The following is a 230686-nucleotide window of genomic DNA, read 5'->3' as shown; positions in this document are numbered from 1 at the left end:
AATGCTTCGGGGAAGTAGTGTGGAAAAATGACCCACCGGATCGCCAAGATCAACAACAACAAGTGCACGATCGTGCTGAACAAGAAGCCTACCTGAACCGACTTTTGGACGTATCGCGATGCGATCAGGTGCAGCGTCGCGGAGATCGCAACGGTGATCAGCGGCACCAAAATCAAATACGTCCACGCGTTGTACAGCCAACGCGGATCATCGAACGCGAAGTTCGTCAGCACCATGTACAGCACCAACCCGCCTAGCGCGGTCATGCCCACATCGAGCGGCCACATCCTTTCGGCTTGGTCGATTTCCATTTCTTCGAGCGGCAACAATGGGTTGGCCGAAGGTGGAGGCGGTGGCGGGCTAGACGTTGTCACAAAGAGAGCGATGAGTAACGAGTAAAGCGGTTCGAAGTTCGAGCGAATTGCAGTACGAGCAACGAGGATTCGATTCTGAACAAAAAACGAAGTGCAGACGAACGAATACGAGCTCGAGTCGGGTTGTTGAAAAGGAACAGTGAAAGGCTCCCGCCAGCCGTTTCACTAAAATCGGTCAGCCCGAAGGGCCGTCTTTCGTTGTCACGCTGTAGTCACTGACTCCGGTGCGATTGCAAACGTCCATCACGTTCACAACCGGCTGGAAGCTGGCCGATTGGTCAGCCCGAATCACAACGGTTTGATTGGTCGGATTATTAGCAACCGCCTTCTTGAGCAACTCTTCCAGCTCCTCCATCGGCGTCACCTTGCCACGCATGTAGATCTTGCCAGTTTCATCGATATCGACGACGACCTCGCGTGGTTTGCTGGTCATCGGCACCGCACTGGTTGCTGACGGCAGCACGATATCAAGCCGCCGCTCCTCATCTTCAAACTCGCTGGTCACGAGGAAAAAGATCAGCAGCAAAAACACCACATCAATCAATGGCGTCAAACTCAGCGTGCCGGCGATGTTCGATCGTTTCAGTTCAATAGCCATCAGTTCGAAACCACTGGCGGAGGTGCAGGCGAACCATTGGCGTGTTGCCCATCGATCGGTGGCATCGATCCGACCGGCGGCGGAGCGGCACCGTCGATCGTTCGCAAGTTGCCGTCAATGTCGAGCTTCGATCGCCCAGTGAATCGCACCAAGCCCGGCGCGACGACAAAAGCCAGCTCTTCGATTCGTTGGAACAATTTGGTGATTCGGTTCTCTAGATACTGAGCGAAGATCGCCGCTGGAATGGCGACCACCAAACCTGCCAGCGTCGTTACCAGAGCAGTATAAATCCCTTCGGATAACTGCTCGCTACGGCTTCGGTCCGCTGTCAACGTACTGGACTGATGGAACGCCACAATCATTCCCCAAACGGTGCCTAGCAATCCCATCAACGGGGTCGCGGCGGCGGCCAAGGTCAACCAGCGAACGGGCGCGGCATAGCGATCCGCTTCACGCTGAATCGTTTCAGTAGCCGCACGTTCGATTTCGCCAAGCGGTTGTCCGGTCCGCATCAACATCGATGCAATCACGCGTCCAGCCGGCGAGCGATTCTCCTGACAAACTTCGTATGCGGTCGCTGGCGGGAAGTGGTCCTGATTCGCGACAAGTCCACCCAACTCTTCGACAAGTTCCGGCGGAATAATCTTGCGAGTTCGCAGGGAAAGCGATCGTTCTATCGTCAGCGTCACCACCAGCATGCTCATCAAGCCGATTGGCAACATGAACCAACCGCCTCGTGAAATCAGCGACAACAGATCGATGCCCGAAGGTTGGTCGCTGCCGAGTTGCTGGCCTTCGTCAGGCGCTTCGTTCATCACCGATTCAATATCAGCAGCGTCGACGATCACGTCGTCCGCGGTATCCTGAGCTTCCGCGGTATCCTGGGCCGACAGAGGCGATTGCCATCCCCCCGGCATTCCCATGATCGAAAGCACCAACGCCATCGCAAGGCCTAACGCCCATACGCTCGTGCGGGGACTCAAACGATCCTGGGAAACGGGCCCAGTGATTCGTTTGGTGACGGACGAGAAAAAAGTCATGCGTAAACTTTCGTTTTCAAAATTCGGAGCCGTGTTTCAGCGGACAGTTTATCATCAAGCCTGCAACGAACGAAGTCGTTCACTAGCCTTGGCTGACAGTTCATGGTTGGGGTGTTTGTCGACGACGTATTGGTAGAACTTCACCGCATAGCCGCGTGCCTTGCTTTTGGCGGACTCCGTTTGAGCAGAATCGACCAGCAATTCCGCACAGCGGGCTGCTTCAAAACCGCTCTTGGCCTGCCAATTTTTAATGTCTTCGGGCGCTTTTTCAGCCCCGAAACCAAACATCACGCGTTGGAATTCCGGAATCGCTTTGGAGAATTCCTTTTGGGTAAAATAGATCTCACCCATCATAAATCGAGCCCGTGCAGCTAGCACATTGCGATAGTTGTCCGCCACTTGGCTGTACAACTTCAAAGCTTGCTCTTCATTGCCCGCCTGCTGATAAGCAAAACCGGTTTCGTAGAAAACCTGAGGCAAATAAGTCGTCGCCGGGAAGCGTTCTCGCAGTTCATCGTACCAGCCGATCGCATCGTCCCACTGCTTCATTTGGGCGGCCGCTTGTCCGCCATGCAACAGCGTCAACTCACGCACCTGACGCTCAGCGCCGTCGCGAAGAGTCTTTCCAGTATCGTTATCCGCCTGAATCTTTTCGCGAGCTTTGCCGTACGCTCGCAACGCATCGGAAAACCGATCTTGCTTGAACCTTGATTCGCCCACCATCATCATGGCATCCAAGATCAACTCGCCATCACCGGCCTCGCGAAACTGACGAACAAACACGGCTTCCGCGGCCGGATAATTACCGGCGTTGAAATAAGACCAGCCCAAGCGATAGAGCGACTTTTCGAGCAAGTCTGGCCCCGGAGCTTTTTCAACCGCAACCGAGAACGCGTTGGCTGCCACATCCCACTTTTCATCGCCGTAATACTTCTGGCCAACGAAGTACGCGGCTTCGCCAAGCATCGTGTTGTCGGGATACTGCTGCATCAAGGATTCAAATTGCTTGATCGCCCCAGCCTCATCACCGGATTCACGCAACGACCAACCGAGCTCGTAGAGCACCTTGTCCATGCCGGGATAGTCAGGCACTTCGCTGGACAAACGCGAAAGCATTTCGGCAGCAGCTTTGGAATTGCCGACGTTCTGTTCGACTAGCGATAATTCGTACAAGCCATGACCGAGATGGATCCCATCCGGTTTGGTATCCAAGAACTTTTGCAGGTCTTCTCGTGCGGCATCGTTCTGTTTCAAGTTTCGCTTCGCGATACCACGAGCCAACAAGGCGTCGTCATAGATCGCATGCTGGGGAAATTCTTTGGTGACCGCGTCCAGCGTTTGCACCGCCGGTGCGTAGCGTTCCAGTTGAATCTCAGCCCAACCTTTGCCGTACATTGCAAACGGAACCAACGCCGGATCGCGTCGGTCGGCGAGCACGGGATCGAAACGCTTGATCGCCTCCTCGAAATCACCGGCATCGCTCGCAGCTTGTCCCAACTTGTATCCTGCTTGAGCGGCAATCTTGGACTTTGGCGAACTGCTTACCAGTTCCTTCCAAATCCCTGCAGCCGCTTCTTGGTTTCCTGATGCCGCTTGAGCGTTGCCAGCCAACAAGAAAGCTTCATCGCTGCGAGCCCAACTGGGATCAGCCGTCCGGCTCGCCTTAAACGTCTCGGCCGCTTTCGCCGTGTCACCCGTTTGCAGTTCCGCTTGTCCTTGCAACAACAACGCTTCCGCCTTCAACGCCGGAGTCTTCAGCGAGTCCAGGTTCCGGGTAATTAACGCGATCGCATCGGCGGGCTTTTCAGCAGCCGTCAACGCAGCCGCACCTCTCAAAATCCACATCGGACGTTGTGGATTGGACTGGTATTCCGCCTTTTCAACCAACGCGGTGTATCGAGCGGAAGCTTCGGAAGGATTCCCACCCAGCATACGTGCTTCAGCGCTGATGAACTCAGCGTCGGGGGCGAGCGGATCGCTAGCAAATCGACGCATAAAATCATCGGCAAGCTGTTGTGCCTTTTCATGTTTCGCCAGTGCCAGTGCGGTGAATGCAGCGTTGTAAATCGCTCGCGGAGCAAGCGGCGATGTCGGCGATAGGTTCGCAGCCTTTTCAAAACGCTGCAGTGCTTCTTCAAGTCGTTCGGGAAGAAACGACAACGCCTCCGCCGCGTCGAGTTCGAGGTTCAATTGATACTGTCCCTCCGCACCAATCTTGATCTGGCGTGATGCCACATCGAACGCCGATTGAGCAGCCTCTTTTCGAGCGTCTGATCCTTCCGGCGAGGCCGCTGCGGCCGTGAGGTCGATCCTTGCCAACCAGTGTGCCGCTTCGGTACTGGCCACGGGATCGTCTTCGGTCAACACCCGGCGAAACCCATCGGCCGCTAAGGCAATGTCACCAGCCTGGTAGCGGGTTTGCGCGGCGGCCAACATCGCTGCCGACGTGTACCGAGATTCGGGAAAATCTGCGACCAGATTTTCATATCGCTTTGCGGCCTCATCCGGCTTCTTCAACCGGACTAACGAATAAGCTTGGCGAAAGATCGCATATGCCTGGTCATCATCGGTCGCTAATCCAGACTGGTCGCTAACGACCTTTTCAAACGACTCGACTGCCTCGTCGAACTTCCCGCTGGAAACCTGTAAATCACCAAGTCGCAACAAAACGTCGACGACCAAATCCGTGTCCGCACACGAACTGAGCAACTGCTGGTAAGACTTTGCCGCCGCATCGCCTTGGTTCAATTCTTCCTGAGCCACGCCGCGGGCGTACAACGCGTCGCACCGGAGTGAAGACTCATCCGCGTCACTTAACTGCAATAACTTGCTGTAGTAATCGATCGCTTCTTGAGGCTTCCCTAAAGAATACGAACACTCGCCGCTGTAGAAATACGCTCGATCGCGATATCGCGTCTTTGGGCTTTCTTTCAACAATTGTTTGTAGGCATCCAAGGACTCTTGCAAGAACCCCTTGTCAACTTGTTCCTTCGCCATCGCAACGGCGTAGAAACACCAACCGCGGTTGGACAGGCTTTCCTCCCGCAAATCGTATTCTTTGTTCTGCAGCGCCAAACCAAACGACTTCGCCGCCTCGATCAATTGTGGCGGATCACTCTGCATGTAACACACGCCTAGGTAGTGAGCCGCTTTCGGTGCCAGCTTATGTCGCGGGTGTTTATCTAAAAAATCCTTCCACTGCTCGATCGCCAAATCCACGGCGCCGTTGGTTTGAAAGTTGGCCGCGTCGGCATAGATCGCCATTGCCGCCGGATCGGCCGCCTCTTCCTGAGCAACCGACTCACTCGACATCCCAATGCCAATCAGGCAATGCGAGACGAGAACGATCAACGCCAATCTGGCTTTGCAAAACGGGCGAAAATTCGGCATCGCGTTAGGACTCTGGAGATTCATAAGGGCGAGTGAAATCGGCGTCATTGCAGGTGAGAAGCGTGATGTCCCGGCGTCGCTACCCGCCAACGGCAGGGTCGGATGCCAGGACCAACGCTCGGAAAGTTTTCAAGACCGAAACGGCCTAGCCGCGAACGCCGACGTAAGTCATTCGCAAAGCATGCAAGGCTTCGTTCAGCATTTTGGATTCGTCAGCGGACAAGTTGCCCTTCGTCTTGACCTCGAGCATTTCGAGGGTATCGATGGTGTGTTTGGCCATCGGTTTATCGACCTTGGTTTGACTACCATCGGGACTTGGCATTTGTCCCAACGCCGAGATCGCTTGCGTGAACAACATCGAAATTAGCACTTCGAAACTAGCCGGTGGCAGCTTCGGTCCCGAGCCGGGCTGGTCCTTTGCCGGCGTGGATGCTGACTCGTCAGCGGCCACTTCATCAGCTCGCTGTTCACTAGCGGAAGCCTCGGTGCCAGTCGACTCGGCAACATTGGACTCGGCAACATTGGACTCTTCGGCCTTTGACTCAGCACTGGAATCCGTTCCCACGTCTTCCGCCGTGTCGGCCAGTTGTTCTTTCTCTTTGGCGACCTGCTCTTTCCAATCCGAATCAACAATGATCTTAGGTGCAGGTTCGTTGTCACTAGGTGAGGTCATGGGGATACTTCGCTCCTGAGTGGTGGATGCTCGGAAAGAATCTCGAGCATTTGGTTTGAACTTCCAATCAGATGAAAGCTCTTCAACAGAGAATTAATGTTCGGGGACGACGTTTCTTTCGAGATACGGAAGAGGGCCCTGAAGCCCAGTCGATTAGTTCAAGTTCACTAGGTTCAAATTCACCGCCGCGCTTGCAACCAAGCACGGTACATTCGGGCCGCCAGTGACGTCCGTTGCCAGCAATCTCATTCGGAAACCGATATCGAGCACGCTTTGTTCAACACAAAAGATCCATGGCACCTGACCACGATCGATCATCTGCTTGAAAACTAGGACTTACTGACCACTTCGGCGGCGGGTGCGTCCATTTCATCAGTGACTCGCTTTTGACGTCGTTTGATCGACGCTTCTACAAAGTCACGGAACAACGGGTGCGACGCCAACGGTTTGCTTTTGAATTCAGGGTGGAATTGAGCCGCGACGAACCAAGGGTGCGATTCAATTTCGACAACCTCGACCAGCCCACCATCAGGACTGAGCCCACTGAATGTCATGCCTGCCTTTTCGAACGCCTCTCGGTATTCGTTATTGAATTCGTATCGGTGTCGGTGTCGCTCGGCAACCGCTTCGACTCCATATGCAGCGTGTGCCTTGGTACCCGGCACCAATCGCGATGGCTGGCTACCCAAACGCATGGTGCCGCCCATTTGGGTGACATTTTGTTGTTCGTCCAACAGACAGATCACCGGGTACGGCGTGTCCTTGTCGAACTCCGTCGAATGAGCTCCAGCCATGCCCATCACGTTGCGAGCGTATTCGATGACGGCCGTTTGCATGCCCAGACAGATTCCGAAATACGGGATGCCGCGTTCGCGAGCGAATTGGATCGCTTGCACTTTGCCTTCAACACCGCGTTCGCCGAATCCGCCGGGAACCAAAATGCCGTGATAACCGCTAAGCAACCGCTCGGCACCTTCGCGTTCGATATCACTGCTTTGAATTCGGCCAATGCGAATTTGAGCATCGTGGCTCATGCCGGCGTGGTCAATCGACTCGTAAATCGACTTGTAGGCGTCTTTGTGCTCGGCGTATTTGCCGACCACCGCGATGGAAAGCTCGTGTCGTGGATTGCGAAGCCGATGCAACAGGTCATTCCATGGCGTCATATCGAGGCTGCCCGCCCCAGTTAGCCCGAGCTTTTGGACAACCAGCTCGTCCATTTTGTTGTCGACCAAAGAAATCGGCACTTCGTAGATCGAGAAGTCCTTATCCTTTTCTTCGATGACGGCTTCCGTTTTGACGTTGCAGAACAACGCAATCTTTTCGCGGTCTTCACGGCTGATCGAACGCTCGCAGCGACAAACCAAAATGTCAGGCTGAATCCCGATTTCGCGAAGCTGACCGACCGAGTGCTGGGTCGGCTTGGTTTTCAGCTCGTCGGCGGCCTTCAAGTACGGCACCAAGGTCAGGTGCATGTAAAGGACGTTCTCGCGTCCGACGTCCAGCGAAAATTGCCGAATTGCTTCCAAGAACGGCAGGCTTTCGATATCCCCGACCGTACCACCGATCTCGGTGATCACGACGTCGACGTCGTCGCCGCCCATGCGTTTGATCACACGTTTGATTTCGTTGGTCACGTGCGGGATGACCTGGACCGTTTTGCCCAGGAATTGGCCCTTGCGTTCTTTTTCAATCACCGACAGATAGATCTGGCCGGTCGTGTAATTACAGTCGCGGTCCAGCTTGCCGGACGTGAATCGCTCGTAATGGCCCAAATCCAGGTCGGTTTCGCTGCCGTCGTCCAGGACGTACACCTCGCCGTGCTGATACGGGCTCATCGTGCCCGGATCGACATTGATGTACGGATCCAGCTTTTGCATGCGGACGCTTAATCCACGACGCTCAAGGAGCATGCCGATCGAAGCGCTGGTCAAACCTTTGCCGAGCGAACTAACAACGCCGCCGGTCACAAATATATGCTTAGTCATGCCCGATGATGATACCGCAGTGTGGCGACAGCGAAAGTCTCATTTGCCGCCGTACCACACTCCACGTAGCCATTGGTGGCGTCGTAACCGTTGCAAGAGTTCAGGTGGCAGCCCTGGCAGCGTTGCGGCGGCGGCATTCCGGGCCGCCTGTTCCGGATTTCGCATCCCGACAATGACGGTCGAAACGGCTGAGTGAGACTGGGAAAATTTGATGGCCGCGTCCGCCAGCGTGTAATTGTCCGACAGGCCGAATTCCTTCAAATCCGCGGCAATTTCGTCCACTCGGGCCGCTGTACGAGCCATCCGGTCGCCCGCGAAATAGCTGCTACGGAAGTCATCCGCGGGAAATTCGTGGTCACCCGTGTACTTTCCGGTCAAAGCCCCCTCGTCCAGCGACACTCGCACAATCACCCCGGTACCGGTCTCTTCGGCAACCGGCAAAAGTTGTGCGGCCGGTTCTTGTTCAAACAGGTTAAAAATCACCTGGACGACGTCGACCAGGCCATCTCGCATCAATTGAATGACGCAATTCTGGTCCTGCTCGGGGGTGCAAATCCCAATTTTGCGAATTTTCCCTTCCTCACGAAGCTTTTGCAAAACCAGCAACGGTTGCGGGTCATCGTTCCATGCCCGGGTCCAGGAATGAAGCTGAAGCAGATCCAAACAATCGGTGTTCAGGTTTTTCAATCGCTGCTCGACGTCCGACCGGATATAGGCGGCCGAATATCGATCCTGCCATCGGCAATACGGAGTCGGCGGCCAGGGCCCGGTGGATGGGGGCGTCTTGGTGGCCACGTGAATGGACTCTCGTACATTCGCCGGCAAGCGTGACAAAGTATCGGCAATCACGGTCTCGCTACGACCGTCACCGTATCCCGGTGCCGTGTCGATGAAGTTCACGCCAAGCTCGATCGCTTTTTCCAATGCGGCGGTCGATTGGGAATCCTTTTGCTCGCCCCACTGCCCGCCCAGTGCCCAAGCACCAAAACCGACGGCCGAGACGGGGAAGCCAGCTTGGCCGAGAGGACGCTGCGGAATCAATTCGTTGGGCATATTGGGGTCTTCAATCAATTCACGTTTGTGTAATTCACTTGTATTTTCCGTGGAAAAACGACCAATGCAGTCGGTAAGCACGGACCGACGACGCCCCGGCTCAACCTTGCATGCGCTGTGTTTTCCCGACGTCAATGTTCTACCGACTTGAGAAAGCCATTCATACCGACCCTGACTGAAAAGCGGGGGGCCGGGATGCCAGCCTCGCACCAATGCCTGGCCGTTTTCCAACCGCCCCATTTCAGCAATCTAGGCTGCCCTGAAAAACCGCCTGGCTGGGAACATCGATTGATCGAAGACAACGCTTTTCCCGCCAATAGTCCATTGAACTGAACACCGGGCACTGCCGACGGGAAAAAACCGCCGATGCGAACCGTGCGATCGATGCCGCTTTATTACACAGGTTTAGTAATGCGGTGCAAGCTATCGCGTCCTTCTCCAGCTAGATTGAATGTCCATTCCTAACTTCGCAAAGCCTGCCCCCAAAAAACCTTCCTACCCACCGAAGGCCTGCGAATCCCGCCTGCGTCCCCACTCTCGCTGGCGAACTCATCCCTGCAAATTGCTTTAGCGGATACTGACTTGATGCAACGAAAGATCCATTTCCTGTTGTTTCCATGCAGTGCACTCGTGTGCTTATGCAGCGCGTTAAGCACGTCACCAACGTACGCGGGTGACATTCGCTTCAACGAACAAGTGCGTCCGATCCTGTCGCGACACTGCATCGCTTGCCACGGTCCCGATGAAGAGGACCGACAAGCCGGCTTACGGTTGGACACGTTCGAAGGCGCGACGGAAGACTTCGGCGGCTACGCTGCGGTCATGCCCGGCGATCCAGACGCCAGTGAAATGATTGCCCGAATCGTGACAGACGATGAAGACATGCGCATGCCGCCAGCGGATCATGCCAATCCGCTGCCCCCCGAGGACATCGAAATCTTGCGTCAGTGGATCCAACAAGGCGGCCACTACCAACGCCACTGGTCTTTCAATCCACCTGAGTTGCCCAAGGTCCCGGCCGAAATCCATGACCAAGATTCCAAAGCGGTCGATTACTTCATCGACCAACGCTTGAAGTCGAAAGGTCTAAATCGAAGCGAACCCGGGTCACGTCATGCTCTAGTTCGACGTGTGTCGTTGGACCTGACCGGGTTACCACCGATTGCACATGACGATGCGATTCAAGCAGCCATCGAGCAGTACCTAACGAGCGCGACCGAGAACCAATCAACACAGCAGTCTCAACAACGATTCGCGAGTTTGGTCGACCAGCTTCTGCAAACACCCGCATACGCCGAACACTGGTCGTCGATGTGGCTGGACCTGGCCCGCTACGCCGACACGGTTGGCTACGCTGGCGACGAACAACGCGACATCTGGCCGTGGCGAGATTGGTTGATTGCATCGATGCTTGAAAACAAGTCTTACAAAGACATGTCGACCGAAATGATCGCGGGCGACCTCCTTCCCAATGCGACGGACGACCAACGGCTTGCCACCGCGTTTCACCGCAACACGCTTTCCAACAACGAAGGCGGCACGAACGACGAAGAATTCCGTACGATCGCCATCAAGGACCGCCTAAGCACAACTCTGAACACTTGGATGGGGCTAACTATTCGCTGCGCCGAATGTCACTCGCACAAGTACGATCCGATCAGCCACGTTGAATACTACCAACTGCTGGACTACTTCAACCAAAGCCAAGACGCGGATCGTCGTGACGAAGCTCCCAAAATAGCCGTGCCGCCCCGTCGGGATCGAGAACTGGCAGAAACGCTGGACGAAAAGCTACCCGAACTTCGCAAATCGGTTGCATCCCAACCTGTCATCTGGACGCACCAACGTCCTATCGAGATGAATAGCAAAGAGGGAACAACATTCGAATTGCATGACGACGACAGCGTCTTGGCAACGGGAAAGAACCCGCACCGCGAAACCTACCAAATGACCTTTGAATTGCCTGCCGGCCAAACCGTCAATGCGATTCGCCTGGAAGCCATCCCTCACCTGAAGTACGACGGCAAACTTGGCCGAAGCAACGAAGGCGCGTTCATCTTGTCGCAAATCCGGCTTGTTCGGCATGAAGATGGCGATAGCGATGAATCCACTGACACACGATTGATGTTCAGCGATGCGGACGCCGATTATCACCAACCCAACAATCACCCTCGCACGGCGATTAAAGAGACCGTTGAAAGTGGTGCTCACCAACAAGGATGGTCCGTCCGGCATCCTGTAACCGATTTTTCGGATCACCACGAAGCCATCTTTGAACTTGCCGAACCGTTGGTCGCTCAAACGCCCACTCGCTTCACCGTCTACCTTCGCTTCGATGCACCGTGGGTCAAACTCAACCTGGGCTGTTTTCGGATTTCTACCACCGACACCGACAACGCCGTCGAGCGTTATCGCAACGGCGACCTGGACGCCGACCGAATTGAATTGCGAAAGTGGGAAAAGATTGCTGCCCAGCGGGTCCGAGTTCCCGTGATGGCCGAAAAGCCAAATCAACAACGACGCGAAACCTTTGTCATGCTGGGCGGAAACTACCTTAGCCACGGCGAAAAAGTGTCAGCCAACTTGCCAAAGGCGTTCCTGCCTGAATCCGCAAGCTACGCACGTGATCGGCTTGGTCTGGCAAACTGGATTTTCGATGACGACAATCCGTTGACAGCACGGGTCGCGGTTAACCGGTATTGGGCAAGGCTGATGGGAATCGGTTTGGTCGAAACGGAAGAAGACTTCGGCACTCAGGGGACACCACCAACCCATCCCCAGCTACTGGATTATTTGGCGGTTCGGTTTCGAGATGGTGGCTGGGATCCGCATCAGTTGATCAAGTCGATTGTGACGTCGGCAACCTACCAACAAACTCAAACAGCCAGCCCTCAAGCAATCGAGATCGACCCTCGCAACCGTCTGCTTTCGCGAGGCCCACGAGTTCGCTTGCAGGCCGAAGTCGTCCGCGACCAAGCACTCGCGGTGGCAGGCTTACTGTCCAACAATCTTTACGGCCCACCGGTATACCCACCGAGTCCAGTCAAGCGAGTGGTTAACGCCTTCACTGGCGGCATGACGTGGCAAGAAAGCAAGGGCGACGACCGCTACCGCCGCGCGATCTACACCTTCTTAAAACGCAGCTCACCCCACCCGCTGTTCGAAACCTTCGACATGTCCAGCCGCGATGTTTGTAGCTTGCGACGACTACGGACCAACACGCCATTGCAATCGTTCATGACGCTTAATGACATCACATTCATTGAAGCGGCGAGAGGCTTGGCACAAAGCATGCTGAACCAACAATCTGCTCAAGACTCAACGGCATCCCAGGAGCAAACCGTCGCGACGAACGCAGCGGACGATAACGACGCGAACATCCAAGAGATGATTGGCTACGGCTTGCGTCGTGCGTTATTCGTTGGCGAGGCACCGGATCAGCAAATCCAAGTCCTCGCCGATCTATATCTCGATTGCCGAGAACGTTACGGCGAAAACCTAAGCGACGCAGCCAAGATGGCCGGGCAATCCGTCGACATCGCAAAGATAGACAAAGGTGAACGTGACGAACTTGCACAGCTCGCTGCGTTGACGGTGGTCTCCAACGTGATCATGAATCTCGATGGATTCCTTAACAACTAACCAAAGTTCAGTCTGTTGCCCAATTCCCGCGACCAATTGGCCCGCAGCAACTTCATTTACTGCTAAGCCGATCCCCACCTGTCCCCCAAATCACTTTGCCACTGAGCTCAATATGAATTCCCATCGACTATCTCCGGAAGCGGAACTTCGTTTGGCATCAGCCCGCCTTCAAACGCGTCGCCACTTTCTGGCGAATTGCTCGGTAGGACTAGGTGCGATCGGCGCGGGACTGCTTGATAGTTCGGCCGCAACGGCTTCATCAGACGCAACCAGTCATCTGGGCAAATACGCCAAACCGGCGAAGCACGTTATCTATTTGCACATGGCCGGCTCGCCGCCCCAGCACGAATTGTTCGACTTCAAGCCAGAACTGAAAAAGCATCATCTTGAGCCATGCCCCGACGAACTGCTGGAGGGCAAAGTGTTTGCGTTTATCAAAGGCAAGCCCAAGCTGCTCGGTCCGGTGTATCCGTTTAAGAAGTACGGCGAGTCAGGCATGCTGCTGGGCGAACAGATTCCTCACATTGGCAAACACGCCGACGACTTGTGCTTGATTCGCTCGATGCACACCGACCAATTCAATCACGCTCCGGCGCAGCTACTTCTGCATACGGGTTCGGCTCAATTTGGCGGTTCATCGTTTGGTTCCTGGGCCACCTACGGACTGGGCAGCGAAAGCAGCAACCTGCCCGGTTTCATCGTCATGGTCTCGGGTGGGACGATGCCTTCGGGTGGCAAGAGCTTGTGGGGAAACGGCGTCTTGCCCAGTGTGTTCCAGGGCGTGCAGTGCCGCAGCGAAGGCGACCCAATTTTATACGTCAGTAACCCCGACGGTATGTCTCGAGACATTCGTCGGGCAAGCCTGGACGCATTAAACGAACTGAACCGGCAAGAACACCAAATCTTCCACGATCCGGAAACACTCACGCGTATCCAACAATACGAACTTGCGTTCCGGATGCAAACGGCGGTTCCGGAAGTCATGGACATCAGCCGCGAACCGGCCCACATCTTGGAATCCTACGGTGCCGAACCCGGCAAGGCGTCGCTTGCCAACAACTGCTTACTCGCCCGTCGTCTTGTCGAACAGGGCGTCCGATTTGTGCAACTCTTCGATTGGGGCTGGGATATTCATGGCACGGCCAAATACGACGACATGGAAACACAGTTTCCAATGAAGTGCCGGGAAGCCGACAAGCCGATCGGAGCTCTGCTGACCGACTTAAAACAGCGTGGGTTGCTGGACGATACGCTCGTCATTTTCGGCGGCGAGTTCGGACGCACGCCGATGGTCGAAGCCCGCAACGGCACAATGAAATTTCTTGGCCGTGACCACCACCCGGATTGCTTCAGCGTTTGGGTTGCCGGGGGTGGCTTTCGTCCTGGCTTGGAATACGGCACCACTGACGAACTGGGGTTCAAAGTTGCCGAGAATCCCGTCGACGTGAAGGACTTCCAAGCCACGGTCCTGCATGCGATGGGCCTGGATCCGTACAACTTAAGTTTCTTGAGCCAAGGGTTGAACCAACGTCTGATCGGCCCATCCAACGAGGCCCGCATCGTCCACGAACTTCTGACCTAGCGGCCCAAGCCGGCAAAGCAAGTTCAACGTCACGGATAATCCGCATCCTATCGGTCATGCGGAATTTCCCGGCGTGGCAATCACATCAATGGTCCGACGCGGCCACATTGCACGACCTACTCTTTCGCAGAGTGCCGTTTTCCGTCCCGACGGTACGTGTCTTTCGATGCGAAGCGATAAGTCCGTCCATGCCCACCGATCCCTCCCAATCGTCGTCGCCGGAGCAGACTCGTGGAATCGGCCCAGAGACCGATTCAGAATCGAACAATCCGGACTTAACGTCAGGCTCGCCAAAATCAACTTCGGCCTTTGGCGTACGCTATTCCAAACGGTCCAGGCGCCACCGACAATCCGGCGCAAACAAGACGACATCATCCTCTGTTCCGACAACCGACCACACACCTTCATCACGGTATCAAGATGTGGGTGAACTCGGCCGAGGGGGATGGGGTGTCGTCCAGCATGCGATCGACAAGCACCTCAAGCGTCCCGTTGCCATCAAGCGAATCAACGGAGCGACACGCCCTACCGACGACGTGCACCAACAATTCTTGCACGAAGCGATCGTCACGAGCCAACTGCAACACCCCGGCATCGTGCCCGTTCACGAACTCAGCAGCGACGATGCGGGCGACGCTTACTATGTAATGAAACTGCTCGATGGGCAGCCTTTCCAACAGCTCATTCAAGAAACCCATGCGGCATTGCAACCGCTGTCCGACGAAAATGCCCGAATCAGCAATAATGCCGGAAACAACAATCAAGCCGCTTCAAGCCGGCGGTTGTCCGATGCCGTTCTGCCGCTACTGGAACGCTTCATCGACATTTGCAATGCCGTTGCGTACGCACACGAACAAGGCATCTTGCACCGTGATCTAAAACCAGCGAACGTCATGATCGGCGGCTTCGGCGAAACCATCATTGTGGACTGGGGACTTGCCAAACGCTTCCAACAAACCGCGTCGACACGAAGCGAATCGGATACGGAACACGAGCTAGACGTCGCGGCACAGTGGCTCGCCGATGTCAGTTATGAAAAACAATCTGGTCATACCGCCACCGGCACGATCGTAGGCACGCCAGCCTACATGTCGCCTGAACAAGCGACGGGCGATACTGGTGCACTCACACCCGCATCGGACATCTATTCGCTTGGCGTGATCCTTTACGAGATCCTTGTCGGCCATCATCCGAACCAAGGCCGCAGTCTAGAAACCGTGCTGCAAAACGTCCGCTCGGGAACCTGGATGCCAGCAAAACGAGCCAATCGAGATGTTCCGCGAGCCCTTTCGGCAATCTGCGACCGGGCCATGCATCACGATCCGCGACAGAGATATTCATCAGCAGAAGAGTTAGCTGACGAGGTCCGCCGATACGTTGCCGGGGATGCGGTTCACGCCGACCAGGAAACTTGGATCGACCGAATGAGTCGCTGGTGTCGTCGTCACCGCACCGTCGCAATTTGCGCAGCTGGGACGTCCATGGTCCTCTTGGTTGCCTCGCTGATCTTCAGCTACTTCATACACCAAGCACACCGCCAAGAACGCACCGCAAGACTCGCGGCCGAAACCGCCCACCGAGAAACGCTGCAACTGCTAAGTGAAAGTCGCGTCACTGATGATGCCTGGCTAGTCGATCTAAGCAGTTCGCTGGAATCCTATCCAGGCGCAACGCCGATACGGACACAGCTAATTGAACAAGGCATTGGACATTACGAAGATCTGCTTCAAGCCACTACGATTGTCCCCGTTAGCTGGATGAATCCGAAAGCATCGAGCTTCCAACAATGGCATCAAGGTTTCGAGCGATCATCGTTGCATCTGCGTTTAGCTGACCTGCATCGTTTGAGCCAAAATCACGAAGCGGCTCGGAACCACTATGCTTCCGCAAGTGACGTCCTTGCCAAGATGGAATCGATCAAGAGTCCCGATACTCGATCGGCCGAAGCACTCACGATTCAAAAAGCCGAGGTTTGGATTGGCCAACTCTCTATCGACACTGAACGAACTCGTCCAGACAGAACCCGATCTTTCATCGACCATGAAACCGCAATCGTTTCGCTTCTCGCAAACCATGGCATTACCAATCCTGAAACGACACCAGCACCACCGATTTCGAATCGCATCTATCAGTTGGCGTCTTGTTTAGCCCGGCTCAACCACATCGCCGCTCGAACGGCATCCGATCAACGAGCGCCAGCAACATTGACGCAATATCAACGAGCGACCGCCTGGGCAAACTGGCTCGTTCACACTCGCGGCAATGCATCCGACCACCGACTAGCCGCGACGACAACGACTGACTTGGCAACTGCATTTTCAGATTCAACCCAACACGCCAAAGCGATTGATGTACTAGAACAGTTGATCGCGAGTCTCAAGAAACTCACCGCTGTCTCTCCGCAAAGACTCGACTACCAACAAGCCCTAGCTCGGACCCGACTGCAACTTGCGAAAACGCTGACTATGGTTGGTCAGAACCAGGACGCTCGCTCTGAATACCAACAAGCGATCAACGAACTCAACCATGCATGGTCTCAATCAAACGTCGACGCCTTCTATCAATCCACATTGGCTGAAGCGGAAAACCAACTCAAGAATCTCGCCTCCATAAGAAGTACCGAAAGTTCGCTCCCAAGCATACCGACGGTCAACTAGCCAAGCAAAGTCGATCGCTTAGTCGTGTTTGCATGCGAATCCTTTGTGTCGCCATTCGACCCAACAATCGATACAACCGTTGCGAGCGGTCCGCTATTGCAGTGGAGTCCTGATCAAAAAGGACTTGGCCCAGCACGCTCGTCCGCGACGCCGCCAATGTCCTAGTTTTGAACGGAAGCACTGACCACTCCGCCTTCGACTTGCTCACCAATCTTCTGGTATCGTTCCCATGACCGATCTTCTCAATCCAACGGCTTCACCGATGACTTCACCGGCGGCACAGGTTCTTTCGGATTCAGCGGCGGAAATAACGATGCCCCGCCAAGCCTCACAAACTCCAGCAGATGCGATCGGCAAGGAATCCTGCCTCGTCCAGATCTATCCGGCTGATGTCATTGATGGAATGCTTTTACTGGAAAACGAATGCCTGACGATCGGACGTGAAGACGAATGCGATTTGGTCCTCAACGACACCAGCGTCTCCCGTCGACATGCGGAACTAGTCCAATCGACCGACGGCTATTCGCTACGCGATTTAGGAAGCACTAACGGCACGTTGGTAAATGGCAACCCGATCGAAGGATCGCATCACCTGCAAACCAACGACATCGTTTCGATTGGCAGTTTCCTTTTCAAGTATCTTTCCGCCGGCAGTGTGGAATCGCAGTATCACGAAACCGTCTACCAATCGTTGACCCGCGACGCTCTCACCGGCGCGATGAACAAGCGGTACTTGCTCGAATCGATGCAGCGTGAACTTGCCCGATCGTTTCGGCGTTCAGAATCGTTGGCAGTGGTGATGATGGACATCGATCACTTCAAGAGCGTGAACGACACCCATGGGCATTTGGTTGGTGATGAAGTCCTTCGCGAATTTGGAAGCCGATTGTTGGCAACCTGCCGCGAAGACGACTTACTCGCTCGATACGGCGGCGAAGAGTTCTCGCTATTGATGGCTGGCACGGACCGCGATGAAGCCATCGAATTCGCCCAACGATGCCGCTTGGCAATTTGCAGCGAACCGTTCAACACTGCAGTCGGCCCGCTTACTATCTCGGCAAGCTTCGGAGTTGCGATTTGTCACGGGGACCAAATCCTCACTCCGTCTGAAGTACTTAAGATTGCCGACGATCGCCTCTACGCTGCCAAAGAAGGCGGGCGAAACCGCGTCGTTTGCTAGCCTTTGACGGCCTCTGCCCTGTCAAACGACACAAAAGACCGCCGCGCTGATCTCCTTTATCTTTGATTTAGACGCGATTGCATCGCTGCATCGTGATGTGTTATCAACGATTCATCGTGATCACAAACACTGCCACATCTTCTGGCTCTCGACTTGGCATTTCCGCCGTTGCTCCACGCTGCGCAGTCGCCATTTGTTCTGCACTTGGTTCTGTATTCGGCATGCTGCCGTTTTCATCCTTGGCAGTTTCACGCGTCAGCGCCCAACCGCCGGTAATCGCCAACCCTGACGACGGATTTCACTTTCATAGCCCCGGCGAAATGATTGTGGCGGATGAATTCACACCGATCCTGACGCCACATGCGATGGAGGTTCCGGTAGAACGATTTCGCCGAAGCTTCTATCAAGGAAGTGAAGTATCCGCGGGACACGTGCAGGGCCTTGGCGACCAAGCCGGCGGTTTGAATCAAACGTACTTTGAAGCACGAGTCGCCGTCGGCATCCCACTGGGTAGCCTGCAAAACATCCTCGCGGTCAGCCCATTTTTTCGAACCGATTTGCTAGACGGCCCGACTGCGATCGACGTGCCCGAAACGCTTTACAGCACGGGCGTGACGCTACTGCAACGCAAGGAATGGACCGAGCGTCTTTCCACCACCGTCCTGCTGACGCCATCGGTTCGAAGTGATTTCACGACCAGCGAAAATGCATTCCGGCTTTTCGGACTCGGAATGATCAACTGGCAAGTGTCCACCGACTGGAACGTCGCTTTGGGCGCCGTCTATTTCGATCGGTCGGACTTGAGCGTGCTACCGGTCATAGGTGCGACATGGACGCCACGGCCTTGGTGCAAGCTGGACCTGACCATGCCGCGACCAAGACTGGCCTACCGGACATGGAAACAAGGCGCCGTCGCCGAGGCATGGGCGTATGTTGGCGGACAGCTCGGTGGCAACACGTGGGCGGTCTCTCGGGACGATGGTTCTCATGACGAGCTAACCATCGGCGAACTGAGGCTTCTGTTCGGTTACGAAGTGATTCGCCAAGGCAACCGCGGGCTGCAAATCGAAGGCGGCTACGCTTTCAATCGCAGCGTCGAATATGAACGCGAAGACGTCGAAGTGGACCTCGACGACGCTCTGTTCCTGCAAGCGGGCTGGAAGTTTTAACCGCAACCGAACGCCGGAGTTGAAGCAAACGAAACAGACAGCGTCAGATCGCCGCTGCATCATCGAGGACCTCGCCGCTCGACCCGCGAACACCTCGGCAGCCGCAAACTTGACGAAGGTAGCATTCTCAATGCAAGTCGCTCTCGAAACGTGAATCAGTTGGCCTGTTTAAGTTCGAGGACCATTCACTTGCCGCTTTGCAGGTGTTGCTCAATTTTTTCGAGCATCGCCGCCCTATCGATTGGCTTGCTCAAATAGTCGTTGCACCCAGCCTGGATACACCGGTTCATATCACCTTGCATGGCATCCGCAGTCAACGCGATGACCGGGCCATGGTAACCGAGTTGACGCAGCCTCTGGGCAGTTTGGTAACCATCCAACCGCGGCATCTGCATGTCTAACAAGATCAGATGATAGCTCCGGCCCTCGTCGATCGAACGCTTGACCATATCAATCGCCATCTGGCCGTCTTCGGCTTCGCTAACACTCGCGCCCACTTGGGTTAAAAATGTCTTGCTCAGAAAACGGATATCGCGGCGGTCATCCACAATCAAAATTTCCGCATCAACGGTCACCGAATTTTGTGTGGTTTGCAAAGCTTGGTCGTTTGTGTCGGGCAAGGCAACACCAGCCACAGCAACTTCCGCGACCGCGATCGTGACCGTAAATTTGCTGCCACGCCCCAGCGAACTTTCGACGGTGATCTTGCCGCCCAGCATTTGTGCTAAGCGTTGACTGATCGCGAGTCCTAACCCAGTCCCGCCAAACTCACGATTGACGTTCCCGTCTCCTTGTGAAAACGGCTGAAAGAGGTTGGCGAGCTGCTTTTCACTCATACCGACCCCTGTATCAATAATCTCGATGCGCAGCTGGCCGGATGCAAACGACACCAACAACGTGACCTGCCCTTCCGGGGTGAACTTGATCGCGTTGCCGACTAGGTTGATCAAGATTTGCTTTAAACGCTTCCCATCGGATAGAACCCAATCCGGCAGTGGTGTCTGGTACTCGACGAACAGTTGGATATTTCGCTCGTTCGCACGGACATCCATGATGACGCGAACGTCTTCGATTAGCCGGGCGAGCGAAAACGTCTCTTGAGCGATGTCTAACTTCCCCGCTTCGATTTTGGACAAATCCAAGATGTCGTTGATGATGTCTAACAAGAAATCTCCGTTGCGACGAATCGTGCGCACCCACATCAACGCCTCATCATCATGCACCTTTTCCGCGATCAGGTCCGTGTACCCCAAGATGGCTGTCATAGGGGTGCGGATCTCGTGACTCATATTGGCCAAGAAAGCACTCTTGGATTCGTTTGCCGCTTCGGCTTGCTCCCGAGCCTCACGCAGCGAAGCTTCGAATTCACGCTGCTGCGTAATATCAACTAATGTGCCGATCAACTGTGTCGCTCGCACATTATCCCCTTCGCCCGGATAGATAGGCCGCGCATGGATTCGCACCCAGCGAACTTGACCATCACTTCGTAGCACACGAATCTCGACTGTGTCGCTGACTCCCTCTGGCAGAGTAAGCAGACGTTTGAAAAAGCGGAAACAAATTTCGCGGTCATCGACATAAACCCATTCGGGAATTTTGTGATCCAAAGCGTATTGGCCCGCGTCCTCAGGCAGACCGATCAAGCGTTTGAACTCATCGGAATAACTAACCGTCCCAGCTATCAAATCAGCGTGCAACATTCCGAAGCCAGCCGCCTCAGCCGCGTTTCGCAATCGCTCCTCGCTGATCGAGATCTTCCTTACTGCCTCGTGACGATCATGCGTGTCGATCACGCTACCAACATACCCAGCGAAATTCCCATCCTTGTCAAAGCGTGGTTTCCCAGCATCAATGACCCAGCGATACGAACCATCTTTTTGCCGTAGCCGAAAATCGATCTCGTAATGAATATGCTGGTCCGCAGCGGCTAAGAAATGCTTCTTAGCCGCCTCTTGATCATCGGGATGAACAGCAGTTGTCCACCCTAATCCATGACCATCTTCCTCCGATTGGCCGGTAAAGTCATACCAACTCTGCGATAGAAACGTGCAGTAATGATTCTCGTCGGTAACCCAGATCATCGCAGGCGCCGCGTTGGTCATCTCTCGGAATCGCACCTCGCTTTCGCGTAGTTCCGCTTCAACCAGCTTTTGATTGCTGATGTCACGGACCTCGATTACCGTCGATACCGGGACACCGTGGCGGAAAATCGGGCTGGCTGCACACATGACGGGAAACGACGTGCCGTCTTTACGGAAGAACAAATCTTCGTGTGCCCGCACACTGAAATCCTCCGGCAACGCTCGATCGATCGGGCATTCCGCCATGGGATATGCGCGGCCGTCGGGATAATGGTGGTGAATTAGATCATGAAGTGGCTTCGACCGAATCTCCTCTCCATCAAAGCCAGTCATCTCCAGGCATGCTTGGTTGCAATAAGTCAGGTAGCCCTTTTCATCCATCATGATCAATGCATTGGTCGAGTTTTCAGCGATGGTGCGGACCAGTTCTTCGCTACGACGCAGATTAGTTTCCGCCATGATCCGATCATGGATATCGATGTTCATCCCGACCCAACGACGGATCGATCCATCGCGATTGCGAAGCGGGGCCGCTCGCACTTGAGTCCAGCGGTAGTCGCCGCCGTGATGTTGCAAGCGAAACTCGTGGTCAAGCGTTTCACCGCTGGAAACACAAGCACTCCACGCTTCCTTGATACCATCGCGATCATCCGGATGGACAACCTGGACCCAGCCCATTCCAACCCACTGCTCGTAAGCTTGACCGGTAAAGGCACGCCAGCTCGGTGAATCTTCGACAACTCGTCCATCCGCATCCGTTGTCCAAACAATCTGTGCGGCGACATCGACTAGCGTCTTGAATAACTCTTGGCTATCACTCAATTCGGTTACGTCACTAAAGGTAACGACGATACCATCGTGTTCTCCATCGGTAGCGCGGTAGGGGGTTACTCTTCGAATGTAACTGCGACCGGCAATCTGTCCGATCATTTCTTCAAGCTCATCGTCATCCGAAAGTGTTCGCGGATCAGGTAGCGGCGGCATCCCGTCCACCTCCGACGCAAATTTCGTTAGTTTGCGACCGACGTCACTATCGCGTAGGTCGTAGATCTTCTTCACCGCAGGGGTGAAACTACGAATGCACAACTCGTTATCTAAAAAGATCGTTGCGATCCGAGTGCTCCGCAGCAAATTCTGAATATCGGTGTTACTACGAACAAGATTTTCGTTGCTGGTTTGCAACTCCTCTTTCGATACCTCGAGCTCCTCATTGGCCGATTGCATCTCTTCGTTCATCGAGAGCAATTCTTCGTTAGATGACTTCAACTCTTCGTTTGAGGCTTCGAGTTCTTGCACTGTGCGTTCAAGCGCATCACGAGTTCGCAACAGTTCCAATTCCAACTGCTCGATGACTTGCCCGGCTGTCGAATCAACGAGCCCTCCTCCGCCACCTGCTTCGATCGAATCGTTACTGATACTAGCCCGCAACGGAGAGCCGATGCGATGAAAAACGACGAGGTGCAGATTCTGATCCGATCCCATTTCTGGAATCGGCTGAACCGTAATGTGAACCCGTTGGATGCCACCTTCGACGGGAATTGACATCCCCTCGGATAAGGACCGACGTCGATGCTCCTTCGACTCGCTGAACGCAGCCCGAAGCCCAGTTCGCAAGTTTTCATGGGCCATCGTGATAATGTTATTTTTAAAATTGCCGCCTGTTATCTTTAAAAAGGGAGCCGGATCTGATGACAGTGAATGGATCTGACCTTCGTCGTCACAAACGATCCATTGCGGAGCAAACTCGCTCAGGATGATCTGCTGTGAATACCTGAACAGATCAAGTTCGCTGTTGCCTACATCCGAGTGAGTGCCAAAACGATTCAGGTTCATCACGAGTGGCTCAAGGGTTTGAGGGCGATCGAGGGCGGTGACACGTCGCTGATAAAGTCGATGCTTCGTATGTAATGCTCGAAACAGCTCGCGGTTCGCGGACAGGGTTTCGGCAGGGCCCAAGAAAAGGTAACCGCCCGGTTGCAGTGAATAGTAAAAGAGCGGGATCAGCTTCTTTTGCAGTTGGGCGTTCAGATAGATCAGCAGATTTCGACACGAGATCAGATCGACTTTCGTAAACGGCGGATCACTGATCAGGTTATGCGAAGAAAACAAGATCATGTCGCGAATCTTCTTGCTCACAAAATAGCGTTTTCCACGTTTGGTGAAGAACTTTTGCAGCCGTTCTTTCGTGACTTCATCTTGAATCGAAATCGGATAGCCACCCGACCTAGCAACCGACAACGCATTTTCATCAAGGTCGGTAGCAAATATCTGCACTCCGATATCCTTGTCGCATTGCTCCAGGATCTCGGCTAGCAGTATCGCAACCGAATAGGCTTCCTGGCCCGTTGCACAACCGGGGATCCAGATCCGTATCGGGCGATCACCCTGGGGCCGATGGACCAATGGTTTCAAAACATCGCGGCTCAAAGACTCGAATGCATTGGGGTCTCGAAAGAACGCCGTGACGCTGATCAGCAAGTCTCGGAACAACCGCAAAACTTCGTCGCGTGATGACTCCAATAGTTCGAGATAGTCATCAACCGAGGACAACTTCAAAACCAGGATTCGCCGGCGGATTCGACGCGTCAGCGTGGTTGTTTTGTAATGCCTAAAGTCATTTTGGGTGTGCTTCTCTATGACATCAGCAACCTTGGGGATGGCGATCATGATCTTACGGTTCAAATCGCTCATCTCGTTCGTATCGCCAGCATCATTGGGGGTGCGGATAGAAAGCCCTCTGTACCAACGAAGTCCGGACCAACGAAGTCCGGACACCGAACATCGGAGTAAATGGTCGCTCGCGTATGGCTTGTCAAAAACAGGCAACAGAACGTTCTGTTGCGGACTTGGTTCAATGAGCAATCGTCATGCCACAAGGAAGCGATGCGACGCCATCCACGCCTTACCGCGTGAACCTGCTTGCTAACATTCAACGTATTTTTAACGCCTACCCGCGTTACCCACTGAAAATTCCGGTGAAAGCAGACTGACTTGCGGACACTGTTGAATGCGTAAAAAAAACGATAATTTCAAGCCAAACGCTACGCCCGATCCGCTTTTCGTCGCAATCGATGCTCATAGGCAATCCAGCCCCCGGACTAACCCATGATCAGTCCACAGCCAGCCGATTTGACGCAAATCGATCACACTGATCGGCGAGAGGCCAACCGCTTTGATGCTCGGTGACGATCGTGCTAATAAAACGCTATCGCTTCAGAGCGGCTTGACGTCCAATTTGCCAGACTACTTCCGATCGGAGCGGGCTACGCCCCAGGGTTACAATCCTAGACTCGACGCTCAAAGGGCGAGTTCTCTAGTGAGAACTGATGGCGCGTTGTTTAGCACGCTCAGCGATAATACTGTCGAAAACTTGTCGTAGCACCACGACGCTTGCGGGTTTAACCAGATGCTGATCGAAGCCGGCCTCACGAGCTTGCTGGATATCTTCAGGCTGCCCGTTGCCAGTCATCGCGATCATTTTCAGGTCACCTAGCTCAGGAAGCGACCGCAGCGTCTGTGCAACCTCGTAGCCCGATTTATCAGGCATACAGATATCGGAGAAAACAATATCCGGCTTCTGCTGGCGAACCAGTTCGATTCCGTCGTTTGCACTGTACGCAACATGCGCGGTATGTCCCAATGCCTCGATCAGCTTGACCAACAAGATTGCAACCGCAGGAAGGTCATCGATCACGACAACCCTTAAGGCCTCCTGTGAAGACGATGGTTCCTCGACGCCCGATTTCGGCTCATCGACCTCGACCAGGGGTAGCCGCACCACGAATCGACTGCCGGGTTCCTGTCGCGTTTGATCCAACTCGACGGTGCCCTGATGCATTTCAACTAATTGCTTGACAAGTGTCAGACCTATCCCGAGACCTCCCTGACTGCGAGTCACCGAGCTCTCAACCTGCGTAAACATTTCAAAAATGCCAGCGGCATCTTCTGATGAAATGCCGATTCCATTGTCTTGGATCGAAATTTCCACCGCATCATTGATGGCATCACAGGACAACTCAATCGTGCCGCCGGTCGGCGTGTACTTGCATGCGTTGTTCAGAATATTGGTAAAAACTTGGGCTAGTCGAACCCGATCGCCTACCACGGTCAACGAATGGGCCGTATCAATGCTGGACTTCAAAGTATGTTGCTGGTTCGTGCATGACGGGCGAACCGAAGTCAGCGCGGTATCGAGAACATCGCCAAGGGAAACCGGTTCGCGTTGCAACTTGATCTTCCCCCGGGTGATCCGAGAGATATCCATTAGATCGTCGATCAGCCGGATGAGTTGAGAAACCTGACCCTGAAGAATCTCGCTGATTTCCAGAATCTGCTTGGGATCATCGCTGCAGAATTTCAGCAACTCGGCGGCGTTTCCGATAGGGGCCAGCGGGTTTCTTAACTCGTGTGCTAGGACTGCAAGGAACTCATTTTTGCGAGCATCCATTTCGCTCAATTGGTCGGCTCGTTCTCGCAACTCCCGCTCGAGTTCTTTCTTGGCCGTGATGTCCACCATGATTCCGCGAAGATGGTTGGGTCTACCTGCTTCGTCTGAAACTACATACACGATGTCTCGCAGCCAAACCGAACGACCATCCCGTGTCACAGCACGGTATTCGAAATCGTGATCACGGCATTCCCTACACGCGCTGCGACACAGCGAGACGGAGGATTCGCGGTCATCGGGGTGGATGATGCTTGGCCAAAACGAACTGTCCGAAAGCCATTGATCGATGGGGTAACCAAGAATTTCTTGGGCACGTTCGCTGACGAATGTGAACTCCCAGGTGTTTGCGTCGGCTTCCCAGACAATCGCGTCTAACCCATCGACCAAGTTCCGGTACTTCTCCTTAGCAACTTCAGCATCCTTGCGAGCTTGAACCTCGCGTTTGATGAGGGCTTCGCGTTCCTCTTCGGCAAGCACCGATTCGGTAACGTCGCGAGAAATCGACAGCAACTGTTCTGGGCTTCCGTCTTCACCCGCGATTGGCGTGACGATGACATCCCACCACTTTCGAAGCTTCGATTGATAAGTCGAACAGACACCCCGAAACCGTCCCGCCCGACCAGCCCGTGCAGCAGCTACCGCGTCGGCGGCAGATTGCCGGTCGGCGCCCTGCCAAAAATCAATCCATTGTTTCCCAAGCACCATTTCGATGTCATCGATCTCTAACAATTTCCTTCCGCCAACGTTCATCGAAAGGAGATGCCCATCCAAGTCGAGAATCTTGATGCAGTCTTGGCTGCTGGCAAGGATCTGCTTTGCTTGTTCCTCACTTCGATATCGAGCGGCTTCAAGCTCTTTCAGCTCGGTCACATCGGTGAATGTGGTGATAGCCCTGGCCTGATTCCCGTCGCCCAAGTCAACGCGTTTGGAACTCACCAGCAATCTACGGATCGTGCCTTGTTCGGTTTCGAAAAGGATATCTTCGTTTGAGGTGGCTTCACCATGGAGGATGGTGCGTGCGAGCGGCCATTCATCGGACTCGTATTGTCGACCGTCTGAATGATATCCAATGAAGCTTGTCAGCACGTTGGGATCGATACTATCCGGAAGTTTCTTACCGACAATTTCAAGGGCACGCTCGTTGACGGACAACACTCGCCCGCTGGGCACTTCCGTGACAATGACGCCCGCTGGTAATTGATCAAGCAACGCTCTCGTCAACGAACTTTCTTCTCGCAACTGCTGAACGAGTTTTTCCCGCTGATGATCCGCTTGAACTTGCTCACTAATATCGTCAAAGATCAGAAGACTACGCCCCGTTTCGCCACCGTATTCCTGAAGCGGTGCGGCAGCAATTTTCACCGGCACATGCGATTGGTCGCGGTGCCGACGATAGGTGGAGATGCCCTGAAACGTCTTACCTTCAGCTAATTGTTCTTGCACCGAACGACATTCTTCTTCCATGTCTGGCGGAACGATTGGTAACGGTTTGCCGATCACTTCAGACGCTTCGTAGCCAAACATTTTTTCGGCTGCGTTGTTCCACAGATAGACCTGTGCTTGCTCGTCAATGACACTGATCGCCAGCGGTGATTGCTCGATGATCACCTTCAACATGTGGTGCTGTTCTCGCTCACGATTGGCAAGCGTCACCAACTCGATCTCGGATTCGACGGATGCAGCCAAATCATGCAGTATCTGAAGCTCCGTTTCAGTCCAGTCACGCGGTACACCGTCAAAAACGCAAAACGAACCGAGCACCGCTCCGGAGCGTGTACGTATCGGTATCCCCGCGTAAGCGCGGACCCCAAGTTCCTTCACCGCCGGATTGTCGCTGACACGATCGTCGGTGTGCGAGTCACTAACGATCAACGGAGCATCACACAGGACGGCCTGCCGGCAAAAGGAATAGCTAAGAGGCGATTCTCGCCGCGTTGCCCACGGTTCGGGCAGCCCTACACAGCTCTTGAAGAATTGGCGATGCTCATCAACCAGCGTCACTACCGACGCTGGGCATTTTAGCAGGGTGGTCGCAAGTCCGGTGAGTCGATCAAACGAGATGTCTGGTGCACTGTCAAGCAGCTTCGTGGCACGCAAGCTAGCCAGTCGCTGCGGATCGGTTATCGGATCGGAATGAATCTGTCGTGGTTGGTCCATAGCCCCGAATTCTATCCAAATGAGTGCACTTGAGGATCGGTTACGGTATCAACGAAACTGGATCCAGAGAAGCACTTAACAGACGGAAACCTTCGCCTGAAAAAACGCACTGCTCAAAAACCGAAGTCAATCACTACGTAATCCGAAGCGGAGCAAAGGGCATAGCGACACGGCCACGCAGCCAGTCTCAGAAATCGCACATCCGCTCTTGCCAAACCGGTCAAACATTGCCGACCGACCACTACTGAGTGACCACATTCTAGCTGACCGCGACCTCCGATCGCACATAATGTGCATCGGATATGCATCTGAAAACGATTGAGTGCTGGCAAGAAAACCTGCCTCGGATGTCGGAAACCGAGTTCTGACACTGTCGTCTATTGCCTAAACTGATGCCGACCGTGGTGATTACTTGAAACGGCAAGGCATCGACACTGGAAATCGAGCCGGCAAATGCCCCCGGATAAACCCGCACGCAATGCCCACAACAGGGCCACTGAATGAACCTACCGACAGCCAAGCTCCAATGAAAACGATGACGCCGAACTCAACTCAATTGTTGCGTGGAATCGTTCCACCGTTAATTACACCACTGGCTGATCGCGATGAACTGGACCGCGAAGGATTGCCCCGCCTGATCAATCATGTCTTGGACGGTGGCGTCTCAGGACTTTTCATTTTGGGAACGACCGGCGAAGCACCGAGCCTTAGCTATCGCCTGCGTCGCGAGATGATCCAGGAATCGATCGGAATTGTTAACGGACGCGTCCCCGTACTGGTCGGAATCACCGACACCGCGTTCACAGAGTCAGTCAAACTCGCTCAACACGCAGCGGATTGTGGTGCAGATACTCTGGTGCTTACCACGCCGTACTATTTTCCTGCCGGACAAACTGAACTGATTTCGTACGTGCGGAATTTGGTGGCTGAAGTTACGCTGCCAGTGATGCTGTACAACATGCCGCAACTGACAAAGGTCTGGTACGAGATTTCGTCGCTGCGAAAACTATCTGATATCGAAGGGATCGCCGGAGTCAAAGACAGCAGCGGCGACATGGAATATTTTTCTCAGCTCTGCAGCCTCAAGTCGGATCGCCCCGACTGGTCAATCCTAGTGGGCCCGGAAGCGAAACTTGCCGAAGCACATCACCTTGGTGGCGACGGCGGCGTTAATGGTGGTGCCAACATCGCACCGCAACTTTTTGTCGAATGCCACCGAGCACTTTGCGAGGACGATGAAGTCCGAGTGAATGCAGCACAATCAAAGATCTTGAAGTTTCAAGAGATCTACGAGATTGGCAAGTATGCATCGCGACATATCAAGGCAACCAAATCAGCCGCGTCGCTATTGGGGATCTGCAACGACCTTCCTGCCTATCCATTCAACCCCTTCTTGGCACCCGAGCGTGAGCGTGTAGCACAGGTCTTACGCGACATTGGCCTGCTAGGTTGAACCCGTCCCCTGAAGATTCCCTCTACCCGTAGCAACCTCGTCTAGCAGGCGTTGTCAGGGTATTGAAACTGCGGACTGAGGGCCTCAGTCCGCTACAAGATCGGTATGGTTCGCTCGGAAAACCCTCTGCCCTTTCCCCATCTGGGTGAACCCTCGTCTTCGCCGGAAAAGTAGAGCCTGGGGGCGCAAGACGGCCACGCAACTACACCTTATTCTCAATACCCCACCTATCGGGGAAACGAATTTGGTCCTTTGGTGTACTTTTGCCCCCCAAAGAGGTTGAACCCGAGTCACACACTACCCATAATTGCACTCACGATGCCTCAAACATCAGATTACGGGAACACCCACATCCACTAAGGCATTGAGAACAACGACCGCGCGACTTCGCATAGGAACTCCAAGATATGGCTCGGGTATCCTCTTTCCTTCTTTTCGCGACTGCCGCCGTCGCTTCGTTCGCTGCGTTGATCCAGCCTGCAATGGCGGACTACACTCTGTACAAACTGCCAGGAACCGAGCTTCAACTGCTGTTGGAAGGCTCCCTGACTCACCATGCAGGGGGCACCGCCACGCATCGCCATCCGCGTGGATCACTGCACTTCAATTCTCGTGACATTAAAGTCATTGAGAGCCCATCGGCGAAAACGATTTACTCGCGCCGGCTTCGCGACGTCCGAATCTCGAAAGATGTCGATGAAGTTCTCGAGTTGTCGCAGTGGTGTCTTAAGAACGGGATGCTCGAGGAATGCAAGTCGTTGCTTAGCACAGCATGGAAGATCGATTCATCGCATAAGCACCTTCGTAAATTGGCCGGATTGATGCGCTACATCAATTCGTCCGTTCCGACTGATTCTCAGGTCGAAGCACACGCTCGCGAATTCGTCGGCGGTCGAAGCATGGAGGTAACACGGTCGAAGCACTTCCTGTTACTGCACGATAAAGAGCAGGAAAAGGATACGGTGACTCGGAAAACGCGAGCCGAGATGCGACTCGATTTGTTAGAGACGGTTTATGAGTCCTACTTCCTTACCTTCGCGTTCCGGGGCGTTTTCTTGCGACCGCCCCAAAAGAGACTGGAAGTGGTTCTCTTCAGCAATCACGGCGACTTCCTGCAAATGGAGCGTCGGCTCGGTAACAGCCTGAAGCAAACCGCTGGCTTCTATCTCCCCAAAGAGAACATTTCGATGTTCTATGACTCGGGGACCTCTGAGCATTTCAAGACACTGATGGAACTCGACCGACAACTTGTGCAGGCCCGCGAGACAGCCAAACGAACTCGGATGGCGGGAGCCGGTGACTTGATCCGGTTTGCCAAAACCATCGAAATGCTTATCGACATCACCCGCGAAAGCGAAGACGTGTCAACGGTATCACACGAGGCCATTCATCACCTGACCGCCAACACAGGCGTCTTCCCACGCGACGGTGCTTTCGTACGCTGGGTTCACGAAGGCATGGCGTCGTATTTTGAATCAGCGAAGCTTGCCAAATGGAGCGGAGTGGGTGCGGTCGACCAAAGTCGCATCGACTATTACCGAGTCTTGGAGGGCGATCCGGTTCGGGGCAGCCTGGAGTTTATCGTTTCGGATTTTGGGTTCGTGTTGGAAGCGGCGTTGGGCGACCAACAACCGGCGTATGGCCAAGCATGGGCGTTAACACACTTCCTATTCGACCAGCGATTTGATTCGTTGATGCTGTTCTACAAAAAGCTCGGAAAGCTTGAAAAACAGGAAGGCGATTTGACTGTGGAAGCCTGGAAAGCTCGCGGTGACGAATTGATTGAACTGTTTGACGAATGTTTCGGCGACCGAACGACACTCGAACTCGAATGGCGACGTTACATGCGTGGATTGAGAACCGACGTCGAGCGTCTTGCGATCGAACTGCGATAACCGCAGCCAACGTGCTGACGTCAACTCGCTAGAATGGGGATTGCACACCGCGATGCGTGAACAACGCTTGGCTCGCCGCTGATCCAACGGCGAGTGCGATGCGGGGCCAGATTGAATCCAAACGCAATAAAGCCTATCCGCAATGCCCACTCCCGCCGCGGCATCCACAATCGCGAGTGACACAATCACCAGTGATGCAATCGCCGGTGACGCAATTGACGATCGCAAAAGTCGCCGACGTGATGGGATGTACCGCTTGCTGTTTTGGGCGATCGTGATTGTGTTCGCGAAAGTATTTCTTTCGATCCTTTGGGAATACCGACGGTACTTTCCGGCTGACTTTGAATCCAATTTCCTTAGCGGCCGCAGGCATTCTTTTTCAGGCAGCTACCGCCAAGCGTTTTACGTTCACATTCTGTCGAGTCCGGTCGCCTTAATCCTGGCAACGTTTCTGATCGCTAGCGGACCTCGTGCAAAGCTTCGCAAGCTTCATCGCTGGACGGGTCGACTGCAATTCTTCTTGATCTTGTTGGTCGTATTTCCTAGCGGGATGGTGATGGCGAAAGACGCGTACGGGGGCCCCATTTCAGGATCAGGATTTGCGTTGCTGAACATTGCCACGGTCGTGTGTCTGGGCATGGCCGTTTGGCGAGCAAGAACGGGAAACCTGATTGCCCATCGCCGCTGGGCAATACGATGCTTTGTGCTGCTCGCTTCACCGCTGCTACTGCGTCTACTCGCCGGTGCGGCCATTGTGACCGAACTGGAATCGGAGCTTTCCTATCGATTGAATTCCTGGGTTAGCTGGTTAATCCCACTATTGATCTACGAAACTTGCTTCGCGCAACCCGAACGGCGACAATCATAAATGGAAACGACGCGGTCCGTTCCTGCACACATAGGTAGCTTCGATGAAACGATTACGAATCTTATGGAGCGGAGCAGCGTTTTGTTTGGCTGTTGTTTTTGCAGGCTGCAACGGTGAGCCTCTGTTAAGGGTACCGGGATCAGATGCAGAATTCTCGACGCCAGCCGACTATGAAAATTACGACCAAGAGATGCGTGAGTTATCCGCCGGCCAACCGGAATGAGCGTCCGTTTGAATCGTCAGCGAGCCAGCTTAAATGATTCGTTTTTGTTAAATGAGATTTGACGATCATCTTTTCGATTCAACCGAGAAATACGATGAGCAACAAGACATCGCGGGTCGCATTCACGCTACTCGAGCTACTCATTGTGATCGCCATCATCGGAGTCTTAGTCGGCTTGCTATTGCCGGCGACTCGGGGAGCCAAGGAGGCGGCACGTCGCATGAGTTGTTCGAACAACTTCAAACAGATCGGACTGGGACTGCACAATTACCATTCCGCATACAAGCAGTTGCCGATGCAGATGGGCGGCACCCACGATCCGAACTCGGATTGGGGTGGGACGTCGGTACCGGGTAACAACCGGTTTCGCTTGAGCTTCCTGGTCGGCGTGATGCCGTTTGTGGAACAACAGGCGATCTGGGAACATATTTCCACAGGACAGGCCAACTCTAAAGATCCAATGCCATTCGCACCGATGGGGCCGGCACCATGGACACGGCAGTTCGATCCTTGGCAAACCGAATTGCCGGTCTTTCGCTGTCCATCCGATCCCGGCATTGGTTTGCCTGCCCATGGACGGACGAACTATGTCGCGTGCTTGGGCGATGCAACCCACTGGCTGAACACCGGGGCAACTCGGTGGGACGATGAATCTTCAGCTTGGTTAGACGATCGGTCGGCGCAGGTGAAAGCTTCTGGGCGTGGAATCTTTGTGCCTCGATCGGTGATGCATTTCCGGGACGTACTCGACGGGCTGTCCAATACGATTATGGCTGGTGAAATTTGCACAGACTTAGGCGACCGCGATAAACGCACCAGTGCTTCACTGCTAAACGCGTGGTCAACAATCCACGAGCAGCCTAAGCTTTGTCGAGATCAAATATCGACCGAGCGTCCGATGTTTTGGATCCCGGCGAAGCAGGTAGGTGCCCCATCGGGGATTGGTAGCAGCAATCAACGTCGCGGTTTCCGGTGGGCAGACGGAGCGGCGTTGTACACAGGGATGAATACGATCTTGCCGCCCAACGCAGAAGCCTGTCTTGCCGGCGGCGATTCTGGGACCGGGTATCTGCCGCCTTCCAGTCGCCATCAAGGAGGCGTGCACGTCTTAATGGGCGACGGTGCCGTGAAGTTTATTACGGAATCAATCGATACGGGCAACCTCAATTCCGGTACCGTGCTCGCCACAGGAACAGGACCTCGTGCACCTCAATCGTCCAGCCCTTATGGCTTATGGGGAGCCTTCGGAACTCGCGCGAACGACGAAACGATTGACGAAGAACTCTGACGCATAACACCAAGATCCATCTTCTCAATGAGCCGCTGCTCTGAGCCAACCGAAGCACGCGAATCGCTACGCCGTTTGAGTGATCTGGCGTCAAACAAGTTGAAAGACGCGGTGTTTACCCTATCCCTGGACCTCGGTAGGATGCCTTCACGCAGCCCAGGACTTCGATTGCGTGCTCGACTCGGATGTTCACGTGCTCCTGACGGCCTACCTATGGCAACGTACCTGCTTGATTTCGACGGCGTCTTCTTCCGCTATGGAACGATGGAACCAATCGAAGGTGCGATCGATTACGTCAACGGGCTGAAGTCACAGGGGCATAACGTCATCTTCCTGACGGCCCGCCGGCGTTCGCAAAACGAACCGGCAAATCTGACCGTTGAAAAGACGGAACAAGCACTGGCCAGTCTGGGTGTTTCTTTCGACGCCATTTTGGACGGAGTCTCAAGCCCTCGCGTGCTAGTTAACGACGAAGGCGCCTTTGCGATCAACCATCCCCTGAACAGCCCACTCCATCAAATCATGCATGACTCGACGCGACAGCCCAAGCGTTCCGACTTGGTCGAGAGAGTTTACCGCGGGTTAGCCGCTGTATCGTGGGTGGCTTGGAAATATGCGGATAGCAATGATGCGGATGACTATGTTCAAACGCTTTTGATTGCCAAGTCGCTTACAACGTGCGGCGGGTTTGACCATGCTGATCTTGTTGCCCGATATCGCACGCGACCGGGTTATCACTTCCACGGCGAAGAACTGCCTGCCGGCGGCAATCACCCCGCTTACCAAGGTCAGGTATCCAAGTTAATCAAAAGCAACGACCCTCTGTACGAGGCGACTGACGGTGTTGCGGACGGCGCGGCGATGAAGGTAACGGCTGCTGCCGCGTATTACCTGAATGATTTTCAAGGACTCGTCGAAAACGTTGATCGCGTTGCCCGGGTCACTCACGCAAGTATCGAGGCGAGATTATCCGCCGTGTTGGTCGCACTGCGTTTGCGTCAGGTTTTTCTATCCGCTGACCCTGACAACATGAATCGTCTGGTCGAGGAATTAGGCGTCGCGACGAAACTATTGCGGTTTGGCGACCGCGCCGATTTCTTCCTTAAACGAGTCGCACAAGCTCGAGATATCGCCACCCAACACGCTGAGCCCGTCAACTTGCTTTACCAGCTTTGCCGCGACATCGGCATGGATCACTTGGCGTGGAGCACTCCGATCGCCGCGTGCTTCTGGAGCTACCACAGCGATACAGATTTCGCCAAATGGTTCTCGCATCAGCACGAAAAGAAGATGTATCTGCCACGTCGCTATGGAATTTTCCGTCGCGTTGTGCACGGTCGCACGCTCACGAGAAGCGTCCATCAGGAAGATGTGCGGCACCTTCGCGCGATCGGGCAATACGACGACTTTGTGAAAACCCATGGCTATCATTGGCAAAAGTCAGTCGACATCGATACGTTTCTTTCGATCGCGATCAGCATCATTGCCGTCCGTCACGGGCTGGATTCGGTGGAAACCGAAGTGGCGCAGGCGATCGAAATGTTCGGCGATGACCTCGCCACGCTCGCTGGCGAATTGGTGCAATTGCCTGAGCAACTAGCTTCATGCTCGAAGAGACAAGTCGCTAGCGTCTGCTAATTCCCAAGTCCCCGTCGGGAATACTGAATAGGTTTGTTGCATTGAAGTCGCACCACTGTGCGCTCCGTCCTGTAAGCATCCACTGCCAATCACCTCCCTGGATTCTTTTGCAGGCAGAATGCTCGACAGCTCATTGAACGGCTCCTTCGCCCGGAATTTTTCGCAAGCACGCTTCCTAGTCCTGCAAAACTGCGTAGACCTCCTAAACCAGCTATCGATTTTTGAGTGAATTTTTGCTCACTAGGCGAGTTTCACGATTTCGGTCTTTCGACAAAATTGGCATTTCGATTAAAGTCCGACTTCCCGGACCGCGGTGAAGGGTCCCGCTTTGGACAGGATCGTCCAATTCCTTCGCTAGATATCGGTCGACCCACGTTCGTTTTGGCTTCCCCGCCATAGCGAACGAAACCTCCGGTCAATGAACCATTGGCCACGAAAGAGCACAAGGAAGGAGCCTTCGATGTTGTTAGATCGTATCGAAATCGATAATCACGGACCGCTCAGTCGGGTCGAAATCGGCCCGCTTTCACATCATCTGAATGTGGTATTGGGCCCCGCCGGCTCAGGAAAAACGGCGATCTGCCGATTCATTCGCGATTCCTTGATCGACCGCGAATACCCCCGCGGCATGCTCAGTAGCTCATCCGGACGAATTGTCTGGGTCAATTCCAATGGCTGGATCCACTGCCGCCGCGAACAAGATGGTTCGCCCGGTGGACGCCGCACCGTCGAGTTCGAAGCTCGCAGCGAAACGGCCGGTCTTTGGGACGGCTATGCCGACGGTTGGTTTGATCCTGCTGAAACGGCCGCCAATACCGCCGCCAGCGTTCGTTCATCGCTAGCATCCCGCACACTTCAAGGTGTTCGTATCCCCGAATCGATCGTCGATGGCGTGATGATCGACACCACCGCCAGCAGCGTATCTCGCGTGGTCGCTTCATGCGTCTCCGCCGGACTGGACCGCGAAGATCTGGCCCGTCTGCCTTTCGAAAATGAAACCGCCGGTTTCTCGCTCGACGAATCCCTACCCTCGGACCGCGAAGACAACCGTCGCCGTCGCGACTGGCGTGGCGAACTGGCGGATGTCGAAGCCGAACTTGCCAAGTTAGAAAACCTTCCGCCTGTCCCACCGGCAGTCGACACTCGCAGCCTGGAACACGAACGCGCCGCGTTGATCAGCAATCGCGGATCACTTCTCGCCCGCCGCGAAGAACTACGCCGCGTTTCGGCAGCAACCTATCGCACCGACTTGTACCGTACTGAACAGCCGGCCGTTAGCCGCTATGCATACGACGCCGCTTACCATGGCGTCGACGATGCACGACTTCGCCAACTGCACGACCGTGCCGATTCGCTTCGTACCCGTGCCGCATCGCTGCAGCGTTGGATTGCCGAGCTGGATGCTCAATCCACTCGCCAAGACGCTCGCCGCTACGAAACCGCATTGCCATACTCAGCCGGTGCCACACCGTATCACCTGCCACCAGCTTGGCAGACCGCATCGGTCGATTCGCTTAATGGACAAATTGCTCGGGCTGACCGCGAGATCGTTTCCTTACGACGCGTCTTGGCTGACGTGCGTAGCATCCGCGAACTACTGACTTCGTCGCATCGCTACAACGCGGCATCGCCTTACGCTAATTTTCGTGACGATCAATGGCTCGATAGCGACTGGATGCAAGGCCGTCGCTACGATCACTTCGTTCGCGCCATGGACCACTATCGCAGTGATCGCCCCTGGGCCGACTTCTACACCAACGCATACCAACCACTGCACCCGGTAGATGACTTGGCCGTGCGAATCGATGCCACGCAGCGTCATCTGGATTGGTTGCTATCACGTTTCGATGTATCGGGGACCGTCACCGGCGAATGGCCAACGGACACCTGGATCGCTCGCGACGAACGTGTTTCAGTGATGCACGAATCGCTTCGCCGTGTACGCGATCAAATTCGTCATCGCGATTATTTGACGACCACGCATATGGATCGCATTTCGCAAGAGCTGACCGCGACGTTGGACCAGCTTCTCGCTTCGCGAACCCGTATCGTTGAAACATTGGCGCACACCCACGCCGACTGGGGCCGTCGCGTGGCACCCACCACCGGATACCATCCGGATTGGTTGGCTGAACGCCGGGCCGCTTCGGAAGAACTCGCCGGGATCGAAAACGAACTTCGTCGCGTACTGGACGAATCCGCTCACCTGCGTCGCAGCTATCGCTCGCTACCCATTGTCGACCCGATCTACTCCGTTGGCCTGGATCGCTACGAAACCGATTCCAACATCGCCAGCTCGCTGTTGGCAATCGATCGTGAACTTGCCGCATGCGATGCTCGGATCCGTGCACTCGACGCTGAAATCGCAGCGTGCCGCTCGACTCGATCGGCAACGTCCCACGAATACACCTCGCTTCACCACAGCCACACTGCTCGTTTGCGTCAACGTCGCGACGAACTGATCGCTCGCCTGGAACGAGATCGCCCCGTCGCTCGCCGCGAATCCTCATTGTCGGAACTGGCTAGCCGGTGGATGGTTCGTTTGTCAGGCGGACGCCATCGGGTGATTCGCTGGACGACCACCCCCGTCGTTACGGACGCCTACACACATCTCGCAACCAGCCCCAACGCGGCCGACTACGCTGGCATCCACGAAAAAGGACGCCACGCGGTCGATCGCCGCATCCATGTCACGATCGACGAAGTTGACGAACAAACCATCCCCGCGACCACGCGAGCGTTGGCTTGCTTGGCCGTTCGCATGGCCGCCGGTGAATTACTGGGCCGGATGGGCCGCGCCATTCCGTTGGTGATGGAAACTCATCGTGAAATGTTCGCTGCTTATCAAACCAGCACTGATCACAATCAATACACTAGCGTCGACTCGTATCGGCACTGGACCCGTGAGGGAGTCACCAGTGACGCGATCGCGTCGGCGCTTTCGGACTACGCGGCCGCCGGTCGCCAACTGTTGGTGATGACCGATCATTCGCCGTTGGCACACGGGTTGAAGCGATCCGGTGCCCGTTCGTTCGAACTGCACACCAGCCGCATCGTGCACCCCAGCCGTCCGCTATGGCGAGGTGGCCGTCGTCACGACCGCTATGTCGGTCCACATGGAATCAACGCCGATGGTCTGCCCATCGCGGATTCAATCGACCCGATCAATCATGAGTTTGATAGTCGCGTGAACCGTGCCTTCGACCACGCTTGGATCGAAACGGCTGGACTGCGGGAAGACCACGCTCCCCATCGCTATCCAGCTCACGCAAGCTTCGGCGATCATCCAACTCACTCGAACGAGCGACACTACGCGGCGGATACTCATCCGGCCGTCGCGACCGATCATCCGGCAGCCGGCGCGACGTACCGCGACGGATACTACTACGCCAGCCAGAGCTCGACACAGCCATTCGACACCCAACCACGCGACCTCACCGATCGTGACCGTTTAAGTCGTGATGTCGTCGTTGATCAGCGTGACGGGTCGCAACACGGCATGGTATCCGACAGCTTGATCGCACGACATTCCAACTCGGCCGCCACCGACTTGGCTGATGTGCCGTTCTTCCTGACGGTGGATAGCCCCATCGACACAGCACCGTCGATCGACGCCGTCGCTGCTCAACGTTTGCGACGAATTGGCATTTCGCACATCACGCACTTGATGAACCAAGACAGCAACCGCCTGGCCGACACACTCGGACTGGCGGGCGTCGATGCCAAAACAGTTCGTCGCTGGCAAGCTGAATGCCGGCTGATGTGCCGCGTGCCTCAACTGCGTGGCTTCGATGCTCGCGTTTTGGTCGGATGTGGCATCAATGACCCTGCACAACTGGCTGGCATCCATCCAACCGACTTGCTCGAAAGAGTCAAAACGTTCCTTGCGACCGAACGCGGACAGCGAATTCTGTTGTCCGGTACCAGCTACGAGCTGTCACGAATCACGAGCTGGATTGCCTCGGCAAACCACAGCGTCCACACCGTCAAGCGAACGCGAACCGTCGACGGACGCCCCGTTGCGACTCGCGTATTTCGAGAAGATCGCGACCGAGATGAAGTCTATCTGACTGATGACGATTTCGATCAAGAACGTTATGAAGTCGAAGTCGAACGACGTGCTGACCGAATCGTTGACGAATTGGATGAACTGACTCGCGATTACGACAGCAGCCAACGCACCGCTCGGGGCGACAGCCGAATCAACGGCCGGGCCAGCCACGACGAAGGCAAGGCTCGTCGCAGCGATTCAACTCGCCGCAGTGTGTCTGGGTTAAGATCCTCGCTGTCATCGGATTCACGAACCCGCCGCTCGAACCGATCAAGCGATTCAGATCGCTCTAACGACTCGAGCCGACGCAGCTCGTCGAGCCGCTCCAACGGCACGAGCCGCGCCAACACCAATGGCAGCTCAAATCGTTCCGGCGAATCAACACGATCCGCTCGCAGCGAACGATCATCCGGAAACCGTAGCTCATCACGCAGCAACCGTTCGGCCGATTACGACCGCCAATCACGTCGCAGCGATTCGGATCGCGATACCATTCGCTACGAAAGCTCACGCGAAGGTTCATCCAACGGCCATGCAAATGGCAACGGATATGGAACCGGCCAACGCAGCGAACGCGACTATGATCGCGATCGATCGAACCGGGAACACGAGCGATCGTCCCGTTCGTCGGATTCTCATTCAGCAACTCAGTCGTCCTCGCGGAGTGCTGCATCAACAAGTGAAACCGAATTGCGTTTCTATCTGGAACGCTCCAGCGATGTTGTTGACGCACCATCGATCGGACCTCGCATGGCCGAGCGATTGAACAAGATTGGGATCTACACAGTCGACGATCTTTTGCAAACCGATGCCGAAACCATCGCTGAACAATTGAACCATCGCCGCATCGATGCCGAGATCATTTTGCAATGGCAACAACAAGCCACCTTGGTTTGCCGAGTACCGATGATTCGCGGCCATGACGCTCAATTCATGGTTGCCGTTGAAGTGACGACTCCCGAGGAATTGGCAGTGTCTGACCCCGTCAGTTTGTTCGCCAAGGTTGATGAAGTCGCCAATTCGGCCGAAGGCAAGCGAATCACTCGGGGCGGAAAATTGCCCGATTTGGAAGAAGTCACCGAATGGATCGGCTACGCCGGCCAACATCGACCTCTGAAAGCCGCGTAACAAAACGCTTCAAGTACAACTCACAGGCACGCTCCTTTGTGCCGTCCGCCAGCCGTTTTCTGTCACCGACGGAACCGGCAACAAGCGGACGGCACGACGGAGTGTGCCTGTCGCGTTATCCACGTCTGGTTTTGCGAAGCGTGGTGAGATTTTCGAATGCCGGCTGTGGTCGATCGAGGCGACGAAGGACCTCCGTGGTGAAACGCCCCCAGCAGCTTAACCCGCCAACCCGCTTGCCCCGGCATTTCGTATCGGGGGGCGTCGATGGCATCGCGTCGATCCGGTATCTTTGGGGATTGACCCGATTACCTTCCCGCTTCGAGATTGTTGATGGCAATTATTCGCACCTTCCAGAACTCGGACCTGCCGGGCGTATTCGAAGTGTGGATGCGACACTGGCAAGCCGCCAAACAAACGCCGCCTGTCAGCGTTTCGATACTGGAACGAGCGATCATGTCGCGGCAATTTTTTGACCCGCAATCTCTGATGGTGGGCTTAGCCGACGACCAAGTCATCGCCTGGGGCCAATGGTTCATCGACACTGAAATCATCGATGATGAAGAGGTCCGCGTCGCCACCATCGCTGGACTTTGCTTTGCGGATGATCCGGGGTTAGCGATTTGTGACCAATTGCTGCAGGCGATTGAGGAAAAATTGCGAGCCGACGGCGTCCAACTTATTCGCGTGGGCTCGGTTCGCGATGACAAAAATGGCTACGCCGGATTAGCTCCGATTGGCTATGGAATCGGTGTGCCCGTTGCCGACGCGCGGACGGGTTCCCTGTTGTCGCGAAACGGCTATCACGTGGATCGCAGTATCGAGCGTTTGGTGGCACACACATCGACTTATCGTCCACCGGTGAATCGAGCATTCCTGCAATTCCGCCGATCTACTCGTTTGGACCACTTGCCGGTTCTTCCGCAAAAGACGCGAACGATCGCGGCCATGAGTCACTTCGACATCGAAAGACATATCCTGACCGATCACCGCCAGCAAGAACCGCTGGCCGTTTGCGGCTTGTGGATGGGCGACCCCGAAGTGCAAGTCATGGAAAGCTCGCGAGCCATATTGGCCCTGCGGCTCATTCCTGTGAACGACTTCTACGGAGAACCCATACGCAGCGATGCAGCGACCGAAGATGCTTCCGAATTGTCCGACGAAAAGCAGTACCTGATCGCATCGCTAATCCAGTCGCTTTCCAATCGACAAATCCTGACGGTTGAAACTGCGGTCGATCAAAGCGAAAGCAAACTGATCGAGCAACTCAAGCAACTTAAGTTCGAGTGTGTCGAGCATGGACGCCAATGGGTCAAAGACTGCGGATAAGAAGCCCGCGACCCTGGAAACGAAAACGTTCTGTTTCGCGTTTGGATTCGTTGGCCGGCACAGATCCATCGCAACGACGGCTTGTTCGCCATAGTCCACCTATTCCGCAAATCTTTCGCGATTCATGCGATCGCACCTTCCTGATTAGCCGATTACCGGGATAACGCATCCTTGTATCGGTAAGTCATCTCGATGAGCACCCGCTCGCACCCATCATCTGTTTGCCATTTTGCAATCGTCGCTTTGGTCGTCATGTCGGCGGGAAACACCACTAAAGTAGATGCGGACGAGCGCAACCTGCCGATTGAACCGGCCCCAACCTTCTCGCTGGCATCCACTCTTCCGACGACATCGTCCGATGAAGAACTCGATCTTGGTCTCGACGACGCCGTCGCTCGGATCAACGAACTGGAAGCGATCGTGGCCAGCATGCAGTCGCAACCCGCATGGTTGCCGACACAAACATCGCCACCACAAGTGGAACCGCCGTGTCAGTTGGTGCCTCAACTGGAAGCTCCTTCGCACTACGGCATCTACGATTCTGGTTGGACTTGGCGACCGCATGACAAAGAAGAGACGCCGTTCGAATTGACGATTGGGCTGCACAACCAATTTCGCTACACAGGTTTCAGCCGCGATGAAGCCACCTCGATTGATGCCGCCGGGAACGTGCGTGAGATCAACAATCGGAACGACTTCAACATCAATCGCGGACGCCTGGTGTTTTCAGGATATGCCTTCGACGAAGACCTGCGTTTCTATTCAAACATCGACTACAGCACGGTCACATCAAACCCCATCCAACTGTTGTTGGGATGGATTTCATTTCGGGTGTCGGACCACCTTTCGATCTATATGGGGCTGGGCAAGTTGCCTGGCACCTGGGAGTGGACCGAAACGTCTCGCTACACACTCGGCGCCGATCGAACCATGGCGACGACCTACTTTCGCCCGTCGATTACCGCCGGCATGTGGGCAACCGGCCAATTGACCGACGACATCTATTATCACGCGTTAGTAGGCAACGGTTACAACACACTGTCGCTACAGGCTTCGGAACTCGACACGCAGTTGGCCTATTCCGCCCTTTCTTGGTGGGAGCCTTTGGAAGATTTTGGACGTGGCTTTTCGGACATTGAAGACCATCCATCACTCGCCTTGCGATTCGGTCACGGGTTGACCCAAACCAGAAACGAGAGCAGCAGCAATGCTGAATCTGGTGCGGAGCAAACGGTCATCCGTCTAAGCGATGGCACACGTTTAGTTGAACCCGATGCACTTTCACCGGGAGTCACTGTTAATGCTTTCGACATCTGGTTGTACTCTGCTCACCTGGGAATTAAACGCCGCGGGCTCAGCTTCAGCAGTGAAGTGTTCTTACGGTGGCTTCGAAATATCGAAGGAAACACTGGTACCGATTTGCCCTCGCAATTCGACCATGGCTTCTTCGTCCAAGGTGGAATGTTTGTCATTCCACAAAAGTTGGAAGTCTTTGCAAGAGGTTCTCAGGTCGTGGGCGACTTTGGTACCGGCGATGAAGTGTCCGCTGGATTCAATTGGCACCTATTCAACAAACGATCCGCAAGATTTACCTTCGACGTCACCTCGATTGATGATTCACCAGCACAGCAATCAAGAACCGGCTATGTCGCTGGCGAAAGCGGCACACTGTTCCGTTCCCAATTGTGGACGTTCTTCTAAACGACGCATACGAGCAAGCGGGAACAGAGACATCACTCGGGTTCGCCTTAAGTACTCGTGACTTCCTCAGCGAGACGTCGGATTTCGGCCGCGACGGCCTCATCAAACTGATCCAGGTTTTGATCGAGGTAGTCGATAAGCCCAGCACCCGTATCGGTCCTACGCCGGGTCAACTCTCGCAGATCGGCAACGAAGCCCGACTCGAATTCTTCTTGCTCTTCATTTTCACCATGAATTTCATCGTGGAACACGTCATCAAACGGCTCATGGGGAACTCGCACCCAGCAAACCTTCCAACCGTTTCCTCCTTGAGACACCACCTCGATAGACTCAATCGATTCGTCAGCGACGACCTCATCGGCAACCGCAACGGAACGTTTCGAAGGAATCACGCAAACGACCGCCGGCACGTGCGAACGTGACGCATCGCTTCTTGCCCGACGCGTGATATTCCCTGCTGTGACCCAGACGGTGGACTTGCCAGCATCCGTTTTGACAACGTGATCCAGACGGCGGTGTATATGACCGTTGACGATAAGATCAACACCAGAGATCACCGTCGGCTTAATCCGCCCAGACTCTTCGTAGCCCGGTATCAAAATGTCGTGATGAGTGATCCAGGCCACCAAATCCGATGACGCTGAATCGTCGTCATTCGGCGAATAGGACTTCGGCAGTCGATCTCCCCAAACCGTTCCTCCAACGGTTACGCGTCGACCATCCACCGTTCCTAGCCAAGGATGCTCTTGAGTGATCAGTCGCAAGTGTCCCGCAGCAAACAAAATGCTGATCGAATCATTCGGCTTACGTGTGTTCTCGCGAACATCGTGATTGCCATAGATCGCCGGCAACGCTTTTCCGTAGCAGCGTGAAATGGTTTCGATGATCTCCGCGATCATCCAGTTCGGGTTGTCTTGCGGCAAATGAAACAAGTCGCCCAGAAGGATTGGCTGCAATCGCTTTTGACGAGCATATTCTAAGCACCAAGCGAACTTTCGCAGTGCCACCTGAGGATAGTCATCGCAACGAAACCCCGGCACGCGTGCCTCCAGGTGTGGGTCGCCGATGAACATCAACCCATCGCAATCCACTCGTTCGTGTTCCAACGACGCGGTCAACTTGGCGGTCTCCTGGTCGAGCGAACTGGCGACTTCTTCGTTTAGTTCCGTTTTGTCAAAAAGAATGTCGCTGACTTTAGGAATGTGGGGACTGGCATTTTTGTTTGATGAACAGCCTTTCATGACTGGGCTCCCGTTCCAATTTCGCCATGCGAATGGTCGTGCATATCCGGGAGCGTCGACATTAAGGTTTCGGCGTTGATGTTGCCGCCGCAAGCTCGGCACTTCGGGTTCTGTTCGACGAACCCTCTAATTTCCTGCTCCAGTTTTAGCACGCTTTCTCGAGACTGCGCCGCAATCTCCCGAGCCTGATCAACGGCCTTCAACATCGGCTGAAGCCGAGTGATCGCCTTTTGAATCGGCGACTTATCACCCGTATCACCAATAGGCCGCATGGCACTGAAGACCCGATAAAGGTTCCGCAAGCGTTGGGTCTGGCCCTGCTTGGCCCGCAATAAGTTGACGGTCTGCTGCAAGCGTTCGGTGGATGTTTGACTAGGTGGGCGTGTCAAATTTCGCAATTGCCCCACGACCTGATGAACGCTCTGCCGAATCAGCGTCTGCTTACTCAAGCGATCAACCGCTTGCTGACATGCCTGCGTTGGCAACATCACGGGTGGTGCCAACAGCGAACTGCACGCCGACTGTATAAGTCGTGACAAACGCTGCCGCTCTCGAGTTTGTCGAAGTCGCTCGATCGAGACTTTCAGCTCCGTTGTCGGCTTTGGCTCCAAAGGTGCTTGCAGACTTGCCAAGACGCGACAAACCGCCTGGCTAAAGTCTCGTGTCGTGCGAGCGGTGGTCGTCGACTTCAACAGGCTGCCCAAACGCTCCGCTTTGGTAGAAGCAGATTGCAGAGTTCCAGGGGTCACCGAACTCGCTTCAAGCCGTCCCAGAATTTGAATGTGTCGACGAAGGGTTGCTGTTCGATCGTGGTTGACCCGAAGTTGTTTCTGCAATTCACGCGAGCGAGCGATCCGCTTCTCGTTTTCCGAAATCAGCTTCTGCAGCTTACCCGCTTCCTCGATCTGCAGGGCAAGCTGGTCCACGGTCTGATAGTTAAGTAACCGCTCGGTGGTCTTTTCTAGCTCGCCGTTCAACCGTTTTGCTTCCGATTTGGATTCTCGGACTCGCGTTCGGTGGTTCCCTTGCATTTCGATTAACCGAGATGCATCGGACGACGACGCAAAGAATGCTGCGGCGCGGCTACCAGTTTCGTCCAACAAGAAGACCGGCGTCTTCTGTTGGCCAAAATGGATGTCGTACTCATTCTTGCTTGCACCGACTTCTGCACTGACTCGGTCTAACTTCAAGACGTTATGCAATCCCGGCGGTACCTTTTGGCCAATGCGATGGATGTCCTCTCCATCGATGTTGTACTTCACCGTTGATTTCTTACGTTCCCAAATGACGGTGTGGTCGTCATCGGTTTCAACGGTAATCCGGCACATTTTTGAACCATGCCGCATCACATGCGTGGTGTTTCCGTTGGTCGCAATCGTCTGCAGTGCTGCCACCAACGCGGATTTGCCACAATTGTTAGGCCCCGTCAAAACAGTCAAACCATCAGCCAACTCGATTTCCGTTTTGGCATGAGACATGAAGTTTTCGAGCGTGATTTTTCGAATCATCGGTGGGCTCTTGGGGGGCGAAGCTTCAAAACGACAATATGACACCTCGTCGGCGTGGGGCAAACCACGGCAAGTCTTATCAACAACCCATCTTGGGAATGTCAGCGGTCCCCAATCAGCTGATTACGAGGGTTTCCCTAGCGGAAATCAGGTTCATTTCGCCATTTGATCAAACGGGACGTGTTAGACTGACCGGTCTTATCGCGAACTGCTGATACCTTCACGCTCGAGTTTGCTCTTCTCTTTTCGAGGCTGACGATGAAACGGCACGGACTCTTTCGCATGCGAACAAACGTGAGCCTCGTAATCGCGGGCCATCTATTGGTAGGCCTTTTGATTGCGTTGACGATCCCATCGATCGCATTCGCCCAGACCCCCGAGTCCGCTCCTTTCAGTGTCCAGGGCGAAGGAAGCAGCGCCGGCAATGCGGGTGCTGGCGGAGGATCGATGGCAGATTTCGATTCGTTGATGACTCTCATTCAGCAAACCGTCGAGCCGGACACCTGGGAAGCACTCGGCGGTGTCGGCACGATGGCCCCATATCCTCAAGGCGTGCTGGTCGACGCAAACGGATTACTGCGCGAGATGAACTCCGGAGATCAGACGATTAGCGATGATGATCATGCTGGCGCGATCGCGAAAATGCTTTCTTCGGAAGCCAACATCGCTGTCCCCGATCTGAACACCCCAGCCGATCTGGATTGGCGATCCCCGGCTCCAATCCGCTGCGTTTCGATTCGGCGGATGATGCAAGCCTATGCTGCCGTGACCTTAGCGGGCCAACCGCTAAACCAGGACGAAGCATTGATGGCGATGGCTGGACTTTCCAAAGTTGCGGTGGTCGTTGTCACGCCAGATGATTTGATCTTGGCCGGTTCGGTGGGCGGCTTCGAAGATGTAGACGGTTGGTTGGTGGATGCCAACAATGGCTTACCAACGATGCGACTATCGGGACTGGCGATTGGTTTAACCGCGGCGCGATCCAACACAGCGTACGGTTGCACCATCGACCCGACCACGGAAGGCTTGCAAGCCGCTGCCGCACTGGGACAACGAATCGTTTCGGGCGAGGTCGCGATGGTGACCGCTGCCGACGAGTTGGCAGCAGCACTCGGCCGACAAGACATTCGTGTGTTTGGAACTTCCGCCGAACACGAAGTCGCTTACCTGATGGTGGAAGCGGATCGGCATATGAAGCGACTCGCTTTGGGTGACGAACCGATGCCTACCGGTGTTCGCAACTACCTTCAATCAATCGCCGCAACCGGTGATGGGACGCCACCGACTGACCTGTTGCTGCGATTGTGGTTTACCTCTCACGCATTGCACATGCGATCGGCGGAAGCGGAAAGCAGCCAAGTCATTCAGCTAGCGGGAACACCGTTGCAACTAAGCGGACAAAATGAACTTGCGTTAAAAAGTGGCGAGCGAGGGAATGTTGTGATCGATCCCGCAACATTGGCTTTCGTTGAACATTTCAACCAGAACTGGGAGGGCATTCGTCGTGCCTACCCGATTTACGGAGCGTTGGAATCGCTTTATACGTCCACCGCACTCGCTGAACTATGGACGCGTCGATCGCCTAGCAACGACCATGCATTGCTACAGCGAGCGGTCATGTACTTCGCGGCTGAACAGGCGAATCAATTGATCGCTCCAAAGCAAGTCGATTCGATTGCGGTGTTTCATCGCTACAAGCGAGGCCGTAAGCGGCATCAAGTTTTGCTCGCTAGCGGTGGAGTTAAGATCGAACCGGCAAAGATGATTCCCCGGTCAAGCCCCAATTATCCTGGGCTGAAATCGTTAGCGGAGGTTGCGCAACAACGCCCGGACGATCGATGGTGGTGGAACGCTCGAGGGGTTGGAATTGAGTAGCATTGGTTTTGGCCAGCCATTCCGATTCACTTACGACCCACGATGACGCTAACCGATTGACCGCAACTGCCGGCACGCGCCGTTCATCTTGAGCAATCAGCCTTTATCGGATTCTTGGTATCATGCGGTAACGGTTGCTCCATTGTTCGCGCAACTGAATCATTTCGGTACCCGAACAGGAAGGTTTGACGATGGACGCAGCACGTGTACTTGGGGCATTGCTTGGTAATCGAGCGGGCCGCACGCCTCGCAATGGCCAGATTCTCAACGAGGTTTTAAACGGAGTCGCCTCCGTGACACGTGCGGCGAATGATCGCCACCGCACAGACCATCACCGACCAGAGCGTTTCCCGCCATCCCATCACGCTCCTTTCGAACATATGGTCCGTGACAGTGTGGCGCGGCGTCACCGCCAAGGCGGACATTTTCCCAATTCAATGGAACCTTGGCTCAACGGAGGCGGTAGATCCATCCCGGCACCGCCCCCCAACCACGACCATCATCATCACAATCACCACGCTGGGATTTCCTACAACCAACGGGCGGAAATTTTGGTCACCGCGATGATCATGGCTGCCCAAGCCGATGGCAGAATCGACCAACGTGAGCAGGATGCTGTCATCGAGAAACTACATCCACTCGATCCGGCTGAAGTCGCATTCCTACGTCGTGAATTCCAACGGCCGCACGATGTACATGTCTTTGCACGTCAAATACCGCGTGGAATGGAGTACGAAGTTTACAGCATCTCCTTGATGGCCATTGATGTGGACACCCGTGCCGAGGTGGCCTACTTGCGTCAACTCGCCGAGTGCCTTGAAATCAGCGGCCCGGACTGCGACGACATCCACCATCGCTACGGACATCGCGATCGATTCTAAAAGTTCGTTCGCCAAAGCCGGGGTTAGCGATTCACAATTTGAAGTTGATGCATGATGCAAAAGAATGATCCACCCGCCGCAATCGTTTGCGGCGGCTCCTCTGGACTGGGAAGTGCAATCGTTGAGCGGCTCATTAGCCTCGGCTATGGAGTCACCGTTCTAGGGCGAGATGTCAACCGACTGAATTCGCTACAAGAGTCGCTCATAGCCCGAGGCGTGGATAGCAAGCGGATCCATGTTTTCGCCGCCGACGCGATCGCGAAATCAGATTTACAAGCCGCGGTTGCTTCACATCTGCAGTTTCATCATCGACTGGACGTATTGGTCAACGTAGTAGGCCGAAGCGACCGTGGCACAATCGAGTCACTCGAAGCAGCAACCATTCATGACCTAATCGACGCGAACGTGATCTCCACGCTAAATTGCAGTCAAGCTTGCTTGCCTGCCCTCAGGGAAAGCCGAGGCGTGATCGTCAACATCGGCACTCTGGCAGCCCATGTTTGCCCACGTTATCTAGGCGGCTATTCGATTGCCAAACACGCTCTGCGAGCTCTGACTCGTCAGATGCGATTGGAATGCAAAGCCGATGGTGTCCATGTTGGGCTCGTAAGCCCTGGGCCAATCTGCAGTGATAGCCGCCCCTCAGGAAACCGTTACGACGTCACTGATCGATCCGGCGTCCCCGATGCTGCGGCGGGCCCCGGCGGCGGCGCGAAGGTCAAACTGCTCAAAGCAGATGACGTTGCTGAAGCTGTCATTCGATGCATCAGGCATCGCCAAATCGAAATCATCATGCCAGGCAAAACACGTCTTCTTATGGCGATCGATGCCGTCTCGCCCAAACTGGCCGATTGGATCCTCAGCCGAAAGACGGCGAAGTAGTTCGAAAGAACGATCATCGAATGAGCGCATATAAAAACAGCCGACACTCGTTAGAGCACCGGCTGTTTTCGTTTGTTGACTAGAACGGTCTTGCTAGTTGTTATTTTGCAACAACTGCTGGATTCCGTAGGTGAAGAAGGTACCGAGCCCAAAGTTCAGCAATTCTTCCTCACACTTGTATTGCAGGATCAAGATGTCGCCTGGCTGTACAAGCGGTCGGCTTCGCGGATCGTTGGTCGCTTTAGCCAAGTCCACTTCGATTGCGATTTGACCGTTGCAAGGCGTTTTCCGCAGGATATATAACATCCCTGGTGGCACACCGCCGACAGAGGATGCACTTAGGCCGCCACCGGAGCCGCCTGCAGAGGCACCGAGCCCTTGCCCGGCGAGTGCCATAGCTCCAATCACGTCCAAGTCGTAGTCACGAGGAAGCTGGTATTCGCCGCCAGGCAACAACCCACCTGTGTAGAAGACTTCAGTATCGCGGTTTTCGATGTAGACGATGTCGCCGTCTTGAAGAGTGATATCAGCTTCCGCAATGTTCGGGATCACACCTGGACGTACTCGGAGCGGGATTCGCAGAACCGAAGGGTCTTCCGGAAGTTCCGGACCGCAGTAGCATGGATCCGCCATCGCAGCCCGTTGACTCGCCCAATAATTCCGCAAGAAGTCCGCACGTTTCCGTTTGTCCGCTTCGCTTGCACGAAGCACCCTTACTTCATTCTTAGCGTTCAAACCAGGAAGCCCGCCTGTCTCAACCAACGCATGTAGTACATCGTTTTTGTAAGCAGGAAGCTTTACCAACCCACCGCTGGCCGATTGGTCGCTACCACGAAGTGTGCCTCCACTGGCACTCCCGCCTACGCCACCGGCATCTTCACGAACAACGATGACATCATAGGTACGCTCTTTGATAATCGTTACGATTGGCCGAGCTTTTTCCGCACGAAGAATCTCACTATCGATATACGCGTTTCGAATTTTATCGCGAACTTGCTCGAGAGTGAGGCCCTGCACCTTTAATGGTTCGATCAGCGGCAATGCCAGCGTTCCGTCATCCTGCACTGCGATCGGGTAACCGATTGAAGGTGGCAGGGTGCTGTTTTCTTGTGGAAAGTTAACTGGTGGTGGCTGCGGAGGCTCGTTTGGCGGATTGAATGGCAGAACGCCCTCAATGTAGACCCCCAAAATATCATCCGGACCGAGCTGATAGTCACGCGGTGGCTCAAGAGAGAGCAACGCAATGTCTACGGGCACCAGATCGTTCTTAGGCTCCGGAAAAAAATCAGGCGAAATCCGATTCGCTGGAATCCCGTTGATCGGCTGAGTCAAGCTCGAACAACCAGTCAAAGACACGCTTGCAGCAAGACATAAGCCGCTACCAGCCACTCCACGAACTATGCGTGCGAAGGTTAGCTGTTTTCCCCGATCACGGCGAAATGCCCGACCAATCCGGGAAGCCCAAGCAACGGGTGATAAGTTGGTGTTCATCCTTGAACTCTCCAGAAAAACAAACGGGTGACGATTCGCCCGGGTGAATGGATTGGTGCGTGGTTGTATGAAAACAAAAGTCGACTGGGCATTCGCACTCGACTCACTAACGATTTAGATTGGCGAGGTACCCAAGTGAACGCTCGCCTCTGCAAACTGCTCTATCGCGAAGAGTCGCCTGGACGACCAAAAATCTCGTCGATGACTGAATCGATCTCGTCCTGAGTAGGCTCAACGGAATCGCTCAAAACCTTCGTGGATTGCATCGATCTTGGTGCCTCATCTTCCGAACTGTCTGAAAGAGAAGCCTCAACGGCTTCGGTACGAGAAACCAGCTCTTTAAACTGGTCCGCTTCAGACTGTTTACGACTTAGGTCATCACTAAACGGATCAGCGATCTTTTTCAGCGGAGCAGTCTTTTCCGGAACTGGCTTCGGAACCACTGATTCCTTTGTGCGGTAGGATGGATCCGGAGAATGCGATTCAGCATCCTCAATAATTACTTTACCGGGTACGAGGGTTTCCCCCTCACCCAAAACAATACCGGCAGGCAACATCGGCGTTGGTTGCGGAACGAACGTCGCCGGGGTAGGTACAGCAGTCCCAGTCATGCTCGGCATCGCTGGCTGTGACATGTTCAAACGAATCTGGTTGTAGTGACCAATGCCGTCTTGCTCAGCCGCTTTCACACCCAGTGGAAAGCCTTCGAACCAAGCGTTGATCGCAGCTTGTCCATTGCCGCTTTGATGACGCCAGCCCCAATACTGCGGCGAAACAACGGTGGGCGTGCAACCAGAACCGCCGGTTGCGACTTCGAGGTAACCGGCGATGAAACCCGCACGAAGATCTTTTAAGTAACGATGCCCGCGGAAGCAGTGCCTTTCTCTCAGCCATGCACGAGATGCCATCACCTTGTTTCGATGACTTACCATGAAGTCATCCAAGCAATCCGTATTGGAGATCTTCTGTTGAAGCCCCCCCAACATCGTGCAACCGGTCAAACCGGCGGTGGTCAAACCGAGCGTCAAACCAACCAGTAAACGACGTAGCCGATTTCGACGTTGTCGCCGCTCGCAAGTGACTTGATTCGTATTGCTGGACGGACGGCGCTTGTTGCAAGGCCCGTAAATTGTGTTGTTCAAGACGGTCATTCTGGCCGACTCCCCGTGCGGCGGATCTAATGTTCTCACGTGGAATTCACGCGATACAGTTCCTGCCACCATCTCGCCCCCCATAGGCTGCAACGGCGCATCAGAAGTTCGGGTTGTGACTTTTGGAACGGTAATTCCGCTTCAGACCACTTCCCAGAACTACTTATCGCCTGTTCAAGGCGGGCGGTTTAGCCAAATGTTCCTGAAATGCAAATCGTACTTAGTATGCTGGTTCTGACGACGGATCCGTTAGTACCAACTGTAGTGACAATGGAGACTCACACCCGTATGGGCACATCCAGCCGGTGAGAAACGCTAAACCCGAACATTCCGTCAGTGTGGCCATCCGATTTATGATAATGCCAATTTTCACAGTAGTCTGCGCAATCCTGCCAGCTAACTTTGCTTCGTACGGATATGCTCGCAATCTTTGACTGAGAAGTAGGTCGCCTCGACAGCCCATTCTGTTACCTTTATTTCTCGACGACTAGATACGCCCCTTTTCGCATCGTTTTCATGACATCAGCCTCTCTATTCCCGCTATTTGCAGCACTAGTTGCCGCGATGTTGATGGTGCCCATCGTTCGCCTAATCGCGATTCGCGTGAATTTGGTGGATCAGCCGGACGCAGAACGCAAGCTGCATTCTCGCCCGATCGCACTAGCTGGTGGAATTGCCGTCTTCTTTAGCACCTTGATCGCCATCGGTGCGTGGATCGGATACCAAACAGGGTGGACGTTTACAGCAAGCCCGGGGCTTCTTACCACACGCTGGATTGTTTTGCTGGGCTCTGCGATTGCTATCCTGGCCGTGGGCTTACTAGACGACGCTTTTGCGTTGCGAGGGCGACAAAAATTGCTTGCTCAGTGTGTGATTGCGATGGTCATCGTAGGCAGTGGCACGGTTCTCGATCGAATTGGATTGTTTGGCTATGACATCCCCTTAGGCATTTTCGCAATCCCGGTCAGTGTCCTGTGGTTGTTGATCGCGATCAACGCGTTGAACCTGCTTGACGGTGCCGACGGAATGGCAACCACGGTAGGCATCTTCGTCTCCGGCAGCCTTGCTGTCCTAAGCTTGATGAACCTTGGGGTAACTCTAGATGCCGTAACGGCCTTTGCACTCTGCGGAGCTTTGTGCGGCTTTCTGGTATACAACCGGCCACCAGCATCCATCTTTCTAGGTGATGCAGGAAGTATGATGATCGGGTTAGTCATCGGCGTGCTGTCGATGTGGTGCTCGCTCAAAGAAAGTACCCTGATCGCGGCGGCTCCTGTTGCCATTTTGATCCTGCCACTATTCGATTCAACCGCAGCGATCACCCGGCGCTGGCTGACCGGACGCAGCCTTTACACAACCGATCGAGGACACCTGCACCACGTACTGAACGAAAAATTCGGTCGAGCAGGAATGCTATGGGTGGTTGCTGCCGCCTGTGCAATTAGCTCTTCCGTTGCCATCGCGTCGATGTACTGGAACCAACAATGGCTCGCCCCAGTAGGCGCACTCGTTGTCATGCTGTGGTTAGTCGGAACGCGAACATTTGGACACTCCGAGCTACGACTGCTTAGTGGCAAAACGCGTCACTTGGTCAAATCGTTTCTAGTTCGTCCTGCTGTTTGTGATGACGAGAAGCACGAGCGTTCACTGAAGATGCAAGGCGATGGCCCATGGCACGAAGTGTGGGAACCGTTGATTGATTTTGCTCAGCAGCACGATCTTGTAAGCGTCAAGATCGATATCAACATGCCTTGGCTTCATCAGAGCTATCACGCAGCGTGGCGAAGCGTTCGCTTGCCGGAAAAAGCCTTTCAAAACGTGGTGCGTATCCCCTTGTTTGCCTGGCGTGGAAAAGCGGACTCACGCGAACATGCCCCCATCGGACGCCTCGAAGTCATCGCTGGTTCCACCGCTGGATCTCTTGAACAGTTGGGGGAATTCCTTGAGCACGCTGCAGAACTGCAAATTCAGGTTGAGTCAGTGGTCGAGCGTTTAGAAAATGGCGAGTGCGTGTCGAAGATCGACCAGCCAGCAACTTTCCTGCCGACTCTTTCGCCCATTGCCGAAGAAGCGGGATCCGCCGAATACGAAGTGACCTCGCGGCGATGATGACATCTGCAATCGGTTCGCTGATCGCAGTCGCGATTGCGATCATTGCAACGATTAGCTCCATCGCCAAGTGGCGGAATTGGCCTAGCATCCAAGCTAAGTGGGAACCCGAACTCGGCATGCCGGACCAATTTCGCATTTGGGCGGGAGTGGTCGAGTTCATCTCCGGTTTAGCATTGCTATTTCATTCGACGATGTACCTTGGAGCCATCGGTCTGACGGTATACCTCGGTGGCGCCATAGCCCTGCATGCCCGTATCAAATCGCTGTCGGTTTGCGTCTATGCCATACTGATGATCGTATTGATTTGGTTCAGCGTGCATTGCCGCATCGCCTAAGTGGGCTCCCACCAGATGCCCCCCTTCCATCGCTTCGCCAGAAAGCAACAACACCTTCGCGGCTAGTCATCCCACGCCGGTGAAAGCAAAATTAGCGAGGTATCGCAGAGATACCGGATGTGACAAAATAGCCCCCCCTCAGCAACAATTGTCTGTCCACCTTTATTGCCCATGACCATGCATCCTTGGATCGCCGACCGCACCGCTTCGTTTGACAGTAGCGGGATCCGTCGAGTTTTTGATCTCGCCACTAAGCTGAAAGATCCAATCAATCTTTCGATCGGACAGCCCGACTTTGACGTTCCCGATGAAATCAAAGAGGCAACGATCGAAGCTATTCGTTCAGGCAAGAACGCATATTCGCCAACCCAAGGGATCGCTCCGCTACGAGAAGCTATTCTAGCGGACGTCCAAAAGCAGTATCCAGGGCAAGACCGAGACGTCTTCATCAGCAGCGGAACCAGCGGCGGTTTAGTGCTCTCGATGCTCTCGATGGTGAACCCGGGCGACGAAGTCATCTTCCTTGACCCCTATTTCGTCATGTACCCCGCCTTAGTTCGCTTGTGCGGTGGGGTTCCGGTAATGGTCGATTCCTATCCAGACTTTCGGCTCGACCCCGACAAGATCGCTGCAGCGATCACCAGCAAGACGAAGATGATCGTCATTAATAGCCCAGGCAATCCGACAGGCGTTGTCGCCAGCGCAGCCGATCAAAAAGCGGTTGCGGAGACCGCAGCCGAACACAACATCGCTCTGATCTCGGACGAAATCTACAGTCGCTTCTTCTATGACGGCCAGTACTATTCGCCCGCTACCGACAACGCAGACACCATCGTGATTGACGGTTTCAGCAAGTCACACGCGATGACTGGCTGGCGAGTAGGCTACGTCCACGGGCCACCGGAGGTCATTGCGACCATGCTAAAAATACAGCAATACTCGTTTGTCTGCTCGCCCCAACCGGCTCAGTGGGGAGCACTGCGAGCGATGGAGGTTTCGCTGCAGGCCAACGTCGATGACTATCGGCGCAAGCGAGACTTTTTGGTGCAAGAACTTTCGCCGCACTACGAACTGACTTCGCCAGGCGGTGCCTTCTATCTGTTCCCTAAAGCTCCCGGCGAAAAGGGCGGAGAAGCGTTTGTCGAACGAGCGATCGAGCATGGCTTGTTGATCATCCCAGGAAAGATCTTCAGCAAACGAGACACTCATTTCCGAATCAGCTTCGCGGCCAGTGACGAAACGCTTCAACGAGGAACCGAGATGCTGATCAAGTTGGCCAAATCCACTTGATTTCGAGCGGAACGTTTTGGTGCTGCTTAGCGGCAGCAATCATTTACACGATCGGGGTATTGTTTCTAAAACGCTCCACGATGTGGAACCCTGGCCCGTGGCGGATGACGCTGCTGACGAATTGGATCACGGCAGTGGTGTTCGTTCCCATGCTCTACTGGGGCACCCCGATCACCGATTTTACGCTGCTTTGGCAACCTCTATTGGTGGCCACGTGCTTCGTTCTGGGGCAGATATTTGTAGTCTTGGCAGTCACGCAGGGTGACGTATCGATCGCGACCCCGGTACTTGGGCTCAAGATACTATTCGTAGCTAGCCAGCTTTTAATCTTTGCAGGCCAAGTGCCCTCGGTTTGGATCTGGCCCGCAGGAGTGCTGTCGGTTATCGCAGTTGCTTGTCTGAGCTACCAGGGCGGAAATCGCTTCACGCCAGCGACGCAGATCAAGAAAAGCTTCTGGGGCGGTCGTACTGGATTAACAACCGCGTATGCCTTGATTGCCGCATTCGCCTATGCCGCCCTCGATTCGATGGTGCAACTTTGGGCACCTGCGTTCTCCGTGCAGACCCTCATGCCGATCGCGATGATTTTCGCCGCCTTCATTTCACTCTTGATGATCCCGGTGCTGGAGGGACGGTACAGGGACATCCCCCGTCCAGCATGGCCTTGGCTACTTGGCGGCGGCTTTCTAACCGGACTCCAATCCATTTTTCTAACCTACGCCATTGGAACCTGGGGACAGGCTGCGGGTGCCAACGTCGTTTACAGCTCACGTGGGCTGTGGAGCGTTGTCGCGGTGATTACGGTTGGCAGCTACTTCTCGAAAACTGAATTTGCTGTACCCCGGTCGGTGAAGATCATGCGAATGATGGGTGCTGGCTTGATCACTCTGGCAATCACGATGCTACTATAAGAAATTCCGGGAATTCGACCACCTGCTCGATATTCTGAGCTAGCGTTGATCATGGCTGGCACAATCTTCCCAAACGCCCCGCGTTCTCGACATCCGCATTTCGCATCAAGCAAATCGGCACGTCCAGGTTTTTCGTTTGTCGAACTATCGGTCGTGCTTGTTGTCGTCGCTATTGGAGTCACGCTGGCGCTGCCTCGCGTCGCCGAATCCAAGGCGCGACTCCAAGTCGAAGCGGTCGCACAGACAATCCAATCCGACATCGAGCTAGCCAGACGAACAGCAATGAATCGTGGCCGTAAGGTCACCATTCAGTTCGACTGGACAACCGCAAGCTATCGCAGCGACGACCTCGTCGCGGACGGAATGGGTGACCAACCGCTGAACCTCAATCTCAATGAAGCCTTTGGTCATACCGTCAATCTATCCGCCAACTTCCAAGATCAAACCGGTATCGTCTTCAACTGCGATGGAACAGCCACGATGACTCGCGATCATGGACAAACCAGCCGCAACGGCGATGTAAAGATTTCCATCGACGGCACCCATGTCTACCTGCAACTTCGCCCTGGAGTGAGCCTGGTCACGACACGTGGGCGGAACGAATAGGCTACCGCAAAGTCAGCCAGGCGTCGAAATGAGGCATCACAGGTGTCGACAAAACTTCGCCGGGCTCTAGCACACCACACCGGGCCCGCTGCAATGCCGCGGGCAAATCAGACTTCAGCACCGCGATCTCCGCCGAACAAGTATCGACACAACGGGCAGCGTGCCACTGAATCGATACCGGCGAAGCACCATCGATGCTAGTCGACTGCTCTCCACCGCTTGCTAGCTGAAAATCGATTGTTGTCAGGTAGTCTCCGTCACAATCCAAACGCAACAAAATGTCTCGGTGAGCCCCTGCGTTAGCGACAGGCAGCTTGATTCCGAAGTAAAAGAAATCAGCATCGGCAGTCACTCGCATCAGCAAGTTCTTTCGCTCCATCGCTCTTGAATTTTGCCAACACGGTTCTGTTAGCTTCCCGTCAAGAAGCGGACGATCTCGATGGCCGAGCACCGGAAGTGCAATCGCTTGCGATCCAGAAGATGACTGATCCATATTTATGCGGCGACCAGCCATAATGACCGGGTGATAATCCCAATTCATTCGCTGATGACTTTCAATTTCGGATGCCGAAGCACCCCCATCAGACGCCGGCGATGAGCCAGCGGCACGAACGTCAGGTTGCCCGACAATGGCCTGAGCATTCCACCGCGGCGTAGTCTGCCAGACTGTTGCTTTCGCCTGCGGCACTAAGATCTTTGTTGTTGCGACTGAAGAGGGATAAGACGACTCGAACGACGCCGGAGCAACCTGAAAAGGAGAAACTGCCCTACCGCTGCTATGGGACACCCCCATCACTTCCGGTGCACTACCTGGAACACTCGCACGATCCGCGTCGGTGATCGGCGATAGATCATTCTCCGTCGCCGAACGATTCGCGACTTGAACGCCAGACCATTTCGAAATCGCCAACCTAGGCTGATCGACAAGGCGATGCTCGATGCTGGCACCTCGCGTTTGCAACGCCCAAGTTGCCCAGCGGCGAATCGACGTAGGACTCGCGTGCTTTGCAAGCTGCCCTAGCAATGCATCCTGCATCGATGTCGAACGGTCAGGTGATTGTGTCGATTGAACGTACACATCCCACAAAAGTCGTGTCCGATCTTCCGCGGCTGTAACCGCAAGCACACCGCCAATGGCTTGTTCGATTTCCTTTTGCCCTAACTCCGCAAACCCACTGCGAGATTTCAGCGATGTTGCAATCCTTGACAATTGGCCGCGTAGCCGTGTGGACTGGGTAGCACGAGCAGTGGCGATTTGTAGACGCCGGTGGGCAGCATGATAGATTTCAGTTTCGCTGTGCCGTTGCCCTGTCGTAAGCCGCACACCCGCCGCCAGAGAAATGTCGCGGCGAATTGCTCCGGATTGGTCGTCCAGCGTGGTAATTTCCATTGCATCCGCAATGCTTGTCCCGGGTCCACACATCATCAACGCGTCTAAAGCAAAATCGCCCGCCAAACACGCAGGATCTGTCATCAGAGCGTCGCGGCGCAGGATGGAAGACCGCCGCCAGATTGCAGCATCGGCAGTCAGCCCCAATCCCGACATCGAATCTGTACTTATTGAACCCGTATCCACGCTAGCCGCCCGCCGCGTAATGACCACCCTTTGCGGGAACGACGAAGTCGTGCCAGACGCCTCTCGCACCTTCGCGATCGCCGACAACCATGCATCGTAAGAAGCCGCAGGCAAGGACGAGTCCAACGCAACCACCGTGGGCCGATGCTGGTTTAGCCAGGCGATGCGAGAGGCGACATCCTTTAGTAGTCCGGACTGCGAATTGACCTGCAACGTTTCGCAGCACGCAACGCCGAGCCCCTTGGCCGCATCGGCGATCCGGTCCACACCAGTGGGCTCGGACATCGATTCCGTGGCGGGATCAATCGCCAGCGCAACACGAAGATGCTCCTGTAGCGATTCGCGTCCGATCACGGTCCAAGGCGCGGTCGTGGACGTCCCAACTACAAATGCGACGGCTGCATGACGATCGCCGCCACGGACCGCACGCCAATCAGCTCCACCGTGCTCATCTACATTACGAACCCAGATCGAACCATAGCGACCGACTACCAGACCGTCTCGTTGTTGCTGGGCCGCTTTCGCCTGTTCAGAACCCTGCCGCGAGTTTCCAGATAGATGGGTCGGCTGGCCTCCCGGCCGAGCGACCGTGTCTTCCACCCAAGTGCGACCGCCATCGTGAGTGAAGAAATGATTTACCCCGCTTGCTTCAGCAGCATCACCAACGGCCTGAACCACCGGCGAGAAGGTCTGTTCGGCGTCTGTGTTGGATACCAATCGAAGCAATCGCGGCATTTCAGTCGCATCGCCTAGCGACCAAGTCGCACCCGCATCGTCGCTTACTAGGCAAACCCCACGACTGATTCCGGTCACCGGCTCAAAAGAGCCACCGATGACAACGACGTCGACGGGCGAAAGCCACTTGAGATCATAGAGGTGCCAAAACGGAATTGGCCAACTCCGACGGGATTTCCGTTTCGCACCGAAAGCTGCCGGTTGGGCCGACGCATCATCGTCCATCCTGTACATCTGATCGACCAACGCCCAGGTTTGGCCACCATCGACAGTCCTTAGAATCGTGCCGCCATCCCCGACCGCGATTGCGACTCGCGAATCTTGGTCTGTCTCGATAGCCGAATCCGTAGATCGCATACCGGGCACGGAATGTTCAGAACGGGTCCTGTTTGGAGGCCCCGGCGCGAATTTGGCCGCATGCAGGGTCGCACTTTCGCGAAATGCGGATACGGACAAATAGGCCGGCGTCAGTCCGATGCTGGTCAAATCCATCCGATCACCAGCGGGCACGGTCCGCCCCGACATCACAAACATCAGAATCGCATGCAGGCAACACAACCAGCAAAGTTTCCTGAGAGTTTTCAAATTCGCGACAGTAGATCGATCCAAAATATTCCGCCTAAACCAGTCAATCATGAGAAGATTCCGCGGACAGTGGCTGCGGCGGCCAAAAACAGCAGCCACCCTCCGATAATGTTTACGCTCATCAGGGCTAAGCTAACGCCAGGACGACCACTTCCCCCCAACACGGCGGCGTCGCCGATCAGCGTACTGAAGGTCGTCAAACTACCAAGGAATCCGACTCGAATTGCTAGCATCATCCGTGGATCGAGCGGCGTTTGTGCCGTGGCAGCCATGTTTTCGGTCCACTGATACAAGGCACCCAGCAGCAAACAACCAATCAAGTTTGCTAGCGTGGTCGCGAAACTGGCACCGCCACCGACAAAGTGAGCGGCCCAGTGGATGGGCTTGGCGAAAGTAGGCTGGGTCATTGCGGCGGCGATGCCGTATCTTCCCAAAGCGCCCAAACCACCGCCAATTGCCACCGCGAGGACGTTCGAAGCAGTAGCGATCATGGACACTTCCTCTTTTTCACCATTGTCAGTTCGCTCCTGGGAATTTACTTTGAGGGGTTCAGAATCGTAAGTTTTCGCGTCCTGTGACAAGGTCCATTTCCGCAACGGTGTGGATTGGCCTGTATGTCCGCCGTGACCCACACCAAAAACACTTAGAAAGATACCGCTGATGAGTACCGCTTCGAGCACGTCCCCAGCTGCCGAGCCGCACGTGATGAACGGAGCCGATGTCCTGGTCAAAACCCTGGTCGACCATGGTGTCGAGGTGCTTTTCGCATATCCAGGCGGTTGCAGCATGCCCATGCACCAGGCGTTGACGCGATACGGAGACTCGATTCGTACGATTTTGCCACGGCACGAACAAGGCGGTGCCTTCGCAGCCCAGGGTTATACCCGCAGCAGCGGCAAAATCGGCGTTGTGATGGCCACCAGCGGTCCTGGAGCCACCAACTTGGTTACGGCGATCGCCGATGCCAAGCTCGACAGCATCCCGATGATCTGCATTACGGGACAAGTTCCGACCAAATCGATCGGCAGCGACGCGTTCCAAGAAACACCCATGGTCGAAATTTGCCGCGGGATCACAAAGCACCATTATTTGGTGACCGATATCGCGGATTTGCCTCGAATCATCAAGGAAGCCTTCCACATCGCCATGAGCGGTCGCCCTGGGCCCGTCCTAATCGACATGCCTAAGGACGTTCAACTGGGTGAAATGCCCGTGGATATGGATCCACCGATGGATCTGCCGGGTTACGACGCAAGTCAGCCGGTTGTGCCACCAGAAACCATTCGTCAAATCGCCGCAGCGATCAAAATGGGCCGTCGCCCTGTGATCTACGCCGGTGGTGGGATCATTCTTGGCGACGCCAGCGAAGAGCTTCGCACGTTCATTTCCAAGACCGGAATCCCAACCGTCACGACGATCATGGGTATCGGTGCGGTTGAACCCGAAGACCCGCACTCCCTGGATTGGTTGGGAATGCACGGTGCGGCGTACGCTAACTATGCCGTTCGCGATTGTGACCTGTTGATTGCACTGGGCGTGCGATTCGATGACCGCGTGACTGGAAAAGTCGAAGCATTCGCCAAGGATGCCAAGATCATTCACGTCGACATCGATGCATCGGAACTGAACAAGAACAAAGCGGCCCACATCCCAGTGCGTGGCGACGTCAAGCAAGTGTTGACGGAACTGAACCGAATCGTTCAGAAGCCAGATATCGACGAGTGGCGAAACCGATGTGCGGAACTGAAAGCGAAGTTCCCGCTGAAGTACGACACCGAATTCGACGGAATCCTGCAACAGCACGCGATCCAAACGCTTAGCAAGATGACCGCCGATCGCGAGACTTACGTTTCGGTGGGTGTGGGTCAGCACCAAATGTGGGCGGCTCAGTTCTACAAGTTCCGTAAACCCCGTACGTTCATGTCCAGCAGTGGATTGGGAACGATGGGTTTCGGTCTGCCCGCCGCGATGGGAGCCCAAGCGGCACACCCAGGTGCACTTGTGATCGACATTGATGGAGACGGCAGTTTCCAGATGAACATCCAAGAGCTAGCGACGTGCTTCTGCGAAGAATTGCCCGTCAAAGTGCTGCTATTGAACAACCAGCACCTAGGCATGGTGGTCCAGTGGGAAGATCGTTTCATGGAACGCAACCGAGCCCACACCTACCTGGGCCCGATCAGCCACGATGAAGCAAAGGGCAAGAGCAACGCGGATCGCTATCAATACGCGACCGACCGCTACCCGAACTTTGTGCAAATTGCCAAGGGCTACGGTTGTGGAGCCGCTACGGTGAAGCGAAAGGCTGATCTGGAAGGTGCGTTGCAGGAAATGATCGACTATAAAGGTCCTTACCTCCTGGACGTAGAAGTGCCCTACCAAGAGCACGTTCTGCCAATGATTCCAGGCGGATTGACCGTTGACGACATGATTCTCGCTTAAGCTATTGCCTGCTGTGGATACCAGTATTTCCTCTCAGACGCATTCTCCTCGAAACACCTCTCAAACGAACGGGCAATCCATGTCGGATACTCCTACGGCAGCTAAACCGGCCGCGCAGTCGGCTGCGTTGCCCGAGGACGCCAAATTGTCCGCACGTAAACGGGGTGTCCCTGAGGGTTTGTGGCTTAAGTGTGATGGCTGTGGAGCCTCGCTCTACCGCAAGGAAGTCCAGCAACAGCTCAACGTGTGCCCCAAGTGCAATCACCATTTCTATGTGAGTGCTTGGGAACGCGTCGCGCAGGTACTCGACGAAGGCACGTTCGAACCAATGAACGAACACCTTCGTCCCACCGACCCGCTCGAGTTCAAAGATCGCCGGCCCTATGCCGAGCGATTGGTCGGCGAACAAAAGCGAACCGGTTTGAGCGATGCGGTTCTGACCGGAACCGGGATGATCCGTGCTCGGCGAGTGGCATTCGCTGTCACCGACAGTGCGTTCATCATGGGAAGCATGGGAAGTGTCGTTGGCGAACGGTTGACCCGCTTGATCGAACGAGCCACTGAGCAAAACCTGGCACTGATCATCATCAGTGCCTCCGGTGGTGGAGCTCGAATGCACGAGGGAATCCTGTCATTGATGCAAATGGCGAAGGTTTCGGCCGCGCTGGCGCGATATCACGAAGCTGGTGGACTTTTCATTAGCGTTTTAACCAATCCGACCATGGGCGGCGTCGCAGCCAGCTTCGCATCGCTCGGCGACTTGGTGTTTGCGGAACCGAAAGCTTTGATCGGCTTTGCTGGACCGCGTACCATTAAAGCCACCATCGGGATTGAGCTTCCCGAAGGCTTCCAAACCAGCGAATTCCTGCTGGAACACGGATACATCGATCGCATCGTTCCGCGTCGATCACTCAAAACTGAAATCGCAAGTGTCATCGACTACTGCGGAAAGTAACCAACCGTGAGCTTGTTTGACTCCCTTCGCGGTTTGCTATCTAAAAGCGGCAAGGGCCCGGCTAAGAAAAAGCCAAAAAGGGCCTCCAACGCGAAGATCGATGTCGACACGCGTTTTGCCCGATCGCGGACTGCCGCGACCGGCACGATGAGCAATTTCTTCGTCGCCTACGACATTGAACGTAAGGAAGACGTGGGGGTCAAAATCCTCGACCCCGAAAAATACGAACTGTTCGAAGCTCGCTTCAAGGGGCTTAAAAAGCCGTCCGAAGGCGAGATCGCGATGCAAATGACGCATCCGCACGTCGTGACCACCTATGAACATGGCGTCACGTCCAAGGGCGAGCGGATTATCGTGATGAAGTACATCCGCGGCCCCAGCTTGCAGGACATCATTGTTCGCAAACGAGCTGGGTTGCTTGAGGGTATGCACCTAAAGCTGATGCGTGAGATGGCCGAGGCCCTTACTTACGTGCACGAACAGAAATTCATCCACCGTGATGTCTGCCCACGGAATTTCATCTGCGAACTTCCCGCCGACGGCCACCAGGTTGTTACCTGTGCCAAGCTGATCGATTTCGGCCTCACCGTCCCAGCGACACCGCCGTTCATGCAGCCAGGCAACCGCACCGGTACACCGCTGTACATGTCGCCGGAAATTGTTCGACGCCGGCGAACGGACCAAAGGGTCGACGTTTTTTCGCTCGGCGTAACGTTTTACTGCATGCTGACGTTTTCACACCCCTGGCAGGGTGAAATCGTGACCGGCCGAGCTGCGCTGCAGCACGACACTCAAACCCCCACGGATCTGCTCGAACGACGCAAGGACGTGGATCCCAAATTGGCCAGGGTGATCATGAAGATGATCGAGCCCGATGCGGACAATCGCCTGCCGTCGATGCAGGAATTCTTGGACCAGACCCGAAACGTGAAATCGGCTTTCGTCCAGTCTTGAGCTGCCAACGGTGACTTTGTGTTGGTCAACGGCATCGCGTTGAGACCGTGCGGGGCGTCCTTATCCTTTGCCCCCGGCACGCGGCCCCAAAACCTTTAGCTTTTTGGGAACTTCGAGACGGAATAATCCGTCTAACCGCCATCGCTGGATTCTTTCTAGTCCGCGCCCGCACGGAATCGTTGATAAAGCGGGACGCCTAGGTAAGATAGCGTTGCTATTCAGTTTTTCGCGTCATCGTAAGGATTTCGGATTAGGCTATTCCCACCGCCCATAGAGACGGTGACAAAGCGAGATTTCCCCACGTTGTCCGAGCAATCGCTCGCGAAGCCTCACCGGCCGCTCCGGTGACCGCATCGCCTTTATCGACCAAGCCCATCACACCGTATTTTGCCGAGAAAACAGATGAAAAATCTGCGTCGCCTCCTTCGCAGCGTGAGCCCCACACCATCACGCCAAGACTCTGAATTAGGTCAGGGAAGCGAAGATCGGTCACGTGGTTCCCGCAAGCCGAAAAGCCGGAACCAACGCTCCAGCAAACGACGTTTACTGAGCGAGTCGCTAGAAAGTCGACAGATGCTTGCCGGCGATGTCGGTGAATCGACTGAAGACGTCGACCACTATTCCCAGGCCCACAATTACTGGAATGCCTACGACGTCGACAACAGTGGTGCGGTCACGCCAATTGATGCACTGAAGGTGATCAACTACCTAAACTCAGTGACGTCCGAAGGCGAGATGCCAGCGAATAACGTCGAGCTAACTGGATTTGTTGACGTTAACCGCGACCACAACGTGACTGCGATTGATGCGTTGATGGTCATCAATGAACTTAACTCCGAAGGCGAAGCAGTTCCCGAAAACTACACGATCGGGTACGAAATCACCCCTCGAAACTTCGATGATTCTCTACTGACGGACGTTGGCGACTACAACAGTGTCTTTGGTCGACAATCAGACATCTATGAGGTTCAAGAAGGCGTTCCCTTCAAGATTGAAATCGCCACACAGGACAATCGTGGCCTTGACGATGCCACCGGTGTATTCCAAGCAGTTATTGATGTACTCGTCGATCAAACTGGAGTCTTAGTTCCAGCCGTTGGCGAGATCCAGGGAGCCACCATTCCTGGCCTCCGCGACGCTGCCGCGATTGCTAACGGAAACCTAGAGTTCTTCTATGACGATGGATCAGCGAATCCACTAACCCACGAAGTTTCCGTTCAGGAATTCTTGCAGGGATCCGGTACGACAACCAGCTTCGCTCGGATCCGTGAAGGACTCGAAAACGCGATTATTGCGTTGAACTCAAACATCAATAGCGTTGCCGACCTATCAGCTCCGGCGACGAAGGTCACAATCAGCTCGGCAACATCCGCCAACAACGGCCTCACGTTTTCGATTAGCTACGAAGGTAGCGATTTCATTAACGTCCCAATCCAAACGCTACGAACTAGATTCACCATCAGCGATGTTGAGCAGTCCGTCTCAATCATCGAAGAAAACCTCTACAACACCGACGGCTCTTTTAATTCAGACGTGCTCACGAGCCGTTTCGAATTATTCATGCGAAACCATCCGGATGCGTCGTCATCAAATGGTGGACTGGGTCCCGAAATCTATGGTCAAGTGACTGATGGAAGCTTCGACATCAATGTCAATGGTATCGACATCTTCGATGAGCTACGTGTACTGGGTCCCAATCAGTTCCTAGGCGGCAGCAACGATCCTGCCATCGAGGGTTTCGATACGGGGACCTACTACGACACATTCAGCATCCCAGTTGTTGCAGTGAAGGCGGCCACGGATGTTACCGTCCGAGCACAATTGCTTCCTGAACGGACCGGCGCTGCCTCGGGTACTGACGTCGAGCCCGTGTTGATCTACGGTGCCAGCCCTGAAATTGGCGATGCCGTCCCTGGCGACCAAATCCTGTTCGACGCCGGCGCGCAATTTAAGCTAAACGTGATTGGTGTTCAGTCAGGCATCACCGCTGCCGACAGCACCGACACCATCCTCGAAGATGCCAGCGAAACACAAATCGCCGACTTGTCCGACGACGGTTTGATTACGGTCATCAGCGGCGGCTCAACGATCACGCTTGATTCAGCAGTCGCCCCGAACGGACGCGGCACAACACGTATTGTTGATGACCAGATTTTCTACACTCCCGCTGCAGACGACAACGGGGATGTGCAAATCGTCTACACGGCTAGCAACGACACCGGCAGTGACACCGGCACTATCACGGTCACCATCACACCACAAAACGATGCCCCTACGATCCCATTAACCTTATCGGCTTCTACCGACGAGAACACCGCTGTCAGCATTGATGTTGCTGGTGCCGCAAGCGACATCGACGGCGACACACTGACCGCTTCAATCACCAACTCCTCACCATCGAACGGTTCCGTCGCGATCGTATCGGGCGAAGTTCTTTACACCCCCAACACGGGTTTCAACGGCTCTGATTCCTTCACCGTTGACGTCACCGACGGCGCGGAAACAGTTACCACAACTGTCAACGTTACCGTTGTCAATGTAGTTTCAGCTCCTATCGCGGGCGACAAGACAGAGCCCGCAGTCGACGAGGCAGCTCAAACGATTACCGTAAACTTGTTGGACCTTCTAACCAAGGACCCAGACGACACCGTTACCTTCAGCATTGTTTCTCAAGCAACTGACCTCGGTGTTGCCTCGATCAGTGGCTCTAACCTGATTCTAACTTTGGGTGAAGACGACGAAGGCACCGGCCAAGTGGTCTACCGCGCGTCCGGTTCGGTTAGCGGTCAGTCCGACACCGGAACGATTTCCTTCACCGTCAACAACGTGAACGATGCTCCTGTATTGAGTCCCGTCGCGGATCAAACGGTTGAAGAGAATTCGTCTGTCGACATCGATCTCTCCGCATTCGCAACTGATGTTGATGACGGCGACACACTGACGGCTGTTGTAGTAACCCAAGGCAGCTTGGGAGTCGCAAGTGTGAATGGAACGGTTGTCACCTATACTCCCAATCAAGATGCACTCGGTGACGATACGATCGTTGTTCGAGTCGAAGATGGAAGCGGTGGTCAGTCCGTAACTCAAACAATCGACATCACCATCACCGATGTTGTGCTGGCTCCGGTTGCAAATGATGGAGATCTGGACGCCGAGGAAGACGGCCCCAATGTCACATTGAACCTGCGTCCGCTTGTCAACGCACAAGCTGGTACTGTGACCTTCACGATCACTCAGCCTGACAAGGGTTCGGCAACGGTCACTTCGGCCGGAATGCTGACTTACAATCCTGACGCCGATTCCAATGGTCAAACCACGTTGACCTACACGGCAACCAACGGGATTGGTAGCGATACCGGTACGATCACGATCGACATCACCGCGACCCCTGACGCTCCGGTCCTAGGAACGATTCCCGACCAAACCGTCAATGAAAATTCCTCGATCGATATCGACTTGGCCGATTTCGGAGCAGATGCTGATGGGGACGCACTCATCGCTGTAGTTGTCACCGATGGTGCCAAGGGAACCGCGACCGTCAGCGGCAGCGTAGTGACCTACACTCCAGGCACCGACGAACTCGGTGACGATTCTATTGAAGTGATGGTGAACGATGGCAACGGAGGTGAATCGGTCACTCAAACGATCGACATATTCATCACCGATGTTGTTCTTGCTCCTGTCGCAAGTGATAGCTCACTCAACGCCGACGAAGATGGCGTCAATGTAGACCTGGAATTGGGAGATCTCGTCAACGCTCAAGCTGGCGTCGTGACCTTCACAATAACCCAGCCCGACAAGGGCTCCGCTACGGTCAGTGCAACGGGAACCCTGACCTACAATCCTGATGCAGACTCCAACGGTCAAACCACCCTGACCTATACCGCAACTAACGCGATCGGTAGCGATACTGGCACGATCACGATCAACATCACGGCAACCAACGACGCTCCGATCGCTGTTGACGACACCGCCGATGTTATCAAGAACAGTTCGGTCCAAATCTCGGTGCTCAATAACGACACCCCGAACCCAGGTGGTGAAACCGACACGATTACCGTTACCGTCGAATCGGGTGATGAACCCGCCAATGGTTCCGTGAGCGTTTCGGGCAACGTCGTCACCTACACCCCCGACACGGACTTCATCGGCACAGACTCCTTTACCTACACGGTCGACGATGGCAACGGCGGAACCGCCACGGCTACTGTCACCGTTACGGTGTTGGACTTCGAAACATCGACCGTTAGCGGCCAGTTGTTCAAGGACTCCAACGGCAACGGCAGCTTGGACCCAACCGAGATTGCTTTGGGTGGCGTACGCGTTCGCCTTGTTTCTCAAAGCTTGAACGCAGCCGGTGAAATGGTTGACTTGTCCGTCTTCACGGACATCGACGGAAACTACGAATTCACCGACGTGCCACCAGGCGATTACGAGATCCAGTACGAACTTCCCGAAGGCATGATCATTTCGGGTAACGGTGCATCGGGTGTCATTCCAATCACCGTCATCGGTGGAGCGGAAGGCTCGGCTAACGCAGTCGTGAGCGAGAACTTCGAAATCGAAAACGTGGGCACGTTCCGTGCTTCATCTCGAAGCAACGCGTCAACCAACCCTGCGACCGAGAACCTTCCTGAGGGAGTTACGGCAGACGAGCTTTCGTTCTTCGTCTTCGCTTACAACGAAGATACTGGCGAATTCACTCAGTCTGGCTACAACGTTGGTGCTGACTTCGACGGAGTTCAATTCATCGAATTGGCATTCAACAGTGCCCGGGACGAAGCGTTGCTGACCGTTGTCAATGACGACGGCTCGACTGAAACAGCTCTGGTTAGCGGCAATCAACTTCAAGTCACCAACGGCGGCATCCGTGCTCAGCTCTACGGCGACCTGGAAGACTTCGCTCCGTTCTTCCAGAACCCAACGGACACGAGTGACTTCGCTGCCTACGGAAAAGCTGTCGACGCCTACTTCGATGCAAACTCGAACAGTTCGAGCACTTAGTACGCGGATTAGGAACGCAAGGCATTGCTTTGCGAGCGACTGGAATCCTCGCTGCGGCACCCGCCGCAGCGTCGGACTTTTTGTTAACCGCTCTAATCACGCTGCGATGATTCCGCAGGACGAACCTCGTTTGTCCTGATTTCTAAGTCCTACTCTCAGGGCGGGAACGCGTCGCAGGAAGCCGCGTCGGACGAAGCGTTAACGCTTCTCGTCGCTACCCGGTACGATCGCGATCCTTGACCGCTCGATCATCTCGTCGGTCAACGTCATCGTGATCGCCCCATTCTCAAGCCCATTGGCCTCGAACCCATTGCCCTCGAGTCCACCGGGCACATCAGAACCGATCCCCGATCGAACCCATCCTGATGCCGCTACCGCCTCGGGGTCGATCTGCATCGCTTGAGCCAACCAAGCTTGAGCCGACGAGGCCTGGCCGCTGGAAATTGCGGATGCAGCCAATTGCAATCGAGCGGTCACATCGGCCGGATTCTTTTCCGCTGCGGCAATCAAGTATTTAGTGGCCTCTTCGTGCCGACCAAGGTCCCGCATCGCGAGTCCCCGTAGCAAGTCAGCACGCCCGATCGCCAATCTCCCGTCCATTTGGCTGGTCGAGGCAGCTTGGCCAGGATGATAGCGGTCTAGCGTTGCTAGCAAACGGTCTTGTCTTCCTTGCTGGTGATAGATCTCAGCGGCCTGTAGCTGGACATAGGGGTAATCTGGCTGCAGCGACAAAGCTCGATGATAGGCGGCCAATGCGGAATCGGGTCGATTTTGTGCAGCTTCCAGGTCGCCCCACAACGCCCAAGCGGCGGCGTACTCGCGATCGGACTGCAGAGCGATTTCGACCTGCCGCGACGCCTCTTCGATCTTCCCCATTTCCAAATACATTCGTCCCAAACGCTGCAAGTGCTTGGGGTCGCCGGCACTCAATTGCACCGCTTGGCGAAGATGTTTCACGGCGTCTTCAGTTTGACCACGCTGCCACAGCGTTTCGGCCAACCCTCGATGGGCGGCGTCATTGTTGCCGGACACATCCAGAGCTTCACTGAAGAGCGTTTCGGCTACCTTCCAATCGCCTTGTCGGGCTGCCTTCAGCCCCTGACGCGACAAACGGCGAGCGGCGACGGATTGACGGCTTTCACCGAATTTCACAATCGCACGACAGCCTATTTGGGGCGCAAGAACCACGCCCGCAACGAGGGCGATCAGGCACCCTCGGCGGCAATGGGTCTCGATTCGGCTGTAGAAGAGGTTCACGCGGGCCCGGTATCCGGCAGATTTCGCGACGATTGACGGTCATTGATATCAAAATCGTCAGAACCGGTGCCAGCCAAACAATCCGCAAATCTTGCCTTTTCCGAACCACTGTCACGACCCCACCACCGCCGCGATTGCCGCCAAAAAACAACCGATCGTCAAAACCAGAAGCGAAACGACACGACGTCTTTCGCTCAAAAAACCCCGATCGCGAGCCGTACATGTTCCCTTCGTCCTTGGCCGAAACCGAAGCCGACGCTCCTGGCCAATTGCTAGCTGACTTGGAACGTCGACAAGACGAAGTCCTGGCCCAACTCGACGACCTCGAAGCCAAGCTTGCCGAAGTCCTGAAGGGACTCAACGTCGAAACCGAAGAAGTGGAACTGGAATAGCCTTCGCAAACCGGAGCGGGCTCAACCGACTCCCTACCAACGCTCCGGCCACTTCAGCTGAACAAAAACTGCTCGCTAGCGGCTTTCCGGACGCGAAGTTTCGCTCCGCTGGAACGCCCCATTCCAGCGTTTGCATCTGGCCGGCGAATCAACATGGGCTCCGTCGTGTCGTATCGATCGGCACAATGGATTTCGACATGCGTAGGCAGTTGGCTGCGGCAAGTATCGATAGCTAACTCTGGGGTGTTGTTTTCGTCCGAAAGGTGAGCCAAACACACCCATTGCAGCCGCTTTCCCGAGTGGTCTCGAACCAGCTTGGTAGCGTCGTCGTTAGATAGGTGGCCGCCCTTACCGTGGATGCGTTCCTTCAGATGGCGGGGATAGAAGCCGTCACGGAGCATGGGCAAGTCGTAATTGCTTTCAATCATGATCGCGTCCAGATCACCGATCCAGTCGCTTAGCCCATCGAAGCAGTGACCAAGATCCATCATCAACCCAAATCGGGTTCCCTGTTCGAGGTCTTCAATGACAAAACAGACGCCGTCCACCGCGTCGTGGGCTGTGCGAATCGTGTGCACCACCACACCAGGAAACTCCAGCACCCGCCCGGCTTCGAAGAATCGCACATCGGACAATTCGCCGGTGCGGGACTTTTTCGTGACGACTCGGTGAGTAGGCCGCGTCAGGTAAATCGGCAAACCAAATCGGCGGTGGAGGGGGCCGAGTGCGGCAATGTGATCGCTGTGATCGTGCGAGATCACCAACGCGTCAACGTCATGCACATCGTGACCATGCAGAGCCAAACGGGTTTGTGTCTTTCGCCCGCTGATGCCTGCATCAAAAAGCAATCGAGTTTGTCCAGCACGAACAAACACGCAATTGCCGCTGCTTCCAGATTGCAGAGAGATAACTTCCATGGACGAAGTCTATCGAAACACAACCATCTTCGCGAGCGGAACTATTCTTTTCAGACAGAAAACCTGTCGCCGCGAAACGGCCGATGGACGACCGCCAACCCACAACGAAGCGAGCCGCCCGGAAATGGAAATCCCGGACGGCTCATGTCGTTTTGGTAAAAGCTAGCTCGCTATCTTGCCGCAGCGATCAGATCTGTTCTTCGTCGTCAGTAGTTTCATCGCTTGGCTCTTCATCGCCAGTCTCTTCATCAGCGGTCACGTCAGCCTTTTCGTCACCTTCGCTGGCGTGGTCCGTATCAGCATCGCCATGCTTTTCAGCATCACTGTGGCCATGATCGGCATCCCGTCCACCGCGACGGCTTCCTGCATCACGCTTGCGTTTCGATTCATTTGCGTCGTTCTTCGCCGACGATTCCTTTTTCGGCTTCGCAGAGTCCTTTGACTTCATCGCGGAGTCAGCCTTACCGGCCTTCTTTTCTTTGTCAGCCTTTTTTGCTTTATCGGCAGAAGGCTTACCATGAGCACCGTGGTGCTTAGCTTGCTCGCCGTGTGCACCATGCTCATGCGAACCGTGCTCGTGTGCACCGTGCTCATGCGAACCGTGCCCATCCTTACCTTCCGGATGCTGCCCATGCCCTGCTTTACCGTGCTGATTTTTTCCATGCTCTGCGTCAGGCCGTTTGTTGCCGGAGCGTGGTCCTTGTGGAACGCGGCCCATTTGCGGCCGTCCATGCTCAGGACCTCCCTTGCGAAGATCTAAGTCACGACCTGAATCACGATCGCTGCGGGATGGACGTTGCGGTCCACGGCTACCAAATTCACGTGAACGGTTTCCAGAATCACGTCCGCGACCTTCAGCCCCATGGGCACGTCGGATTGCTTCCGGTCCACGTCCCTTAGCCTGAGGACCGCGTGCCTGAGGACCGCGGCGACCGAACTCTTGACCTCGGCGAGATCGCTCTACACCGTGACGTCCACGATCATGGCCATGGCCACGACCCTGCTTCATGCCGCGACCTTGCTTCGAGTCACGGCCCTGTTTCATGTCACGGCCTTGCTGATGGAAACCGCGACCACGTCCTCGGAAATCTTGACCGTCATGCGATCGACGTCCTTCAGATTGGTATCCACGTGATTGGCGATCGCCACCTCGACGAGCATCTTTTCCACCACCGCGACGATCGCCACCGCGATAATCACCTTTATGTTGGCTACGACTTCGCTGATCTTGCATCATGTGACGTGGACCATGGGGTCCTCGCCCATCCGAAGCTTGTGGACCGCGTCCACGAGGACCTCGATCATCACGCTGGCCAGCTTCATGGTCTCTAGCGACGTCACGTCGTGAATCACTGTCGCCTTCACGCGACTTTGCGTCTCGGTTACCGCCACGTGCAGCGAGCCCTTGCATCGCCGAACGCTGCATTTGAGATCGCATCGAAGAGAAATCAGGTCGAGTTTCGACGCGATCCAGTTGCCCGTCATTGTTCTTGTCTAGCTTGCGCAAAGCGTCTGACGCGTTGTCGATCTCTTCGCTTGAAAGCGTTCCGTTTTGGTCGGCATCCAGTGCGGCTAGAACCGGCAACAACTGCATGATGTTTGCTTTTGCTGCGTTGCTATGCGGTGGTCCAGCAGGACGTCCGGATTTGCCAGGCCCGCCAGGTCCTTTACCCTGCGGAGGTTGAGCATAGGCGGAAGTTGCGACCAAGCCGCTGAGGACAGCGACAGCCAAAAGGCGAGCTGTTTGAGCGTGTAACATGAGATTCCCTGGGGAAGGAGAGGTACGATAGAAATCGTGAGGAGATACAAGAATAAACCTCGGCGAATCGGGAAAGTTTCGGATCGACTTCCAAAACATCGCGTCTTCCTACAAAGACCATTCCTACGGAACAGCCTTATCACCTACGCTCGTGTTGCTGTAAAAACGGGCGGTAGCATTCAAGCAAGCGGGCCTCAATAATGCGTCACAAATAATGCATCACGCTTCGCAACTCATCTCCAATCATCAAGTCGTCACCCCTCGTGCAAACCAAGAACATCGCTCTGCCCGATCCGAACACCACACCGGAAAAGAATCTGTTGGGGCAAGTTCGCGAATGGACAGATCTGTTTCCCTGGCTGCGACTGGTGCGAGTATGCCGCATCGCTGGCGGCCCGATATGGCTCGCACATGTTTTCTTGGTAACTTGCCTTTGGTTAGTTGGCTCGCACTGGATCAGTACCGCCGCGGAGACCGCCACGACTACTGAGCTACCAACGCCAGGTCTTGTCGCATCGCCAACCGGACTTGCTGAATCACCTATCGGACTTGGCAACACTTTCACCAACGATCCATATCCAACCATCGCGATCGCGTTCAAAGCGGTGACCACGTCGCCAAGCGATCCAATCACTCAGCCGATGATTGCGGCAAATTGGTTGCTCATGTTGTGGACGATCGTCATCTGGTTGCCGACGTCGATGGCATTGATTCGCGTCGGAGCATTGCTGACCGCGGGGCGAGACATGCCTTCGTATGCCGGAACACTGCGATTGGTGGCCCGACGAATTTGGCCCGCAATGATTATTGTATTCCTGCCGCTGCTTTGTTCACTGCCGCTGCTGTTGGCGTGTTGGCTGACCAGCTTGGTTGCCGGTTGGATGAGCCCGCTCGGCAGCGAAACCTGGCAACATATCGTTAGCATACTGGCTGCCTGCATCACGATTCCGTGCAGCCTGATCGCTGGCTTGTTGTACATCGCTGGTAAAGTCGCGATCCCGTTTGGCTTGGCCAGCTTGATGACCAACTCGGAAGCGGACCCGATGGATTCACTCAGCCGCGGATACGAGTACACACTGCGACGACTCACGCAACTATTCGCGTATGCGGTTGTCGCGGCGACTCTTGGTGCGATTGTGCTATTGGGCTGGACGCTGCTAGCCGGCGCGGCTGGTCAGATCCTTTACCACTTCGACCCAACCAACGCCGTCGCGATTGGCGCGTTGCCGATCCTGGTCGCATCGATCGCCATCCTGTTAATTTGGTCGCTTGCTGGCGGCGTCTATCTATTGCTTCGCCAATCGGCCAGCGGGCAGGAGCCCGAAGACATCTGGGCTGAACCAGACAACTGGCAAGCCCCCGAGCTTCCCAGCGTGCAACAACCTGGCTAACGCTTCACAGGCCAGCCTTTAACAATCGAGCTCCAACAGTTATGAAACGGGCCCAGGCTCGCTGGCGTGCAATCGCGTTAACCGAGTAGCTGCGACGTTTCGTTTCTTGCCTTGATGGATGCTTCGACTGATGCCTAACTCTTCCCCAGCCAGCTTTGCCACTCGATTGAATCAGGCAATCGCCGACACTGGATCGGTCACTTGCGTCGGCCTGGACCCACGAAAGGCATCACTCCCCGCCCCGCTTCGCGACAACGTCCAAGACGATCGACCTGAAGCCTGGGCAGCGGCCTACACCCAGTTTTGCTGCGAAATCATTGACGTCGTCAAAGGAATCGTTCCTTGCGTGAAGCCACAAGCGGCATTCTTCGAACAACTCGGCCCCGCCGGAATGATCTCACTTGGCGAAGTCATTCGATACGCGTCCGCCGCAGGGTTGGTCGTGATCACCGACGGCAAACGGAACGATATCGGCAGCACCGCGACCGCCTACGCTGACGCCTACCTCGGCAGCCCAGACCACCCCGGCCCTTGGGGCAGCGATTCCCTAACGGTCAGCCCGTACCTGGGCCGCGATAGCATTGAGCCGTTTGTCGAGACTTGCGACGCTCGTGGCGGCGGGATCTTTGTGTTGGTCAAAACCTCCAACCCCGGCGGCGGATTCCTGCAAGACCTGAAGTCGGGCGAACAAACGATCTACCAGACCGTCGCGGGACTTGTAACCGAATTGAACACACCGCGACTGAACGCCGATGGCTACGGCCCGATCGGAGCGGTGGTCGGGGCAACCTATCCGGCCCAGCTTGCCGAACTTCGCCAAGCGATGCCGCACAGCATTCTGCTGGTCCCCGGTTTCGGTGCCCAAGGCGGAGCCGCTGACGACGTGAAGCCTGCTTTGGACCAGCACGGCCGCGGCGCTGTGGTCAACAGCTCGCGAGGCATCATCTTTGCGCATAGCCGTCCCGAGTTCGCTCAAAAATTCGGCGACGCGAAATGGCACGACGCCGTTCGAGCAGCAACCGAAGAAATGAATGATCAGCTCAGAAGCTAGACGGCCAGAGCGAGCCGATCGGGCTCAACGGACCAGGACTAGCTGATCAGGATTAGCTGATTCGAGGCTAACCAATCAGAGCTACCTGATCGGAGCTAGCCGACGATCTACGGCCGCGATCAGGGGCACAAAGGTGCACCGCGCGGCCGAAAACGGGGTACCGAATCGTCGATTCTCGCTTTCTTACGAAGGCTGTTTCGCCGAACTGAAACACCCAGCCCTCGCAATCGCACCTTAAAACGACGTCGATGGCCCACAACCGTGCGACACAATGTCGCGATCACTGTGCTGGCCTTGTTTCGATAGGCTCTTAGCCCTGATAATCCCTGCCCCGTACCAGCGAGAGAGATGTCATTTCGAGCATAGATGCACGAAGCACCTTATCGAGTTGGACTGCGGGACAGCTTTGCACTCTTTTTCTTTTCTCGCCGGCAAGCTGGCGTGTTACGTTGGTTCCACAACGGGTCTGCGGTAGCATTCCCAGCCGTGGTTCGGATTTACCGACGAGTTACTTAGGTCGATCATGACGCGATTCTTGTTTCCCCGCTGGATCAATCCATTCCTAGTTGTTGTCGGCTTAGCGGCCGTTGGCGGAGGCGTGTACGCTGCTGCGATGGGCGGTTTGGTAACGGACCCTCAAACGCTTAACGTTGGCTACATGCCGACTCAGCCGGTGCCGTTCAGCCACGCGATTCACGCTGGCCAGCTAAAAATGGATTGCCGGTATTGCCACAACACGGTCTTCGACGCCGCTCACGCTGCGATTCCGCCGACAGCAACCTGCATCAACTGCCACTCACCGGCCGGCGACAACGGCCAAACCGCGTTGGGTGCTGTGCATGTCGACAGCCCGAAACTGAAACCAATTCACGAGAGCTGGGAAACGGGCCGCAGCATGGCATGGAAACGTGTCCACAACCTGCCCGAATTCGTCTACTTCAATCACTCCGCACACGTGAATGCTGGCGTTAGCTGCAAATCCTGCCACGGTCGAATCGACCAAATGGAAGTGGTTTATCAACACGAACAATTGTCGATGGCATGGTGCATCACTTGCCACCGCAACCCCGACCCTCACCTGCGTCCGCAAGAGTTTGTAACCAAGCTCGACTGGGAACCCGGTGACACTTGGGGCGAAGAAGAGATCCAAGCACACAAAGAAGAATTCAACATTAACCCGCAAGTTCACTGTGCGGTTTGTCACCGGTAGGTGAGCGAAAGAGCTGGCGGCGAATCGCTGCTGGCTTTTGTTCGCCTAGTCGGGTTAACCGCTAGGTTGCATGATTTTCGGATGTCTTGGTGACTTCCGCTACCAATTGAAGAGCTCAACGCTAGTCGCTAATCGCTAACAGCTATAATTCATGACCACTTTGAAATCGCACGATTCGAACGAACAGGCCACCACGGCGAACGCTGGCAAACCCGCGTATTGGCGAAGTGTTTCGGAGTTAAATAACAACGAGTCGTTCGTAAACGACTACCTGCATCGCGAATTCCCGGTCGCTGCATCGGAATTCCCCGAAGGCGTTTCGCGTCGTCGCTGGATGCAACTGATGGGTGCCTCGTTGGCAATGGCCGGAGCCGCTGGCTGCCGCTACCCCGAAGAGCTGATCGCGCCTTTCGTGATCCGCCCCGAAGGACGCATCCCCGGCGAATCGTACTTGCGAGCCAGCAACTTCGAAATCGCTGGCGACGTTCATCACCTGTTGGTCAGTTGCGTTGACGGCCGCCCAATCAAGGTTGAACCCAACACCGATCACCCTGCTGGCGGTGTCGCTGGTGTTCACGCCCAAGCCTCGGTCATCGGCCTGTACGATCCCGATCGCGCCCGTGGCGAAATCGGTGTGCCGATTCGTCGCGATGGAAAACGCCGACTTGAGTCGGATTGGGATTCGTTCATCAACTACGGCCAAGCGTTGATGCGGTCGGCCGACAAGGGCGAACGACTGGCGGTCGTGATGCCGCCAACAACTTCGCCAACCACGCTGCGTTTGCTTGCCAAACTACAAAGCAAACATCCCAACGCGACTGTTTGCGTTTACGATTCCATCGACGGTGGAGTCATGGGCGAGGCAACCAAGCAAGTCTTTGGCAAGGCTGCTCGCCAAAGCTTTGACTTCACCGATGCCGAAGTCGTGGTCGCTTTGCAGGCCGACTTTATCGGCAACTCGACCGGCGGTCTGAACAACTCGAAGTCGTTCGCACAAACCCGCGACGCGATGAGCGGCAAGATGAGCCGTCTGTATGTCGCCGAAGGCGGCTACACGACAACCGGCGCTGCCGCAGACGCCCGATTGGCGATTCGCCCCAGCCAAATTCCCGCCGTGCTGGCTGAACTGGGCCGCCGCGTTGAGAAAGCCGCAACCGGCAAACTTGCCGCTAGTAAGCTGAAGATCGAAGACGTTGCCGAATCCGATCAAGCGTACAGCGAAATTTCCGCTGACGAGCGAATGAACCGCTTCCTCGATTCCGCTGCTGCTGACCTTGCCGCTGCCGGTGAAAAGGGAGTCGTGATTGTTGGCGAAGCCATGGGCGCCGACTTGATTGCCGCTGGTATCGACATGAACGCCAAACTCGGATCGCTCGGCAAGATTCAGAAATTCACACCGGCCGCAGACGCCTCGCTGAAGAACACCGTCTCCCTGGGTGAGCTATCCAAGAAGATGCACGGCGGCGAAGTCGACACGCTGCTGATCTTGGATTCGAACGTTGCCTACACTTCGCCTGGCGACATCGATTTCGTTGAATCGTTGACACGTGTCGAGCACACGATTTGCCTGAGCATCTACGACGACGAAACGGCCGAACTTTGCCAGTGGTCACTGCCAATGGCACACCCGCTAGAAAGCTGGGGCGATTGCGTCGGTTCGCAAGGTCACTATGGCGTTTGCCAACCGCAAATCATGCCGCTGCTTGGTGGCAAAACCCCCGCGGAACTTCTCGCCACCATGTTGGGCGAATCCACCACGGACAGCCAAAAACTGGTTCGCCGGACCGCGGATAGCGTTGGTGATTCCGCAATCAGTGACCGCCAGTGGCGGAAGCTGTTGCACGACGGTTTTGCCGAAGACTTGGTCGCCCAAGCCGAAGAACTTTCGCCGCAAAAAGTATCCGTTGAGCTTCCTGAATCGGGTCCCGAAGCGATCGCTGACGTGGAAGCCGCTGAGTTCAAGGACCAATTCGAAGTCATCTTCACGCCTGCTGAAGGACTTTACGATGGCCGCTTCGCCAACATCGGATGGCTGCAAGAACTTCCCCAATCGATCACCAAACTGACCTGGGACAACGCCGCGATCATGAGCCCTAAGTCGGCTCGTGCTATCGGCACTAAACACGGTTTGCAAATCGCCATTCGTCGTGGCGACACCACCTTGGAACTTCCCGTCTTCGAAATTCCTGGCTGTGCAGACGGTGTTGTCACAGTAGCGGTCGGCTACGGACGCAAGCGTGTCGGAATGGTCGGCGGACTGCCTGACGAAGACATCCCGACCGTGGGCGTCGATGTATCGCCTATCCGTACGTCGGACTCGATGCTGCTGGCGCACCCTGTCGAAGCTCGCCCACGATTGACTGAATATCAACTCTGCACCACCCAAGATCACTGGGCGATCGACGAACTCGGTCGCGACGAAGCTGAATTCCGCAGCTTCACACTGGTTCGTGAAGGCACGACCGCGTTGCTCGAAAAGCTTCCCGAGTTCACCGAAGCCAAGGGACCTCACGTTCCTAGCGTGGGCAAAAGCGGGTCGCTTTGGGAAGAGCCGATCAACAAGATCGAAAGCAGCGATCGCCGCGAGGACGACGTTCCGCAGTGGGGCATGTCGATCGACTTGACCAAATGCACAGGGTGCAACGGTTGCGTGGTCGCTTGCCAAGCGGAAAACAACGTCCCGATCGTAGGCAAAGAACAAATCGGCAACAGCCGTGAAATGCACTGGTTGCGGATTGACCGCTACTTCCAAGGCGATGAAGACAACGCCGACATCGTACAAGAGCCCGTTGCCTGCATGCACTGCGAAACCGCTCCGTGCGAACAGGTTTGTCCTGTCGCCGCGACGGTTCACACCAATGAAGGCCTCAACGCGATGGCCTACAACCGATGCATCGGAACTCGGTACTGTGCTAACAACTGCCCCTACAAAGTTCGTCGCTTTAACTACTTCAACTACAACTCCGATGTTGGTGTTGGCTACGGTATCGATGCCTATCCTGGCACAATTGAAAGTGCCAGCCGCAAACTACAAGCATTGGTGCTGAACCCCGAAGTGACCGTCCGCGGTCGTGGGGTCATGGAAAAGTGCACCTACTGTGTGCAGCGGATTGAAAAGGCCAAGATCGAAGCTCGCCAAGATGGTGGCCGTGCGATTCGCGATGGCGATGTTGTCACCGCCTGCCAAGCGGCCTGCCCAAGCGGCGCGATCGAGTTCGGTAACGTTGCCGATCCTGAATCCCGCGTTTCCAAAGCGAAGGCTGACATCCGCAGCTACGGCATGCTGACTCAGTTGAATGTCAAGCCGCGAACGACTTATCTATCGCGGATCCGCAACACACCAGTTGCCTTGATGACACGCCCACAAATTCAAGACCTGCTCACCTTGGAAGCCCCTCACCACGGGCACGGTGAAGGTCACGGGCATGGCGAAGAACATGGCCACGACGATGATCATGGGCATGATGACCACGGCGACCATGACCACGATGCTCCTAAAGCGGATGCCGAGAAACACTCCCGCCGCATCCTGGGCAAGTTCCAGCTTCCAATCGTCTAGCACGAACACGTTTATTTCCCCTCGAGTTTCGGCTCGAAGGTTTTACTGATTTCTGAATCTGATAACTGAAAATTCTCCCACATGTCTCTCGCAGTTCCCAACGGTCTGGATAACTCGGTCGAACGCCCCGGCGAACGAGCGCCGCTCGTCCTGGGTGATACCAATTATCACTCGATCACCGAAGCGGTTTGCAAGATCGCTGAAAATCCGCCGTCCAAGGCGTGGGTCATCGGATTCCTGATTTCAGTTCACCTGGCAACCATGCTGGGCCTGTGCATCGCTTACCTGCTCTACACCGGTGTTGGTGTTTGGGGTAACCGAGCTCCGATCTTTTGGGGTTGGCCGATTGTCAACTTCGTTTTCTGGGTCGGTATCGGTCACGCTGGTACGCTGATTAGCGCGATTCTCTACCTGTTCCGCCAAGAGTGGCGAACCAGTATCAACCGAACGGCTGAGGCGATGACGATTTTCGCTGTGGTCTGTGCGGGTACGTTCCCGGGCATCCACGTCGGTCGAGCTTGGCTCGCTTTCTGGTTGGCTCCATACCCAAGTTTGAACCTTTGGATGTGGCCTCAATTCCGATCACCATTGCTGTGGGACGTTTTCGCGGTTTCCACCTACGCCACCGTGTCGCTGTTGTTTTGGTACATGGGCATGGTGCCTGACTTGGCAACATTCCGTGACCGGTCCAAGCACCCACTTCGCCGCGCCGTTTACGGTGTCTTGGCTCTGGGCTGGAGTGGCTCATCACGCCACTGGATGCGTTACGAAAAAGCTTATGCGTTGCTGGCCGCTTTCGCCGCCCCACTGGTGCTTTCAGTGCACACGATCGTTTCGTTTGACTTTGCCGTTTCGCAGGTCCCAGGTTGGCACACAACCATCTTCCCACCGTACTTCGTGGCCGGGGCGATTTTCTCTGGGTTCGCGATGGTGATCACGCTGATGGTTCCTGCCCGGTCCATCTTCAACATCGAAAAACTGATCACGATCCGGCACCTGGAAAACATGTGCAAGATCATCCTGACGACGGGCCTGATCGTCGGTCTGGCTTACGGAACGGAATTCTTCATCGCTTGGTACGGCCAGGTACAAGAAGAGAAGTTTGCGTTCATCAACCGTGCTTTCGGTCCTTACTGGTGGGCCTACTGGACGATGATCACCTGCAACGTGATCTCACCTAACGTGTTCTGGTTCAAGAAAGCACGGACAACACCATGGATCATGTTCGTGGTTTCGATCTTCGTGAACATCGGAATGTGGTTCGAACGTTTCGTTATTACGATCTCGAGTTTGTCACGCGACTACCTGCCCAGTGCATGGGCTTACTTCCGCCCGACTTGGGTTGACTGGGCAATGTTGATCGGGTCGTTCGGTTTGTTCTTCACGTTGTTCCTTCTGTTCTGCCGCTTGATGCCGATCGTCAACATGGCTGAAACCAAGGCAACGCTGGCGAAGGAACTGCACATGGCGCACGGACATGGAGACAGCCACTAACTGTTGGCCAATAACAGTTAGCTTTTAGTTTGTGGTAATTGAACTTTATTGACAAGAAATCGTCTGATGACAGATAAACCTTCCCCAGCTCCTGAAACCAGCGCCGACGGGCAAACCGTTCATGGTGTTGTGGCCGAATTCACGGACGTTGATTCGCTGCTGGCAGCATGTCGACGCGTTCGCGACGCGGGCTACACCAAGGCGGATGCGTTCACTCCGTTCCCCGTCCACGGGATCGATTCAGCGCTGGGCATCAAGCCAACCGTATTGCCTTGGATCGCACTCGCCGCGGGGCTGACCGGAACTTGTATCGCACTGACGATGCAAATCTGGATGAACGGTATCGACTACCAATACATCATCTCGGGCAAACCGTTCATCTCGCTGCCGGCGTTCATCCCGGTCACGTTTGAGCTGACTATCTTGCTTGCGTCCTTCGGCACGTTCTTTGGAATGTGGGCACTGAACGGGCTGCCCCGATTCAGCAACCCGATGTTCACCAGCCCTCGTTTCGACCGAGTCACCGATGACACGTTCTTCCTGTTCTTGGATGCCAAGGACAGCCGTTTCGATGAAGCGGGTGCGAAGAACTTGCTGGCCGATTTGGGCGGTGCCTTTATCGAGCCGGTTGTCGAAGACGATTCACCGAAGTCTATTCCAAAGGGCTTGCTGATCGCACTGGCGACCGTCATCGCTTTGTCGATGATTCCCGCACTGATCGTAGGACGCATGCGAGTTACCAAGAGCAGCTCGCCTCGCTTCCACATCTTCCCTGACATGGACTTCTCGCCCGCCAAGGACGCTCAGGTCACCACAACCCTGTTCGCCGACGGCCGAGCAAACCGCCCTGATGTTCCTGGCACCGTTGCTCGCGGAGCATTGGATTGGGACTTGGATTTCCATACCGGGATCGACATGGAAAAACTCGCTCGCATCGACGCACCCCGAGCCGAACGCTTGGTCGCGATGATGCAGTCCGATCAGCCAGCCGGCGACGATGAAGTTGCTGAAGCCGATACGGCGGAAGCCAACGAAGAAACTGCCGATACCGAAGAAACTGAATCCAACGAGCCAGCCGAAGAAGCAGAAACACAACCTGACGAACCTGCGGAAGAAATGCAGGCTGAAGAAGCTCCAGCGGAAGAACCTGAAACCGAACAGCCAGCCGCAGAAACACCAGAAACTGACGAAGCGGAAGCTGACAAAACCGAAGAGCCAAAGACACCCGCCGCTGCACCGGAGTCACTCGACGCCGCCGATGGCGAGTCCAGCGAACCTGCTGCTGACAAGACACCTTGGCTCAACGAAAATCCACTGGAGTTGACTTCGGCTGTTTTGGAACGGGGCCAACAACAGTTCGGCATCTATTGCTCGGTATGCCACGGCATGAACGGCACTGGAAACGGATTGGTCAATCGTCGTGCTCAACAGATCTTGGCAACGACCTGGACCCCACCTTCGAACTTGCATGAATCGACGCTTTTCCAAGATGCCTACCCCGATGGGAAGCTATTCAGCACCATCACCAACGGCATTCGCAAGATGCCTGGCTACGCCAGTCAGATCAACGCGAAAGATCGCTGGGCGGTTGTCGCATACGTGCGAGCACTGCAAGCCAGCCGCAACGGTTCGCTGGACGAAGTGCCAGCATCGGAGCGTGAAAAGCTAAAGAAGCAACAAATCGACGTGAAAGCTCAATTGAAGAAGATCGCCGAAGCGGAAGCTGCCAAGGCAGAAAAAGCTTCTTCGTAACGTAGTAACGACATTTAGAATTTCGACATCGAAAAGCCATTCATTCCTTTTCGATTTCAACTATCTCACTTCCCACTGTTCACTTCCTGACATGTCACACCAAGCCGTCCCCCAGAAACCCGCAGATGACCCGGCGTTTGTTCTGCCGTCGCTGCTATCGGGCCTGTCCTATCCGCTGTGCATTGGCGGACTGATTGCGTTGGTTGGCGGTGCGTTCTTGGGAACGACCTCGCTAGGCGGCCGCTTCGGCATGTCGGCGTACTTGACCGCTTACATGTATGCTCTGACGATCGCGCTGGGATCGTTGTTCTTCGTTCTGATTCAGCACCTGTCCCGAGCGGGATGGAGCGTTGTGGTTCGCCGCATCGCTGAACTGATGATGATGATGGTGATCCCGCTGGCAATCCTGTTTTTGCCAATCGGCTACGCCGCTTACTCGGGGTCGCTGTACTCATGGAGCGATCCGGGCTACCAAGCGGAACACGGTGTCCCCGCGACAGTCTGGGCTGAAAAGCTTCGTTGGTTGAACGCGGATTGGTTCGCAATCCGAGCGATCATTTATCTATCGGTATGGTGCCTAACCGCGTGGTGGTACTTCTCCAAGAGTCAGCTTCAGGACCAAACTGGCGAGATCACACTTACCGAACGCATGCAAGCTCGCAGTGGTCCTTGCGTGATCCTGTTCGCTTTTTGCACTTCGTTCGCAGCGTTTGACTGGGTGATGAGCTTGGCTCCGATGTGGTTCTCGACCATGTTTGGCGTCTATATCTTCACCGGTAGCATTCTGACCGCACACTGTGCCATCGCCCTACTGAGTTTCGTGCTGCAGAAACAAGGTGCGATGCGAGACGAAGTCACCATCGAACACTATCACGACCTGGGCAAGCTCATCTTCGGATTCATTTGCTTCTGGGGATACATCTCGTTCAGCCAATACATGCTGATTTGGTACGGCAACATTCCGGAAGAAACTCACTGGTACGCGACCCGCTACCCGGGTTTCTCCGAAGCCTGGGGCCCGATTTCCATCGGCCTGATGGTCCTGCACTGGGGCGTGCCTTTCGCCGGCATCATGAGCCGCCACGTTCGCCGTCGCCCTTGGGCGGTTGCGTTCTGGAGTGCTTACATCTTGGTTCTTCACTTCGTCGATCTTTACTGGGCCATCATGCCTGAAGCTGGCGTGGAAGGTCTCGGTGCGGCCGTTGGCCTCGCCTCCAGCCTACTCTGTGTTGTGGGGATGATCGCTCTCATGCTGGGCCTCGTTTTGATCCTTGCTAGCAACTCCAAGCTGATTCCGGTTCGAGACCCACGGCTCGGCGAATCGCTGGCCTTTGAAAACATCTAGAACCTCATTCACTCACTTATTCAACTCGAAAAACAACGCAAACATGGCTGCCTACGACGACCTCAACGGGACGAAAATCGCGGTAATCAGTGTGATTTCCATCGTGGGAACCGCAGTGACGATCCTGGCCGTTCAGGTTCTGTACTTCGCGATGGCGGGATTGGTCGATTCACGCAAAGTGGAATCATCCACCTACGCTCGGCAAAACCAAATCCTGGCTACCCAGGCGAAAGAGATCTCTTCCTACGGGATTGATAGTGACACGGGCAACGTCACCGTTCCTGTGCAAGAAGTGATGAAGAAGATGGTAGAAGAAGCTTCCCACGACGCTCACAACCACGCCGACGACCAAGCATAACTCCAGTGCCCCAATCCAGTTTCCCTCGCCGCTATTTCGCCACAAGCCAATCCTTAGCATTGCTGGCTGCGTTCGCGCTGGCGGCTAGCTGGGGTTCGCTGGCGACTGCACAGCCCAACACCGGTGCGATGCAGCAGGGTGCGGATGTTCTGCTGAACGACCGTGTGCCTCGACAAGTTCGCGACGTAACGGTTGAGCAAAAACTGGGTGCACAACTCAGCACCGACTTACCGCTGATCAATTCACTGGGCCAAAAGGTCCGACTAGGCGATTACCTCGACGGCACCCGTCCGTTGATTTTAACGCTTAACTACAGCAATTGCCCGATGCTCTGCAACGTGCAGCTAAACCAATTGGCTCAGTCGCTGGAAAAAGGCGAACTGAAGATTGGCGATGACTTCCAATTATTGAGTGTCAGCATCGACCCGACCGAAACCGACCAACGACTGCGAGACACACAAGCGAAGTACCTCGAACAAGTTCCATCGCACCCTAATGCGAAATCGGGATGGTCGTTCACACGTACCAACGCTGAAGTCGTAAAGAAACTCGCCAACGAAGTTGGCTTTTCGTACAAGTACAATCCTACGACAAAAGAGTACGCTCACCCGGCGATGCTGGCGTTTGTCTCGCCTGACGGTGTGATCACCCGCTACTCACTCGGCGTCGCGTTCCCGCCCGATCAAATGAAATTGGCGTTGGTCGAAGCCGGACAAGGAGAGGTCGGCGGAATCGTTGATCAGTTCGTCCTGTGGTGCTACAGCTACGACCCGGCTGAGGGAAGCTACGTCCCACAAGCTTGGAAGATCATGCGTCTGGGCGGGGCGGTCACGATGATCGCGATGTTCTTGGTTCTGCTTCCATATTGGCTGGGCAAAAAAGGGAAAGTCGAATCGGCTTCTCAACACAACGTGAAAGTCGCCGAGACTTCCTGAACGAAACAGCAATCGCGTTCTTGGCGAACGCGACGACAAAACACAAATCATTTTACTTTGACAACCGAATCGGTTGACCGACCATGACCGCGGCCACTGAAAATCTGATGTACGATCTGACTCTCCTTCTACCTGTTGGAATGCCGAACTTGGGAATCCTCGCCGACGTCGAAGACAGCTTCTGGTTCCCGACTCAAGCGTCCTCGTTCGCTTCGGAAGTGGACTGGGTCTACAACATGATCCTGTACGTGTGTTTGATCTTCTTCATTCCCATGATGGCGTTCATGGTTTGGACAGTGTTCAAGTACACCAAGGCAAAGGGCACCAAGGCGGAAAGCCAACTGTCGCACCACACGGCTCTCGAGCTGACTTGGTCCGTCGGCCCATCGATCTTGTTGGTATGGATGTTCGTCCAGGGATCGATTTCCTACTTGGATATGCGAACGCCCCCGGAAGGTGCTTACGACATCGGCGTTCAAGCCTTCAAGTGGGGCTGGACCATGGATTACGGTGCCGGCACGTTCCACCCCGAATTGCACATCGTCAAAGACGAGCCCACGAAACTGTCGATGCGTAGCACCGACGTGATTCACAGCCTTTACGTGCCTGCTTTCCGAGCTAAAAAGGACATCGTCCCGGGCCGCTACAACTACATGTGGTTCCAACCCACCGTAGCTAGCGAAAAGGTCGATCCTGAGGTTTTGGCCAAGGCCACCGAGCAGAACAAGGGCGTGCCGTGGGACTACGACAAGCACCAATTCACCCCCGAAGGTTACCGCTTCTTCGACCTGTATTGTGCTGAATATTGCGGTACAAACCACTCCGAGATGCAAACTGCGGTAGTGGTCCACGAAACCCAGGAAGAACTGGATGCGTGGATCAAAGCGAACAGCACCCGCGGCGAAGTTTCGATGCCAGAATGGGGAGCTTTGCTGTACAATCGACGAGGATGCGCGGGCTGTCACTCCAACGACGGCAGCAAGTTGGTTGGTCCGTCATTCAAAGACCTTTACGGCTCCAAACACGGTTTAGCGTCCGGCGACGAAATTGTCGTAGATGACAATTACATTCGGGAATCAATCATCGCTCCTAAAGCGAAGGTTGTCGCCGGATACCAGCCTGTGATGCCGAGCTACAAGGGTCAACTCAGCGACGACGATATCGCATCGATCATTGAGTACCTGAAAGAACTCAATACCCAGAAGTAACATTACGAACAAATGGAACCCAGCGACCCGCTGAGTTCCCAGCCACCGGAAACCAGGCTGAAGCCACGGTTTCCAAGGCGGTGCGGGCTTCAATGAAGTCACTCACCACCTTAAACACCCCATCGAAGACAGATCGTTTCAATAAGAGGCAATATCATGGCCACGACCAGCGTGCCCTCGACCAGCCGTGATCCCGGCTACCCCACCGATCGCGAAAATTACCTAACCAACTCGTCAGGCATCCTGAGCTGGATGTTCACGCTGGACCACAAACGCATCGGATTGATGTACTTGGTCGGCGTTGTAGGCGCATTCATCGTCGGTGGCCTGTTGGCCCTGGGGATTCGTTTGCACCTGCTGGATCCGGAAGGCTGGATGTTCACCGGTGCGGAAGCAAACAACATCTACAACCAGGTGTTCACGCTGCACGGGGCCATCATGGTGTTCCTGTTCATCATCCCGAGTATCCCGGCGGCCCAAGGAAACTTCCTGGTGCCTGTGATGTTGGGTGCCAAGGACGTGGCATTCCCGCGGCTGAACCTAAGCAGTTTCTATCTGTGGGTGTTCGGGGCGATCTTCTTCGTATCGGCACTGTTCAGCAGCGGCTTGGATACGGGCTGGACGTTCTACACGCCCTATTCAACGACAACGGATACTTCCGTCATCCTGGCGACGCTGGGTGCGTTCATCCTGGGATTCAGTTCGATCTTCACCGGGCTGAACTTCATCGTCACGATCAACACGATGCGTCCACCAGGGATGACCTGGTTCAAGATGCCACTGTTCCTGTGGGCGACCTACGCGACCAGCATCATCCAAGTTTTGGCCACGCCAGTTCTGGGGATCACGCTGTTGCTTCTGATCGCCGAGCGAACAATGCACATCGGGATCTTCGATCCGGAATACAACGGCGACCCGGTCACCTACCAGCACTTCTTCTGGTTCTACAGCCACCCTGCTGTTTACATCATGATTCTGCCAGCGTTCGGTGTGATCAGTGAATTGATCAGTGTCCACAGCCACAAGCACATCTTCGGATATCGCTTCATTGCATATTCGTCGATCGCGATTGCGTTGCTGGGCTTCCTGGTTTGGGGACACCACATGTTCACATCGGGCATGAGCTCGCTGACGACGATCATCTTCAGCGCGTTGACATTTACCGTTTCGGTGCCGTCGGCGATTAAGGTGTTCAACTGGTTGGCGACGATGTACAAGGGCTCGATCAGCCTAACGACGCCGATGTGCTACGCGATCTCGTTCATCTTCCTGTTCACGATCGGTGGTTTGACCGGTTTGTTCCTGGGAACGTTGGCGACTGACCTGCACCTTCACGACACGTACTTCATCGTGGCCCACTTCCACTATGTGATGGTCGGCGGAACTCTGATCGCCTTCCTGGGCGGTGTGTTCCACTGGTGGCCAAAAATGGTCGGCAAACTTTACAACGAAACACACGGCCGGATTGCGTCGTTGCTGGTCTTCCTCGGTTTCAACCTGACCTTCCTGCCACAATTCGTGCTGGGCAGCCGCGGGATGCCTCGCCGATATGCAACCTACGATCCGGAGTTCGCGTTCCTGCACCAGATGAGCACCTATGGAGCTCTGCTGCTGGGAACGGGTCTGCTTTACGCACTGATCACGTTGATGATTTCACTGTTCAAAGGCAAACGTGCCCCAGCCAATCCTTGGGGCGGAGCGACTTTGGAATGGTGCTGCACCAGCCCACCACCGTACTACAACTTCGAACGTCCACCGGTTGTGGGCGATCCGTATGACTTCCACAACATTGAGTGGGACGCGGAAGGTGAACGGTACGTTTCGACCGAACCAGAACGAAAACTGGTTCCCGAAAATCAACCCGAAGAAGTGCCGGCTCACGCTGGCGAACAACACTAGTTTCATTGCCGCAGGGCACTAATCCTGCGGCGAAATGTCTCGCTGATCGTCTCGTGCACGCAACGAACGATCGGCTATAACTTGCGTCGGTTTCAATTTGAGGCCGGCTTCCACTTCAGCTAATCCCAGCAGTCGTCCCGATAATGGCAACCATTGATTCCCTGCCTTCTGAATCTGAAACAAACGATTCGCACGGCCATGACCACGACCACCCGAGTTGGCTTGCGCACCATTTCGAAACCCCCGAACAACAGTTCGACAGCGGCAAGTTGGGGATCTGGTTGTTCTTGGTCACGGAAGTTCTGTTCTTCAGCGGGATGTTCTGTGCCTACGCGATCTTCCGCATGCTTCGTCCCGAAGTTTTTGAAGGTTGCAGCCAGTTCTTGAACACCAAGCTTGGTGCGATCAACACCGGTGTATTGCTTTTTAGTTCGCTGACGATGGCTTGGGCGGTGCGTTGTGCCCAAACCGAGGAACACAAAAAGCTTGCCGCACTGATTGCCACCACACTGTCGTGTGCGATGGTCTTCTTGGGCGTCAAGTCGATTGAATACTCGCACAAGTGGGGCATGGGGCTGCTACCACCAGGAAGCTACTTCTACAACGAAGCGAATCCCCATCCAACGATGGAACAATTGGTGCAGCAGCATGGCTTCACCGAAAGCACAGCCTACTTCCTGCACAACAGCCTCTACTTCTTATGTGCCCCGTTCGCATTGCTGACCATTGGCGTTGCCATCTGGGGCGTGATGGCTTTCGTCCGCGATAAGAAGTTCCAGTTCGAATGTGCGAAGCCACTCTTCGTCGTTTGCCTCAGCTTCTTCTTGGGTGTCGGCCTAGGAATGTTCCTGGAAAGTGGCGACAGTGCAGATCACGGTGCTGGCCATGGCGAGCACGCCGTCGCACAAGTCGATGGTGAGCACACCCACGCGGAAGGTGCCGATCACGATCACGATCACGATCACGATCACGATCATGATCATGCTGACGAGTCGCACGCTGTGGCTGCCGCAACCGATTCGTCGGTCGGTGGCGATGACGCTGCCGTTGAACTGCTTGCGGCTCAAGACATCAATACGGGTGCGAAGGGCTTGTTGAAAGCGAAGCACGCTCAAGCGGAACTCGCCGATGGCCAAATCGTTGCTTCGGACGTTGAAGTGGATATGGGCATCGATAGCACCGAGCAGGACGTGCAAACCAAGCGTCAAGCAGGCGTCTTCTTCGGCATCTATTACTGCATGACCGGCGTCCACGCGATCCACATTTTGGCCGGTATCGGCGTGCTGGTTTGGCTGCTGGTCCGAGCCATTCGCCAAGACTTCAACAAGCATTACTTCGGACCGGTTGATTACGTTGGGCTGTATTGGCACATCGTCGACATGATCTGGATTTACTTGTTCCCACTTCTCTACCTGATTCGGTAGACACATGCTCCGCTCTCGACTGGTCAACCAACCAGTCGACGGCGGCACGACACCGCTTTTATCACTTCTTACACTAACGAACCTCTACGATGTCGGCTCACCCAGAAGACAGTCAAGATTTCGCTCACCCAATGCCATTGTCCGTGCTATTCGGCGTGTTCTTTGCGTTGGTGTTCCTGACCATCCTCACGGTCTATCAAGCTAGCTTTGACTTGGGCAGCATCGATATCGCGGTCGTGATGGGAATCGCTACCGTGAAGGCTGTGTTGGTTGGCTTGTTCTTCATGCACCTGATCGCGGACAAACCGTTCAACATCATCGTGTTCCTGTCGTCATTCGTCTTTGTCGGATTGTTCGTCATCATCACGCTCAGTGATAGCAAGATGACCTCCAATTCGTTCGAGCCGATCCAAGACGAGCCAGTCGCCGAAGCCGGCATGTAGTCGTAACTGGCTTTGGCCTGACACTGACTGGGTCAGCATCCCGAAGCCATTCAGCGCCTAGCTACAATCACCAGCGACTGACCGAAGTCGGTCGCATTTCTACCTCGCTCGGCTCTCTGGCCGGCGAAAATCGGCGCCGAATCCGACGCCTTGGCATCGGGCCTAACAGTCCGCCCAAGTTGGCCCCGATGCGACGTCCACCTTCAGCGGGACGTCCAGCTCCATCACGCCCGACATCGCCGAGACGATCAAGTCAGTCAGCGGCTCGACCTCTTCGGCTGGCGTCTCCAACAGCAGTTCATCGTGGATCTGCAGCAGCAACTTGGCCTGCAGATCGCTCTCTTGCAGGTCTTGGTAAACCTTCAGCATGGCGAGCTTAATCAGGTCCGCGGCGGTACCCTGAATCGGCATATTGATCGCGATTCGCTCCGCTTCGGTCAGACTGCGACGCTTCGACTCGGGCAACTGGGCAAGGTCCCGCACCCCTTGAATCTCGCGTCGACGCCCCAGCATCGTCGAGACGTAGCCTTCGCTGCGACACCGAGCGATTGTGTCGATCATGAATTGTTCGACACCGGCATACCGCTGGAAGTACTGCTCGATGTAATCGCGGGCTTGGTCCTTCGGGATCGCCAGTGTTTTGGCCAAACCGAATGGGCTCTGGCCGTATACGATTCCAAAGTTGATCGTCTTGGCGATCCGTCGTAAATCACTGGTGACATCCGCTTCATCGACTTCAAAGACTTCCGCCGCGACGCGAGTATGGATGTCCGCGTTGTCTCGATAGGCGGCCAATAGCGCTTCGTCGCCACTGTAGTGCGCCAACACACGCAATTCGATTTGCGAATAGTCAGCGCCCAATAACATCCAACCGTCATGCCCCGCCGTGAACGCACCGCGAATCGCTTTGCCTTGTTCGGTTCGGATGGGGATATTTTGCAGGTTCGGCTCGCTGCTGCTAAGCCGTCCTGTTGCGGCCACATCCTGTCGGAACGACGTGTGAACGCGTCCGGTCTTTTCACAAATCAGGTTGGGTAGCGTATCGATGTACGTGTTTTTCAGCTTGGTCGCTTGGCGATACAGCAACAGATGCCGGGCAATTTCGTGATCAACGGATAGCTGTGAAAGCACGTCCGCATCGGTGCTGACCCCGGTCTTGGTTTTCTTGATAACCGGCAGGCCTAATTCTTCGAAAAGAACGACGCCAAGTTGTTTCGGACTGTCCAGATTGAACTCATGCCCCGCGGCGGCGTACACCAACGCCTTTAGATCGGCGATCTCTTTTTCGAACCGTCCACTCATTTCCGCCAATGTACCTGCATCGACGCGAATGCCGTTGCTTTCCATCTCAACCAGCACATCGATCAACGGCATCTCAAGTGTTTCATAAAGCTCGCCCAATTCTTCGTTGGCGAGTTCTTGTCGAAGGGTTTCCGCCAATCGCAGCGGCACGTCGACGTCTTCACACGCGTAGGGTGCGACTTCATCGACGGGAACCTCATCCATGCGGATTTGTTTTTTGCCGGTCCCAATCAGTTCTTTGATCGACGTAGTCGTGTGAGCCAGCCGACGGCGAGACATATCGTCGAGCGTGTGGTTGCGTCCGCCGGGCTGCAACAAGTAATCGGCAACCATCGTGTCGGTTGTAATCCCACGCAGCCGAATTGGCGTTTCGGCTGACTTCAAAACGATCGCGTCAAACTTGATATTGTGCCCGACTTTTTCAATCGCCGACGATTCCAACACCGGTCGCAATGCATTGAGCACCAATGTTTCGTCTAGAACCAGCTCGCCCATCGGCGCCCGAATCGGAATGTAAGCCGCTTCGCCGGGCGCCCAAGCGATCGACATTCCTACCAGGTCGCAACCGACCGCGTGAGTCGATGTGGTCTCGGTATCGACCGCAATACAGGATTGCTCGGCAAGCGTACCAGCAAGCTGGTTGAGTTGTTCTTCGGTGGTGATTGTCTGGTAGTTCGTCGACCATTCCGATTCGACGTTAACAGCTTCGCCATCGCCCAGCAATTCAGCCGCTCGCCCACGCAGGCGACGGAATCCAAACTCTTGGAGCATCGCATCGACGCGAGACAGATCAGCGGCCGACTTCACACTGCGACTCCATGGAATCGGCGATTCCACGTCCTTCTTTAAAGCCACCAACTCACGACTGAGCATCGCCTTGTCGCGGCCTTCCATCAGATTCTGTTTGCGTTTCTTGCCGGATAGTTTTTCCGCATTGTCCAGCACGCCTTCGAGCGTCTCGTATTCTTCCAACAATTGCTGGGCAAGCTTCGGCCCGATCAGCGAGATCCCGGGCACATTGTCGACCGGGTCGCCCACCAACGCTTGATAATCGATCACCTGATCCGGCCGCACGCCCCACAAATCCCACAACTTGGCCGCATCAATCTCTTCGTTCTTACGTATGTTGTAGATTCGGGTCTTTTCGGTAATCAGTTGCCGACAATCCTTGTCGCTGGTGACCACCAAACAACGGCCACCCGCCGCTTCCACTTTGGCCGCCACCGTGGCCAATAAGTCATCCGCCTCGAAGCCGGATTGCTCCATGATGCCGACGCCCATCGCGTCGATGGCGAGTCGAATCAGGGGGATTTGTTGCCGCAGCTCATCGGGCATCGAATCGCGATTGGCTTTGTACTCTTTGAACAACTCGTTACGGAACGTGAACTCGGATTTATCGAACGCTGCGATCAAATAATCCGGTTGCTTGCGATCGATTAGTTCGAGCATGTCGCCGACGAAGCCATAAACAGCCGCAACCGGCAACCCGCCGGTACTGGTCATCGGCGGCAACGCGTGAAAGACCTGATAGATCAACGAGTGAGCGTCAACGACGACAACCAACTGATCGGTTAGGTCAGGCGTATCTTCGTCCGCGGCGGGCTCAATGGTGTGACGCAAGACCAATGGCAACGACTCATCACCAATCGCCACGGCAGCGTGCCGTTGCTTGCGATCATCCGAATCTGGCTTTGCGGGACCTCGACCGGTCGCCGTGTCACGTGCAGCAGTCGGTGCTCGCTCAACAGCCGGATTTTGCGTTGCTCCCTTCGCTAATTCCTCGGTTGGCTTCTCAGTCGGCTTCTTTGCCTTGGACACTGGATCTTTCGACCCTGAATCTTTCGACATTGGGGCTGGCTTGGCCGCATCAGCCGTTTCGGGCGAGTCCTCAAACCCACTGAATAACATTTGGTCGTCGTTGTCAGCGTCAGGGCGACGTTTCGCCATCGTTGGCTCGGGTTCTTACGAGTGAAGCGGGCAGGCAGAATCCCGCCTGTTATACACTCAAGGCAGCGGCAAGATCACCGTCGCGCGGGTCCCTGCACCCGGGTTCGACTCAAAATTCAACCGCCCACCCAACCGAGTGATCACATTGCGAGTCAGGAACAATCCCAGACCGATTCCGCGGCCCGGTTCTTTGGTCGTAAAGAACGGTTCACCGGCCCGATCAAGCACCTCTTCGGACATTCCGTGGCCATGGTCAACCACGTACAGAGCCATCTCGTTGCCGAGTCGCTGGGCCTGCAACGTAACGTTGCCATTGGTAGCCACTTCTTGGGTAGCTGTCGATTGGATTCCCGCCGATCCCGATTCAACACTTTCCGCAGCGTCCGAATCCAGCGGTTCCGGTTGCGACTCGTGAGTTAAAACAGCACGAGGCTCCAGTTCACTGGCGTCCAAAGCGTTATGGATCAAGTTACGAATCGCTTGTGCGACCGCTTCTTGCGGCAACCACATCGGCTGTGATTCCCAAGCGGGCGTGTCGTCACCTTCGTTTACTGTCAACGAATGTTGCGAGACATCAGGAAACCACGGCGTGTCCGGCTCCAAAATTTCCACGCGGTGTGGGTCCCGAATCCCTTCCAGCGTCGTATCGATCAGGTCACCCAACGTGATGCGATTCCATTGATCCGCGACGGCGTCACCCGCCGCCGACCGCATGCGAGACAAAACCTGACGACACATGTGCAACTGACCGTCGATCAACGCAAGGTCATCGTCGACCGAAGACGGTTTTTCGACGCTCTCCAGGTGACGAGAAAGTTCGCGGCACGCGATATCAATCGCCGATAACGGAGTCGCCAATTCATGGGCCGCTCCAGCCGCCAGTGTCGTCAAGCCTTCCAACCGGACCGCATCGGCTTGTTCGGATTGGCTACGACGCAGGTCTTCTTCTCGAGCACGCAAACTGCGGGATGTCCGCGAAACGAAATAGGTCACCACGGTCCCGCAGGCCACAAACGCTAAGAGCGATACCATGTCGCGCATCGACAAGCTACCCATCCGCCACATCAATGGATCGATCGTCTGGACACTCAACCCGCGAACCGGCCACGAATCCAACAACAACGTGATGTAACCGACCATCGCCAATCCGGTCAGCGTCCACGCCGCGCCCCGCTGCATCATCACCCCGCCCACGGCGAGGTTCACGAAATAGAAAAAGCTGAAGGGGTTGTCTGCTCCACCGCTTAGGTGAAGCATCGCCGTCAGGGTCACCAAATCGAGCGACATCAACCCGAAGGCGACTCGCGAAGCGGTGCCGTTACACTCGCTTTCGGATTCCAACCGTGATGGAAAACGATACAGCCACCAACCGTAGATAAAGTTGGTTCCCGCCGTCATGAAGACGAGCATGCACAGCGGCACCACCGGAAGGGAACCTCCGGTGGCAAAGTAAGCCGCCACGATGGTGATCAATTGCCCGATACTGGCAAACGATCGCAGACGCAACAACCAGGTCGACGAGCCTAGCGGCGCGGATGAAATTAACGACATGACGCCTTAGAGATACCGACCAAAATGTTTCCAGTATCCACTGTGATGAGCAATCGCATTGAACGGGTTGGGAAGCTCGCGGCACAAGTCATGATTGGTCAAGCGAGATCCCGATAGCTTCGGACAAGGTGTCGCGACAACGCCGTTACCGACCAAGCGTTCCATGATCGGTGCGATGGACAAGATCGCGTCGCGGCGTGAATACAGATTCACCAATCGGCCGGTGAACCGCTGGCCCACCGATTCCCATCCATCGCGTCCCGCCACACCGCCCATCAACATCACGTTTTCAATTCGGTAGTCCTCAACGAGGCTTTCCAACGCCGAGCGAATCACGACGGTCCCCAACGAATGGCCAATCAAGTGCAGTGGCCGCGTGCGAATCCCAGGAATGGTTTCAAGCATCGTCGCCAAGCGTTTTCCATCCCGACGAGCACACCAATACCGATGCCGAAATTGCCCCGCACCCAATACCAGCATCCCGCCGGCACCACCCGCCAAAGAACCCACGCCGGCTAGCATCCGTCCCGCCTTCAGTGCCGGTACGCCGACTTGAACCGAACGAGCCATCACGCCGACCGAAGCACCCGCCTCGGCCCATTTCCCGGCCGCCCAATGAACCGCATAGGTTGCGCCGGACAGGTTCGCAGCCTGGATCAGACTCGTCGCCGGTTGAGCACGATAGCCAGCGATCACCAAATGAATGGGTCCGCGATCGGTTTCGTTGATACCACGAAGGCGAACGGTCATGCAAAATTCCTATTGTTGGTGAACGACTCCATGATAAGTGCCCGTCGATGACTGCCCAAGTGCAAAAAACGGGCTTAAAAACGCACACAAAGCTTCCACCGCTTCGGACACGACGTTCACAACGACTCAATCAATCAGGCAAATCGTGCCCCCAACGCGCCCCAGCGTTAAGGCGTCACCCGGCTGAAATACCAAACCTGACTCGACCAGTCCGCCGCCGGATAAACTCGCACTTCCGGCCCCGGCACATAGTCGCCATTGGCATTTTGGCCGGCTGCCTCTCGCGTCAAAACTCCATCGCCGGGCGACCAGCCGCTAAGCATCCGGAAGCCACCGTCACCGTTGGGCACAAGCGACCATAACTGACTGGACCAAGACTCATTGAGACTTTGCATTCCCAAAACAAACCCAGGAAGCTGCTGCCCGTTGCCGTCCTCGATCCCTTGACGAGTTAGATAATCGTTTCCGTCGGACCAAGCACTGCGGAACCGATAGACGCCCGTGTCAACCTTTTCGAGCTGCCACTGCAAACTGCTCCAGTCGATCGACGTCTCGTCGAGTTGATCCAAGTAGACATCACCGGCGGGAACGAAATTGCCGTTCTCGTCAGGCGACCCGAATCGGGCCAAGTATGACGTTTCATTGTCCCATCCGCTGCTCAAACGATACAGATCCGGGGCTTTGTCCACCAACGCCGCCTGCATTTCCAAGTAAGCCAGCTTCGGCTCAATCGGATCGTTTAGCCCGCCGCTCATTGGGGTCGCAAACATCGATGTGCCCGGCGGGATCACCGTGTCCTGGAAACCCGGCCGGCGGTCCGCCAGCGTGAGCGTGAAATCGGTGTCCTGCAACCACGACGTTTCGTCGGTGAAGTCCCACATCAAGAACGACTTACAAGCCGGTTGGTCCAATGCGATTTGCAATAGTTCCCGGAACACCTTGGCTTGCTGCTGAAGCTGCGCCGCCGTTGGTGGTTCTTGATCGGGGTTGGACGTAATGGTCGAAGCGATATCGGCTTCGGTGATAAAAACCTGAAAGCCCTCGTCAGCGAATCGCTGGAAGTTGGCTCGGATGCTCGGAAAGTCGGGCTCATACCGCACGTCCAACCAGTGGTTTTGAAAACCCACGCCATCAATCGGCACGCCAGCATCTCGCAATTTGATGCAGTATGCCAACAATCGATCCGACTTATCGTTAATCGTCTCAACGGAGTATTCATTGACAATTAAAATCGCATTCGGATCCGCCGCCTTAGCCCACTGAAATGCCTTGGCGACATACTCAGGTCCCATGGCTGCGTATTCTTTGTAAGGCAAAAAACCATCGCCCGACCCGAGGCCGATACGAAGCCCATCGGCATCCATGGCGTCACCATTGTCACCGATGATTTCATTGACCACGTCCCATACCCAAACGCGGCCTGCCGTGCTGGTCGCCATTGTCGATACATATTGAGCCAGCTTTGCTTCGACCTCTTCGTTCGGCAGATCACGGAACCATGGCAAGCGAACATTTTCCGTCGGATACACCAACACGTGAGCGTGCACACGCATCTGGTTGCTTAACGCCCACGAAACGTTTCGAGTTAATCCGGACGTATCAATCGGTTGGTTCGGATCATCCCACGGACCAAACGGCATGAACGCTTTGGTAGTCACCGCGTTGAATTCGGACTTCGCGAATTCCAATGTTGGCAATTCAAAGCTTGGCGTGTCGTAGCCACCCATCACGCCACCGATCGCAAAGTCCGGTGGTGCCAAATCCTTGAACCGATGCCCCGGAAAAGAATCCTGGCCCGCAAACTGAGCAAAGGCGGCCGGCGTGGACAGCAACAATGCGACGACGAAACCCAGCGTTGCCCCAAACATGGTCGATTTTGATGGACGGAAACGAGATCGAAGGAGCAGATTCATAGGAAAAACTTTGCGAAAAAGGAAATGCACACCGATCCGAATGACACGCTCCCAAACGGGCGTCCCCGGCATATCGGTGCAGCGACGTGATAGCGAGTGTTCACTTTGCCGGCGGCAAGAATGCCAACAATCAAGCGAAGCCGAAACGCGGAAACTGCCCAGCGAGACCCCACCCAATTGAGGACACTCGTCCCGGTTTACCAAACCTGTGCCGCGTCCAAGACAGTCCATTGACCGGTAAATCGAAACTCCGAATCACGCCAACTGACTCCCCCGCCTTGAGCTGTTTTTCAAAAACGGCGAGTACATTCGGCGAAGCCTGGGTGTTCCTTTACCTACGGCGGTGGCTTTTCAATCCGATGCGAGCCCCCCGTCGAGAAGTCTGGCTAGTCAGATCGATGACCCTGCCACCCCCGATTGGCGAGGCGAAGTGGACCGACGCTACTAGATTGTAAACACTCCGCTTTACGGTATCCTCGGATTCGTGCCAGCGTCGAAAAAGACGCCCGCTTCGACGCCGAATGCCGCCTTAATCGCCCACAAAGTTGAATCAGCCACCTATAATGAGGTGCTGTTATTAGAGCGAACCCTGACCTCCTCTAGGATTCTCATGCCGACATCCAGTGACCCTACCTTGTCCAATTTGGATGCCCTATCGAATCAATTGCCGGCGTTCGCAGACGATCTAGACGACGAACCTCAACGTCGAATGGGCTTCCTGCGATCCGCCCCGGCATGGTTGGTCAGCACGCTGCTACATGTCGGCATCATCTTGGCATTAGGACTGGTGACGCTTGCCGATCCAGTCAAGATCGTCAACGTGTTGTCGGCAACCGGATCGGGTGAGGACGGACCTGAAATTGAAGAGTTCACCATCGAGCAAATCGATCCGGGTGAAATGCAAGAGATGGAAGACTTCAGCGAAGAGGTAGAAGTCAGCGAATCGCTCGAGATGGCTGAACCGGTTGCGGTCGACGTGCCCATGGAAATGGCCGCCGTGCCGATGGAGATGTCTGACTTTGCTTCCGAAATGGCACCCGCCGCTGCCAGTCTGCAAACTCTCGCTTCAGCGACGATGTCCGAAATGGACAGCCGATCAAGCCAAATGAAAAAGAAGCTGCTGCGAGAATACGGCGGCAACTCGGCCAGCGAAGCCGCGGTCACCGAAGCGTTAAAGTGGATATCGTTGCACCAGATGCCTAACGGCGGCTGGACGTTTCAACATAACTTGGTTTGCAAGAACGCCTGCGACCACGGCAGCGACGAAAAACGATCGACGGCCTTCAATGCCGCCACGGCGATGGCGTTGTTGCCATTCTTAGGTGCCGGACAAACACATATGTCAGGCGACTTCCAAAAAGCCGTCCGGCGTGGATTGCTGTTCTTGGTGAAGAACGGCAAGCCCGGCAAAGAGATGGGACTTCCGGTTTTGGATTTGACCGAACCCGGTGGCAGCGGCATGTACTCGCACGGACTCGCAACGATCGCGTTGAGCGAAGCGTACGCGATGACCGAAGATCCCGCGTTGGCTGGCCCAACTCAAGCCGCACTTAATTTCATTGTCGCGGCCCAATGCAAAGATGGTGGCTGGCGATACCAACCACGTGAAGCTCGCGGCGGCGACACGTCGGTGGTCGGTTGGCAACTCATGGCGCTCAAGAGCGGCTACATGGGACACCTGATCATCCCACCGCAAACCATCAAAGGCTCAACCCGATACCTCGACAAAGTCCAATCCAAAGGCGGTGCGTGGTACGGCTATGACAAACCCGTCACCAAGCCTCGGTTGACGACGACAGCGGTGGGCTTGCTATGTCGTATGTACACGGGCTGGGACAAGAACAACAAGGCGTTGCAAGAAGGCGTAAAGCTGCTGGTCAAAAGCGGACCTTCCAAGTCCGATATGTACTACAACTATTATGCAGCCCAGGTGCTTCGGCAAAACGGGGGCCCGGAATGGGAGAAGTTCAACCAAGAACTTCGAGACTATCTCGTTTCCAAACAGGCTGAATCGGGCGGAGCGAAGGGAAGCTGGTACATCAAACCATCGCACGGCGATGCTGGCCGACTCTACGTCACTTCGCTGGCCACGATGATCCTGGAAGTCTACTACCGGCACATGCCGCTATACGCTGAACAGGATGAAGAAGACGACTTCCCGCTCTAGAACATTTTGAAATTGGACGTGCCCGATCCCGGTAGCTGGGTTCGCCAGAATTCAGTTTGTGGTTCGTAGGCCGGACCAAGCGCAGCGACGTTCCGGCAATCATGCGTCTGCCGGATGGGCGTCGCAAAGCCTCCATCATCCGGCCTACTTTGGGTCGTTACGTGATTGGTCTTTGTAGCTGGATTCGACAGACTTCAGAGCACCGGAGTCTGGTGATACCGGCTACATCCTTTTCAAAAACGCTCTAGCTTATACGAGCCGGTGACCTACCAGCCTGCTTAGCAGGCTGGCAAGCAAGGAACCGAATCCTCAGCAAGCCGCTGCGTCCAACCTTGCGTTACCTATCATCCAACCTGCGTTACGCAGTTCGGATTCGCAATTGCTTCGCAGCCAAGAACTACTTCGCTGGCAACAACTATTTCACTGCCAAGAACTATTTCACTGGCAGTGTGGGCTGGATGTTATCCAAGTCCGTCCACAGCGTGCCTTCGCCGGCGTAGAACAACTTCAGATCCAGCGTCTCAGGCAACTGCTCGGCGAATTCCCATTTATTGAACGCTCCCGGTGAACCAAACGCCTGCACCGCCAATCGGAACTTGTCAGCCTTGGCCTCTTCTTGAAGCTGCTTCGCACCTGCGGTGGCTCGACCGATCAACACCGATTTCTTAGCGACAAGGTCAGCGGTTTGACGATCAATCGTCGCCACCAACCGTTCCGTTTCGGCACCGATTTCCTTGGCCATTTTCTCACCTTCGGCCATTTTGCCCGCTCGCTTGCGTTCGGTTTCGACGACCACACGTTCGGCTTCTAATTCCACACGCCGCTCGGCTTCTCGCAAGTCCGCTTCGATGCGAGCCGTCTTGGTTTCTTCATCGCGGGTCAATCGCAACTCTTCACTGACATAACCAAGCTGGATCGGCACGCGAACCGCTTGAGGAATGTAGGTGTGCCGCACCAATCCGTAGAGCATCGAGATTCGCTTTTCGCTTAGTTCTTTACGGAACTCATTGCTGACATTGGTTTGGAACTCTTCTCGAGTCTCGCCAACCAGCAATTCGATCGCGCCCATTTTCGAACCGTTGTTGCGGCAGATGCTCTCGCTTTGTGGCTCAATCACTTTTTGTTCGACCGCTTCCAGGTTGCCAAACAACCGGACGATTTCCGCGGCATCTTTAGGCATCAGCCCCCAAATCGCCGTGAAGTCCAACTGGATATCGAAACCGTCATTGCTGGGGAAATTGATCCCCGAACCGGGCACGGCCAGTGGTTCACCTTGGTCATCGTAGAGCGTGTTGCCCGCCTGATCGGTTTGCTTGCGGCTCAAGATGCTGGACTCGGAATATCCCACACCGATGATGTCGATTTCCTGTTCTTTCGGATTGATGGGATACAAACCTGGCTGCAAGACATTCTCTTGGATACCAGCTTTCAGGCCCAAAATTTGGTTGTCCGTTTGCATGGTGACCACACCCACGTAACCCGTCGGGATCTCAACCCAACCACTGGTCTTTTGCTGGTTGCCTACCTGCCGACGTTCCAGACCGACAATCTTGAAGTCGAACTTATAAGGGTTCGCGCGGTAGCGTCCGGGACCAAAGACTTTTCGCAGGATGCCCTTTTGGCTGGCTTGGTTTTCGCCTTCGAGATCCCCGTCGACTAAAAATTCGCCCGACGGCAATTCATCGCCGACTTTACAAGTCACCACACCAATTTGTCCTGGCTTGATGACGGTGTCCGGCACGATCTTTCGTTGCCAGTAGATCGGGTTGTAGAAGTGGCGACCGGGTCCGCGCATCTTGTCGCGAACACCAATTTCATTTTCGTTGGCAAGACGGTTCGGTGGCGATTCCACCCCGCCAAGCAACAACGGACCTTTGTAACGAAGCTGCAAACTGTGTCCTTCATCAACGTACACGCGGCAAAAGAACCACATGAACGCGAAGTACAATCCGAGAAGAATCCACAAACTGCTGAAGGCCAATCCGGCCCACGATTGATATCGGCGAAGGCTCATGATTATTCCTTGTTGTTGGTTTGAGTGGATGGTTTGGCAGCGGCATCTTCGGATGCGTCATCACCGTTGTTGAATTCGTTGAAGATGTCCATCAGCGGACTGTCGGCGGTGTTGACCATCATCTGACGGAAGCTAGGTGCCAGCTTCTTCAGCATCACCCAGCGAGCGTATTGGTCACCGTCGCCGTCATAGGCTTCGACCGCTTTGGCCCAACCCGCCGCATCGGCTTCGTTGCCGAACTTGACGACCTCCGCTTGGGCTTCGCCCATGGCGGTAATCGCACCGGCTTGGTCGATCCCGGCCGCCAATTCAACTTCGGCGACCTTACGCCCCTGTTCCGCTTCGATGACGGCAACTTCTTGTTCGCGTTGAGCTTGGATGGTCAGCTTGACCACTTCCCGCTCGACTTCGACGAGGGCCTCTTTTTGCTTAACCAGTTCCTGCTCGATTCGCAGTTGTTGCTCACTGGCTTGTTGTTCGATTTGCTTGACATACTGCTGGGCCTGTTGAGTCGCAATCTGGCGATCGCGTACCGGCGAAGCAATTTGCTGTGGCGGTAGGATGCGAGTAATCAATGCCTGGATGATTTGGATACCTTGGCTCTTGCAGGTCTCCTCAAGCGTGGTCTGGAAATCCTTTTGAAATTCCAACCGTTTATCACCTAGGATGAAATCTCGGCCCGAGTTGTCACTGCCTCGCAATCGACAAAACGAGCGAGCGTTGGGAAGAATGATCTTGGCAATGATCTCGTCTTCGATGCGTGTCTCGATTCCTTGATCGTTGCTGGAATCGTTGTAGGTCACAAAGACCTCGGCGGCCCGAGCCGGATCGACACGAAATTCGATTCGACCATCCAACCGAACCCAAAAGCCGTCGCGACTGGGGAAGCCCATTTCGCCACCATTGGCCAGATTGAAGCGTTGGCTACGACAGTCAATCAAATTGACACGCTGGACGTAGGGGTTGATGTAGTAGACGCCTGGATTGAGCGTTTCCGCTTGCACGCCCCGTCGGCCTGAATCGACCAACAACAAATTGGGATCTTCCGCCATCGGAGCCGACAGCAACGTGACGACGCCCTTAAAGCCAGCCGGCACGACGACCGGTTCGTGCAACTCGATCAGCTCAGCGTAGTTATCCCGATCGATCCTCGGCTCTTGTTCCGCCTCGTACATGATCGCGTTGATGGGATACCGGCCCGGACGCAGGACTTCCGACGCGATGCCTTTCTTGGAAGGTTGGTCCGCGATCAGATTGCCGTAATCGAGATCGTCGCCGTACAAGCGAATCCGCACACCAAGTCGGTTTTCGGGAATCTCAACCTGCGGGACAATGTCCCATTCCCAATTCCATGGGTTGTAGAAATAGCGGCCTTCGGTGAGCACCTTTTCTTGCAGTCCTTTGTAGTTGCCGAACTCATCGACCGACACGATCTCGGTGGAGTTATCGATTTCGGCACCGGTTTTCTTGATCAGCACCGCGATGTGTCCGCTCGGCACTTCGATGCGACAAAAGATGTAGAACCACATCACCGCGCCCAGTGCCGCAGCGACAAAGACCAGGGCCAGCGTCCCCAGCAATCCACGTTTCAGCATTCGGCGAAGCTGATCGGTGTTGACGGTTCGTTTTGCTTGGATCATGAACAGACTCTTAAAAGTGAGCGGGCAGTATTCTTGTCGCGTAGGTTTCGAACGCGCGGTCGTGGCGATGTCGAGGTCGTGACGATGTGTTGGCCGCAACGATGGCGTGGCCGTGGCAACGCTTTGTTTGTTTGGTGGGCTTGGTCAGCCGGATCCGTTCCGCCGGCGGGGATATCGAGGGTTATCCCCTCTAGGCGACAAAGCCTAGCTCACAGGGCGCGCCGGGCCGGAAATCCCGCTGGACTTAGGTTCGAAACCATGCCTCTGGGTAGGGGATACCGGTTGTCCGGATCTAAAAATGTGTTGTGCCTGCGTGGAAAAGTCGCAGGCATATCAATGACAGTAGCTTCCCGGCTCAAAAAGTCTTACACTTCGGGCCGGAGCCGACACGGTGGTTGATTTTCTCCATGAAGTTTCATTTCTTCTGGTGAATACGCGACCGGTGGGCGGTTCGTCTTGAGTGCCAACTTCCTCCGACCCAACTCACCCGCGTGTCCGAACTCACTCGCTCGCAAGCTACTTTTGTCCGTCACGAATTTGCGATTCGGCGCCTGCACTCGCTCCTGGGCATTGTCCCGTTGGGGCTGTACATGTGCATTCACCTGACAACCAATGCCAGCCTGCTCAATGGAACCGAAACGTTCCAACGGGCGGTGTACTACATCCACTCCTTGGGTGCGGCACTGCCACTGGTTGAATGGGGCGGCATCTTCTTGCCACTGTTGTTCCACGCCATTTTGGGTGTTTGGATCATTCGCACCGGCCGCTCGAATCTTGGCCAGTACCAATTCACCGGTAACAAACGCTACGTTTGGCAACGCTGGACCGGACTGATTGCGTTCGTCTTCCTGATGGTTCACGTGCTGCACTTGCACGGTTGGTTCCACGCGAGTCCTTGGCTAGCGATCGTGAAACCTTTGGGCTTTGCGAACTTCTATCCTTACAACGCAGCCTCTTCGCTTGCGATGTCGATGGACCGTTTCATCTGGGGTTTCTGGCCTGCGTTCTACCTGATTGGTGTTTTGGCCACGGTCTACCACTTGGCCAACGGACTTTGGACCGCTGGGATCACCTGGGGACTTTGGGTAACACCAACCGCACAGGAACGAGCCACAAAAGTCTGCACTGCATTCGGCGTCGTCTTGGCGTTGATCGGTACGGCAGCTTGGTGGGCAGCGGTCAGTCCCGGACCGGAAGAAATTGCACAAGCTCGCGAAACGGAAAACGAAATGTACGAGGCCGCGGTCAAGACGGGCTTGGCTTACGACTTGCCCGAAAAACGCTACGAAGCCGAGCAGCCGCTCGAAACAGAACCGACTGAAACCGAAACGGAATCGATTGAAGTGGAAGCGGTTGAGACGGAGTCCGTTGACGCGGAACCAGTCGAAGCAGACACGGAAGAGTCCGCCACCGAACCCACCGCCAAACCCACGCCCGCCGCAGAGTGATTCCTCGCCGCTAGGTGCATGCGTGGGGTAAACGTCTCACCAGCACCATCGCCTCTACCCAACATTCAAACACGTCGGTCTACCGAAGAGATTTTTGAACATGGCAGCTTCTAACAAACCCGCTCACGTGGTCGTCATCGGTGGCGGTCTGGCCGGATTGGCCTCGACGATGAAACTCGCCGAACTCGGTGCCACCGTTGATCTGATCAGCCTGACCCCGGTCAAACGCTCCCACAGCGTATGTGCACAGGGCGGCATCAACAGCTGCAACGATCAAACCCGCCAACTCGGCGACGCGGAATGGAAGCACCTCGACGACACCGTTTACGGTGGTGACTTCCTGAACCACCAACCGCCCGTTAAAGAAATGGCGTTCTGGGCACCGAAAGTCATCGAACTGATGGACCGCCTCGGTGTGCCGTTCAACCGTACCGGCGAAGGCTTCATTGACCGTCGACGTTTCGGGGGCACACTCTACAAGCGAACCGCATTCGCTGGCGCGACCACCGGCCAACAACTCCTTTACGCCCTTGACGAACAAGTGCGTCGCCGGGAAGTCGAAGGCGTCGTCAACAAGTTCGAATTTTGGGACTTCTTGGGCCCCATCCAAGACGAAACCGGCCGCTGCCGTGGTGCCGTCGCCCAAAACATGACGACGATGGAAATCCGGTCGTTCCCCGCCGACGCGGTCGTGGTCGCAACCGGCGGTTGTGGCCTGATCTACGGGCGCAGCACGATGAGCGTGTTCTGCACCGGAAGTGCGGCCAGCCGTTGCTTCCAAGCGGGTGCGAAATACGGCAACGCTGAATTCATCCAGGTTCACCCGACCGCGATTCCTGGGGCCGATAAGCTTCGATTGATGAGTGAATCGGCTCGTGGCGAAGGCGGACGCGTCTGGGTTCCTCGCACTCCGCAAGACCCACGATCGCCTCGCGAAATCCCCGAAGCGGACCGCTATTACTTCCTAGAAGAACGTTACCCCGAATACGGCAACCTGGTTCCACGTGACATCGCGACCCGCGAGATCTTCGACATTTGTGTCAACGAAGGGCTTAGCGTGGAAGACGACCGAATGTGCGTCTACCTCGACCTGACCCACATTCCACGAGCCGAACTGGATCGTAAGCTTGGCGGCATTCTGGAAATCTACGAAAAGTTCCAGGGCGTCGACCCACGCGACGAACCGATGAAGATTTTCCCCGCGGTTCACTACTCAATGGGCGGTCTCTGGGCCGACTACGTCAAGAGTGCCGATGGTGGACTCGAAGCCGGTGCCCCTCGCAACCACATGACCAACATTGACGGTCTGTACGCGATCGGTGAGTGCGACTACCACTACCACGGTGCCAACCGACTGGGTGCCAACTCGCTGCTTTCGTGCATCTTCACGGGTCTGTTCACTGGCTCGTCGATCATCAATTACGCTGCATCGCAAACATCCGGTGGCGACGACGTGCCAGCATCCGTGCTGGAAAACGCCGTTAAAGTGCAACAAGATCGACACGACAACCTGCTCAAGGGCAACCCCGGCAGCGATGAGAACCCCTACTTGATCCACCAAGAACTGGGCGACTTGATGACGCGTGTTGCCACGGTGGTTCGCAAGAACGAACAACTGACCGAGGCCGTCGCCAAGATTGACGAATTGCACGAACGTGCGATGAAGGTCAGCCTGGCCGACACCGGTGCTTGGACCAACCAAAACGTGATCTTCGCCAAGGCTCTGCAGGACATGTTCCCGCTCGCCAAAGCGTTGTTGAAGGGAGCACTGGCTCGCGACGAGTGCCGCGGTGCCCACTTCAAGCCTGCCTTCGCTAAGCCTTCATTAACGTCCGATGATCCTGTCGAACGCCGCCGACAAGCCGAAGAGTGGTGCGATGCGTTTGAAGAAAACAATCGCCGCTTCCTGAAAAGCTCGATCACGACGTACGACAGCAACACTCGCCAAGTCGAGCTGAACTACGAAGAGGTCGACACCAGCTTGGTACCACCGCGTCCGCGTCTGTACGGTTTGGTGGGTGCGGAAGAAATCGAACAAGTTTGGAACGAACGAGCCGCGATGAAGGCGAACCAGCCCGACCCGTCGCAATTGACCTCGTCGATCTAGACCTTCCCCCATCACGGTTGCGACGGAATCGGTAGACCCGCTACTACGATTCCAGTGTGAACCACCTGACACCTTAGCCAATCCTGTTTTTCACCCTTCACGAGTCTTTCAAACGATGATCGCCCTGGAACCTTCGGCCAAGAACCGTCCCGAGTTCATCAATGTGCGTGTCCGTCGCCAGGACGGCCCAGGGCAAAAGCCGTACTGGGAACTTCACAAGATCAAGTACGAACCGGAAATGAACGTCATCAGCGTTCTGCAACGGATCGCTGCTCAGGCCAAGAACACCGATGGCCGCGCCGTGGCCCCCGTCGCGTGGGATTGCGGTTGCTTGGAAGAGGTTTGTGGCTCGTGCACGATGGTCATCAATGGCCGAGTTCGTCAAAGCTGCAGTGCCTTGGTCGACCGTTTGCTGGCTGACAATGCTGACGAAATCGTTTTGGAACCCATGTCAAAGTTCCCCGTCGTCCGCGACCTGATGGTGGACCGCGAACGCTTGTTCCGCGGTCTCGAACGCGTCAAAGCTTGGGTCCCTGTAGACAGCTACTACAACTTGGGCCCCGGTGAACGGATCCCTCGCGAAGAACAGGAACGCAACTACCCGCTAAGCCAATGCATGAGCTGTGGTTGTTGCGTGGAAGCTTGCCCGCAATACAACAAGATCGAAGACACACAAAAGCCAAATGAGTCCGACGCCGAGTTCGAAGCTCGCAAAGATGCGGACTTCGACGAAGCGTTTGTTGGGCCGCATGCGATCTCTCAAGCGATGCTGTTCAACAACCATCCCACCGGCAAGTCACTCGCGTCGGATCGCCTCGAAGCCTTGGCCGGTCCCGGTGGAATCGCGTCATGCGGTAACGCTCAAAACTGCGTCGCGGTTTGTCCTAAGGAAATTCCACTGACGACTTCGATCGCCCGAGCCGGTCGCGCCACGACGCTGCACGCGATCAAAAAATGGTTCGATAAGTAATGACTGGCTCGCAAGACGAAAGCACAACCGATCTGGGATCACTCGGTTACACCGACCTTGCCAAAATGATCGATCACTCGATCTTGCAGCCCAATTCGTCGGTCACCGATTTTGAATCGGGTATCGACCTAGCTTTGGCCTACGACGTGGCCAGCGTGTGCATCATGCCGCACTATGCGAAACGTTGCAGCGAAAGACTGGCTGGCTCGAACGTAATCTCCTCGACCGTCATCGGCTTCCCTCATGGTGGGCACACAACCGCGATCAAGCGAGCCGAAGCACTGCAAGCGATCGACGATGGATGCCAAGAACTCGACATGGTCTGCAGCATCAGCAACGTGATCAGCGGCAACTGGAACTACGTTCGTGACGACATCGCTGCCGTTATCGAGGTGGCCCATCAAGCGGGCCGCCAAGTGAAGGTGATTTTCGAAAACTGCTATCTCAACGACGACCAAAAAACGCGGCTCTGCGAGATCTGCTCTGAATTGAAGGCCGACTGGGTGAAGACCTCGACCGGTTTCGGCACCAGCGGCGCGACGATGGAAGACTTAAAACTAATGCGCCGCGTCACCGCTCCCGAAGTGCAAGTCAAAGCCGCCGGCGGAGTCCGCAACCTCGACGATCTGATCGCAGTCAAGAAGATCGGCGCCACCCGCTGTGGCTCCAGCCGAACTCGAGGCCTCCTCGATCCCCTTCGCGAACAATTGGGACTGCCTCCCATCGTGGTAGCCACCACCGAAGGCCCCAAGTCGGATTATTGACGCCCCTCCGAGCCAGCCAACAAAGAACCTCGCCCGGTGAAGCGGGTAGAGGTCGAGCAAAGCCGTTCAGGCGATTGCGAGGGAGAGCTCAGCACTGAACTCTCCACAAATACAACTGCAAGCTAGAGACACGCCCTCCCCCTCGCTTCGCTCGACCCCTCCCAGGGGGCGGGGTTCTTCGAGCAACTTATTTCCAACAAAAAACCTCTCCTGGCGAAGCAGGGAGAGGTCGAGCAAAGCCGTTCAGGCGAATGCGAGGGTGAGGGCTCCACACAACTCCGTCACGCAAAGCCTCAACCAACCCACCTAAAACTTATAAAGCAGCAACGCGGAGTAATAAAAATCGTTTGGCTTCGCACCCTGTGGTGTGCTGTCGTAGCGATCCGTTAGCGACAATCGCAGAGACAGATTCTCGCTGCTATCGACCAGCGTTTCCCATGCCACGTCGGTTACCAATCGGTAGTTGCTAAAGTCATCCCACGCTGGGAAGTAATCGATCTTCGCTTTGACCTTTTGGCGAGACGACAACTGGTGGTCCGCTTCAAAGCCGAACACGCCTTCAGGGATCCAGTCATCATCGGGGGATCCAATTTCCTTCGACGCACCAGCACCGAAACGGGTGACGATGTTCGTCTTGTCGTTGCGGACCCAGTAGTAGCCCAAACCACCGTTGAGGTTCAGTCGCAAGTCAAACGCTTTGAACTCATCAAACTCCATCCCAAACTTCCCAAACATGCTCCAAGGGGAGTCTTTCAAGAGCCGGTCGTAATCAAGATTGAAACGGCCGTTGTCCTCCGTCGTCGTGTTGCTCGCGCTCGCTTGGCGGTAATCGAAGTCCAGTGCCAAAGTGTATCGTTTGGTTTTTCGTTTCATCTCCAAACCGGTTTGGATTGCCAGCGTGTCCGCGTTACCGCTGCTTCCGTCCAAACCAAATTCCGCATGGTTTTCCCAGCCCTTGCTGATCCAACGCCACGGCACTTGATACCAGTGCACAGCCTCGTCTTGCAAAGGCGGATGATCAAACGTTTCTCCATCAGCGATCGCCGCTCCCATCGGCAGAGCAACATCGCTTGTGCCCGATCCGATCGCTCCGTCGGTCAGTGGTAACGGAGCACTCGGTGTTTTGGCTGAGGCCGCGTCCAACGCCATCGGCGCCTCCAGCACTGGAAGATCCAATGTCGATTCCGACAATCCAAATTCGGCCGTCCACTCATCCGGCAGCTCGTTCATCGACGGCACCGGATTGGTCAATTGCGTGTTGGCGTTCGCCGAAGCGGGCGTTGCCAATACCGGAGCCGGCGTGGGGGGATACTGATATCCCGATCCGTTCCAGTTCGCCTCGCCCGACTTCCAACTTTGAGCCGACGCTGTCGTGCACAATGCGCCGCCAAATAGACACACAACGATCCCAAACAATGCGTTCAGCGGCATTGACACCACCTGAACCGACTTAGGATGAGTATTCATAATGATTCTCCAACAAACAATTTCATTCAGGCCGCGAATCCAGCCCACGCGATTGCCCTAGCAAACGTTCTCCAGCCGCCGACAAATCGGCCAGCAAAAAACGATAAACCGACAAACCGCCGACTCGCTTGTATCCCAAACCAAGCGTCTCCAGATAGATCGATTTCGTACACTTTTGTCCAGCAAACCAGGGACATGCTATAACGTCAGCCGTCGTCGACTGTTAAAACGCAGTGACCGGCCCAATAGCAAGGAACTCTTTTCACACAGGCGTTTTGGATGCCCCCCTCCGCGACCCCTTCGAACACCACGAAGTCCCATCGCGTTCGGCCGACCACTTCCGATCCGGCATCGCTGCTACCCCGGTTCGGCCTGCAATCGTTCCGGCCCGGCCAGCGAGATGTCGTCGATGCTCTCGCCGACGGCAACGACTGCCTATGCGTGATGCCCACTGGCGGCGGCAAGAGCTTGTGCTACCAACTGCCTGCACTGGCCCGCGAAGGCACCACCATCGTGGTCTCGCCGCTGATCGCGTTGATGAAAGACCAAGTCGACACATTGGTCGGACGTGGCATCCGAGCCAAACTGATCAACAGCTCGCTGTCGCAAGGCCAACAAGAATCGGTCATGGAAGCGATGGTGCGCGGCGAACTGGACATGATCTACGTTGCCCCCGAACGCCTGCGAAACGGACGCTTCCTCGAAGCCGTCGCCAAAGCCGACGTGTCGCTGCTAGCCGTCGACGAAGCCCACTGTGTTAGCGAATGGGGTCACGACTTTCGCCCCGACTACTCGCGGCTGGGCCGGTTCCGCGATCGCTATCTCGATGGCGTGCAAACGATCGCTCTGACCGCCACCGCGACCCCCACCGTTCGCGACGACATTTGCGGTTTACTGAACCTGAAGTCGCCCAAAGTATTTGTCACCGGTTTCGCCCGCACGAATTTGAAGTTCGCGGTGGAGTCGTGCAACAACGACACCGCCAAACAGATCGCACTGCAACAATACCTGAAGTACCGCGACGGCACTGGCATTATCTATGCCGCCACCCGTAAACGCTGCGAAGAGATCGCCCAGTGGTTACCGGAAAAGACCGGCCGGAAAGTCGGTGCCTATCACGCCGGACTGCATCCGGACGATCGTCGGCGTGTTCAGGAATCGTTCATGAAGGGCGAACTGTCCGCGATCGTGGCGACCAACGCCTTTGGTATGGGCATCGACAAATCCGACATTCGGTTCGTCGTCCACTTCAACATTCCAGGATCCCTGGAAGCGTATTACCAAGAGGCTGGCCGCGCCGGGCGTGATGGCGAAATGAGCGACTGTTTGTTGCTATTCGCCTATTTCGATCGGCAGATCCAAGAGTTCTTCATCGAGAACCGGTACCCTTCCGCGGCTACGGTGAAGAAGGTCTACGAATTCTTGCTATCGCGGGAAGAAGACCCGATCGAACTCACCCTGGACCAAGTCAAAGAAGGTATCCAGACACGCGACGGCACCGAAGCGATTAGCACCGCCGAAACCCTGCTCGCGCGAGCCGGTGTTCTCAAACGACTCGACGCCGGCTCCAACCAAGCTGTCATCCGAATCGATTCGGACGCGCCCACCATTCTCGACTTTCTACCTCGCGAAGCCAAAACCAAACGCAAGGTCATGACCGCCGTCGAGAAAGTGATCGGCGACCGCCGTGGCGAAGACGTGTACGTGCGGCCGGACTACCTCGCCAAGCTAGCCGGACTGGATCGAGCCAAGGTCACCGCCCAACTACGCGAACTGACCAAGTTACGTGCGTTCGATTACGTCCCACCGTTCCGCGGCCGAGCCGTCCACATCACGCGTCGCGATCTGAAGTTCAACGACCTTAACATTGACTTCAACGAACTCGCCCTTCGCAAGCAAGCGGAATACGAAAAGCTTGACGCCGTCATCAAGTTTGCTCGTGCCAGTTCATGTCGCCAACGAGTCATCCTGGACTACTTTGGTGACCCCAACGCCGAAGACTGCACCCGATGCGATCGATGCGATCCCGTTGGCGGCAAACTGATCAAGACGTCTGGCACGGTGGTGTCTGGAGACATGGTCTCCGGTTCCAACGTACCGTCTCCCTCGATGTCGATCGCCTATCCCGACATCGATCAACGCAGTCTTCTGACGGCGATTCGCGTCACGCTATCGGGCGTGGTTCGGACCCATGGCCGCCTTGGCAAAAACCTTGTTGCCCAGATGCTGGCCGGTTCCAAAAACAAGAAGGTGACCCAACTTCGACTCGACCGGCTAAGCACCTATGGCATGCTGACCGGCTGCACCCAAACCGAACTCAGTGACGTGCTCGACGGGCTACTGAACGCAGGCCTTGTTGAACAAAAAGAGATCAGCGAACGACGTCCGACGATCCACATCACCGACATTGGTCGGCGTGTGATGAACTGCGCCGAACCGCTTCCCGCGTCCGTGCAAATCAAACACAAGCTTGCCAAAAAGTTAGCAACCGTCGCCGCCGGAATTGAATCCGGTGACGTCGAAAACGACGAAGAACCGGCGCCGGAAAAAGCTTCCGACTCAACACCTGAACCCGACACGCCAAGCAAGGCCAGTGTTAGCGATCCCATCGCCATCGACCCTATTACAAGCCCCCGCGAATCGACAGACTCCGCTTCTGGCCCCGTCACGAGCCTAGTCAACAACCTCACCACAGGAACCGGTGGATCGGTTGCCGACTTGATCGAGGACGACCACGATGCCGGCCTCACCCGAGAGCTGGTGGACCGGATCAAACGATTCCGCCGCAAGCGTTCGGCCGCGCTCGCCGTGTCGCCTCACAAGATCCTCAGCACGTCCACGATTGAGCGGTTAGCCGAAAGTCGTCCCGCTAACGCCACTCAGTTGGAATCCATCTCCGGCGTCAGCAACGAGTTCATGGAAGCCTACGGCAGCGACCTGCTGGACCTGATCACGCAAACCATGTCGGAACACGAAGCGGAACACGGCCCGCCTCCGAAATCCAACAAACCGTCTCCCGCAATGCAACAGCCGCTCGCCAGCAATCCAGAGGCTGTTCGCCAATCGGAACCCGCCGGTCAACCAGAACCTGCACCCGAGCCGGTCAGAAAACAACCAACGCAGTCTATCGAACCGGTTCCACCACCAGTCCCATCGAACACCGGCACCCGCGCAAATCAAACCGGTAGCAGCAACCCCGGCTACTGGACCTGGAAGCTCTGCCGCGACGGATACACCCTGGACCAAATCAGCGAAATCCGCGGAGTCCGGGTGGAAGGACTGCTAGCGCACCTCGTCGCCGCCGCCCGCGCTGGCAACCACGTCAACCCAGCCTGGGGCGGCACCCCCGACCGCGAAAGAATCCTCTCGCAAGCCATCGACCAAATTGAGGGTTAACCCGGCGCGGTACGAAGTCCCGCCGAAAAGACGAATTGACCTGCTTCGCAAATGCCCCGCTTAAATGCATACCTCGGCCCCCTGTTAACCCAACACGCTAAACCTCTCCAGGCGAAGCGGGGAGAGGTCGAGCAGAGCCGTTCAGGCGATTGCGAGGGTGAGGGTTCAGCACGAAATCCACCCCAATACAACAGCAAGCCAGCGATCCGCCCTCCCCCTCGCTTCGCTCGACCCCTCCCAAAGGGAGGGGTTCTTCCAACAATGCATTCTAACAATAACCTCTCCCGGCGCAGCGGGGAGAGGTCGAGCAAAGCCGTTCAGGCGAATGCGAGGGTGAGGGTTCAGCACGGAATCCACACCAATACAACAACAAGCTAGCGATCCGCCCTCCCCCTCGCTTCACTCGCCCCCTCCCAAAGGGAGGGGTTCTTCCAACAATGCATTCCAACAATAACCTCTCCCGGCGAAGCGGGGAGAGGTCGAGCAAAGCCGTTCAGGCGAATGCGAGGGTGAGGGTTCAGCACGGAATCCCCAACAATACAACAGCAAGCTAGCGACGTGCCGTCCCACTCGCTCCTCCCAGTGGGAGCGGCCCTTTGGCAACACACCAAACCCTTCAATCACGAAGACCGCGTTGTTCGCGATCCTTTGCAATCCGCTGACGATCCCGCACACTCGAGCTAGTGGTTTTCCGTTTGGTGAACTCGTACTTCATGCCCATGTGCCGAGCGATGGCGACCGCGACCGCTTCCACGTCTTTCAGCACATCATCGTTAGCGAAACGAATCACCGTCCACCCTCTATCAACCAAGTATCTTTCACGCGATTGATCTCGGTCGTACTGGTAGTCGTGGTAGCCACCGTCAATTTCGACGGCGAAGTGATTCGCGTGGCAAGCGAAGTCCAGCAAGTACGGGGTTCCGGGTGCTGCCGGCGGAACTTCAAATTGCAAACCTGCCTTCCCCGCAGCACGCTCCACAACAACGCCTCCGCCTTCGTTTGTCGATCACGAAGCTCCCGAGCATCAGCGATGGGATCGCGGTTTGGCATCGGAGTACCAAAATGGCTGCACGCAGGATGATCAAGCTTGTTGCTCACCGTCCCTCCTCCATGCGAAGGAGAGACGAAGCGGAGCGTTCAACGCTACAACTAGCCACTCTTGCGAGCTGAGTCGCTGGTTGCGGCAGTTTGTGCTGGAGCATCGCGGAGCAACTTGGTGTATTCGTCCACGCCTTCTTGCTCGTCGGCCAGAATGTCTTCCAGGAAGACAACCAGGGCCCGGTGAGGCTCAGCCAATTCGAGTGCCTTCGTGTACATTTCAACTGCCTTGGCTTCGAATGCCAGGCTGAACTCAAGCACTTCACGCAGATCCTTGCTCTGCTTGATTTCGTTACGAGTCGCGACAGGAACACCACCCAATGCAGCGATTTTGTCACCGATCAGACGAGCGTGACCGAACGATTCCTTTGCATCGCCTTCAAACTTCGGCGCGTACACTTCACGCCAAACACCTTCCAAAATGAATGAAGCTTGCGAGTACTGGGCGACGCCGGTCCATTCGTGCTTGAGGATCTCGTTCAGGCAATCGAGTAATTCTTGACTGGCCATGGGAATCTTTATGGGGCTAGAGAGGGGATAGGTAGGTTCAGCTTGAATTGTAGCGAATGATCAATCTTTCGAAACACACCGTTCCCCGCGATTTCCCCCGACTTCGATTACGTTTAAGCTCGCCTCGGAAATTTAGAAATAGGCCACCTCAAAGGGTTCATAGCTGGTCACGTTCAACGCGGCCTAACCTACATAACCTCTCCCGGCGAAGCAGGGAGAGGTCGAGCAGAGCCGTTCAAGCGAATGCGAGGGTGAGGGCTCGGCACGGAATCCTCACCAATACAACAGCAAGCTAGCGACCCACCCTCCCCCTCGCTTCGCTCGACCCCTCCCAGAGGGAGTGGATCTTCAAGTGGCGTATTCCGAGCCCAAAACCACACCCCAAACCTCCCCCGACGGAGCGGGGAGAGGTCGAGCAAAGCCGTTCAAGCGAATGGGAGGGTGAGGGCCCGGCACGGAATCCACACCAATACAACAGCAAGCTAGCGATCCGCCCTCCCCCTCGCTTCGCTCGACCCCTCCCAAGGGGAGGGGTTCTGCAAGTTGCGGATCCCGACAAAACCCACTCCAAACCTCTCCCGGCGAAGCGGGGAGAGGTCGAGCAGAGCCGTTCAGGCGAATGTGAGGGTGAGGGCCCGGCACGGAATCCTCACCAATACAACAGCAACTAGCTAGCGCCCCGCCCCGCTCGCCCCCAGCGGCGGCCCTCACCCCCAGGCCACCACAACCTTTCCCTAAACTTCGTCAGGGAATGTAGGTCACTTTCCTCTCAGCACTTAACGACGGCGTGGCCTACAGAGCTACCATGAATCGATTCGATCACACATTCGAACAGGGTTTCTTGGTATTTGCGACACCTAATTTCCCGCTGATCTTCGTGCCGCCATGGCGTAATCGTCCTGTGTGGGGCATTCACGGGAGCCTACGAAGGCTCCAGAATTCGTCGACTCAACATAAAAAACGGTCAAACCGGGTTGACGCCGGTTTCTTGGACTTCGTATTGGCAGAGCACTCGGAAGGTTTCCGCGTCGACTCCGTTGGTCAATTTCCAACGACTGGCCTCTCACATCACGAAGGAATCGTGGGAAAGTGGGGTTAGGCCAGGAGTGAACGCGAGAGCTTTCCGATTTATCGTCCAATGTCTCACCGCGAAGAAGGAGTGTCGCGTTGAACCGCTCGTATCACCCGCCCAGGCGGAAGGGTTCGTCACTAGCCGGATCAAACCAGGCGACTGTTAATCGGAGTGCTTCGCAAGAACGCTCGGAACCGGTCGTTCGTCGTACTGGCCTCGGCCGCCTTCGCTCGCGACTTCGAGCCGGCGTTTTGTCGCCCTGGTTGATCGTGCCACTCGGATGCATCGCAACGATGCCGTCCGCTGAAGCACAGTTCAGCTTTCCGACAAGCCAACCGCCTGCCCCAACCAGCCAACCGTCCGCCGCACCCACGACCACGTCACCAGCGGTGATGCCGGTTGATGGATTGTTGCAACAACTCGACTCGGCCATGTCGTCCAACGACTACGCCTTGGCGATCCGGACCTATCGAGCCGCTTCCGGCTTATTGGCTTCCGGGCAACTCAGCGACGCGGCAAACGCCACCGCCGAACTTCGCAAGCGTCGCGACCAAATGGTTGCTCGCGGCGTCGACGCGGAACTACTGCAAGCACCTGCTTCGCAATCGGCACCAAGCAGCCTGGCTCAACGCCAACAAGAAACACGTCGACTGACGGCGATGGGGCGAGCCGCCCTGGACCGTGGCGATGTATCGGGTGCCTATTCTTTGGCGACCCAAGCCCAAGCGATTGGATTGGCTCAAAACGAATTCGCTCCCGGCGATGCTCGCCCCTGGCAATTGTTGCTGGACACTCAAGCCGCAGCCCGCCGTAGCGGAATCGACTTGAGCACCACAGCGGCAACACCGCAAGCAGGCCTGATTGGTCAAGTTGGCGGTACAACGCCGATGGGCCAACCCGGTTACGCTTCGCAAAGTGGTTACCAAGCCGGCTCCACAAGCCCTGGCGGGATTGCTCAAGCCGGTGGTCAACCGAACTACACCAACTCAAGCAGCATCCAACCGGTGCAAGCTCTTGAAGCGGGCGACAGTGCCGGCGAAGAGCTGTTCCAGGAAGGGATGGCCCTGCTATCCAGTGGCAAACAAAGCGAAGCACGTGCGAAGTTTGTTGACGCATGGAAATACGAATCAACGTTGCCCACCGAAACGCGTCGAGCGTTGCAAGACAAGCTAACGCTTTTGCAGCCCACTCGCATGCCAACGGCTGGAACGCCTGACAAGCCACTGACCGCGATCCAGAAAGCCGATATGGCTGCTGCTCAAGCGGTCAAACGGCTCTACCGCGAAATCACAACCGAACTTGCCAAGGCAAACGAAAAGAAAGAATCGGCTCCACTGGATGCTGAAGACGATCTGAAACGTTTGGCTCGCAAGATCGAAGGTGCCAACATTGACGAAGCGTCCAAAGCCTCGCTGTCAGCGATGGTGGGACGTGCCTTGGCTGAGCAAACCGCTTATGTCGAAGCCAACCGTGCCAAGATCCAATTGGACCTAAGCAACGAAGCGGTTCGTTCCGAAATGGAAACCGCCTCGGCTCGCGAGATGCGTGTCGACGAAGAAATTTCTTCCTTGGTAGAAACCTTCAACGACTTGATGGAACAAAACCGTTTCCAAGAAGCGGAAGTGATCGCCAAGCAAGTTCAAGAACTCAAGCCGGACTCGCCTATCGCGACCAGCCTATTCCATTCGTCTCGCACCCAAGTGCGAATCCAAATGGATGAAGAGATTCTGGCACAAAGCGAAGATGGGTTCGCCCGTCACATGCTTGCTGTCGGTGCCGCTGCGATTGCACCGGACCCGGACCGTCCGTTCTCGTTCCAAGATCCTACAAGCTGGGAAGAATTGTCGCGTCGACGCCTCGCGTCGGGCGATTCGAATTCCCGTCTAAGCCCACGTGAACAAGACATTAAACGTAAGCTCAGCAGCGACGTTGAACTGAAGTACCGCAACCGTCCACTCGGTGAAGTCCTCGACGACCTCTCCGCCGTGACCGGTGTCCCGATCGCAATCGACTCGCGAGCCTTGGCCGCGGTTCGAGTCAACCGTGACACGCCTGTTTCAAAGTCCATCAACAACCGCATCTCACTGCAAAGTGCACTGAACCTGTTGCTTGATGACCTGGACCTGACCTTTGTGCTCAAGAACGACGTGTTGAACATCACCAGCCGTGAAGCTCGGCGAACGATGACTGAAACACGAACCTACCGAGTCGCTGACTTGGTAACGCCGATCCCGAACTTTATCTCGGGCTACGAGCATGGTTTGGCCGGTGCGTTGAAATCAGCGTATCAAATGGTAAACCCATCCACCGATATCCAAGTCGTCCCTGTGTCGATGACCGATCTGGGTGGCCGGATGTCCAACAACCAGTCCACTTCGATGGGCAAGAACATGCTCGGCCAGTACAACCCCATGGGCAACGGAGGCGGCTTCTCGGGCGGTCTTGGTTCAGCCGGTGCGTTGTCCGGCGGACGAGGGGGCGGCTCGATGGCCGACTTCGACTCGCTGATGCAGTTGATCCAACAAACCATCGAACCCGATACTTGGGAAGCTCTCGGTGGTGTCGGAACGATGGCTCCTTACCCACAAAACCTGTCGCTCGTCATCAGCACGACCAGTGACGTGCACGACCAAATCGTTGACCTGTTGGAATCCCTGCGACGTTTGCAGAACCTTCAAATCACGATCGAAGTCCGATTCATCACTCTGGCCGACACGTTCTTTGAACAAATCGGTGTCGACTTCGACATCCGGTTCGATGACAACGCCACGTCGATCCCAGCGGACGACTCCGGATCCGCCGTCACGATCGGCCTGGATGCTCAAGGTGTGCCAACGGCTGACCTCGACATTCGTTTTGACCAGAACACCGCCGGGGCAGCACTGCCGCCTTTCGGTGCTCCTGACACCGGTTCGATCTCAACGATCGGGTTTGCGATCTTGAGTGACATCGAAGCGTTCTTCTTCTTGCAAGCCGCTCAAGGTGACACTCGAAGTAACATCATGCAGGCACCCAAGGTGACCTTGTTTGATGGTCAAATCGCTTCGATCCAAGACACGCTGCAACGTCCATTCGTGACCAGTATCGTGCCTGTGGTCGGAGACTTCGCCGTCGCTCAACAACCCGTCATCGTCGTGCTCGACGAAGGCACCCGGTTGAACGTGCAAGGTGTGGTTAGCGATGACAAACGATTCGTCCGACTGACACTAGTCCCAACCTTTAGCCAGATCGGTGAAGTCAACACGTTCACCTACGAAGGCAATCGCACCACTCGCAATTCGAGTAATCGACAAGTCGATACGAACGGCGACGGCGTGATCAACGAGGACGACGAAAGTGAAGAAGAAGAAGTCGTTCAAGGTACCACGGTTCAACAGCCCACCTTCGCATCGACCTCGGTCAGCACGACGGTGAGTGTTCCCGATGGTGGTACGATTCTGTTGGGTGGTATCAAGCGAATGAGCGAAGGACGCAACGAACGAGGCGTCCCGTTCTTAAGCAAGATCCCTTACGTCAGCCGCTTGTTCCGCAACGTGGGTGTCGGTCGAACCTCGACCAGCCTGATGTTGATGGTGACCCCACGGATCATCATCCAGGAAGAAGAGGAAATCGCCCAAACCGGTTTCGATCCGAACCGCTAAGGCAGTCCACCCGATAAGTAGGCTCGGTCGTTCATCGCAACGGCTGAGCCGAAAGCAGCCCAGCAGCCTCGCTGAAAAGCTCGTAATCCTTTGTGCAAAGTCAAATTTGCACAAAGGATTTTTTCGTTGACGTTAGAAGCTAGTGCTTCATCTCCATTTCATTTTGGGGTTGATCGTAGTGGATGAGGCGACGAATCCTATCCACTCACCGACCAGACGGGCTCGTCGCCTCGCCCACTACACCCAACTTGAATCTGGATGAAGCACTAGTGCTTCGGCTACATTTCATTTTGGGGTTGATCGTAGTGGATGAGGCGACGAATCCCATCCACTCACCAACCAGACGGGCTCGTCGCCTCGCCCACTACACCCAACTTGAATCTGGATGAAGCACTAGGTTGCTGAGACGTGAAAAGGACCACAGGCAACAGCACCACAGAGCTCCCGCTGGAGTCCAGGCTTTCGCCTGTTCAGATAAGCAAGAAAATCACCACAGTACTTCCGCTAATGTCCAAGCCTTAACCTGACTCCCAACAGCAACCCTCCGCCCACACACAATCTGAATCCCTACCGATTGCAATACCTCAACCCTAAAACTCCTCTGGTGTGTGACAACGTCGGGCTTCGCTCCACTGACTGCAAATCCCGCCCCCATGGCTGCAAAACAAGGCGGGTTTTGTTAAGGTTCTAGTAGCCTCGGATGCGATGGATTCGCCCGCTTTTTGTTGCCACTGATTGTTTTCTGCCGCTGAGGCAACTCGATTCATGAATCTCACTCCCGAATCAAACGACGACGCCACCACGGATGTCGCACCCGATCCCACCGTCTACACAGCCCAAGCGGTGGGCGCGAGTTCGATCTTGCTGGTCGACGATACAGAGATTTTGCGAGACCGATTGGCAATGGCCATGCGGAGTCGCGGGCTGGAAGCACGCACGGCGTCGAACTACGACGAAGCCGTCAGTGTGTTCCGGCACGCTCCCACTGATTTGGCTGTTTTGGATCTGCGGATGCCAGGTCGCAGTGGTCTGGATTTGCTGCGGAAATTGTTGGAAATCAAACCGGATTGCCGCATCTTGATGCTTTCCGGCTTCGGCAGTATCCCGGCTTCGATCGACGCCGTTCGCGCCGGTGCAGTGAACTTTCTGAGTAAACCCGCTGACGCTGACGACATTCTTTCTGCGTTCCTGCGAGGCGATGAACCCAACGTGCCCGAAGGCGGGTTGGCGTTCCCAGCACCATCGTTGGCACGCAACGAGTGGGAACACATTCACCGGGTTTTGTCCGATTGCGGCGGCAACATTTCTGAAGCCGCTCGCCGGTTGGGCATCCACCGTCGTTCGCTGCAGCGGAAACTTCGTAAGCGAGCCCCCAGCGACCCGAAGCTGCCCGACGCCGAAGAGCTTTACGAAGGTGAAGAGTTGTCCGGCGACGATGCCGCCGCTGACACCCAATAGGCTCCACCGTCAGGCGCCACCGTAATGGATGAGGCAACGAATCCTTGCGAGAGGATCGAGCTGAACGGACTCGCAGCCTCGTCCACGACCTTGGTTTTGTAGGTGGCTGGTTAAGGCAAATCAGCCGGCCAATTGTTTCAGCTTATCCGTTGCCTCGCCCGAATCGATTGCCGCGGCGGCCTGTTCAGCTCCAGATCGCAAGTCGGTCACTTTCTCGACCAACAGCAACGCTGCCGCGCAGCCCGCGATCACCGTGTCACGTTGTGGTCCCACTTTGCCGTTGAAAACGTCCCGGATGATTCGGGCACTGGCCGCTGGGTCGGCCGCCGCCAGGGCATCGCGGTGGGCTGGTAACAGGCCAAAACTCGCCGCCGTCCATTCGTGCGTCGTTTCCTGGGTGTCCCGGACTTCGACGCAGCGGGTGACGCCGTCGAGCGAAACCTCGTCCTGGCCATCTTCGGCGTGCAGCACAAAACTGCGGCGGGTTTCCAATTGAGTCATCGCCGCCGCGATTTTTGCTTGGGTTTGCGGTGACGAGGTGCCCAGCAATTGGTGGGTCGCTCCGGCGGGATTACACAGCGGCCCCAGCAGGTTGAACAGCGTCGGCACGCCCAGGGATCGGCGGATCGCCACCACGTGCCGCATCGCAGGATGAAGCTTGGCCGCGAAACAGAAGCAGATTCCGTGTTCGTTCAGTGAGCGGGCCACTTCGTCGGCATCCGATTCAATCTTCACGCCAAGATGCTCGAGCACGTCGGCGGATCCGGTCAGGCTGGTCGCTTTCCGGTTGCCGTGCTTTGCCACCGCGACGCCGCACGCGGCTGCCAGGATCGCAACAGCGGTTGAAATATTGAACGTCCCCGAACCACTGCCGCCCGTGCCGCAGGTATCGAGCAAGACGTCGTGGTCGTGTTCGATCCGGGTCATGTGCAACCGCATCGCCGAAGCCGCACCCACCAGTTCGCTGACCGCTTCGCCTTTTTCACGTAATGCGAGCAGCAAATCAGCCACCTCGGCGGCCGGGGCATCGCCTCGCAGCATCGTGTCGATCAGTGCGCCGGTTTGTTCGGCCGTCAAATCCGTGCCCGCTCGGGCCAGTCGGGTTGCGTCTTCGAAAGACACATTTTCAAAAGAATGGGGCACTGCGTTCATGGTGTTGGTGAAGGGGCCGTTGTGAATGTCCGCCAGGCCGCCAGCGGCGACTCCGAAAGACCGCAATAGTAGCACTTTCACCGGATCGGCGGAGTTCCTAGACTGGACTCCATGACAAGAAAAATCATCCTGGACTGTGACCCCGGTATTGACGACGCCATCGCCATCACCATGGCGTTGTTTGATCCGAGACTGGAAGTCATGGCAATTACGGCGACCGCGGGAACCGTCGACGCGCAACAAGCCAACACCAACGCGTCGGCGATCATCGCCAAGCTGGATCCGGCTCGCTATCCGCGAATCGGGACCGCCGTCGCCCCTAGCGATGCACCGGTGATGGACGACAGCCACCTCAATGGTCCCGACGGTTTGGCCGGTTGCGAGTTCCCCGAAGCGACCCGTCAAAACGATCACCCCAGTGAAAAGGTGATGGCGGACTTGATCCGACTTCATCCCGACGAAATCACGGTGGTTTGCTTAGGCCCGCTTTCGAACCTCGCTCGGTTGGCTCGTCGCGATCCCGCAGCGATTCCGATGATCGATAAGGTGGTCATCAGTGGCGGCACCGTTTCGCATGCGGGTAATGCGACCGCGGTCGCGGAAATGAATTGCTTCTTCGATCCAGCCAGTGCGAAAGAGATCTTCGCTTCGCCGACGACGAAGAGCCTGATCCCGTTGGATGTCACCGACTCGATCACATTCGGGCTCGACCTGATCGAAAAGCTGCCGTCGGAACATTCCCGAGCCGGTGAGTTACTGCATCGCTTGTTGACGTACAAGTTCCGCGTCGGCCATCAAAAGCTGGGCCGCGAAGTGTTGCCCCTACAGGACGCGGTCACCCTGATCAGTGTGCTGGAGCCGGATTTTTTCCAGTGGGAAGAGATGGCGGGCGACGTCGAAGTTTCCGGTGTGCTGACACGCGGGATGACCGTCTTCGATCGCCGCATGCGGCCGGAATGGCCCGTCAACATGGAAGTCGCTCTTCGTGCCAGCGTGTCCGATGTCCGCGACGCGATCATTCGCAGCATGCGATACGCCGGCCAACAAAGCAGCTAAGCAAACCCCACATTTTGGAAACGAAAGCGTCGAGGCGCAAGCCCCAGTTCGCATACACCGTTCGTTAACCCCAGTTCGCTCCTATGTTCGCTTACAGGGCGCCGGTTCAGTCGAAATGAGTTACGGTTAGCTCGACGGGCCAGCGAAGGGGCGTCCAGTGCAATCCCTTGCTCACGCTTTGGGCTCGTAAATCACCAGCGACTCGCGCCGCTCCACTAGCAACGCCTAGCACACGAACAACCGCACACCTTACTTACCCCAATACTCTCACGCCCGCTCAATTCACATGGCTGAACTGTTTTCGATTTCCGGTTTGTTTACCCTCGGGATGCTAGTCTTGTTGCAAGCCGTGCTGGGTTTCGACAACCTGCTTTACATCTCCATCGAAAGTAAACGGGTGGAGGAAGAGAGTCAGTCAAAGGTTCGCCGGCTCGGTATCGGGATGGCGATCGTTCTTCGTATCGTGTTGCTGTTCGTCGTCGTGAACCTGATCAAAAAGTTGGAGGACCCGTTCTTTCAAATTCACAACGGCTACATCGACATGGCCGTGTCGGGCCATAGCCTGATCGTGTTGTTTGGTGGTGCGTTCATCTTGTGGACCGCGATCAAAGAAATCTACCACTTGTTGGCCGAGCCCGATTTAGAGCATTCCGAAACGAAGGCCACGACCAGCGTTGCCAAGGCAATCACGCTGATCGTGATCATGAACTTGGTCTTCTCTTTTGATTCCATCCTCAGTGCGATGGCGTTAACGGAAAACCTCTACATCATGTCTGTGGCGATCATTATCTCTGGGATCATGATGATGGTTTTAGCTGACTCGGTTTCAGAGTTCCTGAAGAAGAACCGGATGTACGAAGTGCTGGGGTTGTTCATCCTGTTCATCGTCGGCGTGATGCTGGTCAGCGAAGGTGGCCACAAGGCGCACGTGGTCTTGTTTGGCCACGAAGTCCACGCGATGTCCAAGTCGACGTTCTACTTCGTATTGGCGACTCTGATCATCGTAGACCTTGTTCAAAGCCGCTATCAAAAACGATTGCTGGCCCGTCACGACAAGAGCGTCGCTACTGATCATCACCCAGGTTAAACAGATGCCGCAGGGCTTCCAGCAGCCCACGAGAATGACCATCGGCGGCGTCGTCACGCAGCGACGCCATCGGTGGATGCAGCAATTTGTTGGTCAACCGATCGAAAGACTTTTCGATCTCTTTGGTCATCGCTGAATCAGTTGATCCGTTTAGCTTGTCCATCAAGCGTTGCAGTTCGGCTGTTTTCACTTCCTCGGCCCGACGTCGAAGCTGCGCGATGATGGGGCCGGTCGCTCGTTGTTGCAGCGACTGGAAAAAACGATCGGCTTCCTCGTCGAGGATCCGCTTGGCCTTGGGCCATTGTTTTTCACGTTCACGGCGGTTGCGATCGCAAGCCGCCCGCAAGTCATCGATCTGGTACAGATACACACCGGCTTCGTCACCGATCGCCGGATCGAAGTCACGTGGCACGGCCAGGTCCAAGACAAGCAAGACTCGACCACCCCGCTTTGCGTTTAGCTTCGCGAACGAACTCGCGTCGACCAGCGGGTGTTCCGATGACGTGGTCCCGATCAACAAGTCGGCGCCCACGATCGCTTCATCGAGCGACGTCAGGGGTTGGGTTTCGGCGCCGAAGGCTTCACCGAGTGCGGCCGCGCGGTCGTGCCCGCGATTGACGATGCAGATATTATCGCTGCCAGCGGCTTTCAGGTATCGCAGCGTTTCTTCGGCCATCTCGCCGGCACCGCAGCAGACGACCCGTTTGCCCTTCAGTGTCTCGAAGACCTCCGGCACCACTTCGCCGACCGCCACACTCGGCACGCTCAACCGGCGTCGATGGATCGACGTTTCGGTTTGAACTCGTTTGGCCGCCCGGTTGGATGCTTGAAAAGCTGCGTGAGTGATCGGCCCGGTCGCGTCGGCCAAGTTCGACAAGTCATAGGCCTGTTTCACCTGTGACAAAATCTGGGCCTCGCCCACGACCATGCTATCCAGGCTAGCGGCGACCAAGAACAAGTGGTCGATCGCGTCACGGCCCTGACGGACGGTCATGTGTTGGGACACGAAATCAGCTGGTTTGTTCAAGCACTTGGCAACAAACTCATTAAGCGCCTGACCCGCTTGGTCCATCGAAAGCGTCCCCGTCGCGGCCGGAACCGCGCCGATGCCAACGCCGAAGGCGCCGCCGGCGGCATACAGTTCGACTCGGTTACAGGTCGAAAGGACGACCAGCTCGGCGCCTTCGAATCGCTGCCCAAACTGCGCCAACGCCCACTGAGCCTGTTCGGCCGAAAAGGATAACTGTTCGCGTACCTCGACAGCCGTATTGTGGTGGCTGCACCCGATCATCTGGAGAGTCATCGCTCGACTCCCGATTCGGCCGATGCATCCGAAGGCGTGCCGCTCGGCGCGTCCGAAAGCGGTTCGGCCGGAGCCACGATACCAGCAGGGGCACCGTCGTCTACCGGAGCCGCGCTGTCGCTCGCCGGTAGCGTCGAGGTTGAACCATGGGAAGTTGTCAGCACGCCCGACATGGCCAGGACCAAGAACCCGAAGCTCGCCAACGTCAGGTAGGCGACTTTGCGACCACGGCTGGCCGGTGCGTACAGATACTCCACCGCGGTGGCCGCCGCCAACCAAATGAATAGCACGGCTGACAGGACAATGCCGCGGCTGGTCCATGGGATCTCGCCGGATCGATTCAGGTTCATCACCACGCCGGACAGCAATCCCATGCCCACCGCCGCGGTGCTGGCAACGAGGCAGCGACGATTCAGTTTTTGCAGGGTTTCCAGGGTGGGCAGCCGCAGAGCGGATCCGGCTTGTTTGCGCTTCAATCGCCACGACTGGACCATGTACATCGCCCCGGCTAGGAATCCAAACAGCACCGCTGCCGAACCCACCACCATCGAAATCGCGTGTACGTTGCGCCACACCTCCACCGCCTCGCCGCGATCAAACGCGGGCAGGTGGCGGACCGACATCGCCAACGCGATCATCGCCAGGATCGCCGGCAGAAAGAAAAAGCCGATCACGGTATCGGGTCGTCGCAAATACAGCACGAAATAGGCGATCGCCAAACCAAGGGCCACCATCAACGACCAATCCGTCCAAGTCGCCAATCGTCCCAATTCCGCCGCCGCGTTCAAACTGGTGTCATCAGGGCTCGCGCCGGACAACGGAACTGTGACCGTCGCGCGGAGTGCTAAGTAAGTGACGTGCGTGAAGATACCAACCGCCATCATGATCAAACCCGCCAAGCCGCGGCCAGGCAATCGCCCAAGCAGGCGTAAAAGTTCGATCACCAGCACGACAAGGTAGCTAGCCGTGAAGCAGGTCACAGAGATTTGTTGTAGGAACGAGAGCATTCGGTCATCTTACACAACGGAATGTATTTTTCGTACTCGTCCAATGAGACGGTTCTGGAGTGTAGAGGAGGTGGGTGATGGTTTCAGTATCCGCCCTCCCCCTCGCTTCGCTCGCCCCCTCCCAGGGGGCGGGGATCTTCAAGTGGAGTATCCTGGCGGAAAACCTCTCCCGGCGAAGCGGGGAGAGGTCGAGCAAAGCCGTTCAGGCGATTGCGAGGGTGAGGGCCCAGCACTGAACTCCCCACCAATACAACAGCAACCTAGAGACGCGCCCTCCCCCTCGCTTCGCTCGACCCCTCCCAGGGGGAGGGGGTTCTTCAAGTGGCGTATCCCGGCGGAAAACCTCTCCCGGCGAAGCGGGGAGAGGTCGAGCAAAGCCGTTCAGGCGAATGCGAGGGTGAGAGCCCAGCACTGAACTCCCCACCAATACAACAGCAACCTAAAGACGCGACCTCCTCCTCGCTTCGCTCGACCCCTCCCAGGGGGAGGGGTTCTTCACGTGGCGTATCCCAGCGGAAAACCTCTCCCGGCGAAGCGGGGAGAGGTCAAGCAGAGCCGTTCAGGCGAATGCGAGGGTGAGGGCTCGGCACTGATTCCCCTCCCATACAACAGCCAACTAAAGACGCGCCCTCCCCCTCGCTTCGCTCGACCCCTCCCAGGGGGAGTGGTTCTTCAAGTGGCGTATCCCGGCGGAAAACCTCTCCCGGCGAAGCGGGGAGAGGTCGAGCAGAGCCGTTCAGGCGAATGCGAGGGTGAGGGCCCGGAGAAGTGCGGGCGATTAAATACGAGAGTAGGCGAATATTCGAATTCAACCTACTGCTGCCAACTAGCCGCCTTCCATCTCGGCCCCCGGCTTCCATCTCGGCCCCCGGCCTTTCTCACGAAGAGGTCGGGCTTGGGAGCATTGCGGTCCGTAGCAGGCTCGCGACCGCCAAGCACCCCGGGCAAGGCCCGCATGCCTGTCGCCTTTGTTCGCTTTTTCCCGCTGTGTTGGAATCTCCGTATGATAAGGCCGCCATCCCATGATATCCTGGGGGAAATGCGGCCCCGTCAATTCTGCCGCGTGCTTTTCGATTTGGAATAGGATCACCGCCATGAGCCGGACCATGCAAGAATTCACCGACCTACTGCTCCAGCAGGGCGTGATTAGCCTCGATCAGCTCTCCGAAGCCGAGGATGTCGCCAAGACCAGCAAGATGGAAGTCGGCGATGTGCTGGTCAAGCTCGAATACGCCACGCCAGAAGAAGTGGCTCAGGCGTTGGCGAAGTTCCATAAGATCCCCTACGTCGACCTCCGCAGCGTCCGGATTAACGAATCCGTGATCGAGCTCGTGCCTGAATCGGTCGCCCGAGAAAACATGGTGCTGCCGTACAAGGAAGAAGACGGGGCTTTGACAATCTTGATTGCTGACCCCTTTGACCTGGAAACGATCGAAAAGCTGCGGTTCATCCTGAACCGAAAGATCGAGACCGCGTTGGCCCCCAAGGAAGCGATTAACGGAGCGATCAACCAATATTACGGTCAGGTCGAAGGGGAATCCGCTGACTCGATGCTGCAAGAGTTCACCGACACGGCGATCGACTTCACCGAAACCGATGGCGGCACCGACGGGATGGAAGACGGTGACGAGGGCGATGACTCGGCCCCCGTGATCCGGCTGGTCAATCTGATGATCGCCGAAGCAGTTCAGCTTCGGGCCAGCGATATCCACATCGAGCCGTTTGAGCACCGGGTCCGAATCCGTTATCGAATTGATGGCCGTTGCGTTGAGCGGGAAGCGGCCCCCCGGCGGATGCTTTCAGCCATCATCGCCCGGATCAAGATCCTCTCCAAAATCGACATCTCCGAAAAGCGGCGTCCCACCGACGGCCGGATCAAGATCACCGTGGGTGACAAGCAGCTCGATCTGCGGGTCAGCATCATTCCGACCAACCACGGCCAGTCCTGTGTTATGCGGTTGCTGGACAAGGACAACATCAAGGTCGGTACCCGGCAGCTTGGCTTGTCGGAGCGTGACTTCCGAAACTTCAACTCGCTGATCAAGCGGCCCAACGGAATCATCCTGGTCACCGGCCCTACCGGTTCCGGCAAGACGACCACCCTCTATGCGTCCCTGAACGCATTGAACCGGCCGGACCGCAAGATCATCACCGCCGAAGACCCGGTGGAATACTACCTGCCGGGCATCAACCAAGTCGAAGTGAAGCACTCGATTGGACTGGATTTCGGGCGCATCATCCGCGCCATGCTCCGCCAGGCACCGAACATCATTCTGGTCGGTGAAATGCGAGATCACGAGACCGCATCGATGGGAATCCAGGCCTCATTAACTGGACACCTGGTTTTCAGTACGCTACACACGAACGATGCGCCCAGTGCCATCTCACGAATGATAGACATCGGTGTACCATCCTATATGGTGGCAAGTTCCGTGATCGCGGTGCTGGCTCAGCGTCTGGTGCGGACGATTTGCCCCCGCTGCAAGGTGCGGTACCAGCCTTCAGAAGAGGTGATTCGAGAGTCGCTGATTCCGCCAGAGATGGTGGCGCAGGCCGAGTTCAGCAAGGGGCGCGGGTGCACGTATTGCGGTCGGTCCGGCTATCGCGGCCGGATCGGGATCTACGAACTGATGCTGGTGAACAGCAATCTGCGGGAGATGATGTTCAAGGGATCGACCACCAAGCTGATCCGGGAAGAGGCAATCCGCAACGGAATGTCAACGCTTTACGCCGACGGCATGCTCAAAGTGATCCGCGGAACAACCACGTTCGACGAGGTTTACCGCGTCGCGAAGCAAACCGAGCAAGAAGCCTTGGCGCTCGATCACATCGCTAAGTCACTCTCGGCACTGTAAGTCGTTTGGTGGTAGTGGTTTAGTGCTTGAGGCAACGACAGTGGTTTCAGGTTTTGCCAGGTTCGTTCAACACTGAACCCTCCCCCTCGCTTCGCTCGACCCCTCCCAGGGGGAGGAGATTGTAATTTTGTCGTGTTTTGTGGGGTGAATAGCCGCTGGAAAACTTCTCCCGGCGAAGCGGGGAGAGGTCGAGTAGAGCCGTTCAGGCGAATGCGAGGGTGAGGGCCCGGCGCTGAATCCCCCACCAATACAACTGCAAGCTAGAGACCCGCCCTCCCCCTCGCTTCGCTCGACCCCTCCCAGAAGGAGGGGTTTGTTGTTTATGTCGTGTTTTGTGGGGTGAATAGCCGCTGAAAAACCTCTCCCGGCGGAGCGGGGAGAGGTCGAGCAGAGCCGTTCAGGCGAATACGAGGGTGAGGGCCCGGTGCTGAATCCCACCAATGCAACTGCAAGCCAGCGATCCGCCCTCCCCCTCGCTTCGCTCGACCCCTCCCAGGGGGAGGGGCTGCTGTTTCGTTGCGTTTTACGGCGTGAATAGCCGCTGGAAAACCTCTCCCGGCGAAGCGGGGAGAGGTCGAGCAAAGCCGTTCAGGCGAATGCGAGGGTGAGGGCCCGGTACTGAATCCCCACCAATGCAACAGCAAGCCAGCGACGCGCCCTCCCCCTCGCTTCGCTCGAACCCTCCCAGATAGAGGGGTTCTTCAGGTATGCATTTCGACGTGGAACCCCAGTTCCAAACCTCTCCCGGCGAAGCGGGGAGAGGTCGAGTAGAGCCGTTCAGGCGAATACGAGGGTGAGGGCCCGGCATGAACAATCACCGCTCCGCCCCAACCAGCCCGCTCTCCCTTACCGCTGGCTGCGGCACCACTCCCCGCCACGAGCAACAATCCTCCCCTCGCTACTCCCCATCCCCTCAAAACACCCCACCCACATGGTGGAGATTGTTTCACGGGCTACCGGTTACAAGGAGTCCGCCTGTCTCGATCCGGGCGTTCAAAGGGAAAAACGTTGCCTTTTCATAGGTGTTTCACGATAATGCCTTCGCTGGACACAAATCTGGCACACTATTTTATTCCGGCCCGACCGCACCCATTTTCTTATCTCGCGTTCCGCCGACCTGCTCCGTGTACTTTCCATTGTCGCAATCGCACCTTTTTTCGGCGTCAACGCCCTGCGATGGAAACCGCTCGCGAAGCAATCAATTGAAGTTACCTGTTCCAGTTTTGCACCCTGCTTTAACACCCTTGCCCAGATCGTTTGCTGCACCGGCCCGCAGATCAGCCTGTTGATCCGCTCGTCCCAGCAAGTATTGGCTAACCGCTAGAAGGCTCCTCCATGGCTACCGTCCTGATTGACAAATTGCTGCAAGCTGCGGTGAAGCAGGGCGTCAGTGATATTCACATTGTCGTCGGGCAGCCCCCCGTCTTCCGTCTGCACGGCCGGATGCGAAAGCTGGATACGAAGTCGCTCGAAGCGGAAGACGCCGTGGGGCTGATGAAGAGCATCACGCCGGAGCGTTGCCAGCGAGAACTGCAAGAGACCGGCTCGACGGACTACGGGTTCGCGTTCGGCGAACTGGCTCGATTCCGGGTGTCGGTCTTCAAGCAACGTGGCTTCATCTCGATGGTGCTGCGGCAGATCCCCAACGACAAGCTCACGCCCGAGCAGCTCGGTTTGCCGGAATCTGTCGTCAAAATGGTGCACCGGCCGCGAGGTCTGTTCCTGGTCACCGGGCCAACCGGCTCGGGGAAGTCGACGACGCTGGCCAGTTTGATCAACCTGATCAACGAGACCGTCGACCACCACATCATCACGATCGAAGACCCGATCGAGTTCTATCACGATCACAAAGAATCGACGATCAACCAACGCGAAGTCGGGGTCGACGTGCCCAGCTTCTCCGAAGCGATTCGGCGAGCGTTGCGGCAGGACCCAGACGTGATCCTGGTTGGTGAGCTTCGTGACTTGGAAACGATCGAAGCGGCCATTAGTGCGGCGGAAACCGGTCACGTCGTGTTCGGCACCCTGCACACCAACAGTGCCCAGGGCACGGTCAACCGGATCATCGACGCGTTCCCCGGTAACCTGCAGGACCAAATTCGGACGCAGCTCGCCAGTACGCTGATCGGAGTGGTCGCCCAGTCGCTGTTGCCCAAAATTGGCGGCGGCCGTTGTGCGGCTTACGAAGTCCTGGTCGTGACCTCCGGGATCTCGAACCTGATCCGCGAAAACAAAACATTCCGTATCAACTCGTCCATGCAAACCGGTGCCAAGTTCGGCATGCAGTTGATGGACGATGCCCTGTTCCAGCACTGGAAGGCTGGCCGGGTGACGGTCGAAGACGTGCTCGCCAAATCGCACAACCCCGACGACTTGGCTCGCCGAATTGTTCAGGCCCGTAAAGGTATCGAGGAAGATGATTCCGGTGGGGAATAGAAGTGGCAAGGTCCACAGGGCGACCGTGATTCGATTTCACTGACCGTCCTGATGCCTGGTTTCACTTTTGATCTCATCCAATCGCATCCACAGTTAACCTTTTCTCCCTCTCTGCAGTACTACCAATGGCACAGCGTCGCATCGGACAGATCCTCGTCGACCTCGGTTTCCTAACCGATGATCAGCTTGAGATCGTGTTGGAAGAACAGGAACAACAACCCGGTGCACTCTTTGGCCGAGTGGCTGAAGGGATGCAGCTGATCACCGACGAACAGTTGATGCAGGCGCTCGCCGAGCAGATGGGGATGCAAACCGTTTCGCTCGAAGACGTCAAGATTCCTGCCGAAACGTTAGGCATGATCAGTGAAACGATGGCACAGCTCTACCGGTGCGTGCCGGTTCAGTTCGATGAAGCTTCCAACGTTCTGACCATCGCGACCTGCGATCCACAAAACCTGAACATCCAAGACGAGCTGCGAACGTTCCTGGGTTATGAAATCCAGGTCGTCGTAGCGACCGAACGAGACGTCAACACGACGATCACGAAACACTTCGACAGCGAAGCGGAGAGTGTTGAAAAGCTGGTTGCCGAACTGAACGACGACGAAGACCTGAAGGTCGCCGCGGCCAGCGTGCTGGACCAAGAAAAGTTCAACATCACCGACGCGGCCGCATTGGCCGACTCCGCACCGGTTCGCAAGTTGCTGAACATGGTGCTGTTGTTGGCGATTAAGGATCACGCATCGGACATCCACTTCGAACCGTTTGAAGATGAGTTCCGCATCCGGATTAAGTCCGAAGGCGTGCTGTACGAAATGGTCCCACCGCCACGTCACTTGGCCTTCGCGATCACGACGCGGATCAAGGTGATGGCCGACCTCGACATCGCCGAACGCCGGATGCCGCAAGACGGACGGATTGAATTGATGGTCGGGGGTCACCCGGTCGACCTTCGCGTCAGCGTGTTGCCAACGATCTTTGGTGAGTCCACGGTCATGCGGGTGCTCGACCGCTCGGTCGTGAACTTGTCGCTCGATAACGTGGGCATGAACGCGGTCACGATCGACAAGTTCCGCAAAGCGATCGACCGTCCCAACGGCATCGTCCTAGTGACCGGCCCCACCGGCTCGGGCAAAACGACCACGCTGTATTCGTCGCTATCGGAGATGAACGACATCACCGAAAAGCTGATCACGACCGAAGACCCGGTGGAATACGACATCGACGGGATCATTCAAATCCCCATCGATTCGGACGCGGGCGTGACTTTCGCCTCCTGCTTGCGGGCGATTTTGCGGCAGGACCCCGATACGATCCTGGTCGGTGAGATCCGTGACCTGGAAACGGCGGAGATCGCGATTCAGGCCGCACTGACGGGGCACTTGGTGTTCAGCACATTGCACACGAACGATTCGCCCAGCACGGTGACGCGGTTGACCGACATGGGCATCCAACCGTTCATGATCTGTGCGACGGTGGAAGCCATTTTGGCGCAACGTCTGGTGCGCCGGATCTGCACGAATTGCCGCGAAAAGACCCGCGTCAGTTCCGACATTTTGATGGAGTTGGGCTTGAAGCGAGAAGACGTCGACAAGCTCGAGTTCTTCAAAGGCACCGGTTGCGAGAAATGCAACAACACCGGCTACAAGGGCCGGATCGCCTTGTTTGAATTGATGCTGATGAACGACACGATCCGCGAAATGATCATGGCCGGCGACAGTACCGATGATTTGCGAGACAAGGCCCAAGCCGACGGCATGATCACGCTACGAGACTACGGCATGACCGTCGCCCAAGAAGGCATCACAACACTAGACGAAATCGTCCGAGAAACGGTGCATGAATAGGAGAGCAAGTGATGCAGTGGTTCAGGGCCACAGGGCCACAGGAAGACGAGGGCACTGAAGGATGGACGCAGGAATGGATTGTAGAGACGCAGGGATTGTAAAGACGCAGGGAGGATAGGGACACAGAAGCGTTGGTAGAGGATTGACACGATGACACAGACGAAGGCATTGGGATGGGGCAATCATTCGAGGACCTGGAGGTTTGGAAGCGTGGGTGCCGGTTGGCGGTCACGACTTACGAAGCTCTCGCGGAATCCAAGGACTGGAGCCTGCGTGACCAGATGCAACGGGCTGCCGTCAGTGTGCCGTCCAATATCGCCGAAGGATACGAACGAACGCCCAAAGACTTCATCCGTTTTTTAATCATTGCCAAAGGGTCTTGTGCCGAACTGAGGACCCAAACCTACATCGCCGAACGAATCAAAGTACTAACACAAGAACACGCTCGATCACTCATTGATGAGTCCCAACAACTCTCTCGGATGATCCAAGCCTTGATCAATAACCGCAAGCAAAACCTGACGACTTAACCTCTTTCTAAATTCGAAATCTCCTTATCCATTGAAACTGTGGCCCTGACTCCCTGTGGCCCTTTTTACTTGAGCGCAGCGAAATGCCAACCTATACCTTTGAAGCGATGAACGCGACCGGAGAAGAAATCCGGGACGAAATCGAAGCGTCGAACGAGGATGAAGCACAAACCACCATCCGGCAGATGGGTTACTTCGTCACGAAGATCGCGATCAAGAAACAGGCCGCGGGCGATGCCGCTGCCGGTGGCGGTAAGAAACGCCCCTTCGCTTTGGGTGGGGCCAAGACGAAACACATCTGCGCCTTCACTCGCCAACTTTCGATTCTGCAGGACGCGGGTTTGCCGATCTTGCGGTCGCTGCGGATTTTGGAACAGAACCAAAAGCCGGGTAAACTGAAGAACTCCTTGATGGACGTTTGCGAGGAAATCGAAGGGGGTGCGACGCTGTCCGAAGCGATGGCGAAGTGCCCCAAGGTCTTCAACCGCCTGTACGTCAACATGATCAAAGCCGGCGAGGCCGGTGGTGCGTTGGAAACGATTTTGAACCGGCTTGCCGACTTCCTGGAATCGGCCGAATCGCTCAAGCGGAAGGTCAAAGGGGCGTTGATCTATCCGGTCATCGTGGTCTTGGTCGCCGCGTTGATCCTGACGTTCATCATGATCTTCATCGTGCCCACGTTCGAAAAGATGTTCGATGACTTCGGGCTAACCCTGCCCGCGCCGACGCAATTGCTGATCGCGATGAGTAACTACGTTGCGGGTTATTGGTTCCTGCTGATCGCGATCCCGGTTTGCTTCATGATCATGGTGAAGCTGATGAAGAAATTCAAACAGGGCCGGATCGGGTTCGACATGTTCATCATCCGCGTGCCGATTTTTGGCGCGTTGATCGAGAAGAACATTCTCGCCCGGACCACGCGGACGCTCGGCACGCTGATCAGTTCCGGGGTTCCGATTATGGAAGCGTTGAACATCACCCGCGAAACGGCGGGCAACGCGATGTTCGAAAAACTGTATACCAAGGTTGCCGAAGCGATTCGCGAAGGGGAGGTCATGGCGACCCCGCTGCGTGAACACAGTGTGCTGGGCTTCCACCCGATGGCTGCCGTGTTCTGGGCCATGTTCGGATCGTTCCCCGGCATCATGGTCATGAGCGTCGCGCTGACCAGTAAGGGCAGCAAGCTGGACAAGGACGGCATGGTCGAAAACTTGACGTTCATGGCGTTGTACATGATCGGAGCCGGGATGGTGCTTTGCGTGCTGTTCTACCTGACCAAGATTCAAGGCCGCGTCGTCGATGACCTGGTCGTCAACATGGTCGACGTTGGTGAAGAGACCGGCGAGCTCGACACGATGCTTTACAAGGTCGCCGACACGTACGACGAAGAGGTCAGCATCATGACCGACAGTCTGACCGCGTTGATGGAGCCGTTGATGATCGTGTTCCTAGGGGTCGCGGTCGGGTTCATTGTGATCTCGCTGTTCATGCCCCTCGTGCAGCTCATCACCGGATTGACTTAGGCCGCCAGGCGGCGAGCGAGTAGCTGTTAGCGAATAGCGATTAGCCGCTAGCTCAAACCCGATCGGATCGCGGAGCGACCCGAGACAGATCAAGGAAGAAGCAAACACGAATCGAAAAAGCTAGAAGCTAGAAGCTAGAAGCTAATAGCTAATAGCTAAAAAAGAACCCGAGCGGCCTCAGTCGCACCACATCAACCTCCTCAAAGGCTTGTAGCCCATGACCATCTCGTCACTCTCATCGCCCGTCCCGCACCGTTCCTGTGGCCGTGTGTCCCTGTCGCGTTATTCGTCTCAGCGCCAGCGTCCCGGTTTCACCCTGGTCGAGATCATGGTCGTCATCTCCATCATCGGAGTCCTGATGGCGGTCCTCGTGCCTGCGGTCAATGGAGCTATTCGTCGAGCGAGAGTGGCGGCGATTAAGCTAGAGACCAATTCAATCGCCTCGGCAATTGACCAATACAACTTGAAGTACGGTGACTTTCCACCTGACTTCAGCGACAAGGCTGTGATTGATCGTCACTACCAAAAGTTGTTCTCGCGGATGACCACCGACGAATCAGGATTGTTGAATGCGATCGTGGGCACGGGGGCATCGTTTAATCCGACGATCATCGATCGTGCGGAGGCATTGGTTTGGTGCTTGGGTGGTTATAGCGAAGACATCCAACGACCTTTCACCGGCCCCGGCGGTCCATTGCAATGGGTCGGGAGCGGAACCTATGCGGCAGCATCTAGTGCGGACAAGCAAAACCCTGCCAACTATCAAATCAACGTCGATCGCATCAATAAGCTTTTCGATTTCGACTCGGCGCGATTGACGATCAACACCAGTGCGATCAATGAAGCGGCGGCTTTGAGCCCGACCAACCGATACCTTTCGTCAGACGATGGTGATTTGTTTCCCACTTATCAAGCTCGCGATAGCGGGGCCCCTTTCGTTTACTTCGATTCGCGAACTTACGCGATGCAAGACGCGACGCTTGGCATGAACGGTTATGGAGGTGCAGGTTTTGGGTTCATTCGACCATACATCTCTGGGCAGGTTCAGAACATCACAACGACTGCAAACTTCACGTCGATGGCCCAGGCGATTAGTTCTTGGCAATTTATGAACCCCGATACATATCAAGTTATCGCTGCAGGACTCGATGATAATTTCGGTGCTGCCAACGAATTTGATGCTGGAGAAGGTACGAATCGTCCTGCCTACTATCAATATCCCAGCGGGAATCTAATCGCTCCACGTTTGGATGTCGCTACGCCCGGGGCATTGGTTTTTGGCGGAGTTTCTAAGTATCAAGAAGGAAACTTGACGAGCAGCGCGGATCATTTCGCTCCAGACAACATTGCCAACTTCAGCGATGGCGCGATGGTTGATGACGTGCCGTAACGAAGTATTGAGCAACGTTGTTCTGTCACTCAACGCAATGCGTTGTCAGTTTTGATTTAGGTATTTCCATGGTTCCCCAAAAACAATCCGCCACGGGCTTTACGCTCGTCGAACTGCTGGTCGTGATGGTTGTCATTGGCATCATGAGCAGCATGGTCGCTATCGCTGTGCAGGGTGTCACCGCAAGTGCGCGTGCCTCTCGTACACGAACGATCATCGGAATGATCGATAGCGTCATTCAAGAGAAGTACGACTCGTACAAGTACCGTGCACTGCCGGTGGAAATCCCCGCTACTGATTTCGCCGGCAAGCTGACGGGAACCACCCTTTCTTTTGAAGTACTGGGTTCAGAGGCGGCTCGCGTCAGGCTCAACATGATCCGTGACTTGCAACGCATGGAAATGCCGGATCGTTTCGAAGACTTCGATGGCGTACCGTCAATAGTTTGGGGAGCCGCCAATCCGGTGATGCTTGATGCTAGCGACAATATTATTGGAACTCGCAATGCGAAGGCGTCTCGAGTGCCGTTTCAGATGTCATGGCATAAAGCTAACTCTCGTCCCTCTCTGGTCCAGAGCTATCGAACCCGATTGACTTCCACTGCGACGCTTGAATATCAAAGTGCCGAGTGCCTGTATTTAATCTTGGCGTCATCTTACTCCAGTGGGACGCCAGCAATCGATGCGATACCAACAAGCAACATCGGAGACATCGATGGCGACGGGATGTTTGAAATCTGGGATGCATGGGGCCAGCCGATTGGATTCATTCGTTGGCCAATTGGCTATGACGATCCAAATGGTGTCCTTGATGCCAATACTCCGGACGAGTTCGATCTCTTTCGGTCTGACTTCTACTACACCGTTCAAACTCCACCTGCTCCTTCGTCAACGTCGGTGCTTCCGGCAGTTGACGTCAACACTGGAACCCTTCACGCACCATGGGCACTGCGGCCGCTTGTGATTTCGGCGGGTGAAGATGGCGATTTTGGAATCGCCTTTAATCCCATTGATGACGCTGGCACTTCGTTAGCCGCGTTTTCCTACACGTCAGCTTCTTGGGAATGGCCTCGGGATGTCGACAACATGGGTGAGGAATGGCAAGGACGCGGGACGGCAAGCTACCAATGGTGTGACCCGTACCTACGTCGATTTATCCGCGATAACGACGTCGGCGTTTTGGATCGATCGAGTACGACATACGACACCGATACGGAGCGTCGCTTACCCGGTGAGGAACTCACGGGAAGACCCAACCTAGCTCTCGCTGACAACATTACTAACTTCTCCGTGCAGGTGGCCCAATGAGTGCTTTGATGCCATTTTCGCAGCGTTTGAAGGCGAAGAACGAATATGTGATAGCGTGGCGTTGTCATTCACGCGGTTTCACTTTGGTTGAGCTCCTTGTTGTTCTGACGGTTTTCTTGATCGTTACGGCGATCTCGTTGCCCACGTTTCGCTCGTTGATCAATGACCAAAAAGTAAGCCAGTCATCCCGTACGATTGCTGCTTACCTCAGTGAGGCTCGTAGTCGAGCTGTCGCGGAGGGGCGGTATGTGGGTGTTCGCATCGACCGGTTGAGTGACGATGCAACGGTTCCGTTTCGGGCAGCCGCGGGTGTTCGTTTGCGTCAATTGGTTGGTGTACCGCCTTATTCGGGTGAAGCGGCGGATGCAAAAGTGCGGTTTGATTACCCGACTGCGGGTGCAACAACCGCGGATCTTGAGTTCGTTGGTGTTGATAACCAGTTGTTGCGACTGTACACGGATTCGACATCCGCGTTATACGACAGTACGGCCGCTCCGATTAAGGATGGTGACCTCATCGAGTTTCCAGGTGGTCGTTATTTCCGATTGGATCTGACCGGTTATGTAAGTGCGACGGATACTGTGCAGGCACAGATTAGCTTGGATTCGCCGCTGACTGGCTCGAGTACGTTTCCTCTTTTTCATCAGCCTATTGATAACGCTGCGATGTCCTATCGGATTCATCGAGCACCGATCGTTTCGGCAAGTCAAAGCATTGTCTTTCCGAGGGGCATTGTGATTGATACGACCTACTCAGGGATCGGTGTTGATGGCAATCAGTTTGCCGCGTTGCCGCCGACTGCATCCAACCAACCGATTGATATCGTGTTCGGCCCCGACGGTCGGGTGGAGACGGTGTCGACGGATGCCATTGGGAATCGATCGATTCCCACCGGCCTGATCTTTTTGTGTGTAGGGGACAGTGATGGAGTGCAGCCTGGCACTCCGTTTAATGCGAGCCAGCGAACACCGGCAAACTTGATGAATCTCGATTCCGTGTGGATCGTGATCAATCCGGCCACTGGCCGCTCGGTCGTCTCGCCCAATGCGGCGGTAAGCAGTGCCACAATGCCGGCCGCCCTTCGCGAAGCGAGATCGCTGGCGATTCTCTCTGATACTTTGGATTCGAACCCATGATGATTAGCAATTCGCATTATCGACGAACAGCGGTCACTTTGGTTGAGGTCCTTTTCTCAATCGGTGTGATCATGATTGGGCTGCTGGGATTGCTCTCCGTGATGCCGCTCGCTGGACAACGAGCACAAGATTCGGTTTCCTTCAGCGTTGGCGCAGAAATGGCTGATTCCGTCGCTAAGGAAATCCAAATTCGTGGCTGGCTCAATGCCGGTAGCCTAGGCGACATGAACAATGCTCCGAAGTTTTCGATTGCATTTAACGAAGCTACTAACCAGATGTCGGCTGTTCCACTGGACCAGGTTCCCGTGGTCACGATGCCCCCGCAAGACCTCGTTAGTGGGATCTGTATCGATCCTCTGTACTGTTCAAACCAAGGTGGAGCTTACACTTCGTTTGAGAGCTATGACGATCGAGTATTTCCTTATTACGTGGCGAGCCATGACCCACTGCTAGACCCTTCCGACCCTGACTCTGACAATTGGCCGTCAGCAATACCTCGGCTTCGTCGGGTTGGCTTAATCGATCCAAGCACAAATACCACCCCTGCGACAACAATTCCTCTCTTGGTTGGTTTGGAAATCGCTCGGGAGCTGACTCAGAGCGCGAACGATCTTTTGGTTGTTCAATCTAAAACGGATCAGGCGGAGGCACCAACCTTGCCGGGCTTGGGGTCAGGGATCTTAGGCTATGGTCGACGAGTTCCAACCGGCGAATACAGTTGGATCGCGACACTCGTGCCAACGCAAAATAGCCAATATGCAAGTTTGTCGGTGGCGATTTTGCGGAATCGTAACACCAACATCGACTTTCCTTTAACGGCACCAACCCCTCCTGTTACTCCCGACATGAATGGGGTTAGTGAACGGGTCGCCTATGTGTCGTACGCTTCGGGGTTTTCCGGTGGAGCGGGCGGAGTCGTTCATTTGACCGCTTCAGCTACCTCGTCTGACGAGCTTGCTCCAAATGACTGGTTGATGTTGTCAAGGATTTTGCCCAGCGGCACTCAGGTACACCGTTGGTATCGAGTGGTTGCTATCGACGCAGAGCCAGAAGAACTGGTTGCGTTTAGCAATACGGAACTTGACTCAGGAGCGGCGGTGCTCCCCGCTCCCACCTCTGGTGTCGATCGGACGGAACGCCAACTATGGCGACGTCGAATTACGCTCGACGGACCGGATTGGGAATTCGGCTTCACGACCGGACAGGTTGCAGACGGGACCTGGGGTGACAACACGTATGCAACGATTGTTCAAGATGTGGTTTCCGTCACCGAGCGTCTGATTCCTTGGACGGACCTTTGACGCTCCACAAGACTCAACCGCAACTGCTCTTCACTCTTCTCTCAACTATTCTTGAAACGCGCGGACCACTGCTATGAATCGGTCGCCATCCAAAACGAAACGCGGGGTTATCTTGCTGGTCGTGCTCAGCATGCTGACATTCTTCAGCCTGTTGACCGCCGCCTACCTCGTCTTCAGTAATCAATCTCGACAAGCTTCGTTTGCGATCGCTTCTCGGAACATCAAACAGTCTCATCCGACAGCGTTGTTAGACGACGCTTTAATGACGTTGATTCGTGGCACAAGCGATCCTGCATCAGCTTTTTTTGGTGAGGATTTGCTAAGTGACTTCTATGGACGCTCCGATTACTCCCAGCTTGTAGTGGGAACGACAACACCTGCAACGATCCACAATAAATTCGTGATGCAAATCTCGGTAGAAGATGATCCTGCTGCGACCGGTGGCAAGACGCTTTCGACAGAGCTTGTCGACGATCTTTACACCGGACGCGTGATTACGTTCACGACGGGAAATTTAAGCGGTCGCTCTTACCGCGTTTTGCATTCTGTGTCGACGGCAGCTGGCTTTCATGATTTGATGTTTGAAGTGGATGCTGCTTTAGCGACATTCGTTCCTGTCGATGGCGACAAGATCTGGATGAACGGAGTTCCACGTAACGCGGCTGGAATTGGATTCGACGGATCGAACATCAATAACGATGCGTCAACATCCTTTGAATATGCGCCCGCTACTACAGCCAATGTCGGTTTCGATTTGCCGATGGCTTTGCAGCCAAACTTACTTGGCCCGAACCGCGATAAAAGCACGATTATTACGACACCAGGAAGTGATTTTGACGAAAGCTATGATGCCGCGGACTTCAATAATTGGTTCCTGAGTTATCGCGATTCCAATGGCGTGGTGATCCCTTCGTTTCACCGTCCATCGGTTATTAACTACATCCTTAATGAAACTACCGAGTGGGATACACCACCGACGGATGGGTACCAACATGTCGTTGCAAGTCTCGCCCGCGGTACATTTCGCCCGTTTCCGATTGCACAAAACCAACTGCGAACGACAGTAGCGCCAGCGGTTGTTAGTTCGGAAGTCATGCACGGTCGTTTCACTGGAGGAAATCCAAACTATGCATTGCGAGCACCGCTTCCTATGGCTGGCAGTGGGATGCCTGCAACCTACACCGCTGCTCGGGCGCGATTAAATCAACTCGCAAGTGCCTTAATTGAAGGTCCTTGGGACGTTGACAATGATTTCGACGGTATCGCTGACAGTATCTGGGTTGATTTAGGTTTGCCTTTCGTTACCTCACCCGAAGGTAAATTGCTCAAGCCCATGATTGCACCGATGATCCGAGACCTTTCCGGTCGGTTAAACGTCAATGCGCATGGCAATTACGCACTAATCAATCGTGGCGTCGGCATGAATGAAGTCGTCGCCGATTGGGCCGGCAGTGGCGCGTCGCAGTTTGCGTTTCGCGGATTGGGCTACGGTCCTGCAGAAATCAATATCCCCGGTACTGCGCCGTTGCTCTTCAACCTTTTGCGAGGACGCTATCAAGTTGGTTCGACCACAAGCGAACTCGTCCCCGGACGCGCCGGCATCGACGGTTTAGGCGTGTTGACGACCGGTTGGCGTCCAGGAGCCCTGGGTGGAGTGGATCTCTATGCAAACTCCATCGACCCTTACGGTAGAGGCGCCTTTGGGATCTCTGCAAGTGGCGCTATTGTGCCGGCCAACGATGGAGACACGACGGTCCTTTCGCCTGGTGATTTGGGTGAAGCGTTAGGCGATGATCCAGCGACGACAACCGTCACTGAGCCAATTACCAATGAGCTTGCTGATAACCCTTACGAGTCGGATCCTACGGGTCGCCTAAGTGGTGACCGTCGTTATACCGAGAGTGAGCTGGAAGCGATTATTCGTGTCAACGAATTTGACCGCGAGTTGCTGCCAACGCGTCTAACGAATGTGATCCAGCCTTTGGCTGCCACGGAGGCTGGGCTTGTTAATGCAACGACGACTCTAAGCGTGTCTGATGACTCCCCCAATGTTTCGTTTAACTTCGCATCTGCGTATGACGAATTGCGCTCCGCACTGGAGACGCTAGGCGGTTCGACACTGACCAATGCGCAACTAAACGATCTAGTTGCTCCAGAGCTGCGATTGGCTAAACGATTAAACCTAAACAGACGTCTTGGTAACGGCATCGACGACAACTCAAATGGCGTAGTTGATGAACCGCGTGAACTCAACGTGCCGGGTTACGATGATGATGGGAACAACGCCATCGATGACACTAGCGAAAACGTGGGGACTGAATCGGAAGCCTTTGCTTCTTATGAAGCCGATACCATTGATGCCGCGTTCGCTAGCGTAGTACCCGACTACGTTCGGGATGACTCTGATCCCGTTCCACCACGTCAATTGCTCGCAAGGCACTTGTACGTCTTGATGATGATGATCAGTGATGATCTCGACAACAATTTTCCTGGATATGGGGATACGCTTACGACTCCGGTACCTCCATCGAATCGAGAGGCATACCGAGCCCGACGTCTTGCTCAGTGGGCAGTCAACGTTGTTGATTACCGTGATCCTGACGCGATCATGACTCGATTCCCCTACGACCCTAATCCGTTTGATGGGTGGGCAGTCGCTGACGACATTGACGGTGATGGGGTGCTAGGAACAGATGAAATTTTTGGCACCAGTGCGACGCCACCAACGACGTTTAGCCCCGTCGTGTTCGGATGTGAGCAGCCGGAGCTACTGTTCACAGAGTCGTATGCAACACACGACGTCCGAGTGCGAGATACGGATCAGGATTCTAGCAACAAGGATAAAGCTGATACGACAGGCCCGGATGAGGACATGGACCAAGTTCGTATTCCTCAAGGTTCGCTGTTCCTGGAACTGTATTGTCCTCGTCGACGTGTTGCGACGCCAATTGCCGATCCCAACACCGCCGGTGTTCCCCGAGAGCTTTACGATGTTGATACATCTGGAACCAACATGTCGTATTCGCTCGACCTTGAGCGGACAATCACAACGTACTTCGATGGAACAAAATGGGGTGATACAACAACAACCGCTTCGGAAGTGCCGGTTTGGCGTATTGCGATTAGTGAGCCTCACTTCGACACGGGGACCCCAGCTAGAAACCCTGTGGGACAGGGGAACTCGCCAGAAGAGTTGCGTGTTACTCTGCCTGATACGCTTTCATTCCAGCCCGAGCTTGCAACCCCCAATGCGATGGACGAGCTTAACACGACCGCCGGCAACTTGGCGTTGAACCGATTCGTGTTCTTCAATGATTACGCAGCGTCAACGAATGTCGCCGATGCGATCGCACCGATTCCAGATATGACTCAGACTGCAGGAGTCTTTTTCAATTCGTCGGGGACGACAGCTTCATTGCTTCCGGAGCAATATTTGTGTCTCGCGCCGAGAGTGCAAACCAATTTTGGATCGCAGTCCTACACCGCAGCGGCGCCTACTGGGCCTAGTGAGCAAGGCTTTGCCATCGAGGGAGCAGCACCCTATCAGGGACTGATTCAGTACAACTCAGTTGGTGCTCGATTAACGCCTAATACGAATACGAACATTCAGCCGGGCCTTGCTCTGGCAATTTCTGGATTTGCGCCAACTGATTGGACGTCTGCGGGAACGACCGCACCTAATGGAATTGGCTTGAATGTTTCAGAGCCCTTGCCGTTGGCGGGGGCCTACTACGCCGAACCCACGGAACAATACACCACTGCAAACGCGAATTATCCATCAACCGATGCTTATGTTGAGCTGGATGCCACCGGTATCGCGGTCGCGGGATTGCCCCGCGACCAGCCTGAAGACATGCGGCTTAGCGGACCTATTCGTCAATTGACGGAAGCATTCGCTACCGATCCTGCAACTGTTGCCGATCCGATGTTGGGGACTGTTCCGAATTACCGGACTGCGTTCTTGCAACGTCTCGCAGACCCGACGCGAGGGTTTCATCCAACGCTGAATCCATATCGGACTGTTGATCAGGTTGCAGTTGACTTGACTGTGTTTAGTGGCGAAGACACCGCGACGAAAGTGAAAACGGTCGGTGGAGCTGGTTCCGCAACTACGGAAATCCCGTATATGACGGGAAGTCGTCAACGTGACGGAGTTGGTGTCAACGGCGCCGGGAACAATGTCCTCTATTCCTATAACACGACCACACCAGCAACCGTTGGTGCTACCGTGACCACAGGAACAGATTACTTTGATCTTAATACCGATCTCGATACGACGTTCAACTTCTTGAATGCCGGATTTGGAACTCCGTCAACGACTCCTTTCCGAGGTCGTCCGGTTATTCCATTCGCGATCCATCCTTGGCTCAATCGTCCCTATGCCACGCCTCACGAGTTGATGATGGTGCCGGCTTGTTCGGCCGGTCGGCTATTCGAAGAGTTTAGTGTCGTGGATGCGGCTTCCGATCCGACTCCGCCAATCTTCCCGGGGGCAAGCACCAACACGAACGATGTCGCCTACGCCGAAATCTTTCTGTCGCCGTTTCGGCACCTCTTGAATTTCTTCAATAGTGAAAACATTAAAGTCGGTGGGGCTGCCGAAGCAGGTGAGTTCAGCACTTTGTTTGATTACGTCGGTACGCCACCTCGGTTCCGCGGCGAGTCGATGCCGTTTCCTCCGACTGCGATCGCTGGTAGCCCGATGGCTCCGCTCTATTCCGCACCCTTCAATTTCATTGAAGACAATCGCCGGATTGGAAAGGTCAACCTAAATTCAATTGAAGAGTTCACCGTTTGGAAGGGATTGATGCAGGGGCACATGAATGCGGGTGAGTATTCAAGTGCCGCCGGTGTATCCGGCACCCAAGATCAGTTGTCGTACAACAATTTCCTTGAGTCGCGTCGAGGCTATGTTCCGCCCGGAACGAAAACAAATATTCTCGCTTCAGATGCATCAACCCCAGTTAACTACCTGCCTAACCAAGTCGATCCAAGGTATCCGACTCAGTTTGGTGGAGTGTTTAAACGAATGGGATCCGCAGGTCTCGCACCGCAGTTGCGAGACCTTTCGACCACAACAGACAACGAAACGGATCGACTTCGACGTCGCAATGTGAACGCCGGGTTGTTGCGTGGTGAGGGAGCGTTGGACCATCAAGAAGAGGGCGGTTCAGGCACCTCTCCAACTGAAGACGCCTTGTTCGTTCGCGCACCAAGTCAGAGCCCAGTGGTTTCTCATCCACCGACTTTGACCTCAGCCTATCAGGACCGCCATCGAAACGCGTTCTTGAAGTATCAAACGTTGATGCGAATGCCGAACCTGGTTTCGGATAACTCCCAAACATTCTTAGTACGAATGACTTTAGGTTTCTTCGAGGTTGATGCAACCAACACGAACAACTTGGGTGCGGAATACAACGAAGAGAAAGGCGAGAGCCGCCGCTATAACGCGATGTTTATCATCGATCGCTCGGTCCCCGTCGGATTCATCCCCGGGCAAAATGTCAACGCGAGAGACACCGTCGTGTTCGAGCGATACTTCCAATAATGACGCGGTAGCAGCCGTTACTCAGTTCGAGTTTAACCTCATGATTAGTTCAACTACTTATCCAACCACCGAGTCGAATTCTCGGTCGAAGATAGCCGGTCATCCGAAGCGGTCGTGTGTGTCCGTTAAGCGGTCACGCGCAACGGCCCATCGGCATCGTAGCAGTGGATTCACGCTCGTTGAAATGTTGGTCGCGATGGCGGTGACGTTGCTGATGATGGTGGCCGTTGCGAGGGCATTTGCATTCGTAGGGGCCCGGATTCGAGAAAGTCGCGGGAACGTACAGCTTTCCAATGAGTTACGTGATGTTTCGACGCGGCTAAATGATGAGCTAACGCGATGCACGGTTAGAATGACGCCGAATCTCAGTGGGCCGGATCAGGCTGGCTATTTCCTTTATGAAGAAGGGCCGGTTACGGACGCAACCTCCTCGTTATTCAGGAGTGTGCTGAACGCGGATGGAACTGTCGAAGTTCCAGATTCCCGTTACGGAGACTTCGATGACTATCTAGCGTTTACCGCTATTGCACCGGAAGGCAGCTGGTTTTCAGGCAAAGTGCCTCGGTTCATCTTGGATCGCAAATCAGCCGAGCTCACCGGAACGGCGTACAACACAACTAATTACCCCGGGAATCAGTGGGAGCCGGTGGTCATCCGGTCTCGCTATGCCGAAATCGTGTACTTCGCCAGCCCGGAGTATTACAACGTTTTGCCAAGTGCAGCGAACTATCTGAGTTACGTCGATGTCGACGGAAATACGGACCTGGGTAGTGGTTCCGCATCGGAAAATGGTTTACCTGATCGAATGAAAATTCATCGCCGTGTGTTGTTGATTCGGCCAGACTTGAACCTTTCCAACGGACAGTTGCCAATCGAGAACAGAACGGTTGGAAGTACAACGGTTCCGTTCATGCAACCGGATACTTGGCCGACTGCATCCACTGCAACCGTCGTGTCGTCTGCTACCACCGCCGATGCTTGGGCGTATGGAATGGCGGGAGTGCATCAGCAGTGTGACTTGTCACTTCGTCGGGTGTTGAACGCAAGTGGTAACCCTGTCGCTGCTGTTGCCGCCAACTCGCTTGCAGATTTGTCAAAACCTCATAATCGTTTCGCGCACGTTCGCATTCCCAATTCGGTGCTGACAGGATCCGGTGGGGCAGTGCCTAGTTCCATGCCAGTGCTTGCTCTGTCTGGGCCAGCGACGGTTCTGAACATGCAGCATGCAACCGCGGCGACACGAATTGCACCACCCATTGCGACGGCAGCACCAGTTGTGACCCCCAGTGCCTTGTGTGGTTTTTTACGACGAGAGTTTGTGCTTGGTGACGACAATACCCATTTGAGTCCGGGCACGTTTTGGGGGGCTGACCGCCGAGGCGAGGATGCCGTCATTAACAATGCAATGAGCTTTGACTTGAAGATCTACGATCCGAATGTCGCCCACTTTGCGACGACAACCGGATTGGTCGTTAGTCCCAATGACTCGGGATATCGTGAGACAATCATTCAGGCGATTTCGAGCTCAACGCCACCTGCACACTTTGGTGGATTCGTTGATCTTTGCTATCCCGTGCTAGCTGGCGGTTCTCTTCGAGGCTGGCAAGCTCGTCATCTGGACGGAACAAATACCACTACTGGCGCAGCCGTTCCCGGTACGAACTCCTACCTTGCGACCCCATTTTCAGGCGTGGTGTCGTTCGGAAACGCTTCGCAGTCCTACACTAACTCCCTTTATCGATCGGGGCGTTTGGTTACGACAAACGCCAATAACATCGCATTGTTCCAGCCAGCGTTCGATACCTACACATCCTGGTATGAGAAAGACGGTTTTCTTCAGCAACGGGCAAGCAATACAGCGGAAGGAACCTTGTGGACAACCACCACGGGAGCGACCGCTGACCTGGGAGCTGATGGCCTCGATGGCAATGGCATCTACGGCGGTGGAGCTGCTGCCATATCGGGAGAGTTCGGCGCGGATGATGTCGGTGAACGCGAAACGCTCCCGCCTTTCGTAGATACCCCAGAGGCTATCCAGGTTTCTATCCGCATGCAAAACCCAACTACCCGGCAGCTGCGGCAGGCGTCAGTGGTTCATCGGGATTGAGGGTAGAAGCTAGAAGCTGGTTTTTGTGCTTGGCAGGCTGAAGCCTGGACTCCAGCTTGGGTGGAGCGGGCTGAAGTGTGGACGCGAAGTTGCGCGCGGCAGGCTGAAGCCTGGACTCCAACGATTGTCCTGTGGCCCTGTGCTACTGTGCCCCTTTCACCCTCCTACGCATAGAGCTGGTACAGCATCACGTAGACGAGGACTCCGGTGACGGACACGTACATCCAGATCGGGAAGGCGAAACGGACGAGCTTTTTGTGGGCGACGATGCGGCCGTTCTTGGCCAAGTAGATCGCTCGCACGGCCAGAAACGGAACCGTGATCGCCAGGATGATGTGCGGGATCAGGATCGACAGATACGTGTACCGGGCGGAGTCCGAGGCGCCCTCGGGGAATTTCTTGTTCCACTCGCCGGTGGTCTGGTACAGCGATAGCTTGTGCAGCAGGTAGCACAGCAGGAACGCGGCACTGACGAAGAACGCGCGGACCATCAGCACCTTGTGCTTCTTGGCCCGTCCGTTCTTGATGTTCCAAAGGCCCATCGCCAATAGCACAGTAGCAGTGACGTTGAGAGCGGCGTTGAGGTGCGGCAAGTTGCCGGCCAGGAAGTCCCACATGTTGGGTTGGGGGTTGGAGGGGGAAAGGTTGTCAGGGCCACAGGGCCACAGTGAGTCGGGGGTGCAGTGAGTCGGGGGTGCAGTGGGTCGGGGGTGCAGTGGGTCGGGGGTGGATGTTTAGGGCAGCTGTGGGTCAGGAAGATTGGGCTGCAGGTTGGGGGATGATTCGTTGTTGGTGTTTGGTCGCTAGTGGCTTAGAGCTAACAGCTAATAGCTAATAGCTTGTTCGTAAAGACAGGCTGAAGCCTGGACTCCAACTGTGGCCCTGTGGTCCTGCGCCACTTTCTTCCTTCCTCTCCTACAGCGTCGGTAGGGATGCTTTGGGTGGGGCGGCGGCGGCTTGGGCGGCTAGGTTGCGGACCAGGGAGCGGACGACTTTTTCGAACGGGGCTCGGGCGCGGGCGTCTTGGTTGACGACCTCGGCAAGCTTGCCGGCATCACCGGCTTCACGCAACGTGATGTCGATCGGCAGTCCGCCCAAGTACGGCACCTTCAACTCCTCGGCTTTGTCGCGAGCACCGCCGCTGCCGAAGATGTCGTAGGTCTTGCCGCAATCAGGGCACTGGAAGCCGCTCATATTTTCAACCATTCCGGCGATCGGAATGTTGACCTTCTTGAACATGCTGATCGCTTTGATCGCGTCCAACAATGCGACCTCTTGCGGCGTGCACACGACGACCGCGCCGGTGATGGGGACGTTTTGAGAAAGGGTCAGCGCGACGTCGCCGGTGCCCGGCGGCATGTCGATGACCAGGTAATCCAGTTCGCCCCAATCAGTGTCCTTCAGGAATTGGGTGATCGATCCGTGCAGCATCGGTCCTCGCCAGATCACGGCTTGATCCGGTTCGACCAGGAAGCCCATCGACATGACAGGGATCTCGCCGGCCACGCCTTCGCGGGACAACCGAATTGGTTCGATCTTCTTGGCTTCGGAAATGGCAGGACGTCCGGTCAGCCCCAACAAGTGTGGGATACTGGGGCCGTACACGTCCGCGTCCATCAAGCCGACCTTGGCACCGAGGCGGCCGAGTGTCAGTGCGATCGACGCGGCCACGGTGCTCTTGCCGACGCCGCCTTTGCCACTGCCGACCAGGATCACGCTTTTGGCTCGCAGTCCAATTTGGCCCAACCGAGCGGGCGGGCGTTCATGGACGGGTGTTTCGACGTTGACGGTCTTGCCGGTCGCAATCGTCAGGACTTGATCGCGGATCGTGTCGGCGATCTCGTCAGCAATGACCTGGCAGTGCGAGGTGATGCCCACGACCACATCAACTTGGTCGCCGTTGACGGTCACGTCACGGAGTTGGCCGGTCGATCCGATCGGACGACCGGATTCCGGATCCGGGAATTGTGCGAGGCGATCACGGATCGATGCGGACAAAGGATCGGATGCAGACGTTTCGGACTCAGACATCAGTTAGGCAGTTTGGGAGGAGAGTGTTGCAGGGCCACTGTTTGGCAGGGCCGCAGGTTGGTGTTGGTGTCCAGGCTTTAGCCTGTTGGGAGTGGAACGGGCTACAGGTTAGCAGGGCCACAGGACGACAGGACGACAGGGGATATTGTTTGTTCAGGGAACAGGCTGAAGCCTGGATTCCAGCCGATTCCTATGGCCCTGAATCTCTTTGGCCCTTTTCCCTTCCTACTGATTCACCCGTTGCCGGACGACTTCGACGACTTCGTCGATCTTGATCCGTGTTTGTTCGAGCGTGTCTCGGTCGCGGATCGTGACCGTTTTGTCGGTCAGCGTGTCACCGTCGATCGTGATGCAGTACGGCGTGCCGGCTTCGTCTTGACGACGGTAGCGGCGACCGACGGCTCCCTTGGAATCGTAGAAGACGTTGAAGTGCTCTTTCAAGCTGCCATAAACCTCCTGGGCAACTTCGGGCATACCGTCTTTCTTGACCAGTGGAAAGACAGCCGCCTTGATCGGTGCGAGCCGCGGGTGCAGCTTCATCACGGTCCGCGTTTGCATTTTGCCTTTTTCGTCAGGGGCTTCGTCTTCGGTGAACGCTTCGCACAAGAACGCGAGCACGCCTCGGTCGGCGCCGGCGGATGGTTCGATCACGTGCGGCACGAACTTCTCGTTCGTTTCGTCATCGCGGTACGACAAGTCTTTGCCGCTGCCGCGATACTTCGGTTTGCCGTTTTCGTTCAGTTCGACCGTCATGGGGCTGGTCGACGGATCGAGTTTGCCTTCCATGTGCGATCGCAAGTCGAAGTCGCCGCGATGGGCGATGCCTTCGAGTTCGCCGTATTCGCCTTCGGGCAAGAACGGGAACGCGTATTCAATGTCGGCGGTACCGACGCTGTAGTGGGCCAATTCTTCGGTGTGGTGTTCCCGCATGATCAGGGCTTCGTCGGACAGGCCGAGCGATTTGTACCAGGCCAGACGGCGGTCACGCCAATAGCCGTACCAGGCTTGCGATTGATCGGGGTGACAGAAGAATTCAATTTCCATTTGCTCGAATTCACGCGAGCGGAACGTGAAGTTCCGGGGCGTGATCTCGTTGCGGAAGCTCTTACCGACCTGGCCGATACCGAACGGCACTTTGACTCGCGAGGAATCCAGGACGTTCTTGAAGTTAACGAAGATGCCTTGGGCGGTTTCTGGACGCAGGAACGTGGTGTCTTCTTCGCCGCCCAGTGCGCCCAGTGTGGTCTTGAACATCAGGTTGAATTCACGCGGTTCGGTCAGCGTGCCGAGCGACTTGGCGTCGGGACCGAGGACGTCGTCGTGGGAATCGAGTTTGTCCAGCGTGATCGATTCGTCGCCGACGGTCAGTTCGTCGGCGTTCTTGGGGCGAAGTTTGAAGTACTTCATCCCGCGGCGGCGAACCTCATCGGCTTCGTGTTCCGATTCGGCCATCGTGGTGACGAAGATTTTGATGTCTTTGTGTTCGACGAACCGGCCGCGAACCTGGTCGTGCCGGTATCGCTTCTTGGATTCGCGGCAATCGACCATGAAGTCGTGGAACAGGTCGTAGTGACCGCTGTTCTTCCAGACTTGAGGGTGCATCAGGATGGTGCAGTCCAAACCGACCATTTCGAACGGGCTGGGGGCGCCGGCGGGCGAAACGAGTTCGTTGTGGCCGGCGATCATGTCTCGCCACCAGGCATCTTTGACGTTGCGTTTGAGTTCAACGCCGAGGGGACCGTAGTCCCACAATCCTTGGACGCCGCCGTAAATTTCGCTGGATTGAAATAGGAATCCGCGCCGCTTGCACAGCGACACGATGGAGTCCATGGACTTCATAGGATTGGAGATTTGCGTGGGGGACGAAATGGTTTTGCCGCAGCGGCACCCCGCCGAGCGTCGGCGGACGCTTTATTGTCGGCGAAACGAGTTTTCACGCAATGAGAGGGAAGGAGGGGCTCACGGGGTGAGGGGCACAGGAGGTGAGGGCCACAGTTGAGCAGGGCCACAGGGCCACAATGGGGAATTGGGGGGTATGCTACAGGGCCCTCCGGGAGGGGGCGAGCGAAGCGAGGAGGAGGGCGGATCGCTAGCTTGTTGTTGTATTGGTGTGGATTCAGTGCTGAGCCCTCACCCTCGCATTCGCCTGAACGGCTTTGCTCGACCTCTCCCCGCTGCGCCGGGAGAGGTTGGGGGTGGAATTCGTTGCTAGAAGAACCCCTCCCTTTGGGAGGGGTCGAGCGAAGCGAGGGGGAGGGCGCGTCGCTGGCTTGCTGTTGTATTTGGTGGGGATTCAGTGCCAAGCCCTCACCCTCGCAGTCGCCTGGACGGCTTTGCTCGACCTCTCCCCGCTTCGCCGGGAGAGGTTTTTGCTGAGGAACAGGCTAAAGCCTGGACTCCAGCGGGTGGGGAAATGCAGCGGGGCCTGGGGTCCTGTTACCTGTGGCCCTTTCTCCTCGACGGCTGTCGCTCTCGTCGCCTACAGATTGCCGTCTTGCTCGAGTTGTTCTTTGTATTGGTCTCGTTCGCGGCGGGTGGCTTCGAGGTCGAAGATCAGGTACTTCATGTCCAATCGCAATTGCGACAGGGCTTCTTGGACCAGGTTCAGGATGCGACGACGGCGGGTGCTGCACTCGACCACTCGTGCCAACGCAGGTGCAACGGCGTCACGGTAGCGGGGTGGAAGTGCTTCGATGGCGGCAGCCATTTCTTGCAATTCGACTGGGGTTTCGTCGTTGAGCTTTGGTTGGTTGGCGGCGATCTTGGTCATATCAAAGCATCCAATGGAGAGAGGTCGAAGTGTGGGCGGTGGGCCAGTGAGGTCGGGTGATTCGCACTCGCTGGAGCATCGCCGTGTGGTGTAAACCACGGTGACTTGTATGAGAGCCTTCCATTGCATTCAGGATGCCACTTCGGTGTGGCATTGGTTCGGATTGTCGCTAAGTCGTTTCTGGCAAGCGGCTTAGGTGAATCCTGGCGTCGCGTTGCAAATTCGCAACGTGGTGTTCCGGCAACGTCAATTCGACCTGGAAATGGAACCCAAGGTTTGGTATCCCAAGGACTTACGTTCCATTCCGTACGTTTTGACGGCGACGGTGAAAAAAATCAACGACTCGTTGTCGATTCGCCTCAAGTGTTTCCGACGGCAGTGGATTGTTCCGCCGTGAAGGGCGCCGGTCAACGACTTCCAGCCCGTTCAAAGCATTTGGTGGACTTTGCCGACATGGCTGTACCGGGTAGCGAAACTGTGACACGACAAGCGACCAAGGCGAAGCGATCGGCGCGAACTGCGAGGCGGTTATGGACCGGCACAGCATGCTGGTCGTGCAGACCCTTGCCGACGAAGTGCCCGCCCCGCACGATGGGACCGGCGTGGTGGGTGATCGGTCTGTTTTTCGTTTTTGCCCAACCGGCAGCCGGACAGTTAATCGATTCGCTCGATGCGTACCCACCGCGGTGGTCGTTGGACCAGGACGATTGTGACGCTCGGATTACCGAACACGGTCACGCGCCGGATCCAGCGGCAGAAGGCGGCGCCTGTGAAACTTTAACGATGCTGGCATCACACGGGACCAAGGCGGTCCTGATCTACCCGATCGAACCGGTTCGCCCAATCGATGAACTGACCGCGACCGTGCATGTCAAAGGTTTGCATGAAGGCGTGCGGATTGGGTTCCGGGTGCGGTTCCCCTACATCGTCGACCCGCAAACGAAACGGGCCGCGGCGGTCATCGTGTATGGATCGTCGTACAAGCACGTCGGCGAATTTCAAAAGCTGGGTGTCGGCGCGATCATGCGTGACATGAAGCTGAAACAGGTGGCACTGCGAAACGAATATGGCAGCCGAGCGGACGTTTCCTCGCCGTACGTCGATGCGGTGGCAATCAATGCCTACGGCGGTCCTGGCAGCAGTTCGCTGCGGATCGATGAACTGAAAGTCGACGCGATGGTGCCTTTGGCGGGTGACCAAACAGCGGGCGGGTTGCGTGGACGCGATGGAAGCGTGTCGGTATTGAAGGCGGGCGAGTCGATGCCGCCGTCGGACCCGCATAGTTTGAATTCTCAAATCAGCCCAATGACGCCCCAACAGGCCGCGTTGTCGCTTTCCAGCAATCCGGCTTTTCCGTTGGGCAAGGTGACGCGGGTTTTGCAGCACAACGGCGAACCGCTGTCGTGGGTCCGCTCACTGGGCTTTGATGCGGTTTGGCTGGACCATCCGCCTGATGCATCGATCTTGTCTGAAGCGATCGCGGCTCGGATGCAGATATACGCTCCCGCGCCTTCTTCGCCGGATCCGAAGCTGCAGCCTTTGTTGGAACCGATCGCGGGATGGATCGTGGCGACTGATCGCCCGATGGACTCTCGCAACGAACAATTGATCGCGGCCGATATTCAGCGTCTTCGTAAGTTGCCGACTCGTTGGCAACGGCGACTGGTAGGTAGCCCGGTGGAAAAGTTCCGCGAGTATGGTGCGGCGTTGGATGCGGTCGTGTTGGACGCACCGCCGCGAGTTCGAAACCTATCCGATCTCGAAACCAAACAACTGCGGCACCGGCAAAGCGTTCGGTCGGGAGCGTGCCCGTTTGCGGTCGGAATCAGTAGTTCACCGGACCCGGTCGCGATTGAGCAGACCAATGCGATTTCCAGCCGGATTGGAACTCCGGAATGTGAGTCGTTTCAGTGGCATGGGATGTGGCGTCAGGTGGCGGCCGCGATCGCGGACCGTCCGGCGGCGATCGTTTATCGTTCGTCGCAATCGTTGGCATCGGGCACACCGCTGCAGCAAAACCGGGCGATGGCGTTGTCGTACGTGAATCGTTTTGTGGCCGCGATTGAAACCTGGGTCGCTGGCAGCACGCCGGATTTGTCACCGATGATTGTGCGAGACGCGGCGACGTCGCAGCCAATCTATGTGGGGCATCGTTTTCAGAAAGGGCCGACGACAATTATCGTAATGACATCGGCGATGCATCGGGGTGATGCGACGTTGGCGGGCGATGGGAAGTCGTTGTCGATCGGGTTACCACCCGAAGACCAGGGGAAAATGGTGTGGCGGTTGACTCACTTTTCAGCCGAGCGGTTAACCCCAGAAACGTCGACGCGTGGGACGACTTTGGAAATCGTGTCGCCAGACTTTGTCGAGGTGATCGCGATCAGTGGTGAACTGTCCGAGGCTGGGCGGTTGGCGACTTCAACCAAACGTTATGCTCGCCAAGCCGCACTGGATCGGTGGCAATTGGCGGGCGACGCGATCCTGCGCAGTGAACTGAGTTGGCAACAAGCGGTGGCGGGCCGCGTCGTGGGTCGGTCGGCGCCGCTGGATTTATTGCAGGTGGCGAAGTCATCGTTGGCGAATGCCGAAGAATTGGTGCGCGGCGGGCAGGTTGATTCTTCGTTGCGATTGGCGCGGCGGGCGGATGCTTGGATCGCGAAAGCGGACTGGATGCTGCACGATGGTTTGGTCGAGGGCGTGCATCCGGGGGATGCGGTTGCCATCGCAGGTGACGACGAACCGTCACCGTACATGCCGGGCCGATTCATTAGCAGTCCGCCGTTGATGGCGGGGAATTACGAAACACAAATCGCCTGGTCGCCGTTGTTGAAGACGCCGATCAATCCGAACTTGAAGATGTTGCCGTCGGTGACCAACCAAGTGGGCACGCGGTCGCGTTGGGGCACCAACCGGATCGCGGGCGGTGATTTTGAACGCGGGAACATGACCGGCAGTGCAACGAACCGAGCAAAGTTGTCGCCCGACGAGGTGCCGGCGGAGGCGTTTGATGTCTTCGATGGGGCTTCGGTGCTGGAGCGTGAGGGGTGGACGTTGGGAAAACGTCATAGCCAATGGGCGCACAGCGAGGCGACTTGGATCGACCGAGGTGCGTTTTCGGGCAAAGGTGCGTTGCGGGTTCGGGTCACGCCCAACGGCGAGGCGGATTTGCCAGGCGGGTATGAGGGAACGTGTTTGATGGTCCGCAGCCCGCCGGTGCGATTGCCGCCATCGAGTGTAGTGCGAATCGACGCGATGGTGCGCACGCTGGGTTTCAGCGGCCCACATCAAGGGCTGTTGATCTACGACAGCGTGGGCACTCAAGCGATGGGGGTGCTGGTTGGCCAACGGCCTGAGTGGACTCCCGTGACCTTGTTCCGGCAAACGGGTGACGCCACGGATCTATACGTGATGGTGGAAGCCATCGGTGGCGGTGAGGCGATCTTGGACGAGATCCAAGTCCGAACCTGGGAGACGACCGCCAACCCCGCCGACTCCATGCGGCCGATCGATACGGCGATGCTAGGCGAGTAGACGATGCGGTGGGGATTTAGTGCTCGAGTTGGTTGGGATTCCATGCTGCGCCCTCAACAATAACAACGGCTAACTAGAGACCCGCCCTCCCCCTCGCTTCGCTCGCCCCCTCCCAGAGGGAGGGGTTCTTTGGCTGACGTGTTCCGACGGGAAAACCAACCCAAACTTCTCCCGACGAAGTGGGGAGAGGTCGAGCAAAGCCGTTCAGGCGTATGCGAGGGTGAGGGCTCAGCATGGGATCCCGCCGATAACAACAGCTTCCTAGCGACCCGCCCTCCCCCTCGCTTCGCTCGACCCCTCCCAGAGGGAGGGGCTCTTTGGCTGGCGTGTTCCGACAGGAAAACCAACTCCAAACCTCTCCCGACGAAGTGGGGAGAGGTCGAGCAGAGACGTTCAGGCGAATGCGAGGGTGAGGGCTCAGCATGGAATCCTAAACCATAAATCCAGCTAACTAGAGACGCACCCTCCCCCTCGCTTCGCTCGCCCCCTCCCAGAGGGAGGGGTTCTTTGAGTGGCGTGTTCCGACGGGAAAACCAACCCAAACCTCTCCCGGCGAAGCGGGGAGAGGTCGAGCAGAGCCGTTCAGGCGAATGCGAGGGTGAGGGCTCAGCATGGAATCCTAAACCATAAATCCAGCTAACTAGAGACACACCCTCCCCCTCGCTTCGCTCGACCCCTCCCAGGGGGAGGGGTTCTTTGACTGGGCTGTTCCGACGGGAAAACCAACTCCAAACCTCTCCCGACGAAGTGGGGAGAGGTCGAGCAGAGCCGTTCAGGCGAATGCGAGGGTGAGGGCTCAAAGAAGTGCGGAAACGTTCTAAAGCCGCGTATCTCTCCAACTTGAGGGTGCCGGGACGAGGGAGAACCGATCTTTCGACGAAAGTTACATTTTCATTAAAGTCCGGACGCTTTCATTTGTCGGTGTACTCGCGTAGTGGCTTTTTCTTTCGTGCAATCCAATTTCACGCTATTACCGATTCCCAATGGGACGTCGATCCGCGGTGAGGTCGATTCTTGTCGATTGGCGAAGCGAGCTTGCGAAGGATCGGGCTGGCGCACCAACTGGCGATCGCTGATGCGAATCGTCGCTTCCCTATTTTTCATCGCGTTGCTCGGCCACAACCCGGTCAACGGGCAAGACGCCACCAGCATCGATGCGGACAACGGTTCGGTCGAGGTGCTCGGGCGTGAGCCCGAGCAAGTGGGACAGGGGCCGACGCCGGATTCCACCCAAGGCGAATCGAAGTCAACTGAACCGTTGGACTTCTTGGCGGGTGGTCCCGAAAAGTGGACCAGCCCCGAGGGCATGAGCGGCAGCCTGCAGGTCATGTTGCTATTGACGGTGCTTTCGATGGCGCCGGCGATTTTGTTGATGACGACCTGTTATGTTCGCATCATCATCGTGCTGGGACTTTTGCGACAAGCGATCGGTTTGCAATCGTTACCACCCAGTCAAGTGATGACCAGCGTGGCGTTGTTCATGACCTTGTTCGTGATGACTCCGGTGTGGACTCGTGTTTACGAAGACGCGATCGCGCCTTACACCGATCCTGAAATTGAGATGTCGCTTGAAGAGGCATACGAGGCTGGGTCGATTCCGATTCGCGAATTCATGTCGCAGCAAATTGACGTTGCCCGCAACCATGACGACGTGCACTTGTTCTACAGCTACATGGACGCCGACGCGCCGCTACCCAGCACGTTTTCGGAAGTGCCGATGCGAGTGCTGTTGCCCGCGTTCATCCTAAGCGAATTGAAGACCGCCTTCCTGATGGGGTTCCAGATCTATCTACCGTTCTTGATTGTCGACCTGGTCGTCGCCAGTGTCACGATCTCGATGGGGATGCTGATGTTGCCACCTGCGGTGATCTCGCTGCCGTTTAAGTTGTTGTTGTTTGTCTTGGTCGATGGCTGGCGTCTGGTCGTTGAGATGTTGATGAACAGTTTTGGAACGATCTAGCTGGGCTGCAAACTCAGGGGCCTTCTGATTGCTCTTAGCCAATCAATTACGACGAATACGAACTCGCCAGCGACAACTGGCAAACGAAATCCTGTTTCAAGACGACCTTCCAAACGAAATCCCTTGATGTTGTTAGCCCTTCTTGATTCATCCGCCGCCGTCGACTTGGCTCGCGAAACGCTGCTGGTTGCTGTCGTGATGGCCGCACCGATGCTGATTGTCGGGATGGCGGCTGGATTGATCATCGGCCTGATTCAGGCGCTAACGCAAATCCAGGATCAAACGGTATCGTTCGTCCCTAAACTGCTCGCCATGGCGGCGGTGTTGGTGGCGTGCTTGCCTTGGTTGATGACTCGGATGCTGGAATTCACCCGCTCGGTATTTGAAAACGCCGGCGGCTTGTAACGATGGCGGAACCGTTCATCCTGCAAGATTTGGTGGATTGGTGCCTGGCGCACTTGGTGGTTGCCGTCTTGGTTCTGACCCGACTGGGAATGGTGGTCACAGCGATGCCCGCCATCGGTGCGGGAGTCCCCAAGCGTGTCCGCGCTCTGCTAGCGATCACGATGACACTGTTGTTGTTGCCAACGTTGGCCGAACGTCCAGGCATGGATTCGCTACCGGAAATCAGCAATTTGCTGGACCTGGCGTTAGCGATCGCCCGCGAAGGATTGATCGGACTACTGATCGGGGCCACGGTGCAAATCGTGATTACAGGAATTCAACTTGCCGGCGAAGCAATCACCAGCACCGGCGGCATGCAACTGGGCGATTCGATCGACCCCACCACACAAGGTAGTATGCCAGCGATCGCGAAATTGGTCGGTATGTTGGTAACCGCGATCATGTTGCTCAGCGGCGGACACCGGGTGATCTTGAGTTTGTTAGTCCAAAGCTTCGATGCAATGCCGCCCGGACAGGTCGTCTTCCACGATTCCATCATGCAAGCGGTGATCGATTGCATGACCGGAGCCATGGCGTCGGGCGTACGTGTTTCCGCGCCGGTGGTAGCAGCATTGTTGCTAAGTAACTTGGTGACCGGTTTGATCAGCCGCACAATGCCACAAATCAACGTTTTGGCGATCGGCTTGAGCGTGAACTCACTGGCGTTGCTTGTCGTGACTTCGCTGACAATCGGCTCGGTAGCGTGGATCTTCCAAGAGGATCTAGCTGCTAGTGTTGAACGTCTTTCCCTGATTTGGGCACAAGGCGGTTAAGGCATGTCCGATGGAGACAAGAAACATTTCGCGTCAGAACGCAAGCGGCGTCAGGCACGCGAGCAGGGACAGGTTGCTAAAAGCCAAGACCTGACTTCGGCGGCCTTATTGCTAGCGGCATTGTTCGCGATGAAGTCGATCGGTGCGCGGACTTCCGCGATGCTGGCCAGCGGCATCGAAGAGGCGCTTTCAGATTCCCGATTGATCGCCTACACGCCTCAAGAGGCGACCAACGAACTTTTGCGATTGGCAGCCAGACTGGCGATCGCGTCGGCTCCGATCTTGTTGCTGATGTTGTTTGGTGCGGTCGTGATCAACGTGACCCAGGCGGGATTGGTGTTATCGCCCGAGCGGTTGATCCCCAAGCTCAGCAACATCAGCCCGTTGTCTGGAGCGAAAAGGATCTTGTCGATCCAGGGCGTGATGCGTCTGATCTTTGGGATGTTCAAGATCAGTCTGATTGGTGTGGTGGCCTACTTCGCGCTGCGAGCTCACAAAGACTATGTGATGTCGATGGCCGCGATGTCGATTCCACAGATCGCATCAGGGATGTTCCAAACGTTGGTCGGCGTGTGTTTGTGGATCGGTTCAGGCTTATTCATCTTGGCGCTATTGGAATGGGCGTTCCAGAAATGGAAACACGAACAAGACTTGATGATGACCGACCAAGAAGTCCGCGATGAAGCCAAGGATACCGAGGGTGACCCGCAAGTCGCAGCCCGACGTCGTCAGGTTGCTCGCCAAATGGCGATGAATCGCGCCAGCAACGATGTTCCGACCGCGGATGTCGTGGTCAGTAACCCGACGGAACTTGCCGTGGCGATCAAATACGACCCGCATTCGATGCCAGCTCCTATTGTGGTGGCAAAGGGTGCGGGCATGATCGCGCAAAAGATTCGGCGGACGGCGCTCGAAAACGGGATTCCGGTGGTCGAGCGGAAGCCGCTCGCTCAATTGTTGTACAAAACCGTCGAAGTGGGCCAAGAGATTCCGGCTGATCAGTACCAAGCGGTTGCCGAAGTGCTTCGCTATGTCTATCAATTACAGGGCAAAAAGATTCCTCAGGCAGCCTAAAAGTTCTCATGTCCGACCTCGCCGTGACCCACCGATTCGTCATTCCGGAAGCGGCACTGACCTGGTCAGCAACCCGCAGCAGCGGACCGGGCGGCCAAAATGTGAACAAAGTGAATTCCAAAGTCACGCTGCGTTGGAAGCCGGAATCGCAAGAAGGTTTCGATGATGCGTGGCGACGGCGATTCGAACTGCGGTATGCAACGCGGATCACCAAAGAAGGCGAATTGGTGCTGCACAGCGAAAAGACACGCGATCAAATTCGCAATCTCGCCGATGCGAGGTCTCGGCTGGTTTCGATGTTGCTGGAGTGCCGCCTTCCCCCCAAAGCTCGAAGAGCGACCCGGCCCACTTTGGGCAGTAAGAAACGACGAATTGAGGGAAAACGCCGTCAGTCGCAAAAGAAGCGGATGCGAGGCGCACCGGGGCGAGATGATTGAAGGTTCTCATCGAGCGACTCGTTGATATACTGACCATTGGCGGCGAGACTTTGATCGCCGTTTTTTTGTTGACGCACTCCCGTCTTGGATATACATGACACGCCCCCGGCATTTGGACGAACTTCTCAAGAAATGGGCTTTTGATCCGGCAACGCTGAACGTGCGGATGATCAAAGGCAAAGACGATCGTGACGTCCTGCAAATGCGGGTCGACATGGGAATCTTGCAACTCGAAACCACCGGGCGGCCTGACGGCGAACTGATCAGTGGATCGGAAAGCTATCTCGAGCACCTTCAACTTTGTCGGTTGGACAACAGCGAATACGCGCTGACAGAGAAGGACTGCAACGAAATCGATCGCGAGTTCATGCAGTTCTATCACCGGCGAATCTGTTGGTTACGGCTGCAGTTTTATCACCGAGCGGTGACCGATGCGGACCACACCTTGCGATTGATGGACTTGTGCGAAGAACTGTCCGACGATCCAGAGTGGACGTCCACCCACGAACAATATCGTCCGTTTGTGTTGTTTCATCGTACGCAAGCCGAAGCGCTTGGCGAACTGGAAGAAAACACTCCCGAAGAAGCGGTCCAAGCGATCAACCGAGGCTTGGAAGTGCTGCGAGAGTTCTTCGTCAAACACGAAGCTGAAGAACACTTCGATGAAGACGAATTGATTGTGCGATTGATCGACCTGCGAGAATCGCTGCGTAACGAGTATTCCGTCGGGCAAACTCTTCGCGAACGTCTCGATCAAGCCGTCCAGCAAGAACAGTACGAACTGGCGGCACAACTACGCGATGAGTTGACCAAGCGAGAAACGCACTAGCGCTTCATCCATATTCAACTTTGGGGTGTAGTGGGCGAGGCGACGAGCCCGTCCGGTTGGTGAGTGGACGGGATTCGTCGCCTCATCCACTACGATCAACCCCAAAATGAAATGTAGCCAAAGCACTAGTGCTTCATCCAGATTCAAGTTGGGGGTAGTGGGCGATGCGACGAGCCCGTCTGGTCGGTGAGTGGATGGGATTCGTCGCCTCATCCACTACGATCGAAGGTGGCTGAGAGCCGCCTTTGAGCGGGCCACTATTTAGCTGAATGTGATTTCAGCATTTCGACGACGGAGTCGTGACCGTTTTTGGCGGCGAAGTCCATTGCGGTGTCACCATCGACGTCAGCCAACGCGGCATCGGCGTTGCTTTCCAAGAGCTTCTTAACCACGGCGTCTTGTCCTTCCGCGGCCGCAAACATCAGTGCCGTGAAGTGTTCTTCGGCGTCAACAAAATTGACGTCCGCGCCGGCTTTCAAGATTGCGGTGACGGTTTCCAGATTCGGGCCCGTTGACGCATACATCAATGCCGAACGTCCAAACTCATCGCGGTGATTGATTTCAGCTTTGTTAGCGATCAGATAATCGACGGTATCGGTGTGCCCGTCGAACGCGGCAAGCTGCAGAGCGGTACGGCCTTGTTCATCGGCCACATTGACCGACATGCCCGATTCGATTGCCGTGCGAACTTCGGCAAGCTTGCCTTCCATTGCCGCCTCGCGAAACAAGTCTTCGGCCGTCGGTGGAGCCTGAGGCACGCCAGGCCCCTGCGGTGAGCCGGGCCCCTGCGGCGCTCCCGGAACCTGTTGCTGAGGCGGGGCTGTAGGCGGAGCGGAAACGATGATCTCGGATCGGTCACGCCGCTTGAAGTCTTCTGGCTTAAGACGCTCGCTATCGCAGCCAACGGAAACGATCACGGCGACGATGGAAAGCCAACGCCAAGCTTGGAATGCGGCGAGATGATTCATGGGCTTACAGACAGAAAAGGCAGGCTGAGGGAAAGAGCGGCGGAAAAGAAGAGTCGGCTATCAGCCTCAGCCAATGTGGCCGAACGCTCCGCGGTCGGAATTTTAGAGTTGTTCTTCACCGACCGCGGAGCGTTCGGCCACGATTTGTTAAGCCGGTGCTAAGTCAGGCAACCGGGTTGGCCGGCCGGTCTCGTCGATGCAGGCGATCAAGGAATCCGCCTCGACGATCAAGGTGTCACCGCGGTGGATGGAATACCGATGACGCATCCGCACTTTGCGGACCTCGGTTACCTCCGTCGTGACGGTCAAGACGTCGTCGAAGTCAGCGGCAGCGTGATAGCGGACGTTCATTTCGGCCACCACGAGCCGTTTTCCGGAATCTTCGATTGCTTTGTAATCGTGGCCGATGCTGCGTAGCATTTCCACTCGACCACGCTCGAAATAGTTCAGATAATTGGCGTGGTGAACACGTCGCTGGCCGTCGGTTTCTTGGTAAGCGACGCGAATTTCAAGCTGATGGCGGAGCACGAAAAGTCAGGACCTAAAAAATGCCGAGGTGATCGCGAGCGTCATCGGTCATTCGTTCAGGTGTCCAGGCGGGTTCCATCACAACTTTCACGTTGCACGACGCAACTTCGTCAAGCGACTCAGCGGCGGCCTTGGTGCCGGCAACCAATTGCGGTCCAGCGGGGCACATCGGGCTGGTCATGGTCATTTCGACCTGAACCTCATGTTTGCCCTCTTCGTTTTCTTCCCCAACCTCGACGACGTAAACGAGGCCCAAATCGACAATATTGACGTACAATTCGGGGTCAATGACCTCTTTCAAGGCTTCGCGGACTTTGTCTTCGGCTAAGGCCATGGGATCGTTCTCAAGGGAGTGAAAGTTTGAACGGGGTGATCACGCTCCAAATTAGAGCGTGATACTGCAATGGTCAATCATTCCTTTGGGCATTCCTTTGGCCGAACCATTGCAAATCGGAATTTGAAGCCGGGCAGTTTTCGGTGCAGCGGGTTTTCGTGAGATATTAGGCAGGTCACGCACCGTGCGGCTCGAACCATTGTATCCACCCGCCCAGCGATATCGGCTGAATCAGCGAATTCGCCACTGCCGCAAATCCGCCACCTCGGTAACCCTAGGGATTAATCCAGATTCAAGTTGGGGGTAGTGGGCGAGGCGACGAGCCCGTCTGGTCGGTGAAGTGGATAGGATTCGTCGCCTCATCCACTACGATCACCCCCAAAATGATATGTAGATGAAGCACTAAGGATTCCACTCGGTTAGGCCAGCCGGATCGATAGCCTGATGATTGTCTGTCGCTGGCAAGGCCGCCACCACTGGTGAGTCGACCATGGCCGAAACGACCGGCCCCAAAGTCGACCAAGGGCGAATCGCCTGGATCGTGAGCGGCCCCATGCCGTTAACCGCCTCGACATCCGCCCAGCTACCGAAGTCGCCGTGCAGGTCGCGATAGGCAACCAAATCACGCACGAGCTTGTCACCGAGCCCAGGCAAAAGCGTCAATTCCGATTCGCTGGCCGTATTCAAGTTGATGCAAATCGGACTTTGTGCCAGCGATTCAACCGGCGAAAGAGTTGCCGAGCTGGGTGCAGCCGACGTGCCATTCGAGAACAGGCTTAGCCACTGTCCAGCCATCAGAACCGCTAGCAGGACGACGAACACCACTTGAGCTCCGCGCAATTGCAGCGGATGCCCGGCCTGCTCAATCGGCGAATCGGTTTTAGATTGTGGCGTTGGCACGACCTTCTGCTCGACAGCCGCTTCTCGCCTGGCCGCTTCTCGCTCTGCTGTTTCTTGCTCGACAGTTTCTTGCTCCGCTGCCGCATCCAGCTCGCTCGGATTCTCAATCATCGTTGCCCTCCTTAGACCGCCCCAGATCATGCCTGACCGAAGCAATCTGAAACCCTACGGCAAAGCGTGGGCTCGATCGACTGCGGACAGCGATCCCAGTCTAAAGGTTTTATCGCCGACGGACCAAACGAAATCCAGATCGTTCAGCTAACCGAAGCGTGCGGAGCGTCTGGGGTCGACTCAAACGCGACGCCAGCGACTGCCTTGCGTCGCTCTCGATGAGTCGCCAAGCCACCCAACAAGATTGAGCCTCCAACCAGGCAAGCGAACGCGATCAAGGCAAACACACCGACAACGGCCAATCGACGCAAAAGTCGATGATTGTCAATCAACCGACTAAGGATCGCTTGATGGGATTCGTCAAGCTGCAACAGGCACGCACTTTCATAAAGCGTGTCGTCACCCGATTGAACTTCGCCGTCGTAACGACGCACGATCAACTCGTCGCGAATCCAGTCCATCTCAACCGTGATCTGCTTCGAATCAATGTGTTCCCTGTATTTCGCGGCCTGTTGATCGATGTAGTTTTCCACTGCACCGCGAGCCATCACCTCCATCATCTCCGCAGCCGCTTTCGGCGACGCTTGAGGTTGCGAAACAACAGTGATCGAAATCGAATCCGCAGCATCGGCTTTCCCCACTTGGCGACTATCGGGACTAGCCGACTTGCGTCCTGTCGGCGAGTCGATCCAGTGCGGTCGATCGTCGGGATACTCAAAATGGTCTAACGGCGCGACACTCAGGTTGGCCGACCGAACAGCGTCTTTCGCTGCAAGCTCGTTGCTCTTAGATGACTCGCTAGCGGTTTTGGCTGAACTGTCTTTAGCAGCACTTTCGTTGGCTGAACTCTCGCTAGCCAGATTGTCCGCTTCTGGAGTTTCTTGAACCGTCTCAACGACTTGTTTATCGGATTGCGAGTCAGCTTGTTTATCCGCGGCTGACACCGTCATCGCGGTGCCACTTAGCGAACAAGTCATCAGTGTGACAACCAAGAAGATGTGGGATATTTTCATAGCATCAAACCTGCATAGCGCGGAGCGTGGCAACGGAATCAGCCTTCACCCAAGGTGCTGACAATTGAGTCATCACGATGATGCCGCCCACGATCAACATGCCCGTAGGCTGAGGAACGGGGATAATTTGATGGACCACCCATTCGCCAACCACGGCAACGGCAACGGCCCACAAACTCAACCGACGGCGACGCAATGGATCGACGGGTTTCCACATTCGCAACAATCCGAACAACAAGGCAAAGTGCCCCATCATCGCGGCAGCCTTCGGCACTCCGGAAGATTGATAGAACGATACCGGAAGCGCCGTCGCATCGATGTTTCGTTCCAAGCCCATGTCCATTGGCACCATCAACGCTTCGGCGAGCAGGTAAGCGACCACGCCCACACCCGCACCGAGGAACGACGAAATGAGTCGACGAACAAAGCCTTCACCATCGCTCGATTCCCAAGCCTTCCCAAGTCCGAGCAAACCGAATGATCCGATCCACACGACACACGCCATCCACACGTAAGGCGACAACGCCATCGGGCTGATTTCGGTGTTGCGAAGTCCGATCACGGACGTGATCAACAACAACGTTGCGGCCACGACCAACGAGATCATTCCTGATGTGGACCATTCCGCCGCTTGGGTCAAACGCGATCGGGTCGATAACGATTGACGAAGCATTTGCCGGACCTGGGCTTTGGACGGTGGCTTACTGGGAATAGCATTAGGGTGGGGTACCGATGGATTCACCGCCGACGCGAACTGGGCGGCATGTTGACCGCGATAGTGCCCCGCAACCGCAGCACCGTTATGAGCGCTCACGTTGTCGGGTTCGGAGATCTGCAAGACCATGTGCCGGATGATGTAGTACGGCACATAGAAGATTCCGACCAACGAAAGCATCGGCAACAACCAATGCGTGTTGAACAGCAAGATCACCGCCGCCGCGATCACAATGAAAAACTTCGAACCGGGTGAGCGTTCAAGATTCGCCCACCATCGGTTTAAATCTTGAAAGCTATTGCGGACCGCTCTCGCGAGAGGCTCTTCGGGTGAAGGGTTACGCAGCGTAACCGGCGGCATCCCCGGAGCAGGATTTCCAGGACCGGGTTGAGCATTTCCATTCAGGTGTGGCGAACGATCGAATTGGGGCGAAGTGGCAGCTTGTGGCGAAGTGGCAGCTTGTGGCGAAGCGGCAGCTTGAGAAAACGCAGCAGCCCGCTCGGGCGTATCGCCTGGGCGAGCTCCGACCGGCGACACGTTTTCACGCTTTTGCACCGGAGTCTTCGCTGATCCAACGGCGGACGCGTAATAGTAAATGCCTGGGGCGTTTTCCCAAGGCAACATCGCCATCATCGACGCGACATCGGACGGGCGATTGGCCGGATCTTTTTCAAGACACGCCGCGATGCAGTGGCGATAGGGCAACGGCACCGACGACAAGTCCGGTTGGGCCGAAAGGTGTTTGATGATGATCTCTTGAGGGGATTCGCCTTCGAATGGTGTCCGCCCCGTCAGCATCTCATACAACATCACGCCCATCGCATAGATATCGATTTCGCGTCCGTACTGGCCACGCCCAATTTCGGGTGCCATGTAATGGAACGTGCCCACGCTTTCGGTGTGACCGCCACGGTGAGACGTCGAGATGAACTTACTTAAACCATAGTCACCCACTTTGATAACACCGCTGTCATCAAACAGGTTACCGGGCTTTAGGTCACGGTGAACAAGCCCAGCACCATGCAAATGATCGACGCCCGCAGCCATACCTTGAAACCACCGTTTGATTACTTCGATCGGTAGCCCCGTGGGTTCCATCGACGCCGCGTCGTGTTGATTGAACACTTCACGAAGGTTTGGGCCGTCGACATATTCCATCACCACCCAAGTTTGGTCTTCGCGGTCTCGGCAAACGTCATGCACGGACACGAGGTGGTTGTGTTTCAAATTCAAACAATGCGAGACGCCGCGAAGTTCGACGTCCAGGTTCCGCTGAATCCGCTTCAGCGCGACCTCTTTGCCCGCCTGGCTGATTGCGAAGTAAACCTCGCCGAACCCGCCCATCCCAATACCTCGTTGAATCGTGTACCGATCCAAAACGAGTTCATCGGGGGCGTGAGTGAAGTTCATGGCGGAAAAGCTTGGCACAGGGGTATGTGAGAGAGAAGTAACCGTGTCGGCGACAGCAACCATATTATCCTACCATCGATTGGTGGAAGCCTCTTCAATAGAAACGTTCCGCGGAGATCATCTCCGCTCCAGAATTGGTTCCCTAAATACTGTTTGGCGGACCGCCAGTTTCGCGGAAGCCATGACGGCTTCCGCGAACTTACGTGCGTACTTGGGGGCCGCACCCAGACCCTTATCGGGGTCCATTCACTACAGCGAGCTATCGCTGCTCAAGTCGATCGAAACCAACGCTTTGGAATCCTTGCCTGCCAATCCGTCCATGTAGGCGGAGATGTCACTGAGCAGGTTTTCATCCGAAGGTTCATCCAGATCGATTTCGCCGAAGTACTCGACATCGACTGCCATCGTTTCTTCTTCAACATCGATCCGAGTCGCAATCTCGTCAAGCAATTCACGCGATCGAGACAAGGCACTGTCGTCCAAGTTCAACTGGCTGCTGGTTTGAGCCACTCGCAAGGCACCTAAACGAGCTTGCAGGTTTTCAACTTCCACTTCCAATTGACGCTTGGCATCGAGCATGGCTTCCATGCGTTCGCTAGCGGATCGCAACGAAGCTTGGCGAGCGGAAAGCATCTTTTGCAGCTTTTCTGAAGTTTGTTGCCGAGTCTTGAATCGCTTAAAGCGGTTCGACAAATCCGACTTCACTTGCACCGAGGTGTAAGTTTTTCCGCCATAGCTGTAACGATCGTTTTCCGTGCGTAGGTCGTCGCTAAGTCGTTCGATTTCGTCTTGAGCCTTGGCAAGCCGTTGATCGGTATCACCGAGTTGACGTTCCAAACGGACCACTTCGATTTTCTCTTGGGCGATGCGGCGAGCATTGTCATGAATCTCCGGTTTTAAATCGGCGATCATTTGACGAGCCCGTTTCAGTTCCCACTCCAACGGCACAGCGTCGTTGGCGGAATTCGTGAGATAGTCCCATCCACAACGGGCGTAGGACCCGACGGGCGTGGCCAGGGTGATACCTGAAAGCAGGGCGAACGTTGCTCCGGTCATAAATAGTTTGCGTAACATCGCGGGATTTCCTTGTAGGAGGGTGTCTGTGGCCCCAGGGTGTCCATTTCCAATCACGATGCGTGACAGGGAAATCAGGGCTAACAATCAACTCTTCGAACTAGGCGGGAAGTTCTTGGCAAAGCAGGCGCAAAAAAACGAAAGAATGGGTCGAAACGGCAAAATCCCGTTAATCGAGGGCGTCTGGCATTCTGCAGAGGGGTGGAAGTGCGCACTAAAGTGGCAGTGCTGGCCGGAGTTGGCCGCTAACCGACAAATAGAAAATTTGGCAAGAACGAAAAATCCAGAACGTAAACATTGGCGTCAGCAGTCTTTACGAGCCGATTCTATTACAAGACAGTTTTTGGGCATCAGAATTGCCGAACTTTTTTATGCCCTGACCCTTCTAACTAATGTCAGACGCGCATTTTTATGGGAGTTCATCATGTCCACCTCTTACGAATCACAGCCCCACGGCGATAGTGGTGAGGCTACGGTCCGATCGACGACAGCCCCTTTGGATTGGGCTTGGTTGATCGAACGAGTTGAAGAGCGCAACGATCTGGAAATCGATTTTGGTTCTTGGCTGGATGTGGAACTGATGTCGCTGGAATCTTGCCTCAGCGAATTTGCCGTCTCGGATTCCGCCCGCAGCAGCGGTCGGTCTAGCTAGAGACGCTCTATCAAGCAAACGCCACAAGCTATTTCGTGTGGATGGGCTATCGGTTCATCCACACTTGCAAACTTAGCGGACGAGACAGCATGTCCATCCCGTTGCCGGGTATTGGACGAGGCAATGAGTCCTTCAGACACTCTTTTCTTTGGCGGTGACTCAACCGCAACCTTCGACGACGCCATCCGCGGTTACGACCGGCGAACGCTTTCGTATTTCCGGGTGATGATCTCGATGGCTTGATCGATCTCTTGATCGGTGGAAAACCGCGAGACGCTGAACCGAAGCGCCGAATCGATCTCCGCTTTGCTGGCGCCCATCGCCATCAGCACATGGCTCGGCGGACTGCTTCCACTGCTACACGCTGAACCACTGCTGCAGGCCACGCCGGCCATGTCCAAGGCGAGCAACAGGTTTTGGCGGTCGGCACCGACAAACGACACACAAGTGGTCGACGGCAACCGCTTCGCGTTTTGCCCGTGAACGACCACTTCGGGGAAGCGATCTTGGATTGCCTCTTCGAGCCGGTCTCGCAAAGCCGCCATGTGTTTGGATGCGGCCGGGAACTCTTCGATCGCCAAAGCGGTTGCCTCCGCGGCCCCGGCAACCAACCCAACCGGCTCGGTGCCTGGACGGGTCCCCAATTGTTGCTCGCCACCGTACATCGACGCTTGGATCTCAATTCCGCTGCGTAACCACAAGAAACCCACGCCCGTTGGCCCGTGATACTTGTGCGGTGTGATCGTGGCCGCGTCGATGCCCCACTGAATGAAATCAACCGGGACCTTTCCAATCGACTGTGTGACATCGACATGCAGTGACACACCACACCGACGACAAATCCGTGCGATGTCTTCGATGGGCTGAATCACGCCGGTTTCGTTGTTGGCCGACATAACGGAAACAAGCCCGGCCGGGTGGGCGGTCTGCTGATCTTGAGCGATGATTTCTTCGAGCCGGTCGACCCGCACGACTCCGTCCGCATCGACCGGAATCATCCGAATCGGTCGTGCACCGGATTCCACAGCCTGCGCCGCCGCCAGAACGCTGGGATGTTCAATCGAACTGACCAGCAGACTGGTATCGGGCGCGCCTAATCCCGAGATAGCGGAATTGTTCGCCTCCGTTCCGCCGCTGGTCACGATCAACCGATCCGCGCCGACCCGGGTGAGATCACTGCCCAGAACCTTGGCGATACGATCGAGCGATTCTTCCAACCGGAAACGCGCCCGTTGTCCGAACTGGTGTTGGCTGGACGGATTCAGCGGTCCTTGCATCAGCGTTTCGTTTAAAACGCCAGCAACGCGGGGATCCATCGCCGTGGTGGCGTTGTTGTCGAGATAAATCATGTCAGTTCGGGACGATCGCGTCGGCAGCGGCTTCTTCGGTCAGGGCGTCGGCCAGCTCATCTCGCCCGGCGGCTCGCATGTCACGAATCAGACTGGTGTATTCGGTTTCCAAGTACTCGTCGACCATCGAACGCATCGTGACGGGATCGTCCAGTTGCCCGACAATTTCAAAGATTCGGGGCATTAACAGGTATAGCTCTCGCTGGGACAGCTTACCGATCGTAGGCCAGAATTCTTGGGCCATTTTGGGATGCTTGTTGCTCCAGTCTTTCCAAAATGGGACACCGTCGCGGTGCAGACGCAGTTGCTTCATCAACAGGGCGGCGTCATCGTTGACTGCTTCGCTGTTGCCTCGCTGGAGCGAAACGAGATGCCACTGCGATGGTTCCAAAGCAGGCGGCTGGATCCAGTTCTTTTGTGTCAGCGTGAGGGCGGCGATGGGAGTCGTCGTGGTTCGCCGAATGGGCGTGATTTGCAGGTGAATCAGCGGAATTTCATAAAACGTGAACTTCCGCGACCGAAAATGCGTGGGCGAGAACTCTTCGCCTTCGACGTACCCGGTCGTGCGTATGATCGCAAAGAGCACCAACGCCAGCACGCAGCCGGACAGGATGATCACCCACAGCGATGAACGATTGGCGATTGGTTTGGTCTTGCTCATGTCAGCATGGTAGCGGGTCGCGGGCATTCAGCGGAATTCCGCATCTTGGCGGACATCAGGACAAGATCCTAACCGGTCTGGTGACCGAGCGATCACTTGGGCATGATGAGGCGATGCGAAATCACGGTTCCTCCCGGTCTCCCTGGCAAAGAACGACGTCCTGGCAACGGGCCGGGGCATGGCCGCGCACGGAAAAAAGTCGGGCCCCAAATTTACTCAATCTGGTCGGACTCGCCGAGTCGGGCGGTACGGCAGCGGCGGAAGACCTGCTTTCGGACGATCCAGCCGAGGGTTCGGACAGCGACGACGCGGTCAGTTTGGATCCCGCGGTGGCCCGAAGCCGGGTCGAAGCCTTGTTATTGATCGCAAAATCACCACTCAGCTACCGGCGGTTGGCCGCATTGGCTGAATTGGAGGACGCCACCCAGGCTCGGACGCTGGTGGCGGACTTGAACGCGTTGTACGATGCCAACGGTAGAGGAATTCGCATCGAGCAGATTGCCGGTGGCAGCCGAATGATGACCCGAGGTGTGGTCAGTCCATGGCTGCGAAGACTTGGCGTTTTACCTGATGCGATCCGGTTGAGTTGGCCGATGATGGAAACGCTCGCGATCGTGGCTTACCGCCAGGATGTCACGCGAGCGGATGTCGAAGCCGTTCGCGGCGTTGCCTGTGGCGAGATCCTGCGTCAACTAATGTCGCTCGATTTAGTCCGGATTAGTGGACGCAGCGAGGAGCTCGGTCGACCCTACCTTTACGGAACCACCAAACGTTTCTTACAAATTTGTGGATTGGCGTCGATAAACGCATTGCCAGCGATTGACTCACGGGGATTCTGTGAGGATGTTTCTGGTGCCGATGAGGCTACTGCAAACGAAGATCCTGTTGGTGATCCCGCCAACCCATCCCCCACCCCTGAACCGGACACACAAACCGGTTCCCCAGTTTCCAAGGAGTCCGACGTGAGTATCGCAGCGACCGACGCTCTCGCCACCGATTCGGTGTTGTCATCCATCGCCACCGCCTTGACCGGCGAAGGCTTCGCAACCGCTGTGGCCGATCCGGTCACATCCGATGCTGTGAATCCAGCCGCCGTCATCGAAGACGAAGAAGATGACCTCTACGAACGCGGGCTAGATGACGACGACGATGAAGATTTCGTCGACGACGAGGACGACTGGGATGACGACGAGGACGATGACGACGACCTCGATGAGGATGAGGATGATGACGAGGAAGACGAAGACGAAAAAGACGACGTGGACGACGACAGCTGGGAAGAAGTCGACGACGACGAAGCCGATGAAGATTGGGACGACGACGAAGACGAAGATGACTGGGATGAAGACGATGACGACATGGACGACGACGAAGACGATGAGGAAGAAGCGTAAGCACGCAATCTCTCATCCCATTAAGTCATGGATGGGGCTTAGCAGAAGAGACGTCATGGACGAGGCAACGAGTCCATTCACCCACGAACTGGACGAGCATCAAGCTCGTCTCGCAAGGTAGTGGACGAGGCGACGAGTCCGATCAGCTAGGAACGAGACGAGCCGACGAGTCCGTTCTACCTGGCAACCGATGCGGCAACGCATCCTTATGACACGAACTGGACCGGGGACGAGTTTCCTCGTCCACGACGGTCAAAAAAAATCAGGCGAAGCACTCAGCATTCGCCGAGGCCAAGGCGTTTCCAGCTCGCTGTTCTCAGCTTGCAACTTCTAACTTGCAACTTCAGCCTTCCCAAAGCGGCTAGAGCGTTTTAGAGAAGGATGTAGGCGGTGTCGCCAGACTACGGTGCTCTGAATTCTGTCGAATCCAGCTACAAAGACCAATCACGTAACGACCTAAAGTAGGCCGGATGAAGGAGGCTTTGCGACGCACATCCGGCAATCGCGTGAATGCCGGAACGTCGCTGCGCTTGGTCCGGCCTACGAAGTCAGCTTGCTACTTCTAACTTGCAACTTCAGCCTTGCCCAAGTGGCTAGGTCAATCTGCAGACAAACCGCTAAGCCATCCAGTCGGCTTTGTAGGCCAAGCCTAAGTTCAAGATCCGCTGGATCAGAGCTTCATAGCTGATCCCGGCCGCCTCAGCCGACTCGGCAAAGTCTTCACCGTATTCGATGTTCGGGTTCGCGTTTGCTTCGATGACAAAGATCTCGCCGTTGGGCGTTAACCGCAAATCCATGCGGCCGTAGCCCGTCATCTCCAGTGCACGGTAAACTCGCTTGCAAAGCTTGCCGATCTTTTGCTGCATGGCATCGTCGATGCCCTGGGCCGCATGCGTGGTGATGTGGTGCCGTTCTTGGTACTTGCGATCCCATTTCACTCGGCTCGTCGCGATCCTGGCCGCGTCATCGGGCAACGTGCCAAAATCCATTTCCCATGCCGGGAAGGTTAACAAGCGGTCGTTGCCGATCACCCCACAATAGATCTCGCGGCCTTCGATGTATTGCTCAACGATCGCGTCGGCGCTCGTCTTTTCGTGGATGAACTCAACCCGTTCTTTCAACGCCTCGTCCGTATGCACGATCGATGCCTGCGAAATCCCGAACGACGCGTCCTCCATCACCGACTTCACGAACAAGGGGAACGGCAATCGCTTCGGTCGCCGGACCGCTCGCCCACACTTGAAGACAGCGAACCGAGGCGTCGGGATGCGGTGATAGGTCAAAATCTTCTTCGATAACGCCTTGTCCTTGCTCAACAGCAAACCGCGTGGGTTGCATCCACTGTAAGCCTGCTGCATCAATTCCAGATAGCTGATGACCGCAAAGTCGTACGTCACGACCCCATGGAACTCCTCGAGCAACATGTACGTGATATCCGGCTGGAATTCGCCAAGTGCCTTACGAATCGGCCCCAGGTCGTCGTAGATCCCCAGCGGCAACACTTCATGGCCCAGACCACGTAGCGTTTCGCAGATATCAAATTCCGCCTTCCACGGACTCCATTGGTCTTCGGTGTAGCCTTCAAGGGAATCCGGCGGCACATGGCCATCACGAACAAGGACGAGGACGCGCAGCTTAGCCACAATGCACCTCCCGCCGGACGAACATCTCGCCACTCGGGATCATCACGTTGCACAGGAGCATATCGCCACGCGCGATCATCTCGCCGCATGGGTTCCAGACGCTTGAAACGGCCGGTTTGCGATTAGATTGCGGCACGGTGACCTCCTTCGTGCAGGAAGTTGGTGGTCCGCACGGCGACCAGGATCATTGCGTCACGCTTCACCTCTTCGGGAGCACCGCCCAGACGCAGTTTCAGCTCGCGGCATCGCTCGATCATTTCCTGAACCACTTGGTCAATCGTGTAGGCGTATTCGCCAGTCCATTTCGAGACCGTGCGCCGCAGTTCCGTCCGAATGCGGTTCAAGAAAGCGGCAGCGGTGACGTTGCGACGGTGAGCTTCTTCAGACGAAAACAGCATCCGCAGATCGTTGTCGTAAACGCTGGGCAGATCCAATTCGTAGTGCGTGCGTTTGCGTTCGTAATGCGTCCGCAGTGTCTTGCGGATCCGGTGCACGGGATCCACCATGGCTCGCGATTGAACCGGCGGTTTCTTTCCCCGCAGGTTCTGCATCATTTCGTTAACGGTTTCGAGTTTTTCCATAACCGGCCAGTTTCGATACCGGGTTCGCCAACGGAAACCGGGACGAAGCCAAACCGCGAACGTTTCCGCAAAATCCTCTAGCGGATGCGCCTGGGCGTACCACATGCCCAGGTGATGCACATATTCACGACTGGCCGGTTTGAGCTGATAATGCTCAGGATACGGCTCAGACGCCTTGCCAAACACCTTTCGGTAGACCGCCTTGCGCCGTAGCCGGAACGCGGTATCGATCGCATGCCCGGCCTCGTGTCGCAGGATCTGCATGCACCGCTCGTGAGTCCCGCCTTCGACATCCAACAATTGCTTGCGTTCCAAACGCATCAATCGAGGGTGAGCCAGATAGAACGGGATCGCGACACCCGGCACATCGTCCGGCGAAAACCAATCGTCGCTGAGCCAAAAGTGGGGCTGAAATTTCAGGCCTCGATCACCCAGTTCGTTGACCAATTGGTCGATGCGTTTTTCTAAAACCGTGCCTTTGATCGTCAGCTTCAAATCGCACATCCGCATGTTGAGCAACTGCGTATCCGTCATTAAAACGAGCGAGTCGTTTGTAGGCGGGGCGGCGGGTTGCTTCTTGCGTGGGGCCATCGTCCAGGGCAAGCCATCAAGAGTGTGTGCGAGACGGTATCGTACGAGTGCTTGGATCCCCGCCGAGTTCGGCGGCCAGTCAGGTTCCTGATCCGGTCGTCAATGGAACCGTTTCAAGTCGGTCCATCACGAGTGTCCATGGATGAAACCGGAACCTCGTCTACCGAGAATCACTTGCTCGTGCGTGGCAGTCTATTCAACTAAGCGGGTCTTTGCGAACGTCAATCTGACGTCCTATCGATGTTCACGCGATCGAGTTCGGGTTGTGTGGGTCTTCGTCGACCAATCGCACCACCACTCGCGCACCTTGCTTAGCAATCACACGCACCGATTGTCCCGAGTCAACGTAGTCGCCTTCGGTGACAACATCGATCATCAGCTCATCAACCTGGACCCGACCGCCCGGCCGCAGTGGCGAAACAGAAACGCCGGTCTGCCCCACCTGCACACGCTGCCACGCCGGCGTACTATCGGAGATCGCGACGGCACCGGAAGGTTCCACTTCGGCTTGCAACGTCAACCGATTCAAAATCGGGATGCTACCCAGATAGCTGGTCAAGATCGCCGCCACGACCATGAAGCCCACAAAGGCACCGCCGACTAGCAAAATATCGTTGCCCAGTGATGCCCAATCCGCATCGCCCGAAGGCATGGAAAACCGGCGAGATGCCATCACAAGCGATCCCAACGTCAGCGCTAGCCCCGTGATTCCAGCAACGCCAAACCCAGGGATCACGAAGATTTCGGCACCGATGAAGAGGATCCCCATCGCAAAGCAAATCACCTCCAGCCAGCCAGCCGTGCCGCCCAAAAAGCGGCTCCAAAAGAACAGCCCGAAACACAACACCGCTACGATCCCACCGATCCCCAACCCAGGGGCACTCAGCTCGGTTGCCACGCCGATCAACCCGATCAACAGCAGCAAAAACGTGATGAACTTGAAGTTCAAAAACATCACCAGACCATCGACCCAGCTAGCTTCGACGACTTCAATCGGCGTCGCCACGTTCAACACGCGAGCTAGCTCGTCCCGGTCGGCGACCGTTTGATCGGCGATCCCCAACTCAACCGCCCGGCGACCGTTGACGGTAAAGAACATCTCCTTGCCCGCCTCGCGAATCGGCTTGCCGAGTTCCCAATCATCAGCGTCTTCCATCGATGCGTGTTCTTTATCGCTGATGAATCGCTTTTCACCGCTGGTACGGTGAGTCGCGTGATAAACGATCATGTCCTTGTCGGTCATCTTCTCGGCCAAAGCGACCGGGCGCCCGGTCGCCGCCGCCGTGTCACGAACCTTTTGAGCCAGCACGCTGCGGCTCTTGGCCTCGGTGTAGCGGAACGCGCCGTCTTCGCCCATGACGATCTCGCCCGCGTCGCCGATCCGTGCGTCCGCCCTCATCAAGATGGTATCCGTCGACAATGACAGCAACGCCGCACCACTGATCGCGTCCTTTTCGATATACGCGACCGTTTCGACGTTCTTCGCCGCCAAAACCATGTCCATCAGCTCGAACGTGACGTACGTGAATCCACCGGGGGAGTGAATATCCAGAATGATCACGTCGACGGTCCCGGAATCCACGGCTTGTTGAAACCGTCGCTTCAGCAACGCACCACTGATCGGGTTGATGTCCGATTGGAATGGCAAAATGATCGCCGTGCGTTTGCGGCTATTCGTTTCGGCCGGTTCAAGTGGATTCGATTCCACGTCGGTCTCGTCGAGCGATGCGGCCTCAACGCCAGCATCCAGCTCCGCTACCTCGGCTTGGGCTGTGTCCGCTTGCGCGGCGTCTGCTTGGGTCATCCCGGCATACGGCACAGCGAGTGAAACCATGATCAACGCGACCAAGAGCCTCGCTCCCACAGCAGCAAAGTTCTTCGGTTGGATCTTGGTCATCTCACACCCTTCGCCAGAACGACGGTACGAACAATAACAGCACACTAAAAATTTCAACGCGTCCGAGCATCATCAGCCACACGAACAACAACTTAGCACCCTGGCTGAAGCCGGCGTAGTTTCGGGTCGCCCCGACCACCCCCAAACCTGGCCCGATATTGTTGAGCGTCGCCGCAACGGCGCTCGCACTATCAAGCAATTTGTCGTCCAGAGTTCCTTTCAACAATTCACGATGCATCTCTTTATGGGTTTCGGGGTCGTGCTCCTCGCCCATTTCTACCATTTCAGCCGCATGAGCAACCGGGCTTTCCATTACACCCCAAGTCGACGTGGGCTCGAAAGTGACCAACGCCAGCCATGAAACCACAAAGATCGCCAACACCAAACAGAAATACAGCAGGATGTTGTGCGCCAATTGCGGATCATCGACCGGTTGCCCGCTCACCCTCAAAGGCCGGACAACACGGGGTCGGTGGGCGCGCTCCATTTCCAAACGAAGGATTTTATAGAATAAAACGTGCCGAATCACCTTCATCCCGCCGCCAGTGCTGCCCGCACACCCGCCAACAAACATCAACAGCAGCAGAATCCCACGACCGAAATTGTTCCAGGTGTCAAAGTCCGCAGTGCCGTAGCCCGTCGTCGTCAGGACCGACACGACCTGGAAACATCCGTTGCGAAGGGCCGATGGGTACGTATCAAAGCCCTCATCGCCTGCCCGCATTCCAAAGAACACGACGCCCAAAGTCACTACCGCGATGATCCCGCCGTAGGTGCGGAATTCAACATCGCGGACCAGCTTTCGCCACCCACCAATCAGGGTCAGGTACATCAGCGTGAAATTGGTGCCGGCCAATACCATGAACGCGATAGTGGTCGTTTCAATCAGCGGACTGTCAAACCCGCCCAGCGATCGGTTGTACGTACTGAAACCGCCCGTCGCCATCGTCCCAAACGCATGACATAACGCATCGAACGTGCTCATTCCTTCCAGCCAATAAACCAGCGTCAGAACCACGTTCAGCCCCACGTAGATCGCCGCGAACACCAACGCCGTATGCTGCATCCGCGGCATCGAACCATCTTTGGTCGGCCCGGGCATTTCCGCTCGCATCATCGCCTTGCCGGCCGAACCTTGGCCCAGAATCGCGACAAACAAAACCACGATCCCCAGTCCGCCCAGGAAGTGGGTCCACGATCGCCAAAACAGGATGCAGTGCGGGACCAATTCAGGCGTATTCAAATCCGTCAGGATCGTCGCCCCGGTTGTGCTAAACCCGGATTGAGACTCGAACATCGCTTCGATGAACGTGATCGGCATGCCCGCGGCCGTTTGCGTTCCACTGAAGTAATACGGCAACGCGCCCAGCACGGTCGCGCCGACCCAAGACAGGCCCACGATCGCCATGGCTTCCTTGCGAAACAGATTCCCACCAGGCCGGTAAGATCGACCAAGGAAACGAAAGATCAGGCCGACCGTGAAGCACACCATCATGCTGGCCAGCAGCCCGTACATGGCACGTGATTCGACTTCGGCAGCAGGCGGAAGGTGCGTCCGCTCGGCAAACCCTGGAAACGCAAATGGCAAACTGAACGCCATCGATCCGCCGATCAGCAAGCAGATCGTGCCCAGGAATCGGAACAGGAGTGGGTAATTCAAGAGGGACGCCACCCATACGTCTCGGCCAAGCCGCCGCAGACGATGTCGCGCAGGTTCTGCAGCCGGATCGGCTTGCGGAGGATTTTGTAGGCTCGCATCCGAGCGGCCTCGCGTTCGATTTCTTCGTCCATCATCGCACTCATTAAAACGTACGGCATCCTGTGGGCACGCTGCGAAAGCACCTGAATCACTTCCAGGCCAGTCACTTTGGGCATGTGTACGTCGACCAGAACCATGTGAATGGGTTCTCGTTCGATCACACGCAACGCTTCATCGCCATCACCGGCCTGAACCACATGCAGACCACGGCGCGAAAGTGCGTCACAAAGCACTTCGCGAAAGTCGGCGTCGTCGTCGGTAATTAAAACGTTGGGGACCATGCCTACATTATACGCCGGATTTATCGCATCGGGTTCGCAGGTCAAACTTCAGGACAGGATGGCGGCCCAGGGCGATTTCGTCCTGCCAAAATCGGCATGCGGAACTCACGTGCTCGGCCCCCACTGTCCCTTCGTTACTGGGCAAATTTTGGCTTGAACGGTCCAGTAATTCAACCGTCCCCAACGTGATCTCAAGGAAGTCAGCGTGATCCTCCTCATTCCGCGCCGTGGCCAACCATTGGAAGGTTCCTGTGGCGATTCGCTGCACTTCGCCCCGGTCGCCGGACACCAATCCGTCGTAGTCCAAATAGACACCCCGGTGGTCAGGAAGCCGCGTGCCGAAAATCGGAGTCTCAAATCGCTGACCGCCCCCCCCAAAGTGGAGGTCCGTCGCAATTGTCGACAACGCTGAATCAGTCGCCTGCTGGCTTTGGAAGAACCAATCCAGGTGATCGCCGGAGGTCCGACTAAAGGCCGAACCCACTCGGTGCCAGGAGATCGTGAACCGCAGCGGAGCGTCAGAGCTAGAACTTGGCATCGACTTAAAACTGGCATTGTCCCCAACAGCCCGATCATACGCAGCATCACCACAAGGCGATGCATCACTCGAAGCCAGGCAATCTAGTGGCTCAGGACATCGGCGGCAGTTGGTGGCCCATCTTTTCGCGTTTGGTTTCCAAGTACTTCTGGTTGTGCTTGTTGACCGTCGGCACGATCGGCACTTGGTCAACGACTCGCAAGTCAAAGCCACGCAAGTTGAACGCCTTCGTCTTCTTGGGATTGTTCGTTAACAACCGCACCTCAGACAAACCCAGGTCTTTCAGAATCTGAAGTCCAACGCCGTAGTCTCGCATGTCGGACTTGAAGCCCAACGCGTGATTCGCTTCGACGGTATCCATCCCTTCATCTTGCAGCCCGTAAGCTCGAATCTTTTGAGCCAAACCGATGCCGCGGCCTTCTTGCGGCAAGTAAACCAACGCCCCGCGGCCTTCGTCGCTGATCATCTGCATCGCCATGTGGAGCTGATCCCCACAATCGCAACGCAACGAATTGACTAAATCGCCAGTGAAACAACTGCTGTGCATCCGCACCAAGGGAGCTGGCCCCGGTGCGGTCAAGTCGCCTAACACCATCGCGATCGGTTCTTGAGATTCGTAGTCAACCGAATAGACGTGAATTTCAAAGTCGCCGTAATTGGTAGGCAACGTCGACGTCGCTGCCCGCGAAACCAATTTTTCACTGACCCGGCGATGTGCAATCAAGCTTTCGATGCTGACGATTTTCAGATCATGCTTTTTAGCGATCGCGGCCATGTCGGCGCGAGAAGCACGGTCCCCTGACTCGTTAAGGACTTCGCATAACACGCCAACCGGCGCGAGCCCAGCCATCCGCGACAGATCCATTGCCGCTTCGGTGTGTCCGGCTCGACGTAGCACGCCGCCTTCCATCGCCAACAACGGGTAAACGTGCCCAGGCCGAATGAAGTCGTCTAGCTGCATATCGGGATCGGTCAGCTTCCGAATCGTTTCACCTCGTTCGGCCGCCGTGATCCCGGTCTTGGCCGTGGCGATGTCGATCGGTGTCATGAACGCGGTTTGCAAGGGCGCGTTGTTGTGAGCGACGACGGGATTGAGTTCCAGCTTCTTGCAAACTTCCGGAAGCACCGACACGCAAAGCTGGCCGCGTCCGCCCAACATGAAATTGATCGTCTCGGTGGTGGCCTTTTCACCCGCGCAAATGAAGTCACCTTCGTTTTCACGGTCTTCGGCATCGATGACGATCACAACCTCTCCGCGAGCAATCGCGTCAACGGCTTCTGGAATCGTATTCATTTCGATGGAGGCGGTCATGGCAATTCAATCGTGCAAAGAAGTCTATGTGGGACTCCCTATCATGATCCGCAGACAAGCTTTCGAGAAGGCGCCTGCCAGGTAGGCGGAGCCGGGAGCTTGGCAATCGGGTCGCCCTGAGCGACCGAAACCCCGTCTATCGCAGCGGAGCTTGCCACTGGAGGGGGCGGTCCGCGGTCGAAAATGCCGGCTGATTAGCCGCCGGGGCCGAATTGACATACCCGCCGCTGGAAACAACCGGGTTAGGCTGCTGTTGATAAGGGGCGGGTTGCCCGCTGCCAGGCTGAGTGCTGTTGCCTTGAAAGGTGTTCGGCTGGGTGGAGTTTGCCTGGTTGCTGCCTGCCTGCGTGCTGGGAAAAGGCGGCTGCGAATTGGGAATCTGGGGTGGCTGGCTGGCCGGTGGCAACGGCTGATACGACTGGGTTTGCGCCGGCATCATCTGTTGCTGGACGGGAATCACTTGCTGCTGCATCGGCACCATTTGTTGCTGCGGGGCTGGAGCGTATTGCTGCTGGCCGGGTGCGTAGCTGGGGGTGTAACCCGGTGGCGGTGGGGATCCCGTCAAATCAATCACTGGCATCCCACCGGAGCGGACGCTTGATGGAGGCGTGACGTAGTTGCCGGGGCCGTATTCGTTTGCAGACAAACCGGTGGCGGACGTTTCAGTCCAGCTCATCCCAGCTTGAGCGACGCCGCTTCCGGTCGCGTTCCAACCGGCCGACGAATCGTTGGGCGAGGAAACTCCGCCTGCGTTGGCGACCTGGCCAACACCGGAGTCCTGGTAGCTCATCGGCACTAACCCGCTAGGTGAATAATTATTGGGCGCGTAATTGCTCGCCGGATTGTAAGTCGCTCCGTTGGCTGCCGCGGCGCCTTGACCGTACGAACCGGTGGCGGGTGGCGGTACTCGGGTAGATGCACCGAAAGGTCCCAGCGAAGGCATCGCCGGGCCCGTCATCGCGGTTTGGCCAGGCAACTGAGTGATTGGGGACGCACCCGCAAATCCACTCGAACCGTTGGGCTGTCGGCAACCGGTTTGCAAGGTCGCGACAACGACAAACGCTGACAGGATAGCGGGAACAACAACACCGCTTAAAGCGGTTCTGATGCTACGGATCACCCTGTTGTTGAGGGTGGCCGTCGTCATGATTGAGATCGGGTAGGGCAACATTTCGGCAGACTGTAGATCGTTCGACGATTGTGCTCGCGAAGCCGCGAAACAACTTCGCGACCGATCGGTGCTTAGGCTTTAACAAAAACCAATCTTTTTTCGAAAGACTGATATGAGCCCTTTTTGAAAGCAAGCCGAACGAGGCCAATCGTCCTTAATCACAACTCTCTTGAGTCGACGGCATCACCGCCTTAACCAGGTTTCATCGATAGAGACGTGGACGACGTAACGCGTCCGTCCGATGGAAGCTGCGTGAATGGGCTCGTTGCCTCGTCCACGACGATTGCCCACGAGATGAGCGCACCCGAGATGAACGCCCCCGAACTAAACCGGGCGCGAGCGTGCCTAAACCGGGCCTGAGCTTGCGATGCGTCCTAAGCGGTGGCGAACAATCGGCCGCTGGAACGTCCACTAGCGGGACGCGGGATCGCTTCGTCGCTTTGACCGGTGAAACCGCGTGCGGGCTCCAGTTCGATTTCACGAAGCGTCCGCTCAAAAACTTCGCGAGCTTCTGCGGAACAATTCGCGATCAGCTCGCGGACTTCGTCCGGATGCGTGACCTCGGTAATCGGCTGCACACCGGAAGCGGTTTGGCTAAGCACCAAGATCCGTCGTCCACATTTCACCAAAATCAATTTGGTGCGCGGGTCCAACATGATGTGACCCAGCGGATGCAAAGCAGAAGCAGGCAATGGCTTCGAAGCCGCAGCCCCGCCTCCAAACCGACGTCCCACCCACACCAACGCGCTGAACAACGCCAAAACGATTGCCAAGCTGGAACACACTGTTACCAACGGACCGGTCATCTTGGACCGCGAAGGTTCCGGTGTCGGATCCAATAACCGGGTATCAGAGACGTTTTGTTCGCCAAATGCTCCCGTCGCCGTGTCACTCGTGCGCGAGCCGGCAACGCGATAGGTCGATTGATCGTCGAGCGAACTCGATCGGTTGCCGGATAGTCCAAGCCCCTCCGAAACGTTTTCCGCAAAGGTGCTTTCTGAAGAACCGCCGCTTGATTGGCCGCCAAGTTGTCCGATGGGGGTCGATGCACCGCGTGGTTGCAATGCAGGGAACCCGCCACCACGAGCGATGACCTTAGGTGCGTTCGCCGAGGCCGGGTAAGCCGTGTTGTCTTGAGCGTGTAGCGTCAGCATTCCGCCAGACGCCAGGATCCAGCCTGCGAAACAGGCCACAGGAAGCATTCGTGACATCCTAGGCACCCACCAATTCAGTCACGCGAACACAAAAGTTGTCGTTCATGACCAGCACTTCGCCGCGGGCAATCAAACGCCCATTGGCATAGATATCGACAGGATCCCCCGCCAATTTGTCCAATGCGACGACGCTGCCTTTGCGAAGACGCAGGACTTCCTCAAGCCGCATCTGGGTGCGTCCCAGCTCGACTCGCAAATCCATTTCGACTTCGTCGAGCAGTTCGACTTCATGAGTCGCATCGTCACCACGCAGCGGCGATAGATCCCCCAACGCAAAGGGGCGGGCCGTGTCAGCCTGGCTGGCGGCGGTATCGCCGGTCGCCGCGGACAACGACTGCGAGGCTTCGTTAAGCAAAGCCTCGATGTCGTCCGTATTGAGTTTTTCTTGTGATTCGGCTGAGCTGTCCGCGTTACTCATGTGTTCAACGTCCTGTTGAAACGGTGGTGAGGCGGATCGAAACCGCCTACTCTTCGATCAATTGGTAGTCGTTGAAACCGACGCCCAACAACATGTCTTCGTCTAACAAGTGGTTAGATGTCGTCAAAATCCGTCTTTCCAGCAAGCCCAATTGGTTGTCTTGCAGCTCGGAAAGCTCGCTATTACGGATTTTTCGCCGAATTTCGTGGCGTAGGCGACCGTTCTTGGCTTCGAACTCCTCGGTCATCTTCGCCTTATTCTTGGCACGAATCAGTCCATAAAGACGCAGCTCGACCCGAAACGACCGATCCGTGTCGATCGGACTGAAAGTTTCGCCGAACGTACCGAGCTCAAATTCCTCGACACGGTTCTCGTCCGAAGCGACCTTCTCGGCCTCTTCCGCCCCCTCTTGAACCGACTGGATCAACTGTGCTTCGGCCAATGCACTGACCTGCTCGGCGCTGGGCACCAAGAAGAAGAACATCGCCGTTTCGATGACCATGACCAGCCCAATGAATCCAACCACCATCGGCGTGTTGCTACGAGGGCGATTGATCGCTTCTTCGGCGGGTTCTTCGGTCGTGGGTTTGGTTTCGTCAGCCATGATGGAATAAGTGGTTTAACGTTGAGAGTTAGTGACGCCGTTTTCGGAAAATCCGCGTGGGTCCTCAATGGTTTCATCGAGCATAAATACCTCGACACGGGAGTCATTCCCGAATTTACCGCCTTGGTTGGTCCTTGAAATCGGTTCAGTCGCTTCTGCCGAAGAGACTCGGAATCGGTCCGGCGAGAGTCCTTCGACTTCGGTCAGGAAGCGTTTCACCGCCCCTGAACGACGAATCGCCAACAACATTGCTTCGTCGGTGCCGCCGGTTCGGGATGCAAATTCAGCCGAAACGTGCCCGCGAACTTCGATGCGTTGCGGTTTGCCGCGAAGTTGCTTGGCGGTTTCACGCAAAGTGTTTTGTGCATCGGGCGACAATCGATCGCTTCCGACTTCAAAGAACACCACACTGCCAACGGCCGTGATTTGTCCGGGCCGAATGATGCGTACGTGTTGCTCTTCCCCAACGGGTGCTTTTTCTGGAACGCCCCCTTTGGCGGTGTCCTTCTTCTTTGCACGCCCGGTTGTCGACAAGACCGCATACTCCGATTGCCGAGGCTTGGATTTCCCCGGCGTCAAAGCGTCGATCGTCTTTTGATAGCCGAACTGCTGCTGCATGGAATCCACCAGAGCTTGGTACGTTTCTTCTTCCTTGATCTCACTAAGGGAGACCAACATGATGAAGAACGTCAGCAACAAACTCATCATGTCGCCGAACGTCACCACCCATTCCGGGATACCAATTGCTTCTTCTTCTTCCATCTCCATTAAGCTATCTCGCGTTGTTTGGCTGGAAGATAAGTTTGCAGTTTCTGGTCAATTGCTCGCGGGCTTTCACCGGACTGAATCGCCATCACGCCGCGGATTGCGATCTCCATACTGAGCTGTTCGTTACGGCTCATCAGCCCTAGCTTTTCAGCAAACGGACTGAAGAACACGTTGGCCACAATCGCCCCGTAAAGCGTCGTGATCAACGCCACGGCCATCCCGGCACCAATCCCCGACGGGTCGGACATGTCTTGCAACATCATGATCAACCCCATCAGGGTCCCGATCATTCCGTACGCCGGTGCAAAACGACCGAGTTGGTCCATGATGCTTTTGCCTTCCCGGTGACGCATCGCCATCCCGGTCACCTCGGTGCGCAGAACCTCTTCGACAATCTCCGGTGCAGTACCGTCAACGGCCATCTGCAGTCCGGTTTGAACGAGCGGATTTTGAATTTCCGGAATCTTGGTTTCCAACGCCAACAGCCCATCGCGTCGTGCGATCTCGGCAAGTTCAACGATGGACTTAATCAACGCAAGACGATCTTCGCCTTTGTTAAGCAAGACCTTCAGCGCGATCATTGGGCTTTGCAACATGCTTTTCAGCGGGAAGCAAATCATCGCTGCCGCGATCGCACCCCCGACCACAACCAATGCCGATGGAATATCGACGAAGGCGGAAAGTGGAGCGGAACCGAGCAGCATCGACGCAAGAATCAATCCGATTGCGAAGATCAGTCCGACTAGACTGGCAATATCCATGGTGTGCGTTTCCTAACGATGAACCGGTGGCGGTATGAAATGTTTTTGTTGTTGGTAGGCAATCGCCTTGTCGACGACATCGTCGATGGATTCACGAACGACAATGCGTTCGCCGCTGCCGAGCGTGACGAAAGTATCGCCCCGGCGTTCGACATAGCGGATCAGTTCGGCGTTAAGCACGAATGCTTCGCCGTCCAGACGCGTTAGCTTGATCATCGCGAGTGGCCCCCCGGCTACTGAGAATGCGTTTATTGGTCCGCTCAAAGGTAGGACACAAAAACGCGCACGACGGAAATATCTTCGTGATCGACAGCAACCTGACCGAAGGCCCCCTTTGGCTGACCGCAATAGCCCGCTTAACCGGCCTGACCGGTATTCATGTGCCTCTGCATTCCGATCGCCGCACTCTGGATACTGCCAGGCTCCTAGATCACGATCCCACGAAACTATCGCGATTCAGCTCACACTGTCATCAAAATGATTGACAGCCATCGTCCGCCCCGATTAACTGTCATTGGGCAGGTTGCCGGTTGGTTCGATAGCCCCTTAGTTGTTGAGCCTGGCTGACGATCCGCCGCATATCAACCACGAGACCAGCTTGGCGACGAAACTCGTTGCAAAACTCGTTGCCTCAGCCAACGCCAATCCCGTGGATCCAGACGTTATCAAGTCAAGCAACCGATACCGGGAGCGTGGGACGATGCATGCAAATTGTTTCAGAGTGGTTTTCCTGTTCATCGTGGCAACTGGCGGTTGGATCCCACAAACCACGATTCGGATAAACTCCCGCGCGTACGCCCAACAAAACGGGGTGACCGGCGAGGTAGGCAACTCAGCCAAAAAGGATGCCGGCGAGGGATCCGAAGATGATTTCCGCCCCGGCCCGCCTTTAAAACCGTCGCAAGAATTGCCACGCCTGGTGACCAACTTCGACGGGTTCGCCAGTTCCGTGGGCGCCGTCTCACTGCATCCCAACGGCAAACACGTTGCCGCCGCTTCCGGCAATGTCGTCCAGATCTGGGATTACCAAAAGGATGAACTGGTCGCCAAAATCCACGGTGCGATCGATGACTATTCCGGAATCGTCTACGGTCTCGCCTACAGCCCTGGTGGTCGCTGGTTGATGATCGCGGTTCAGACCACGCGAGGAAGCTACTTACGATTTTGTGAAACGACCGACTACCAAACGACCGGTGGCTACTTTGGCAATAACGTCGATTTCACAAGATCGGCGTTCTTCCCCAGCTTTTCGCCCGACGGCAAATACTTCATGGCCACCACGTCGGAGGAGACCTACACCAGCGACGATCCAGACGACATGACGACGGTGGTCAACCTCGGTCATCTGGTAACGGAGTTTCGCGAACATCCGGTCGATGGCGAAGTCGATCCAATTTTGTTCTACGAAGATCGACCAGGATTGCTGCAGATCGGAGGCTCCGGCTTCTTTGGTTCCAACCGATACATCTACGATCCTATGGCGGACGATGTCCTCGATATGGAAACCAAGAAGTGGTCTCCTCATCAAGGCGATGCTGGGACACAGTGGTTGCGCCGAATCCGAAATGTGGCCAGTGAACTGGAACGAAAAAGCAACGGCGAGATCACTCAAGTCGATGCCGACGTGCGGCACCGCATCGCCGTCGTCGGTCAGAGCATCGGGCAAGCCGGACAGGCCCGATACCAAGTCGATGTCTATCGCGGTGATGCCAACAAACCAGCATTCGCCTACAACCGGATTGGTTGGGAAGTCGTTGGTCTGGATCTCTCGTACGACGGAACCCGAATCGCCATCAGCGACGGCCTAGGCGTGTTCCAAATCATCGACGCGGCAACCGGCAAACGCCTCTTCCAAAAGAAAGCCGAACTGCGCCCCCTGTATGCCGCCGCAATCGACATCAACAACGGCTTGCTTGGTCTAGGTCGTAAGCCGAACGCCGGATCAGCATGGCAACAAAATAACTATGGCAAAATCAACGAGTTCTTTGACTTGGTTAAACGCCAATACGTTCAAGCGGACGACGCCAAGTTTCAGGAACCGCTGACTGCGCTTCCCGAACCAGCAAACTTATCAATCAAACAAAAACACACCAAAGAAAACACCTACGTTCTCGATCTTGAAATGCAAGGCAAACGCATCTTGCGCACCTGGGAACAAAACGCCCAGGTTTACGCTTGGCATCTTCACCCCGGCGTTCGCAATGACGTGAACCTGATTTACGGTGGACCAGGATTCCTTTCGGTCGAAACGCTAACGGGAACCCATCCGTCCAACACCAACGAAATCGCCACGTTGTCTGCGGAAGTCGACGCTACCGTGATGGACATCACACCAACAGCCAATCATCAATTCATTGTGACCGGATGGGCTGATGGCATTACCAGGATCTACCGTCGAGCCGATCTCCAACCCATTCCCGGCTATCAGTTCCCCTTCGAATACGATTTTTCTGACGATGGAGAAGAAATTTTCGTCACAAAGATTCTTGATACAAACGCCAGTGCTGGCATCACGAGCGGCGACAAGATCGCGACGATCAACGGCTTCGATGCCCTCGTCTACGACACTCGCAGCCGCAATGAAATTGGATTCGAAAACAACAATCGCATCGGAAGCTCAATCGAAATCGTCTTAAAAGACGGTCGCCGAATAACCGCCAAGCTAATCCCCTATGACGACTTCTTTTCCAACAAGGTCAGTCCGTGGTTGAGCTTCATGTCAGCATCCAAAGACGACTGGATCTTGTTCACGCCCGGCGGCGTCTACGACTCGTCACCCGGGGCCAGTCGTATGATCGGCTGGCAGCGTAACCGAGAGTTTGACCAGACCGCAGAATTCTTTGACGCTCAATTGTTACGCCGTGAACTGCATCGACCGGACATCATCAACCAACGCATCGCAGCGATCCTGGGTCGATCCGTCGACGAACTCGACTCCGCACCAACGGGATCGACTGCAGCTGAATCGGGCCCCGGTGGTTCGAAGTCGGAAGTGATCCCCGAAGGAGTCACCGCCGAGGACCTAACCAACCCACCGCCCGCGGCAACCTCCATTGATCCCACACCGAATCTCCAGACATCCAATCTCGATCCATCTAGCCCCGCTACAACTCTTCCCGCAACATCCAGCCCTGAAACAACTCAATCATCGACTCCTGCGTTGGAACCGGCACCGGACCTGCGACGGGCCGAAGACTTCGAGCGAATCTTGCCTCCCCGCGTAAAAGTCGAGGGACTTCCTGCAAACGGCAAGACGTCCCAAAACATCTTGAATCTCACCATCACAGGAAGCCCGCGTAACCACCTGCCCGTTCGTCAACTGATCGTCATGTGCAACGGCCGCCCCACCGGATCACAAACGCGCGGACAACGCCACGACGATGGAACCATGACCCTCACCACGGCGGTCTCGCTGACTCCAGGCGAAAACGAATTGGCTTTCATCGCGATCAACGATTCGGCATCCAGCCCACCCAAGATGGCAACGGTCGTTTCGACTGCACCCGAGTCCGAACTCACCCAGCCGCGACTCTTGGTCTTATCGGTGGGCGTATCGAAGTATGCCAACGAAGCGTTCGACTTGCAGTACCCTGCCATTGACGCCGAAGCCTTTGCCGAAGCTTGGAAGCCTCAACACAAGCGGTTCTACCGTGAAGTGGAAACCAAAGTTCTGACGGACGAAAACGCCAAAACCGCTGACATTCTCGACGGCATCGATTGGCTGATTCGATCCGTCGGTCAACGCGACCTGGCAATCGTGTTCCTCGCCGGCCACGGCACCTACGACACACGAAGCAACTACTACTATTGCTCCCATGAAGTCGATCCCGATCGATTGCGGTCCACCGCGTTGCCGTACACCGCCATTGAACAAATGCTGGAAGACCTGCAGTGCAAAGTTTTGTTATTCGCCGACACCTGTCACGCCGGTGCCGCCACCGGTGCTCGAAGCAGCGAACGGTTTGCAACCCGAGCCTTTGCGCCGGATCCCTGGAGCGAAATCGCGACCGCCGAAGTGGGCGCAGTTTTATTCGCCAGCAGCACGCCCCGGCAACTCAGCCTGGAGTCGGATCGTTGGGGGCATGGCGCATTCACTCGCGCTATCCTCGATACGATGAACGAATCGGCCAGCGATCACAATGCGGACGGTTTCCTGAGCTTGATTGAAATCGATCAACAAATCAGTGATCGCGTTCGCAAGTTGACTTCCGGTCGACAAACGCCATCTACTGAAAAGCCCAGCACGATTCCCAACTTCCGTCTCGCGATCGCGGGCTCAGAATGAAACCGTCGAATTGATCCGGTCACACCGTTTGACAAACGCGTTGATCACGAGCATCGCAAGCCGCCGGGCACGCGGCTAACACCGTACGCGTCGCCATGCCGCCGTTCTCGGACGCTTTTCAAACTCTTCCGGACCATCGGCATTCCCCATTGCCGTATGATGCACTGCCGCACTATGCCATCGTTTATGATGCAGTGCCGCATAAAGTAAATCGCCGTGCTGTCCTGATAACCGTTGTGACGTCCTGGCCAATCGATAGCCGTTTCATCCTCCGTCTCTTTTGAACTTCAACATGCCCGAACCACAAGTCAAGGTCGCCGAGAAAGTCGACCCTACCAAGCTCACTCAATTTGTCTCGACGATCAAGAACGCCGAGGAACAAGTGGGAGAGCACATCATCCGTGCTCTCGAACATGAAGACACCGTCGCTGTGCTGACGACTGTGGTGATCGACTCCGATGGCGAACAACGGTTGGTCTCTGCGGCGCTGAATCCGCTACGCATGCAACAAGTTCGTGAAATCTTGCAAGCTGCCGAAGCCGAACGTGAACCGGAAGACCCCTGCGTCGGCTTCCACTGCCTAGTGAAAGCAAAGCCAGAAACCACCTGATCAAGTATGACCTCACCGCGTGAAGTGTCGTTCCACTGAATCCCATCTAAGACGGCTGAAGAGATGTATCGACGAACTACCATGTCCATCGCATTCGCGTTGACCATCGTTCATTGCCTCATCCAGCCGGGATCGGCTGTCGCGGATTCGCCCGAGGATCAACCCACGGCCCAAACCAGTGTGACGCAACCTTCTCCGGATGAACTGCCTGAACGCTATCTCATTAAGGTGTCCGAATACCGCCTTCCAGAGGTCGATCCATCTGATCTGTCACTCGACCGTATCACTGCCGCCATCAAAGCGAAGAATGCGCATCCGGTCGAAACGGTGATGTTGTCCGCGATCGCGGGCACCGAATCAATCGTGCAATTTGGCCGATCCGTTGCCGTCGTCAAATCACAAATGACCCGAGGCGATGTCACCACGCGAAATACTCAACGGAGTGAAATTGGCACGATCCTGAGAATAACCGCTTCACCGGAAGAGACCAAAGTCGTGGCAACGCTCTCATATCAGTCATCGCGGCATGTCGGCACAGCGACGGACGATTCACCGCCCGACACCGTTACGACGTCAATCAACATGACACAACTATTCGACCTAGCGAAACCAACATTGATCGGTGCAACCACGTCCGGCGAAACCTCATTCGTCTTCCTAACGATCTTGCCACAGTAATTGCTGAAACTAAGCTCCCAGAGCGTCTGGGAAAGCTAGCGACAGCGTGAGCGAGGAAAGACGATGGGGTGTTTTTACAAATAGAGTCCCGTTCTCCGCCGTCCATTGCCGGTAAATCTTGACTAGCCGCCTTTTGAATAGAAGCACAATGGAACGATCGTCGATGCTCGATCAAGGTTTCGCTCTTATTCACGATGTCGTTCCTTCTGAACAATTGCAATCCATCGCCGAGCGGCTCGACACCATCGACTCCGTTGGTTCCCGTTGTCTTCTGGACCACTCGTGGTGCCAATCCCTGGCACAACAAGTCCGATCTGCCATCAGCCGTTTGATCGACGATTGCCAAGCATTGAAAGTCGTCCAAGCAACTTATTTCAACAAGAACCACAATTCAAATTGGTTCGTTGGATATCATCAAGATCGCAGCATCCCCGTCGCTGACGACACGCCAAGCTCCCATCGCGGCTGGTCACAGAAAGAAGGGATGACGTTCGTCCAAGGGCCCGATGACGTAATGACTCAATTGCTCGCTCTTCGCTTGCACGTGGACGACTCACACAGTGAAAACGGACCACTTCGTGTCATCCCCAATTCGCATCGCCGCGGAACTCTTTCGCAAGCTGAAATCGATGCTCTTCGCGACCGGGAGGCCGAAATCTCGGTCACCGCACAACGAGGCGATGTCATCGCGATGCGTCCGATGCTTCTTCACGCGTCATCCAAATCGCGTTCGAACGAAAGCCGACGCGTTATCCACTTCCTGCTCGGCCCACCTCTCTTACCAAACGGACTCCGATGGAGAATGGGGGTGTAAGAAGCAGGCCTTCCTACCCACCCTCCAAAATTGGCTGAGCAGACGAACGTTGGGTTTGAAAATCTCGTTCCATCAATCGAAAGCGACCGCTAACAATCGGTGGCATTTCTGCATCGCCAAGGTGCCAAGAACTGCACCGGGGTGCACCGGGGTGCACCGACACCCTGTAGTAGCAAAACAGAAACTCGGAGGCCGGAACAAGAAACACCCGATTCGCGGGCCAGCATCCTGCTTCCCGGCACCTCGGATCGTCGCCAGATCAGACTCCTCGAGTCCAACCGGCCGGCCCAATTCGCTGGCTAACCCGGTTGCCAATATGGCGGCAAATTCGGCGACAAATATGGCGACAAATTAATCCGAAGGCGAAAACCGATCGTTTCGGGTGCATCAACGCTCAAAAAACGGCGAACTTTTGCACATTTGCTGACAGGGGGTCTGTACCCTTTTAAGCTCGTGTTTTGCGGTAAAAACGCCTTCGTCGGGTGAATCAGCGACCTCCTTCTACGGTGAAATATTACAGGAATTGAGACCAAAAATCACATTACGGTGCCATAATACCACCAATACAATGACACGAAATGCCCCCTGGAGAACGCCGAGCGGGACTTAACACCCCCTTGCGTGCAGTTTCTCACCAGGAGGCCATCTATTCGTTTTTCTGGAGTGAACGTTATGAGAAAGCAAATTGCCAGAGGCTTCACGCTCGTGGAGCTACTCGTCGTAATCGCCATCATCGGTGTTTTGGTTGGGCTGTTGCTGCCTGCCGTCCAGGCGGCTCGTGAAGCGGCCCGGCGGATGAGTTGCAGCAACAACATCAAGCAGCTCGGTTTAGCAATTCACAATTACCATTCGGCCTACAATCAGCTTCCAACCCAAGGCACGGGAACATGGCAAAACGGGAGTGATGGTGGGTCGGCGCCTTTCCACAATGATTGGCGACTAAGCTTCCTGCCTGGCATCATGCCATTCATGGAACAGCAAGCAATTTGGGAACAGATCAGCAACCCGTTGGGAGTTTACCCTTCGATGGGTCCTGGACCTTGGATTTCAGCCTATGAACCATGGTCGACCCAAATTGTTGCACTGCGTTGCCCCAGTGATCCAGGAACTTCGATTTCAGGTTTGGGTCGAACGAACTATGGCATCAATGCTTGTGGTGATTCTCCCAGCTATTCCGAATGGGGTTACTGGGTGAAGGGATCAACTTGGCACCAAGGCGAAGTCGAGGCGGCACGAGCGGCTTGCCGAGGGATGTTCGTTTTACGTAGGACGGCAAAATTCCGTGACGTGTTGGACGGTTTGAGCAACACCGCAATGGGTGGTGAGTTCGCAACTGACTTAGGCGACCGAAATGTTCGCACGCAATCGAACGTGAATAATGGCTGGGCAGGCACCGGAGTCCGGGGCAGCACAAACGCATGTGATGACGACGTGGATACTGAACGTCCTCAGTTTTGGCGAACGGGTGCCAGTCTCGAAACATCGACGACCCGTCGTCGTGGCGATCGTTGGGCACACTCTTCACCGGTCTTCACGGGCGTTAGCTTCGCAACCGCACCTAACACACCCATTTGTTTAGGCGGTACCTGGGACACCGGAGGGTATCTATCACCCAGCAGCAATCACCAGGGCGGTGCACACGTCTTGATGGGCGATGGTGCTGTTAAGTTTGTGACTGATTCCGTCGACACGGGTAACAGCAATTCACCGGCGGTGGCTCCTTGGGGAGGCGGACTGGCGGCGGGTGTACAGAGTCCTTACGGCGTCTTCGGGGCATTGGGGACCCGTGATTCTCGAGAAACGGTGTCGCTGGAGGATTGAATCTCCGTCGCGTAACCGAACCAACGCTTCGGCCGACGATGTCGATGCCAATCGTTGGAATCATGGGATCTGAACGGATTCAGAGCCCATGCTTTTTCAGACTGGGAATTCCAGTTACAAGTTGCAATTACTATCTAAGTTCAATCGTTTCTCTAGAGGATTCAGTATGAAGTTGTCGTTCTGCCTTTCGGTGCTTTTGGTCGCCGGAGCTATATCCATGACGGGTTGCGGGAAGGAAGCGAACCAAAAGCTAGAACCGGTCCCTATGTCTCCTGAAGAGTTGGCGACGGAATCAACCACCAAAGGCACGGGCGGCGGAGACTACTAAGCTCAACACGATGGACAACAACTGTCGCCGTCGGGATTCGCCTCCCCAACGACTCCCGACGTCGGCAGAGTGTCGAACCTAGCAGGAACGATTTTCAGCTGGCCGCAACATTGTGGTCGATCGATTTCCTGCCGATGCTTTGCGATAGGCCGACGTGGGCCGAATTGTTGCTAGTGCTTCATCCCGATTCAAGTTGAGGGGTAGTGGGCGAGGCGACGAGTCCGTCTGGTTGGTAAGCGGATGGGATTCGTCGCCTCATCCACTACGACCAACCCAAAATGAAAAGTTGCTAAAGCGATAGTAGCAGTGCGATGTTGTTAATTAACACTGCACAACGCTCTCATTCTTCAGCGACTACTTTTGGGTTGGACGTTTCTTCAGTCGGCTAGTTGCGGCTTCGTATTGCTCGATCATTTGCTCGACCGGACACGCTGCGATTGCTTGCCCCACTAACTCGAGCGGCAGGTCATCGAGTTTGCGAAACCGGATGCACGACTTGCCCATATCGAGCTTCTTGCCTGTCTTCGCCCACTCTGTGCGAAACCATGATTCCGTGTCGGAACTGGAATAGAGGCAGAACAAATAGATCGCCATGTAGTTCTTCTGCGATGCCAGATGAGCGAACGGCAGCGGTTGTTTCGGGTCACAGTGATACCCCGGCGGGTAGAGCTTATGCGGCACAAAATAGCCAATCATCCCGTACTGCATGCCTTCCTTATACCCAGGTGGCAAAGATTGGCGGATCGTCTTACGCACCGTCTTGATAACTCGACGACGATCATCGGGTAGCTCACGCAAGTATTGCGCGACGGCGGTAGCGGGACTGTGCATAGATGACTTCCGGCAAAGACAACAAAGACGAAGCCGGTACCGCAGAATGCATACCGGCTTCGCATGAAAGTGTATCGCCAATTCGGTCAGCGTGAAAACAAAGCTGCTCACACGCGCATCAACCTCGGCTCGCATCGGCCGCCGGTGGCGTGACGACGTTGCGTCGGAAGCAACCAATCGGCAGCTTCAGTCAATCGTCAGCTTTGCTGGCGTCCTTGATCACAAACCGGGCCTTCAATCGTGCAACTTCGCTAGCCAACCCGGCCGTTTTCACGCTACGCAGCACTTCTTCAAAATCCTTGTACGCCGCCGGAGCTTCATCCATAGGATATTGCCGGCAATTGCTAAGGATGTCGTGTTGATCCAGTTCCGTATCGATCGTTGCCTGATCCAAAACTCGCTTGGCATTGCGTCGCCCCAAAATCCGGCCCGCGCCATGGTTCACACTGAAACAAGACTTTTCCGCCCCTGGGTCGGCCACCATCACTGCTGAACCATCACGCGGGTTGCCAGGCAACAAGATCGGGTGCCCCGTCTCGGCATACTGCGTCCCCTTTATCTCATGATGGCCAGCGGGAAACGCGCGAGTCGCACCTTTACGGTGAACCCATGCCGGACGGTCGTTCACAATCTCTTTCCGAGCAATGTTGTGGCTAATGAAATACACCAGCGATCCTTGCGTCCCCGGAATGACTTCCTGAAACGCTTCCAGCACCAGTGCATTGATCATCATGTGGTTGACCGTCGCAAAGTTGGCTCCCAACGCCATATCGTCGAGATAATCATTCGCTTCAAGCGTTCCCAAAGGCGCGTACACCAGCTGACGATCCTGCGCTGGCAACGGAATTCCCCACTGCGAGAACTTGTCTTGCAGCGTTTTGAACTGACCCGATGCCAAGTTGTGACCAAACCCACGCGACCCACAGTGCGATAGAAACGCCACGTTTCCATCCTGCAGCCCAAATGTCTTAGCGGCCCGCTGAGCCCGATCGTCCTTAGCCACGTCCACCACTTCACATTCACCGAAGTGGTTGCCGCCACCATAAGACCCCAGTTGGGTCATCTTGTCGGAAAAGTTGCTCATGTGCCGCTGTTTAAGCAAGCGATCCAGACGCATCGCCAACGCATCACGGGTCTCGTCGTGGCCAAGATGGAAGCTGTCTTCACAACACTCCGCCCACTCGCTTGGGATTCCCAGTTGATCGCATACCGCCGCACTGGCTCCCTCGGTCACCAATTGCGTCCCGAGAGTCCGGTTGACCGGGCGTGATTTCGCTGCCGAACGTTGCCCACGCCCCGCACCTGTCGGTGTTCGTTGACAAATTGCCGAAATCAGTGCACGCCGTGTTTTTCGATCTTCGATCGCATCAGCCGGCAAATCGAGTTGCAGCAGGCTCATCGAGCATTTGATGTCCACGCCCACAGGGCCAGGATAAACGTGAGTCGGTGAAACCATTACACAGCCCACCGGCGCACCGTATCCCAAGTGCGCATCCGGGTTAAGGACCACTTCGGTCACGCCGGGGGCGCGTCGCGAATTGATGGCCTGTTGGAGGCATCCTTCATCAAAAGTATCCCGAATCGCCTCCGTCCCAATCACCGTGATCGGGGCCGTGGTATCCGTCGGCAAGATCGCCGTGGCTTCGCCGGTCGATTTCAAGCGGGATCGCAGCGGACGAGATTCAGGGGTGCTGGATTGCATGGAAGGAGTGCTTGTTGGGGTCGTCATCCGAAATGGGCCTGAAGAGAAAGTGGACCACGAAATAGGGGGTCGGTGAATGAGCGACTGCCGGGAAACTCAAAAGGTTCGCGAACGATTCCCAAGCAACCTGCTGGATCCAGGCCTTAGCCGGTTCGGACCACCGCAAACACGCGGGATCAGGCGATGGGGAGCGAGAGCGGAACGATTCGGCTTGAAAGCCGCTATCGAACGGTTACTGGACAACAAGTAGGCCACATGAAAGAGGCTTTGCGAGGCACCTCCGGCAATGACGGGATTGACTTGGTTAGCTTGTGTGCCGGAGCAGCGCCGAAGCGGCTTGATCCGGCCTACTGAATCAGGCAAAAGCTGGACTCCATCGATACAAAATCCTGCAAATCTGGATTAATCAGATTCTTTTGCATTATCGTCAAAGTCTACCTAGGCGATTGCCGATACCTACTTTCGGACAGTGTTCTCTCGCTGCCGGTGGAGCGTTTGGCGAGAGAATGTTGTAGGGGGGCTTTCCAAAAAATGGGCCCGTTCGGGGAATTTACCAGGCCGCTGCGTTGCGGTTCATCGGTGGGTTTCACGACCGGTCGCTGCACTAGGGAAGTCCAGGGCATGAATCGCTCGCTGTTACGCTACACCGCTTATCTACAACTCGCACTTGCGATTTTGTTTGCCTGTGGTTGCGCACCAACACAACCGTTTTTCTTAGGCGAAACGCCTGATCTGGAGTACTACCTCCAATCAGCGACGCAAATTGAATATCCGGATGTGGACGTCGCAAGCCTGCCAGACACAACGCAAACTCTGCGTCCGTTGACGATCGGCAACCACGACTACCAATTCTGGAATCTTCCATTGGAAGAAGCCGTTTCGATTGCCTTGGCTAACGCTAAGTTCTTCGTCACGACCAGCGGAATTGCGGAAGCTCGTCAAAACGTAGCGGACCAATTCATCAGCGGCACCGCCGATCAATTCGGCAGCATCTACGACGTTGCGATTCAGCAATCGACCACCCAGTCAGTACCACTGACCGTCGACAGCAGCGGCAACCGAGTCTTGCCACGAGGCGTGCTGCGAGCCAACCAAGTTGGCGGCGTAGAAGACGCGTTGGCTGAATTCGATGCTCAAGCCAGTGGCTTCATGAGCTACAGCAACACCGATCGCCCCAACAACAGTCCCGTTGCCGCAACGGAAGCGGACGACTTCACCTTGCAACAAGCGATCAGCAAACGTTTGGCAACCGGTGGTGTGGCCACATTGCGCAACCAAATGGTCTACGGCAGCAACAACCTGCGTGAAATCGCACCGAACTTGCGAACCGTCGACAGCGACTACACCGTTTCGATCGAAGCCCAAGTGCAACAGCCTTTGATGCGAAACCGTGGCACCTTGATCAACCGCATCCCTGTTGTTTTGGCTAGCCTGAACGAAGACGTCTCGATCGCTGAATACGAAATCCAACTACGAAACTTGGTCCGCGATGTCGAAGTCGCTTATTGGGACCTGTACGTCGCCTACCGCAACGTTGCCACTTCGATCATCGGTCGTAACAGTGCCATCGCAACGGCACAGTTCGCTCGCTTGGCTTTGGAAAACGGCACGGGCACCCGTCAAGAACTCGCTCAAGCGGTCGAACAATACTACCAATTCCGTGGCTTGCTAGAATCAGCAATCGCCGGATCGAACTTACCCGGTGCCGATCGCCAAGGCGTCTACGGAGCCGAACGCCGGTTGCGTGAACTGCTGGGCATCTCGCCGACCGACGGACGCTTAATTCGTCCGATCGACGAACCCACCATCGCTCGCTTGGAATACGACTGGAACGAATCCGTCGCTCAAGCGTTGTACTTGTCACCGGAACTGCGTCAAACCAAGACACGCATCAAACAACAAGACCTCGAACTGATCTCGGCCAAGAACCAAATTCTACCGGAAGTGAACCTGTCCTTGCTGTACCGCTGGGTCGGCGTGGGCGATCACCTTGGACCTCCTTCGGGAGGCGACGCAGCCCCAGTGCTTCCCGGCAGCAGTGCTTTGGACGCCTTGACCAGTGGCAACTTCCAAGAAGGAGCGATCCGTTTGGAAGTCACTCCCGCTGCCTTCGGTGCCCGACGCGAACTGGCTCGAATCCGTGGTGCCAAACTGCGTCTTGCTCGTGAACGTGCCAACCTACAAGAAAAAGAACGCCTCTTGGTCAGCCGCCTGTCCGACTCGGTCGCCAAGGTCGCTACCCACTATCAACTCGTTCAAACCAACGCTCAACGGTGGCAAGCCGCTGAGCAGGAAGTCGAAGCTCGTTTGGCTGAATTCAAGAACGGTCGTAGCCCGGTTAACGTTGTGCTGCAAAGTCAGCAACGCCGTGCTCAAGCACAGATCGATTACTACCGTGCCTTGGCTGAATACAACAAGTCGCTCAACTACGTCGACTACCTCAAGGGCACCATGCTCGCTAACAACAACATTGTCTTGCGAGAAGGACCATGGAACAAGAAAGCGTACTGGGACGCACTGGAACGTGCTCGTGAACGCAGTGCCGGACACGAACTGCAATACGGTGTCACTCGTCCTGGCGTGGTCCGCACCGGACCTCTCCGCGACGCAGCTTCCGCCGAAGCCATCATCGGCAGCGGAGCGACCACGCACGGTGAAACCTTCGCACCGGACGGAGTCATGTTGAACGATCCCTTGGGTCTACACCTGGATCCGTACCGCAGCCCAGTGGACGTCAACGACCAACCACTGTCGGAAATGGGCGACCGTCCTGCTGACTTGCTCAACCCAATTGACAGCTCGAACATTCAGTCGATGCCAACACCCGCTCCATCGGTTCAGCCGAGTCCAGCGGTCCCAACACCACCAAGCGTGATGCTGAACCAAGCAGCCCAAAACACCCCGGTGAAATGGCAAACCAGCGAAAAGGTCAAATCGGTTAACTACGTGACCGATTCCGAAACGATCGAATACGCACCCCAACCCGTGCGACGCAAGGCGGTCATCCGCTAGACGCCGGTCTAACAACGAACACTTGATTTTCCGTGTAGGGGCGGAGGCTTGAGTGGATGTCGCCGGACCACGCGCTCTGGATCACGACACCACTCCCACGACTAGCTCGATCGGTTCACTTCGGTGAACCCTTCGGGCTTTTCGTCGTTGATAGGGATGTAAGTCGTAAGGGGCACAGGGCAACAGCGACGCAGGGCCAAGTTGGAGTCCAGGCTTTAGCCTGTCTTTTTCAGCCAATCAGCCAATGCTCGTCTTGCAAACGAAGATCTGGTTCGCTTCACCGGTCGCGGATCTTACTCGTCGCAGATAGGCGACCGACTTTCCATCCGGTGAATAGACGCAAGCCAAACTTAAAGGTGGCGAGCTCGAACCGCTATCGGTCGTTAGCTGAATCACCTTGCCAGACTGCACGTCCACCTCGCAAACATGACCACCGATCACGCATGCGATCATCGCTCCGTCACAGCGAAAGTTGAACGCGGAGGCAATCGGCTCGGTACCGCTTGTCAACTGCCGCAGACCGTCCCCCAATGGGGAGACCGACCAAAGCTGCGAAACGCCATGATCATCTCGCATTAAAAACGCAATTGCACTGCCATCTGGACTGCTTCGCGGCCAATGACGCACACCGTGCAGTCCCGGGTACGGGCGACCTGCAGTCCTTGTGATTCGGCGTTGTCGAGTCCCGGCGGGCGGTACCGGCCGCGTCGTCGCGTTACCACACAACGGACCATCACCCTGACTCGTTACAGAATTGGGAATATCCACAACAAACAACTCCGGCACCGTGTGCCTTGATTCGTCAACACAATCGCCGATGAACGCAATCGCTCGTTTCTGCAAACGACCATCTGCCAAACGATAGCCATCCCGTCCCACCCAAGCATCGCTGTACGCACGGCTGATCTCGTCACTGCCTGGTTGTGGCTGATCCCAAGTTCGGGTCACTAGTACGCTGAAATGCGTACCGTCCTGATTCCGCGGATGCGTCTTCGGAACGACCACCGACTGAACCGGCACGCTGACGCCCACATTACGTTGATTCCGTTGCCCGACGCCATCTACGGTTGTCGCCAACACATGATCTTCATAGGTGAAACTCACCCACTGACCGTCGCCGCTGAAGACGTGCACATGACTGCCGCCCCGCAACGCCCCTGGCGTGAACGGCGGAACGACATCTCTCGCATCCAGTGGCTCGGATTGCCAACTCGTGCCAGCACACGAGGCACTTAAAGGAGCAATGACGCATCCACTTCGGTGAAACGCATTGTAACTCCACTCGTCCGTTGGATGCTCCGGTCCATGAATAAACACCAAACGTTCATCCGTCGGACTGGCCGTCACCACCCCCACTTTTGCATCGCATTGGGATCGGTAAAGCGTCTCCACCTTTCCACTCTGAACGTGAACACGCCCGATCCAGTCGCAATCAAAATCCGAGCCATCACGGTCGCTGCGAGTATCGAAAATAATCCACTGACCGTCGTGCGACCATACGGCGGTGTTGGTCAGTAAAACGTTGGGGCCACCATAGGTCAATTGTTTCATCGAAAAACAACCCCACGCTGGAGTCCAGGCTTTAGCCTGCCCGAAGCAACTCCCGCACCGAACGACCCCAGAACATTCGCCTGTAGTGACCTGGCCATAGGGAACAGCCTAAAGGCTGAACACCAGCCTTGTTGGAGTCCAGGCTTTAGCCTGCCCGAAGCAACTCCCGCACCGAACGAACCCAGAACATTCGTCTGCAGTGACTTGGTCGTAGGGAACAGCCTAAAGGCTGGACACCAGCCTTGTTGGAGTACAGGCTTTAGCCGGTTACACGCCAAGGGAGAAAGCACCGCAGGCGAAAACAACACAGTCGTGCCATCTGAATCTAACGCCATATCAACCCCCGTCATCAGACGGGCAACTCGGAATCCGAAACCCACAACCGGCAATTCAGCGGCGGCAGTTCTTTTTGCACCAAAGCCGCTTTGATCGCGTACTTCGTGGCAAAATTGTCATCGTTCTTCACATGCAAAACGGAGTCAGGTTCCAATCCAGCCCAGTTGGGATTGTCTAACATCAAAGCAATCTGCTCTCGCATGTTTTCACTTTCCCCAGCAAAGATACTGATCTCGTTATGGCAAAGAACGAATACACCTGGAATATCAAACTTAGGATCTTGAAAGTCATCCATCGCGACGGGACGGATCTTTTTCTTCGACAAGTTGCTGAACTCTTTGCCCGCTAACTCGCGTGCTGGTTTCGTGCGTTTGCGAATCGACAACGCGGCACGCCGGTACTCAATCGGTGTCACGTCTGGCGGACCGTACAAGGCCGCTAATCGATCAAACTCACTGGCGAACTCGGGCGAACACAAAATGTCATCCAGCGTTTTCTGATAGTCGATCGCCAACAATCGCCACGCCACTTCGCTTGCGTAACCGTATCGATTGATCTGGGCCGAACCGATCCGAGGCGGTTGCTTGGTCGACTTAGGAAGTTTGCTTTGCTTCCTCAGATGAAACAGATAGCGATTCCAGATAAACGCACTTCCGGTCACGCCGCGAGCTCGACATTCGGAAATGAACTCGGCGTTGAGTTCCTTGTCGCACATGATGTACTCAGCCGGGTAACCATCACCGGCCTTTTTGTACGCCGCGATCACGGCTTTCTCGGTATCCTTGCTGAATGGCTTCGGGCGACGCTTTCCTTGATTGGTGCTTGGCGCACTTTGGATTGGATCCTCCGCCCCGTCGATCGGATCGCCGACATTGGTTTTCTTTAATCGCTCATCGATATACGTTGCGTAGTCTTCGGACAGTTCAAACCCCAGCCACTGGCGGCCTAGTTTTTTCGCGACGCACATCGTTGTCCCACTACCGCCAAATGGGTCGAGCACAACATCTTGAGGACGACTCGACGAGCGAATGATCCGGGCGAGCAGTTGCTCCGGCATCTGACAACCGTGGAATCCTTCTCGCTCTTTGAACGTGCCCGCAACGCGTGCGAAGTACCATGTGTCATGGGTAGGGCTGAAGCTTGTCGGAGCATCTTGCGGACGCAGGATCCACGTGTTGTCCGGCAGACGCCCATTGGGATTGGCTCGATTGTCGGCGTAGACCAATTGCCGCGCGGACTTCACCCGAATCTGAGGGTTGGGGCGGTTGAAGGTGAACTTCTTGGCATCTTTGACGAAGTGGAAAATGTGGGTGTGCGAACGGCTGAATCCGTTCACACAATTCACGCCAAAGGTGTAATACCAAATCACCCAACTACGGCACTGGAAGCCAGCCTTCTGGGACTCGATCTTCAATTCCGCTGCGTACTCGTCCCCGATAGCTAGCCAAAACGTACCGTACGGCTTCAGCACTCGGTGGACTCCGTCAATCCACTGACGGCACCATTTCAGGTAATCCTCGGATTGCTGGGTGTCTTCGTAGACATCGTACTCGTAGCCGATGTTGAAGGGCGGATCGGCAAAGACCAGATCGACCGAACCATCCTCGACTTCACCTAAAAGCTTGACGCAGTCGCCCTGGTAAACTCGGTTCTTTGATTTCGCTATCGCCACATTGATTCCTAGAAGACGGCACTCGCAAAAAGTCTAGCAACGCTGCGTGAACGCGACAATCATCGACAAGGTCGCCTCCGCGATAGCCGGGCTGAATCAACGCCCACCTACCAGGCAACCAGCTAGACGTTTTGCTTCTCGCTTTCAGCGATCTTATCACGAAGCTCTTTGCAGCCGTCCGACGGATTGCTGCACATTGAACAACGAGTCGTTCCATCCGCATCCGTTTTTGCGTTCAGTCCGCCACAACTTCCGCTGATCGATTTGCCACCAAACATCACGCCGACCGCCATCGCCAACAGAACGGCACCGAAGCCCGCGGCTGTCAAAATCAGAATCGGCATCATTCGTTCCAGGAACGATCCGTCGCTGGCCGCCGCGCCCGCTTGAGCGAAGACACTCGACGCGTTCATTCGTTCGGCGATCTCAGCCATTGTACCCGTGCCGTCTACCTTAAAAGCAATCATGTCTTCACCGTGGGGGTTGTTGAATCGATGAATCAATAGAGTATCGAGTCCCTGATCTTTGGCCAGTTGCATTCCGGAATCCAGCCCCGCCACATTCAATGCCGTCGCCCAACCATCAGCCATCGCACATGACTCCGCAATCACGGTCACCGATGCCAACGAGTGCTCGATCGGCTTGCCGGTTTTCGGGTTCAAAGTGTGCGAGTAACGCTTGCCATCGACCTCGAAGTAATTGCGGTAGTCACCCGATGTTGCCATCGCGGAGTCCTGCATCGGATGCGCCAATGCCAATTGATTCAAGTTGGCATCCGGCTTTTGAATTCCGACCTTCCAAGACTGGCGTCCCGCCGATGTGAGCTTGTCCCCGGTTACACGAACTTCACCGCCCACTTCGACAAAAACATTGGGCAGCCCGGCCTCATTCAAAAGCTGAACGAGACGATCGACACCATGGCCCTTCGCGATCGCTGAAAGGTCAACACGAAGGTCTGCGATGTCCTTCTTGATCGCCGGCGGATCGAGTCTCGCGTGTAGATACTTCTGGCCGGTCCGTGACTGGATTTCAGCAATTTCATCCTCGCTAGGGATGTCCTGCTTACGCTCACCAGGACCAAAGCTCCAACGATCAACTAATGGCCCGACTGTTACATCGAACAACCCGCCCGACTTCTCGCCAATTTCGAGAGCCAGCATGACCGTTTGGGCGGTGGGTTTACTAACGGGAAACCAATCCGTTGATTGCGAATCATTGAACTGGCTCAGTTCGCTGGATTTCAAATACGTCGACATCTGGTCGTTGACGTTTCGCAACTCGCGATCAATCGCCGCTGCCGTTTGCTCGTACCATTTCTGATTAAGCGATGAGCCGGAACTGGGCGGATCCGAAACCTTGACCATGTAGGTCGTGCCCATCGTGGGGCCGCGGAAGCTAGCCGATTCCGGCGAACCTTCAGCCAATGCAACCGACGCGAAAGCCAACGGCAACAACAAGCTGGTTAGAACAAAAAACGCGACGGGTAAAGTACCACGTCGCGTCATGCGATTTTCAATCCTGTTCATCCGTTGGATCAGCCGCCGAAGTCATCGTAGGCGATATTCTCAGGCTCGACACCCAGGTCATCCAACATGCGGAACACGGCTGCGTTCATCATCGGTGGGCCACAGATGTAGTATTCGATGTCTTCGGGAGCCGGGTGCGACTTCAAGTAGTTATCCAACAACACTTGGTGGATGAATCCAACGTAGCCTTCCCAGTTATCTTCTGGGGCTGGTTCGGACAACGCGATGTTGAACTTGAAGTTCGGGAACTTCTCTTCGATCTCGCGGAAGTGCTCGATGTAGAACAATTCGCGAAGCGATCGACCACCGTACCAATAGCTAACCTTCCGATTGGTTTCTTGCCGTTTGAACAATTCAAAGATGTGACTTCGCAGCGGAGCCATCCCAGCACCACCGCCGATGTAGACCATTTCCGCTTCGCTATCCTTGATGAAGAACTCACCATAAGGACCGCTGATGGTCGCCTTGTCACCTGGCTTTAGTGAGAAGATGTAGCTGCTCATCTTACCCGGCGGTGTTCCCTCGGGAGCACGTGGTGGCGGCGAAGCAACCCGGATGTTGAGCATGATAATGCCCTTTTCACCAGGATAGTTGGCCATCGAGTACGCACGAACGACGGGCTCTTCGACCTTTGAGACATAACGCCAAATGTTGTACTGATCCCAGTCGGGGTGATACTCTTCGGCAATGTCGAAATCTTTGTAAGCAATTTCGTGCGGCGGGCATTCGATTTGAATGTAACCACCGGCTCGGAAGTCGACCTCTTCGCCTTCGGGAAGCTCAAGCACGAACTCCTTGATGAAGGTCGCGACGTTGTCGTTGCTGCGAACGGTGCATTCCCACTTCTTGGTATCGAATGCTTCCGGTGGAACTTCCACCACCATGTCTTGCTTGACCGCAACTTGGCAGCTTAGACGCTCGCCCTCGGCAGCTTCTTTCTTGTTGATGTGACCTTCTTCGGTAGGCAGCAAGTCACCGCCACCCTCTTCGATCTTCACTTTGCACTGGGCACACGTACCACCGCCGCCACAGGCACTGGAAACGAACACACCGGCGTCGGCCAAAGCACCGAGCAACTTGCCACCGGCGGGGACCGAGATCTCTTTTTGGTGGTTGATCATGATCTTGACCGGCCCCGACGCAACAAGTTGCTTTTTGGCAGCCAAAATAATCATCACCAATGCGATCACGACCGTCGTGAACATGACGACACCCAAAGCGACAACAGCGCCAGGAGCGACTTCAGAAAGCAATGCGTACGAGGAAAGCATCTCGAATAAACTCGTGTGAGAGTGGGGTGGTTTCGAATTCACGTCCCGCCACCTGAGCGACGGGAAGTGATGGGTCCCTCGCTGACGCGTCGGGGTGTAATTGTTGGTTAGGTGATCTGAGCTATTGCCTGACGAACAATCGTTAAAAGCTTCTTCTTAAAGTTGAATACCGCTGAATGACATGAATGCCAGCGACATCAATCCAACGGTAATGAACGTGATTCCCAATCCGCGAAGCGGTGGTGGCACGTCACTGTATTTCAGCTTCTCGCGAATTCCGGCCAATGCCATGATCGCGAGCGCCCAACCCACACCACAACCAAAGCCGTAGGTGATGGATTCGGGGAACGTGTAGTTACGATCTTGCATGAACAACGACGCACCCAAAATGGCACAGTTCACAGTGATCAGGGGCAGGAAGATCCCAAGAGCGTTGTAAAGCGATGGGATGAATCGGTCCAAGAACATTTCAAGGATCTGCACCAAAGCCGCGATCACACCGATGTAACTAATGAACCCGAGGAAGGTCAGATCGACCTCGGCAAAGTTAATCGTCGATGTCGAGATCATGCCCTGGGCCCATGTCAGAGCACCCTTCTTGAGCAAGCAACTGTAGATCAACTGGTTAGCCGGAACCGTGATGGTTTCAATCACCACAACCGCGATACCAAGACCAATCGCGGTTTTGACGTTTTGGCTGACCGCCAAAAACGTGCACATACCGAGAAAGAATGCCAGAGCAAGGTTCTCGACGAATACCGCCTTAAAGAAAATGCTCAGGTGAGCTTCAAGAATATCCATTCGATCAGGCCTCTTCGATTTGTTCGGGCTTGTTGAGTCGGATGATCCAGATCATGAATCCGATGATGAAAAACGCACTGGGTGGCAAGAGCATCAACCCGTTGGGGTTGTACCAGCCGCCGTTGCGATTGAGTTCCAAAATGGTGACGCCGAATAACGAACCGTTACCAAATAGCTCGCGAAAGAACGCGACAACCAGCAAGACAAACCCATAGCCAAGACCGTTGCCAATCCCGTCCAGGAAGCTCATGCCAGCGGAGTTCTTCATCGCAAAACCTTCCGCCCGTCCCATCACGATACAGTTCGTGATGATCAGTCCGACGAAGACCGAAAGTTGCTTACTGATGTCAAAGAAATACGCCTTCAGAAATTGGTCGACGACAATCACCAACGATGCGATCACGGTCATCTGAACGATGATCCGGATGCTGCTGGGGATGTACGACCGAATCGCACTAACGGCGAGGTTACTGAATGCGGTCACCGCGATCACCGCCAAAGCCATCACCAAGGATGTTTCCATCTTGGTTGTCACGGCCAGTGCCGAACAAATCCCAAGGATTTGCAATGCGATCGGATTGTTGTTGACCAATGGGTCGACAAGAACGTCGACAGGTTTTTTAGCCATCGTTTATTCTCCCGTCGTGTTGTTTGAGTCGGCTGTACCACCGGACATTTCGTCAGCAAGCTTGCTTAGGAACGGGCCGTAGCCATCGTCCGAAGCCCAGTACTGAACCAGGTTGGTAACACCACGACTGGTGATCGTGGCACCGGAAAGTCCGTCCACGGCGTAGGGGTCTAAATCTGGGGCTGGGCCCTTAGCAACCATTGCCGCCGGCTCGCCTTGTTCGTTGTAAAGCTTCAAACCTTCCCACTGAGATTTCCAGTTGGGATTGTCCACTTCACCACCAAGACCTGGGGTTTCGGCATGTTGATAAAAGGTGATCCCCTGAATCGTCTTCAAGTCACTTTTCAGAGCCAAATAGCCGTAGAGCGTTCCCCACAAACCTTTGCCGAAAATCGGAAGCACGACCTGACGAATTTCGTCTTGGCCCGGACGACGAACGAAGTAGACCTTCATTGTTTTCGGGCGAGCTTCTTCACCCGGATCGATTTCCGGGCCAGTGATCTTGATGCTGGTGTCAGGGTTTTGAGTTGCTTCGACCAAGTCGTATTTTTCAGGATCGACTTCGGTGTTGTATTCGCCGGTTTCGAGGTCAACCATCTTTTCGCTGACCCAACCATAAAGCTCTTCAATGCTTTCAGGCGACAAACCGGAAGCAGGCTTCCCGAATTCATTAATCGGCAAGCCAGCCGCGTCCAGAATGTTTTTCTGTTGGTCGAGACGTTGGTTGTCGGCCTGGATAGGACGCAGTGCCACCGCGGCGGCGCTAACTGCCAGCGAGCACACGATACATAGAACCACCGCGACGACGATGGTTCCCAATACGGAATCTTTAGACGGCATAGCGGGCAACCCTCCGGCGGATGTTGGCTTGGACGACGAAGTAATCAATCAAAGGAGCGAACACGTTGCCGAACAAAATCGCCAACATGATGCCTTCAGGGAACGCTGGGTTAATCACTCGGATCAACACCGTCATGAATCCAATCAGGATGCCGTAGAACCACTTGCCCTTTTCAGTCATCGAAGCACTGACCGGGTCAGTCGCCATGAAGACCAAACCGAAGGCCAAACCGCCAATAACGAGGTGCCAGTAGAACGGGACGGCGAACATCGCATTGGTTTCGCTGCCGATAAAATTCAATACAAGGCTGGTGCCTGCCACGCCGACAATCACAGCCGTCATGATTCGCCAGGAACCAATTCCGGTCGCTACGAGCAACGCCGCACCAACCAAGCAAAGCAATGCACTGGTTTCACCCACACAACCTTGAATCGTACCGATGAATGCACTGGTCCAGGTAATCGCACCTTCAGCACCCCAGGCGTACTGGACGTTGCTCAGCGAGCCGATGGCGTCGCCTTCAGCGTTGGCGAGTTGTCCAAGAGCAGTCGCACCACTGAAACCGTCGACTGCGGTCCAGACCTTGTCGCCACTGATTTGACCGGCGTAAGCAAAGTACAAAAACGCTCGCGAAGTCAGCGCCACGTTCAAGAAGTTACGCCCAGTACCGCCAAACACTTCCTTGGCCACGATCACGCCAAAGGCAATGCCTAAAGCGACCTGCCAAAGTGGAATTGAAGCTGGCAACGTGAGCGGGAACAGCAACCCAGTGACCAAGAAACCTTCGTTGATCTCGTGACCGCGGAGCACGCTGAAAACCATTTCAATATGGCCACCAACGAACATACACACGATGTAAATCGGTATGAAGAAGATCGCCCCATACACAAAATTGTCGACGAAGCTGGCGGGGTTATGCCCCAATCCGATCGCGTTGTGGATGGTGTGGTGCCAATCGAAATCCACGTCCATGCCCGCAGCGGTCATTTCCTGGATTGCATGATTCGCTTGGTAACCGGTGTTCCACATCCCAAACAACGTTACGGGGATCAAAGCCACGACGACCATGATCATCATTCGCTTCAGGTCGATTCCGTCGCGGACGTGAGTGCGTCCGGTAGTGGTTTCGCCCGGCGTGAACAGGAACGTGTCAATTGACTCGTAAACGGGGTAGGCCTTTTCAAGAATTCCCCCCTTCGCAAAGTAAGGGTGAACGCTGTCGAAGGCGTCACGCAGTGGTTTCATAATGGGTTCTCTTGAAAAAGTTACCGCCAAGGTTCCAGTTGAAAGTGGCGGGCCAGTACTGTCGTGTATGAGGGGTGGGGAACGTTGATCAAGTCGGTCTAACAAAATCGCTTGGCGAGCTGGCCACGATCGACTTCAGCTTCGATCAACCTTCGCGTTCGATCGTTGCCAAAGCTTGGCGAATCAGCGAGCCGTATTCGTACTTGCCTGGGCAAACGAATGTGCACAGTGCCAAGTCTTCCTCTTCTAGCTCCAAAACGCCTAGTTGTTGAGCCGAGTCGGTGTCGCGAACGATTAACGATCGCAACAACTGCGTCGCCAACACATCCAGCGGCATCACCTTTTCGTAGGTGCCCATCGGCACCATGGCTCGTTCCGAACCGCCGGTGGATGACGTGAAGGCAAACTTCTGCGATGGGGACATCGCCGAAGCAAAAATGCGGGTAACCGAAAACTTATCGAAGCCAGGCTTTTGCCAGCCCAAGAATTCGCGGTGGTCGCCTTCTTCGATGATCGAAACTTGTTGGTGATACCGACCCAAGTAATTGTGCGGGGCTTTCGCGGTGTGGCCATCAAGCACCGAACCGGAGATCGGACGCAGCTTGACTTCGGTGTCGACTTCGCCTTCGATCAAATCATCGATGCACGCACCCACGCGTGTTTCAACCAAACGTGGCTGATTGACTTTCGGGCCCGCCAGCGAAACGATGCGGCGAACATCCAGTTGACCGGTTTGAAACAGCGATCCGATCGCGATCACATCTTGATAACCGATGTACCAAACCGTTTTGGTCGGGCCGACAGGATCCAAAAAGTGAATATGAGTCCCGGGCAAACCGGCGGGGTGTGGGCCACTGAATTCAGCGACTTCGACGCCTTGCACGTTGCCACCAGGAATCTCCGCTCCGTCGGCCTTGCACAAGTAGGTCGGGCCTTCGGTCAGTTGCGTCAGGGCCTGCAGTCCGAGCACGAACTGGTCTTTTCGTTCGCTCATCACCACGGCGGGATCAGCGGCCAGTGGATTGGTGTCTGTCGCGGTGACGAAGATCGAACTGGGCGACGATCCGATCGCGGGCACCTTCCCGAAAGGACGAGTGCGAAGAGCCGTCCACAAACCGCTTTTGACAAGTTGCTCAGCGACGCCTTCCTTGCCCAGTGCAACGGGGTCTTGGTCGCGAGCGGCATCAAAGGTGATTTGGTCGTCACCGTCCACGTTGATCGTGATCGCTTCGAACTTTCGCTTCGCACCACGGATCACACTGCCGACCGTGCCGCTTGCTGGCGACGTGTACATCACGCCGGGATTCTTCTTGTCTTCGAATAATGGCTGGCCTAGCGAAACACGGTCACCTTCGGCAACCAACATCGTTGGCTTCATGCCAACGTAATCGTCGCCTAGCAACGCCACCGATCGGACGGCTCGCCCAACTTCGATTCGCTGCTCAGGCGCTCCGAGGATAGGCAGGTCCAGGCCCTGCTTGATGACCGTAGTTCCGTGACTTCGTGAGCGGTTTTGAGTAGCGGGCATGAACGCGTGAATCAGCTAAGGAAAGACGACAAGCGAATGAAGGAACCGACAGAACCAGCATGAGAAAGGAAACGAGACTTTGTGAAAAAAGTAACAAAGTCGGTTTCGCAAAAAGCCTGCCCGGGGCAATTCGGCCCAGCGGCAAGCTGTCGCGGTACTATTACATAGGCATCGCTATTTGACAACGGCAGAAACCGCTACCGAACGCGTACGAGTTTGCCCGCCGGGATCTGCAAACGCTTAACCACCGGAGCGATCAGTTTGAGGAATCGTTCAGCGTCGGTTGGATAGCCCGCCGTTGGCACGAATTTTGGGACTGCAGTTTGCCCTCCCTTGGGCTCGGATTGTCCATCTGGCAACGGCGACGAAGCCAGTTGCGATTCGAAGTATTCGTTCAACGAACTCATCGCAACTTCGCGTAAATATTTTGCATGCAATGAACTCAGTGCGACTGGAACGAACCGGTCGCCTTTGACGGTGAAGTGCAATCGAACGTCACGGCCTTGGTACTGGGTTTCGTACACGCTTTGCTGCGCTGATTCCGAAACCACCTGCACGGGTGCCTCACCCAACGTTTGCTGGATCGGTCCGGCGTAGTACCGACGGCCTCCATGTCGGTCGAAAAAGATCTGCACCGATTCCTTGGCTGCTTTTTGAGCATTCTTGCCGTCAGCTTTCTTCAAGCCGCGTGACGCTTCGCCATTGCGAGCTTGGGCACCGTCGAGCGAACGGAGCAGATCCGCCGCCAAGCCGATGCTGGTTTCTCCCAGCAAGTCACTCTTGTTCCCCGACGATTCGCAGAACCGATTGAACGCCTCCGCGTCAACCATCCGAGCCTGCACGTCATGCAGTCGCCATGGGCAGTCGCCCCACTGCTTGATTGCGGCGATGCAATGATCGGCGGGAGTGAACGCGTTGTTCACCGCAGCGGGCAGCCGCTTGGCTTCCAACATCGAAGCAAGCCAATCAACGCTGGCCAAGCGGTCGTGGTCTCGCGGAATTAGCGTCGAAAGTCGTTCGGTCAGCGTGCCTTCGCGTCGGCCACACGCATGATGGGCGACCGAGACAATTCGGTGCAGCGTTGATAGTGAACCGCCATCCTTACCGCTGGATTTACTGCGGAAGATCTGCTTCGAATCGTCAACGCGAATCTGCCCTATTCCCGACGCAGCCGTGCCAACCTTGACCGGCTTGGCGATCGCCGAAAAAGGATCGGGGCCAGTGAACGCGTCAACGGATTGCCGCTCGCTAGGATCGAGCTCCTCGGCGTCCACGCTTCGCCATAGCGACGCCGCTACGACCAGCGGCCCTAGCTTGGGTCCGTAGCCAGCCTCGTCAATCGCGATTAACCACATTTCAAACTCGCCGGGTTACTTAAGCAGCTTCAGGACGGCATCGTGCAACTTCCCGTTCGTCCCAACACCATCGCCGCCGCGAACCGTTGCAGTGCCCTTCCAATCGGTAAACCGCCCGCCGGCCTCCGTCAAAATCGGTACCATCGCCGCCACATCCCAAGCATTGCACTTTGGATCTACCATCACGTCCGCCTTCCCAGTGGCCACCATCAGATAGCCGTAACCGTCACCCCACGTTCGCGCCAAAAAGCATTCCGATTCCAGCCGAAGATACGCTTCGGCATCATTCCGTTCCGCAAACGTCTTCACTTCGCTGGTCACGAACACGGCTTCGGACAATTCACTACGGTCCGAAACGCGAGCCGGCGACCACTGGCTCAATCCATCGGAATAGAAGCAACCTTGGCCCATCGCCGCGACAGCCGCTTGCTTCAACGCAGGAATCAAGATCACGCCGCCCAGTGGTTCGCCGTCCAGTTCCAACGCCAATAGCGTCGAATAAAGTGGCACGCCACAAATGAACGACTTGGTGCCATCGATTGGATCAACCGTCCAGCGGTAGCCACTTGTTCCGGTTTGCTCATCGAATTCTTCGCCCGCGATCGTGTCGCCTGGGAACTGCTCACCCAACAACTTGCGGGTCAACTGCTCCGCTTCACGATCGGCGATTGTGACTGGTGAATCGTCGCCTTTGCGATCAACGACCAGATCATCCGTGCGAAAATGGGTCAGCGTGTGGTTACCCGCGGCGATCGCGACCTCGATCATCGCAACCAGTCGCCCATCGTGCTGGGGCTGCCACTTGTCACAAAGCTGTTGTTTGGAAATCGCGTTCATCGGGCTGAGGCACTCGTCTAAAAAGTCGTGGAGGCAGGAGAGGTCAGTTTGCGTAACCTACCCGAACCCACTTCCGATTTCGTCCCCCCGCCTTTGGAACCAACGCTTCCTACGATTCTTCCCCCTGTCTTTCGTCTGGATTGAACCGAACGTAACGCCCGGCCCCCCTTTCTTGGACCTTTGCGAGTTCTTAACACTGTGCAAGCCAGACAAATGTCCTACAGTCCAGCTAATTCAAACAAACGCACCAACTCCATTTAACTTCGGCCCCAACCGCAGTGGACGAGGTTACGAGTCCTTTCCATTCGGGCTGAACCGTAAGGGACAAGCCCACGAGTCTGTTTGCGTTAGCAAGCCTACGAGACTCGTCGCCTCGCCCACTACCTAAAAATCAATTGCTTCCGAAGCACCAGCCGGATTCGTAATCGAGCGAATTGCCGGTGCCCAACCTCATCACGGTCATGCCAACGGAGCGTCACGAAGACGCTGTCATCGAGAACTGAAACATGAAGAACAAGACTGTCACGATCGTAGGTGCAGGCCCCGGTGGACTCGCGACCGCAATGCAACTCGCCCAGGCGGGCTGCGACGTGACCGTGCTCGAACGACGCGGACAAGTCGGCGGCCGAACATCGGCGATTGAAATCGATGGCTTCCGTTTCGACTCCGGCCCTACTTTCTTTCTGTACCCGCGCGTGCTCAGCGAGATATTCGCGTCAACGGGCCGGGACCTGATGGAAGAGGTCCCGATGGAGCGACTCGACCCGCAATATCGTTTGACCTTCGGTGGAGGCGGGCAACTGGATTGCTCCCCCGACATGGACGAGATGGATCGCCAGGTCGCCCAGTTCGCGCCTGCCGACGTGGGCCAACTTCGCAAATACATGGACGACAATCGCGTCAAGCTGCAGAAGTTCCGACCGATCCTGGAATCCCCTTTCAGCTCGCCACTCGACCTGCTTCGCCGTGCCGTCTTAGGCGCCGCCAGCAAACTGCATCCTTTCCGCAGCCTCGGCCAAGAACTGGAGCGTTATTTCAGCGATCCACGACTGGTGATCGCGTTCGCGTTCCAAGCGAAGTACCTCGGGATGTCGCCATTCAATTGCCCTAGCTTGTTTAGCATCTTGTCATTCCTGGAATACGAGTACGGCGTGTTCCATCCGATTGGTGGCTGTTGCCGAGTCAGCGAACGGATGGCCGAAATCGCCGAAGAGATGGGCGTCAAGATTCGGCTGAACGAACCGGTCGAGTCCATCGAACTGGAAGGCAACCGTCTGACCGCTCTGCGAACGGCTCAAGACCGATATGCTGCAGACGCGTTTGTCATCAACGCGGACTTCGCCGACTGGATGTCCAAGATGGTCCCCGACGATTTGCGGCGTCGATGGACGGACAAGGAACTGGCCAAAAAGAAGTTCTCGTGCAGCACGTTCATGCTATACCTCGGCATTGAAGGACTCTATGAGGACTTGCCTCACCACAGCATTCACATCAGCGAGAACTACGACCAAAACTTGCGTGACATCGAAACCGACCACGTGCTTAGCGAAGACCCGTCGATCTACGTACAGAACGCGGGCGTCACGGACCCCACGCTCGCCCCGCCCGGCTGTTCGACGCTGTACATCCTCGTGCCGGTCACGCACCAACATGAAAACGTCGATTGGTCCGTCGAGGCGGATGCGTTTCGCGAAAAGACACTCGACCAACTTGCGGCGATTGGCCTGGGTGACGTTCGCGAACGCATCAAAGTCGAACACCGGATCACGCCCGATGACTGGCAGAAAGGCTATGCGATTTACAAAGGTGCCACGTTCAACCTCGCCCACAACCTCGGCCAAATGCTGCACCGACGCCCCAACAATCGTTTCGAAGAACTTGATGGGGTCTATCTAGTCGGCGGCGGCACCCATCCTGGAAGCGGCTTGCCAGTGATCTATGAATCCAGCCGAATCAGCTCCCGCTTGTTGCTCGAAGATCTCGATATTTCCACCGACTTCATGAACGTGCCCACGTCCTAACGGTTCCCAGCCGACAACAAACAAGCGACCGAATCAAACGGTGACAACTGAACTGCGTTCCCGAACCGCTTTGGCTGGTTTGGAACACGGGCGTGAAAGCGTGTCTGTTCTGTTTTCGGGGCAACCAACGCGTTTCTGCGATTTCGGCCCTCGGCCCTCGGCCCCACGTCCGCTAGAGCACGTCCGCTAGAGCAAGTGTGCTAGATCGCGTCTACCGCAATCGCAACCGTGCCGTCCTCGACGAAATCGGCCTCGCCACTTAATCTGTCCCGCTGCGTCAGGTCACCGGCTTTCGGTAAAACGCTTCTCAACCGGCGAATTCCGGGACAAGTGCAATCTGACTCAAGCTCAGCGACTCGGCGTCCCGGAACCTCCGCCCCTCGCCGCAACGCTCCCCAACGCCTTCCCTCCCACCTCATTGATCGAGTCCAGTGTCTTGAAAACGCCACCGCATCAGCAACGCAAAGCGGCGATGGCCTTCATCCTTCTGACGCTGTTGATCGACATCCTTGCCATTGGGATCATCATCCCCGTGTTACCGGAACTGGTCAAACAGTTCGCTGGCGGTGACACCGCGATGGCAGGTTGGTATGTCGGCATCATCGGCGCCACCTATTCGATGATGCAATTTTTCTGTGCCCCTGTGCTGGGTGCGTTATCAGACCGATTCGGACGCCGCCCCGTCATCCTGGCTTCGCTATTTGGCCTTGGCGTGGACTTCATCATCACCGGTCTGGCGACGTCGATTGCCTGGTTGTTTGTCGGCCGCTTCATCGCCGGCGTCATGGGTGCCAGCTTCTCGACGGCCAACGCCTACATCGCCGACGTCTCGAACGACGAAAACCGGGCCAGGAATTTTGGCTTGGTCGGCGTCATGTTCGGCCTCGGTTTTATCATCGGGCCAGCGTTGGGTGGCCTACTGGGCGGCTATTCACTGCAATTGCCGTTCTTCGTTGCCGCCGGATTGTCGCTGGTGAATTGGCTGTACGGCTTCTTCATCCTGCCTGAATCGTTGCCGGTGGAACAACGCAGCTCGATTTCATTGTCGGCGATGAACCCATTTGGCACCCTGGCCCGCTTACGAGCCTATCCAATGGTTGCCGGCTTGGCCGTCGCGTTCGTCTTCAGTTCGCTCGCCCAGCGAGGTCTTGAAAACGTCTGGGTGCTCTCGATGGGATTCCGGTTCGGCTGGGACGAAATGACCAACGGACTGACACTCGCTTTAGTTGGCTTGATGGCGATGATCGTGCAAGGCGGCTTGGTTCGCCCCGTCATCCGCCGTTTTGGTGAACGCCAAACCGCAATCATGGCGACCGGCGTCGCTTGCATTGCCTTCATGGCATACGGCCTTGCGACAAAGGGCTGGATGATCCCTTGCATCGTGGTCTTTGGTTCGCTTAGCGGATTGGCTGGCCCCGCGATTCAAAGCCTTGTCAGTGGAACGGTCACCAGCAGCGAGCAGGGCAAAGTCCAAGGCGCGTTGACCTCGTTGTTAAGCCTGACCAACATCATGGCCCCGCTGATTTTCACGGCCGGCTTGTTCAGCTACTTCACTCACGAAGAATCGCCGCTGCGTTACGCGGGTAAACCGTTCGCCGGTGCCCCCTTCGTGTTCGGGTCGTTCCTGCTGGCGATTGCGATGATCGTGCTTTGGCGAGTGCTCAAACGCTTCCCCGCTGAAACGCCGCAAGCCAAACCCGAAATTGAAACAGAACTCCAACCCGCCCCAGCAACTACGTCCAACGGAAAATAAGCAATGCGAGTGCTGGTGACGGGATGCAGCGGTTTCCTAGGAAGTGAAATAGTTCGTCAGTTGATCGACCGGGGCGATGATGTCGTCGGTCTGTCGCGACGCGAAGTCCCGTCGCTGGTTCAAACGGGAATGACCCACCATCGCGGCGACCTCACCGATCAAGCCTACGTCGATCGCGCCGTCGCGGATGTCGACTGCGTAATCCACACCGCCGCCGTCGCAGGCGTCTGGGGCCCTTGGAAACACTTTTTCCAAAACAATGTCATCGCGACTCGAAATGTCATCGCGGCATGCCAAGACTCCGGTGTAACTCGGTGCATTTACACAAGCAGTCCGAGTGTGACCTTCGACGGCGAACACCAATGCGGGATCGATGAATCCGCACCGTATCCCAGTCGCTGGATGTGCCACTACCCGCACACCAAAGCCATCGCCGAACAAGAGGTCATCGCCGCGGACACGCCTGGCGGTTTACGAACACTATCCTTGCGTCCGCATCTGATCTGGGGCAATGGAGACCCGCACCTTTTACCTCGCGTACTTAAGCGAGCCAGATCAGGTCGCTTACGGATCATCGGCGACGGCACCAACTGCATCGACACCGTGCATGTGACCAACGCAGCGGTGGCTCACTTGGCGGCCGCAGATGCCCTCGGCTCCCGTCCCGAAAACTCCGCTGGACGCACCTATTTCATCACTCAAGACGAACCGGTCGATTGCTGGGAGTGGATTTCCAAACTGTGCCAGCGGTTCAACGCTCCACCGCCTAAACGGCGAATTTCCTACTCAGCCGCCTACGCGATCGGCGCAACACTGGAAACCGCTTACCGAATGACTGGCCGCTCCAGCGAGCCACCCATGACTCGATTCGTTGCCGCTCAATTGGCCAAAGATCACTACTTCGACATCACCGCCGCAAAAGAACGCCTTGGTTACCGGCCCGTGGTCTCCATGGCCGAAGGCCTGCAAAGGCTATAACGCTTGATAGATCTGCTGAACCCTAAGACGTGTTGAGATAGCAGACTCTCGTAGCAGGCTCCAGCCTGCCGAAGCGCCCATCCCGATGGACCAGACGGACCAACGGCGTCACTAACCTGCAATAAGACCAGCATCAGTACTCAACAACAGTAGACATGGTGAAGTGGACTGAGCTTCCGGTCGGAATGCGCCACTCAAGAAACCCCGCCCCTTGGAAGCAGCCGAGCGAAGCGAGGAGGAGGGCGAGTCTCTAAGAAGCTGCTGTTATTGGCAGGGATCCCATGCTGAGCCCTCACCCTCACATTCGCCTGAACGGCTCTGCTCGACCTCACCCCGCTTCGCCGGGAGAGGTTTGGACACCACGATATCCCAGCCAAACACGCTTCATGACAAACCCCGCCCCCTGGGAGGGGTCGAGCGAAGCGAGGGGGAGGGCAAGTCTCTAGGAAGCTGTTGTTATTAACGGGGATTCAGTGCTGAGCCCTCACCCTCACATTCGCCTGAACGGCTCTGCTCGATCTCTCCCCGCTTCGCCGGGAGAGGTTTGGACACCACGATATCCCAGCCAAACACGCTTCATGACAAACCCCGCCCCCTGGGAGGGGTCGAGCGAAGCGAGGGGGAGGGCAAGTCTCTAGTTGGCTGTTGTTATTAACGGGGTGAGGTGGCCTGGGTTTTGGGGGCCACGTGAGTCCTTAAACTGAAAGGAACTCAAGGAACCCCACGTACCACGAAAGACCAAGCCTTCAGCCAATCCTGAACGACGTACCTATACAGAAGAATTCAAACGTGATGCAGTTGCCATGCTGCTCGATGGTCACTCAGCGAAACCAAATATCCCTCAACGAACAGTTCCAGCGAATCAAACGCGTGCCGATGCATCAACAACGTGGCGGTAGACTTCCGCCGTTTGCTTGGCCATCGCATGATCGCTGAAGCTTTCAGCGTGTCGACTCGCTGCGGCTTCAGCCATGGTTTCCCAGTCGTAAGCTCCCGTAACGAGCGACTGAATTTGATCGGCAAGTGAGACCGAATCACGAGGTTCCGCAAGCAAGCCTTCGGCCCCATGCGTGATTGCTTCGGGCGTCCCCTCAACTCGGGTCGCGATCACAGGAACGGCGGCTGCCATTGCCTCCAGGACAACCATGGGCAACCCTTCGCCGAACAGGCTCGGCAACACCATCGCGTCCAATCGAGCCAATTCGCTCGGCACGTCATCGGTGAACCCAACCCACTCAATCTGATCACTGATCCCAAGTTCGTGAATTTGCTCTTCGATCTTTTGGCGATACGCTTCAGTTTCAAATGGGCCAATGCATCGCAGCACGACCTTTAGATCACGCTGCCGCAATTCAGAAAGTGCATCCAGGACCACTTCGAGTCCCTTCCGGTTTCGCATTAACGCAATCATCCCAATCGTCCACGGCTCCCCAACAACGGGCCATCGCTCGCGAGCAGGCCGAACCGCGGGCACCCCGTTGTGAACGACAGTGATTTTCTCCGGTGCGAATCCCTGTCGAATCAGGTCTTCCCGAAGGCTATTGGACACGCAAATTAGATGCGAACAATTTGACAGCGACTTGCGTTCGATCCAGGCATTGATGCGATTGCTCAGCATACGTTCGCAATCGCGGGAAGCCGGACTATGAACATGATAGATCCACGGCACACCTGTCTTCCAAGATGCCATCGCCGCCAACATGGCTGTACGAGGCGTGTGTGCGTGCATGATTTCGTAACCACCGTCAGTGACCACATCGGCGAGTCGCTTTACCGCAAACAGATCCGCTCGCCCACGCATTGGCAAGCGTTGGCACTTGCCCCAGAACTCGGTATCCGTGTCGAGAGCGTTGCCAGCCTCCTGCCGATCCGATTTGGCCTGGTCACGCTGCTCCAGCATCTCAGCAAACCGACCTGGCTTCACGCATGCAAAATCGGCGATGACCTGGTTGTTAGGCAGACAACGTCCCAAGTGTGACTGAACCCGTTCTGCGCCCGAGAAATGCTCTCCGTTGACAACATGCAACACCCGCAGAGTCTTCACCGACTCGCCTACCACGTCGTTAACTGAACCGTCAGCGGCGGGCTTGACCAACATTCGCACGGTAGCGGGACAATCGTCGTTGACGGCCACAGGGTTCGCGAACGGATCAGCTTGAGTCGGGATCATGGCAAAGCGGCAGAGCGTTGAAAGTGAGCCACCCGTGCCAAGCACGAGTGTGGAATGATTTCACTTCAAACGTGCGTCACAAACACTCGCCAAGCGGTGTAAAGAAGACCTGCCGGCGTCGGGGCTTTCATGCCAACGCAGCACCCTACCGGTTGCACCGGTTATGCGGCCTAGCTGAATCAAACCAAGCTCCCGCCATTTAGTTGGCGGAAGCCGTTCTTGCTAAGCTAGCTTGTGAATCAAGCCTATTGTTGGTCAAGCTCAACTGGGCGGTTGCCCAACGTGACCCTCAACTCTTGCTCGTCTCCGTCACGCCGAATGACGAGATCCACTACAGCACCGGCATTTGCGTTGCCGACGATTCGCATCAAATGGCCAACATCGGTGACCTCTTCGCCATTCGCACGACGGATAATATCACCGGCTTGAACCCCAGCATCACCCGCCGGGGAATTACTTCGGGCAACCCCCAAAACCAACGCACCTCGCATACGAGTGTTATCACCGATCAGCATTTCATCGGGAACCTCTTCCAGACTGACGCCAAGATAACCACGCTGCACACGGCCGGTTTTCAAGATCCGCTCATAGATTTGCTTGGACAAATTACTCGGGATCGAAAAGCTAACACCCTGGTAAGTATCGCCAACGATCGCAGTATTGATTCCCACCAAGGTGCCCCGCGCATCAACCAATGGGCCGCCACTGTTTCCTGGGTTCACGGCTACATCACTTTGCATGAAATCTTGATAGCGACCACTCGAGCCATTGCGTTCGCCTGCACGCACCATCCGGTGCTTGCCGCTTAGAATTCCAAATGTCACTGTGCGATCCAGCCCAAACGGACTGCCGACCGCCCATACTGGCGACCCAACTCGCAACGCGTCACTGTCACCCCAAGTAATCGGCAACAACTGACTTGCTTCGATCTTCAAGACGGCCAAATCGGTCAGCGGATCGGTGCCAACCACCAAGGCAGGTCGGCGCCGACCGTCCGACAAAGTCACCGAAATCGACTCGCCATCGATGATCACATGACGATTGGTCAGAATGTAACCTTCCTCGCCAACGACCACGCCACTGCCTTGATCGGATAGAGAAAATAGATCGCTGCTGAGCATACGGTGCACTTCCTTTTCTTGCTCCGTCGCTTTTCGCTGCACGTCGATGTGAACCACGCTGGGCCCAACCGCCGAAGTGACCATTTGATAGGCGCGATTGATCGAGTCCAATGACACATTCTTCAAGCCATCCGAACCGGTCTCGTATTCCGCTCGTAACTCACCACGATGCCATGCGTACCGGATCTCTTCGACAATACTAGGAACGCTAAAACGAGCCACTGCCAACATGATCAACATCGATAACAAAAGCGTCAGGCTTTGCAGCAACGGATGTCGACTGCCAGACTCAACCGGTGCGGCACCCACCGGAACCTCGGTCGTGTCCGCCGCGCTCAATTCATCCGCGAGTGAGCTTCCCGCGTTGTCAGCAGCATCTGAATCCGCTGGCATCTCTTCAGCCATTGATTCACTCGCTTTACCGCCGTTAGCAGGGCTGGGCGTGTCGGCTTGCAACTCTTCAAATTCAATATCCGGTGCATTGTCTTGCAACGGCGGTTCCGTCGACGGCGGTTCAGTCGACGGCGAGAACGCGGACAATCGAGGAGGCTGAATTGGCTGCGGCCCGACGGATCGGTCCATTTGCGACGACCGATTGGCTGTCTCTAGGTCGTCGGACGCCATCTGATTTCCGTCTCTCGGAACCGACATCTCATCCGACGGAATCGACATCTCACCTGGCGGCAGCAGGGGCTTTCCCGGCGGAATCGGCACCGAAGTCCGAAATGCTGTCAGTCGCGGTGGAGACTCGTCCCGCATGGGTGCCGTCCTTATTCAAATATTCACATCAGATGATTTCAATTTGATTGTAGCGAGTAATGCCGCACTGGCCATCACTTTTTGTGCAAATAGGCCCCGCTATTACCGCCTCATCGCTGCAACATGGTCGATTTCCACGCAGTTTCCCTGATCCGCACCCATCGCCAGGCCCGCCTTACACAGCCTTTTCACTCGAATTGTTCGTTGGTTTTGGTGTATCGAGGGCCTCCCATTCGCCCAATCGGCCTAATTTGATCCAGATTCAGACCGCCGGCTTCGTCCAAAACTCGGTCGTCGACATAGATCGAAAGGATTTTCCCGACGACCAAATTTGCCCCGCCCGGCCCCACCCCGAGCTGCATCGCGGTCAACAATTCACACTCCATCGACGCAATCACGTCGCGGACGCGAGGCGGTTTGACAAGCTCCGACGGTGTTTTCTGGGTTCCCGTCAGGATGAATTCGTCCTCGTCGGGCGATACATCCGTCGCTGACTGCTTCATCGCCTCGGCGAACGACTCCGTCACGACATTGACCACAAACTCACCGTTGGCTTGAATGTTCGCCAACGTGTCTTTCACGGTACCGTCACCCTTGTTAGCTGGACAAAACATCAACGTTGGCGGGTTAGCACCGACGCCGTTGAAAAAGCTGTACGGTGCGAGGTTGCAAACACCGGCGGCGTTGACCGTCGACACCCAGGCAATCGGACGCGGAGTGATGGTGGCTACCATCGCTTCATAAAACTGACGGACCGATACTTGGTCCGGTTGAATATTCATCAAGCATTCTTCATGGGTGAAAGTCAGTGCGAATCGGGTCGGCCGCGTTCTTTGCTAAGCCGTTCGATACGCCGGCGGTGATGCAGCAACGTTCGTAAAATATCAAATCCCGCCAGCACTAAAATGGTCAGCAGCACCAGCATCGCACTCATCCAGCCCGCGATCCACCAGTCTCGGTTTTCCGGCGTGGCCAACGTCGCGACTAGAATCAGTACACCGCAAAGAAAGAACAAAGCATTAACAGCTCGCCGGGCCCGCCTGCGACGACTGCGGTACAACTGATCAATCGGCTCGTTGAGTTCATCGTCAGGCCATCCCATACGTTCGGATCGAAAAAGCCAAACTGAAAATGCCATCAACGTGATCGACAAAATCAAGCCGCCTGCAAACATCACTGGTTCCTCAATAGCAAAACACTAGTTTCCCGACTGCTCGACCAGCCACTGGTGGACCACCCAAGTTACCGCCGCCAAACTGGCTCCGCTGCAATTCTCAGGAATGTCCTGGGTGGTGTGCCAATACTGAGGTGCACGAAACCCTGGCCGCGGATAATCAAAGTCGATCAAATCCGTCGTCGGAATGCCAGCGATTTGATTCAGTGGCAAATGGTCGTCCCGAATCTCCTGCATCCGAGTACGCGGCACAAACGCTCGCACGCCCAACTTCTTAGCCGTCGCCCAAATCGATCGCGTCACGTCACGTGCGTACCGCAAACTATTGCGTTCATACAACAACTGCAACTCGCGATCACCAACCATGTCCAACAAGATCCCAGCTTGGTATGGAACCGGCGGTGGCGAAAGCCGGTACTGCTGTGCGAAGAACGTTGACCCTAGAAAGAACTCGTCACGGCTTTCGTCGAAGATGAATTCCTCAGCGTCAAACAACACCACGTCCACACCAACGTCATCCGGCAATGCAGAAAACTGATGGCTCATCTCCATCCACGCCGCCACCCCGCTAGCGCCATCGTTCGCTCCTAAGAAAATTCCACGAGGGTCGTTCCGATCACGATCGGGATACGGCCGGGTGTCGTAGTGGGCACACAACAGAAATCGATTCGCTCGGTTCGGAAACCAAGACGCAATCAAGTTCGACATCACGACCGGCTCGCCCGTTTCAGGATGCCGGATCGTTTCGTTCTGCAAACGCACCTCGGCGCCATTCTCTTCAAAGAATACCGACAAGTACTGCTGCTGCTTCACGAACGCCTCGCTGCCGGTGGGCCGAGGACCAAAGTCGCACAACGTCTGCAGATACCCCATCGCACGGTCGGCTGAATAAATTGCTGGAATCGGCCGGACCGTCAACTCCAGTGGGCGATCCAAACCTCGGTTGGTCGACCGATAGAAAGCTACCGCTCCACCAACCACCATGCCGATCACCAACAGCGGCCACCAGCGACGCAGTCCTGACTTCGACCGCGATGATCGCGACTGAACCTTGGACGGATTCGCGGCTGAGTGGTTTTCAGGATCCTTCTGCCGGGGCGGACCGTGCGAACGCCTCACCACGCCAGGTTGCTCCGAAACACTCATTGCACGACTCCATCACCAACAAAACCCGGACAAAACGGGCCGCCAAAAAACCGGCACTCCCACGAACCGAATACCCTAGCGAACCGGCGAGTGTTTCGGTAGAGTTTGCGGTTCGAAAGCGACGAGGTCTCGCACCCCACGGTTTTCGACGGGATGTGGCTCAGCCTGGTTAGAGCGCTGCACTGGGGGTGCAGAGGTCGCAAGTTCGAATCTTGTCATCCCGACTCGCAGAAACACCGCGAATAACGATATTAAACTGCCCTGAGACTGGAGCTCGGAACGGCGTTTTCCTACGAGTGATTTTGGACAGACTGTCCAAAACACTTCGATCGGAGACCCTTTCGATGAAGATTCCGAAGTACTCAAAGCATTCTTCCGGCCAAGCTCGTGTCCGTCTCGGCGGCAACACTTTCTATCTTGGTGCCTACGGCTCCAGGGAATCTAGAGCCGAATACAACCGTCTCGTCGGCGAGTTCATCGCCACCGGTGGCGTCGTCATCTCAGCGGATGCGAGAGGCGACCTCAGGCTCTGCGAGGTGTTCGCGGCCTATCTGGGCTGGGCCAAAAAAAACTACGGTAAGCAGGCGACCGAGTTCACCAAGGCCAAGTTGATCATTAGGAGAGCCAACAGGCGGTACCGAGACACAGAGGCGAGCGACTTCGGCTATCGGCAATTCGAAGCGGTTCGGCAGGCGATGGTCGATGAAGGTCTCACGAGAGGCTACATCAACGAATCCACCGATCGACTGGTGAGGATTTTCAAGTGGGCTGCTTCGCGGGAACTGATCGCCCCGTCAGTTCCGCAAGCTCTCGGGATGATTGAGCGGCTCAAGAAACGCCGGACCACCGCACCGGACAATCCCGGCATCAAACCAGTTGAGCTGGACATTGTGGAGGCGACGTTGCCATTTGTGGGTGACATCGTGGCCGACATGATCCGGTTTCAGTCGGTCGTTGGTTGCCGGCCTGGAGAAGTCTGCAAGATCAAACCCAACATGGTCGACAGAAGCGGTGAGGTCTGGGAGATACATCTGGAGGAGCATAAAACAGAGCACCACGGGAAAACCAGGACTCTCTACGTTGGGCCCAAAGGGCAGGCGATTCTGACGCCTTATCTATTGCGGTCGGCTGATCAGCACTGCTTTCGCCCAGTCGATTCAGAGCGGAAACGCAGGGAAACCGCGACGGAAGCTCGCAAGACGCCATTGAGTTGTGGCAACCGAACCGGGACCAACCGGAAGGCGAGGCCAAAGCGATCACCGAGGGAGTTCTACGACAAGGACAGCTACCGCAAAGCAATCCATGCTGGATGCGACAAGGCGTTTCCGGCACCGGCACCGCTGGGGCGGCAAGAAGGTGAAAGCGATCGTGCACGGTGGAGAAGATTAACCAGCGAGCAATCCGATCAACTCAAGGCTTGGCAGTCTAAACACCGCTGGAATCCAAACCAGTTGCGTCACTCGTTCGGGACCCAGATACGCCGGGCCGAAGGCATTGAAGTGGCAAGCATTCTCCTTGGCCACAGCGATGTTGAAGTGACCAAGGTTTACGCGGAAGCAGATCGTCAGAAAGCCATCGAAGCAGCACGGCGGGTCGGTTGAGATGGAGCCGCAACAGAAACCGCAACCGTGCATTTCATGTGGTGTAAATCGGGCAAGGTTGCATGTGGCGTGGAAGGAATGGCTCTGCCTACGGTGTGCTCTGGTTCGCTTCAACGCGATCTGGACGGCAGCGAAGAAGCCTCAAGAAATCAAGCTAAGTTCAAAACGTCATCAAGCTCGGTGACGTTGGTTGGTGGTCTCTCGGTGTCGTGCTGAACTGGGCGTCCCTACTTCATTCTGGCAGCACGGTGCAGAGGCTTGAAATGACGGTTAGAGGATACGATGACCAATGCTTCGATGTGATTTGTCAGAGTTGCCATGGTTTCTCACGCAATCGCTTAGATGGGACCATGTTCTATGAGCAGTGGCAGCTTCACCTCTGCTATTCGTGCGCGGAGGAACGAACACTTGATTCGTTCCAGGACCGTCTTTCCGGTGATGGGCCCAGATCAGATCCGTGGT

162 protein-coding genes and 1 tRNA gene (2 of these 163 running past the window's edge) are annotated in these 230686 nt (G+C 55.8%); 86 read left to right on the top strand and 77 right to left on the bottom strand.

All coding sequences use genetic code 11. The features are described from left to right. The 7 genes from ACR3ZL_RS07420 to ACR3ZL_RS07390 all read right to left on the bottom strand — a co-directional run. Positions 1–287 carry the start of a hypothetical protein gene (locus tag ACR3ZL_RS07420; RefSeq protein WP_486173573.1) on the bottom strand. Its footprint begins 2398 nt before the window's first position, so only the first 287 of its 2685 coding nucleotides appear in the window; its start codon is at positions 285–287; its stop codon lies beyond the left edge, outside the window. A gap of 262 nt (positions 288–549) precedes the next feature. Continuing rightward, on the bottom strand, positions 550–972 hold the full coding sequence (locus tag ACR3ZL_RS07415) for an ExbD/TolR family protein (protein ID WP_473648517.1): 423 nt from the start codon (positions 970–972) through the stop codon (positions 550–552). Continuing rightward, complete coding sequence (locus tag ACR3ZL_RS07410) at positions 972–1916, bottom strand: MotA/TolQ/ExbB proton channel family protein (protein WP_473653374.1); 945 nt, start codon at positions 1914–1916, stop codon at positions 972–974. The genes ACR3ZL_RS07415 and ACR3ZL_RS07410 overlap by 1 nt, the downstream gene beginning before the upstream one ends. Positions 1917–2066: 150 nt before the next feature. Beyond that, positions 2067–5402 carry a tetratricopeptide repeat protein gene (locus tag ACR3ZL_RS07405; RefSeq protein ID WP_473648518.1) on the bottom strand — a complete coding sequence of 1112 codons (3336 nt, stop codon included), beginning with the start codon at positions 5400–5402 and terminating at the stop codon, positions 2067–2069. A 145-nt stretch (positions 5403–5547) separates the two neighbouring features. Beyond that, a complete protein-coding gene (locus ACR3ZL_RS07400; protein ID WP_473648519.1) occupies positions 5548–6075 on the bottom strand; it encodes a DUF1844 domain-containing protein in 528 nt (175 codons plus the stop codon). 329 nt (positions 6076–6404) lie between these two features. Continuing rightward, positions 6405–8063 carry a CTP synthase gene (pyrG, locus tag ACR3ZL_RS07395; RefSeq protein WP_473648520.1) on the bottom strand — a complete coding sequence of 553 codons (1659 nt, stop codon included), beginning with the start codon at positions 8061–8063 and terminating at the stop codon, positions 6405–6407. Positions 8064–8102: 39 nt separating this feature from the next. Then, positions 8103–9116 (bottom strand): aldo/keto reductase, encoded by a 1014-nt coding sequence (locus ACR3ZL_RS07390; RefSeq protein WP_486173335.1) that lies wholly within the window; start codon positions 9114–9116, stop codon positions 8103–8105. A gap of 585 nt (positions 9117–9701) precedes the next feature. Here ACR3ZL_RS07390 and ACR3ZL_RS07385 point away from each other — a divergent pair. The 5 genes from ACR3ZL_RS07385 to ACR3ZL_RS07365 all read left to right on the top strand — a co-directional run bounded on the left by ACR3ZL_RS07385 (position 9702) and on the right by ACR3ZL_RS07365 (position 19346). Further along, on the top strand, positions 9702–12758 hold the full coding sequence (locus ACR3ZL_RS07385; RefSeq protein ID WP_486173334.1) for a PSD1 and planctomycete cytochrome C domain-containing protein: 3057 nt from the start codon (positions 9702–9704) through the stop codon (positions 12756–12758). 112 nt (positions 12759–12870) lie between these two features. Continuing rightward, positions 12871–14340, top strand: coding sequence for a DUF1501 domain-containing protein (locus tag ACR3ZL_RS07380; protein WP_473648523.1), 1470 nt, complete (start codon positions 12871–12873; stop codon positions 14338–14340). Positions 14341–14528: 188 nt separating this feature from the next. Then, the gene (locus tag ACR3ZL_RS07375) at positions 14529–16997 is read left to right on the top strand and encodes a serine/threonine-protein kinase (RefSeq protein WP_486173333.1); all 2469 of its coding nucleotides are present in this window, start codon (positions 14529–14531) and stop codon (positions 16995–16997) included. A gap of 229 nt (positions 16998–17226) precedes the next feature. Beyond that, positions 17227–18177: a diguanylate cyclase gene (locus ACR3ZL_RS07370; protein WP_473648525.1), complete on the top strand. Its 951-nt coding sequence runs from the start codon at positions 17227–17229 to the stop codon at positions 18175–18177. Positions 18178–18416: 239 nt separating this feature from the next. After that, entirely contained in the window at positions 18417–19346 is a 930-nt protein-coding gene (locus ACR3ZL_RS07365; RefSeq protein ID WP_473648526.1) for a hypothetical protein, read from the top strand. Positions 19347–19531: 185 nt separating this feature from the next. Here the strand turns inward: ACR3ZL_RS07365 and ACR3ZL_RS07360 are convergent, their stop codons facing one another. Beyond that, on the bottom strand, positions 19532–24118 hold the full coding sequence (locus tag ACR3ZL_RS07360; RefSeq protein ID WP_486173332.1) for a PAS domain S-box protein: 4587 nt from the start codon (positions 24116–24118) through the stop codon (positions 19532–19534). A gap of 176 nt (positions 24119–24294) precedes the next feature. Between ACR3ZL_RS07360 and ACR3ZL_RS07355 the strand changes: the two genes are divergently transcribed. Then, positions 24295–24417 carry a hypothetical protein gene (locus tag ACR3ZL_RS07355; RefSeq protein WP_473648528.1) on the top strand — a complete coding sequence of 41 codons (123 nt, stop codon included), beginning with the start codon at positions 24295–24297 and terminating at the stop codon, positions 24415–24417. Between the two features lie 323 nt (positions 24418–24740). Here ACR3ZL_RS07355 and ACR3ZL_RS07350 read toward each other — a convergent pair whose 3' ends face one another. Beyond that, the gene (locus ACR3ZL_RS07350; protein WP_473648529.1) at positions 24741–28031 is read right to left on the bottom strand and encodes a PAS domain S-box protein; all 3291 of its coding nucleotides are present in this window, start codon (positions 28029–28031) and stop codon (positions 24741–24743) included. A 526-nt stretch (positions 28032–28557) separates the two neighbouring features. Between ACR3ZL_RS07350 and ACR3ZL_RS07345 the strand changes: the two genes are divergently transcribed. The 9 genes from ACR3ZL_RS07345 to ACR3ZL_RS07305 all read left to right on the top strand — a co-directional run bounded on the left by ACR3ZL_RS07345 (position 28558) and on the right by ACR3ZL_RS07305 (position 43602). After that, positions 28558–29484, top strand: a complete 927-nt coding sequence (locus ACR3ZL_RS07345; protein ID WP_486173331.1) for a dihydrodipicolinate synthase family protein — start codon at positions 28558–28560, stop codon at positions 29482–29484. A 407-nt stretch (positions 29485–29891) separates the two neighbouring features. Continuing rightward, complete coding sequence (locus ACR3ZL_RS07340; protein WP_473648531.1) at positions 29892–31379, top strand: DUF1570 domain-containing protein; 1488 nt, start codon at positions 29892–29894, stop codon at positions 31377–31379. A 142-nt stretch (positions 31380–31521) separates the two neighbouring features. After that, positions 31522–32247 carry a DUF2306 domain-containing protein gene (locus ACR3ZL_RS07335; RefSeq protein ID WP_473648532.1) on the top strand — a complete coding sequence of 242 codons (726 nt, stop codon included), beginning with the start codon at positions 31522–31524 and terminating at the stop codon, positions 32245–32247. A gap of 43 nt (positions 32248–32290) precedes the next feature. Further along, entirely contained in the window at positions 32291–32470 is a 180-nt protein-coding gene (locus tag ACR3ZL_RS07330; protein ID WP_473648533.1) for a hypothetical protein, read from the top strand. A gap of 94 nt (positions 32471–32564) precedes the next feature. Beyond that, positions 32565–33758, top strand: a complete 1194-nt coding sequence (locus ACR3ZL_RS07325; protein WP_473648534.1) for a DUF1559 family PulG-like putative transporter — start codon at positions 32565–32567, stop codon at positions 33756–33758. A 27-nt stretch (positions 33759–33785) separates the two neighbouring features. Further along, positions 33786–35396, top strand: a complete 1611-nt coding sequence (locus tag ACR3ZL_RS07320; RefSeq protein WP_473648535.1) for an ADP-ribosylglycohydrolase family protein — start codon at positions 33786–33788, stop codon at positions 35394–35396. 460 nt (positions 35397–35856) lie between these two features. After that, a complete protein-coding gene (locus tag ACR3ZL_RS07315) occupies positions 35857–40575 on the top strand; it encodes a DUF4332 domain-containing protein (RefSeq protein WP_473648536.1) in 4719 nt (1572 codons plus the stop codon). A gap of 330 nt (positions 40576–40905) precedes the next feature. After that, positions 40906–41901 (top strand): hypothetical protein, encoded by a 996-nt coding sequence (locus ACR3ZL_RS07310; protein WP_473648537.1) that lies wholly within the window; start codon positions 40906–40908, stop codon positions 41899–41901. Positions 41902–42093: 192 nt separating this feature from the next. Next, positions 42094–43602, top strand: a complete 1509-nt coding sequence (locus ACR3ZL_RS07305) for a porin (RefSeq protein ID WP_473648538.1) — start codon at positions 42094–42096, stop codon at positions 43600–43602. A gap of 47 nt (positions 43603–43649) precedes the next feature. Here ACR3ZL_RS07305 and ACR3ZL_RS07300 read toward each other — a convergent pair whose 3' ends face one another. Both ACR3ZL_RS07300 and ACR3ZL_RS07295 read right to left on the bottom strand, forming a co-directional pair. After that, the gene (locus tag ACR3ZL_RS07300; protein ID WP_473648539.1) at positions 43650–44843 is read right to left on the bottom strand and encodes a metallophosphoesterase; all 1194 of its coding nucleotides are present in this window, start codon (positions 44841–44843) and stop codon (positions 43650–43652) included. After that, positions 44840–46351, bottom strand: a complete 1512-nt coding sequence (locus ACR3ZL_RS07295) for an AAA family ATPase (RefSeq protein WP_473648540.1) — start codon at positions 46349–46351, stop codon at positions 44840–44842. Before ACR3ZL_RS07295 ends, ACR3ZL_RS07300 begins: the two co-directional genes overlap by 4 nt. Before the next feature lie 282 nt (positions 46352–46633). Here ACR3ZL_RS07295 and ACR3ZL_RS07290 point away from each other — a divergent pair, with 282 nt between their 5' ends. From ACR3ZL_RS07290 to ACR3ZL_RS07280, 3 genes are all read left to right on the top strand, one after another. Continuing rightward, positions 46634–48226, top strand: a complete 1593-nt coding sequence (locus ACR3ZL_RS07290; protein ID WP_486173330.1) for a DUF1598 domain-containing protein — start codon at positions 46634–46636, stop codon at positions 48224–48226. 191 nt (positions 48227–48417) lie between these two features. Beyond that, positions 48418–49107 carry a tellurite resistance TerB family protein gene (locus tag ACR3ZL_RS07285; protein WP_473648542.1) on the top strand — a complete coding sequence of 230 codons (690 nt, stop codon included), beginning with the start codon at positions 48418–48420 and terminating at the stop codon, positions 49105–49107. A gap of 51 nt (positions 49108–49158) precedes the next feature. Then, positions 49159–49989 carry an SDR family NAD(P)-dependent oxidoreductase gene (locus ACR3ZL_RS07280; protein WP_473648543.1) on the top strand — a complete coding sequence of 277 codons (831 nt, stop codon included), beginning with the start codon at positions 49159–49161 and terminating at the stop codon, positions 49987–49989. A gap of 93 nt (positions 49990–50082) precedes the next feature. Here the strand turns inward: ACR3ZL_RS07280 and ACR3ZL_RS07275 are convergent, their stop codons facing one another. Then, entirely contained in the window at positions 50083–51480 is a 1398-nt protein-coding gene (locus ACR3ZL_RS07275) for a polysaccharide biosynthesis/export family protein (RefSeq protein WP_486173329.1), read from the bottom strand. Between the two features lie 161 nt (positions 51481–51641). Beyond that, positions 51642–52631: a hypothetical protein gene (locus ACR3ZL_RS07270; protein WP_473648545.1), complete on the bottom strand. Its 990-nt coding sequence runs from the start codon at positions 52629–52631 to the stop codon at positions 51642–51644. 516 nt (positions 52632–53147) lie between these two features. Between ACR3ZL_RS07270 and ACR3ZL_RS07265 the strand changes: the two genes are divergently transcribed. From ACR3ZL_RS07265 to ACR3ZL_RS07245, 5 genes are all read left to right on the top strand, one after another. Beyond that, a complete protein-coding gene (locus ACR3ZL_RS07265) occupies positions 53148–54740 on the top strand; it encodes an MraY family glycosyltransferase (RefSeq protein WP_473648546.1) in 1593 nt (530 codons plus the stop codon). Next, positions 54737–55078, top strand: a complete 342-nt coding sequence (locus tag ACR3ZL_RS07260) for a DoxX family protein (RefSeq protein WP_473648547.1) — start codon at positions 54737–54739, stop codon at positions 55076–55078. Before ACR3ZL_RS07265 ends, ACR3ZL_RS07260 begins: the two co-directional genes overlap by 4 nt. Positions 55079–55255: 177 nt before the next feature. Beyond that, complete coding sequence (locus ACR3ZL_RS07255; RefSeq protein WP_473653375.1) at positions 55256–56368, top strand: pyridoxal phosphate-dependent aminotransferase; 1113 nt, start codon at positions 55256–55258, stop codon at positions 56366–56368. Positions 56369–56448: 80 nt separating this feature from the next. Then, on the top strand, positions 56449–57279 hold the full coding sequence (locus tag ACR3ZL_RS07250; protein WP_473648548.1) for a hypothetical protein: 831 nt from the start codon (positions 56449–56451) through the stop codon (positions 57277–57279). A 51-nt stretch (positions 57280–57330) separates the two neighbouring features. Next, complete coding sequence (locus tag ACR3ZL_RS07245; RefSeq protein ID WP_486173328.1) at positions 57331–57885, top strand: GspH/FimT family pseudopilin; 555 nt, start codon at positions 57331–57333, stop codon at positions 57883–57885. A gap of 1 nt (position 57886) precedes the next feature. Here the strand turns inward: ACR3ZL_RS07245 and ACR3ZL_RS07240 are convergent, their stop codons facing one another. Both ACR3ZL_RS07240 and ACR3ZL_RS07235 read right to left on the bottom strand, forming a co-directional pair. Beyond that, complete coding sequence (locus ACR3ZL_RS07240) at positions 57887–60730, bottom strand: WD40/YVTN/BNR-like repeat-containing protein (protein WP_473648550.1); 2844 nt, start codon at positions 60728–60730, stop codon at positions 57887–57889. 98 nt (positions 60731–60828) lie between these two features. After that, positions 60829–61272, bottom strand: a complete 444-nt coding sequence (locus ACR3ZL_RS07235) for a fluoride efflux transporter FluC (protein ID WP_473648551.1) — start codon at positions 61270–61272, stop codon at positions 60829–60831. Between the two features lie 169 nt (positions 61273–61441). Between ACR3ZL_RS07235 and ilvB the strand changes: the two genes are divergently transcribed. From ilvB to ACR3ZL_RS07220, 3 genes are all read left to right on the top strand, one after another. After that, positions 61442–63223, top strand: a complete 1782-nt coding sequence (ilvB, locus tag ACR3ZL_RS07230; protein WP_473648552.1) for a biosynthetic-type acetolactate synthase large subunit — start codon at positions 61442–61444, stop codon at positions 63221–63223. 79 nt (positions 63224–63302) lie between these two features. Then, positions 63303–64178 carry an acetyl-CoA carboxylase, carboxyltransferase subunit beta gene (gene accD, locus ACR3ZL_RS07225; RefSeq protein WP_486173327.1) on the top strand — a complete coding sequence of 292 codons (876 nt, stop codon included), beginning with the start codon at positions 63303–63305 and terminating at the stop codon, positions 64176–64178. A 6-nt stretch (positions 64179–64184) separates the two neighbouring features. Further along, positions 64185–65132 (top strand): serine/threonine protein kinase, encoded by a 948-nt coding sequence (locus tag ACR3ZL_RS07220; protein WP_473648553.1) that lies wholly within the window; start codon positions 64185–64187, stop codon positions 65130–65132. Positions 65133–65382: 250 nt separating this feature from the next. Here ACR3ZL_RS07220 and ACR3ZL_RS07215 read toward each other — a convergent pair whose 3' ends face one another. Continuing rightward, on the bottom strand, positions 65383–65625 hold the full coding sequence (locus ACR3ZL_RS07215) for a hypothetical protein (RefSeq protein ID WP_473648554.1): 243 nt from the start codon (positions 65623–65625) through the stop codon (positions 65383–65385). An 80-nt stretch (positions 65626–65705) separates the two neighbouring features. Between ACR3ZL_RS07215 and ACR3ZL_RS07210 the strand changes: the two genes are divergently transcribed. Then, on the top strand, positions 65706–70136 hold the full coding sequence (locus ACR3ZL_RS07210; protein ID WP_473648555.1) for an Ig-like domain-containing protein: 4431 nt from the start codon (positions 65706–65708) through the stop codon (positions 70134–70136). Positions 70137–70334: 198 nt separating this feature from the next. Here the strand turns inward: ACR3ZL_RS07210 and ACR3ZL_RS07205 are convergent, their stop codons facing one another. Next, a complete protein-coding gene (locus ACR3ZL_RS07205) occupies positions 70335–71288 on the bottom strand; it encodes a tetratricopeptide repeat protein (protein WP_486173326.1) in 954 nt (317 codons plus the stop codon). A gap of 326 nt (positions 71289–71614) precedes the next feature. Between ACR3ZL_RS07205 and ACR3ZL_RS07200 the strand changes: the two genes are divergently transcribed. Then, positions 71615–71785, top strand: a complete 171-nt coding sequence (locus ACR3ZL_RS07200; RefSeq protein WP_473648557.1) for a hypothetical protein — start codon at positions 71615–71617, stop codon at positions 71783–71785. Positions 71786–71838: 53 nt separating this feature from the next. Here the strand turns inward: ACR3ZL_RS07200 and ACR3ZL_RS07195 are convergent, their stop codons facing one another. Beyond that, positions 71839–72702, bottom strand: a complete 864-nt coding sequence (locus ACR3ZL_RS07195; protein WP_473648558.1) for an MBL fold metallo-hydrolase — start codon at positions 72700–72702, stop codon at positions 71839–71841. A gap of 187 nt (positions 72703–72889) precedes the next feature. Continuing rightward, positions 72890–74461 (bottom strand): hypothetical protein, encoded by a 1572-nt coding sequence (locus ACR3ZL_RS07190; protein WP_473648559.1) that lies wholly within the window; start codon positions 74459–74461, stop codon positions 72890–72892. A 263-nt stretch (positions 74462–74724) separates the two neighbouring features. On the opposite strand from ACR3ZL_RS07190, the gene ACR3ZL_RS07185 reads away from it, so the two are divergent. The 13 genes from ACR3ZL_RS07185 (at position 74725) to ACR3ZL_RS07125 (ending at position 92530) form a co-directional block, all read left to right on the top strand. Continuing rightward, positions 74725–75852, top strand: coding sequence for a hypothetical protein (locus tag ACR3ZL_RS07185; protein ID WP_473648560.1), 1128 nt, complete (start codon positions 74725–74727; stop codon positions 75850–75852). Positions 75853–75982: 130 nt separating this feature from the next. After that, positions 75983–76903: an orotidine-5'-phosphate decarboxylase gene (gene pyrF, locus ACR3ZL_RS07180; RefSeq protein WP_473648561.1), complete on the top strand. Its 921-nt coding sequence runs from the start codon at positions 75983–75985 to the stop codon at positions 76901–76903. 523 nt (positions 76904–77426) lie between these two features. Continuing rightward, complete coding sequence (locus ACR3ZL_RS07175; RefSeq protein ID WP_473648562.1) at positions 77427–78113, top strand: cytochrome c3 family protein; 687 nt, start codon at positions 77427–77429, stop codon at positions 78111–78113. A 151-nt stretch (positions 78114–78264) separates the two neighbouring features. Then, positions 78265–81672, top strand: a complete 3408-nt coding sequence (locus tag ACR3ZL_RS07170; RefSeq protein ID WP_473648563.1) for a TAT-variant-translocated molybdopterin oxidoreductase — start codon at positions 78265–78267, stop codon at positions 81670–81672. Positions 81673–81753: 81 nt separating this feature from the next. Further along, a complete protein-coding gene (nrfD, locus tag ACR3ZL_RS07165) occupies positions 81754–83166 on the top strand; it encodes an NrfD/PsrC family molybdoenzyme membrane anchor subunit (protein WP_473648564.1) in 1413 nt (470 codons plus the stop codon). A 66-nt stretch (positions 83167–83232) separates the two neighbouring features. Then, on the top strand, positions 83233–84918 hold the full coding sequence (locus tag ACR3ZL_RS07160) for a quinol:electron acceptor oxidoreductase subunit ActD (protein ID WP_473648565.1): 1686 nt from the start codon (positions 83233–83235) through the stop codon (positions 84916–84918). 91 nt (positions 84919–85009) lie between these two features. Beyond that, positions 85010–86263 carry a hypothetical protein gene (locus ACR3ZL_RS07155; RefSeq protein WP_473648566.1) on the top strand — a complete coding sequence of 418 codons (1254 nt, stop codon included), beginning with the start codon at positions 85010–85012 and terminating at the stop codon, positions 86261–86263. Between the two features lie 43 nt (positions 86264–86306). Continuing rightward, positions 86307–86621 (top strand): hypothetical protein, encoded by a 315-nt coding sequence (locus tag ACR3ZL_RS07150; RefSeq protein ID WP_473648567.1) that lies wholly within the window; start codon positions 86307–86309, stop codon positions 86619–86621. A gap of 5 nt (positions 86622–86626) precedes the next feature. Further along, positions 86627–87556 (top strand): SCO family protein, encoded by a 930-nt coding sequence (locus ACR3ZL_RS07145; RefSeq protein WP_473648568.1) that lies wholly within the window; start codon positions 86627–86629, stop codon positions 87554–87556. Positions 87557–87639: 83 nt separating this feature from the next. Further along, positions 87640–88764 (top strand): cytochrome c oxidase subunit II, encoded by a 1125-nt coding sequence (locus tag ACR3ZL_RS07140; RefSeq protein ID WP_473648569.1) that lies wholly within the window; start codon positions 87640–87642, stop codon positions 88762–88764. A 156-nt stretch (positions 88765–88920) separates the two neighbouring features. Then, a complete protein-coding gene (locus tag ACR3ZL_RS07135; RefSeq protein ID WP_473648570.1) occupies positions 88921–90663 on the top strand; it encodes a cytochrome c oxidase subunit I in 1743 nt (580 codons plus the stop codon). Positions 90664–90806: 143 nt separating this feature from the next. Then, entirely contained in the window at positions 90807–92087 is a 1281-nt protein-coding gene (locus tag ACR3ZL_RS07130) for a cytochrome c oxidase subunit 3 (protein ID WP_473648571.1), read from the top strand. 89 nt (positions 92088–92176) lie between these two features. After that, entirely contained in the window at positions 92177–92530 is a 354-nt protein-coding gene (locus tag ACR3ZL_RS07125) for a cytochrome C oxidase subunit IV family protein (protein ID WP_473648572.1), read from the top strand. A gap of 162 nt (positions 92531–92692) precedes the next feature. Here ACR3ZL_RS07125 and polA read toward each other — a convergent pair whose 3' ends face one another. From polA to ACR3ZL_RS07105, 4 genes are all read right to left on the bottom strand, one after another. Further along, positions 92693–95779 carry a DNA polymerase I gene (gene polA / locus ACR3ZL_RS07120; protein WP_473648573.1) on the bottom strand — a complete coding sequence of 1029 codons (3087 nt, stop codon included), beginning with the start codon at positions 95777–95779 and terminating at the stop codon, positions 92693–92695. A 57-nt stretch (positions 95780–95836) separates the two neighbouring features. After that, a complete protein-coding gene (locus ACR3ZL_RS07115) occupies positions 95837–97330 on the bottom strand; it encodes a sensor histidine kinase (protein WP_473648574.1) in 1494 nt (497 codons plus the stop codon). 6 nt (positions 97331–97336) lie between these two features. Then, positions 97337–98080 (bottom strand): DUF726 domain-containing protein, encoded by a 744-nt coding sequence (locus tag ACR3ZL_RS07110; RefSeq protein WP_473648575.1) that lies wholly within the window; start codon positions 98078–98080, stop codon positions 97337–97339. A gap of 167 nt (positions 98081–98247) precedes the next feature. Continuing rightward, positions 98248–99993 carry an endo-1,4-beta-xylanase gene (locus ACR3ZL_RS07105; protein ID WP_473648576.1) on the bottom strand — a complete coding sequence of 582 codons (1746 nt, stop codon included), beginning with the start codon at positions 99991–99993 and terminating at the stop codon, positions 98248–98250. 610 nt (positions 99994–100603) lie between these two features. Here ACR3ZL_RS07105 and ACR3ZL_RS07100 point away from each other — a divergent pair. After that, positions 100604–102160 (top strand): prenyltransferase/squalene oxidase repeat-containing protein, encoded by a 1557-nt coding sequence (locus tag ACR3ZL_RS07100; RefSeq protein ID WP_473648577.1) that lies wholly within the window; start codon positions 100604–100606, stop codon positions 102158–102160. Between the two features lie 433 nt (positions 102161–102593). Here the strand turns inward: ACR3ZL_RS07100 and ACR3ZL_RS07095 are convergent, their stop codons facing one another. After that, positions 102594–104174: an SPFH domain-containing protein gene (locus tag ACR3ZL_RS07095; RefSeq protein ID WP_473648578.1), complete on the bottom strand. Its 1581-nt coding sequence runs from the start codon at positions 104172–104174 to the stop codon at positions 102594–102596. Positions 104175–104176: 2 nt separating this feature from the next. Then, positions 104177–105814: an SPFH domain-containing protein gene (locus ACR3ZL_RS07090; protein ID WP_486173325.1), complete on the bottom strand. Its 1638-nt coding sequence runs from the start codon at positions 105812–105814 to the stop codon at positions 104177–104179. A gap of 491 nt (positions 105815–106305) precedes the next feature. On the opposite strand from ACR3ZL_RS07090, the gene ACR3ZL_RS07085 reads away from it, so the two are divergent. The 4 genes from ACR3ZL_RS07085 (at position 106306) to deoC (ending at position 111103) form a co-directional block, all read left to right on the top strand. Continuing rightward, the gene (locus ACR3ZL_RS07085) at positions 106306–107262 is read left to right on the top strand and encodes a succinate dehydrogenase cytochrome b558 subunit (protein WP_473648581.1); all 957 of its coding nucleotides are present in this window, start codon (positions 106306–106308) and stop codon (positions 107260–107262) included. 100 nt (positions 107263–107362) lie between these two features. Beyond that, the gene (sdhA, locus tag ACR3ZL_RS07080; protein ID WP_473648582.1) at positions 107363–109369 is read left to right on the top strand and encodes a succinate dehydrogenase flavoprotein subunit; all 2007 of its coding nucleotides are present in this window, start codon (positions 107363–107365) and stop codon (positions 109367–109369) included. Positions 109370–109484: 115 nt separating this feature from the next. Further along, positions 109485–110339, top strand: a complete 855-nt coding sequence (gene sdhB / locus ACR3ZL_RS07075) for a succinate dehydrogenase iron-sulfur subunit (RefSeq protein ID WP_473648583.1) — start codon at positions 109485–109487, stop codon at positions 110337–110339. Further along, a complete protein-coding gene (deoC, locus tag ACR3ZL_RS07070) occupies positions 110339–111103 on the top strand; it encodes a deoxyribose-phosphate aldolase (RefSeq protein WP_473648584.1) in 765 nt (254 codons plus the stop codon). The genes sdhB and deoC overlap by 1 nt, the downstream gene beginning before the upstream one ends. 306 nt (positions 111104–111409) lie before the next feature. On the opposite strand, the gene ACR3ZL_RS07065 is transcribed toward deoC, so the two are convergent. Continuing rightward, complete coding sequence (locus ACR3ZL_RS07065; RefSeq protein ID WP_473648585.1) at positions 111410–112570, bottom strand: DUF481 domain-containing protein; 1161 nt, start codon at positions 112568–112570, stop codon at positions 111410–111412. A gap of 279 nt (positions 112571–112849) precedes the next feature. On the opposite strand from ACR3ZL_RS07065, the gene ACR3ZL_RS07060 reads away from it, so the two are divergent. Next, a complete protein-coding gene (locus ACR3ZL_RS07060) occupies positions 112850–115966 on the top strand; it encodes a RecQ family ATP-dependent DNA helicase (RefSeq protein WP_486173324.1) in 3117 nt (1038 codons plus the stop codon). Positions 115967–116582: 616 nt separating this feature from the next. Here ACR3ZL_RS07060 and ACR3ZL_RS07055 read toward each other — a convergent pair. From ACR3ZL_RS07055 to ACR3ZL_RS07045, 3 genes are all read right to left on the bottom strand, one after another. Then, on the bottom strand, positions 116583–116834 hold the full coding sequence (locus ACR3ZL_RS07055) for a DUF559 domain-containing protein (RefSeq protein WP_473653376.1): 252 nt from the start codon (positions 116832–116834) through the stop codon (positions 116583–116585). Further along, a complete protein-coding gene (locus ACR3ZL_RS07050; protein WP_473648586.1) occupies positions 116753–117016 on the bottom strand; it encodes a DUF559 domain-containing protein in 264 nt (87 codons plus the stop codon). Before ACR3ZL_RS07050 ends, ACR3ZL_RS07055 begins: the two co-directional genes overlap by 82 nt. Positions 117017–117115: 99 nt before the next feature. Continuing rightward, positions 117116–117574, bottom strand: coding sequence for a ferritin-like domain-containing protein (locus ACR3ZL_RS07045; protein WP_473648587.1), 459 nt, complete (start codon positions 117572–117574; stop codon positions 117116–117118). Between the two features lie 1626 nt (positions 117575–119200). Between ACR3ZL_RS07045 and ACR3ZL_RS07040 the strand changes: the two genes are divergently transcribed. Beyond that, positions 119201–122287, top strand: coding sequence for a type II secretion system protein GspD (locus ACR3ZL_RS07040; RefSeq protein WP_473653377.1), 3087 nt, complete (start codon positions 119201–119203; stop codon positions 122285–122287). A 765-nt stretch (positions 122288–123052) separates the two neighbouring features. Continuing rightward, the gene (locus ACR3ZL_RS07035; protein WP_486173323.1) at positions 123053–123745 is read left to right on the top strand and encodes a response regulator transcription factor; all 693 of its coding nucleotides are present in this window, start codon (positions 123053–123055) and stop codon (positions 123743–123745) included. 120 nt (positions 123746–123865) lie between these two features. Here ACR3ZL_RS07035 and trpD read toward each other — a convergent pair whose 3' ends face one another. Continuing rightward, entirely contained in the window at positions 123866–124897 is a 1032-nt protein-coding gene (gene trpD / locus ACR3ZL_RS07030) for an anthranilate phosphoribosyltransferase (protein ID WP_473653378.1), read from the bottom strand. A gap of 111 nt (positions 124898–125008) precedes the next feature. Here trpD and ACR3ZL_RS07025 point away from each other — a divergent pair, with 111 nt between their 5' ends. Continuing rightward, on the top strand, positions 125009–125953 hold the full coding sequence (locus ACR3ZL_RS07025) for a nucleoside hydrolase (RefSeq protein ID WP_486173322.1): 945 nt from the start codon (positions 125009–125011) through the stop codon (positions 125951–125953). Between the two features lie 286 nt (positions 125954–126239). Continuing rightward, complete coding sequence (locus tag ACR3ZL_RS07020) at positions 126240–127040, top strand: TerC family protein (RefSeq protein WP_473648591.1); 801 nt, start codon at positions 126240–126242, stop codon at positions 127038–127040. Here the strand turns inward: ACR3ZL_RS07020 and hemA are convergent. Together hemA and ACR3ZL_RS07010 are read right to left on the bottom strand one after the other, a co-directional pair. Beyond that, positions 127018–128343 carry a glutamyl-tRNA reductase gene (hemA, locus tag ACR3ZL_RS07015; protein ID WP_486173321.1) on the bottom strand — a complete coding sequence of 442 codons (1326 nt, stop codon included), beginning with the start codon at positions 128341–128343 and terminating at the stop codon, positions 127018–127020. The two genes, ACR3ZL_RS07020 and hemA, sit on opposite strands and share 23 nt — an antisense overlap. After that, a complete protein-coding gene (locus ACR3ZL_RS07010) occupies positions 128340–129350 on the bottom strand; it encodes a cytochrome C assembly protein (protein ID WP_486173320.1) in 1011 nt (336 codons plus the stop codon). The genes hemA and ACR3ZL_RS07010 overlap by 4 nt, the downstream gene beginning before the upstream one ends. Before the next feature lie 1094 nt (positions 129351–130444). Here ACR3ZL_RS07010 and ACR3ZL_RS07005 point away from each other — a divergent pair. The 11 genes from ACR3ZL_RS07005 (at position 130445) to ACR3ZL_RS06955 (ending at position 151330) form a co-directional block, all read left to right on the top strand. Beyond that, on the top strand, positions 130445–132205 hold the full coding sequence (locus ACR3ZL_RS07005) for a GspE/PulE family protein (protein WP_486173319.1): 1761 nt from the start codon (positions 130445–130447) through the stop codon (positions 132203–132205). A 1335-nt stretch (positions 132206–133540) separates the two neighbouring features. Further along, complete coding sequence (locus ACR3ZL_RS07000) at positions 133541–134641, top strand: type IV pilus twitching motility protein PilT (RefSeq protein WP_473648594.1); 1101 nt, start codon at positions 133541–133543, stop codon at positions 134639–134641. Positions 134642–134766: 125 nt separating this feature from the next. Continuing rightward, a complete protein-coding gene (locus ACR3ZL_RS06995; protein WP_473648595.1) occupies positions 134767–136488 on the top strand; it encodes a GspE/PulE family protein in 1722 nt (573 codons plus the stop codon). 173 nt (positions 136489–136661) lie between these two features. Further along, positions 136662–137018, top strand: coding sequence for a four helix bundle protein (locus ACR3ZL_RS06990; protein ID WP_473648596.1), 357 nt, complete (start codon positions 136662–136664; stop codon positions 137016–137018). 83 nt (positions 137019–137101) lie between these two features. After that, positions 137102–138541: a type II secretion system F family protein gene (locus ACR3ZL_RS06985; RefSeq protein ID WP_473648597.1), complete on the top strand. Its 1440-nt coding sequence runs from the start codon at positions 137102–137104 to the stop codon at positions 138539–138541. A gap of 217 nt (positions 138542–138758) precedes the next feature. Further along, positions 138759–139931, top strand: a complete 1173-nt coding sequence (locus ACR3ZL_RS06980) for a type II secretion system protein (RefSeq protein WP_473648598.1) — start codon at positions 138759–138761, stop codon at positions 139929–139931. A 68-nt stretch (positions 139932–139999) separates the two neighbouring features. Next, entirely contained in the window at positions 140000–141238 is a 1239-nt protein-coding gene (locus ACR3ZL_RS06975; protein WP_473648599.1) for a prepilin-type N-terminal cleavage/methylation domain-containing protein, read from the top strand. Next, positions 141235–142374 carry a prepilin-type N-terminal cleavage/methylation domain-containing protein gene (locus ACR3ZL_RS06970; protein WP_473648600.1) on the top strand — a complete coding sequence of 380 codons (1140 nt, stop codon included), beginning with the start codon at positions 141235–141237 and terminating at the stop codon, positions 142372–142374. Before ACR3ZL_RS06975 ends, ACR3ZL_RS06970 begins: the two co-directional genes overlap by 4 nt. Further along, the gene (locus ACR3ZL_RS06965; RefSeq protein ID WP_486173318.1) at positions 142371–143675 is read left to right on the top strand and encodes a type IV pilus modification PilV family protein; all 1305 of its coding nucleotides are present in this window, start codon (positions 142371–142373) and stop codon (positions 143673–143675) included. Before ACR3ZL_RS06970 ends, ACR3ZL_RS06965 begins: the two co-directional genes overlap by 4 nt. Positions 143676–143748: 73 nt before the next feature. Continuing rightward, positions 143749–149223: a hypothetical protein gene (locus ACR3ZL_RS06960; protein WP_473648602.1), complete on the top strand. Its 5475-nt coding sequence runs from the start codon at positions 143749–143751 to the stop codon at positions 149221–149223. A gap of 40 nt (positions 149224–149263) precedes the next feature. Further along, positions 149264–151330, top strand: coding sequence for a PulJ/GspJ family protein (locus ACR3ZL_RS06955; protein ID WP_473648603.1), 2067 nt, complete (start codon positions 149264–149266; stop codon positions 151328–151330). Positions 151331–151494: 164 nt separating this feature from the next. Here the strand turns inward: ACR3ZL_RS06955 and ACR3ZL_RS06950 are convergent, their stop codons facing one another. The 4 genes from ACR3ZL_RS06950 to ACR3ZL_RS06935 all read right to left on the bottom strand — a co-directional run bounded on the left by ACR3ZL_RS06950 (position 151495) and on the right by ACR3ZL_RS06935 (position 156131). Further along, positions 151495–151947: a DUF420 domain-containing protein gene (locus ACR3ZL_RS06950; protein ID WP_473648604.1), complete on the bottom strand. Its 453-nt coding sequence runs from the start codon at positions 151945–151947 to the stop codon at positions 151495–151497. 298 nt (positions 151948–152245) lie between these two features. Beyond that, positions 152246–153361, bottom strand: a complete 1116-nt coding sequence (locus ACR3ZL_RS06945; protein ID WP_473648605.1) for an Mrp/NBP35 family ATP-binding protein — start codon at positions 153359–153361, stop codon at positions 152246–152248. Between the two features lie 225 nt (positions 153362–153586). Next, on the bottom strand, positions 153587–155191 hold the full coding sequence (locus ACR3ZL_RS06940) for a glycine--tRNA ligase (protein ID WP_486173572.1): 1605 nt from the start codon (positions 155189–155191) through the stop codon (positions 153587–153589). A 649-nt stretch (positions 155192–155840) separates the two neighbouring features. After that, entirely contained in the window at positions 155841–156131 is a 291-nt protein-coding gene (locus ACR3ZL_RS06935) for a transcriptional regulator (protein WP_473648606.1), read from the bottom strand. 196 nt (positions 156132–156327) lie between these two features. Here ACR3ZL_RS06935 and ACR3ZL_RS06930 point away from each other — a divergent pair, with 196 nt between their 5' ends. From ACR3ZL_RS06930 to ACR3ZL_RS06895, 8 genes are all read left to right on the top strand, one after another. Continuing rightward, positions 156328–156528 (top strand): hypothetical protein, encoded by a 201-nt coding sequence (locus ACR3ZL_RS06930; protein WP_473648607.1) that lies wholly within the window; start codon positions 156328–156330, stop codon positions 156526–156528. 167 nt (positions 156529–156695) lie between these two features. Next, entirely contained in the window at positions 156696–159665 is a 2970-nt protein-coding gene (locus tag ACR3ZL_RS06925; protein WP_486173317.1) for a hypothetical protein, read from the top strand. A 1075-nt stretch (positions 159666–160740) separates the two neighbouring features. After that, complete coding sequence (gene fliP / locus ACR3ZL_RS06920) at positions 160741–161625, top strand: flagellar type III secretion system pore protein FliP (RefSeq protein WP_473653380.1); 885 nt, start codon at positions 160741–160743, stop codon at positions 161623–161625. A 126-nt stretch (positions 161626–161751) separates the two neighbouring features. Next, on the top strand, positions 161752–162030 hold the full coding sequence (fliQ, locus tag ACR3ZL_RS06915) for a flagellar biosynthesis protein FliQ (protein WP_473648609.1): 279 nt from the start codon (positions 161752–161754) through the stop codon (positions 162028–162030). A gap of 20 nt (positions 162031–162050) precedes the next feature. Next, complete coding sequence (locus ACR3ZL_RS06910) at positions 162051–162842, top strand: flagellar biosynthetic protein FliR (RefSeq protein ID WP_473653381.1); 792 nt, start codon at positions 162051–162053, stop codon at positions 162840–162842. Between the two features lie 3 nt (positions 162843–162845). Further along, positions 162846–163916 (top strand): EscU/YscU/HrcU family type III secretion system export apparatus switch protein, encoded by a 1071-nt coding sequence (locus ACR3ZL_RS06905; protein ID WP_473648610.1) that lies wholly within the window; start codon positions 162846–162848, stop codon positions 163914–163916. An 8-nt stretch (positions 163917–163924) separates the two neighbouring features. Further along, on the top strand, positions 163925–164353 hold the full coding sequence (gene arfB / locus ACR3ZL_RS06900) for an alternative ribosome rescue aminoacyl-tRNA hydrolase ArfB (protein WP_473648611.1): 429 nt from the start codon (positions 163925–163927) through the stop codon (positions 164351–164353). A 94-nt stretch (positions 164354–164447) separates the two neighbouring features. Further along, on the top strand, positions 164448–165182 hold the full coding sequence (locus ACR3ZL_RS06895) for a UvrB/UvrC motif-containing protein (RefSeq protein WP_473648612.1): 735 nt from the start codon (positions 164448–164450) through the stop codon (positions 165180–165182). Positions 165183–165439: 257 nt separating this feature from the next. Here ACR3ZL_RS06895 and ACR3ZL_RS06890 read toward each other — a convergent pair whose 3' ends face one another. The 7 genes from ACR3ZL_RS06890 to ACR3ZL_RS06860 all read right to left on the bottom strand — a co-directional run bounded on the left by ACR3ZL_RS06890 (position 165440) and on the right by ACR3ZL_RS06860 (position 172235). Next, on the bottom strand, positions 165440–166150 hold the full coding sequence (locus ACR3ZL_RS06890) for an ankyrin repeat domain-containing protein (RefSeq protein ID WP_473648613.1): 711 nt from the start codon (positions 166148–166150) through the stop codon (positions 165440–165442). Between the two features lie 147 nt (positions 166151–166297). After that, a complete protein-coding gene (locus ACR3ZL_RS06885) occupies positions 166298–166678 on the bottom strand; it encodes an acyl-CoA thioesterase (RefSeq protein ID WP_473648614.1) in 381 nt (126 codons plus the stop codon). Positions 166679–166691: 13 nt separating this feature from the next. Then, complete coding sequence (locus ACR3ZL_RS06880) at positions 166692–167012, bottom strand: metal-sulfur cluster assembly factor (protein ID WP_473648615.1); 321 nt, start codon at positions 167010–167012, stop codon at positions 166692–166694. A gap of 402 nt (positions 167013–167414) precedes the next feature. Further along, entirely contained in the window at positions 167415–168023 is a 609-nt protein-coding gene (locus ACR3ZL_RS06875) for a ComEA family DNA-binding protein (RefSeq protein WP_473648616.1), read from the bottom strand. 143 nt (positions 168024–168166) lie between these two features. Beyond that, positions 168167–169036 (bottom strand): hypothetical protein, encoded by an 870-nt coding sequence (locus ACR3ZL_RS06870; protein WP_473648617.1) that lies wholly within the window; start codon positions 169034–169036, stop codon positions 168167–168169. 4 nt (positions 169037–169040) lie between these two features. Then, a complete protein-coding gene (locus ACR3ZL_RS06865) occupies positions 169041–171224 on the bottom strand; it encodes a serine/threonine-protein kinase (RefSeq protein WP_486173316.1) in 2184 nt (727 codons plus the stop codon). 186 nt (positions 171225–171410) lie between these two features. Further along, the gene (locus ACR3ZL_RS06860) at positions 171411–172235 is read right to left on the bottom strand and encodes a hypothetical protein (RefSeq protein ID WP_486173315.1); all 825 of its coding nucleotides are present in this window, start codon (positions 172233–172235) and stop codon (positions 171411–171413) included. A 58-nt stretch (positions 172236–172293) separates the two neighbouring features. Here ACR3ZL_RS06860 and ACR3ZL_RS06855 point away from each other — a divergent pair, with 58 nt between their 5' ends. Next, positions 172294–172887, top strand: coding sequence for a hypothetical protein (locus ACR3ZL_RS06855; RefSeq protein WP_486173314.1), 594 nt, complete (start codon positions 172294–172296; stop codon positions 172885–172887). A gap of 191 nt (positions 172888–173078) precedes the next feature. Here the strand turns inward: ACR3ZL_RS06855 and ACR3ZL_RS06850 are convergent, their stop codons facing one another. After that, complete coding sequence (locus ACR3ZL_RS06850; RefSeq protein ID WP_486173313.1) at positions 173079–174236, bottom strand: cysteine desulfurase family protein; 1158 nt, start codon at positions 174234–174236, stop codon at positions 173079–173081. Between the two features lies 1 nt (position 174237). Beyond that, the gene (locus ACR3ZL_RS06845; RefSeq protein WP_486173312.1) at positions 174238–174897 is read right to left on the bottom strand and encodes a hypothetical protein; all 660 of its coding nucleotides are present in this window, start codon (positions 174895–174897) and stop codon (positions 174238–174240) included. Between ACR3ZL_RS06845 and scpB the strand changes: the two genes are divergently transcribed. After that, on the top strand, positions 174864–176291 hold the full coding sequence (scpB, locus tag ACR3ZL_RS06840) for an SMC-Scp complex subunit ScpB (RefSeq protein ID WP_486173311.1): 1428 nt from the start codon (positions 174864–174866) through the stop codon (positions 176289–176291). The two genes, ACR3ZL_RS06845 and scpB, sit on opposite strands and share 34 nt — an antisense overlap. A 617-nt stretch (positions 176292–176908) precedes the next feature. Here scpB and ACR3ZL_RS06835 read toward each other — a convergent pair. The 14 genes from ACR3ZL_RS06835 to ACR3ZL_RS06770 all read right to left on the bottom strand — a co-directional run bounded on the left by ACR3ZL_RS06835 (position 176909) and on the right by ACR3ZL_RS06770 (position 190045). Further along, complete coding sequence (locus ACR3ZL_RS06835; RefSeq protein WP_473648626.1) at positions 176909–177934, bottom strand: D-alanine--D-alanine ligase family protein; 1026 nt, start codon at positions 177932–177934, stop codon at positions 176909–176911. 122 nt (positions 177935–178056) lie between these two features. Continuing rightward, complete coding sequence (locus ACR3ZL_RS06830; RefSeq protein ID WP_473648627.1) at positions 178057–179106, bottom strand: putative zinc-binding metallopeptidase; 1050 nt, start codon at positions 179104–179106, stop codon at positions 178057–178059. A 244-nt stretch (positions 179107–179350) separates the two neighbouring features. After that, complete coding sequence (locus ACR3ZL_RS06825; RefSeq protein ID WP_486173310.1) at positions 179351–181003, bottom strand: NfeD family protein; 1653 nt, start codon at positions 181001–181003, stop codon at positions 179351–179353. 1 nt (position 181004) lies between these two features. Next, positions 181005–182675 (bottom strand): TrkH family potassium uptake protein, encoded by a 1671-nt coding sequence (locus ACR3ZL_RS06820; RefSeq protein ID WP_486173309.1) that lies wholly within the window; start codon positions 182673–182675, stop codon positions 181005–181007. Continuing rightward, positions 182660–183043, bottom strand: coding sequence for a response regulator (locus ACR3ZL_RS06815; RefSeq protein WP_473648631.1), 384 nt, complete (start codon positions 183041–183043; stop codon positions 182660–182662). Before ACR3ZL_RS06815 ends, ACR3ZL_RS06820 begins: the two co-directional genes overlap by 16 nt. 7 nt (positions 183044–183050) lie before the next feature. Continuing rightward, positions 183051–183581: a hypothetical protein gene (locus tag ACR3ZL_RS06810; protein WP_473648632.1), complete on the bottom strand. Its 531-nt coding sequence runs from the start codon at positions 183579–183581 to the stop codon at positions 183051–183053. Between the two features lie 91 nt (positions 183582–183672). After that, entirely contained in the window at positions 183673–184893 is a 1221-nt protein-coding gene (gene ribA, locus ACR3ZL_RS06805; protein WP_473648633.1) for a GTP cyclohydrolase II, read from the bottom strand. Between the two features lie 136 nt (positions 184894–185029). Next, on the bottom strand, positions 185030–186040 hold the full coding sequence (locus tag ACR3ZL_RS06800; protein ID WP_473648634.1) for a hypothetical protein: 1011 nt from the start codon (positions 186038–186040) through the stop codon (positions 185030–185032). Between the two features lie 398 nt (positions 186041–186438). Then, the gene (locus ACR3ZL_RS06795) at positions 186439–187266 is read right to left on the bottom strand and encodes a FliO/MopB family protein (protein ID WP_473648635.1); all 828 of its coding nucleotides are present in this window, start codon (positions 187264–187266) and stop codon (positions 186439–186441) included. 10 nt (positions 187267–187276) lie between these two features. Then, the gene (fliN, locus tag ACR3ZL_RS06790) at positions 187277–187696 is read right to left on the bottom strand and encodes a flagellar motor switch protein FliN (RefSeq protein WP_473648636.1); all 420 of its coding nucleotides are present in this window, start codon (positions 187694–187696) and stop codon (positions 187277–187279) included. A 46-nt stretch (positions 187697–187742) separates the two neighbouring features. Continuing rightward, positions 187743–188300 carry a dihydrolipoamide acetyltransferase gene (locus ACR3ZL_RS06785; protein ID WP_473648637.1) on the bottom strand — a complete coding sequence of 186 codons (558 nt, stop codon included), beginning with the start codon at positions 188298–188300 and terminating at the stop codon, positions 187743–187745. Positions 188301–188315: 15 nt separating this feature from the next. Further along, entirely contained in the window at positions 188316–189068 is a 753-nt protein-coding gene (locus tag ACR3ZL_RS06780) for an OmpA/MotB family protein (protein ID WP_473648638.1), read from the bottom strand. After that, a complete protein-coding gene (locus ACR3ZL_RS06775) occupies positions 189068–189829 on the bottom strand; it encodes a motility protein A (RefSeq protein WP_473648639.1) in 762 nt (253 codons plus the stop codon). Before ACR3ZL_RS06775 ends, ACR3ZL_RS06780 begins: the two co-directional genes overlap by 1 nt. Before the next feature lie 12 nt (positions 189830–189841). Next, positions 189842–190045: a flagellar FlbD family protein gene (locus ACR3ZL_RS06770; protein WP_486173308.1), complete on the bottom strand. Its 204-nt coding sequence runs from the start codon at positions 190043–190045 to the stop codon at positions 189842–189844. Positions 190046–190382: 337 nt separating this feature from the next. Between ACR3ZL_RS06770 and ACR3ZL_RS06765 the strand changes: the two genes are divergently transcribed. The 6 genes from ACR3ZL_RS06765 to ACR3ZL_RS06740 all read left to right on the top strand — a co-directional run bounded on the left by ACR3ZL_RS06765 (position 190383) and on the right by ACR3ZL_RS06740 (position 198365). Beyond that, the gene (locus ACR3ZL_RS06765) at positions 190383–194114 is read left to right on the top strand and encodes a caspase family protein (RefSeq protein ID WP_486173307.1); all 3732 of its coding nucleotides are present in this window, start codon (positions 190383–190385) and stop codon (positions 194112–194114) included. Positions 194115–194406: 292 nt separating this feature from the next. Beyond that, positions 194407–194724, top strand: a complete 318-nt coding sequence (locus tag ACR3ZL_RS06760; protein ID WP_473648643.1) for a hypothetical protein — start codon at positions 194407–194409, stop codon at positions 194722–194724. An 81-nt stretch (positions 194725–194805) separates the two neighbouring features. After that, positions 194806–195402 carry a hypothetical protein gene (locus ACR3ZL_RS06755; protein WP_473648644.1) on the top strand — a complete coding sequence of 199 codons (597 nt, stop codon included), beginning with the start codon at positions 194806–194808 and terminating at the stop codon, positions 195400–195402. Positions 195403–195550: 148 nt separating this feature from the next. Further along, entirely contained in the window at positions 195551–196216 is a 666-nt protein-coding gene (locus ACR3ZL_RS06750; protein ID WP_473648645.1) for a phytanoyl-CoA dioxygenase family protein, read from the top strand. Positions 196217–196888: 672 nt separating this feature from the next. Further along, positions 196889–198037, top strand: coding sequence for a DUF1559 family PulG-like putative transporter (locus tag ACR3ZL_RS06745; protein ID WP_473648646.1), 1149 nt, complete (start codon positions 196889–196891; stop codon positions 198035–198037). A gap of 166 nt (positions 198038–198203) precedes the next feature. Continuing rightward, a complete protein-coding gene (locus ACR3ZL_RS06740; RefSeq protein WP_473648647.1) occupies positions 198204–198365 on the top strand; it encodes a hypothetical protein in 162 nt (53 codons plus the stop codon). A 354-nt stretch (positions 198366–198719) separates the two neighbouring features. Here ACR3ZL_RS06740 and ACR3ZL_RS06735 read toward each other — a convergent pair whose 3' ends face one another. Together ACR3ZL_RS06735 and ACR3ZL_RS06730 are read right to left on the bottom strand one after the other, a co-directional pair. Next, complete coding sequence (locus ACR3ZL_RS06735; protein ID WP_473648648.1) at positions 198720–199196, bottom strand: DUF1801 domain-containing protein; 477 nt, start codon at positions 199194–199196, stop codon at positions 198720–198722. A 190-nt stretch (positions 199197–199386) separates the two neighbouring features. Then, a complete protein-coding gene (locus ACR3ZL_RS06730) occupies positions 199387–200925 on the bottom strand; it encodes an RtcB family protein (protein ID WP_473648649.1) in 1539 nt (512 codons plus the stop codon). Positions 200926–200974: 49 nt separating this feature from the next. On the opposite strand from ACR3ZL_RS06730, the gene ACR3ZL_RS06725 reads away from it, so the two are divergent. Together ACR3ZL_RS06725 and ACR3ZL_RS06720 are read left to right on the top strand one after the other, a co-directional pair. Next, on the top strand, positions 200975–201148 hold the full coding sequence (locus ACR3ZL_RS06725; protein WP_473648650.1) for a hypothetical protein: 174 nt from the start codon (positions 200975–200977) through the stop codon (positions 201146–201148). A gap of 371 nt (positions 201149–201519) precedes the next feature. Then, on the top strand, positions 201520–203910 hold the full coding sequence (locus ACR3ZL_RS06720) for a TolC family protein (RefSeq protein ID WP_473648651.1): 2391 nt from the start codon (positions 201520–201522) through the stop codon (positions 203908–203910). Between the two features lie 237 nt (positions 203911–204147). On the opposite strand, the gene ACR3ZL_RS06715 is transcribed toward ACR3ZL_RS06720, so the two are convergent. The 11 genes from ACR3ZL_RS06715 to hisN all read right to left on the bottom strand — a co-directional run bounded on the left by ACR3ZL_RS06715 (position 204148) and on the right by hisN (position 217501). Then, positions 204148–205461, bottom strand: coding sequence for a DUF3748 domain-containing protein (locus ACR3ZL_RS06715; protein WP_473648652.1), 1314 nt, complete (start codon positions 205459–205461; stop codon positions 204148–204150). A 349-nt stretch (positions 205462–205810) separates the two neighbouring features. Next, positions 205811–207469 carry a DNA-methyltransferase gene (locus ACR3ZL_RS06710; protein ID WP_473648653.1) on the bottom strand — a complete coding sequence of 553 codons (1659 nt, stop codon included), beginning with the start codon at positions 207467–207469 and terminating at the stop codon, positions 205811–205813. Between the two features lie 122 nt (positions 207470–207591). Beyond that, positions 207592–208974 (bottom strand): FAD:protein FMN transferase, encoded by a 1383-nt coding sequence (locus ACR3ZL_RS06705; protein ID WP_473648654.1) that lies wholly within the window; start codon positions 208972–208974, stop codon positions 207592–207594. A 29-nt stretch (positions 208975–209003) separates the two neighbouring features. Beyond that, the gene (gene nqrF, locus ACR3ZL_RS06700) at positions 209004–210266 is read right to left on the bottom strand and encodes an NADH:ubiquinone reductase (Na(+)-transporting) subunit F (RefSeq protein WP_473648655.1); all 1263 of its coding nucleotides are present in this window, start codon (positions 210264–210266) and stop codon (positions 209004–209006) included. 156 nt (positions 210267–210422) lie between these two features. Continuing rightward, on the bottom strand, positions 210423–211061 hold the full coding sequence (gene nqrE, locus ACR3ZL_RS06695; RefSeq protein WP_473653382.1) for an NADH:ubiquinone reductase (Na(+)-transporting) subunit E: 639 nt from the start codon (positions 211059–211061) through the stop codon (positions 210423–210425). 10 nt (positions 211062–211071) lie between these two features. After that, positions 211072–211695 carry an NADH:ubiquinone reductase (Na(+)-transporting) subunit D gene (locus ACR3ZL_RS06690; RefSeq protein WP_473648656.1) on the bottom strand — a complete coding sequence of 208 codons (624 nt, stop codon included), beginning with the start codon at positions 211693–211695 and terminating at the stop codon, positions 211072–211074. Positions 211696–211698: 3 nt separating this feature from the next. Beyond that, positions 211699–212535, bottom strand: a complete 837-nt coding sequence (locus ACR3ZL_RS06685) for a Na(+)-translocating NADH-quinone reductase subunit C (RefSeq protein WP_473648657.1) — start codon at positions 212533–212535, stop codon at positions 211699–211701. Next, entirely contained in the window at positions 212525–213781 is a 1257-nt protein-coding gene (locus ACR3ZL_RS06680; protein WP_473648658.1) for an NADH:ubiquinone reductase (Na(+)-transporting) subunit B, read from the bottom strand. Before ACR3ZL_RS06680 ends, ACR3ZL_RS06685 begins: the two co-directional genes overlap by 11 nt. Before the next feature lie 145 nt (positions 213782–213926). After that, positions 213927–215309 (bottom strand): Na(+)-translocating NADH-quinone reductase subunit A, encoded by a 1383-nt coding sequence (locus tag ACR3ZL_RS06675; protein ID WP_473648659.1) that lies wholly within the window; start codon positions 215307–215309, stop codon positions 213927–213929. Between the two features lie 197 nt (positions 215310–215506). Next, positions 215507–216664, bottom strand: coding sequence for a hypothetical protein (locus tag ACR3ZL_RS06670; protein ID WP_473648660.1), 1158 nt, complete (start codon positions 216662–216664; stop codon positions 215507–215509). Positions 216665–216679: 15 nt separating this feature from the next. Then, positions 216680–217501: a histidinol-phosphatase gene (gene hisN / locus ACR3ZL_RS06665; protein WP_473648661.1), complete on the bottom strand. Its 822-nt coding sequence runs from the start codon at positions 217499–217501 to the stop codon at positions 216680–216682. Between the two features lie 506 nt (positions 217502–218007). Between hisN and ACR3ZL_RS06660 the strand changes: the two genes are divergently transcribed. From ACR3ZL_RS06660 to ACR3ZL_RS06650, 3 genes are all read left to right on the top strand, one after another. Then, on the top strand, positions 218008–219522 hold the full coding sequence (locus tag ACR3ZL_RS06660; protein ID WP_473648662.1) for a phytoene desaturase: 1515 nt from the start codon (positions 218008–218010) through the stop codon (positions 219520–219522). Positions 219523–219958: 436 nt separating this feature from the next. Then, positions 219959–221275, top strand: coding sequence for a TCR/Tet family MFS transporter (locus tag ACR3ZL_RS06655; protein ID WP_486173306.1), 1317 nt, complete (start codon positions 219959–219961; stop codon positions 221273–221275). Between the two features lie 3 nt (positions 221276–221278). Then, positions 221279–222253 carry an NAD-dependent epimerase/dehydratase family protein gene (locus tag ACR3ZL_RS06650; protein WP_473648664.1) on the top strand — a complete coding sequence of 325 codons (975 nt, stop codon included), beginning with the start codon at positions 221279–221281 and terminating at the stop codon, positions 222251–222253. An 862-nt stretch (positions 222254–223115) separates the two neighbouring features. Here ACR3ZL_RS06650 and ACR3ZL_RS06645 read toward each other — a convergent pair. From ACR3ZL_RS06645 to ACR3ZL_RS06625, 5 genes are all read right to left on the bottom strand, one after another. Further along, positions 223116–224423, bottom strand: coding sequence for a glycosyltransferase family 4 protein (locus ACR3ZL_RS06645; RefSeq protein ID WP_473648665.1), 1308 nt, complete (start codon positions 224421–224423; stop codon positions 223116–223118). A 245-nt stretch (positions 224424–224668) separates the two neighbouring features. Beyond that, positions 224669–226303, bottom strand: a complete 1635-nt coding sequence (locus ACR3ZL_RS06640; protein WP_473648666.1) for a S1C family serine protease — start codon at positions 226301–226303, stop codon at positions 224669–224671. Positions 226304–226491: 188 nt separating this feature from the next. Continuing rightward, entirely contained in the window at positions 226492–227085 is a 594-nt protein-coding gene (locus ACR3ZL_RS06635; RefSeq protein ID WP_473648667.1) for a flavin reductase family protein, read from the bottom strand. Between the two features lie 23 nt (positions 227086–227108). Further along, a complete protein-coding gene (locus ACR3ZL_RS06630; protein WP_473648668.1) occupies positions 227109–227477 on the bottom strand; it encodes a hypothetical protein in 369 nt (122 codons plus the stop codon). Positions 227478–227501: 24 nt separating this feature from the next. After that, the gene (locus ACR3ZL_RS06625; protein WP_473648669.1) at positions 227502–228623 is read right to left on the bottom strand and encodes a M28 family peptidase; all 1122 of its coding nucleotides are present in this window, start codon (positions 228621–228623) and stop codon (positions 227502–227504) included. A 149-nt stretch (positions 228624–228772) separates the two neighbouring features. On the opposite strand from ACR3ZL_RS06625, the gene ACR3ZL_RS06620 reads away from it, so the two are divergent. From ACR3ZL_RS06620 to ACR3ZL_RS06610, 3 genes are all read left to right on the top strand, one after another. Beyond that, a tRNA-Pro gene (locus ACR3ZL_RS06620) sits at positions 228773–228847 on the top strand. Positions 228848–228967: 120 nt separating this feature from the next. Continuing rightward, positions 228968–230224: a tyrosine-type recombinase/integrase gene (locus ACR3ZL_RS06615; protein WP_473648671.1), complete on the top strand. Its 1257-nt coding sequence runs from the start codon at positions 228968–228970 to the stop codon at positions 230222–230224. A gap of 263 nt (positions 230225–230487) precedes the next feature. Beyond that, on the top strand, positions 230488–230686 hold the 5' end (the start) of the coding sequence (locus ACR3ZL_RS06610; RefSeq protein ID WP_473648672.1) for a hypothetical protein. Its footprint extends 377 nt past the window's final position; the window shows 199 of its 576 coding nt (coding positions 1–199); its start codon is at positions 230488–230490; its stop codon lies beyond the right edge, outside the window.

Source organism: Rhodopirellula sp. J20-39, assembly GCF_057365095.1.
The sequence above is the reverse complement of the archived record's forward strand: the minus strand, read 5'-3'. Positions and strand labels throughout refer to the sequence as shown.

Coding starts and splice junctions, on each gene's coding strand:
- ACR3ZL_RS07415 (WP_473648517.1), bottom strand. CDS start 972: ATGGCTATTGAACTGAAACGATCGAACATCGCCGGCACGCTGAGTTTG.
- ACR3ZL_RS07410 (WP_473653374.1), bottom strand. CDS start 1,916: ATGGCGTTGGTGCTTTCGATCATGGGAATGCCGGGGGGATGGCAATCG.
- ACR3ZL_RS07405 (WP_473648518.1), bottom strand. CDS start 5,402: ATGCCGAATTTTCGCCCGTTTTGCAAAGCCAGATTGGCGTTGATCGTT.
- ACR3ZL_RS07400 (WP_473648519.1), bottom strand. CDS start 6,075: ATGACCTCACCTAGTGACAACGAACCTGCACCTAAGATCATTGTTGAT.
- pyrG (WP_473648520.1), bottom strand. CDS start 8,063: ATGACTAAGCATATATTTGTGACCGGCGGCGTTGTTAGTTCGCTCGGC.
- ACR3ZL_RS07390 (WP_486173335.1), bottom strand. CDS start 9,116: ATGCCCAACGAATTGATTCCGCAGCGTCCTCTCGGCCAAGCTGGCTTC.
- ACR3ZL_RS07385 (WP_486173334.1), top strand. CDS start 9,702: ATGCAACGAAAGATCCATTTCCTGTTGTTTCCATGCAGTGCACTCGTG.
- ACR3ZL_RS07380 (WP_473648523.1), top strand. CDS start 12,871: ATGAATTCCCATCGACTATCTCCGGAAGCGGAACTTCGTTTGGCATCA.
- ACR3ZL_RS07375 (WP_486173333.1), top strand. CDS start 14,529: ATGCCCACCGATCCCTCCCAATCGTCGTCGCCGGAGCAGACTCGTGGA.
- ACR3ZL_RS07370 (WP_473648525.1), top strand. CDS start 17,227: ATGACCGATCTTCTCAATCCAACGGCTTCACCGATGACTTCACCGGCG.
- ACR3ZL_RS07360 (WP_486173332.1), bottom strand. CDS start 24,118: ATGAGCGATTTGAACCGTAAGATCATGATCGCCATCCCCAAGGTTGCT.
- ACR3ZL_RS07355 (WP_473648528.1), top strand. CDS start 24,295: ATGCCACAAGGAAGCGATGCGACGCCATCCACGCCTTACCGCGTGAAC.
- ACR3ZL_RS07350 (WP_473648529.1), bottom strand. CDS start 28,031: ATGGACCAACCACGACAGATTCATTCCGATCCGATAACCGATCCGCAG.
- ACR3ZL_RS07345 (WP_486173331.1), top strand. CDS start 28,558: ATGAAAACGATGACGCCGAACTCAACTCAATTGTTGCGTGGAATCGTT.
- ACR3ZL_RS07340 (WP_473648531.1), top strand. CDS start 29,892: ATGGCTCGGGTATCCTCTTTCCTTCTTTTCGCGACTGCCGCCGTCGCT.
- ACR3ZL_RS07335 (WP_473648532.1), top strand. CDS start 31,522: ATGCCCACTCCCGCCGCGGCATCCACAATCGCGAGTGACACAATCACC.
- ACR3ZL_RS07330 (WP_473648533.1), top strand. CDS start 32,291: ATGAAACGATTACGAATCTTATGGAGCGGAGCAGCGTTTTGTTTGGCT.
- ACR3ZL_RS07325 (WP_473648534.1), top strand. CDS start 32,565: ATGAGCAACAAGACATCGCGGGTCGCATTCACGCTACTCGAGCTACTC.
- ACR3ZL_RS07320 (WP_473648535.1), top strand. CDS start 33,786: ATGAGCCGCTGCTCTGAGCCAACCGAAGCACGCGAATCGCTACGCCGT.
- ACR3ZL_RS07315 (WP_473648536.1), top strand. CDS start 35,857: ATGTTGTTAGATCGTATCGAAATCGATAATCACGGACCGCTCAGTCGG.
- ACR3ZL_RS07310 (WP_473648537.1), top strand. CDS start 40,906: ATGGCAATTATTCGCACCTTCCAGAACTCGGACCTGCCGGGCGTATTC.
- ACR3ZL_RS07305 (WP_473648538.1), top strand. CDS start 42,094: ATGAGCACCCGCTCGCACCCATCATCTGTTTGCCATTTTGCAATCGTC.
- ACR3ZL_RS07300 (WP_473648539.1), bottom strand. CDS start 44,843: ATGAAAGGCTGTTCATCAAACAAAAATGCCAGTCCCCACATTCCTAAA.
- ACR3ZL_RS07295 (WP_473648540.1), bottom strand. CDS start 46,351: ATGATTCGAAAAATCACGCTCGAAAACTTCATGTCTCATGCCAAAACG.
- ACR3ZL_RS07290 (WP_486173330.1), top strand. CDS start 46,634: ATGCGAACAAACGTGAGCCTCGTAATCGCGGGCCATCTATTGGTAGGC.
- ACR3ZL_RS07285 (WP_473648542.1), top strand. CDS start 48,418: ATGGACGCAGCACGTGTACTTGGGGCATTGCTTGGTAATCGAGCGGGC.
- ACR3ZL_RS07280 (WP_473648543.1), top strand. CDS start 49,159: ATGATGCAAAAGAATGATCCACCCGCCGCAATCGTTTGCGGCGGCTCC.
- ACR3ZL_RS07275 (WP_486173329.1), bottom strand. CDS start 51,480: ATGAACACCAACTTATCACCCGTTGCTTGGGCTTCCCGGATTGGTCGG.
- ACR3ZL_RS07270 (WP_473648545.1), bottom strand. CDS start 52,631: ATGACCGTCTTGAACAACACAATTTACGGGCCTTGCAACAAGCGCCGT.
- ACR3ZL_RS07265 (WP_473648546.1), top strand. CDS start 53,148: ATGACATCAGCCTCTCTATTCCCGCTATTTGCAGCACTAGTTGCCGCG.
- ACR3ZL_RS07260 (WP_473648547.1), top strand. CDS start 54,737: ATGATGACATCTGCAATCGGTTCGCTGATCGCAGTCGCGATTGCGATC.
- ACR3ZL_RS07255 (WP_473653375.1), top strand. CDS start 55,256: ATGCATCCTTGGATCGCCGACCGCACCGCTTCGTTTGACAGTAGCGGG.
- ACR3ZL_RS07250 (WP_473648548.1), top strand. CDS start 56,449: ATGTGGAACCCTGGCCCGTGGCGGATGACGCTGCTGACGAATTGGATC.
- ACR3ZL_RS07245 (WP_486173328.1), top strand. CDS start 57,331: ATGGCTGGCACAATCTTCCCAAACGCCCCGCGTTCTCGACATCCGCAT.
- ACR3ZL_RS07240 (WP_473648550.1), bottom strand. CDS start 60,730: ATGTTTGTGATGTCGGGGCGGACCGTGCCCGCTGGTGATCGGATGGAT.
- ACR3ZL_RS07235 (WP_473648551.1), bottom strand. CDS start 61,272: ATGATCGCTACTGCTTCGAACGTCCTCGCGGTGGCAATTGGCGGTGGT.
- ilvB (WP_473648552.1), top strand. CDS start 61,442: ATGAGTACCGCTTCGAGCACGTCCCCAGCTGCCGAGCCGCACGTGATG.
- accD (WP_486173327.1), top strand. CDS start 63,303: ATGTCGGATACTCCTACGGCAGCTAAACCGGCCGCGCAGTCGGCTGCG.
- ACR3ZL_RS07210 (WP_473648555.1), top strand. CDS start 65,706: ATGCTTGCCGGCGATGTCGGTGAATCGACTGAAGACGTCGACCACTAT.
- ACR3ZL_RS07200 (WP_473648557.1), top strand. CDS start 71,615: ATGTTCCCTTCGTCCTTGGCCGAAACCGAAGCCGACGCTCCTGGCCAA.
- ACR3ZL_RS07195 (WP_473648558.1), bottom strand. CDS start 72,702: ATGGAAGTTATCTCTCTGCAATCTGGAAGCAGCGGCAATTGCGTGTTT.
- ACR3ZL_RS07190 (WP_473648559.1), bottom strand. CDS start 74,461: ATGTTACACGCTCAAACAGCTCGCCTTTTGGCTGTCGCTGTCCTCAGC.
- pyrF (WP_473648561.1), top strand. CDS start 75,983: ATGCCTAACTCTTCCCCAGCCAGCTTTGCCACTCGATTGAATCAGGCA.
- ACR3ZL_RS07175 (WP_473648562.1), top strand. CDS start 77,427: ATGACGCGATTCTTGTTTCCCCGCTGGATCAATCCATTCCTAGTTGTT.
- ACR3ZL_RS07170 (WP_473648563.1), top strand. CDS start 78,265: ATGACCACTTTGAAATCGCACGATTCGAACGAACAGGCCACCACGGCG.
- nrfD (WP_473648564.1), top strand. CDS start 81,754: ATGTCTCTCGCAGTTCCCAACGGTCTGGATAACTCGGTCGAACGCCCC.
- ACR3ZL_RS07160 (WP_473648565.1), top strand. CDS start 83,233: ATGACAGATAAACCTTCCCCAGCTCCTGAAACCAGCGCCGACGGGCAA.
- ACR3ZL_RS07155 (WP_473648566.1), top strand. CDS start 85,010: ATGTCACACCAAGCCGTCCCCCAGAAACCCGCAGATGACCCGGCGTTT.
- ACR3ZL_RS07150 (WP_473648567.1), top strand. CDS start 86,307: ATGGCTGCCTACGACGACCTCAACGGGACGAAAATCGCGGTAATCAGT.
- ACR3ZL_RS07140 (WP_473648569.1), top strand. CDS start 87,640: ATGACCGCGGCCACTGAAAATCTGATGTACGATCTGACTCTCCTTCTA.
- ACR3ZL_RS07135 (WP_473648570.1), top strand. CDS start 88,921: ATGGCCACGACCAGCGTGCCCTCGACCAGCCGTGATCCCGGCTACCCC.
- ACR3ZL_RS07130 (WP_473648571.1), top strand. CDS start 90,807: ATGGCAACCATTGATTCCCTGCCTTCTGAATCTGAAACAAACGATTCG.
- ACR3ZL_RS07125 (WP_473648572.1), top strand. CDS start 92,177: ATGTCGGCTCACCCAGAAGACAGTCAAGATTTCGCTCACCCAATGCCA.
- polA (WP_473648573.1), bottom strand. CDS start 95,779: ATGGCGAAACGTCGCCCTGACGCTGACAACGACGACCAAATGTTATTC.
- ACR3ZL_RS07115 (WP_473648574.1), bottom strand. CDS start 97,330: ATGTCGTTAATTTCATCCGCGCCGCTAGGCTCGTCGACCTGGTTGTTG.
- ACR3ZL_RS07110 (WP_473648575.1), bottom strand. CDS start 98,080: ATGACCGTTCGCCTTCGTGGTATCAACGAAACCGATCGCGGACCCATT.
- ACR3ZL_RS07105 (WP_473648576.1), bottom strand. CDS start 99,993: ATGAATCTGCTCCTTCGATCTCGTTTCCGTCCATCAAAATCGACCATG.
- ACR3ZL_RS07100 (WP_473648577.1), top strand. CDS start 100,604: ATGCCGACATCCAGTGACCCTACCTTGTCCAATTTGGATGCCCTATCG.
- ACR3ZL_RS07095 (WP_473648578.1), bottom strand. CDS start 104,174: ATGAGCCTTCGCCGATATCAATCGTGGGCCGGATTGGCCTTCAGCAGT.
- ACR3ZL_RS07090 (WP_486173325.1), bottom strand. CDS start 105,814: ATGATCCAAGCAAAACGAACCGTCAACACCGATCAGCTTCGCCGAATG.
- sdhA (WP_473648582.1), top strand. CDS start 107,363: ATGGCAGCTTCTAACAAACCCGCTCACGTGGTCGTCATCGGTGGCGGT.
- sdhB (WP_473648583.1), top strand. CDS start 109,485: ATGATCGCCCTGGAACCTTCGGCCAAGAACCGTCCCGAGTTCATCAAT.
- deoC (WP_473648584.1), top strand. CDS start 110,339: ATGACTGGCTCGCAAGACGAAAGCACAACCGATCTGGGATCACTCGGT.
- ACR3ZL_RS07065 (WP_473648585.1), bottom strand. CDS start 112,570: ATGAATACTCATCCTAAGTCGGTTCAGGTGGTGTCAATGCCGCTGAAC.
- ACR3ZL_RS07060 (WP_486173324.1), top strand. CDS start 112,850: ATGCCCCCCTCCGCGACCCCTTCGAACACCACGAAGTCCCATCGCGTT.
- ACR3ZL_RS07050 (WP_473648586.1), bottom strand. CDS start 117,016: ATGCCAAACCGCGATCCCATCGCTGATGCTCGGGAGCTTCGTGATCGA.
- ACR3ZL_RS07045 (WP_473648587.1), bottom strand. CDS start 117,574: ATGGCCAGTCAAGAATTACTCGATTGCCTGAACGAGATCCTCAAGCAC.
- ACR3ZL_RS07040 (WP_473653377.1), top strand. CDS start 119,201: ATGGTTGCTCGCGGCGTCGACGCGGAACTACTGCAAGCACCTGCTTCG.
- ACR3ZL_RS07035 (WP_486173323.1), top strand. CDS start 123,053: ATGAATCTCACTCCCGAATCAAACGACGACGCCACCACGGATGTCGCA.
- trpD (WP_473653378.1), bottom strand. CDS start 124,897: ATGAACGCAGTGCCCCATTCTTTTGAAAATGTGTCTTTCGAAGACGCA.
- ACR3ZL_RS07025 (WP_486173322.1), top strand. CDS start 125,009: ATGACAAGAAAAATCATCCTGGACTGTGACCCCGGTATTGACGACGCC.
- ACR3ZL_RS07020 (WP_473648591.1), top strand. CDS start 126,240: ATGGCTGAACTGTTTTCGATTTCCGGTTTGTTTACCCTCGGGATGCTA.
- hemA (WP_486173321.1), bottom strand. CDS start 128,343: ATGACTCTCCAGATGATCGGGTGCAGCCACCACAATACGGCTGTCGAG.
- ACR3ZL_RS07010 (WP_486173320.1), bottom strand. CDS start 129,350: ATGCTCTCGTTCCTACAACAAATCTCTGTGACCTGCTTCACGGCTAGC.
- ACR3ZL_RS07005 (WP_486173319.1), top strand. CDS start 130,445: ATGAGCCGGACCATGCAAGAATTCACCGACCTACTGCTCCAGCAGGGC.
- ACR3ZL_RS07000 (WP_473648594.1), top strand. CDS start 133,541: ATGGCTACCGTCCTGATTGACAAATTGCTGCAAGCTGCGGTGAAGCAG.
- ACR3ZL_RS06995 (WP_473648595.1), top strand. CDS start 134,767: ATGGCACAGCGTCGCATCGGACAGATCCTCGTCGACCTCGGTTTCCTA.
- ACR3ZL_RS06990 (WP_473648596.1), top strand. CDS start 136,662: ATGGGGCAATCATTCGAGGACCTGGAGGTTTGGAAGCGTGGGTGCCGG.
- ACR3ZL_RS06985 (WP_473648597.1), top strand. CDS start 137,102: ATGCCAACCTATACCTTTGAAGCGATGAACGCGACCGGAGAAGAAATC.
- ACR3ZL_RS06980 (WP_473648598.1), top strand. CDS start 138,759: ATGACCATCTCGTCACTCTCATCGCCCGTCCCGCACCGTTCCTGTGGC.
- ACR3ZL_RS06975 (WP_473648599.1), top strand. CDS start 140,000: ATGGTTCCCCAAAAACAATCCGCCACGGGCTTTACGCTCGTCGAACTG.
- ACR3ZL_RS06970 (WP_473648600.1), top strand. CDS start 141,235: ATGAGTGCTTTGATGCCATTTTCGCAGCGTTTGAAGGCGAAGAACGAA.
- ACR3ZL_RS06965 (WP_486173318.1), top strand. CDS start 142,371: ATGATGATTAGCAATTCGCATTATCGACGAACAGCGGTCACTTTGGTT.
- ACR3ZL_RS06960 (WP_473648602.1), top strand. CDS start 143,749: ATGAATCGGTCGCCATCCAAAACGAAACGCGGGGTTATCTTGCTGGTC.
- ACR3ZL_RS06955 (WP_473648603.1), top strand. CDS start 149,264: ATGATTAGTTCAACTACTTATCCAACCACCGAGTCGAATTCTCGGTCG.
- ACR3ZL_RS06950 (WP_473648604.1), bottom strand. CDS start 151,947: ATGTGGGACTTCCTGGCCGGCAACTTGCCGCACCTCAACGCCGCTCTC.
- ACR3ZL_RS06945 (WP_473648605.1), bottom strand. CDS start 153,361: ATGTCTGAGTCCGAAACGTCTGCATCCGATCCTTTGTCCGCATCGATC.
- ACR3ZL_RS06940 (WP_486173572.1), bottom strand. CDS start 155,191: ATGGACTCCATCGTGTCGCTGTGCAAGCGGCGCGGATTCCTATTTCAA.
- ACR3ZL_RS06935 (WP_473648606.1), bottom strand. CDS start 156,131: ATGACCAAGATCGCCGCCAACCAACCAAAGCTCAACGACGAAACCCCA.
- fliP (WP_473653380.1), top strand. CDS start 160,741: ATGCGAATCGTCGCTTCCCTATTTTTCATCGCGTTGCTCGGCCACAAC.
- fliQ (WP_473648609.1), top strand. CDS start 161,752: ATGTTGTTAGCCCTTCTTGATTCATCCGCCGCCGTCGACTTGGCTCGC.
- ACR3ZL_RS06905 (WP_473648610.1), top strand. CDS start 162,846: ATGTCCGATGGAGACAAGAAACATTTCGCGTCAGAACGCAAGCGGCGT.
- arfB (WP_473648611.1), top strand. CDS start 163,925: ATGTCCGACCTCGCCGTGACCCACCGATTCGTCATTCCGGAAGCGGCA.
- ACR3ZL_RS06895 (WP_473648612.1), top strand. CDS start 164,448: ATGACACGCCCCCGGCATTTGGACGAACTTCTCAAGAAATGGGCTTTT.
- ACR3ZL_RS06890 (WP_473648613.1), bottom strand. CDS start 166,150: ATGAATCATCTCGCCGCATTCCAAGCTTGGCGTTGGCTTTCCATCGTC.
- ACR3ZL_RS06880 (WP_473648615.1), bottom strand. CDS start 167,012: ATGGCCTTAGCCGAAGACAAAGTCCGCGAAGCCTTGAAAGAGGTCATT.
- ACR3ZL_RS06875 (WP_473648616.1), bottom strand. CDS start 168,023: ATGATTGAGAATCCGAGCGAGCTGGATGCGGCAGCGGAGCAAGAAACT.
- ACR3ZL_RS06870 (WP_473648617.1), bottom strand. CDS start 169,036: ATGAAAATATCCCACATCTTCTTGGTTGTCACACTGATGACTTGTTCG.
- ACR3ZL_RS06865 (WP_486173316.1), bottom strand. CDS start 171,224: ATGGTTGCTGTCGCCGACACGGTTACTTCTCTCTCACATACCCCTGTG.
- ACR3ZL_RS06860 (WP_486173315.1), bottom strand. CDS start 172,235: ATGTTACGCAAACTATTTATGACCGGAGCAACGTTCGCCCTGCTTTCA.
- ACR3ZL_RS06855 (WP_486173314.1), top strand. CDS start 172,294: ATGCGTGACAGGGAAATCAGGGCTAACAATCAACTCTTCGAACTAGGC.
- ACR3ZL_RS06850 (WP_486173313.1), bottom strand. CDS start 174,236: ATGATTTATCTCGACAACAACGCCACCACGGCGATGGATCCCCGCGTT.
- scpB (WP_486173311.1), top strand. CDS start 174,864: ATGAACGATTGGCGATTGGTTTGGTCTTGCTCATGTCAGCATGGTAGC.
- ACR3ZL_RS06845 (WP_486173312.1), bottom strand. CDS start 174,897: ATGAGCAAGACCAAACCAATCGCCAATCGTTCATCGCTGTGGGTGATC.
- ACR3ZL_RS06830 (WP_473648627.1), bottom strand. CDS start 179,106: ATGGCCCCACGCAAGAAGCAACCCGCCGCCCCGCCTACAAACGACTCG.
- ACR3ZL_RS06825 (WP_486173310.1), bottom strand. CDS start 181,003: ATGACCAAGATCCAACCGAAGAACTTTGCTGCTGTGGGAGCGAGGCTC.
- ACR3ZL_RS06815 (WP_473648631.1), bottom strand. CDS start 183,043: ATGGTCCCCAACGTTTTAATTACCGACGACGACGCCGACTTTCGCGAA.
- ACR3ZL_RS06810 (WP_473648632.1), bottom strand. CDS start 183,581: ATGCCAAGTTCTAGCTCTGACGCTCCGCTGCGGTTCACGATCTCCTGG.
- ribA (WP_473648633.1), bottom strand. CDS start 184,893: ATGACCGCCTCCATCGAAATGAATACGATTCCAGAAGCCGTTGACGCG.
- ACR3ZL_RS06800 (WP_473648634.1), bottom strand. CDS start 186,040: ATGACGACGGCCACCCTCAACAACAGGGTGATCCGTAGCATCAGAACC.
- ACR3ZL_RS06795 (WP_473648635.1), bottom strand. CDS start 187,266: ATGCTTCCTGTGGCCTGTTTCGCAGGCTGGATCCTGGCGTCTGGCGGA.
- fliN (WP_473648636.1), bottom strand. CDS start 187,696: ATGAGTAACGCGGACAGCTCAGCCGAATCACAAGAAAAACTCAATACG.
- ACR3ZL_RS06785 (WP_473648637.1), bottom strand. CDS start 188,300: ATGGCTGACGAAACCAAACCCACGACCGAAGAACCCGCCGAAGAAGCG.
- ACR3ZL_RS06780 (WP_473648638.1), bottom strand. CDS start 189,068: ATGGAGATGGAAGAAGAAGAAGCAATTGGTATCCCGGAATGGGTGGTG.
- ACR3ZL_RS06775 (WP_473648639.1), bottom strand. CDS start 189,829: ATGGATATTGCCAGTCTAGTCGGACTGATCTTCGCAATCGGATTGATT.
- ACR3ZL_RS06770 (WP_486173308.1), bottom strand. CDS start 190,045: ATGATCAAGCTAACGCGTCTGGACGGCGAAGCATTCGTGCTTAACGCC.
- ACR3ZL_RS06760 (WP_473648643.1), top strand. CDS start 194,407: ATGCCCGAACCACAAGTCAAGGTCGCCGAGAAAGTCGACCCTACCAAG.
- ACR3ZL_RS06755 (WP_473648644.1), top strand. CDS start 194,806: ATGTCCATCGCATTCGCGTTGACCATCGTTCATTGCCTCATCCAGCCG.
- ACR3ZL_RS06750 (WP_473648645.1), top strand. CDS start 195,551: ATGGAACGATCGTCGATGCTCGATCAAGGTTTCGCTCTTATTCACGAT.
- ACR3ZL_RS06745 (WP_473648646.1), top strand. CDS start 196,889: ATGAGAAAGCAAATTGCCAGAGGCTTCACGCTCGTGGAGCTACTCGTC.
- ACR3ZL_RS06740 (WP_473648647.1), top strand. CDS start 198,204: ATGAAGTTGTCGTTCTGCCTTTCGGTGCTTTTGGTCGCCGGAGCTATA.
- ACR3ZL_RS06735 (WP_473648648.1), bottom strand. CDS start 199,196: ATGCACAGTCCCGCTACCGCCGTCGCGCAATACTTGCGTGAGCTACCC.
- ACR3ZL_RS06730 (WP_473648649.1), bottom strand. CDS start 200,925: ATGACGACCCCAACAAGCACTCCTTCCATGCAATCCAGCACCCCTGAA.
- ACR3ZL_RS06725 (WP_473648650.1), top strand. CDS start 200,975: ATGAGCGACTGCCGGGAAACTCAAAAGGTTCGCGAACGATTCCCAAGC.
- ACR3ZL_RS06720 (WP_473648651.1), top strand. CDS start 201,520: ATGAATCGCTCGCTGTTACGCTACACCGCTTATCTACAACTCGCACTT.
- ACR3ZL_RS06715 (WP_473648652.1), bottom strand. CDS start 205,461: ATGAAACAATTGACCTATGGTGGCCCCAACGTTTTACTGACCAACACC.
- ACR3ZL_RS06705 (WP_473648654.1), bottom strand. CDS start 208,974: ATGACGCGACGTGGTACTTTACCCGTCGCGTTTTTTGTTCTAACCAGC.
- nqrF (WP_473648655.1), bottom strand. CDS start 210,266: ATGCTTTCCTCGTACGCATTGCTTTCTGAAGTCGCTCCTGGCGCTGTT.
- ACR3ZL_RS06690 (WP_473648656.1), bottom strand. CDS start 211,695: ATGGCTAAAAAACCTGTCGACGTTCTTGTCGACCCATTGGTCAACAAC.
- ACR3ZL_RS06685 (WP_473648657.1), bottom strand. CDS start 212,535: ATGCCGTCTAAAGATTCCGTATTGGGAACCATCGTCGTCGCGGTGGTT.
- ACR3ZL_RS06680 (WP_473648658.1), bottom strand. CDS start 213,781: ATGAAACCACTGCGTGACGCCTTCGACAGCGTTCACCCTTACTTTGCG.
- ACR3ZL_RS06675 (WP_473648659.1), bottom strand. CDS start 215,309: ATGCCCGCTACTCAAAACCGCTCACGAAGTCACGGAACTACGGTCATC.
- ACR3ZL_RS06670 (WP_473648660.1), bottom strand. CDS start 216,664: ATGTGGTTAATCGCGATTGACGAGGCTGGCTACGGACCCAAGCTAGGG.
- hisN (WP_473648661.1), bottom strand. CDS start 217,501: ATGAACGCGATTTCCAAACAACAGCTTTGTGACAAGTGGCAGCCCCAG.
- ACR3ZL_RS06660 (WP_473648662.1), top strand. CDS start 218,008: ATGAAGAACAAGACTGTCACGATCGTAGGTGCAGGCCCCGGTGGACTC.
- ACR3ZL_RS06650 (WP_473648664.1), top strand. CDS start 221,279: ATGCGAGTGCTGGTGACGGGATGCAGCGGTTTCCTAGGAAGTGAAATA.
- ACR3ZL_RS06645 (WP_473648665.1), bottom strand. CDS start 224,423: ATGATCCCGACTCAAGCTGATCCGTTCGCGAACCCTGTGGCCGTCAAC.
- ACR3ZL_RS06640 (WP_473648666.1), bottom strand. CDS start 226,303: ATGCGGGACGAGTCTCCACCGCGACTGACAGCATTTCGGACTTCGGTG.
- ACR3ZL_RS06635 (WP_473648667.1), bottom strand. CDS start 227,085: ATGAATATTCAACCGGACCAAGTATCGGTCCGTCAGTTTTATGAAGCG.
- ACR3ZL_RS06630 (WP_473648668.1), bottom strand. CDS start 227,477: ATGTTTGCAGGCGGCTTGATTTTGTCGATCACGTTGATGGCATTTTCA.
- ACR3ZL_RS06625 (WP_473648669.1), bottom strand. CDS start 228,623: ATGAGTGTTTCGGAGCAACCTGGCGTGGTGAGGCGTTCGCACGGTCCG.
- ACR3ZL_RS06615 (WP_473648671.1), top strand. CDS start 228,968: ATGAAGATTCCGAAGTACTCAAAGCATTCTTCCGGCCAAGCTCGTGTC.